General features: G+C 60.2%; 197 protein-coding genes, 1 tRNA gene, 1 other RNA gene and 5 pseudogenes (1 of these 204 cut by a window edge). 92 read left to right on the top strand and 112 right to left on the bottom strand.

Annotated elements, in window-relative coordinates:
- Positions 1-225 precede the first annotated feature (225 nt).
- A complete protein-coding gene (locus tag GKKCFE_RS08255; protein ID WP_139050663.1) occupies positions 226-2,262 on the top strand; it encodes an NADH:flavin oxidoreductase in 2,037 nt (678 codons plus the stop codon).
- A gap of 283 nt (positions 2,263-2,545) precedes the next feature.
- Here the strand turns inward: GKKCFE_RS08255 and GKKCFE_RS08250 are convergent, their stop codons facing one another.
- Together GKKCFE_RS08250 and GKKCFE_RS08245 are read right to left on the bottom strand one after the other, a co-directional pair.
- Positions 2,546-3,331, bottom strand: coding sequence for a pyrroline-5-carboxylate reductase family protein (locus tag GKKCFE_RS08250; protein ID WP_445577717.1), 786 nt, complete (start codon positions 3,329-3,331; stop codon positions 2,546-2,548).
- Positions 3,321-4,025 carry a TetR/AcrR family transcriptional regulator gene (locus tag GKKCFE_RS08245; protein ID WP_305468082.1) on the bottom strand — a complete coding sequence of 235 codons (705 nt, stop codon included), beginning with the start codon at positions 4,023-4,025 and terminating at the stop codon, positions 3,321-3,323. Before GKKCFE_RS08245 ends, GKKCFE_RS08250 begins: the two co-directional genes overlap by 11 nt.
- A gap of 151 nt (positions 4,026-4,176) precedes the next feature.
- Between GKKCFE_RS08245 and GKKCFE_RS08240 the strand changes: the two are divergent.
- Positions 4,177-4,365, top strand: a pseudogene (locus GKKCFE_RS08240) (helix-turn-helix domain-containing protein); the annotation flags it as partial.
- Between the two features lie 167 nt (positions 4,366-4,532).
- Positions 4,533-5,204, top strand: coding sequence for a class I SAM-dependent methyltransferase (locus tag GKKCFE_RS08235; RefSeq protein ID WP_305468080.1), 672 nt, complete (start codon positions 4,533-4,535; stop codon positions 5,202-5,204).
- Positions 5,205-5,256: 52 nt separating this feature from the next.
- Here GKKCFE_RS08235 and GKKCFE_RS08230 read toward each other — a convergent pair whose 3' ends face one another.
- Genes GKKCFE_RS08230 through GKKCFE_RS08220 form a run of 3 tightly spaced genes read right to left on the bottom strand, consistent with a single transcriptional unit; the run spans position 5,257 to position 10,993 of the window.
- On the bottom strand, positions 5,257-6,654 hold the full coding sequence (locus GKKCFE_RS08230) for an efflux transporter outer membrane subunit (protein ID WP_445577716.1): 1,398 nt from the start codon (positions 6,652-6,654) through the stop codon (positions 5,257-5,259).
- The gene (locus GKKCFE_RS08225; RefSeq protein ID WP_445577715.1) at positions 6,651-9,797 is read right to left on the bottom strand and encodes an efflux RND transporter permease subunit; all 3,147 of its coding nucleotides are present in this window, start codon (positions 9,795-9,797) and stop codon (positions 6,651-6,653) included. The genes GKKCFE_RS08230 and GKKCFE_RS08225 overlap by 4 nt, the downstream gene beginning before the upstream one ends.
- Positions 9,798-9,799: 2 nt before the next feature.
- The gene (locus GKKCFE_RS08220; RefSeq protein ID WP_445577714.1) at positions 9,800-10,993 is read right to left on the bottom strand and encodes an efflux RND transporter periplasmic adaptor subunit; all 1,194 of its coding nucleotides are present in this window, start codon (positions 10,991-10,993) and stop codon (positions 9,800-9,802) included.
- Positions 10,994-11,105: 112 nt separating this feature from the next.
- On the opposite strand from GKKCFE_RS08220, the gene baeS reads away from it, so the two are divergent.
- Entirely contained in the window at positions 11,106-12,524 is a 1,419-nt protein-coding gene (baeS, locus tag GKKCFE_RS08215) for a sensor histidine kinase efflux regulator BaeS (protein ID WP_445577713.1), read from the top strand.
- Positions 12,525-12,527: 3 nt separating this feature from the next.
- Positions 12,528-13,211, top strand: a complete 684-nt coding sequence (locus tag GKKCFE_RS08210) for a response regulator (RefSeq protein ID WP_445577712.1) — start codon at positions 12,528-12,530, stop codon at positions 13,209-13,211.
- A gap of 97 nt (positions 13,212-13,308) precedes the next feature.
- On the opposite strand, the gene GKKCFE_RS08205 is transcribed toward GKKCFE_RS08210, so the two are convergent.
- The 3 genes from GKKCFE_RS08205 to GKKCFE_RS08195 form a co-directional block, all read right to left on the bottom strand.
- Positions 13,309-13,758, bottom strand: a complete 450-nt coding sequence (locus GKKCFE_RS08205) for a hypothetical protein (RefSeq protein ID WP_305468069.1) — start codon at positions 13,756-13,758, stop codon at positions 13,309-13,311.
- A gap of 107 nt (positions 13,759-13,865) precedes the next feature.
- Complete coding sequence (locus tag GKKCFE_RS08200) at positions 13,866-15,125, bottom strand: sensor histidine kinase (RefSeq protein ID WP_445577711.1); 1,260 nt, start codon at positions 15,123-15,125, stop codon at positions 13,866-13,868.
- On the bottom strand, positions 15,122-15,808 hold the full coding sequence (locus tag GKKCFE_RS08195; RefSeq protein WP_305468065.1) for a response regulator transcription factor: 687 nt from the start codon (positions 15,806-15,808) through the stop codon (positions 15,122-15,124). Before GKKCFE_RS08195 ends, GKKCFE_RS08200 begins: the two co-directional genes overlap by 4 nt.
- 224 nt (positions 15,809-16,032) lie before the next feature.
- Between GKKCFE_RS08195 and bamA the strand changes: the two genes are divergently transcribed.
- From bamA to GKKCFE_RS08175, 4 genes are all read left to right on the top strand, one after another.
- Positions 16,033-18,399, top strand: a complete 2,367-nt coding sequence (gene bamA / locus GKKCFE_RS08190) for an outer membrane protein assembly factor BamA (RefSeq protein ID WP_305468063.1) — start codon at positions 16,033-16,035, stop codon at positions 18,397-18,399.
- Between the two features lie 127 nt (positions 18,400-18,526).
- Positions 18,527-18,790 (top strand): hypothetical protein, encoded by a 264-nt coding sequence (locus GKKCFE_RS08185; protein ID WP_047229356.1) that lies wholly within the window; start codon positions 18,527-18,529, stop codon positions 18,788-18,790.
- An 80-nt stretch (positions 18,791-18,870) separates the two neighbouring features.
- On the top strand, positions 18,871-18,957 hold the full coding sequence (locus GKKCFE_RS08180) for a hypothetical protein (RefSeq protein ID WP_442793071.1): 87 nt from the start codon (positions 18,871-18,873) through the stop codon (positions 18,955-18,957).
- Positions 18,958-19,167: 210 nt separating this feature from the next.
- Complete coding sequence (locus tag GKKCFE_RS08175; RefSeq protein ID WP_445577710.1) at positions 19,168-20,745, top strand: lactate dehydrogenase; 1,578 nt, start codon at positions 19,168-19,170, stop codon at positions 20,743-20,745.
- Here GKKCFE_RS08175 and GKKCFE_RS08170 read toward each other — a convergent pair.
- The 9 genes from GKKCFE_RS08170 to urtA form a co-directional block, all read right to left on the bottom strand.
- Entirely contained in the window at positions 20,690-21,796 is a 1,107-nt protein-coding gene (locus tag GKKCFE_RS08170; protein ID WP_445577709.1) for an AAA family ATPase, read from the bottom strand. The genes GKKCFE_RS08175 and GKKCFE_RS08170 overlap by 56 nt on opposite strands.
- A 3-nt stretch (positions 21,797-21,799) precedes the next feature.
- On the bottom strand, positions 21,800-22,843 hold the full coding sequence (locus GKKCFE_RS08165; protein WP_047229353.1) for an aliphatic amidase: 1,044 nt from the start codon (positions 22,841-22,843) through the stop codon (positions 21,800-21,802).
- Between the two features lie 14 nt (positions 22,844-22,857).
- Entirely contained in the window at positions 22,858-23,205 is a 348-nt protein-coding gene (locus GKKCFE_RS08160; RefSeq protein WP_139050667.1) for an FmdB family zinc ribbon protein, read from the bottom strand.
- Positions 23,206-23,241: 36 nt separating this feature from the next.
- Positions 23,242-24,471, bottom strand: a complete 1,230-nt coding sequence (gene fmdA, locus GKKCFE_RS08155; RefSeq protein WP_445577708.1) for a formamidase — start codon at positions 24,469-24,471, stop codon at positions 23,242-23,244.
- A 155-nt stretch (positions 24,472-24,626) separates the two neighbouring features.
- The gene (gene urtE, locus GKKCFE_RS08150; RefSeq protein WP_139050668.1) at positions 24,627-25,316 is read right to left on the bottom strand and encodes an urea ABC transporter ATP-binding subunit UrtE; all 690 of its coding nucleotides are present in this window, start codon (positions 25,314-25,316) and stop codon (positions 24,627-24,629) included.
- A 10-nt stretch (positions 25,317-25,326) separates the two neighbouring features.
- On the bottom strand, positions 25,327-26,085 hold the full coding sequence (urtD, locus tag GKKCFE_RS08145; protein ID WP_445577707.1) for an urea ABC transporter ATP-binding protein UrtD: 759 nt from the start codon (positions 26,083-26,085) through the stop codon (positions 25,327-25,329).
- Positions 26,082-27,269, bottom strand: a complete 1,188-nt coding sequence (gene urtC / locus GKKCFE_RS08140; RefSeq protein WP_445577706.1) for an urea ABC transporter permease subunit UrtC — start codon at positions 27,267-27,269, stop codon at positions 26,082-26,084. Before urtC ends, urtD begins: the two co-directional genes overlap by 4 nt.
- A 10-nt stretch (positions 27,270-27,279) precedes the next feature.
- Positions 27,280-28,197, bottom strand: coding sequence for an urea ABC transporter permease subunit UrtB (gene urtB / locus GKKCFE_RS08135; protein WP_047229347.1), 918 nt, complete (start codon positions 28,195-28,197; stop codon positions 27,280-27,282).
- Positions 28,198-28,308: 111 nt separating this feature from the next.
- The gene (urtA, locus tag GKKCFE_RS08130) at positions 28,309-29,553 is read right to left on the bottom strand and encodes an urea ABC transporter substrate-binding protein (protein WP_047229346.1); all 1,245 of its coding nucleotides are present in this window, start codon (positions 29,551-29,553) and stop codon (positions 28,309-28,311) included.
- Positions 29,554-29,873: 320 nt separating this feature from the next.
- Between urtA and GKKCFE_RS08125 the strand changes: the two genes are divergently transcribed.
- The 3 genes and pseudogenes from GKKCFE_RS08125 to GKKCFE_RS08115 form a co-directional block, all read left to right on the top strand.
- A complete protein-coding gene (locus tag GKKCFE_RS08125; protein ID WP_139050671.1) occupies positions 29,874-33,266 on the top strand; it encodes an ATP-binding protein in 3,393 nt (1,130 codons plus the stop codon).
- Positions 33,241-33,933: a response regulator gene (locus tag GKKCFE_RS08120; RefSeq protein WP_047229344.1), complete on the top strand. Its 693-nt coding sequence runs from the start codon at positions 33,241-33,243 to the stop codon at positions 33,931-33,933. The genes GKKCFE_RS08125 and GKKCFE_RS08120 overlap by 26 nt, the downstream gene beginning before the upstream one ends.
- A gap of 275 nt (positions 33,934-34,208) precedes the next feature.
- Positions 34,209-34,526 (top strand): annotated as a pseudogene (locus GKKCFE_RS08115) (hypothetical protein); the annotation flags it as partial.
- 368 nt (positions 34,527-34,894) lie between these two features.
- On the opposite strand, the gene GKKCFE_RS08110 reads toward GKKCFE_RS08115, so the two are convergent.
- The gene (locus tag GKKCFE_RS08110; RefSeq protein ID WP_445577705.1) at positions 34,895-35,284 is read right to left on the bottom strand and encodes an SMI1/KNR4 family protein; all 390 of its coding nucleotides are present in this window, start codon (positions 35,282-35,284) and stop codon (positions 34,895-34,897) included.
- Between the two features lie 107 nt (positions 35,285-35,391).
- Between GKKCFE_RS08110 and GKKCFE_RS08105 the strand changes: the two genes are divergently transcribed.
- On the top strand, positions 35,392-35,952 hold the full coding sequence (locus GKKCFE_RS08105; protein ID WP_445577704.1) for a hypothetical protein: 561 nt from the start codon (positions 35,392-35,394) through the stop codon (positions 35,950-35,952).
- 11 nt (positions 35,953-35,963) lie between these two features.
- Here GKKCFE_RS08105 and GKKCFE_RS08100 read toward each other — a convergent pair whose 3' ends face one another.
- Together GKKCFE_RS08100 and GKKCFE_RS08095 are read right to left on the bottom strand one after the other, a co-directional pair.
- Entirely contained in the window at positions 35,964-36,266 is a 303-nt protein-coding gene (locus GKKCFE_RS08100) for a hypothetical protein (protein WP_445577703.1), read from the bottom strand.
- Between the two features lie 69 nt (positions 36,267-36,335).
- Complete coding sequence (locus tag GKKCFE_RS08095; RefSeq protein WP_445577702.1) at positions 36,336-37,241, bottom strand: hypothetical protein; 906 nt, start codon at positions 37,239-37,241, stop codon at positions 36,336-36,338.
- Positions 37,242-37,323: 82 nt separating this feature from the next.
- Here GKKCFE_RS08095 and GKKCFE_RS08090 point away from each other — a divergent pair, with 82 nt between their 5' ends.
- Positions 37,324-37,950, top strand: a complete 627-nt coding sequence (locus GKKCFE_RS08090) for a DNA cytosine methyltransferase (RefSeq protein ID WP_445578083.1) — start codon at positions 37,324-37,326, stop codon at positions 37,948-37,950.
- 749 nt (positions 37,951-38,699) lie between these two features.
- Positions 38,700-38,972 (top strand): annotated as a pseudogene (locus tag GKKCFE_RS08085) (DNA cytosine methyltransferase); the annotation flags it as partial.
- On the opposite strand, the gene GKKCFE_RS08080 reads toward GKKCFE_RS08085, so the two are convergent.
- Complete coding sequence (locus GKKCFE_RS08080; protein WP_310663212.1) at positions 38,973-39,194, bottom strand: hypothetical protein; 222 nt, start codon at positions 39,192-39,194, stop codon at positions 38,973-38,975. It lies immediately after the preceding pseudogene.
- Between the two features lie 208 nt (positions 39,195-39,402).
- Here GKKCFE_RS08080 and GKKCFE_RS08075 point away from each other — a divergent pair, with 208 nt between their 5' ends.
- The gene (locus GKKCFE_RS08075; RefSeq protein WP_445577701.1) at positions 39,403-40,470 is read left to right on the top strand and encodes a DUF4406 domain-containing protein; all 1,068 of its coding nucleotides are present in this window, start codon (positions 39,403-39,405) and stop codon (positions 40,468-40,470) included.
- Here GKKCFE_RS08075 and GKKCFE_RS08070 read toward each other — a convergent pair.
- Complete coding sequence (locus GKKCFE_RS08070; RefSeq protein ID WP_445577700.1) at positions 40,460-40,984, bottom strand: hypothetical protein; 525 nt, start codon at positions 40,982-40,984, stop codon at positions 40,460-40,462. The genes GKKCFE_RS08075 and GKKCFE_RS08070 overlap by 11 nt on opposite strands.
- Positions 40,985-41,174: 190 nt before the next feature.
- On the opposite strand from GKKCFE_RS08070, the gene GKKCFE_RS08065 reads away from it, so the two are divergent.
- Both GKKCFE_RS08065 and GKKCFE_RS08060 read left to right on the top strand, forming a co-directional pair.
- Positions 41,175-41,447: a hypothetical protein gene (locus GKKCFE_RS08065; protein ID WP_445577699.1), complete on the top strand. Its 273-nt coding sequence runs from the start codon at positions 41,175-41,177 to the stop codon at positions 41,445-41,447.
- 333 nt (positions 41,448-41,780) lie between these two features.
- Positions 41,781-42,000, top strand: a pseudogene (locus GKKCFE_RS08060) (integrase); the annotation flags it as partial.
- A gap of 78 nt (positions 42,001-42,078) precedes the next feature.
- Here the strand turns inward: GKKCFE_RS08060 and GKKCFE_RS08055 are convergent.
- The 9 genes from GKKCFE_RS08055 to thrS all read right to left on the bottom strand — a co-directional run bounded on the left by GKKCFE_RS08055 (position 42,079) and on the right by thrS (position 49,544).
- Positions 42,079-42,155, bottom strand: a tRNA-Pro gene (locus GKKCFE_RS08055).
- Between the two features lie 89 nt (positions 42,156-42,244).
- Positions 42,245-42,601 carry a MerR family transcriptional regulator gene (locus GKKCFE_RS08050; protein WP_445577698.1) on the bottom strand — a complete coding sequence of 119 codons (357 nt, stop codon included), beginning with the start codon at positions 42,599-42,601 and terminating at the stop codon, positions 42,245-42,247.
- Positions 42,582-42,884 carry an integration host factor subunit alpha gene (gene ihfA / locus GKKCFE_RS08045; protein ID WP_002553164.1) on the bottom strand — a complete coding sequence of 101 codons (303 nt, stop codon included), beginning with the start codon at positions 42,882-42,884 and terminating at the stop codon, positions 42,582-42,584. Before ihfA ends, GKKCFE_RS08050 begins: the two co-directional genes overlap by 20 nt.
- Positions 42,885-42,887: 3 nt before the next feature.
- Entirely contained in the window at positions 42,888-45,266 is a 2,379-nt protein-coding gene (pheT, locus tag GKKCFE_RS08040; RefSeq protein ID WP_445577697.1) for a phenylalanine--tRNA ligase subunit beta, read from the bottom strand.
- Positions 45,267-45,302: 36 nt separating this feature from the next.
- A complete protein-coding gene (gene pheS / locus GKKCFE_RS08035) occupies positions 45,303-46,319 on the bottom strand; it encodes a phenylalanine--tRNA ligase subunit alpha (RefSeq protein WP_047229332.1) in 1,017 nt (338 codons plus the stop codon).
- 109 nt (positions 46,320-46,428) lie between these two features.
- The gene (gene rplT / locus GKKCFE_RS08030) at positions 46,429-46,785 is read right to left on the bottom strand and encodes a 50S ribosomal protein L20 (RefSeq protein WP_002553161.1); all 357 of its coding nucleotides are present in this window, start codon (positions 46,783-46,785) and stop codon (positions 46,429-46,431) included.
- 30 nt (positions 46,786-46,815) lie between these two features.
- Positions 46,816-47,010: a 50S ribosomal protein L35 gene (rpmI, locus tag GKKCFE_RS08025; RefSeq protein WP_002553160.1), complete on the bottom strand. Its 195-nt coding sequence runs from the start codon at positions 47,008-47,010 to the stop codon at positions 46,816-46,818.
- 60 nt (positions 47,011-47,070) lie between these two features.
- Entirely contained in the window at positions 47,071-47,622 is a 552-nt protein-coding gene (gene infC / locus GKKCFE_RS08020; protein WP_169432615.1) for a translation initiation factor IF-3, read from the bottom strand.
- Positions 47,622-49,544: a threonine--tRNA ligase gene (gene thrS, locus GKKCFE_RS08015; protein WP_003203626.1), complete on the bottom strand. Its 1,923-nt coding sequence runs from the start codon at positions 49,542-49,544 to the stop codon at positions 47,622-47,624. Before thrS ends, infC begins: the two co-directional genes overlap by 1 nt.
- 373 nt (positions 49,545-49,917) lie before the next feature.
- Here thrS and GKKCFE_RS08010 point away from each other — a divergent pair, with 373 nt between their 5' ends.
- Both GKKCFE_RS08010 and GKKCFE_RS08005 read left to right on the top strand, forming a co-directional pair.
- Positions 49,918-50,220, top strand: coding sequence for a hypothetical protein (locus GKKCFE_RS08010; RefSeq protein ID WP_047229331.1), 303 nt, complete (start codon positions 49,918-49,920; stop codon positions 50,218-50,220).
- A 289-nt stretch (positions 50,221-50,509) separates the two neighbouring features.
- Complete coding sequence (locus GKKCFE_RS08005) at positions 50,510-50,722, top strand: cold-shock protein (RefSeq protein ID WP_047229330.1); 213 nt, start codon at positions 50,510-50,512, stop codon at positions 50,720-50,722.
- 66 nt (positions 50,723-50,788) lie between these two features.
- Here the strand turns inward: GKKCFE_RS08005 and GKKCFE_RS08000 are convergent, their stop codons facing one another.
- A complete protein-coding gene (locus tag GKKCFE_RS08000) occupies positions 50,789-51,103 on the bottom strand; it encodes an I78 family peptidase inhibitor (protein WP_047229329.1) in 315 nt (104 codons plus the stop codon).
- Positions 51,104-51,266: 163 nt separating this feature from the next.
- Entirely contained in the window at positions 51,267-51,572 is a 306-nt protein-coding gene (locus GKKCFE_RS07995; RefSeq protein ID WP_439125657.1) for a hypothetical protein, read from the bottom strand.
- A 131-nt stretch (positions 51,573-51,703) separates the two neighbouring features.
- On the opposite strand from GKKCFE_RS07995, the gene GKKCFE_RS07990 reads away from it, so the two are divergent.
- Positions 51,704-51,901, top strand: a complete 198-nt coding sequence (locus GKKCFE_RS07990) for a hypothetical protein (protein WP_047229327.1) — start codon at positions 51,704-51,706, stop codon at positions 51,899-51,901.
- Positions 51,902-51,945: 44 nt separating this feature from the next.
- On the opposite strand, the gene GKKCFE_RS07985 is transcribed toward GKKCFE_RS07990, so the two are convergent.
- The 8 genes from GKKCFE_RS07985 to GKKCFE_RS07950 form a co-directional block, all read right to left on the bottom strand.
- The gene (locus tag GKKCFE_RS07985) at positions 51,946-52,974 is read right to left on the bottom strand and encodes a nucleoside hydrolase (RefSeq protein WP_076385524.1); all 1,029 of its coding nucleotides are present in this window, start codon (positions 52,972-52,974) and stop codon (positions 51,946-51,948) included.
- A 29-nt stretch (positions 52,975-53,003) separates the two neighbouring features.
- Positions 53,004-53,408: a D-ribose pyranase gene (rbsD, locus tag GKKCFE_RS07980; RefSeq protein WP_281459385.1), complete on the bottom strand. Its 405-nt coding sequence runs from the start codon at positions 53,406-53,408 to the stop codon at positions 53,004-53,006.
- Positions 53,405-54,319, bottom strand: coding sequence for a ribokinase (gene rbsK, locus GKKCFE_RS07975; protein WP_339490665.1), 915 nt, complete (start codon positions 54,317-54,319; stop codon positions 53,405-53,407). Before rbsK ends, rbsD begins: the two co-directional genes overlap by 4 nt.
- Positions 54,320-54,342: 23 nt before the next feature.
- Positions 54,343-55,362 (bottom strand): LacI family DNA-binding transcriptional regulator, encoded by a 1,020-nt coding sequence (locus GKKCFE_RS07970; protein WP_445577696.1) that lies wholly within the window; start codon positions 55,360-55,362, stop codon positions 54,343-54,345.
- Between the two features lie 3 nt (positions 55,363-55,365).
- Positions 55,366-56,343, bottom strand: coding sequence for an ABC transporter permease (locus GKKCFE_RS07965; RefSeq protein ID WP_047229322.1), 978 nt, complete (start codon positions 56,341-56,343; stop codon positions 55,366-55,368).
- The gene (locus GKKCFE_RS07960) at positions 56,340-57,893 is read right to left on the bottom strand and encodes a sugar ABC transporter ATP-binding protein (protein WP_139050683.1); all 1,554 of its coding nucleotides are present in this window, start codon (positions 57,891-57,893) and stop codon (positions 56,340-56,342) included. Before GKKCFE_RS07960 ends, GKKCFE_RS07965 begins: the two co-directional genes overlap by 4 nt.
- Before the next feature lie 58 nt (positions 57,894-57,951).
- Positions 57,952-58,908: a sugar ABC transporter substrate-binding protein gene (locus GKKCFE_RS07955; protein WP_047229320.1), complete on the bottom strand. Its 957-nt coding sequence runs from the start codon at positions 58,906-58,908 to the stop codon at positions 57,952-57,954.
- 168 nt (positions 58,909-59,076) lie between these two features.
- Positions 59,077-59,523, bottom strand: coding sequence for a hypothetical protein (locus GKKCFE_RS07950; RefSeq protein WP_047229319.1), 447 nt, complete (start codon positions 59,521-59,523; stop codon positions 59,077-59,079).
- A 133-nt stretch (positions 59,524-59,656) separates the two neighbouring features.
- Between GKKCFE_RS07950 and GKKCFE_RS07945 the strand changes: the two genes are divergently transcribed.
- A complete protein-coding gene (locus GKKCFE_RS07945; protein WP_076385536.1) occupies positions 59,657-59,956 on the top strand; it encodes a DUF1654 domain-containing protein in 300 nt (99 codons plus the stop codon).
- 5 nt (positions 59,957-59,961) lie between these two features.
- Positions 59,962-60,651, top strand: coding sequence for an endonuclease (locus GKKCFE_RS07940; RefSeq protein WP_047229317.1), 690 nt, complete (start codon positions 59,962-59,964; stop codon positions 60,649-60,651).
- Positions 60,652-60,808: 157 nt separating this feature from the next.
- On the opposite strand, the gene GKKCFE_RS07935 is transcribed toward GKKCFE_RS07940, so the two are convergent.
- Entirely contained in the window at positions 60,809-61,174 is a 366-nt protein-coding gene (locus GKKCFE_RS07935; RefSeq protein ID WP_047229316.1) for an SPOR domain-containing protein, read from the bottom strand.
- Between the two features lie 248 nt (positions 61,175-61,422).
- On the opposite strand from GKKCFE_RS07935, the gene csrA reads away from it, so the two are divergent.
- Positions 61,423-61,617, top strand: coding sequence for a carbon storage regulator CsrA (gene csrA, locus GKKCFE_RS07930; protein ID WP_003179932.1), 195 nt, complete (start codon positions 61,423-61,425; stop codon positions 61,615-61,617).
- 202 nt (positions 61,618-61,819) lie between these two features.
- On the opposite strand, the gene GKKCFE_RS07925 is transcribed toward csrA, so the two are convergent.
- From GKKCFE_RS07925 to GKKCFE_RS07915, 3 genes are all read right to left on the bottom strand, one after another.
- Positions 61,820-62,275: a DUF2214 family protein gene (locus GKKCFE_RS07925; protein WP_445577695.1), complete on the bottom strand. Its 456-nt coding sequence runs from the start codon at positions 62,273-62,275 to the stop codon at positions 61,820-61,822.
- Positions 62,276-62,476: 201 nt separating this feature from the next.
- Positions 62,477-63,859 carry a cysteine--tRNA ligase gene (gene cysS, locus GKKCFE_RS07920; RefSeq protein WP_047229314.1) on the bottom strand — a complete coding sequence of 461 codons (1,383 nt, stop codon included), beginning with the start codon at positions 63,857-63,859 and terminating at the stop codon, positions 62,477-62,479.
- 21 nt (positions 63,860-63,880) lie between these two features.
- Positions 63,881-65,578, bottom strand: a complete 1,698-nt coding sequence (locus GKKCFE_RS07915; RefSeq protein WP_076385540.1) for a glutamine--tRNA ligase/YqeY domain fusion protein — start codon at positions 65,576-65,578, stop codon at positions 63,881-63,883.
- Positions 65,579-65,827: 249 nt separating this feature from the next.
- Here GKKCFE_RS07915 and GKKCFE_RS07910 point away from each other — a divergent pair, with 249 nt between their 5' ends.
- Positions 65,828-66,331 carry a peptidylprolyl isomerase gene (locus GKKCFE_RS07910; RefSeq protein WP_047229369.1) on the top strand — a complete coding sequence of 168 codons (504 nt, stop codon included), beginning with the start codon at positions 65,828-65,830 and terminating at the stop codon, positions 66,329-66,331.
- Positions 66,328-67,077: a UDP-2,3-diacylglucosamine diphosphatase gene (locus GKKCFE_RS07905; protein ID WP_188251499.1), complete on the top strand. Its 750-nt coding sequence runs from the start codon at positions 66,328-66,330 to the stop codon at positions 67,075-67,077. Before GKKCFE_RS07910 ends, GKKCFE_RS07905 begins: the two co-directional genes overlap by 4 nt.
- Before the next feature lie 129 nt (positions 67,078-67,206).
- On the opposite strand, the gene GKKCFE_RS07900 is transcribed toward GKKCFE_RS07905, so the two are convergent.
- From GKKCFE_RS07900 to GKKCFE_RS07870, 7 genes are all read right to left on the bottom strand, one after another.
- Entirely contained in the window at positions 67,207-68,736 is a 1,530-nt protein-coding gene (locus GKKCFE_RS07900; RefSeq protein ID WP_445577694.1) for a DHA2 family efflux MFS transporter permease subunit, read from the bottom strand.
- A 164-nt stretch (positions 68,737-68,900) separates the two neighbouring features.
- Complete coding sequence (locus GKKCFE_RS07895; RefSeq protein ID WP_107322887.1) at positions 68,901-70,103, bottom strand: efflux RND transporter periplasmic adaptor subunit; 1,203 nt, start codon at positions 70,101-70,103, stop codon at positions 68,901-68,903.
- Between the two features lie 15 nt (positions 70,104-70,118).
- Positions 70,119-71,588, bottom strand: coding sequence for an efflux transporter outer membrane subunit (locus tag GKKCFE_RS07890; protein WP_445577693.1), 1,470 nt, complete (start codon positions 71,586-71,588; stop codon positions 70,119-70,121).
- Positions 71,585-72,058 carry a MarR family winged helix-turn-helix transcriptional regulator gene (locus GKKCFE_RS07885; RefSeq protein WP_139050687.1) on the bottom strand — a complete coding sequence of 158 codons (474 nt, stop codon included), beginning with the start codon at positions 72,056-72,058 and terminating at the stop codon, positions 71,585-71,587. Before GKKCFE_RS07885 ends, GKKCFE_RS07890 begins: the two co-directional genes overlap by 4 nt.
- A gap of 223 nt (positions 72,059-72,281) precedes the next feature.
- Positions 72,282-75,968, bottom strand: a complete 3,687-nt coding sequence (locus tag GKKCFE_RS07880) for a translocation/assembly module TamB domain-containing protein (protein WP_445577692.1) — start codon at positions 75,966-75,968, stop codon at positions 72,282-72,284.
- Entirely contained in the window at positions 75,965-77,692 is a 1,728-nt protein-coding gene (locus tag GKKCFE_RS07875; RefSeq protein ID WP_047229306.1) for an autotransporter assembly complex protein TamA, read from the bottom strand. Before GKKCFE_RS07875 ends, GKKCFE_RS07880 begins: the two co-directional genes overlap by 4 nt.
- 66 nt (positions 77,693-77,758) lie before the next feature.
- Complete coding sequence (locus GKKCFE_RS07870; protein WP_047229305.1) at positions 77,759-78,409, bottom strand: GNAT family N-acetyltransferase; 651 nt, start codon at positions 78,407-78,409, stop codon at positions 77,759-77,761.
- Positions 78,410-78,585: 176 nt separating this feature from the next.
- Here GKKCFE_RS07870 and xthA point away from each other — a divergent pair, with 176 nt between their 5' ends.
- The 6 genes from xthA (at position 78,586) to GKKCFE_RS07840 (ending at position 85,418) form a co-directional block, all read left to right on the top strand.
- A complete protein-coding gene (gene xthA, locus GKKCFE_RS07865) occupies positions 78,586-79,398 on the top strand; it encodes an exodeoxyribonuclease III (protein ID WP_107322891.1) in 813 nt (270 codons plus the stop codon).
- A 215-nt stretch (positions 79,399-79,613) separates the two neighbouring features.
- A complete protein-coding gene (locus GKKCFE_RS07860; protein ID WP_274091144.1) occupies positions 79,614-80,948 on the top strand; it encodes a phosphate ABC transporter substrate-binding/OmpA family protein in 1,335 nt (444 codons plus the stop codon).
- A gap of 366 nt (positions 80,949-81,314) precedes the next feature.
- Positions 81,315-81,656 carry a DUF6124 family protein gene (locus GKKCFE_RS07855; RefSeq protein ID WP_160892985.1) on the top strand — a complete coding sequence of 114 codons (342 nt, stop codon included), beginning with the start codon at positions 81,315-81,317 and terminating at the stop codon, positions 81,654-81,656.
- A gap of 283 nt (positions 81,657-81,939) precedes the next feature.
- Positions 81,940-82,821, top strand: a complete 882-nt coding sequence (locus GKKCFE_RS07850; protein WP_445577691.1) for a hypothetical protein — start codon at positions 81,940-81,942, stop codon at positions 82,819-82,821.
- 333 nt (positions 82,822-83,154) lie between these two features.
- On the top strand, positions 83,155-83,796 hold the full coding sequence (locus tag GKKCFE_RS07845; protein ID WP_445577690.1) for a hypothetical protein: 642 nt from the start codon (positions 83,155-83,157) through the stop codon (positions 83,794-83,796).
- A 539-nt stretch (positions 83,797-84,335) separates the two neighbouring features.
- A complete protein-coding gene (locus tag GKKCFE_RS07840; RefSeq protein ID WP_160892989.1) occupies positions 84,336-85,418 on the top strand; it encodes a type I restriction endonuclease in 1,083 nt (360 codons plus the stop codon).
- 493 nt (positions 85,419-85,911) lie between these two features.
- On the opposite strand, the gene GKKCFE_RS07835 is transcribed toward GKKCFE_RS07840, so the two are convergent.
- The 3 genes from GKKCFE_RS07835 to GKKCFE_RS07825 form a co-directional block, all read right to left on the bottom strand.
- On the bottom strand, positions 85,912-86,964 hold the full coding sequence (locus tag GKKCFE_RS07835) for a hypothetical protein (RefSeq protein ID WP_445577689.1): 1,053 nt from the start codon (positions 86,962-86,964) through the stop codon (positions 85,912-85,914).
- A gap of 144 nt (positions 86,965-87,108) precedes the next feature.
- Positions 87,109-88,386: a translesion error-prone DNA polymerase V subunit UmuC gene (umuC, locus tag GKKCFE_RS07830; RefSeq protein ID WP_445577688.1), complete on the bottom strand. Its 1,278-nt coding sequence runs from the start codon at positions 88,384-88,386 to the stop codon at positions 87,109-87,111.
- On the bottom strand, positions 88,379-88,804 hold the full coding sequence (locus GKKCFE_RS07825; protein WP_076385570.1) for a LexA family protein: 426 nt from the start codon (positions 88,802-88,804) through the stop codon (positions 88,379-88,381). The genes umuC and GKKCFE_RS07825 overlap by 8 nt, the downstream gene beginning before the upstream one ends.
- Positions 88,805-89,041: 237 nt before the next feature.
- Here GKKCFE_RS07825 and dusA point away from each other — a divergent pair, with 237 nt between their 5' ends.
- Together dusA and tal are read left to right on the top strand one after the other, a co-directional pair.
- Entirely contained in the window at positions 89,042-90,037 is a 996-nt protein-coding gene (dusA, locus tag GKKCFE_RS07820) for a tRNA dihydrouridine(20/20a) synthase DusA (protein WP_160892998.1), read from the top strand.
- 178 nt (positions 90,038-90,215) lie between these two features.
- A complete protein-coding gene (gene tal, locus GKKCFE_RS07815; protein ID WP_047227233.1) occupies positions 90,216-91,142 on the top strand; it encodes a transaldolase in 927 nt (308 codons plus the stop codon).
- Between the two features lie 188 nt (positions 91,143-91,330).
- Here the strand turns inward: tal and rssC are convergent, their stop codons facing one another.
- The 3 genes from rssC to GKKCFE_RS07800 form a co-directional block, all read right to left on the bottom strand.
- A complete protein-coding gene (rssC, locus tag GKKCFE_RS07810; protein ID WP_047227232.1) occupies positions 91,331-91,813 on the bottom strand; it encodes an anti-sigma factor antagonist RssC in 483 nt (160 codons plus the stop codon).
- Complete coding sequence (gene rssB / locus GKKCFE_RS07805; protein ID WP_316912860.1) at positions 91,813-92,994, bottom strand: two-component system response regulator RssB; 1,182 nt, start codon at positions 92,992-92,994, stop codon at positions 91,813-91,815. Before rssB ends, rssC begins: the two co-directional genes overlap by 1 nt.
- Positions 92,995-93,339: 345 nt before the next feature.
- Entirely contained in the window at positions 93,340-94,029 is a 690-nt protein-coding gene (locus GKKCFE_RS07800) for an MlaA family lipoprotein (RefSeq protein ID WP_047227230.1), read from the bottom strand.
- Between the two features lie 199 nt (positions 94,030-94,228).
- On the opposite strand from GKKCFE_RS07800, the gene GKKCFE_RS07795 reads away from it, so the two are divergent.
- Together GKKCFE_RS07795 and GKKCFE_RS07790 are read left to right on the top strand one after the other, a co-directional pair.
- A complete protein-coding gene (locus GKKCFE_RS07795; RefSeq protein WP_076385578.1) occupies positions 94,229-94,849 on the top strand; it encodes a phosphatase in 621 nt (206 codons plus the stop codon).
- A gap of 109 nt (positions 94,850-94,958) precedes the next feature.
- Positions 94,959-95,222 carry a DUF4404 family protein gene (locus GKKCFE_RS07790; protein ID WP_047227228.1) on the top strand — a complete coding sequence of 88 codons (264 nt, stop codon included), beginning with the start codon at positions 94,959-94,961 and terminating at the stop codon, positions 95,220-95,222.
- 169 nt (positions 95,223-95,391) lie between these two features.
- Here the strand turns inward: GKKCFE_RS07790 and queF are convergent, their stop codons facing one another.
- Both queF and copI read right to left on the bottom strand, forming a co-directional pair.
- Complete coding sequence (gene queF / locus GKKCFE_RS07785) at positions 95,392-96,222, bottom strand: NADPH-dependent 7-cyano-7-deazaguanine reductase QueF (RefSeq protein ID WP_139050702.1); 831 nt, start codon at positions 96,220-96,222, stop codon at positions 95,392-95,394.
- Positions 96,223-96,283: 61 nt separating this feature from the next.
- Complete coding sequence (gene copI / locus GKKCFE_RS07780; protein ID WP_305467940.1) at positions 96,284-96,805, bottom strand: copper-resistant cuproprotein CopI; 522 nt, start codon at positions 96,803-96,805, stop codon at positions 96,284-96,286.
- A 151-nt stretch (positions 96,806-96,956) separates the two neighbouring features.
- On the opposite strand from copI, the gene GKKCFE_RS07775 reads away from it, so the two are divergent.
- A complete protein-coding gene (locus GKKCFE_RS07775) occupies positions 96,957-97,637 on the top strand; it encodes a heavy metal response regulator transcription factor (RefSeq protein ID WP_339490539.1) in 681 nt (226 codons plus the stop codon).
- On the top strand, positions 97,634-98,986 hold the full coding sequence (locus GKKCFE_RS07770) for a heavy metal sensor histidine kinase (RefSeq protein WP_445577687.1): 1,353 nt from the start codon (positions 97,634-97,636) through the stop codon (positions 98,984-98,986). The genes GKKCFE_RS07775 and GKKCFE_RS07770 overlap by 4 nt, the downstream gene beginning before the upstream one ends.
- Before the next feature lie 184 nt (positions 98,987-99,170).
- On the opposite strand, the gene GKKCFE_RS07765 is transcribed toward GKKCFE_RS07770, so the two are convergent.
- The 3 genes from GKKCFE_RS07765 to GKKCFE_RS07755 all read right to left on the bottom strand — a co-directional run bounded on the left by GKKCFE_RS07765 (position 99,171) and on the right by GKKCFE_RS07755 (position 102,420).
- Complete coding sequence (locus tag GKKCFE_RS07765) at positions 99,171-100,415, bottom strand: lipoprotein-releasing ABC transporter permease subunit (protein ID WP_047227223.1); 1,245 nt, start codon at positions 100,413-100,415, stop codon at positions 99,171-99,173.
- 63 nt (positions 100,416-100,478) lie between these two features.
- Positions 100,479-101,162, bottom strand: a complete 684-nt coding sequence (gene lolD / locus GKKCFE_RS07760) for a lipoprotein-releasing ABC transporter ATP-binding protein LolD (protein ID WP_162843734.1) — start codon at positions 101,160-101,162, stop codon at positions 100,479-100,481.
- A 7-nt stretch (positions 101,163-101,169) separates the two neighbouring features.
- Entirely contained in the window at positions 101,170-102,420 is a 1,251-nt protein-coding gene (locus GKKCFE_RS07755) for a lipoprotein-releasing ABC transporter permease subunit (protein ID WP_139050703.1), read from the bottom strand.
- A gap of 94 nt (positions 102,421-102,514) precedes the next feature.
- Here GKKCFE_RS07755 and GKKCFE_RS07750 point away from each other — a divergent pair, with 94 nt between their 5' ends.
- Both GKKCFE_RS07750 and GKKCFE_RS07745 read left to right on the top strand, forming a co-directional pair.
- Positions 102,515-103,111 (top strand): PilZ domain-containing protein, encoded by a 597-nt coding sequence (locus GKKCFE_RS07750; protein ID WP_047227221.1) that lies wholly within the window; start codon positions 102,515-102,517, stop codon positions 103,109-103,111.
- Complete coding sequence (locus GKKCFE_RS07745; RefSeq protein ID WP_047227220.1) at positions 103,108-103,830, top strand: glycerophosphodiester phosphodiesterase; 723 nt, start codon at positions 103,108-103,110, stop codon at positions 103,828-103,830. Before GKKCFE_RS07750 ends, GKKCFE_RS07745 begins: the two co-directional genes overlap by 4 nt.
- Before the next feature lie 42 nt (positions 103,831-103,872).
- Here the strand turns inward: GKKCFE_RS07745 and sthA are convergent, their stop codons facing one another.
- Positions 103,873-105,267 (bottom strand): Si-specific NAD(P)(+) transhydrogenase, encoded by a 1,395-nt coding sequence (gene sthA / locus GKKCFE_RS07740; RefSeq protein ID WP_047227219.1) that lies wholly within the window; start codon positions 105,265-105,267, stop codon positions 103,873-103,875.
- 472 nt (positions 105,268-105,739) lie between these two features.
- The gene (locus GKKCFE_RS07735) at positions 105,740-106,738 is read right to left on the bottom strand and encodes an FAD:protein FMN transferase (RefSeq protein ID WP_445577686.1); all 999 of its coding nucleotides are present in this window, start codon (positions 106,736-106,738) and stop codon (positions 105,740-105,742) included.
- Between the two features lie 225 nt (positions 106,739-106,963).
- Here GKKCFE_RS07735 and GKKCFE_RS07730 point away from each other — a divergent pair, with 225 nt between their 5' ends.
- On the top strand, positions 106,964-108,262 hold the full coding sequence (locus tag GKKCFE_RS07730) for an MFS transporter (protein ID WP_047227218.1): 1,299 nt from the start codon (positions 106,964-106,966) through the stop codon (positions 108,260-108,262).
- Between the two features lie 154 nt (positions 108,263-108,416).
- Here GKKCFE_RS07730 and GKKCFE_RS07725 read toward each other — a convergent pair whose 3' ends face one another.
- Positions 108,417-109,880 carry a glyceraldehyde-3-phosphate dehydrogenase gene (locus GKKCFE_RS07725; RefSeq protein WP_047227217.1) on the bottom strand — a complete coding sequence of 488 codons (1,464 nt, stop codon included), beginning with the start codon at positions 109,878-109,880 and terminating at the stop codon, positions 108,417-108,419.
- Between the two features lie 168 nt (positions 109,881-110,048).
- On the opposite strand from GKKCFE_RS07725, the gene mfd reads away from it, so the two are divergent.
- The 3 genes from mfd to GKKCFE_RS07710 are packed head-to-tail and all read left to right on the top strand — an operon-like array spanning position 110,049 to position 116,780.
- The gene (mfd, locus tag GKKCFE_RS07720; RefSeq protein ID WP_339490527.1) at positions 110,049-113,498 is read left to right on the top strand and encodes a transcription-repair coupling factor; all 3,450 of its coding nucleotides are present in this window, start codon (positions 110,049-110,051) and stop codon (positions 113,496-113,498) included.
- Between the two features lie 10 nt (positions 113,499-113,508).
- The gene (locus GKKCFE_RS07715) at positions 113,509-114,075 is read left to right on the top strand and encodes a CsiV family protein (RefSeq protein ID WP_047227215.1); all 567 of its coding nucleotides are present in this window, start codon (positions 113,509-113,511) and stop codon (positions 114,073-114,075) included.
- An 11-nt stretch (positions 114,076-114,086) separates the two neighbouring features.
- Positions 114,087-116,780, top strand: coding sequence for an SNF2-related protein (locus tag GKKCFE_RS07710; RefSeq protein WP_445577685.1), 2,694 nt, complete (start codon positions 114,087-114,089; stop codon positions 116,778-116,780).
- A gap of 1,129 nt (positions 116,781-117,909) precedes the next feature.
- Here GKKCFE_RS07710 and GKKCFE_RS07705 read toward each other — a convergent pair.
- The 5 genes and pseudogenes from GKKCFE_RS07705 to GKKCFE_RS07685 form a co-directional block, all read right to left on the bottom strand.
- A pseudogene (locus GKKCFE_RS07705) lies at positions 117,910-118,056 on the bottom strand (hypothetical protein); the annotation flags it as partial.
- Between the two features lie 57 nt (positions 118,057-118,113).
- Positions 118,114-118,854, bottom strand: a complete 741-nt coding sequence (locus tag GKKCFE_RS07700; protein ID WP_047227213.1) for an S-methyl-5'-thioinosine phosphorylase — start codon at positions 118,852-118,854, stop codon at positions 118,114-118,116.
- 11 nt (positions 118,855-118,865) lie between these two features.
- Positions 118,866-119,864, bottom strand: coding sequence for a beta-N-acetylhexosaminidase (gene nagZ / locus GKKCFE_RS07695; protein WP_445578032.1), 999 nt, complete (start codon positions 119,862-119,864; stop codon positions 118,866-118,868).
- 8 nt (positions 119,865-119,872) lie between these two features.
- Positions 119,873-120,001 carry a hypothetical protein gene (locus tag GKKCFE_RS07690; protein WP_268990177.1) on the bottom strand — a complete coding sequence of 43 codons (129 nt, stop codon included), beginning with the start codon at positions 119,999-120,001 and terminating at the stop codon, positions 119,873-119,875.
- Between the two features lie 46 nt (positions 120,002-120,047).
- Entirely contained in the window at positions 120,048-120,755 is a 708-nt protein-coding gene (locus tag GKKCFE_RS07685) for a TetR/AcrR family transcriptional regulator (protein ID WP_092403122.1), read from the bottom strand.
- Positions 120,756-120,995: 240 nt separating this feature from the next.
- Between GKKCFE_RS07685 and lexA the strand changes: the two genes are divergently transcribed.
- Together lexA and sulA are read left to right on the top strand one after the other, a co-directional pair.
- Positions 120,996-121,604, top strand: coding sequence for a transcriptional repressor LexA (gene lexA / locus GKKCFE_RS07680; RefSeq protein ID WP_047227210.1), 609 nt, complete (start codon positions 120,996-120,998; stop codon positions 121,602-121,604).
- Positions 121,605-121,614: 10 nt separating this feature from the next.
- Complete coding sequence (sulA, locus tag GKKCFE_RS07675) at positions 121,615-122,088, top strand: SOS-induced cell division inhibitor SulA (protein WP_047227209.1); 474 nt, start codon at positions 121,615-121,617, stop codon at positions 122,086-122,088.
- A gap of 71 nt (positions 122,089-122,159) precedes the next feature.
- On the opposite strand, the gene GKKCFE_RS07670 is transcribed toward sulA, so the two are convergent.
- From GKKCFE_RS07670 to GKKCFE_RS07640, 7 genes are all read right to left on the bottom strand, one after another.
- Positions 122,160-122,393, bottom strand: a complete 234-nt coding sequence (locus GKKCFE_RS07670; RefSeq protein WP_047227208.1) for a hypothetical protein — start codon at positions 122,391-122,393, stop codon at positions 122,160-122,162.
- A gap of 106 nt (positions 122,394-122,499) precedes the next feature.
- Complete coding sequence (locus tag GKKCFE_RS07665) at positions 122,500-123,024, bottom strand: DUF6586 family protein (protein WP_107322906.1); 525 nt, start codon at positions 123,022-123,024, stop codon at positions 122,500-122,502.
- A gap of 247 nt (positions 123,025-123,271) precedes the next feature.
- A complete protein-coding gene (gene topA / locus GKKCFE_RS07660; protein WP_047227206.1) occupies positions 123,272-125,884 on the bottom strand; it encodes a type I DNA topoisomerase in 2,613 nt (870 codons plus the stop codon).
- Positions 125,885-125,999: 115 nt separating this feature from the next.
- Complete coding sequence (locus GKKCFE_RS07655; RefSeq protein ID WP_047227205.1) at positions 126,000-126,236, bottom strand: DUF1653 domain-containing protein; 237 nt, start codon at positions 126,234-126,236, stop codon at positions 126,000-126,002.
- Between the two features lie 109 nt (positions 126,237-126,345).
- A complete protein-coding gene (fadA, locus tag GKKCFE_RS07650) occupies positions 126,346-127,521 on the bottom strand; it encodes an acetyl-CoA C-acyltransferase FadA (RefSeq protein ID WP_025212747.1) in 1,176 nt (391 codons plus the stop codon).
- 30 nt (positions 127,522-127,551) lie between these two features.
- The gene (fadB, locus tag GKKCFE_RS07645; protein ID WP_092403111.1) at positions 127,552-129,699 is read right to left on the bottom strand and encodes a fatty acid oxidation complex subunit alpha FadB; all 2,148 of its coding nucleotides are present in this window, start codon (positions 129,697-129,699) and stop codon (positions 127,552-127,554) included.
- A gap of 490 nt (positions 129,700-130,189) precedes the next feature.
- Positions 130,190-130,627, bottom strand: a complete 438-nt coding sequence (locus GKKCFE_RS07640) for a hypothetical protein (RefSeq protein WP_047227203.1) — start codon at positions 130,625-130,627, stop codon at positions 130,190-130,192.
- 108 nt (positions 130,628-130,735) lie between these two features.
- On the opposite strand from GKKCFE_RS07640, the gene GKKCFE_RS07635 reads away from it, so the two are divergent.
- Positions 130,736-131,176 (top strand): universal stress protein, encoded by a 441-nt coding sequence (locus tag GKKCFE_RS07635; RefSeq protein ID WP_047227202.1) that lies wholly within the window; start codon positions 130,736-130,738, stop codon positions 131,174-131,176.
- A gap of 168 nt (positions 131,177-131,344) precedes the next feature.
- On the opposite strand, the gene GKKCFE_RS07630 is transcribed toward GKKCFE_RS07635, so the two are convergent.
- Positions 131,345-133,264, bottom strand: coding sequence for an ATP-binding cassette domain-containing protein (locus tag GKKCFE_RS07630; protein ID WP_419418165.1), 1,920 nt, complete (start codon positions 133,262-133,264; stop codon positions 131,345-131,347).
- A 214-nt stretch (positions 133,265-133,478) separates the two neighbouring features.
- Here GKKCFE_RS07630 and GKKCFE_RS07625 point away from each other — a divergent pair, with 214 nt between their 5' ends.
- Positions 133,479-135,407, top strand: coding sequence for a transglycosylase SLT domain-containing protein (locus tag GKKCFE_RS07625; RefSeq protein WP_076385604.1), 1,929 nt, complete (start codon positions 133,479-133,481; stop codon positions 135,405-135,407).
- A 207-nt stretch (positions 135,408-135,614) separates the two neighbouring features.
- Here GKKCFE_RS07625 and GKKCFE_RS07620 read toward each other — a convergent pair whose 3' ends face one another.
- Positions 135,615-137,393 (bottom strand): ABC transporter transmembrane domain-containing protein, encoded by a 1,779-nt coding sequence (locus GKKCFE_RS07620; RefSeq protein ID WP_445577684.1) that lies wholly within the window; start codon positions 137,391-137,393, stop codon positions 135,615-135,617.
- A gap of 249 nt (positions 137,394-137,642) precedes the next feature.
- Here GKKCFE_RS07620 and GKKCFE_RS07615 point away from each other — a divergent pair, with 249 nt between their 5' ends.
- Entirely contained in the window at positions 137,643-137,822 is a 180-nt protein-coding gene (locus tag GKKCFE_RS07615; protein ID WP_003199629.1) for a PA1571 family protein, read from the top strand.
- A gap of 204 nt (positions 137,823-138,026) precedes the next feature.
- On the opposite strand, the gene pdxB is transcribed toward GKKCFE_RS07615, so the two are convergent.
- Positions 138,027-139,169, bottom strand: a complete 1,143-nt coding sequence (gene pdxB / locus GKKCFE_RS07610; protein WP_076385608.1) for a 4-phosphoerythronate dehydrogenase PdxB — start codon at positions 139,167-139,169, stop codon at positions 138,027-138,029.
- A gap of 282 nt (positions 139,170-139,451) precedes the next feature.
- Here pdxB and GKKCFE_RS07605 point away from each other — a divergent pair, with 282 nt between their 5' ends.
- Positions 139,452-140,855 carry an MATE family efflux transporter gene (locus GKKCFE_RS07605; protein WP_160892046.1) on the top strand — a complete coding sequence of 468 codons (1,404 nt, stop codon included), beginning with the start codon at positions 139,452-139,454 and terminating at the stop codon, positions 140,853-140,855.
- On the opposite strand, the gene tusA is transcribed toward GKKCFE_RS07605, so the two are convergent.
- Together tusA and rlmM are read right to left on the bottom strand one after the other, a co-directional pair.
- On the bottom strand, positions 140,852-141,103 hold the full coding sequence (tusA, locus tag GKKCFE_RS07600; RefSeq protein ID WP_139050714.1) for a sulfurtransferase TusA: 252 nt from the start codon (positions 141,101-141,103) through the stop codon (positions 140,852-140,854). The two genes, GKKCFE_RS07605 and tusA, sit on opposite strands and share 4 nt — an antisense overlap.
- Positions 141,104-141,290: 187 nt before the next feature.
- A complete protein-coding gene (gene rlmM, locus GKKCFE_RS07595; RefSeq protein WP_047227196.1) occupies positions 141,291-142,364 on the bottom strand; it encodes a 23S rRNA (cytidine(2498)-2'-O)-methyltransferase RlmM in 1,074 nt (357 codons plus the stop codon).
- Between the two features lie 172 nt (positions 142,365-142,536).
- On the opposite strand from rlmM, the gene acnA reads away from it, so the two are divergent.
- The 3 genes from acnA (at position 142,537) to GKKCFE_RS07580 (ending at position 147,834) form a co-directional block, all read left to right on the top strand.
- A complete protein-coding gene (gene acnA, locus GKKCFE_RS07590; protein ID WP_339492600.1) occupies positions 142,537-145,278 on the top strand; it encodes an aconitate hydratase AcnA in 2,742 nt (913 codons plus the stop codon).
- Between the two features lie 125 nt (positions 145,279-145,403).
- Positions 145,404-146,192, top strand: a complete 789-nt coding sequence (locus GKKCFE_RS07585) for a CPBP family intramembrane glutamic endopeptidase (RefSeq protein ID WP_188252452.1) — start codon at positions 145,404-145,406, stop codon at positions 146,190-146,192.
- 76 nt (positions 146,193-146,268) lie between these two features.
- Complete coding sequence (locus GKKCFE_RS07580) at positions 146,269-147,834, top strand: methyl-accepting chemotaxis protein (protein ID WP_188252453.1); 1,566 nt, start codon at positions 146,269-146,271, stop codon at positions 147,832-147,834.
- Between the two features lie 242 nt (positions 147,835-148,076).
- On the opposite strand, the gene GKKCFE_RS07575 is transcribed toward GKKCFE_RS07580, so the two are convergent.
- Complete coding sequence (locus GKKCFE_RS07575; RefSeq protein ID WP_188252454.1) at positions 148,077-148,763, bottom strand: alpha/beta family hydrolase; 687 nt, start codon at positions 148,761-148,763, stop codon at positions 148,077-148,079.
- A 96-nt stretch (positions 148,764-148,859) separates the two neighbouring features.
- Here GKKCFE_RS07575 and ccoN (GKKCFE_RS07570) point away from each other — a divergent pair, with 96 nt between their 5' ends.
- The 20 genes from ccoN (GKKCFE_RS07570) (at position 148,860) to GKKCFE_RS07475 (ending at position 171,102) form a co-directional block, all read left to right on the top strand.
- Positions 148,860-150,284: a cytochrome-c oxidase, cbb3-type subunit I gene (ccoN, locus tag GKKCFE_RS07570; RefSeq protein WP_014339375.1), complete on the top strand. Its 1,425-nt coding sequence runs from the start codon at positions 148,860-148,862 to the stop codon at positions 150,282-150,284.
- A 10-nt stretch (positions 150,285-150,294) separates the two neighbouring features.
- On the top strand, positions 150,295-150,903 hold the full coding sequence (gene ccoO / locus GKKCFE_RS07565; RefSeq protein WP_076385616.1) for a cytochrome-c oxidase, cbb3-type subunit II: 609 nt from the start codon (positions 150,295-150,297) through the stop codon (positions 150,901-150,903).
- Between the two features lie 4 nt (positions 150,904-150,907).
- Positions 150,908-151,111 carry a cbb3-type cytochrome oxidase subunit 3 gene (locus tag GKKCFE_RS07560; RefSeq protein WP_047227189.1) on the top strand — a complete coding sequence of 68 codons (204 nt, stop codon included), beginning with the start codon at positions 150,908-150,910 and terminating at the stop codon, positions 151,109-151,111.
- Positions 151,108-152,061, top strand: a complete 954-nt coding sequence (gene ccoP, locus GKKCFE_RS07555) for a cytochrome-c oxidase, cbb3-type subunit III (RefSeq protein WP_047227188.1) — start codon at positions 151,108-151,110, stop codon at positions 152,059-152,061. The genes GKKCFE_RS07560 and ccoP (GKKCFE_RS07555) overlap by 4 nt, the downstream gene beginning before the upstream one ends.
- Before the next feature lie 481 nt (positions 152,062-152,542).
- On the top strand, positions 152,543-153,985 hold the full coding sequence (gene ccoN, locus GKKCFE_RS07550; protein WP_047227187.1) for a cytochrome-c oxidase, cbb3-type subunit I: 1,443 nt from the start codon (positions 152,543-152,545) through the stop codon (positions 153,983-153,985).
- On the top strand, positions 153,985-154,593 hold the full coding sequence (gene ccoO / locus GKKCFE_RS07545) for a cytochrome-c oxidase, cbb3-type subunit II (RefSeq protein WP_014339380.1): 609 nt from the start codon (positions 153,985-153,987) through the stop codon (positions 154,591-154,593). Before ccoN (GKKCFE_RS07550) ends, ccoO (GKKCFE_RS07545) begins: the two co-directional genes overlap by 1 nt.
- A 5-nt stretch (positions 154,594-154,598) precedes the next feature.
- Entirely contained in the window at positions 154,599-154,784 is a 186-nt protein-coding gene (locus tag GKKCFE_RS07540) for a CcoQ/FixQ family Cbb3-type cytochrome c oxidase assembly chaperone (protein ID WP_003183474.1), read from the top strand.
- Positions 154,781-155,764: a cytochrome-c oxidase, cbb3-type subunit III gene (gene ccoP / locus GKKCFE_RS07535; protein ID WP_076385618.1), complete on the top strand. Its 984-nt coding sequence runs from the start codon at positions 154,781-154,783 to the stop codon at positions 155,762-155,764. The genes GKKCFE_RS07540 and ccoP (GKKCFE_RS07535) overlap by 4 nt, the downstream gene beginning before the upstream one ends.
- A gap of 148 nt (positions 155,765-155,912) precedes the next feature.
- Positions 155,913-156,167, top strand: a complete 255-nt coding sequence (locus tag GKKCFE_RS07530) for a type II toxin-antitoxin system Phd/YefM family antitoxin (protein WP_076385620.1) — start codon at positions 155,913-155,915, stop codon at positions 156,165-156,167.
- Entirely contained in the window at positions 156,167-156,577 is a 411-nt protein-coding gene (locus GKKCFE_RS07525) for a type II toxin-antitoxin system VapC family toxin (protein ID WP_076385622.1), read from the top strand. Before GKKCFE_RS07530 ends, GKKCFE_RS07525 begins: the two co-directional genes overlap by 1 nt.
- Before the next feature lie 90 nt (positions 156,578-156,667).
- On the top strand, positions 156,668-161,071 hold the full coding sequence (locus GKKCFE_RS07520) for an RHS repeat-associated core domain-containing protein (protein WP_445577683.1): 4,404 nt from the start codon (positions 156,668-156,670) through the stop codon (positions 161,069-161,071).
- 6 nt (positions 161,072-161,077) lie between these two features.
- Positions 161,078-162,088: a hypothetical protein gene (locus GKKCFE_RS07515; protein ID WP_076385624.1), complete on the top strand. Its 1,011-nt coding sequence runs from the start codon at positions 161,078-161,080 to the stop codon at positions 162,086-162,088.
- Between the two features lie 488 nt (positions 162,089-162,576).
- A complete protein-coding gene (gene ccoG, locus GKKCFE_RS07510; RefSeq protein ID WP_047227182.1) occupies positions 162,577-163,992 on the top strand; it encodes a cytochrome c oxidase accessory protein CcoG in 1,416 nt (471 codons plus the stop codon).
- A gap of 11 nt (positions 163,993-164,003) precedes the next feature.
- Complete coding sequence (locus tag GKKCFE_RS07505) at positions 164,004-164,543, top strand: FixH family protein (protein WP_445577682.1); 540 nt, start codon at positions 164,004-164,006, stop codon at positions 164,541-164,543.
- A 147-nt stretch (positions 164,544-164,690) separates the two neighbouring features.
- Positions 164,691-167,141, top strand: coding sequence for a heavy metal translocating P-type ATPase (locus tag GKKCFE_RS07500; RefSeq protein ID WP_445577681.1), 2,451 nt, complete (start codon positions 164,691-164,693; stop codon positions 167,139-167,141).
- 24 nt (positions 167,142-167,165) lie between these two features.
- The gene (ccoS, locus tag GKKCFE_RS07495) at positions 167,166-167,384 is read left to right on the top strand and encodes a cbb3-type cytochrome oxidase assembly protein CcoS (protein ID WP_047227179.1); all 219 of its coding nucleotides are present in this window, start codon (positions 167,166-167,168) and stop codon (positions 167,382-167,384) included.
- Positions 167,377-168,060 (top strand): sulfite exporter TauE/SafE family protein, encoded by a 684-nt coding sequence (locus GKKCFE_RS07490; RefSeq protein ID WP_445577680.1) that lies wholly within the window; start codon positions 167,377-167,379, stop codon positions 168,058-168,060. Before ccoS ends, GKKCFE_RS07490 begins: the two co-directional genes overlap by 8 nt.
- Before the next feature lie 207 nt (positions 168,061-168,267).
- Complete coding sequence (gene hemN / locus GKKCFE_RS07485; protein WP_188251213.1) at positions 168,268-169,650, top strand: oxygen-independent coproporphyrinogen III oxidase; 1,383 nt, start codon at positions 168,268-168,270, stop codon at positions 169,648-169,650.
- Positions 169,651-169,743: 93 nt separating this feature from the next.
- Positions 169,744-170,478, top strand: coding sequence for a fumarate/nitrate reduction transcriptional regulator Fnr (gene fnr, locus GKKCFE_RS07480; RefSeq protein WP_047227176.1), 735 nt, complete (start codon positions 169,744-169,746; stop codon positions 170,476-170,478).
- Positions 170,479-170,553: 75 nt separating this feature from the next.
- The gene (locus tag GKKCFE_RS07475; protein WP_041020481.1) at positions 170,554-171,102 is read left to right on the top strand and encodes an adenine phosphoribosyltransferase; all 549 of its coding nucleotides are present in this window, start codon (positions 170,554-170,556) and stop codon (positions 171,100-171,102) included.
- A 132-nt stretch (positions 171,103-171,234) separates the two neighbouring features.
- On the opposite strand, the gene recR is transcribed toward GKKCFE_RS07475, so the two are convergent.
- The 4 genes from recR to dnaX form a co-directional block, all read right to left on the bottom strand.
- Positions 171,235-171,837, bottom strand: coding sequence for a recombination mediator RecR (gene recR, locus GKKCFE_RS07470; protein ID WP_047227281.1), 603 nt, complete (start codon positions 171,835-171,837; stop codon positions 171,235-171,237).
- Positions 171,838-171,903: 66 nt separating this feature from the next.
- Complete coding sequence (locus GKKCFE_RS07465) at positions 171,904-172,938, bottom strand: NADP-dependent oxidoreductase (protein WP_445577679.1); 1,035 nt, start codon at positions 172,936-172,938, stop codon at positions 171,904-171,906.
- A gap of 194 nt (positions 172,939-173,132) precedes the next feature.
- Positions 173,133-173,471, bottom strand: a complete 339-nt coding sequence (locus GKKCFE_RS07460) for a YbaB/EbfC family nucleoid-associated protein (RefSeq protein ID WP_003183512.1) — start codon at positions 173,469-173,471, stop codon at positions 173,133-173,135.
- 64 nt (positions 173,472-173,535) lie between these two features.
- Positions 173,536-175,596 (bottom strand): DNA polymerase III subunit gamma/tau, encoded by a 2,061-nt coding sequence (gene dnaX / locus GKKCFE_RS07455; RefSeq protein WP_274090250.1) that lies wholly within the window; start codon positions 175,594-175,596, stop codon positions 173,536-173,538.
- Positions 175,597-175,739: 143 nt separating this feature from the next.
- Here dnaX and GKKCFE_RS07450 point away from each other — a divergent pair, with 143 nt between their 5' ends.
- On the top strand, positions 175,740-176,519 hold the full coding sequence (locus GKKCFE_RS07450; protein ID WP_188251210.1) for a substrate-binding periplasmic protein: 780 nt from the start codon (positions 175,740-175,742) through the stop codon (positions 176,517-176,519).
- Here the strand turns inward: GKKCFE_RS07450 and GKKCFE_RS07445 are convergent.
- Positions 176,459-178,201 carry a putative bifunctional diguanylate cyclase/phosphodiesterase gene (locus GKKCFE_RS07445; RefSeq protein ID WP_445577678.1) on the bottom strand — a complete coding sequence of 581 codons (1,743 nt, stop codon included), beginning with the start codon at positions 178,199-178,201 and terminating at the stop codon, positions 176,459-176,461. The two genes, GKKCFE_RS07450 and GKKCFE_RS07445, sit on opposite strands and share 61 nt — an antisense overlap.
- Positions 178,202-178,539: 338 nt before the next feature.
- On the opposite strand from GKKCFE_RS07445, the gene GKKCFE_RS07440 reads away from it, so the two are divergent.
- Positions 178,540-178,854: a helix-turn-helix domain-containing protein gene (locus GKKCFE_RS07440; RefSeq protein ID WP_047227171.1), complete on the top strand. Its 315-nt coding sequence runs from the start codon at positions 178,540-178,542 to the stop codon at positions 178,852-178,854.
- Positions 178,855-179,112: 258 nt separating this feature from the next.
- Here GKKCFE_RS07440 and GKKCFE_RS07435 read toward each other — a convergent pair whose 3' ends face one another.
- The 4 genes from GKKCFE_RS07435 to GKKCFE_RS07420 all read right to left on the bottom strand — a co-directional run bounded on the left by GKKCFE_RS07435 (position 179,113) and on the right by GKKCFE_RS07420 (position 181,151).
- A complete protein-coding gene (locus GKKCFE_RS07435) occupies positions 179,113-179,250 on the bottom strand; it encodes a type II toxin-antitoxin system RelE/ParE family toxin (protein WP_445577677.1) in 138 nt (45 codons plus the stop codon).
- Positions 179,243-179,488, bottom strand: a complete 246-nt coding sequence (locus GKKCFE_RS07430) for a type II toxin-antitoxin system ParD family antitoxin (protein WP_047227170.1) — start codon at positions 179,486-179,488, stop codon at positions 179,243-179,245. Before GKKCFE_RS07430 ends, GKKCFE_RS07435 begins: the two co-directional genes overlap by 8 nt.
- 258 nt (positions 179,489-179,746) lie before the next feature.
- An RNA gene (gene ffs, locus GKKCFE_RS07425) (signal recognition particle sRNA small type) lies at positions 179,747-179,843 on the bottom strand.
- A 147-nt stretch (positions 179,844-179,990) separates the two neighbouring features.
- Positions 179,991-181,151, bottom strand: coding sequence for a zinc-binding metallopeptidase family protein (locus GKKCFE_RS07420; protein ID WP_445577676.1), 1,161 nt, complete (start codon positions 181,149-181,151; stop codon positions 179,991-179,993).
- A gap of 419 nt (positions 181,152-181,570) precedes the next feature.
- Here GKKCFE_RS07420 and GKKCFE_RS07415 point away from each other — a divergent pair, with 419 nt between their 5' ends.
- Positions 181,571-181,930, top strand: coding sequence for a DUF6124 family protein (locus GKKCFE_RS07415; protein ID WP_047227168.1), 360 nt, complete (start codon positions 181,571-181,573; stop codon positions 181,928-181,930).
- A gap of 178 nt (positions 181,931-182,108) precedes the next feature.
- Here GKKCFE_RS07415 and ligA read toward each other — a convergent pair whose 3' ends face one another.
- The 4 genes from ligA to GKKCFE_RS07395 all read right to left on the bottom strand — a co-directional run bounded on the left by ligA (position 182,109) and on the right by GKKCFE_RS07395 (position 189,893).
- Entirely contained in the window at positions 182,109-184,466 is a 2,358-nt protein-coding gene (gene ligA / locus GKKCFE_RS07410) for an NAD-dependent DNA ligase LigA (RefSeq protein WP_445577675.1), read from the bottom strand.
- A gap of 172 nt (positions 184,467-184,638) precedes the next feature.
- Positions 184,639-185,484 (bottom strand): cell division protein ZipA, encoded by an 846-nt coding sequence (gene zipA / locus GKKCFE_RS07405; protein WP_047227166.1) that lies wholly within the window; start codon positions 185,482-185,484, stop codon positions 184,639-184,641.
- A gap of 258 nt (positions 185,485-185,742) precedes the next feature.
- Complete coding sequence (smc, locus tag GKKCFE_RS07400) at positions 185,743-189,231, bottom strand: chromosome segregation protein SMC (RefSeq protein WP_274090251.1); 3,489 nt, start codon at positions 189,229-189,231, stop codon at positions 185,743-185,745.
- Between the two features lie 2 nt (positions 189,232-189,233).
- Entirely contained in the window at positions 189,234-189,893 is a 660-nt protein-coding gene (locus tag GKKCFE_RS07395; RefSeq protein WP_047227164.1) for a GntR family transcriptional regulator, read from the bottom strand.
- Between the two features lie 382 nt (positions 189,894-190,275).
- Here GKKCFE_RS07395 and xdhA point away from each other — a divergent pair, with 382 nt between their 5' ends.
- From xdhA to guaD, 4 genes are all read left to right on the top strand, one after another.
- A complete protein-coding gene (gene xdhA, locus GKKCFE_RS07390; RefSeq protein ID WP_445577674.1) occupies positions 190,276-191,730 on the top strand; it encodes a xanthine dehydrogenase small subunit in 1,455 nt (484 codons plus the stop codon).
- Positions 191,723-194,122, top strand: coding sequence for a xanthine dehydrogenase molybdopterin binding subunit (xdhB, locus tag GKKCFE_RS07385; RefSeq protein ID WP_445577673.1), 2,400 nt, complete (start codon positions 191,723-191,725; stop codon positions 194,120-194,122). Before xdhA ends, xdhB begins: the two co-directional genes overlap by 8 nt.
- A gap of 124 nt (positions 194,123-194,246) precedes the next feature.
- Positions 194,247-195,089, top strand: coding sequence for a xanthine dehydrogenase accessory protein XdhC (xdhC, locus tag GKKCFE_RS07380; RefSeq protein WP_445577672.1), 843 nt, complete (start codon positions 194,247-194,249; stop codon positions 195,087-195,089).
- Positions 195,090-195,108: 19 nt separating this feature from the next.
- The gene (gene guaD, locus GKKCFE_RS07375) at positions 195,109-196,413 is read left to right on the top strand and encodes a guanine deaminase (protein WP_076385648.1); all 1,305 of its coding nucleotides are present in this window, start codon (positions 195,109-195,111) and stop codon (positions 196,411-196,413) included.
- Between the two features lie 120 nt (positions 196,414-196,533).
- Here the strand turns inward: guaD and GKKCFE_RS07370 are convergent, their stop codons facing one another.
- Positions 196,534-197,298, bottom strand: a complete 765-nt coding sequence (locus GKKCFE_RS07370) for a GntR family transcriptional regulator (RefSeq protein WP_003183531.1) — start codon at positions 197,296-197,298, stop codon at positions 196,534-196,536.
- A gap of 240 nt (positions 197,299-197,538) precedes the next feature.
- Between GKKCFE_RS07370 and GKKCFE_RS07365 the strand changes: the two genes are divergently transcribed.
- Positions 197,539-198,729 carry a benzoate/H(+) symporter BenE family transporter gene (locus GKKCFE_RS07365; RefSeq protein ID WP_047227159.1) on the top strand — a complete coding sequence of 397 codons (1,191 nt, stop codon included), beginning with the start codon at positions 197,539-197,541 and terminating at the stop codon, positions 198,727-198,729.
- A gap of 159 nt (positions 198,730-198,888) precedes the next feature.
- Here the strand turns inward: GKKCFE_RS07365 and GKKCFE_RS07360 are convergent, their stop codons facing one another.
- Positions 198,889-199,233: a YggL family protein gene (locus GKKCFE_RS07360; protein WP_047227158.1), complete on the bottom strand. Its 345-nt coding sequence runs from the start codon at positions 199,231-199,233 to the stop codon at positions 198,889-198,891.
- A 232-nt stretch (positions 199,234-199,465) separates the two neighbouring features.
- Here GKKCFE_RS07360 and dacB point away from each other — a divergent pair, with 232 nt between their 5' ends.
- Positions 199,466-200,932 carry a D-alanyl-D-alanine carboxypeptidase/D-alanyl-D-alanine endopeptidase gene (gene dacB / locus GKKCFE_RS07355; protein WP_076385650.1) on the top strand — a complete coding sequence of 489 codons (1,467 nt, stop codon included), beginning with the start codon at positions 199,466-199,468 and terminating at the stop codon, positions 200,930-200,932.
- A gap of 128 nt (positions 200,933-201,060) precedes the next feature.
- Here dacB and GKKCFE_RS07350 read toward each other — a convergent pair whose 3' ends face one another.
- Both GKKCFE_RS07350 and rlmKL read right to left on the bottom strand, forming a co-directional pair.
- On the bottom strand, positions 201,061-203,445 hold the full coding sequence (locus GKKCFE_RS07350; RefSeq protein WP_047227156.1) for a sensor domain-containing diguanylate cyclase: 2,385 nt from the start codon (positions 203,443-203,445) through the stop codon (positions 201,061-201,063).
- A gap of 143 nt (positions 203,446-203,588) precedes the next feature.
- A complete protein-coding gene (gene rlmKL, locus GKKCFE_RS07345; protein ID WP_445577671.1) occupies positions 203,589-205,853 on the bottom strand; it encodes a bifunctional 23S rRNA (guanine(2069)-N(7))-methyltransferase RlmK/23S rRNA (guanine(2445)-N(2))-methyltransferase RlmL in 2,265 nt (754 codons plus the stop codon).
- A 531-nt stretch (positions 205,854-206,384) separates the two neighbouring features.
- Here rlmKL and rmf point away from each other — a divergent pair.
- Complete coding sequence (rmf, locus tag GKKCFE_RS07340) at positions 206,385-206,600, top strand: ribosome modulation factor (RefSeq protein WP_003223300.1); 216 nt, start codon at positions 206,385-206,387, stop codon at positions 206,598-206,600.
- A gap of 307 nt (positions 206,601-206,907) precedes the next feature.
- Here rmf and GKKCFE_RS07335 read toward each other — a convergent pair whose 3' ends face one another.
- Positions 206,908-207,927 (bottom strand): quinone-dependent dihydroorotate dehydrogenase, encoded by a 1,020-nt coding sequence (locus tag GKKCFE_RS07335; protein ID WP_047227154.1) that lies wholly within the window; start codon positions 207,925-207,927, stop codon positions 206,908-206,910.
- Between the two features lie 238 nt (positions 207,928-208,165).
- Between GKKCFE_RS07335 and GKKCFE_RS07330 the strand changes: the two genes are divergently transcribed.
- The 8 genes from GKKCFE_RS07330 (at position 208,166) to cobA (ending at position 219,923) form a co-directional block, all read left to right on the top strand.
- The gene (locus GKKCFE_RS07330; RefSeq protein WP_047227153.1) at positions 208,166-209,377 is read left to right on the top strand and encodes a CmpA/NrtA family ABC transporter substrate-binding protein; all 1,212 of its coding nucleotides are present in this window, start codon (positions 208,166-208,168) and stop codon (positions 209,375-209,377) included.
- Between the two features lie 14 nt (positions 209,378-209,391).
- The gene (locus tag GKKCFE_RS07325) at positions 209,392-209,967 is read left to right on the top strand and encodes an ANTAR domain-containing response regulator (RefSeq protein ID WP_025212689.1); all 576 of its coding nucleotides are present in this window, start codon (positions 209,392-209,394) and stop codon (positions 209,965-209,967) included.
- A 387-nt stretch (positions 209,968-210,354) separates the two neighbouring features.
- A complete protein-coding gene (locus GKKCFE_RS07320; protein WP_047227151.1) occupies positions 210,355-211,566 on the top strand; it encodes a nitrate/nitrite transporter in 1,212 nt (403 codons plus the stop codon).
- A 9-nt stretch (positions 211,567-211,575) separates the two neighbouring features.
- Positions 211,576-213,246, top strand: coding sequence for a protein kinase domain-containing protein (locus tag GKKCFE_RS07315; protein ID WP_445577670.1), 1,671 nt, complete (start codon positions 211,576-211,578; stop codon positions 213,244-213,246).
- A 426-nt stretch (positions 213,247-213,672) separates the two neighbouring features.
- Positions 213,673-216,126: a nitrite reductase large subunit NirB gene (gene nirB / locus GKKCFE_RS07310; RefSeq protein ID WP_445577669.1), complete on the top strand. Its 2,454-nt coding sequence runs from the start codon at positions 213,673-213,675 to the stop codon at positions 216,124-216,126.
- On the top strand, positions 216,123-216,440 hold the full coding sequence (gene nirD, locus GKKCFE_RS07305; RefSeq protein WP_047227148.1) for a nitrite reductase small subunit NirD: 318 nt from the start codon (positions 216,123-216,125) through the stop codon (positions 216,438-216,440). Before nirB ends, nirD begins: the two co-directional genes overlap by 4 nt.
- Positions 216,440-219,157 (top strand): nitrate reductase, encoded by a 2,718-nt coding sequence (locus tag GKKCFE_RS07300; RefSeq protein ID WP_445577668.1) that lies wholly within the window; start codon positions 216,440-216,442, stop codon positions 219,155-219,157. Before nirD ends, GKKCFE_RS07300 begins: the two co-directional genes overlap by 1 nt.
- 10 nt (positions 219,158-219,167) lie before the next feature.
- Positions 219,168-219,923 (top strand): uroporphyrinogen-III C-methyltransferase, encoded by a 756-nt coding sequence (cobA, locus tag GKKCFE_RS07295; protein ID WP_047227146.1) that lies wholly within the window; start codon positions 219,168-219,170, stop codon positions 219,921-219,923.
- Between the two features lie 203 nt (positions 219,924-220,126).
- Here the strand turns inward: cobA and GKKCFE_RS07290 are convergent, their stop codons facing one another.
- From GKKCFE_RS07290 to ppsA, 8 genes are all read right to left on the bottom strand, one after another.
- The gene (locus GKKCFE_RS07290; RefSeq protein ID WP_047227145.1) at positions 220,127-221,161 is read right to left on the bottom strand and encodes an OmpA family protein; all 1,035 of its coding nucleotides are present in this window, start codon (positions 221,159-221,161) and stop codon (positions 220,127-220,129) included.
- A gap of 107 nt (positions 221,162-221,268) precedes the next feature.
- Entirely contained in the window at positions 221,269-221,859 is a 591-nt protein-coding gene (gene sigX / locus GKKCFE_RS07285) for an RNA polymerase sigma factor SigX (RefSeq protein ID WP_042729583.1), read from the bottom strand.
- A gap of 91 nt (positions 221,860-221,950) precedes the next feature.
- Positions 221,951-222,775: a mechanosensitive ion channel family protein gene (locus GKKCFE_RS07280; protein WP_047227144.1), complete on the bottom strand. Its 825-nt coding sequence runs from the start codon at positions 222,773-222,775 to the stop codon at positions 221,951-221,953.
- A 2-nt stretch (positions 222,776-222,777) separates the two neighbouring features.
- Complete coding sequence (locus GKKCFE_RS07275; RefSeq protein WP_014337331.1) at positions 222,778-223,023, bottom strand: hypothetical protein; 246 nt, start codon at positions 223,021-223,023, stop codon at positions 222,778-222,780.
- 63 nt (positions 223,024-223,086) lie between these two features.
- Positions 223,087-224,082 carry a zinc transporter ZntB gene (locus tag GKKCFE_RS07270; RefSeq protein ID WP_047227143.1) on the bottom strand — a complete coding sequence of 332 codons (996 nt, stop codon included), beginning with the start codon at positions 224,080-224,082 and terminating at the stop codon, positions 223,087-223,089.
- A 25-nt stretch (positions 224,083-224,107) separates the two neighbouring features.
- Positions 224,108-224,599 (bottom strand): ribonuclease E activity regulator RraA, encoded by a 492-nt coding sequence (gene rraA, locus GKKCFE_RS07265; protein WP_047227142.1) that lies wholly within the window; start codon positions 224,597-224,599, stop codon positions 224,108-224,110.
- Between the two features lie 127 nt (positions 224,600-224,726).
- On the bottom strand, positions 224,727-225,716 hold the full coding sequence (locus tag GKKCFE_RS07260; protein WP_047227141.1) for an alpha/beta fold hydrolase: 990 nt from the start codon (positions 225,714-225,716) through the stop codon (positions 224,727-224,729).
- A 158-nt stretch (positions 225,717-225,874) separates the two neighbouring features.
- Entirely contained in the window at positions 225,875-228,250 is a 2,376-nt protein-coding gene (gene ppsA / locus GKKCFE_RS07255) for a phosphoenolpyruvate synthase (RefSeq protein ID WP_047227140.1), read from the bottom strand.
- A gap of 179 nt (positions 228,251-228,429) precedes the next feature.
- Here ppsA and ppsR point away from each other — a divergent pair, with 179 nt between their 5' ends.
- On the top strand, positions 228,430-229,248 hold the full coding sequence (ppsR, locus tag GKKCFE_RS07250; RefSeq protein ID WP_003199510.1) for a posphoenolpyruvate synthetase regulatory kinase/phosphorylase PpsR: 819 nt from the start codon (positions 228,430-228,432) through the stop codon (positions 229,246-229,248).
- Positions 229,249-229,386: 138 nt separating this feature from the next.
- Here the strand turns inward: ppsR and GKKCFE_RS07245 are convergent, their stop codons facing one another.
- On the bottom strand, positions 229,387-229,614 hold the full coding sequence (locus GKKCFE_RS07245; protein WP_047227138.1) for an MbtH family protein: 228 nt from the start codon (positions 229,612-229,614) through the stop codon (positions 229,387-229,389).
- A gap of 84 nt (positions 229,615-229,698) precedes the next feature.
- On the bottom strand, positions 229,699-230,686 hold the 3' portion of the coding sequence (locus GKKCFE_RS07240) for an aspartate aminotransferase family protein (RefSeq protein WP_047227280.1). Its footprint extends 425 nt past the window's final position; the window shows 988 of its 1,413 coding nt (coding positions 426-1,413); the start codon falls outside the window, past its right edge; it ends in the stop codon at positions 229,699-229,701.

Here is a 230,686-nt window from a genome sequence, read left to right as displayed (position 1 = left end):
TTCACTGCGGCAGACATTTTCAGTGCCTCTAGCCCTCTTGAGCCCAAGCCTGGGGTCCCTCACCCCGAGCAAGCCAAATCACCTCGCTGCGAGCCGATCTTAATCCTGGCATTTTGACGGCGCAAGAAAAATGTACACCACTGTCCGAATCATTGACACACATGAACATCCAACTTACCGTTATGTCAAAACCACGCCTGACGTTCTGCTCCGGAGCGCAACACCATGTCCAGCGACCCCTTGCTGCAGCCTTACAAGATCAAACACCTGACGCTCAGAAACCGGATCATGACCACCTCCCATGAGCCCGCTTACCCCGTCGACGGCATGCCGAAGGACCTGTACCGGGCGTATCACGTTGAACGGGCAAAGGCCGGCGTGGCGTTGACCATGACCGCAGGTTCCGCTGCCGTTTCCCGTGACAGCCCGCCGGTGTTCAACAACGTGCTGGCGTACAAGGATGAGGTGGTCAAATGGATGAAGGACCTGACCGACGAGTGCCATGAACATGGCGCCGCGGTGATGATTCAACTGACCCACCTGGGACGGCGTACACGCTGGGACAAGGCCGACTGGCTCCCGGTCGTATCGCCCTCTCATCGCCGCGAAGCGTCCCACCGGGCCTTTCCGAAGAAACTGGAAGACTGGGACATCGACCGGATCATCAAGGACTACGTGGATGCCGCCGAACGCATGAAGGCCGCAGGCCTTGATGGATTGGAGTTACAGGCGTACGGGCACCTCATGGATCAATTCTGGTCGCCGCTGACCAACGACCTCGACGGCCCCTACGGCGGCTCGCTGGAAAACCGCTTGCGCTTCACTTTTGATGTGCTGCGTGGCATACGCCAGCGCTGCGGCGAGGACTTTCTGCTGGGAGTGCGCTACACCGGCGATGAAAACCTGCCGGGGGGCTTCGGTGCCAGCGACGGCATTCAGATATCTCACATGCTCAAGGACAGTGGGCTGGTCGATTTTCTCAACGTCGTGCGCGGGCACATCGACACCGATGCCGGCCTCACCGACGTGATTCCAATCCAGGGCATGCGCAACTCGCCGCACCTGGATTTTGCCGGCGAGATCCGCTCGGCCACCGGTTTCCCGACGTTCCATGCGGCCAAGATCCCGGACGTGGCCACGGCACGGCACGCCATCGCCTCGGGCAAGGTGGACATGATCGGCATGACGCGGGCGCACATGACCGATCCACACATCGTGCGCAAAATTATCGAAAAACGCGAAGAAGACATCCGCCCCTGCGTCGGCGCCAACTACTGCCTGGACCGTATCTATCAGGGCGGCGCCGCGTATTGCATCCACAACGCCGCCACCGGGCGCGAAACCACCATGCCCCACGAGATCCCCAAGGCACCCACCAAGCGCAAGGTGGTGGTGATCGGTACCGGCCCGGCGGGCCTGGAGGCAGCGCGGGTCGCCGGCGAGCGCGGCCACGACGTCACGGTGTTCGAGGTGGCTGACCAACCCGGCGGCCAGATCCGCTTGACCGCGCAGAGCGAACGGCGTCGCGAGATGATCAGCATCATCGATTGGCGCATGGCGCAATGCGAACGCTTGGGCGTGAAGTTCCATTTCAACACTTGGGCCGAAGCCGAGACCGTCATCGCCGAGGAACCGGACGTGGTGATCGTCGCCACAGGCGGCTTGCCGCACACCGAGGTGCTCAAGCAGGGCAATGAACTGGTGGTGTCGACCTGGGACATCATTTCCGGCGACGTCAAGCCTGGCAAGAACGTGCTGATCTTCGACGACGCCGGCGACCACGCGGCGCTACAGGCGGCCGAGGTCATTGCCAACAGCGGTGCAAAACTGGAGATCGTCACGCCGGACCGGTCGTTTGCGCCGGAGGTGATGGCGATGAACCTGGTGCCTTACATGCGCAGCCTGCAGGACCTGAACGTCACCTTCACGGTCACCTATCGCGTCGACTCCGTAGAGACGCGCGACGGTCAGCTGGTGGCCAGCTTCGGCAGCGATTATGGCCAAGTGCACAAGCAGCGCGTGGTCGATCAGGTGGTGATCAACCACGGCACCCTGCCCCTGGACGATCTGTACTTCGACCTGCGCCCGCATTCGAGCAACAACGGTGCGGTTGAACAGCACGATCTGATCGCCGGGAAAACCCAAAATATCGTGACCAACCCCGAGGGTCGTTTCCAACTGTTCCGGATCGGCGACGCGGTGTCGGCACGTAATACCCACGCCGCTATCTACGATGCACTGCGGCTGGTGAAAGACGTCTGAAGGTCATGCCCCTGACCCCATGAGTCAGGGGCATTTTTGAGACTTAACATTGACTTTCACCCCGTGCGAGCCTGCTGGCGATAGCGGTGGTTCAGCTACATGGATGCCGGATGTGCTGTTGTCATCGCGAGCCGGCTCGCTCCCACAGGGGGTCTGTGTTGGACATGAATTTTAGATCGACTGAAGATTGAATGTGGGAGTGAGCCTGCTCGCGATACGGTGGTAACTGCTACCCCAGCAACCGATACACACACGAGCCCCGATCGCGCAGGGGCTGCGTTTTTCAGGTTTGAAGCCCCTGACGAGCAACCGCTGCACCTGCCTGCAACGCCCTGCCCACCTGCTCCTCGAAGTGCCCATCGATCATCGCTTGCAAGGCGGCAGCCGTCACCCCACGGTAGGCCACCAGGGCGTCGATCATGTGTTGGGCATCGTGACTGGCCAACAACTGGCTGCTGCTTACCACCACATTTTTCGCGGCGAGTTGAGCGATGTCGCAAGGAATGCCGGCAGCCATCGCCTGATTGGCCAGCGTCGTCATCAACAAAGCAGGGAAAGCCGGGCCCGTACCCGAGAGCGCCGAGAGGTAATCGATGAAGTCTTCTTGCTGCACCTCTGCCGCCGTGCCTACACACTCGAACAAGCGCTGCACGAGGCTTTTCGTCGTTGCCGCTACCTCTGCAAAGCAATACCAAGGCGTAAAGGACTGCCCGATCTCCACCGCCGCATTGGGCATCGCCCGCACCACTGCCGCAGCCGAGGTCTGTGCAGCAATTGTCTGTGCGCCAATCCCAGCCATCAGAGAAATAACGGTTTTACCCGTCGCGTTGATGTTCAGGCTGGCGAAATGCTCGGGGCGAACGGCGATGATCACGACGTCGCTGCGATCCACCAGGCCCTGGTTGTCCGCGACCAGGCAAGCACCTTGCTGAGCCAACGGGTGGTTTCCCGAACGATTGGAAATGACCAGGTTCGCCGCCGGCAACAGTCCCTTCGCCAACACCGCCTTGGCAATCGACCCGCCCAGCCAGCCGGTCCCGCCAATGATCCCCACGGTCTCATTGATCATCGGCGCTGCCTTCGAAAGTGTCGGTCAAGGGAACAAAGATCCCAGGCTCCTTTTCGGCATAGCCGAACTTCCCATAGAAGCGATCCAGCTCGCGCTGCTTGGGGACTTTGCCGGTGAAAATACTCACGTAATGCGGAATGCGCTGGAAGCGCACAGTAATCAGCTCACTCGTATTCATGGTGATATAGCCGATCTGCGTCAGATAAATCGTTCGGGCCCGGGTATCAGCGCCTTGGCTGTCATAACCGAAGCGCTTGAACATGCTCGCCAGAGCATTCATCCGCTGCTCGTCTACGGCAGCGACCTCTTGGGCCACTTCAGCGGACTGTAGCGCCCAACTGCGCACGGCAAACTCGAACTGCGAGTCGAACAACTGCGGGTTGAGCCAGCACTCGAACACATTCAGGATCGCCTCGGAAATGCTTTCGGCATAACTTTCGCTTTGCCTGATCAAGCCCCCGGTATTGGTCTCCCGCCACCGAGACAACAAAGCCGCCAGCAACTGCTCGCGGTCCTCGAAGAACCAGTAGAAGCTGGTGCGTGACAAGCCCAGGCGCTTGGCCAGCGGCATGACCCGAACAGCATCGATGCCCGACTCCTTCAGAGCCTCGTAGGCCGCTTCCAGCCACCCCTCCGGCGACCCCCGCCAGCCTGCGTCTTGAGCCTTGCCACGTGCTTTCCCTACTTGGGACATCGTGCCTACCTTATTCAAATCATACGTAAAGAGAATGTACTCGGATGAACCCTGAATGTACACGTGAGTACATTTGATTGACTTTCTTCTACTCCGCCTTTGAGAGCGAGCGGCATTAGTGACGCCCCCACAGGCTGTTTACTTAGTATGCCTGGCCCGCTGCGCCGAAGACCTTCGCAGCCGGGAACATGCCCATCGCTCGCTCACCGAGATCGCCTACGCCTGGGGCTATGGCAGCAGTTCCCACTTCAGCCGGCACTTCAAGTCGACGTTCGGCATGTCGCCTCGACTGTTCCGGGAAACCGCGAGCGACAGCCGGGTGAAATCGACGGCGGCCTAAGTAGGCTTCTGCGCTCTAAAGCCTCCAGAAGAAAGGGGGAATGAAACCGCTGCCAACCAGGGCACCAAGGTTGACCGTTGGTCGAGAGCAAAATAGGGTAACAGGCCGTTCCCGACATCCTGACCTAGTATCAATCCAGGTTCGGCTGGACAACGCAGGAGATCGACATGTCCGCCTCCGAATCCAGCCTCCTCCAGAGCTGGCAGCACAACGCCCAATCCTGGATCGAAGCGATCCGCACCGGCACCCTCGAGAGCCGCGTCAACGTCACCGACCAAGCCATCCTGTTGGCGGTACTGAGCCGTCAACCCGAGCGTGTGCTCGATCTGGGTTGTGGCGAGGGCTGGTTGTTACGAGCCTTGGTCGAACGAGGCATCGAAGCGGTCGGTGTGGACGGCAATGCAACGCTGGTCGAGGCCGCGCGAGCCGCAGGCTCTTCGCCGGTGCATCTGGCAAGCTACGAGGCGCTGGCGCAGGCGACGGTGGACATCGGCTGCAACTACGACCTGATCTGCGCCAACTTCGCCCTGCTGCACCAGGACATCATCCCGCTGCTCAGCGCCATGAACGCCCTGCTCGCCCCCGGCGGCACCCTAGTGATCCAGACACTGCATCCGTGGGCCGCAGCGGCGGGCAACTATCAGGACGGTTGGCGAGAAGAAACCTTCGCCGGCTTCCAGGGGCAATGGCAGCCCATGCCCTGGTACTTTCGTACCTTGTCCAGTTGGCTCAATGCACTGGATATGGCCGGCTATCGACTGGCCGGCCTGCAGGAGCCGCAGCACCCGCAAAGCTCGGCTCCGCAGTCGTTGCTACTGCTGGCCGAGCCGCAAGGTTGAACGCCGCAGCGAACATGCTCTTCAGGGGCGCTCAACGCCTCTGAATGTCGGCTCAATTCCAGCCGCCCCCCATTACCTTGTACAGCGTCACACGGTTGCTCTGTTCGGTCAGGCGCAGACTGATCAGGTCCTGCTGCGCGCTGTACAGCGAGCGCTGGGCATCCAGGGCTTCGAGATAGCTCTGGGATCCACCTCGGTATAAGGCGTCGGACAGTTCGAAGCTCTTGCGGCTGGCGTCGGTCAACGCCTGCTGGGCCTCGATGCGTCGGTCCAGGGTGCTGCGCACCGCCAGGGCATCGGCCACTTCTTTGAACGCGCTTTGCAACGTCTGCTGGTAGGTCTGCACCTGAATCTCACGCTCGGTCTTGGCGGCATCCAGCGTTGCACGGTTGCTGCCACCGTCGAAGATCGGCAGGCTGACGCTCGGAGCAAACGACCAGGCGCCACTGCCGGACTTGAACAGGCTGGACAAGGCCGAACTGGAAGAACCGGCACTGGCCGTCAGGCTGATGCTCGGGAAGAACGCCGCACGGGCTGCGCCGATGTCGATATTGGCCGACTTGAGGGTGTGTTCGGCGGCCAATACATCCGGACGCCGTTGCAGCAGGCTGGAAGGCAGCTCGGCCGGTACCTGGACCAGCGCCGCAGCCGATTCCAGGGTCGAGCCCGGCAGCAGTTCTTCGGGTACATCACTGCCCACCAGCAAACGCAGGGCATTGCGGTCCTGGAGAGTCTGGCTTTCATACTCCGCCACGTCAGCTCGGGCCGACTCCACGGTGGTTTGCGCCTGGGCCACGGACAGACCGGAGGAGCCACCCAGTGCGTGGCTGCGACGGGTCAACTCATAGGTCGCCTGCTGGCTGCGCAAGGTCTCCTGGGCCAATTGCAAACGCTCGTTGTCCGCCGCCAGGGTCAACCAGGCCGTGGCAACTTCGGCCACCAGGCTGATCTGCGTGCTGCGCCGGGTTTCGGTCAGGGCCAGATAGTCTTCCAGCGCCTCGTCCTGGAGATTTTGCATGCGCCCGAATACGTCCAGCTCATAGCTGCTCAGCCCCAGCTGCGCGCTGTAGTCATGGCTGGTGGTCGCCGAGCCGCTGTTGGACAATGAGCCGGGCGTACGACTGTGGGTGCCGCTGACGCTGGCATCGACCGACGGCAAAGACTCTGCGCGCTGGATGCGGTATTGGGCCTGGGCCTTTTCGACGTTCAGTGCGGCCAGGCGCAGGTCGCGGTTGTTGGTCAGGGCCAGGGATTGCAGGCGCGCCAGACGGCTGTCAGTGAAAAAGTGTTGCCATTGAATATCGGCGGCCACCTCTCCCTTGGGCGTACCGGTGCCGGGCAGCCATTGTTCGGAGACCGGTGCCTCGGGACGTTCATAAAGTGGTGCCAGATTGATGCAGCCACCGAGCAGTGAAAGTAAGGCCAGCAATGGCCAGCGGAACTTGATCATTCGTCACCTGCCTGGGTGGTTGGAACAGCAGTCGAAACCGTGGAGACGCGGGAAAAACGCCGACGAATCTGCACGAAGAACAAGGGTACGAAGAAGATCCCCAGCACCGTCGCGGTGAACATGCCGCCCAGCACGCCGGTACCGATTGCCTGGCGTCCGGCGGAACCGGCGCCGCTACTCAGGGCCAGAGGCAATACACCAAACATGAAGGCCAGGGACGTCATGAGAATCGGCCGCAGGCGTTGGCGCACGGCGATCAGCGTCGCCTCTCGCAAGCTGTTGCCCTGCTCTTGCAGGTGCTTGGCGAACTCGACGATCAGAATCGCGTTCTTGGCCGCCAACCCCACGGTGGTCAATAGCCCTACCTGGAAGTACACGTCGTTGCTCAAACCACTGACACGGGTGGCCAGCACCGCGCCCACCACCCCCAGCGGCACCACCAGCATCACCGAGAAAGGCACTGACCAGCTCTCATAGAGTGCAGCGAGGCAGAGGAAGACGAACAGCACCGATATCGCGTACAGCAACGGCGCCTGCGAACCGGAAAGGCGCAACTGATAGGACTGCCCGGTCCACTCATAGCCGATGCCCTCAGGTAACTGTTTGACGATAGCTTCCACCGCATCCATGGCGTCCCCGGTACTGACCCCGGGTGCCGGGTCGCCAACCACTTCCAGCGAAGCGTTGCCGTTGTAGCGCTCCAACAACGGTGACCCGTAGCTCCACGAACTGCTGGCGAATGAGGAAAAAGGCACCATCTCGTCGTTGCTGTTGCGCACGAACCAATGTTCCAGGTCGGCCTCCTGCATCCGCGATGCGGCCTCGCCCTGGACGTAGACCTTCTTCACCCGGCCCTGATTGAGGAAGTCATTGACATAGGTGCCCCCCAGGGCCGTGGACAAGGTGGTGTTGATGTCACTGGTGCTCAGGCTCAAGGCCCCGGCCTTGCGATCATCTATGCTGACCTTGAGCTGCGGGGTGTCGTCCAGGCCGTTGCTGCGTACTCCCAGCAAACGCGCGTCTTTGTTCGCCAGCTCGATGAATTGCTCCCGCGCGGCGACCAGAGCGTCATGCCCCAGTCCACCGAGGTCCTTGAGTTGCAGGTCGAAGCCGGATGTCTGCCCCAGCCCGCGCACGGCCGGCGGTTGCATGACGAACACATTGGCATCACCAATGCTCGACAGCGCCATGGTTGCGCGCTGAGCGATGGACGCGGCATCCTGCCCTGCCCCTGTGCGCTCGCTCCAGTCCTTGAGCCGGATAAACGCGCGGGCGCTGTTCTGGCTGTTGCCGTTCATGCCCAGGCCGGAAATGCTGATCAGCGCTTCGACTTCCGGTTGTTCGAGCAGGTAGCTTTCGAATTGCTTGACCACCGCTTGGGTGCGGCTGTCCGTGGCTCCCACCGGCAATTGCACCTGAGCCATGAGAATGCCCTGGTCTTCATCAGGCAAGAATGACGTGGGCAGGCTCAGATAACCGACCGCCATCACCAGCACCACCAGCGCATACACCAGCCAACTGACGCGGCCACGCTGCAAAATAGCGTCCACCCGGCCTTTATAGGCCTGGGCAGCGCGCTCGAACGTACGGTTGAACCAGCCGAAGAATCCGCCTTGAGCGCCATGTCCCTTGCCATCGGACGGCTTGAGCAGGGTCGCGCACAATGCCGGCGTCAGCGTCATCGCTACCAGCACCGAGAGCACCATGGCCGAGACGATGGTGACCGAAAACTGCCGGTAGATGATCCCGGTGGAGCCGCCGAAAAACGCCATGGGAATGAATACCGCACTGAGGACCAGGGTGATGCCGATCAGAGCGCTGGTGATTTCATCCATCGACTCGCGCGTGGCGTCCAGGGCCGACAGCCCGCGCTCAGCCATTACCCGCTCGACGTTCTCTACCACCACAATCGCGTCATCCACCAACAGGCCGATGGCCAGGACCATGGCGAACATGGTCAGGGTGTTGATTGAATAGCCGAACAGGGCCAGCACACCGAACGTACCCAGCAGCACCACCGGTACGGTGATCGCCGGGATCAGCGTGGCCCGCAGGTTCTGCAAGAAAAGGAACATGATCAGCACGACCAGGACAATGGCCTCGCCCAAGGACTTGACCACCTCTTCGATGGACAGGCTGACAAAGGGCGTGGTGTCGTAGGCGATAACGTTCTTAAGCTGCATTTCCGTGGGATAGAACGGCTCCAGCTCCTGAAGCTTGGCCTTCACCGCCTCGCCCACATTCAGGGCGTTGGCCCCGGCGGCGAGCTGCACACCCATGGCAGCAGCGGGTTTACCGTTAAGGGCGGAGGTTACGTCGTAGCTTTCACTGCCCAACTCAACCCGTGCCACATCCCCAAGCAATACCACCGCACCGTCACTGGTGGACTTGACCACGACATTGCGAAACTCTTCAACGGTTTGCAGCTTGCTGCGGGCGCTGATGGTGGCGTTCAACTGCTGGCCCTTCACCGCCGGCATGGCGCCGAGCTGACCGGCGGAGACCTCAGTGTTCTGCGCTTCCAGGGCAGAGCTGATGTCCGACGGCATCAGCGCGTATTTTTGCAACAGCGCCGGATCCAGCCAGATGCGCATGGCATAGCCCGAGCCCAATGTCTGCACATCGCCGACGCCGTCAATACGGCTGATGGAATCGAGCAAGGTGCTGGAAATGTAGTCGCCAATCTGGGTGCCGGTGACGCTCGGATTGTCGGACGCCAGAGCGGCAATCATCAGGAAGTCCGAGCCGCCCTTGGTCACGGTCAGGCCCTCGCTTTGCACCGACTGCGGCAGCCTCGACTCGGCCTGTTGCAGCTTGTTCTGCACCTGCATCTGCGCCACGTCCGGGTTCGTGCCGGCGGTGAACGTCAGGCTGATGCTGGCACTGCCGTCCGAACTGCTGGAGGCCGACATATAGGTCAGGTTATCCAGGCCTTTCATCTGTTGTTCGATGACCTGGGTCACCGAGTCTTCCACGGTCTTGGCCGAGGCGCCGGTGTAGGTGGCGGAGATACGCACTGTCGGTGGCGCGATGTCCGGGTACTGCTCCAGGGGCAACTGACTGATGGACAAAGCGCCCGCAAGCATGATGACGATGGCAATAACCCAGGCAAAAATCGGCCGATCGATGAAAAAACGCGCCATGCTCAGCCCTCCTGCGCAATGGCGACTGGCGCCGATTTCAGCGTGCGACTGCGCGTGCCAGGGCTCTGCGCTACGACTGCTTCACCAACCCGTACTTTCTGCCCGCCCTCGACAATCACCTGGTCACCGGCATTGAGGCCGGTCTTGACCCACCACTGGTTGCCCACGGCACGGTCGATGGTCAAGACGCGCTGCTCGACCTTGCCATTGACCACCAACAAGACCGTGGTCACCCCGCTGGCGCTGCGGGTTACGGCCTGTTGCGGAATCAAAATCGCTTGGTCGTCGCGAGCCTGCTCCAGCACCGCCCGCACGTACATGCCCGGTAGCAACAGCCGGTCCGGGTTGGCGATTTGCGCCCGCAAAGTCACCGTCCCAGTGCCCTCGTTCACACTCACGCCGCTGAACTTCAAGCGACCTTCATGGGCATAGGTGCTGCCGTCATCAAGCTTGAGGCTGATTCGCGCCTCGCCTTCGCCGTTGCTTTGCAGCACACCGCTGGCCAGGTCGCGCTTGAGGCGCAACAACTCGGTGGTCGACTGGGTGACGTCAACGTAGAGCGGGTCCAGTTGCTGCACCGTGGTTAACGCGCTCTCTTGATTGGCGACCACCAGCGCGCCCGGCGTGACCGTTGAGGTTTCTATGCGCCCACTAACAGGAGAACTGATACGGGTGTACGCCAGGTTGATCCGCGCAGTCTCCACGCCGGCCTGGGCCACTTGCAGTTCGGCTTCGGCGGTCAGCAGGCTGGCCTGAGCGTCCTCGTTGTCTTGCTGGCTAATGGCATCGATCTTGGCCAACTGTGCGTCACGCTTGGCCGTGGCCTGGGCCGACTTCAAGGTGGCACGGGCCTTGGCGAGGTTCGCCTGTGCCTCGGCCAAAGCGGCCTTGTAAGAGGAAGCATCCAGTTGGTACAGCACCTGTCCGGCCTTGACCTCGGCTCCTTCGACAAACAGTCGTTGCTGGACGATACCACCGACCTGCGGGCGAATCTCGGCGACCATGAACGCCTGGGTGCGCCCGGCCAGTTCTGTGGTCAGCGCCTGGCTTTGCGGCTGCACAGTGATCACGGACACCTTGGGCGGTTCGACAACCGGTGCCGATTCACCGGAGCAACCGCCCAACAGAAACAGAACGATCAGGAACACCAGCACGGCGCTGGTCACCAGGGATTTGGCGAATAATTTGGTCGACATAAATGCCTCTGCAAGACGGATGGTTCAAGCCAGGCGCCATACTGCGAGGCAAATGTGCAGGAAAATTGAAGATTGCCCGCCGCCCTTGAATCTTCCTCACACCAGGGCCTAAATGGACGGGCCATTCACCGACCTGCCCGAGCCCATGAAACTGAGCATCTCCACCAAGCTGTTTATCGCAGTGCTGGCCAGCGTACTGTTCGTCATCCTGAGCATGGGGGTGGCCAACGGCTGGAGCTTTGGCAAAGGCTTTCTCGACTATCTCAACGAACAGGCCCTGTTGCGCATGTCGCCGGTGCTGCCGCGTCTGGCCAACGCCTACGAGCGCGAGGGCGACTGGGAGTTTCTGCGCAACCAACCGGATCGCTGGTTCGAACTACTGCGCCCCGAACCTGGGGAAAACGACAGCGACCCGCAACGGCCCCCCATGCCCATGTCCGACCTGACCGGTGCGGTGTTTCGCATTGCCCTGCTGGACGTGCAAAAGCAATTGGTCATGGGCTACTCGGCAATTGCCGACGACGCCTTGATGCGCCCGGTCCAGGTCGCTGGGAAAACCGTTGGCTGGCTGGCGGTGACGCCGTTTCAGAACGTGACCGAAGCCGGAGGCGAACGCTTTCGTCTGTATCTGATACGCACCAGCCTGGCCGTAGGGGTGTTCTCTTTGCTGTTGGCGATGCTGATCGCCTGGTGGATCGCCCGCACCCTGCTTGATCCGGTCAAGCGCGTGGCCGCTGCTACGCATCGCCTGGCCGCCGGTGAATACAGCAACCGAGTCACTGTGTCTTCCAATGACGAAGTCGGTCAGTTGGCCCGGGACTTCAATCAATTGGCGTATACCCTGGAGCGCAATGAAAAAATGCGTCGGGAGTTCATGGCCGATGTCTCCCATGAGCTGCGAACCCCCCTGTCGGTACTGCGCGGCGAACTGGAAGCCATCGAGGACGGCGTGCGCACACTTGATCAGTCTTCGATGAAATCGCTGCAAGGCGAAGTCGGCATGCTCAGCAAACTGGTGGACGATCTGTATGAACTGTCCCTGGCAGATGTGGGCGCGTTGACTTACCGCAAGAGAAAATGCGATCTCAACGAGCTGCTGGACGGTTGCGTGGCGATGTTCCAGGAGCGCTGCAATGCCCGGCACCTGGGTTTGGAGCTGGAGCTGCCGACAACGCCGCTACAGGTTGAAGCCGACCCCAAACGCCTGCAGCAACTGTTCGGCAATCTGCTGGAAAACGCGCTGCGCTATACCGATGAAGGCGGTGTCCTGCGCATTTGTGCCGCCAGCGAGGACGACGTCGTGCGCGTCGATTTTCTCGACTCCGGCCCCGGGGTCGATGCGGATCAATTGCCGCGGCTGTTCGAGCGTTTCTACCGCGGCGAATCCTCACGCAATCGCGCCAGTGGTGGCGCCGGCCTGGGGCTGGCCATCTGTCACAGTATCGCCCTGGCCCACGGTGGCAGCCTCAGTGCCGAACACTCGCCCCTGGGCGGCCTTTGGCTGACCCTGCGCCTGCCACGGAACGCCTGAACCATGGTCAACGACAGTCCGATCCTCATCGTCGAAGACGAACCCAAACTGGCCGCGTTGATACGCGACTACCTGATCGCCGCCGGCTACACGACCCAGTGCCTGGACAACGGGCTTGAGGTGGTACCGGCGGTACGTGCCAACGAGCCGCGATTGATCCTGCTCGACTTGATGTTGCCAGGACGCGACGGTTTGCAAGTGTGCAAGGACCTGCGCAGTTTCAGCGCCGTGCCGATCATCATGATCACCGCTCGCGTCGAGGAGGTAGACCGTTTGCTCGGGCTGGACCTGGGGGCCGATGACTACATCTGCAAACCCTTCAGCCCCCGCGAAGTGGTGGCCAGGGTCAAGGCCATCCTGCGGCGCAGCCCACAACTTCTTACCTCTGCGCCGCCGCGTCTGCTGATTGACGAAGAACAGTACCTGGCGTCTCTCGACGGTATTGCGCTGGACCTGACGCCTTTGGAGCTACGTCTGCTCAGCACCCTCGCCCGCGCGCCGGGGCGGGTCTTTTCCCGCGATCAATTGCTGAACAGAATCTACTCCGATCACCGGGTGGTCACCGATCGCACCGTCGACAGCCACATCCGTAATCTGCGACGCAAACTCGAGCAGGCATGCCCAGGTGAACAGCCGATCGAATCGTTGTATGGAGTGGGTTATCGGTTTCAGCTTGCCGACGCCTGAGGGTCTTTTCGCGCTGATGCTGGCTGCGACAGCGTCAGCGCGAGCCGGCTCGCGATGGACGGTAGTTCAACGCCGTAGATGCACCTGGCAGTCGAGCCTACTGATCCGCCGAATAGATGACGGTTTGCGCACTGTCGTCCATGGCAGGCCGACGGGTGAAGTAGGTGTCGCCTTCATCTGTCTGGATCTCGTAGTCGGCCTTGCTGGCGACTCGGGCCGAGGCATCGGTGTGCTTGATGATTTTCAGCACTCGCTGGAACTTCACGCTTTGAGTGCCGTTCTGGGCGGGGCCGGTGAGCACATTGACCTTCTGAAACCAGCCTGCATGCTTTTTGTTCGACACCAGAGTACCGCTCAACGCTTCAAAACGTTCCAGACGGGTGAATCCCCAGAGTGTCTGCTCCTCGACCACTTTGCCCGGGGTGGCGGAGCCCGTGAAGACAAACAGGTTAAGGCTCGGATTGTCTTCACAGAAGAAATCGTAGGGCACCAGACCGTCGACCATTCTCTTGCCGGGAACGAAGCCCTTCTTATGGACCAGAAACATGAGCACCTCCACGCTGAAACATCAGCAAACGCTGAGTAAGTTTGAGCGCAAAGTCTACTGAGACGGGGCGTACAGAGCCGTCAAGCCAATGTAATATCGTGTAAAGGTCATGCCCGATGGGGCAAGCTGATCTCCATAGTCAGGCCACCCGTTGGCGCGTTGTGCGCCATGATCGTGCCGCCGTGGATTTCCACAGCCCTTGAAGCGATTGCCAAGCCCAATCCGAAACCGACACTGCTGTCGTTCAGGCCGCGCTCGAACGGATGGAAAATCTCCTGCAAGCGCTCGTCTTCAACACCCGGTCCCTGATCACTGATCTGCACCGTCAGGCAGTCTGCCTCAGGGGTGGCCTGAGCCACGACCACCACCGTGGTGGCCGGCCGGGTGTAACGCACCGCGTTTCGAATGACGTTCTCGAAACAGCGATACAACAGCTCGCCGCTGGCCCGACTGACAAATGCCGGGCACGCCTGCAAGCTGACCTGGCAGCCTTTCATCTGCGCCTCGAACTGAGCATCCTCGACGATCACCGACAACAACTCGACGATATCGATTGGCTCGCGTTCGATACTCTCAGGCCGCCCCTGCAGACGCGCCAGGGTCAACAACGCCTCGATCAGCGTGTCCATGCGCACCGACTCACGGTCGATGCGCCCCACCATCTCCAGACGAGCCGGATCTTGCTGCAGCAATCCGATGGCTGCCTGCATGCGCGTCAACGGCGAGCGCAGTTCATGAGAGATGTCGTGCAACAGGTGCTGTTGGGCCTCCACCAGCAGTTTCAGCTGATTGGCCATTCGATCGCAGTCCTCGGCCAGATCAACGATTTCATCCCGGCGCGCGCCCATCATCGGCTTGACCCGGGTTTCGAAGTGCCCTTGGGCCACGTCGCCCATGGCCCGCCGAAGATAAACCAACGGCCATGCCAGGTAGAACGCCATATATCCACTGAACAGTGCGCTCATGACCGTGCCAATGATCAACGGAGTCCAAGGGCTCGGCCCTTTGTCGCGCTCTTGAGCCAGGGGATGAGTAGACTTGAGCAACAGCGCGGCGCCGTCCTTGCCAATGACCGATCGCGTGTAGGCCGGTTGCGCAACCGGCGCCCCGGCCAGCAGTTGACCGGCACTGTCATACACACCAACGGCCTGGTCATCAGGACGCTCCCACACCGCCAGCAATTGCCGGCCCGACTCAACGCCGAACTGGCGCAAGAGCTGCTCTTCAGTGGCCAGAATGGTTTCCAGATGAGGATCTCCGGGCCTGGAACTGCCCATCACCAGCAAGCCCAAGCCGACCAGAAACGTCAGGCTGGTGGAGAGCCAAAATGCCAGGAACAGTTTCCAGAACAGCCGGCTGGGCTTCATTGTTCGGCGATCATCAGGTAACCCAGGCCACGCACGCTCTGGATCCAGGCCTTCGCGTCGGGCCGCGGCCCGAGTTTGTGGCGGATACTGCTGATGTGCACGTCGATACGCCGGTCGTAGCGGGTCAAGGGGCAGCCCAAGGCATTGAGGGACAGGTCCTGTTTGCTCACCACCTGCCCGGCACAACGGGCCAGCTCTTCGAGCAGGCTGAACTCGGTGCTGGTCACCGCCAGCTCGCGTCCATGCCATTGGGCCTGACGTTTGCCAGGCCACAGGACCAGCGGGCCGGTCCGGATCACTTCGCTGGTGGGCTGATCCGTCGGCTGCACCCGGCGCATGATGGCCCGTAGACGCGCCACCAACTCTCCCGGTGAGCTGGGCTTGGGCACATAGTCATCGGCACCCAGTTCCAGGCCGGTGATCTTGTCGATGTTGTCGCCTCGGGCCGTCAGCAACACCACCGGCACCTGGTTCACCGCCCGAATGCGCCTGAGTACCTCGATACCCGATAACCCCGGCAGCATCACGTCCAGCACCACGATGCTATAGCGACCGGATAGCGCCTGGACTTCGCCCTCCTCGCCGCTGTGCACGGCCGTCGCCTCAAAGCCTTCACGCTCAAGGTATTGGCTGAGCATTCCAGTCAGCTCCTGGTCATCGTCGACAAGCAATACGCGGATCATGGGACGCTCTTGAGTGGGAGGCGGTGCATTATCGCCATTGCATGGCACAGCGTCATCGCCACAGACCAACCTTTACCTAACTTGACACTGGGTTAACCGCACCAAACGCACCGAACTTTTATCCTGCACTTCCACCAGCCTGCTCGCTGCGCGGTGACTTGTCTTGCTTTGAGATATCCGCGCCCGCCTACGCTGCTTGTCGATGTGTCCTGGAAAAGATCTTGATGAATTTTTCGCGCCTGCTCTGCTCGGCTGCACTGCTGCTCAATGCCACATTTGCACACGCTCAAGGCTTCAAAATTTCCGACATCCGTATCAACGGCCTTCAGCGCGTTTCCGCCGGCAGCGTGTTCGGTGCCTTGCCATTGAACGTGGGTGATCAAGCGGATGAGCGGCGTCTGGTGGAGTCCACTCGCGCGTTGTTCAAGACCGGGTTCTTCCAGGATATCCAACTGGGGCACGACGCCGATGTCCTGGTGATTACGGTAGTCGAGCGTCCATCGGTTGCCAGTATCGAGATCGAAGGCAACCAGGCGATCTCCACTGAAGACCTGATGAAGGGCCTCAAACAATCCGGCCTGGCCGAAGGCGAGATCTTCCAGCGCGCCACCCTCGAAGGTGTTCGTAACGAGCTGCAACGCCAGTACGTTGCCCAGGGCCGTTACTCGGCCACCGTCGACACCGAAGTGGTGCCGCAGCCGCGCAACCGTGTAGGCCTGAAGGTCAACATCAATGAAGGCACCGTGGCGGCGATCCAGCACATCAACGTGGTGGGCAACACCGTTTTCCCTGATGAAGACCTGATCGACCTGTTCGAACTCAAGACCACCAACTGGCTGTCATTCTTCAAGAACGACGACAAGTACGCCCGTGAAAAGCTCTCCGGTGACCTGGAACGTCTGCGTTCCTACTACCTGGACCGCGGCTACATCAACATGGACATCGCTTCGACCCAGGTGTCCATCACTCCGGACAAGAAGCACGTCTACATCACCGTCAACGTCAACGAAGGCGACAAGTACACCGTTCGTGACGTCAAGCTCAGCGGCGACCTGAAGGTGCCTGAAGACCAGGTCACCTCTCTGCTGCTGGTGCAGAAGGGCCAGGTGTTCTCGCGCAAGCTGATGACCACCACTTCCGAGCTGATCACCCGTCGTCTGGGCAACGAGGGCTACACCTTCGCCAACGTCAACGGCGTGCCGCAACCGCACGATGAAGACCATACCGTCGACATCACCTTCGCCGTGGATCCGGGCAAGCGCGCCTACGTCAACCGCATCAACTTCCGTGGCAACACCAAGTCCGAAGACGAGGTGCTGCGCCGTGAAATGCGCCAGATGGAAGGTGGCTGGGCGTCGACCTACCTGATCGACCAGTCCAAGACCCGTCTGGAGCGCCTGGGCTTCTTCAAGGAAGTCAACGTCGAGACGCCGGCAGTACCGGGCGTCGATGACCAGATCGATGTGAACTACAGCGTCGAAGAGCAGGCGTCCGGCTCGATCACCGCCAGCGTCGGTTTCTCCCAGAGCGCCGGTTTGATCCTCGGCGGTTCGATCACCCAAAACAACTTCCTCGGCAGCGGCAACTACGCCAGCCTCGGCCTGACCCGTTCCTCTTACCAAAGCAAGTACAACATCGGCTTTACCGATCCCTATTTCACGCCGGACGGCGTGAGCCTGGGTTACAACGCGTTCTACAACGCCACCGACTATAACGAGTATTACGACGACGATTACTCGTACTACTCCATCAATAGCTTTGGTGCCGGGACCACCGTGGGTTATCCGATCAATGAAACCTCACGGCTGAGCTTCGGCGTGACCGTGCAACATGACAGCATTGACGCCGGCACCTACAGTTCTGATGAGATCTACGACTTTATCCAACGTGAAGGCAGCGCGTTCACCAACCTCAAGGCCAATCTCGGCTGGTCGGAATCGACCCTGAACCGTGCCGTGATGGCGACCCGCGGTCATTCGCAAAACCTCAACCTGATGATGACCGTGCCGGGCAGCGACCTGAATTTCTACAAGCTCGATTACACCGGGCAAACCTTCCTGCCGGTCACCGACACCACTTCCCTGCGGTTCCATACCAAGCTCGGCTACGGCAACAGCTACGGCTCGACCGACGGCCTGCCGTTCTACGAGAACTATACGGCCGGCGGCGAGGGTTCGGTCCGCGGCTTCGAAAGCGGCACCCTCGGTCCCCACAGCACCCCGGCCACCGGTAACTATGCCAGTGAAGGACAGCAGTATTATTCCGACCGCGACACCGAATCACTGGGCGGCAACATCCTCATCACCGGCGGCGTGGAATATCTGTTTCCGATGCCCTTCATCAAAGACAACAAATCGGTGCGCACGTCGGTGTTCTGGGACGTTGGCAGCGTGTACTCCAACAAGTGCTACTTGAGCACCACCCAGGGCTGCGACGGAGTCGACCTTGACCAGATGGCCAGCTCCGTCGGGCTTGGAGTGACTTGGTACAGTCCGTTGGGTCCGTTGAGTTTCAACCTGGCCTTTCCGGTGCGCACACCTGAAAACGCGGACACACAGGTGTTCCAGTTCTCCATGGGGCAGACTTTCTAAGTTTGTGGCTCGTCCCGCTCCACCAGGCACGCCACTCATCAATAAACCTCAACAACACAAAAAAACTGCCGATACCCAAGGTAAGACCCCAGTGACTGGGTTTCAGGATTGAACGGCGGATCAGGTAATGACAGAGATTTATCTGCTGATAGCACACGGCACGGATCAGGGCGAAGCGTACGTCCTGGGTTGGTTCGATGACAGGACCAAAGCCAGGGAAGTGGCCGAGCAGAAAGAATGGGAAGCCTACCGGGCGAGCCTGAAGGCGGAGCATCCATGGTCAACCCACAAACCCCTGGCGCCGGACCAGACCGACTATCGACGCTACTGGATCAAGACCGTTTCGAAGTTTGATCAGGTGCCTGTTCCGAGGTCTTGGGCGGTTCATTGATCACTGCGGGTGAAATTCAACGAAACGAGCGTTGTCGAGGGTGGTCTAGAAAATTAAGCCCATCCGATGAGAGCATCATTATGTTGAAATTTCTTGGCGGCACCGTAGGTATCATTTTCATAATCGGCCTGATCGTGGTCATCGCCCTGTTCAAGCTGGTCTTCTGACGGCGACAGTGTCGACCACAGGCCTGGGAACGCCGTTTCTCAAGGCGTGAAAAAAGCCCAATCTTTGCAGATTGGGCTGAACCGCTCCGGGAATTCGCTAACGGGCAAATGCATAATAGCTCTTTGCCATTTATTTCACCCACCCCGCTTTCAATCGGGTGGTGTATTCACTACATTGAGTGCAACTCTGCTCTGTTGACACGGACTGTCATGACTACCCTATCCTCGATCACTTCCGCCACTCCCCTCCAGACTCGCTCCGCTGTCGCGGCATCGCCTGCAACAGCGATAGACAGTGCTGATGCCTTCCCGGCTCGACCGTCGGCAATCGTCAGCCTGGGCAGCCCGGTGGTCGATGTTGAATCACAGACCTATACCCGCCTCGGGCAACTGCCTGGCCAGGAGAATGTTCGTGTTTGGGAAAAGGAAGGTCAGGACGCTATCACCAACATCATGGGAACCAACCCCAGATCGCTGTCGATAGCCAACCGCTTTCACCGCCTGGGTGCGGTCTTGGTGGAGCAGTTCGCCAAGAATGGTTCGAGCATTTCCCAGTCAGTGCTCCATACCACCACGGACAGGGCTTACGACGTCGCCGGGATAAAATCCGAACAGACGCTACTGCACAATAAAGCCGACAACCTGATCAGTCTCAGCATCAAGACCGCCAGCGGCAAGACGGTCACCTTCAGCCTGACAAGCCAGGACGATGGTCTTGGCGTCCAGGCTACCGTGAATGGTGGCCCGCTGAGCGAGGAGGAACTCAAGGCGATTGGCGCTCTGAGCAGTGCCTTTCAGGCGGCTGTCGACGGGTTGACGGCCGAGCCGCCCAAGCTCGACCTGGGCAAGCTGACGCAGTTTGACTCCAGCGTATTGGCATCCATTGACCTGAACGCCAAGCTTAAGGGCGTGGACGGTGAAGATCTGACCCTCGCCTTTAGCGCCGACAACCAACGCCGCACCACGCAAATGAGCGGTCCGGAAGGCAAACTGAACCTGAGCGTTGACCTGAAGAACAGCGCAATCCTGGGCGATGCCAAGCAACAGGCCAACGCACTGAACAGCTACCTTGCCCAGTTTGACCGAGTGCAGGAGCGTGGCAACGCCAAGGCGGCCCTGATGGAGATGTTCAAGGATGCGTTCAGCGCCATGAACAGCCACTACCCAGAGGGCATTACCCTACCTGACCGATTGACCCGTAATGCGGCGGACAAAGGCCTATTGACCGGACTGGCAGACTTCGAGGCGTCCATCACTCAGACTAACAAGGCGTCCAACCCGATGCACCTGTCTGAACTCGATAGCTTTGCCTATACCCTTTCGCAAAAGACTGTCGTCGCAGGCTCCATCATGCGTGACCGCAAGATCGATCAATCCCAGCAATCGAGTCTATCGGCCAGCTTTCACAAAAGCCTGAAGGGCGGGAAAGCACCTGCGCTGGGCAAAGATTACGAATCGCAGAACTATCTCTACGTACAAGTGAATGACAAGGCCAGCAGCTCGGCCAGCCTCGCCTACATGGATGGCCGACTGACCAAAGCCTCCGTCACGCAACACGCCAGCCAGGACACACGGACACAGAAGTACGTCACGGGCAAACTGATTGAAGAGACCGTGGTGCCGAAGGAGGCTTCAGCCAGCCGCAGTCACTTGGTATTGCTGGAGTACGCCGCCAAGGAGAGCAAGAAATCCAAGGATGCGCAGGAGCAATCCTTACTCAAGGAAGCGCTCGCTACCCTCCACAGTTCGGTGATGTTGCAGGAAAATCCTTTGGCGTTGATGCGTTGAACACAGTGCTTTGCGCTGGAACAACCGTGAGCCGGTTTGATTCGACCGTCGCAGTCATCTGCATTGCCTGCGGATGAGCCAGCATACACTCAGCGATCGCAGGCTCCAGCTCAACCCGCACTCGCCTTGTCAGAGCCCGAGCACCAAAGCGTGGGTCATGCTTTCGGCACAGCCAGTCGCTTGCCGCAACGTCCAGGACCAGCGTACGACGATGCTGACCGAGACGTTGGTTGAGTTTGTTCAGTTCGATCTGCAACAACGCTTCCAGCCATTGGGTTTCGATGCGCTGGAAAACCAGGATGCGATCAATACGGTTTAGAAATTCCGGCTCGAACCAGGCGTGCAGCGCTTGCTCCAACATGGCCTGCTCACCTTGTGGGGCGATGCCGAGCCAGCGCCGCCAACCGCGTGAAAAACGTTCCCTGTAGGTGGTCGCTTGCCGGGCTCCAATGTTGCTGGTCATGAAGATCAGGCTATTGCGAAAATCCAGCGTTCGGCTACCGCCCGCCAAGGTCAGTTGGCCGTTCTCAAGAATGCCCAACAAGCTGCGCACCACTTCCTTGCTGGCCTTTTCCAGTTCATCGAACAGCACGATGCCTGGGCGACTGTAGGTACCTTGAATCAATTCGCTATTGAACAGACTGACGCCCTCTTTACTCCCCACATAACCAGGTGGCGCTCCGGTGAGCGCCGCCGAGTAATGCTCCTGGGCCAGGGTGTGCATGTCGATGCGACAAAAAGCATCGGAGCGACCGTGTATGGCCAGTGCCAGCAGACGGACGATTTCGGTCTTGCCGACACCGGTCGGCCCCATGAACAGGTTCACCGTCAACGGCCTCTCACGTTCACCAATATCGACCTTAACCACGTTTAGCAACGCCTCGACCGCGCTCATGGCGTGTTCTTGGCCGACAATTCGACTGCGCAACAACGCCATGACCTGGGCGGGATTGAAGACGAAGCGTGAGGTCAACAAATCTGCTGCCGGTGATGCGTTGGTCAGGCTAGGCTGTGGGTGGTTTGGGTCGATGCGATCATTCACGAAAGGCATGGTTTAGCCTGCGTGTTTTTCTTTACCGTCGTGGGGAATCTCTCCCACCGGGCAATGAGCCACGCCGACGGTGCGACGGGTAAGTTTTTCGACGTTTTCCTGGGCTTTCTGCGCATCCAGTACCCAGGTGCGGTAAAAGTCGAACGGGCAATCAGCCACTCCCTTGTCGCCATCCCCGGAGTTATAGACCCCGGTGTAACCGCGATGCAGCAGCTTGAACAAATGATTCTGTGATTGGTCGTTCGCTCGCGCATCGCGGATTTGTGAAACGGATAATTGTGCGTACTGAATGCCCATTTCCTCTTCACCGCATTCGCCCAGAGTGCGACCGTCGAAGCCAATGATCGCCGAGTGACCAAAGTAGGAGTAAACCCCATCGAAGCCGGCGGCATTGGCCACTGCCACATAGCAATTATTGGCCCAGGCCATGCTTTTGGACATCATCACCTGCTGCTCTTTGGCCGGGTACATATAGCCCTGGCAGCGGACGATCAACTCCGCCCCTTTCATTGCACAGTCGCGCCAGATCTCCGGGTAGTTACCGTCATCACAAATGATCAAGCTGATCTGCAAGCCCTTCGGCCCCTCGCAGACATAGGTTCGATCACCCGGATACCAGCCTTCTATGGGGCACCAGGGAATGCACTTGCGGTACTTCTGGACGATTTCGCCCTGGTTATTGATCAACACCAACGTGTTGTACGGGGCTTTGTGAGGGTGTTCCTCATGCCGCTCGCCGGTCAGTGAAAACACCCCCCACGTGTCTGCCGCACGGCACGCGGCGGAAAAGATCGCAGTCTCTTCGCCTGGAATGCTGGCGGCAGTCGCCATCATTTCATCGTGGTCGTACATGATGCCCATGGTGCTGTATTCAGGAAACACCACCAGGTCCATGCCGGGGAGACCGCTTTTCATACCAGTGATGATGTCGGCAATCTTGCGGGCGTTTTCAATGACCTCGGCTTTTGTATGCAGCCGCGGCATTTTGTAATTGACGACCGCGACACCCACGGTATCCGGGCTACTGGAAATATCACCATGACGCATGAAATTTACCTCTGTTAATGGCTGATCATCCAAGGTCTGGAGCCGGTTTTACTCTTGAGCCCCTGTGGATTGGCTTTGGTCGGGGCCAGCGGTTTGCTCGGTGCGCAACAACTGCACCCACTGGGGTGACGACGGTTCTGCTGGTACTCACCAAGGGTCTGCGGTGAGTGGGCACTTCGCTCGTTGGTCGCCATGGCCTGGCGTTGACTACTCGACAACGTCGTCAGCGCCGGCGCAGACAACAGCAACGGCCCTCCTGGGCCCGCGCAAAACGGGCACTGGCACGGCTCGTGCCGTTGGGCCATAGGCCGCAACATTGTGAAACCGCCACAGGTTTGGCATTCGTACTCATAGGTCGGCATGGCGCTCTCCGGACATTGATCGGGCTCGGGCGTGTCTCACAGGTCCGGGGCGATCGGCAGATCGATACTGCCGTCGAGGTGTTTGATGGGGCCGTTGGCGTTGGGGTTGATGTCGAACTCGAAGATTTCGGTGGGTAACCAGAGGGTCGCGCAGGCGTTGGGGATGTCGACCACGCCGCTGATATGCCCTTGCACCGGCGCAGAGCCCAACAGTGCATAGCCCTGGGCGGGCGAATAACCAAACTTGGTCAAGTAGTTGATCGCATTCAGGCAGGCCTGGCGGTACGCGATATTGACGTCCAGGTAGTGCTGCTTGCCGGCTTCATCCACCGAGATACCTTCAAAGATCAGGTAGTTCTGGTAGGTCGGGATAATCGGGCTGGGTTTGAACACCGGGTTCTTGATTCCGTACTTGGCCATGCCGCCCTTGATCAGCTCGACTTTCATATGCACCCAGCCGGCCATCTCGATTGCGCCGCAAAAAGTGATCTCGCCGTCGCCCTGACTGAAGTGCAGGTCTCCCACCGACAACCCTGCGCCACTAACGTAGACCGGGAAGAAAATCTTCGAGCCCCGGGACAGGTCCTTGATATCGCAGTTACCACCATGTTCACGCGGCGGCACGGTGCGTGCGCCGGTGGCCGCGGCATCATCCCGGGCCTGGCCTTTGAGCTTGCCCATGTGCGCGGTAGCGGCCAGCGGGGCGTTGGCCAAGGGCGGCACGCGGGTCGGGTTGGTATCGATCAGCTCCTGCTCACGGCGGTTCCAGTCGGCGAGCATTACCGGGTCGGGCAGGCAACCGATCAATCCGGGGTGGATCAGGCCGGCAAAGTTGACCCCGGGAATGTGCCGCGAGCTGGTGAACATGCCTTTGAAATCCCAGATGGCTTTCTGTGCGCTGGGAAAGTGATCCGTGAGGAATCCGCCGCCGTTCTGCCGCGAGAAGAAACCGTTGAAGCCCCACATGGATTCGGCCTTGGCACCGATGTCCAACAGGTCGACCACCAGCAGATCCCCCGGCTCGGCGCCATGCACGCCCACTGGACCGGACAGGTAGTGCACGGTGGACAGGTCGACGTCACGCACATCCGAGGCGTCGTCGTTGTTCTTGATCGCGCCGGCGGTCCAGTCGTAAGTCTCAAGAATAAAGTCATCCCCTGGCTTGACCCAGCAAGCCATGGGAATGTCCGGATGCCAGCGGTTATGGATCTGTTCGTTCTCGGTGGCGGGCTGGTTGAGGTCGACTTTGATCAAGGTATCGGTCATGGCGAAGCTCCTGAACATTGGGGGTGTACCGCGTTGGAACCAGTCTCGAATGGCGGCCCGAATCGGCCAATACGTTGGATGACGTACCCCTGTAGGAGCTGGCTTGCCAGCTGCAACAAAGGGGGCCGATAAACCATCGCGCCGCCCGGCCGCACCTACACAGAGAGGTAGCGACTGATGGTGGCTTCGTCGACCTTGTCCCGGGTCTCTTCAATCACGAAGCGGCCCTTCTCGATCACCAGGAAGCGGTCGGCGATTTCCAGGGTGAATGACAGCACCTGCTCGGAGACCACAATGGTCAGGTCGCGCAGGTTGCGGATCTCTTTCAAAGTGCGGGCGATGTCCTTGATGATCGACGGCTGGATGCCTTCGGTAGGTTCATCGAGCAACAACACCTTGGGATTGGTCGCCAGCGCCCGGGCAATGGCCAGTTGCTGCTGTTGCCCGCCCGAGAGATTGCCGCCCTTGCGCGAGCGCATGTCGTGAAGCACCGGAAACAACGCATAAAGATCTTCGGGGACCTGGCCCCGGGCCGATGCCGGCAGGCCGGTCTGAATATTTTCCAACACCGTCATGCTGGGGAAAATCATCCTCCCCTGGGGCACATAGGCGATGCCGAGTTCCACCCGCTCGTGGGTTTCCAGGTTCGAGACCTCCTGGCCATCGACGCTGACCTGCCCCCGCCACTGCGGAAGGATGCCCATCAAGCTCTTGAACAGCGTGGTCTTGCCCATACCGTTGCGTCCCATCACGGCGACGATTTCGCGTTTGGCCACGGCCAGGTCGAGGTCGTGGAGGATCTGGCTCTGGCCGTAACCACAGGACAGCTTGTCTACGTTGAACATGCCTGCTTCCTCAATGGCCTAAATAGACTTCGATGACTTTCGGGTTGTTCTGCACCGACTCCATGCTGCCCTCGGCCAGGACCTTGCCCTGGTGCAGCACCGTGACCTTATGGGCGATGCTCTTGACGAATTCCATGTCGTGTTCGATCACCAGCACCGAGCGTCCCTGGCTGATGCGCTTGAGCAGTTCTGCGGTCTGGACGCGTTCGTTGACGCTCATCCCGGCGACTGGCTCATCGAGCATCAACAGGTCAGGGTTCTGCATCAGCAGCATGCCGATCTCCAGCCACTGCTTCTGACCGTGGGACAGCAGATCGGCCTGTTGCTGCAACAGCTCACCGAGAAAGATCTCCCGCGCCACCTCTTCAACCCGGGCAATCACTGCGGCACTGCGTTTGAAGAACAACGCGCCCAACACCTTGCGCCCCGCCGGGTAGGACATCTCCAGGTTCTCGAACACCGTGAGGTTTTCGTAGATCGACGGGTTCTGGAATTTGCGCCCGACACCGGCACGGACAATGTTGTACTCGCGCATCTTGGTCAGCTCCTGACCATCGAACTGAATGCTGCCGCTGGTGGCGCGGGTCTTGCCGCAGATCAGGTCGAGCACCGTGGTCTTGCCTGCGCCGTTGGGCCCGATTACCACCCGCACTTCATTGCGGTCGATGTACAGGTTGAGGTTGTCCACGGCCTTGAAACCGTCGAATGACACCGTCAGCCTCTCGATAACCAGCACCGGCTTGTTCATTTGAAAACCCACGGCGGTCATGGCTGCGTCTCCAGCGAAGGACGTTCAGGAGCCGAGGCTGGCGGCGCGGTGCGCGGCGCCTCTGGCAGGGGGTCGGCAACGGCAGCTTGCTGCGAGGGACGCCGCAATAAACGGCCAAGGGTCTGGCGGCCATGGCTGTCCCAGAGTCCGGCCAAGCCATTAGGGAAGTACATGACCACGGCAATGAACAGCCCCCCCATCAGGTACAGCCATAATTCGGGGAACGACTCGGAGAAATAGGTCTTGCCGTAGTTCACCAGCAAGGCCCCATACACCGCGCCGAGCAGCGACATGCGCCCGCCGACAGCGGCAAAGATCACCATCTCGATGGACGGCACGATGCCGACGAACGAAGGCGACATGAAGCCCACCTGCAAGGCGAACATGGCGCCGCCAATGGCCGAGAAGGCAGCGGCGATGCAGAACACGAAAATCTTGAAACTGGCTACGTCATAACCAGAGAAGCGCACCCGTTCCTCTCTATCGCGCATCGCCATCAGCAGCCGCCCGAGCTTCGACGCAAGGACGAAACGGCCGATGAAAATGCAGCCGAACAACAAGGCCGCGTTGATGAAGTACAGCAGCAGCTTGGCGCTGTCGCTGCGCAGGTCCCAGCCGAGCAGAGTCTTGAGATCGGTGATGCCGTTGACCCCGCCGGTCAGGCCCTGCTGGCCGACGATCAGCACCGTGAGAATCAGCGCGATGGCCTGGCTGACGATAGAGAAATAAACATCCCCCACCCGCCGCTTGAACAGCGCCATGCCAATGATGAAGGCCAGCACCACCGGCACCAGGATCACCGCTAGCAGGGTGAAGCTGAAACTGTGGAACGGCACCCAGAGCCACGGCAGTTCGGTGATCTGGTTCCAGTCCATGAAATCCGGAATGCCCGGCGTCGACTGGATTTTGGTGCTCTGCGGGTCGGAGGCTTCGAGCTTGAGAAACATCGCCATGCAGTAGCCGCCGACGCCGAAGAACACCCCTTGCCCGAGGCTGAGAATGCCGCCATAGCCCCAACACAACACCAGGCCGACAGCGACGAAGGCATAGGTCAGGTACTTGCCCACCATGTTCAGGCGAAAGGCATCCAGGGTCAGCGGGAAGACCACGAAGATCAGCAGCGCCAACAGGGCCACGCCCAACAGGTTCTGCTTGCCCGCCAGCATCTTGTCTAAAAGCTTCATTGGCTCGCCTCTACTTGCGCACTTTGATGGAGAACAACCCTTGAGGGCGCAACATCAGGATCAGAATCACCCCGGACAGGGTCAGCACCTTGGCCATCGAACCACTGAGGAAGAACTCCGAAATCGATTGGGTCTGGGCAATGACGAACGCCGACGCAATGGTGCCGAACAGGCTTTGTGCGCCGCCGAAGACCACCACCAGGAAGGTGTCGACGATGTACTGCGAGCCTGCGGTGGGACCGGTGGAGCCGATGGTGGTAAAGGCCGCGCCGGCCACCCCCGCGACACCACAACCGAGGGCAAAGGTCATTCGGTCGACCTTGCGTGTATTGATGCCCACGGCACGGCTCATCAGTCGGTTTTGCACCGTGGCCCGCACTTGCAGGCCCCAGCGTGAGCGGTAGAGCAAGAGAAAAATGGCCCCGGTGAGCAGCAGGGTCAGGGCCATCATGAACAGACCGTTGCGCGGGATCTCGATGGACTCAGTGAAGTTGAACGAGCCCATCAGCCACTCCGGCGGCGTCGCGCTGACTTCACGGGCACCGAACACCGAACGGAAGGTCTGCTGCATCACCAGGGACAGCCCCCAGGTCGCCAGCAATGTGTCCAGTGGACGCTTGTAGAGCCGACTGATCATCGCCCACTCCACCAGCCAGCCGATGGCCCCGGCCATCAGGAACGACAGGGCGATGGCGATGAAAAAATAATAGGGTTGAAACCACGGGGCGAAATGACTGGTCAGGCTCGAGCAGACATAGGTGGTGTAGGCGCCGATCGTGAGGAACTCGCCGTGGGCCATGTTGATGACCCCCATCTGGCCGAAAATGATCGCCAACCCCAATGCCATCAACAGCAGCACGCAGAACACGGACAAGCCGTTGAACCCCTGCATCGCCGCGATGGCACCAAATTCCGATAGCCATTCCATGATGATGGACTCCTGCTTGGAGGGAGGATGTGGAGAAACGATGGAGCTCCATCGCCGGCAAGCCAGCTCCTACAAAGTGTTGGAGTCGGCTTGCCGCGATAGGCCCGGACCTTACTGATAGCCTTTAGGAAACGGATTCGGTTCGATCAGATCGGACTCGTACACCACTTTGAACTGGCCATCGGGTTGCACTTCACCGATGCGGGTCTTGCTCCACAGGTGATGGTTTTCATGCACTTTGACGTAGCCTTCAGGCGCGGTTTTCAACTCGATGCCCGGCGAGGCTGCAACCACTTTGTCGATATCGAAGCTGCCGGCTTTCTCCACCGCAGCCTTCCACAGCCATGGGCCCAGATACGCAGCCTGGGTCACGTCGCCGATCACCGAATCCTTGCCGTACTTGGCCTTGAAAGCGTCGACGAAGGCTTTGTTGTTGGGGTTGTCCAGGCTCTGGAAGTACTTCATCGAGGCGTAGAAGCCGGCCATGTTTTCGCCGCCGATGCCCAGCAATTCATCCTCGGTCACCGACAGGGTGAGCAAGGTCTGCTTGGCCGAATTGACGCCCGCCGCATTGAGTTGTTTGTAGAAGGCCACGTTGGAGCCACCTACCACGGCGGCGAACACAACGTCGGGCTTCTTCAGCTTGACTTTGTTGATCAGCGAGCCGAACTGGGTGTTGCCCAGCGGGTAGTAGTCTTCGCCGACCACGGTGCCGTGCAGCACGTTCTCAATGTGTTTGCGCGCAATCTTCATCGAGGTGCGTGGCCAGATATAGTCCGACCCCACCAGGTAGAAGGTTTTGGCGCCTTTGGTCTTGGCGATCCAGTCGAGGCTGGCGAGGATTTGCTGGGTGGCTTCCTGGCCGGTGTAGATCACGTTCTTCGACTGCTCCAGCCCCTCGTAGAAAGTCGGGTAGTAGAGCAGGCCGTTTTCTTTCTCGAAAATCGGCAGCACAGCCTTGCGCGAGGCCGAGGTCCAGCAACCGAACACCGTTGCCACCTTGTCGTTGACCAAAAGCTTCTTGGCCTTCTCGGCGAAGGTCGGCCAGTCGGAGGCGCCGTCTTCCTGGATCACCTTGATCTGCCGACCGAGGATGCCGCCTGAAGCGTTGATCTGCTCGATGGCCAGGCGTTCGGCCTGGATCGAGCCGGTCTCGGAAATTGCCATGGTGCCGGTGGCCGAGTGCAACTGGCCGACCGTGACTTCAGTGGCGGTCACCGCCAGGCCGGTGCTGTTGGCCTCGTCCGCCCATACACCCTGGCTGAACACACTGGCAGCCAATAACGACAGGGCCGCCGCCCCCAGAGCCAGGCGGCGCGGCAACAGGCCTTTAGTGCGGATCAATCGTGGTTCCATGCTGCTACTCCTCTGCGGTGACGCTGACAGCTCGCCTTGGGGCGGCCGGCAACGGTGGTGGCATCAGCATGGCGGCGCGGATCGGTGACGGGTATACGCAGCCTGACGTAAGCGCATACGTCATTTGACGTAGGGAAAAATGCACCAAGGCGGCGCAGGCTATCGCCCCAGGCCCCGCCTGAACGGCATTGCGCGGACGCGCGCGCAGGCAACAGCTGGCGCGGCAAGACGGCGTGGTGCAGGGCATGAAAATTGCTCGGCTATCCGCCACGGGCACACCCGACAGGCACGGAGCGCCTTGACCCCAGGAGTCTTTCGCCGTGCTTCCACCTGGCACCCAGCGCATCGCCAAGATCCGTCGCGACTACAACAGTTGGGTCGCCGACGAAACCATGGAAGACTACGCCCTGCGTTACACACCAAAGTCCTTTCGCAAGTGGTCGGAGCTACGCATTGCCAACACCGCTTTGGGCGCGGTGTCGTTCCTGGCCCTGGAGGCGATTGGCGGGGTACTGGCCCTGAGCTACGGCTTCACCAACACCTTCTGGGCGATCCTCGCCGTGAGCCTGATCATCTTCCTCACCGGACTGCCCGTCAGCTACTACGCCGCCCGCTACGGCGTCGATATGGACCTGTTGACCCGCGGTGCCGGCTTCGGCTACATCGGCTCGACCATCACCTCGCTGATCTACGCCAGCTTCACCTTTCTGTTCTTCGCCCTGGAAGCAGCGATCATGGCCCTGGCCTTGGAGCTGTACTTCCATATCCCATTGGCCTTTGCCTATGTGATCTGCTCCGTGCTGGTGATCCCCCTGGTGGCCTATGGGGTGACCCTGATCAGCCGCCTGCAACTCTGGACCCAGCCATTGTGGCTGGTGCTGCTGGTGCTGCCCTATCTGTTTGTGCTGCTGAAAAACCCCGAGGCCTTCAGCGACTGGACCAGTTTCCGGGGCCGTGATGCCAGCGGCGACTTCAATCTGCTGGCGTTTTGCGCAGCCTGTACCGTGGCCCTATCCCTGGTGACGCAGATCGGCGAACAGGTCGACTACCTGCGCTTCCTGCCGGAAAAAACCGCGGCCAACCGTAAGCGCTGGTGGGCCGCCCTGCTCTGCGCCGGCCCCGGCTGGATCCTGCCCGGCGCCCTGAAAATGTTCGCTGGCGCCTTCCTGGCGTTTCTCGCTCTGCAACACGAGATCCCCATCGAGCGCGCTACGGAACCGACCCAGATGTACCTGGTGGCCTTCGGTTATGTGTTCGCCTCGCCGGAATGGGCCCTGGCGGCCATGGTGCTGTTCGTCTTCGTCTCGCAGATGAAGATCAACCTGACCAACGCCTACGCCGGCTCCCTGGCTTGGTCGAACTTTTTCGCCCGGGTCACCCACAGTCACCCCGGCCGCGTAGTTTGGCTGGTGTTCAATGTGGCCATTGCCCTGATGCTGATGGAGTTGGGGGTATTCGACGTCATCGACCAGGTGCTCGGTCTCTACGCCAACATCGCCATCGCCTGGATCGGCTCGGTGGTCGCCGACCTGGTGATCAACAAACCCTTGGGGTTGTCACCGAAATACATCGAGTTCAAGCGCGCTCACCTCTACGACATCAACCCGGTGGGCGTCGGCTCCATGCTGATTGCCTCGCTGCTGTCGGTCCTCGCCCACTTCGGTCTATTTGGTGCACTGGCCCAGGCCGCTCCACCCTTCGTCGCCCTCGGCACCTCGCTGGTCATGACCCCGCTGCTGGCCTGGGCCACCCGTAGCCGCTATTACATCGCCCGCACCAGCGATCCGTTACTGCTGCAACCGGTAGCTGCGAGCACGCAGATCACCTGCGGCCTGTGCAGCAACCCATTCGAAACCGCCGACATGGCTTTCTGTCCGGCCTACAGCACGCCCATCTGCTCGCTTTGCTGTTCGCTGGACGCGCGTTGCGGCGATCGCTGCAAACCCCACGGGCGTCTGTCGGCGCAATTCGAAGCGCTGTTGCATTGGTTGTTGCCCAATGCCACGGTGCCACGCCTGCACACCCGGCTAGTCCATTACCTGGGCCTGCTGCTCGCGCTGATCCTGATGCTCAGCGGCGCTCTGGCGCTGATCTATGGCCAAGCCTCCCAGGGGCTGCCCCACTCGCCGCAAGCCCAGGCGACGCTGTACCAGGCATTTTTCCAGGCCTTCCTGACGCTCTCGGTACTGGCGGCCATCCTCGCCTGGTGGGTGGTTCTGACGCGGGAAAGCCGCCGCGTGGCCCAGGAAGAATCGGACCGCCAGACCCTGCTGCTGATGCAGGAAATCGAAGCCCACCGCTTGACCGACCAGGCCCTGCAAGATGCCAAGGAGGCTTCCGAGGCGGCCAACGCGGCCAAGAGTCGCTACGTCACCGGACTGTCCCACGAACTGCGTACGCCGTTGAACAGCATCCTCGGTTTTACCCAGATCCTGCAGCGCGATGCGGCCATGCCGGAGCAGCATCAGGATGCCCTGGCGACCATCCTGCGCAGCGGCTCTCACCTGCTGTCGCTGATCGACGGCCTGCTCGATGTAGCCAAGATCGAGGCCGGCAAATTGCGCCTGGAACCGACGGAAATCCCCTTCCCGGAACTGATCCACGATCTGGAGCTGATGTTCACCCCACAAGCCCGGGACAAAGGGTTGCGCTTTCGCCTGGAGCTGATCGGCAAGATACCGGCGGTAGTGCGGGGCGACGAAAAGCGCGTCCGACAGATCCTCATTAACCTGTTGGGCAATGCGGTCAACTTCACCGACAGCGGCGAGGTCTGCCTGCGGGTCAGTTACATGCGCGAGACGGCAACCTTCGACATCATCGACACGGGTATCGGCATCGACCCCGAGCACATCGAGCGAATCTTCCAGCCTTTCGAGCGCGGTGATCTGATGCGCCAGGACAAGGGCGTTGGCCTGGGCCTGACCATTACCCGCATGCTCACCTCGCTGATGGGCGGCGAGTTGCAGGTCAAGAGTCAGCAGGACAAGGGCACCTGTTTCCAGGTGCGCCTGTTTCTCTCGCAAGTACGGGTGCCGCAAGCGGTAATCCATGTCGAACACGACATCATCGGCTACCAGGGGCCGCGGCGTCTGGTGCTGGTAGTGGACGACCATGTGGACCATCGCAAGGTCCTCAGCGGCATGCTTACGCCCCTGGGCTTTGAAGTGATCCAGGCCAGCAACGGCCAGGAAGCGATTCGCCAGGTCGCCCTGCGGGGGCCGGACCTGATCCTCATGGACCTGTCGATGCCGACGATGGATGGCTGGGAAACCAGCCGACTGATCCGCCGCAATGCGTTGTCCACAGCACCGATCATCGTGATATCGGCCAATGCCTTTAACGACGAGCGCGAGCGCAGCCTGGCCAGTGCCTGCAACGACTACCTTGCCAAGCCGGTAAACACCCCGGAGCTGCTCGAACGGATCCAGCAGCAACTCGACCTGCACTGGCTGCGCCGCGAAAAACCAGCCCCTGCGACATTCCCCGAACCGGGGGTATTGCCCTCACAGCCTGACCTCATCGCCCTCGGCGAACTCAGCGCCATTGGCTACGTACGCGGTCTGCACGAAAAACTTGACGCCATCCAGGCCGAGACGCCAGCCACCGCCCCTTTCATCAGTTCTCTACGCAAGCTGCTGAAAAACTTTCGCCTGGACGAAATCAACCGCGCCCTCAAGGAGGCAGAAGATGAATGTATTGACCACAGTCGCTGAACCCGGTGTCGTGCTGATTGTGGACGACACCCCGGACAACCTCGCCATGCTCTCCGACGCCCTCAACGATGCCGGCTACATGGTGCTGGTGGCCCTCGACGGGCTCAGCGCCCTGAACCGCATCGAACGCCGGCGTCCGGACCTGATCCTGCTGGATGCGATGATGCCGGGCCTGGACGGTTTCGAGACCTGCCGGCGGATCAAGGAGCAACCGGCCAACGCCGATATTCCGGTGCTGTTCATGACCGCGCTGACGGAAAGCAGGCATGTGGTCCAGGGCTTTGAAGTCGGTGGCAGCGACTACGTGACCAAGCCGATCCAGACCGACGAAGTGCTGGCCCGGGTCGCCGCACACCTGCGCACCTCGCGCATCCTGCTGTCGGCCCGAGCGGCGTCACAGCCAGCCGCGCCGAGCCTGGACGACGAGCCGGCGCAGAGGGTGCTGTCGGCACGCTTTCAGCTCACCGGTCGGGAAGTCGAGGTTCTGCGCTGGGTGGCCTGCGGCAAGACCAACCGCGACATCGGCACCATTCTTGATCTGAGCCCACGCACCGTGAACAAACATCTGGAGCATGTGTATGTGAAGTTAGGTGTAGAAACGCGCACAGCAGCGACCTCCGTGGCCTTGTCGGCCATGACCGATTCTCGCAACAGTGTTTCAAGGTAAGCCGCGATAACCAGACGTATTGTTGGATCTATTCCCGGCTGCATCCGGCAATGGTCACAGTAGCGCCGCAGGGCTTCAGCATCGAAGCCCTTGTCAGCAAAAAAACAGCGACAGCGCCGAGCTCGGGCATCTGATCGAGGCTGCGAATACGGTATCCGCAGCCGAAGAAGTACCGCATCCCAAACTGGAACATAAACGACGAGAAAGGGCTTGGGGTCCGCGTTTGGGCTACGTTCGTGGGCGAAGACTCTCCCCGCGAACCGACCACCTTGATGATGGCGAAGACCGGGGCAGAACGATCGGCCAAAGCAGCAGCAAAGCGAATCCAGTACGACGAGAAGGAATTGCGGCACCGCTGCCGGCTCGGCACTCGGCAGACCTTGGAAACGCTCATGGACTGGACCGACGACACCGAACAAGCATCAGTGATTGAAGCGTCTTTGAGGTATGTGCACTCGCTCGGGCAGGAAGGCGCACGAAAGGCATTGAATCAACGCCACAAGATAGAGATTAGCGAAAACGTGGCGCGAGAATTTCACAATCAAAGCCTGATGGAAATTCGTAAGGACCCAGGCGACGAGATCATTGCCCCCCGTCTAGTCAGCTTCGGCCTCACGAATCCTAGCAGCCCATGCGCCAAACAAGTCAGCCAACCCCAGAACATCTTGCTTGCTCATGGTCAATGTCGGATGGAACTTCCCCGTCGACCATTTGGCTTGAATGTCGCACGTAAATTCCTGGCTCAAGGGATCGCGAGTTTCGAAAAAGTCGATAACGCGATTCTTGTGTTTCTTGTCACTGAGGTCGATTGAGATGTATTCATACGTCTCTCCAAAGTGATCATGTTTTCCCTTTTCTATCATACAGCACCACCAATCTCTATATCCCGGCCCCATGCCGGGCAAAACACAAATAACCCAATCCAAACCAAATTGCCACCATTGGTCACGGAGAGCGGCACCTAGCCGATTAGAGCTATAAATTCAGCGAAGCTGTTGGCCACCGTCTGCATGCTCCCGTCCGGGTCTACACCGTCGAAGGTAACTATCTGCCAAGGAGCTTCCCCTCGTAGGTTAAAAGCAAACAGCTGACTCCCGCCATCGCTCCCAAAAACAAATAGCTCAGGGGCAGTTGCTGCAAATATGCCAATTTGCGAAGAATCCGATGCCGTCTCAGCTGGATCAAGACAAAAATTGAAGAAAGGATCGGGAAGCGGGCACTCCCCACCGTTGCTGTATTCCAACAATTGGTAGTACTCGAAGGGCAGCTCCCGGGGCGCTGCAGCGTGGAGGGATTCCAAAGCCCGAGGAGAGGCCCCCGTGTTACCGATCCAGCTTGGGTTGATTGTCACTAAGGCCTCCTTGTTTTGGCACCATGCCAGCACACACCGTAATACCCCAACCCAAACCAAATTGCCACCACCGGTCACGGAGGGCGGCGCCTGACTGGAGATAATCCATGAGCAACTACATGTACAAGACGACAGCGCCAGAAGTTGTTGCCGCTGTCATCGCTTGGGATGCCAAGCGCTCGGCTTGGAATACTCAGCGAGCCAAGCTTGGCCAGGTGTTCGGCGGCGAGACCTCGCCAATGCGCTCGGGCAGTCTCAGCTATGTCGGGGGCGTGAAGCTCAGTGCAAGCCGCGAGCTTGATGTGCACTGGTGCCGCCCTGACCAATGCGGCTATCGCGCGCTACGCTCCAGCGCCAAGCCGGCCAAGGGCACATCCAAAGAAGAGCGCGCAGCCCAGGTGGCCGAGCATGAGCGATTGAGCGCGCTGTGGAAAGAGCATTGCCCGGCGAACATCGATCAGGATGAGGCGTGGGAAGCGATGGGCCTGAACCCGGGAGCTCTGTGGCTGGGCGGTAGCGTGTTCTTCGAGCTGGATGGCGCGGTGTATTTGAACCTGGGCATTCGCCTTGAGGATGGCGTCGAGCAGATTGAAGGCGCCGCCGAGATCCTCGGCAGCGAGTTTGAAGCGGCGCGCCAGTCAGTGCTTGGTCAGCGCAAAGCGGCCTGACATGCCTTCACCTATTGCGCTGAACCTCGCAACGCTGCATCCCTTGATGCCGAGACTGATTTGTAAAGCGCCCAAATATTGCAAAGAAGCCGTTTCAACCCCTCTTCGGAAATCTTGCCGGAGCGAAGCTGCTTTCCGAAACCTTCGATCTGGCCGAAGTTAGACGCCTCAAGGTGCTCTGGGAAGTCCCTAGCCTTGAGCGGCCCAAGCTCACGCATCGCGCTCTCAGCCCTGTCGCGCTCCGTTCCTGTGTGTGTAATGAAGGCCTCAACGGCGTTTTGCAGCAAGTAATACTTCTCGTGAAGACCGTTCATAACTCTGCCTTTTTTTGAAATTTCAAGCCGAACACAAATACCCCACTTCAACGAATCACACCAGACTCTTTATCGGCGCTTCATTTCTGTTCGTGCGGTAATCTCCGGAACGCTATCAGATGGAGAAATGATCGTACCGATCTGCACCCTTTCATCGTCTTTGTAAAATTTTCTGGAAAGGCTAGCTATTGACTCTCCAGTACGCTTGCTTTCTTGAATCATATTGTAAATATCATCGCCGCTTATTGAGCCTTGATTGGATGTAATCATTGTTGAGAAGCCAAAACCGGCTTGCTCCTCACTCTCAGAAACTGTTGCATGTTCAATGATAAGTTCGGGATCAACCTGCATGGCATCAGCCATTCCCGCACCGTGCGTACCGAATCCGAAGTTAAACCCTTCCTCGTCCCGCAGACTAAAGGCGAATAAATCCTGCCCATTGAACGGCAAGTGATAATCATTGAAATTTATAAATTGCCTACCATCGATCCGCATTTGAAAGTGGTAATGGGGAAAGTTAGAGTGGCTTCCACCGTGCCCAGCAAGATCGTTAGCCGAGCAATCAAATGTCCACTCAATATTCTTCCAGCGGATCGTCGAGCTTAAAATCTTCCCTTCTGGCGCCTCCTCAGCAAGATCGTTTATGTTGGCGAGAAGCCTCTCCTCATTTGCACACCATCGCAAATAGGCAGCAATTTGGTGATACCCGAATTTTTCAGCGATCAACTTTATATCTTTAGGCTTAAATTTTCCCTGTCTAAGCAGCCAATGCAAGCACGGGGCATCTTTGCTGACAGTCTTGAAATCTTTACCACACAGATAACACTTTCCTAGACGATATCCTTGCTTAAAAAAAACGTGTTGAATGCGATGTTCTTCATCATCACGCCGCTGCCAACTTTGCCGATCTTCCTCACTCATTGAAGCAAAATGTTTTTTTGCTTTTTCTACTGCACCATCTAAATCAGTCGTCATTTCTAGCTCCTTGAGAGATCGGCGTAACTCCATTCACAAATACCCCACTTCTACGAATCACGCCAGCCGGCGAGGATCCCCTATGCCTAACATCACCTACGGCTCTGTGTGCAGCGGCATCGAAGCCGCCACACAGGCCTGGCACCCGCTGGGCATGCGCGCCACCTGGTTCGCCGAGATCGAGCCGTTTCCCTCGGCGGTCCTGGCGCACCACTGCCCCGACACGCCGAACCTCGGCGACATGACCCGACTGGCCGCCCTGGTGCTGGCCGGCAAGATCGCGGCGCCCGACGTGCTGGTCGGCGGCACGCCCTGCCAGGCATTCAGCGTGGCCGGCATGCGCGAAGGCCTGGCCGATCCCCGCGGCGCCCTCACCATCAAATACGTGGAGCTCGCAGATGCAACTGACCATGTTCGCGCCAGCAACCGAAAGCCGCCCTGCATCGTTGTCTGGGAGAACGTCCCCGGCGTCCTCAGTGACAAAGGCAACGCCTTCGGATGCTTTCTTGGCGCGCTTGCTGGGGAAGACTGCGAATTGCAGCCTTCAGGGAAGAAATGGCCGAACGCTGGTTGTGTGTATGGACCCAAAAGAACAATCGCGTGGCGGGTACTGGACGCCCAATATTTCGGAACTGGCCCAACGACGCCGTCGTGTGTTCGTTGTCGCAAGTGCTCGAGACGGATTCGATCCCACCGAGGTACTTTTTGAGCGAGAAGGCCTGCGCCGGGATACTGCGCCGCGCCGAGGCCAGGGGCAAGACGTTACCGGAACAGCTCCTTTCGGCCCTGCGCTCCAGTGCGGATGCGGACACATCTTCGGCGAAGAGCTCGGACCGTACGGCTGCGTGAACTGCGAGGGCGACGAAGGCCCAGCGGTGAGCATGTTCGGCGGCATCCCGGCATTCGGCGGCCACAGCTTGGACGGATCGATCGAGCGCGCTGCCACGCTCACCGCCAAGGACAGCCGACTGGATATCGAAAGCGAGACGTTCTTTGTTGTGCCGACACTCGCCGGCGGCGCTCGCAAGTCTGGTGGCTACAGCTATGACGACGTGCCATGTGTTGCAGCAACACTCGACGCCAGTTATGGAAGGCTTCAAGGATGCTCGGGCCAGGACGCCAACCACGGGCACAGCCACCTGGTGGTGCAAGGCACGCAAGACCCGTGCGTCCTGGCGGATCAAGCTCATGCTCTCGGACGCAACAACGGGCAGGAGACGCTGTTTCGCTATCCAGGCTGGTGCTACCCGGGCAAATCCCCTGAGCGGCCTGGACGGTGCCGGTGTGCAAGAGGGCCTGGCTTACATAATCGAAGCGCGCTCAGAGGTACAGATGATTGCGGCGTTCGCTGAAAACTCCAGGGCAGAGCTTCGCTACGAAGATGGTGATGGCGGCATCACTGGTTCGTTAAGCGGTGGTGGTGGAAAAGCAGGACAAGAAATGCCGGCGGCGCAGATTGGGTCAGTGGTTCGGCGGCTCACGCCAAGGGAATGCGAACGCCTACAGGGCATGCCCGACGATTACACCCTGACCCCGTACGGGCGTTCGATTCGCCCAGAGAAGCTGGACGCTGACTACGCGAAGTACCTGATGCGTGGCGGCCGCATGACTTTCGAACAATGTCTGCGAGCCGCTGCCGACGGGCCGCGCTACAAGGCCATCGGCAACAGTAAGGCGGTCACCGGCGGTCACTGGATCGGTCGGCGGATACTGGAACAGATTGCGAACTGATCAGCGCGATCCACCTTCAAAGCTACCGGGGAGAAACGGCCACCCACCGCGCTTTTTCTTTCCCGACTTTTCTTTGTTGGCAGCGATCCTTTCACGCTCAAAGCGCTCATACAGCTTGGGCTGATACTCGACAGGAGTCGCCTCAAGCAGTTCCTTCAGATCATTGAACTGGTGCTTCTTGTTTCGCCTTTCTGATCGAGTCGGGCGCGTCTTCTGTTCCATGCGGAGGCTCCTTTTCTGCAAACGTAGATCATCTCTTATCAAACCTCCACCCTCCACCCTCCACCGCCCGGGCATGCCTCGGCATAGAACGTCCATGTCCGCAGAGACCTCCTAGGCGTGCTTACCTACGCACTCCGATCCATATATTTGCTCCTGAATCAGCCAAGTTAGTCCAAAACTCTGCCCAACCCATTGCCGGCCATAACGTTTGAGCACCCTGGCGTACTTCACCGAAGTGCCATCAGCAAGCTGCATTTCTGCAATTGTGATCTTCATACAAACCTCCGATTGCCCACCGAAATGGCGGGCTGAACTCCTTTTACCCGGACATTACGTTCTTATGCACACCGAGGTGTATTTCATGCCAACAGAAAACAAACAGGCCGAGCCGCTGAGCATTGAGCGGTCGACAGTCACGAAGCTGGTTATCACCGGTGCGCAGGGCCTGGATCCGATCACGGTGTTCCTGGAAGACCTGGCTCCACGCAAGGGCAAAATCACCGTCAGTTGCTGGGACAAGAGCTGGCACGCCTACTGGGGCGGAATGTGGGATGGGCACACCCTCGCTCAGTTCTTTTGCCGGCTGGATGAGCACTACATCATCGGCTACTTCTCGCCCAGCATGGGCGCGATGCGCTTTTCTAACGACGCCCTGATGAAGCTTGCGAGAAAGGCAGTCGTTGACCGGCGACGCATGCGCAAGGGCTATTGGGAGTTCGGCGATAGCCTTGACAGTGAAAACGCTCGCGATCTCTTCGACCAGATCGACGACCTGCGCAACATCGAATCGATCACGAACGCGCACCAGCACGGCGAGCTGTTGACCGAGCTGTTCGGCGCGGACTGGTGGCACGTGGTGGACGACAAGGCGATTGAGCCTATCCCGCTTGGAACTACCTGTGTCGGATCATCGCGGTCGTACAAGAGGCTCTGGGCCATCAACAACAGCAGGTGGCGGCATGAAGCGCATCTACCTCAGCGGTCCCATGACCAACATGCTGGACCTGAACTTCCCCCTCTTCCACATCACTGCAGCCAGCCTGCGCGAGGCCGGGCACATCGTCGTCAACCCCGCCGAATTCACCCTGACCCAGGCACTTGGAGCGAATGCATGCGCCACGACATCAAGGCGCTGATGGACTGCGACACCGTGGCCACCCTGCCCGGCTGGCAGGATTCCCGCGGCGCCAGCCTCGAAGTGCACATCGGCAAAGAGCTCGGCATGAAGATTGTGAATGCCCATGATCTGGTACTCAGCCACGCCATTAGGTTATGACATACTCTGACTCTTCTTTGACCTCAAGACGCCAACTACTGTTACTCGAACAGTGATGCAACATCAAATAAATCATAATTGCTGAAAACATGAAACGCCTTCTTGGATTATTTATAACAAACTCATCAAATGAATCACACAACACCAGCTTATTACAAAGATAAGCTACATCATCATGTAAAAAGCTCAGATCGAGAAATGCACCATGCGCAAACTTATTCCTAACCTTTACTAATAGCGAAAAATCCGCCCGCTCTTTTTCAGACAAAACCCCAAGCAAAAAAGCATTGGTTATGGTTACTGAAAGTCGACCAAGAGGCGCTAGATTTCTAAACTCATCATTTGAGCAATTGGGCAAGCGGCTTTTTATAGCCTGAATAAGGAGATCTTCCAAAGTACACAGCACAAGAACTGCACACCCCCTATCCGATTCACGCTCGAACTCTGCCATATATTTATTGAGCTTTTCGCGATCACTTCCAAATACCATACAAGCTCCAATTGATCTAGCCATTCCAAACCTCATCCTACGCCAACTCACAGATAACAGTCAGCCGCTAGCGTCAAGGACAGGTATTGCCAGATGAAAGCACTTCAATTCGCCAGCCCTGGCCTGGCTGATCGTCAATGGCCACAAGCACATCGAGAACCGGGACTGGCCTACCAAGTTCCGTGGACGCTTCCTGATTCACGCATCAAATGGTATGACCCGGCAGGAGTACGAAGATACCAAGGGCTTCGCGGGATCAATGGGCACCGAAGTACCAGGGTTCGACGAACTTAAGAGGGGCGGTCTGGTTGGCGTCGCCCACCTCTATGATTGCGTTTATCAGGCGGAGTCGCCCTGGTTTTTCGGCAAGTACGGCTTCATTGTCGACTCGGTCGAGCCCATTTCGTTTGTGCCGTACAAGGGGCAGCTTGGGTTTTCGAAGTTCCTGAAGAGCGTTCTTGTTTCTGTCTTTCCCGGAATTTCGTGAAGAACCAAAAAAAAGCCCACCCTGACCAGCTGCGGCCACTCAGCATTTCTCTGAAACACCTGGCAGGGCGAACTACAGAACCTTATTCGAATGAGGCTTCCTCGTATATCAGCCATACCCTGATACAAGCCCCCACCAAAGCCATATAACTACAAACCAAACCCTTACAACTCACAGCCTGCTGGTAAACGGCGGGCGGAGCTATGCCATGAACAAAGAAGACCTCGCGGATCGTATATGCGCAATCGCCTACCCTTGCCGCATCCATAAAGACCTCTTCCAGGTCGCCAAGGGCTCTGGCCTGGTGATCGTCTACGGCGCCAGCGATTCGATGGGGTCCGGGAAGCGGCGGGTTGTTCAAGGGGTCGATAGAAGAGGAAATGCCGGGCTTCCACGAAGTGCGTGCGCTGTCGCTGCACCTGTATCAGAAAGCCGGAAAGGATGGGCAGAAGATCGCCGGCCATGCCATGACCAGAACTACCAGAGGGATCACGCGGATATCGTGTGGTCGGAGGCAATCCCCGACCTGAATATCAGCGAAATCACCGGTTAGTTTTGCGCATGTTTTGCGCGAGCACAAAAAAGCCGATCCATCTGATCGGCTTAACTGTCTGATTTTACTCAGGAATAATGGTCGGGACGGAGTGATTCGAACACTCGACCCCTAGCACCCCATGCTAGTGCGCTACCGGACTGCGCTACGCCCCGACTAGGCGTGAATCTTGTTCCGTCTCTCAACGGAACGCTCAGGAATATATCGCAAGCTTTTGAAAACTGGAAGATTTAAAAGCAGAAATTTATTTCTTGAGCACCACCAGCACATCTTCAAGCTCGGCGATCATCTGGCGAATCATCTGTTTGTACTGGGTTGTATCGTCTTTGGCCTCATTACCGGAGAGGCGCAAGCGCGCTCCGCCGATGGTGAACCCCTGGTCGTACAGCAGCGCGCGGATCTGCCGAATCATCAGCACGTCTTGTCGCTGATAATACCGGCGGTTACCGCGGCGCTTGACCGGGTTGAGTTGAGGAAACTCCTGCTCCCAATAGCGCAGCACATGCGGTTTTACCGCACACAGCTCGCTGACTTCACCAATGGTGAAGTAGCGTTTGCCTGGGATGACGGGTAGCTCGTCGTTATGACTTGGTTCCAGCATAAGCCTCAACTCGGGCCTTCAACTTCTGCCCTGGACGAAAGGTGACCACACGGCGAGCCGTGATCGGGATTTCTTCACCCGTTTTCGGATTGCGGCCAGGCCGCTGGCGTTTGTCCCGCAGGTCGAAATTGCCGAAACCGGACAATTTGACCTGTTCGTTGTCTTCCAGAGCGTGCCTGATTTCTTCGAAAAACAGTTCGACCAATTCTTTGGCCTCCCGTTTATTCAGGCCCAGCTCCTCATACAGACGTTCCGCCATCTCAGCTTTCGTCAGAGCCCCCATACGTCACTTCCTTAACGTGGCGTTCAACCTGTTTTCGAGCGAGGTGAGGATATTCTGCGTTGCGGTATTCACCTCATCGTCATTAAGAGTGCGCGATGGATGCTGCCAGGTCAAGCCGACTGCAAGGCTTTTTCTATGCGGATCAATGCCTTTACCCTGATACACGTCAAATAGCCTGAGGTCCGTGAGCCATTCGCCTGCATTTTCACGGATTACATCCAGTACGGCGCTGGATGCAACGTCGCGATCGGCCAGCAGCGCAAGGTCACGCCGCACTTCAGGAAAGCGCGATAACTCCTGGAATTTCGGCATTTTCCCCAGTGCCACTTCGCCCAGAACCAGCTCGAAAACAAACACAGGACGATCAAGCCCCAGGGTCTTGGACAGTTCAGGGTGAATCGCCCCGACATAGCCGACTTCACGCCCGTCACGCTCAATGCGTGCTGTCTGCCCCGGATGCAGCGCCGGATGCTTGCCCGGCACGAAGGTGAACGCACCGAGCGCACCGGCGAAGCCCAACACCGCTTCCACGTCAGCCTTGACGTCGAAGAAGTCGACGACATCGCGACATTGCGCCCAGCCTTCCGGCAAACGACTGCCGCAAACGACACCGGCCAGCATCGGCTCTTGCTTCAAGCCTTCCAACTGACCAACGAAACGCAAGCCGCTTTCGAACAGACGTACGCGGTCCTGTTGGCGGTTCAGGTTGTGCTGGAGCGACTTGACCAGGCCCGGCCACAGGGACGAGCGCATGGCGGCCATGTCGTTGGAAATCGGGTTGGCCAGCAACAGCGGCTCGACACCCGGATTGAACAGCTCGAACTGGCGTGGATCGATGAAGCTGTAGGTGATCGCTTCCTGATACCCACGAGCCACCAGCAGACGGCGCAGTTCCGGCAGGTCGCTACGGGCTTCGGCCTTGGCCTGTGGGGCCAGGCGCGCCTGCGGGTAGCGAACCGGCAAACGGTTGTAGCCGTACAGACGGGCCAGCTCTTCGATCAGGTCGACTTCCAGGCTGATATCGAAGCGATGGCTTGGCACTTCGACACGCCACTGCCCTGCCCCGTCGGCGCTGATGTTCAGGCCCAGGGCGCTGAGCAGGCGTTCGATTTCAGCCGGGTCCATTTCCATGCCGAGCATCTGCGTAATGCGCTGGGCACGCAGGGTGACCGGTGCGATTTTGGGCAGGTGCTGTTCGCTGACGGTTTCGATGATAGGGCCAGCTTCGCCGCCAGTGATTTCCAGCAGCAGGCCAGTGGCGCGCTCCATGGCTTCACGGGCCAGTTGCCAGTCCACGCCGCGCTCGTAACGGTGCGAGGCATCGGTGTGCAGGCCATAGGAACGGGCCTTGCCAGCCACCGCAATCTGGTCGAAGAACGCACTTTCAAGGAACACATCACGGGTCGTCGCGGAGACGCCGCTGTGCTCACCACCCATCACGCCGGCAATCGCCAGGGCACGGGAGTGGTCGGCGATGACCAGCGTATCGCTGCGCAGGGTCACTTCCTGGCCATCGAGCAGTACCAGCTTCTCGCCTTCCTCAGCCATGCGCACGCGGATGCCGCCGTTGATTTCGGCAAGGTCGAACGCGTGCAGCGGCTGACCCAGCTCCAGCATCACGTAGTTGGTGATGTCGACGGCAGCGTCGATGCTGCGCACGTCGGCGCGACGCAGGCGCTCGACCATCCACAGCGGGGTCGGCTTGGACAGGTCGACATTCCGGATAACGCGCCCCAGGTAACGTGGGCATGCCGCCGGCGCCAGCACTTCAACCGAGCGCACTTCATCATGCACCGCCGCCACGGTCGCGACCGCTGGACGTGCCACCGGGGCGGCATACAATGCACCCACCTCACGGGCCAGACCGGCCAGGGACAGGCAGTCGCCACGGTTCGGGGTCAGGTCGACCTCGATGCTCGCATCGTCCAGGCTCAGGTACTCACGGATGTCCTGGCCGACCGGTGCGTCAGCTGGAAGCTCCATCAGGCCATCGTTGCCTTCGCCAATCTGCAGTTCAGCCTGGGAGCACAACATGCCGTTGGACTCGACGCCACGCAGCTTGGCTTTCTTGATCTTGAAGTCGCCCGGCAGTTCGGCACCGATCATGGCGAACGGGATCTTCAGGCCCGGGCGCACATTTGGCGCGCCGCAGACCACTTGGAAGGTTTCCGCGCCATTGCTGACCTGGCACACCCGCAGCTTGTCGGCGTCCGGGTGCTGCTCGGTGCTCAGCACCTCGCCCACCACCACACCACTGAATTCACCGGCGGCCGGCGTCACGCTATCGACCTCAAGACCGGCCATCGACAGACGAGCAACCAGCTCGTCCCGGCTTACCTGCGGGCTTACCCAGCCGCGCAGCCATTGTTCACTGAATTTCATCCTGCTCTCCTATTAGATTCGTTACGGGTCTGCGGCTTAGCGAAATTGCGCAAGGAACCGCAAGTCGTTGTCGAAGAACAGGCGCAAGTCATTTACACCGTAACGCAGCATGGCCAGACGCTCGACGCCCATGCCGAAAGCAAAACCCGAGAACTCTTCCGGGTCGATCCCGGACATACGCAGCACGTTCGGGTGAACCATGCCGCAGCCCATGACCTCCAGCCAGCCGGTCTGCTTGCAGACGCGGCAGCCTTTACCGCTGCACATCACGCATTCCATATCGACTTCAGCGGATGGCTCGGTGAACGGGAAGTACGAAGGACGGAAACGCACCGCCAGTTCTTTCTCGAAGAACACCCGCAGGAACTCTTCGATAGTCCCTTTCAGGTCGGCGAAATTGATGTCGCGATCCACCAGCAGGCCTTCGACCTGATGGAACATCGGCGAGTGGGTGATATCGGAGTCGCTACGGTACACACGGCCTGGGCAGACAATGCGGATCGGCGGCTGCTGCGATTCCATGGTGCGGACCTGTACCGGCGAGGTATGGGTGCGCAACAGCATGTTCGCATTGAAATAGAAGGTGTCATGCATCGACCGGGCCGGGTGATGGCCTGGGATGTTGAGCGCCTCGAAGTTGTGATAGTCGTCTTCGACCTCAGGGCCTTCGGCAATGCCGTAGCCGATGTGGGTGAAGAACTGCTCGATACGTTCCAGGGTCCGGGTGACCGGATGCAAACCACCGGAAGTCTGGCCGCGGCCAGGCAGGGTCACGTCGATGGATTCGGCGGCGAGCTTGGCAGCCAGATCCGCTTCCTCGAACAATGCCTTGCGCGCATTAAGGACTTCTGTAACACGCTCCTTGGCAACGTTGATCAGCGCACCGACCTGCGGACGCTCTTCGGCCGGCAGGTTCCCCAGGGTCTTCATCACCTGAGTCAACTCGCCCTTCTTGCCAAGGTAGTGAACCCGGATTTGCTCCAGGGCATTGATATCTTCAGCGCTTTGCACAGCCTCTAGTGCTTGAGAGACCAGCGCGTCCAGGTTTTCCATGTACAGACTCCAGATACAAAATAGGGGAAGAGCTTGAAGGCTCTTCCCCTATTTATGACGTTTAACACCTGGCCCCACAGAGGTGAGGCCGGGTGACTGTCGGGGGTACTTAAGCCAAGGTGGCTTTAGCTTTCTCGACAATCGCAGCAAACGCCGCTTTTTCGTTCACTGCCAGATCAGCCAGAACCTTACGGTCGATCTCGATGGACGCTTTTTTCAGGCCGGCAATGAAACGGCTGTAGGACAGACCGTTAACACGAGCACCAGCGTTGATACGAGCGATCCACAGAGCGCGGAACTGACGTTTTTTCTGACGACGGTCACGGTAGGCGTATTGGCCTGCCTTGATTACCGCTTGCTTGGCAACACGGAATACGCGGGAACGCGCGCCGTAGTAGCCTTTAGCAAGTTTCAGAATTTTTTTGTGACGCTTACGGGCAATGACGCCACGCTTTACACGAGCCATGAGTTACTTCCTCTATTCTTGATCCAAAAATTAACGAAGGCGCAGCATGCGCTCGACTTTTGCCACGTCAGACGGATGCAGCAAGCTGCTACCGCGCAGTTGACGCTTACGCTTGGTCGACATTTTGGTCAGGATGTGGCTCTTGAAAGCGTGCTTGTGCTTGATACCGTTAGCAGTTTTCAGAAACCGCTTAGCAGCACCACTTTTAGTTTTCATCTTTGGCATGTTCGGATACTCCGCATTCAGTTGATAAACATAATCGCAAGGCCTGCCGTGCCCTGTTGATTACTTCTTCTTTTTCGGGGCGATGACCATGATCAGCTGGCGTCCTTCCATCTTAGGATGCTGTTCGACCGAACCGTATTCGAGCAGGTCTTGTTCAACCCGCTTGAGGAGTTCCATCCCCAGCTCCTGGTGGGCCATCTCACGGCCGCGGAATCGCAAGGATACCTTGGCCCTGTCCCCGTCACTCAGGAAACGTACCAGGTTGCGCAGTTTTACCTGGTAATCCCCTTCCTCCGTCCCTGGACGAAACTTGATTTCTTTTACCTGAATCTGCTTCTGGTTTTTCTTCGCCGCGGCAATCTGCTTCTTCTTTTCGAAGATCGACTTGCCGTAGTCCATCACCCGGCAAACCGGCGGGACTGCGTCTGCGGAAATTTCTACCAGATCAAGCTTGGCTTCTTCAGCAATACGAAGCGCTTCATCAATCGAGACGATGCCAATCTGCTCGCCGTCAGCGCCAATTAACCGAACCTCGCGTGCCGAGATATTCTCGTTGATCGGGGCTTTCGGTGCAGCTCGTTTATCTTGTCTCATTTCACGCTTAATAATAATTACTCCAAATCTGGGCGACCACGCCGGGAAACCGCTTGCGCGAGGAACTCAGCGAATTCGGCGACGGGCATCGAGCCCAGGTCAGCACCTTCACGAGTACGCACAGCGACAGTCTGCATCTCGACCTCCCGATCTCCAATAACCAAGAGAAAGGGAACCTTGAGCAAAGTATGCTCGCGGATTTTAAAGCCGATCTTTTCATTTCTCAAGTCGGACTTGGCACGAAATCCGCTTTGGTTGAGAGTTTTTTCGACCTCGGCGGCAAAATCTGCCTGTTTATCAGTGATATTCATGATCACTGCCTGGGTCGGCGCCAACCACGCGGGGAACGCACCCTCGTAGTGTTCGATCAGAATCCCGACGAAGCGCTCGAACGAACCGAGGATCGCGCGGTGAAGCATGACCGGGTGCTTGCGGCTGTTGTCTTCGGACACGTATTCGGCGCCCAGACGGATCGGCAGGTTAAAATCGAGCTGCAGGGTACCACACTGCCACACGCGACCAAGGCAATCTTTGAGCGAGAACTCGATCTTCGGCCCGTAGAAAGCCCCTTCGCCCGGTTGCAGATCGTACGCAAGGCCCGCGCTATCGAGGGCAGCGGCCAGGGCTGCTTCGGCGCGATCCCACAACTCATCGGAACCAACGCGTTTTTCCGGACGAGTGGACAGCTTCATCTCGACTTCGGTAAAGCCGAAGTCACGGTAGACGTCCATGGTCAGCTTGATGAAGGCAGCGGATTCGGCCTGCATCTGCTCTTCGGTGCAGAAGATATGCGCATCGTCCTGGGTGAAGGCACGCACGCGCATGATGCCGTGCAGCGCACCCGATGGCTCGTTACGGTGGCAGGCACCGAACTCGGCCAGGCGCATCGGCAACTCGCGGTAGCTTTTCAGGCCTTGGTTGAACACCTGCACGTGGCAAGGGCAGTTCATCGGCTTGATGGCGTAGTCGCGGTTTTCCGACTGGGTAGTGAACATGTTGTCGGCGTAGTTGGCCCAGTGCCCGGATTTCTCCCACAGGCTACGGTCAACCACTTGCGGCGTCTTGATCTCCAGGTAGCCGTTTTCACGCTGGACCTGGCGCATGTACTGCTCGAGCACCTGGTACAGGGTCCAACCGTTCGGATGCCAGAACACCATGCCCGGGGATTCTTCCTGGGTGTGGAACAGGCCCAGGCGCTTGCCGATCTTGCGATGGTCACGCTTCTCGGCTTCCTCGATACGCTGGATGTAAGCCGCCAGTTGCTTCTTGTCGGCCCAGGCAGTGCCGTAGACGCGCTGCAGCTGCTCGTTCTTCGCATCGCCACGCCAATAGGCGCCGGACAGCTTGGTCAGCTTGAAGGACTTCAGGAAGCGGGTGTTCGGCACATGCGGGCCACGGCACATGTCGACGTATTCTTCGTGGTAGTACAGGCCCATGGCCTGCTCGTCCGGCATGTCTTCCACCAGACGCAGCTTGTAATCCTCACCACGCGCCTTGAACACTTCGATGACTTCGGCACGCGGGGTCACTTTCTTGATGACGTCGTAATCTTTCTCGATCAGCTGCTGCATGCGCTGTTCGATGGCCGCCATGTCTTCCGGCGTGAAAGGACGCTCAAAGGCGATGTCGTAATAGAAGCCTTCGTCGATGACAGGCCCGATGACCATCTTCGCGCTCGGGTACAGCTGCTTGACCGCATGGCCCACCAGGTGCGCGCAAGAGTGGCGAATGATCTCCAGCCCCTCTTCATCCTTTGGCGTGATGATTTGCAGCGTGGCGTCGCTGTCGATGACATCGCTGGCATCGACCAGTTTGCCGTTGACCTTGCCAGCCAGGGTGGCCTTGGCCAGGCCCGCGCCGATGGATGCTGCGACCTCGGCTACGGAAACCGGGTGATCGAATGAACGTTGACTGCCGTCGGGAAGAGTAATAGTTGGCATGGCGCCTCCTCTCCTAGTGGTGACCCCTACCAAAGGTCACGTGGGTTGGGATGAGCCAGTACAAGATCCAGTCCAGGCCATTCAATGACGAACGCCTGCCTTACAGCGGCAGGAGCCTTACGGCCAACCGGGAAAACCGAACCAGAGTGACTGGGATTCAAATCAGGGTTAATCGAACATTTGCCGCAGCCGGGACCTGTTGTCCTCCGGAGCCTGAAAATACCCGAGCCCGGCATGCTAGCACAGATGAACGGTCATCGCCGCGCCCGGATTGAAGCGGACGTAAATCCTCGGTTTTTATGCCAGAGTGCTGAACTGTACCGCCCGCTACGCCTCAGATAACAAGACATCGACCCGAAAGGAGCATCTTCGCATGCGTCTGAACACATTATTTGCAGTAGTCGCCCCCCTCGCCCTGCTGCTCCCGCTGACCGCCCACGCCGAATGGCCCAAGGGGGAGCGTGAAAAATACATGGCCCAATGCACCGAGGCGGCCACGCCACAGATCGGCGCGGCAGCGGCCAAATCCCATTGCGCCTGTGGCGCCGATGCGATCAAGTCCTACCCGGCAGCCGACATTCAAGCCTTGATGGACAATAAGGCGACACCGCAGCTGCAGCAAAAAGCACTGGGGCAGATTGCAAAATGCAAGGCCGATAACAAGGCCAAAAAGTAAGAAAACAGGTCTTTGCACGGAGCCGTGCATCGATAAAAAACGCTGATTTCGGGCCTTTTTGACCGATTTATTCAGGTTTTACAGCTTTTTTTATCGTCTTTACGTTCGGCTGAAAGCCTTTAAAACCGGGCCTTTCAGCCGGATCAGGCAGTAAAGAAAACACGACTGATTGGCAAACAGCGCGTGCGGGGGGCTCCCAAATCGAACATTTCGACTATGATACCCCGGTGTGCCCAGTTGGCCTGAGCAGCACAGTACACTGAAAATATATGTTTCTTGGAGATACACCATGTCTAATCGCCAAACCGGCACCGTTAAATGGTTCAACGATGAAAAAGGCTTCGGCTTCATCACTCCTACAGGTGGCGGTGACGACCTGTTCGTACACTTCAAAGCTATCGAAAGCGACGGTTTCAAAAGCCTGAAAGAAGGCCAGACCGTTTCCTTCGTGGCTGAGAAAGGCCAAAAGGGTATGCAAGCTGCACAGGTTCGCCCAGAGTAATTACTCGGCGAGCACAAAAAACCCCGTCCATGTGACGGGGTTTTTTATGGGCGATTGAAAAATCAATCAGCCGCAGTTCACCCGATTGATGATCAGATTGGCGTCAGTGTTGAGATTCAGGCGATCCGAGCGGTACTCAAGCGTCACCATATCGTTGGGCTTAAGGATCCGCGCATATTGCGCACCGGCGCGGGTGCGGGCTTGTTCCAGCAGTTGCGGCGAGGCCTTCTTGCCGATGGCGAACTCGGCAGCTGTTGCTTCGCAGCGGCTGTAGCCTGTTTCTGTTGCTACCGGATCAGGGGTCGATTCAGAGGTGCTGCTGCAACCGCTCAAGAGCGCGACGGCCAGCAAAGTACCCAATGACGCGAGCTTCCAAGGCATGAAGCCTCCTTTTGTTGATGATTAAACAGAGAGCGTGCGACAGCCCAAACGAAGCTTGGTTTCAACCCAAGGGCTATCATGGTGCCCTCATCAGGAAAACAGGCAGTTTGCCTGAGCCGACATCCCGCTTCAGGGGTGAATCGTGACTGAATATGAATCGTGCTCAGTAAACGTCGATGTAGTCAAAGGGCGGATTGGGCCAGTTGTCCTTCAACGCATTGTAGATCTGCATGACCCAGACCTCGTCACTGGCGGCGACCAGCCCGACGTAGCCTGAACCTTTTGCCCACGTTTCCAGCCGAAACGATAGCCCGTCGATGTCCACACCGCCCACCACGCCCGAAGACAAATAGGCGATACCCGCCTTGGTCACGCGCAGTTGGGTGTGCTCGTCATCACTGGCCGAAGCCAGCAACTGACGAACCGCGTCGATGGTCAACCCGTCAGGAGCGTTCAAATCGATCTGCACGGCGGGGGCCTCTTCAGAAAGTCAAAAAGCAAGTGTCGCACAGCCCTTCCCTGATGCCTAAGTCGCAGTGCAAAACCCCAGGCAAAAATGGTTAACTCACCCTACAGACCTCCCAACTCGCGAGCCCGACCATGAGCACCGTCAGCATCGAAGCCACCATCAATGCCAAATGGTCGGAGGGCCACAGCTCCTACAGCCCTGGCAGCCCCGAAGAACTGGCAATCATCGGTATAGAACTGTTGGTCAAGGAGCTGGGAACGAAGGCGGCCCTGAACTTTATCCAGCAAGCGTTCGAACGATACCCCAGCAGCATTGAAGCAGTGGATTGAAACACACCCGCAGGCCTTGACCTGCGAGTGTTCGGCAAGACCGATTACTTCAGACGCGCCAAGCGCTCGGTCAGCAGGTCAAAAAAGCCCTGAGCGTCGCCATCCTGCACCCAGTAGGCATTTTTGGGTGCCTTCAGGCCGTCGTACCAGTCAACGATGGTCTGGCCAAAGGTCGGTCCTTCACGGCTGTCCACCACGACGTTGACCGAACGCCCGGTAAACAACTCTGGCTTGAGCAGGTAGGCAACCACCGTGGCATCGTGCACCGGTCCGCCCGTCATGCCGTAATGCTCCATATCACCTTTGACGTATTCGTTGAGAATGTCGCCGACGATCTTGCTGGCCTTGTTGTCCACGGCAGCGATCTGCTTCAGGCGTGCTTCGCTGGTGAGGATCTTGTGGGTCACATCCAGCGGCAGGTAAGTGAGCTTCACACCGCTCTTGAGCACCACTTCTGCGGCCTGTGGGTCAGCGTACAGGTTGAACTCGGCCACCGGGGTGATGTTGCCGCCATTGAAGTGCGCACCGCCCATGATCACCACTTCCTTGATGCCCTGGACAATTTCGGGCTCCTGTATCAATGCCAGGGCCAGGTTGGTCTGCGGGCCAAGCATGGCAATGGTGATGCTATGGGGCTTGGCAGCCTTGAGGGTGTCGATCAGGTAGTTGACGGCGTTGCCCTTGGCCAGACCCTTCTTCGGCTCATACACCTCGACACCCGACAGGCCTTCCTTGCCATGGATGTTTTCCGCGTAGATGGGCGTGCGCATCATCGGCTTCGGCGCGCCGGCATACACCGGCACGTCTTCGCGCCCCGCCCATTCCCGGGCCAGGCGAGCGTTGCGCGATGTCTTGTCCAGACGCACGTTGCCAGCGACGGTGGTCAACGCGCGGATATTCAGCTCTTCGGGGGAAGCCAGGGCAAACAACAGGGCAACCACATCGTCGGCCCCCGGATCAGTGTCGATGATCAGGTCGATTTTTTCCGCCGCCTGGGCGCTCGTAGCAGTGATCAGCGACAAAAGCAGCAGACTCCGGAACAGTTGACGCATTTTCTGAGCATAGCGGTGCATGGCGCATTCCTTGTGCAGGGTTGAGAAGGTTAGAACGTTACTCCGGCAATCAACACGATGTTGCAATACGGGGAGCATTCTCCCGTGCGAATAATCGCCCGAGCTTGCTTGCTGACCGCCTTGAATTGTTCATGGCTGACCAGCTCCCGCGCCCCCAGCGCGCCATCGGCATGCAGTGCCTCCAATGTCGCCAGGGCCGCAGGTTGTTTATCGAAAATCTCTTCAGCGAGTACGTGGCTTTCCACCTGCATTTCGCTGAGCAGCACTTTCAGGGTGCTGACAAAATCCGGGATGCCGTGGGTCAGGGCCAGGTCGATCAACTCGACCTGTGGAGGCACCGGCAAACCCGCATCACCGATGACCACCTTGTCGCCATGGCCAAGGGAAGCGATCAGTCGCGACAGCGCGATATTCAACAACGGCGTCTTTTTCATGATTTGAAAGCCTGTACTTCCAGCAAGGTGGGAATGGAGGGCTGCGCCCCCGCACGGGTGACCGACAACGCGGCGGCGACCTGACCAAAACGAATCGCCTCGACCTCGCTTTTGCCGTCAGCCAAGGCTGCCGCGAAGCCGCCGACAAAGGTGTCTCCGGCCGCCGTGGTGTCCACCGCCTTGACCAACGGCGCCGGGAAGTGCTGGAAACTCGCGCCGTTGGCGAACATCAGACCCTGGGCGCCCAGGGTCACGATCACCTTGCCGGCACCGGCGGCAAGCAATTGCGTCGCGGCCGCTTCGGCGGTTTCCAGAGAGTCCACCGCCAGCCCGCTCAGCACGGCGGCTTCGCTCTCATTGGGAATCAGATAGTCGATACAGGCGTACCAGTCGGCCGGCAAGGGCCGGGAGGCCGGCGCCGGGTTCAGGATGACGGTCTTGCCCAGTTCCCGACCGCGCTTGAGTGCATGCCCGACGGTCGCGTCCGGCACCTCGAGCTGGCAGATAATGACGTCGGCGCTACGCAGCACCTCATCGAACCGGTCGAGGACATCAGGGGTAAGCACGCCGTTGGCCCCGGCCACGATAACGATCGCATTCTGGCTGTTGTCGTCGACAACGATCAGCGCTACGCCGCTGGAGCCGGCCACGACACTGACCGACTGGCAATCGATGCCTTCGGCCAGCAGCGCCCCGCGCAGTTCCTGGCCGTAGGCATCACTGCCCACGCAACCGACCATGGACACCTTCGCTCCCAGGCGCGCCGCGGCCACGGCCTGATTGGCGCCCTTCCCGCCCGGGATGGTGCAGAACGACTCACCAATCAGCGTTTCACCGCCCTTGGGAAGACGGGGTGCACGGGTCACCAGGTCCATGTTCAGGCTGCCTACTACCACTACTTTTGCTGGCATACGTCTTCACTCATCAATTCGGTTCAGCGGTATTGGGCGAATGTACCTGACAGCGGTGCAGTCGACTCTCGCAAGACAATGCTGGGTGTCACGATGCGCTGATCGGTGGCCAGCCCCGGCGTTGCGATCCGCCGCAACAGCACTTCAGCGGCCATCTCACCGAGCTGCAGGATCGACTGCCCCACCGTGGTCAGCGCCGGATAGACATAACGGCTCATCTGAATGTCATCGAAACCAATGACCGACAGTTCACTGGGCACGCGCACGTTGCGCTCGGCGGCGGCGCGCAGCACACCGATTCCGATCATGTCGTTGGCCGCAAAAATCGCACTGGGCGGCCGTTGTTCGAGCAGCCTGGCCGCCGCCTGATAACCACCGGTGCTGGTGAAATCGCTTTCGAGCATGCGTTCGACGGGCAGCTCGACCCCGGCTTCTTTCAGGGCGCGGCAGTAACCGGCCAGACGCATCTGCGCCACGCTGGTGTCCGCCGGGCCACCGATAAAGGCGATATCACGGTGGCCAAGCTCCAGCAGGTGCTGGGTGGCGAGGTAGGCGCCGTGCTCATGATCGATGCGCACCAGGTCCGCGTCGACACCGTCGAGCCCACGGTCGACGATGACCATGGGCGTACGCACGCTGGTCAGCCCCTGGGCGAGACCGGCATCGCCGCCGGCGGAAGCGACGATCAGACCGTCGATGCGTTTTTCCAGCAGCACCCGCAGATAACTGCGCTGCTTGTCCGGGTTGTCGTCGGAGTTGCACAGGATCACGCAGTAGCCGTTGCGCTCACAGTAATCCTCGATCCCCCGGGCCAGTTCGGCGAAGTAGGGATTGAGACTGTTGGGCACCAGCAACCCGATGGTCGCAGTGGTCTTGGCCTTGAGCGAGCGGGCCACCGCGCTGGGCACGTAGTCGAGCTGCTCGATGGCGGCCTCGACCTTGAGTCGCACCTCTTCGCTGACCGGTCGCGTCTTGTTCACTACGTGGGAGACGGTCGTGTAGGAAATTCCCGCGAGCGCCGCCACATCCTTGATCGTCGCCATGGTTCAGGCCCGCCGACTGGCGCGCTGGCTGCGGTAAGTGTCGAGCACCACCGCAACCACAATCACCGCGCCGGTAATGATGCGCTTGGTCGGTTCGGTGGCGCCAATCTGCGCCAGGCCCGCGGCCAGTACGGAGATGATCAGCACACCAAAGAAGGTGCTGATGACCGAACCGCGCCCGCCCATCAGGCTCGTGCCGCCGATGACCACAGCAGCGATGACCTGCAGCTCGAGCCCCGAACCAGCGTTCGGGTCGGCCGCTTCCAGACGGGAAATCTGGAACAGCGCGGCCAGGCCGGCCAGCAACCCCATCAGGCTGAACACCAGGATCTTGTAAGGTTTTGGATTGATACCCGCCAGTCGCACGGCTTCTTCATTGGTGCCGATACCGATCAGATAACGGCCAAACACGGTGCGGGTCAGCACAGCCTGGGCGATGAAGATCACCAGCAAGGCAATGATGAAGGACGGTGAAATACCGAAGGCGATCGGATTGGATAGCCAAGCGAAGGAATCCCCGATGTAGGCCGTCCGCGAGCCGGTCATCTGGTAAGCCAGGCCTCGGGCCATTTCCAGCACGCCGAGGGAAACGATGAACGACGGGATCCGCCACGCCACGGTAATCGAACCGGTAACGGTGCCGGCCAGGGCCGCCACGGCCATGCCCAACAACGCCGCCGGCCAGACGCTCCAGCCCCAGCCCAGCACCGCCACGCTCACCGTCGATGCGGCCAGGGCCAGCACCGACCCGACCGATAGATCGATACCGCCGATGATCAGGATGAAGGTCATGCCGACCGCCAGCACCATGAGGTCTGGGATCTGGTTGGCCAGGGTGCTGAAGGTGTCATACGAAAGAAAATGGCTGCTCAGGACCGAGAACAACGCGATCATCGCCAACAAGGCCCCGGCCAGTCCCAGGTAGGTGCCCAGGCCATAGAAGTTGCCACTCGGTTTGCCGACGGCCGATACGGTTTTCATGAGAAGTCCCTAGGCGCTGCTTCGTTGAGCAACGCATCACGTTTCTGATAGCCGGCGAATGCGGCGGCAAGCAAGTCATCCTGGGTCCAGCTATCGCGCTCGAAGGTGTCAATCAGGCGGCCGGCGGACAGCACGCCGATCCGGTCACAAATCAGCATCAATTCCCGCAGGTCGCTGGACACCACAACCAACGCCTTGCCCTGGCGCGTCAGCTCACCGAGCAGCGCATAGATGTCGAATTTGGCGCCGACGTCGATGCCTCGGGTCGGCTCGTCGAACAGCAATACCGAGCAATCGCGCTCCAGCCAGCGGCCGATCACCACCTTCTGTTGATTGCCGCCCGACAGTTCGGACACCAACTGTGTCGGACTGGAGCTGCGGATTCGCATGGCGTCGATCTGTCGCTGCGCCAACGCGAACTCTTCGCTGCCATTGACGAAACCGCCGCTGGAGATTTCCGGCATGTTGCCCAAGGCAATGTTGGCGGCGATGGATTGAGTCAGTAGCAGGCCTTCGCCCTTGCGGTCCTCGGTGATCAGCGCGATGCCGTGGGCCACCGCATCGGACGGCGAGCGAATGCTGACGACATTGGCCGGCGAACCCAGCGCCACCGTGCCGCTGTCGGCCGCATCGGCGCCGAAGATCAACCGCAGCAGCTCGGTGCGCCCTGCCCCGATCAACCCGGAAATACCGAATATCTCGCCGCTGCGCACCTCGAAGGACACATCGCGGACCTTGTCCGAACGGCTCAAGCCGTTGACGGTCAACGCCGGCGCGCCGATCTGGCGCGGGCCCAGGTCGATGTGCTCGCCCAGCTCCCGCCCGACCATCAGCGTCACCAACTGCTCGCTGTTGTAGTTGGCCATCGGCTCGACGCAGACCAGGTTGCCGTCGCGCAGTACCGCAATGCGCTGAGCCACCCGAGCCAGTTCTTCGAGGCGATGGGAAATATAAATGATCGACACGCCCCGCGCCTGCAGACGAGTGATCTGCTCGAAGAGCATCTCCACCTCACGAGCGGTCAGCATCGCAGTCGGCTCGTCGAGAATCAGCACATGGCAATCGCCGATCAGGTTGCGGGCGATTTCGACCATCTGTTGGTGACCGATGCCCAACTCACTGACCAGTGTGTCAGGGTCGATTGCATCGAGCCCCACCTGGGCCATGGCCTCGACCGCCGCTTTGCGCAGTTGCTTGCGACTGATCCAGCCGCCACGACTGGGCAGGTTGTGGAGGAACAGGTTTTCGGCCACGGAAAGTGTCGGCAGCAGGTTGAGCTCCTGCATGACCATGCGCACGCCCAGCTCTTCAGCCTGGGTACGACTGCCAGGGCGATAATCCTGTCCCTGGAATTGCATCTGCCCGGTGGTCGGCGTCACCAACCCGCCGATGATCTTGGACAGGGTGCTCTTGCCGGCGCCATTTTCGCCGGTCAGCGCCAGCACTTCGCCGCGCATCAACGTCAGGTCGATGTCGCTCAGTACCGGTTGGGCATAGGTCTTGCCGATGCCGCTGACCGAAAGGACAGCGTTCGGGTCGCGAACGGACATAAAAAACTCTCCAATACGCTCGCCAACAAGGGCGAGCGTCGTTGTGTCGCCAGGATAACTACTGGGTCACCAGCTCGACCGGAGTTTCGATAACGCCGTTAGTGCCGCTGTCAACGGCTTCGCCCTTGAGGATCTTCAGGGCCGTCTCGATGCCGAAAACAGCCTGTTTGGCGGCGAACTGGTCGGCAGTCGCCAGGACGCGACCGTCCTTGAGCATAGGCTTGATGGCGTTGATGTTGTCATAACCGACCACTTTTACCTTGCCCGCCTTGCCGGCAGCGCGAATGGCCGATACCGCGCCGACCGCCATGCTGTCGTTACCGGCCAGCAGTGCCTTGATGTTCGGGTATTCGCTGAGCATCGAGGCGGCAACCTGATTGCCCTTGTTGATTTCCCAGTCGCCCGATTGCAGGGAAACGACCTTGATCTGCGCCGCTTCCATTGCATCCTTGAAGCCGGCGGTGCGTGCCTGGGCATTGGTGGTGGTGGACACGCCTTCAATGATACCGACCTCATCACCAGCCTTGAGCTGCTTGGCCAGGTACTCACCCACCAGGCGCGCGCCCTTGCGGTTGTCCGGGCCTACGAACGGCACAGTGATGTTTTTGCTTTTGACCACGTCCGGATCGAGCTGGTTATCGATGTTGATCACGGTGATGCCGGCGTCGACGGCTTTCTTGATCACCGGCACCATGGCCTTGGAGTCGGCTGGTGCGATGATGAGGGCATCGACCTTGGACACGATCATCTGCTCGACAATGCGGATCTGGTTGGCGGTGTCGGTTTCATCCTTGATCCCGTTGGAGATCAGGTCGAAATCGGCGGAGTGTTCCTTCTGATAGGCCTTGGCGCCATCTTCCATGGTCAGGAAGAACTCGTTGGCCAGGGATTTCATGACCAGGGCAACCTTGGGTTTTTCCGGGGTCTGGGCAAATGCCGAAGAGAAAGGCAGCGCAGCGGATGCGGCCGCGAGCATGGCGACGGCGAGAAGGCGTCCAGCGAATGGCAACTTCATGGGTTCACTCCGATTTTATGATTATTTTGAGCAAAATCGTTGCACGGGAAGTCGTTCCACAGGCCGTCGCCAAGCATCAACGAAGGCTGCGCAAACGTTTGCGTGAAGGGAACTATGGTAAAGCTTCCGGGTTTTGTCAACGTGCGGATTTCACCGCAAGGCTGGGGATCAGACGGTCGTGTTGACCAGGGCACCCGAGCCGGAGCCCTTGGCCAGCTCTGTGATCAGATGGCCAGTGACTTCCAGCAATGCACCGCTGGTGTCGGCAATCTGGCCTTGTATCGCCATGACCGCAGTGGTTTTGGCTTCGGGTGTCGGATAGACCTGCTTCTGCGCAGCAGACAACTGCTGTTGCTGTTCTCTGAGCTGCTGTTGCAGCTCTTGCATGCGTTTGAGCAACACCTGCACGGCAATGCTCTGGGTGCTCCCGCTCTTTTCGGTCTTGCCTTCGGACGCAGGGCTCATGCTCGTACGAACCTGGCCTGGCGCCTGCGTCTGGCCAAGGGTCTCATCGGCTGCCTCGGCGCTCGCTTGGCTCAAGGCCTTGAGCGTGGCCGCGGACTGGCCGCCGATGGTGACGGCAGCTGCATTTGGAAAGCCGACGGAAAACGACATAACAAAACTCCATGGATAAGATTCCTACGAAGGCCATCGACTGCTTGAGCGGCTTCTTTAGCTTAATTTTTCCTACACCAAAACGGAAAAAGCGTTGTCAGAGGATTTTCTTGAATTTTAAGCAGTTGCGTAAATGCCTACGGTTAAATACTGTACGCACGTACAGCTCAATAAGGATAATCCTGTGGCAACGCCGTCCGCTGCAACTACCCCCTTAGATTCCTATACCCGCCTCGGCCTGCGGGTCTCGAAAATCATCAACTCCCCCACCGCACAAAAAGCCAAGGCGGCCCTGATCTTCCGGCTTCCCGAGGAACCGGTGGATGAGTGGGAGCGCCTGCTGGAAGAAATCGACGAGAACGACAATGTGACCCTCGCCTATCGCGACGATGGCGGTGTGCAGGTGTTCTGGGTTGTGCCGAAGGAAGATTGAGCCTGATGAGTGTTCGTTGTTTTGCTTTATTGCTTGCGATTGTCGCCATGGGCGCGCAGGCCGATGCGCCCCGCACGTTCAGCGAGGCCAAGAAAGTCGCCTGGAAACTCTATGCCCCCCAATCCACCGAGTTCTACTGTGGCTGCAAATACTCAGGCAATCGCGTGAACCTGGCAGCCTGCGGTTATGTGCCGCGCAAAAACGCCAATCGCGCCGCGCGTATCGAGTGGGAGCATATCGTCCCGGCGTGGCAGATCGGGCATCAGCGTCAATGCTGGCAACAAGGCGGGCGGAAGAATTGCACCCGCCACGACCCGGTCTATCAACGGGCCGAGGCCGATCTTCATAACCTGGTGCCCAGCATCGGGGAAGTGAACGGCGACCGCAGCAACTTCAGCTTTGGCTGGCTGCCGGCGCAGACGGGCCAGTACGGCTCATGCCTGACCCAGGTGGATTTCAAGGCCAAGAAAGTCATGCCCCGCCCTTCCATCCGCGGAATGATCGCCCGGACGTATTTCTACATGAGCAAACAATACGGCCTGCGCCTTTCGAAACAGGACCGGCGCCTGTACGAAGCCTGGGACAAGACCTACCCGGTACAGAGCTGGGAGCGCCAGCGCAACCAGAGCGTGGCGTGCGTGATGGGGCGTGGCAACGAGTTCGTGGGCCCGGTGAATTTAAAGGCCTGCGGTTGATCTCGCATGGGTAAACAGCGCCAATCAACTGTGGGAGCTTGCTTGCTCGCGATAGGGGCATGCCCGTCAACGTCAACGTTGGCTGAGCCACTGCTATCGCGAGCAGGCTCGCTCCCACAGGTGTTGTGGCTTACCTGACTGTTCTGCTCTGCGGGGTTTATTGAGCGCTCGGGTAATCCACCACCAGCGACTCGATGTTGCGCTTTTTCGCTCGAACCAGGGCGGCGTTCAATTGCTCCTGCTTCGCCTCTGCTTCAGCCTTTGAATTGAAAGGCCCGACCAGAACCCGGTCCTTGCCATTGTCTTTCACCACACTCGATACAAAACTGTGCTCGATGAGCCAGGCGGTCAGGTCGCTGACCGCTTGCGGGATTTCGCCCCGGACCTCGACGCCCCATTGCGGCGCAGCGGCGGCGCTCGGTGCAGTGGTTGCCGCCACCTTTGGCTTCGGTGTGTCGACGTCACGCCCTTCACCGCATCCTGCCAGCGCCAATACCGCGATTACCCAAGCCAATTTGCGCACAACGTTTTACCCCGGAAGACATGGAGCGGGGATTTTAACACTCAAGCCCGTCAATAACGCCGTAAACAGCGCTCAAAACACGAGAAACCTGCACGGCGTCTCTGTATAGTCGCACCCTGGGAATTAATGCTGCGTCTGCGCGTCAGAAAGAGGCACCCACATTGTGACACTTGGCACTAATCTATAAGCAGTACCGACATCTGCACTGCCTGAATCAGGTGCCCTATAAAGCAATCAAGGAGAACACCATGCTGATACTCACCCGCAAAGTCGGTGAAAGCATAAACATTGGTGACGACATCACGATCACCATTCTGGGCGTTAGCGGCCAACAAGTCCGTATCGGCATCAACGCTCCGAAAAACGTTGCGGTGCATCGCGAAGAGATTTATCAGCGCATTCAGGCGGGCCTTACCGCCCCTGACAAGCCGCAAACGCCCTGAGCCCTGTAGCAGTCCGTAGCCAGCCCTTCTGCATCGTCGCAAGGCTGGCTAAAGATTCATGCCGACTGTCCCTCATCATCCCCGCTTCATTTCGCCTTTGATTTTTTCGTTCATCCCGTCAAACCGATACTAATGACATGGCTCATAGCATGGCTGTCAGACGTTTCGTTTTAATGGCGATGAAGCAGGTATTCGTGACGGCTCAACCCAGCCCCACGCCGCGGGCCATTCCTGTGGCAGCGACCACCATCAGCACCAGCAACAAAGCTTCAATGTGACTGATCCGCGCAAACCGGCCAGCTTTCGAAGGATCGATCGCACGCCCTTTGCCCAGCGCCATCCGCCATTTGATCAGCGCGATCATCGGCGCGATTTCAAGCAACAGGATCAGCACGAACAACGTCATCTTCAGGTGAAACAGCGGTTGGTGCAGGTAATAGTCCGTGCCTTTTTCAAACCCACCAAAAGCACGCATCCCGCCGGTCACCAGCAGGACCACCGCCGATAGCCCCCACAGGTTGTCCGCCATCAAGACATTTCGAACCGCGTCCGCACCGCCCGCCAGGCGTCGCAACGCCGTGCCACGGGTAAGTACCGCCCAGAACCCCAGGGCGAAAGCCAGAAGATGAATTGCCGCAAGAGACCAATGAGCCAACATGGAAGATTCCTGTCAGAGGATGTCGAATTGACCTGACAGTACTAGCTCATAAAACAATGATTGCCAGGAATAGGCATACAAAAAACTGTGGGAGCGAGCCTGCTCGCGATAGCGGTGTATCAGCCAACAACAATGTTGTCTGACACTCCGTCATCGCGAGCAGGCTCGCTTCCACAGGGGTATTGCGAACGCTAAAAGATTTTAGTCAGCCAAACGCCAGGTCGTCCCGCCCTTGCCGTCTTCCAGCACCACGCCCATGGCGGTGAGCTGGTCGCGGATGCGGTCGGATTCTGCCCAGTCCTTGTTGGCCCGCGCAGTCAGGCGCGCCTGGATCAACGCTTCGACCTCGGCGGCGTCCACGCGACCTTCGGCACCGGCCTGAAGGAAATCATCCGCCTCGAGCTGCAACACACCCAGGACGCCGGCCAGTTCTTTCAGACGCGCCGCCAGGCCCGCCGCCGCGTTGAGATCACTCTCCCGCAAACGATTGATCTCGCGCACCATCTCGAACAGCACCGCGCAGGCTTCCGGCGTGCCGAAGTCGTCGTTCATCACTTCAGTGAAACGCGCGACAAAGGCTTCGCCACCGGCGGCCGGGACCTTCGGCAGGCCCTTCAACGCATGGTAGAACCGCTCCAGGGCGCCCTTGGCGTCCTTGAGGTTGTCTTCCGAGTAGTTGATGGCGCTGCGATAGTGACTGGACACCAGCAGGTAACGCACGACTTCCGGGTGGTACTTGTCGAGCACGTCGCGGATGGTGAAGAAGTTGTTCAAGGACTTGGACATCTTCTCGCCGTTGATCCGGATCATGCCGCAATGCATCCACGCATTGGCGTAGGTCTTGCCGGTGGCCGCTTCGCTCTGGGCGATTTCGTTTTCGTGGTGCGGGAATTCCAGGTCGCTGCCGCCGCCATGAATGTCGAAGGTCTCGCCCAGGCAGCAGGTCGACATCACCGAGCATTCGATGTGCCAGCCCGGACGCCCGGCGCCCCACGGCGACTCCCAGCTCGGCTCACCCGGCTTAGCGGCTTTCCACAGCACGAAGTCCAGCGGGTCCTGTTTCGACTCGTCGACTTCGATGCGCGCGCCGATGCGCAGGTCTTCGATTTTCTTGCGCGACAGCTTGCCGTAGCCCATGAACTTGGCGACGCGGTAATACACGTCGCCATTGCCCGGTGCGTAGGCATAACCCTTGTCGATCAAGGTCTGGATCATCGCCAGCATGCCTGGGATGTGGTCCGTGGCACGGGGTTCCAGGTCGGGCTTGAGGATATTGAGGCGCGCCTCATCCTCGTGCATGGCCTTGATCATGCGCTCGGTCAGCGCATCGTAAGGCTCGCCGTTTTCCCGGGCACGGTTGATGATCTTGTCTTCGATGTCGGTGATGTTGCGCACGTAGGTCAGGTCATAACCGCTGAAACGCAACCAGCGGGTTACCAGGTCGAACGCAACCATGCTGCGACCATGGCCGATGTGGCAGTAGTCGTACACGGTCATCCCGCAGACGTACATGCGGACCTTGTTACCGTCCAGCGGCTTGAAGACTTCTTTGCTCTTGGTGAGCGTGTTGTAGATCGTAAGCACAGGGTTTCCCTTAAGACTTGATCACTGACCCCAGGAATCGCGCAAGGTCACGGTACGGTTGAACACCGGAGCACCGGGTTTCGAGTCCTTGATATCCGCGCAGAAGTAACCTTCGCGCTCGAACTGGAAACGGTCTTCCGGCTGTGCGTTGCCCAGCGAAGGCTCGGCACGACAACCAGTGAGTACTTGCAGGGAGTCAGGGTTGATGTTGTCCAGGAAGCTGGCGCTGTCCTCGGCCTTTTCAGGGTTCGGCGAACGGAACAGGCGATCGTACAAGCGCACTTCGCACTCGACGCTGGCAGCGGCCGGCACCCAGTGGATCACGCCCTTTACCTTGCGACCTTCCGGGTTCTTGCCCAGGGTCTCGGGATCGTACGAGCAATGCAGTTCGACGATGTTGCCGTCGGCGTCCTTGATCGCTTCGTCGGCGCGGATCACGTAGCTGCCGCGCAGGCGCACTTCACCGGCAGGCTCCAGGCGCTTATAGCCTTTTGGCGGCTCTTCCATGAAGTCTTCACGGTCGATGTAGATTTCCCGGGCGAACGGCAGGACGCGCACGCCCATGTCTTCTTTCGGGTGGCAAGGCAGTTCGAGGTTCTCGACTTTGTCTTGCGGGTAGTTGGTGATCACCACTTTCAACGGACGCAGCACGCACATGGCGCGTGGGGCGCTGTGGTCCAGGTCGTCGCGGATGCTGAATTCCAGCATGCCGAAGTCCACCACGCCGTCGGAACGGTTGGTGCCGACCATCTCGCAGAAGTTGCGGATCGATTTTGGCGTGTAGCCACGACGACGGAAGCCCGACAGCGTCGACATGCGCGGGTCATCCCAGCCGTTGACGTGCTTTTCGTCCACCAGTTGCTTGAGCTTGCGCTTGCTGGTGATGGTGTAGTTCAGGTTCAGGCGGCTGAATTCGTACTGGCGCGGCTGAGCCGGCACCGGCAGGTGCTCCAGGAACCACTCGTACAAAGGACGATGGCTTTCGAATTCCAGGGTGCAGATCGAGTGGGTGATGCCTTCGATGGCGTCCGACTGACCGTGGGTGAAGTCATAGTTGGGGTAGATGCACCATTTGTCGCCGGTCTGGTGGTGATGGGCGTGACGGATGCGGTACATGATCGGGTCGCGCAGGTTCATGTTCGGCGAGGCCATGTCGATTTTGGCACGCAGCACCCGTGCGCCGTCCGGGAACTCGCCGCCGCGCATGCGGGCGAACAGGTCCAGGTTCTCCTCGACGCTGCGATCACGGAACGGGCTGTTCTTGCCCGGCTCGGTCAGGCTGCCACGGTATTCCTTGGCCTGCTCGGGGGTCAGGTCGCACACGTAGGCCTTGCCGGCCTTGATCAGCTCCACCGCCCAGTCGTGCAACTGGTCGAAATACTGCGAGGCATAACGCACCTCACCGGCCCATTCAAAACCCAGCCATTTAACGTCGCTTTCGATCGCGTCGATGTACTCCTGGTCTTCCTTGGCCGGGTTGGTGTCGTCGAAACGCAAGTGCGTGACGCCGCCAAACTCCTGGGCCAGGCCGAAGTTCACGCAAATCGACTTGGCGTGACCGATGTGCAGGTAGCCGTTGGGCTCCGGCGGAAAACGGGTGACGATCTGCGTGTGCTTACCCGAATCCAGGTCCGCCTGGATGATCGGGCGCAGGAAATTGACCGGCACGGCCGGGCCGGTCTTGGAATTCGAGGTAGGGTCGACAGTGGGCTTGCTCATAGGATCCTTGAACGTACAAGTGCGCGGCCGGGTGCGGCCTGATAAATCAAAGCCCGTATCATAGCCGATGCTGTCAAGCACCTGACAGGCCAGGTCGGTAAACGATTGAATTTAATCGACGACCCGATGAAAAACAGCCTCGAAAAACCCGCTCGGCGCGCTAAACTGCCCAGCCTGGCCGATTACAGCCAGACCGGTTGCGGGCAGCAAAGCCCCGAAACCCACGAATTCCTTGAAAGAGTAGCGATCATGACTCAAGTCAAACTGACCACCAACCACGGCGACATCGTCCTGGAACTGAACGCCGAGAAGGCACCGATCACCGTTGCCAACTTCGTTGAATACGTCAAGGCCGGCCACTACGAAAACACCGTTTTCCACCGTGTCATCGGCAACTTCATGATCCAGGGCGGCGGTTTCGAGCCAGGCATGAAAGAAAAGAAAGACAAGCGCCCAAGCATCCAGAACGAAGCCGACAACGGTCTGGCGAACGAGAAGTACAGCGTCGCCATGGCCCGCACCATGGAACCGCATTCGGCTTCCGCGCAGTTCTTCATCAACGTGGCCGACAACAGCTTCCTGAACCACAGCAGCAAGACCACCCAGGGCTGGGGTTACGCGGTGTTCGGCAAAGTGGTTGAAGGCACCGACGTGGTCGACAAGATCAAAGGCGTTTCCACCACTTCCAAGGCCGGCCACCAGGACGTGCCAGCAGAAGACGTGATCATCGAGAAAGCCGAGATCATTGAGTGATACTGCTGATTTCAGATTTGCATCTGGAAGAGGAGCGCCCGGACATTACCCGGGCGTTTCTGGATTTGATCGCCACACGCGCCCGCTCGGCGCAAGCGTTGTACATCCTGGGCGACTTTTTTGAAGCCTGGATCGGCGACGACGCCATGACGCCGTTCCAGCGTTCCATCTGCCAGGCCCTGCGCGAATTGAGCGACAGCGGCACGGCCATTTTCCTGATGCACGGCAATCGTGACTTCATGCTCGGGCAAGCCTTCTGCAAAGCGGCCGGCTGCACCCTGCTCAAGGACCCGAGTGTCGTGCAGTTCAACGGCGAGCCGGTGCTGCTGATGCACGGCGACAGCCTCTGCACCCGCGACGAAGGCTACATGAAGTTGCGGCGCTGGCTGCGCAACCCGGTCACGCTGTTCATCCTGCGTCACCTGCCGCTGGGCAGTCGCCAGAAACTGGCGCGCAAACTGCGCAGCGAAAGCCGCACGCAGACGCGAATGAAAGCCAATGACATCGTCGACGTCACGCCCGAAGAGATCCCGCGGATCATGCAGGAATACGGCGTGAAGACCCTGATCCACGGCCACACCCACCGCCCCGCCATCCACAAGCTGCAACTGGGCGAACACGCCGCCCGGCGCATTGTGCTGGGGGATTGGGACAAGCAAGGCTGGGCGTTGCAGGTGGATGAACAGGGATTTGCCTTGGCGCCGTTTGGTTTTGGCAATGCGCAGTTGGCGTTGCCAAGCCATTAAAGAACCCATGAGATCCCTGTGGGAGCGAGCTTGCTCGCGATAGCGATGTGTCGTCGACATCAACGTTGACTGTCATGCCGCTATCGCGAGCAAGCTCGCTCCCACAGTGGATTGCATTTCACCTCTGAATCAATGCCCCGCCGACGCAGGCCCCGCCTTCGCCGCAAACGGCGGCTTCGCCAGCCACACCAGCACAATCAAGCCCATGAACGCCCAACCCAGCAGCGTGAAGTAATCCACGGTGGAGAGCATGTACGCCTGGCTGTTGAGGATCTGGTCGAGCTGGGCATAAGTCGGTGTGTTCGCGCCACCGAGATGGTTAAGCGCCTCGCGGGTGGCCGGCTCATAGGTGCTGATGCTTTCACTCAGATAGGCATGGTGCTGGTCGGCCCGGCGTATCCAGATCCAGGTGGTCAGCGATGCGGCAAAGCTGCCGCCCAGGGTGCGCAGGAACGTCGCCAGTCCCGCACCATCCGCGATCTGTTGTGGCGGCAGGTCCGACATCAGGATGCTCAAGGTCGGCATGAAGAACAGCGCCACGCCGATCCCCATGAACAACTGCACTAGGGCGATGTGCTGGAAATCCACTTCGTTGGTGAACCCGGCGCGCATGAAGCAGCTCAGGCCGATGGCCAGAAACGCCAGCCCGGCCAGCAGGCGCAGGTCGAACTTGTGGGCGTATTTGCCAACGAAGGGCGACATCAATACCGGCAGGATGCCAATGGGCGCCACCGCCAGCCCGGCCCAGGTGGCGGTGTAGCCCATCTGGGTCTGCAACCACTGCGGCAAGATCAGGTTGATGCCGAAGAACCCGGCGTAGCCCCCCACCAGCACAATGGTGCCGATGCGAAAGTTACGGTAGGCGAACAGCCGCAGATTGACCACCGGATGGCGGTCGGTCATTTCCCAGATCACAAACACCGCCAGGGCAATGACCGAGATCAGCGCACCGACAATGATGAAGTTCGACTCGAACCAATCCAGGTCGTTGCCTTTGTCGAGGATCACCTGGAGCGCACCGACACCGATGATCAGCGTGATCAAGCCCACGTAATCCATTGGCTGGTGGCTGGTGACCACCGGCCGCGCCTTCAGTTGCTGGCGCACCACCATCACGGCGAAAATCCCGATGGGCACGTTGATGAAGAAGATCCACGGCCAGCTGTAGCTGTCGGTGATCCAGCCGCCGAGGATCGGCCCGGCAATCGGCGCCACCACCGTAACCATCGCCAGCAATGCCAGGGCCATGCCGCGCCTGGCCGGCGGATACACGGCAATCAGCAAGGTCTGGGTCATCGGATACAACGGCCCGGCCACCAGCCCCTGAAGGACACGAAAGCCAATCAGCTCCGGCATCGAAGTCGAGATACCGCACAGAAACGAGGCGAGCACGAACAGCAGGGTTGCCCACAAAAACAGCTTCACCTCACCAAAACGGCGACTCAGCCAACCGGTCAGCGGCAAGGCGATGGCGTTGCTCACCGCGAACGAGGTGATCACCCAAGTGCCCTGCTCCGAACTGACACCCAGGTTGCCGGAAATGGTCGGCAAGGCGACGTTGGCAATGGTGGTGTCGAGCACTTGCATGAACGTCGCCAACGACAGCCCGATGGTGCTGAGCAACAGGCTGGGCGGCGTGAAGGACGCGTTATTGCTCATTGCGAAATCCTATGAAGCAGAGGTGGCGAAAACCCTTAGGGCCAGACACAAACCCTGTGGGAGCGAGCTTGCTCGCGATAGCGGTGTATCAGTCACCACCGATGCTGGCTGGGCCAATGCCATCGCGAGCAAGCTCGCTCCCACAGGTTCATGCCCATAACTGACTAGCGCTGCGCGGTCTTGCTCGCCGCGGCACTGTTTTCGTGAATCAACCGGGTGATCATCGCGTCGGCGTCGACCAGTTGCCGGTCATAGACCTGGGTGCTGAAAGAGGCTTGTTTCGGTGGTTGCTGGGCCAGCACCGGACCACTCTGGTCGCGCAGGTTGACGTCGACCTGGGTCGACAGGCCGACCCGCAGCGGATGCTTGGCCAGTTCCTGGGCGTTGATATGAATACGCACCGGCACCCGCTGCACGATCTTGATCCAGTTGCCGGTGGCGTTCTGCGCTGGCAACAAGGCGAACGCGCTGCCGGTGCCCGCACCGAGACTGTCGACGGTGCCGCTGTACTTCACGTCGCTGCCATAGAGGTCGGTTTCGATGTCCACCGGCTGGCCGATGCGCATGTCCCGCAGCTGGGTTTCCTTGAAGTTGGCGTCAATCCATAACTGATCCAGCGGAATCACCGCCATCAGCGCCGTGCCCGGCTGCACCCGCTGGCCCAACTGTACCGTGCGCTTGGCGACGTATCCGGTGACCGGCGCGATCAAGGTGCTGCGGGCGTTGGTCAGGTAGGCCTGACGCAATTGCGCGGCGGCCGACTGCACGTCTGGATGGGACGCCACCACGGTGTCATCCACCAAGGCACTGGAGGTCTTGAGTTGCTGTCTGGCGTTGGCCAACGCATTCTGCGCCGAGGTCAAATCGTCACGGGCGTGGGACAGTTCCTCCCGGGAAATCGCCCCGCCGGCCGCCAGGTTCTTGCGTCGGTTGTAGTTCTCCTGGGCCTTCTGTACTTCGGCCTCCTGGGCTTTGACCTGGGCGCGCATGCCATCGACGTTGCTGTACAAGCCACGCACCTGGCGCACGGTACGGGCCAGGTTGGCCTGGGCACTTTGCAGCCCGACCTCGGCGTCGTTCGGGTCGAACTGCACCAGCACCTGGCCTTCACGCACCAGGTCACCGTCGTCGGCACCGATGCTCACCACGGTGCCGGTGACCTGCGGCGTGATTTCCACCACGTTGCCGTTCACATAGGCATCGTCGGTGCTCTCGCTCCAGCGACCATACAGTTCGTGCCAAGCCCAGACGCCCAGGCCACCCAGGACGACAATCAGTGCCAGTCCCAGCAGCATCAGCTTGCGCTTGCGCGGGTTGCTGCTGTCCTGGGCAGTTTCAGAGGGTTGGGTAGTTTCGGCAGTAGCCATGACAAGTACCTCGAATCAGTTGTGCGACGTGGTGGAGGCCGGCGCGGCCGAAGCCAGGGTGTCGGCCTCGAAGCCACCGCCCAGGGCCTGCATCAGTTGGATCGACAGGTCGATCTGCTCGGCATTCAGGTTCGCCAGTTGGCGCTGGGCCTGGAGCAATTGCTGCTCGATGCTCAGCACGTCCAAGTAATTTCCGATGCCGGAGCCATAGCGCTGGACCACGGTGTCGTAAGAGTTCTGCGCGATATCGGTAGCGTGTTGCTGCGCGGCGATCTGCCGTGCGATGTCGCGCAACTGGTTGATGGTGCCGCTGACATCTCCAAGGGCCTTGACCAGGCTCTTGTTGTACTGCGCCACCGCCATGTCGTAATCGGCATCCCTGGCATCCAGGTCCGCCCGCAGTCGCCCACCGTCGAAGATCGGCAGCGACACCGTCGGCGCTACGTTGAAGAAGCGGCTGGCCGAACCGAACATCGCGTCTCCCAACAATGACTGCACCCCCGCCGCCGCGCTCAGGTTGAGGTTGGGGTAGAACTGAGTCTTGCCGGCTTCAATGTCCTTGCCCGCCGCCTCGACTCGCCAACGACCGGCGACCAGATCCGGACGACGGCCCAGCAATTCGGCTGGCAGGTTCGACGGCAGGGCAACGGCGCTGGCTTGCAGCACGTGAGGGCGAGCAATTTCATTGCCGCGGTCCGGCCCCTTGCCCAACAGCACCGCCAAGGCGATTTTTGCGCTTTGCAGGCGTTTTTCTGCGTCGATCCGGCTCGCATCGGCGCTGGCTTCCAGGCTTTCGGTTTGCTGGAACTGATATTCACTGTCGATCCCGGCGCTGAGGCGGCGCTTGCCCAGATCGAGCATTTGCCGGGTGCGCTTGAGGTCCTCGGACGCCAGGTCATAAATGATATGGGCCTGCCCCAGATCGCTGTAGGCCCTCGCCACGTCAGCGGCGAGTGTCAGGCGAGCGGCCTGCCGGTCGATCTCGGCGGCGCGGGCCTCGCCCAGCGCCGCTTCCCAGGCCGCACGCTGGCCGCCCCAGAGGTCGAAGTTGTAATTGAAATCCACGCCCAGCGAACGCAGGGTGCTGTACGCCCCGCCCTGCCCTTGCGGGTCCTGGTCACGGGCCAGCCGCGAACGGCTGACACTGGCGCTGGCGTCCAGGGTCGGCATGCGCGCCGCATTGGCGGCGTAGGCAGCGGCACTGGCCTGATGCACCCGAGCGCTGGCGATCTGCATGTCCGGGCTGTCGCGCAACGCTTCGTGGATCAGACCGTCGAGTTGTGGATCGCCGAGGCTTTTCCACCAATCGCTTTTCGGCCAGGAAGCGGGTGACAGCGTGACGCCGTTGAGAGATTGCCCGGCCTTGAGGTTTTGAGCCTCAAGGCGGACGCCTTCGGTGTTCAGGCCGCTGTAACTGGCACAACCAGCCAGGCTCATGGCCAGCAACACCAGGCTGATGCGGGTACGCAAGGTTTTACGACTCATTTGTCCCCCAACCGCAACACGGTGATGGGATCACCGGCGGCGAGCAGAATTTTCTTGAGGATTTGTTCGAGGATTTGCAACTCCTCGCGGCTGATGGCGCCCGCCAACTGGTTCATGGCATCGGCGCCGATAACAGGCAGACGATCGGCCAGGGCCTGGCCGGCGTCGGTCAGCACCAGTCGCACCTGCCGACGGTCATCCGCCGAGCGCTGGCGGATCAGAAAACCTTTCTGCTCCAGACGATCGACCATTCGCGTCATCGAGCCGCTGTCCAGGGACAGGTACCGACACAGCTCGACCGGCGTATCGATGCCGTGCTGGGCCATGATGATCAACACCTTGAACTGCGCGGCGGTGATGCCGACGGGTTCCATGTGGGTATCGATGATTCGGTCTTTGAGCAGCGCGGCACGACCGAGCAGCATGCCGAGGTGGCAATTGTGGAAATCGTCCGGGGTGAAATGTTTCATCTGACCACCTTTTACTGCCTAGGCAGTGAATGTATGTCGAGATGTTACTGCCTAGGCAGCAAATGTCAAACAAATAGTTAGCTTGCTATGCACAACCCGACAAACGCAGATAAAAAATGTGGGAGCGAGCCTGCTCGCGATAGCGTCGTGACAGTCAACATTGAGTCGGCTGATACATCGCTATCGCGAGCAGGCTCGCTCCCACAGGGGGGGGCGCGAAGGCTTAGAAATCGCGCTTGTAGAAGATATCCAGGGAGCTGGCGACGCCGCTGGCGGCTTCCAGGTACACCCGCTTGCTGAGTTTGTAGCGCAGGGCGATGGTGTTGGCCGGTTCGAACACGCCGACGCCGTAACGCAGGCTGAGTTTTTCCGTCAGATTGCCGCTGGCCACGACACTGGTGGTATCGCCGCTGCCCTGGGTGTCGAGCTGGAAATCCTCGATGCCCAGATTATTGGCGAGGCTGGTGGTCACCCCCGCACTGCCCATCAGCCCCAGGCCCAGTGCCGCCTGGGCGAGCATGTTGTTGTCCTCGCCCGTAGTGCTCAGCGGCCGGCCGAGTACCAGATAAGACAACGCCTGCTCCTGGCTCATGGCCGGTTCAGAGAAGATTTGCGTGGTCGGCTGTTCGGCGCTGCCGCTCAAACGAATGCCGGCGATCACGTCGTCGGTCTGGCGAATCGCTTCGATATCCAGGTAAGGCTGGTCGATGGGCCCGGCGAACAACAGCCGCGCCCGACGCACCGTCAGCCGTTGCCCATAGGCCCGGTAGCGACCGTCGTTGAGCCAGAGTTCACCGCGAGTGTCCATGTTGTCGCCGATGTGCACCTGGCCTTTTACGTTGGCCGTCAGGCCGAAGCCCGAAAACGCGAGCTTTTCCTGGCCCACGATCACATCGATGTCCATCGCCATGGCCATCGGTGTCTTGCCCTCCTCGGTCTGGTGGCCAACGATCACCGTATCATCCGACACCTTGACGGTAGACGGCGGCAGTTCGCGCACGGTGATTTCGCCTTTGGGCACCAGGACCTTGCCGGCGATGGAAAGCCGCTCGCCCTGCAACGTGATGGTCAGGTCCGGCGCCACCTCCAGCACCGCGTAAGGTTCGACGGTGACCGGCAATTGCGAACCCTTGAGCGCCAGGTTCATGCTCAGGGCTTCGCCCCAGCCGATGTCCCCGGTCAAGCTGCCTCGGCCGACCTTGCCACTTTTCCAGTCACCGTTGAGGCGCACCGTTTCACCGGCAATCGTTGCGCGCATCTGCAAGTCTTCGAGGCTGACCGGCAGTTCCGGGCCGGACACTTCGCCATCGCTGATCAACAGGTTGCCGTTGACCTGGGGCGCCAACAAACCACCCGACAGCGTGCCGCTGCCATTCAGGTGACCGGTGAGGGTTTCCACCATTGGCAGGAATGGCCGCGCCACGGACAAGTCCAGACCGCTCAGGCGGAATGAGCCGCTCAGCGGTTTGCTGGCCGGCAACGGGTTGATCTGCGCCTGGAGCATCAGTTCGCCCAGCTTGGCCCCAACGAAATTCAGGTTGGTGTCGATCCGCTTGGGCGTCAGGCGACTGTCGAGGGTCAAGGTCTGGTAGGGGAAGTCCAGCCATTGCTCAGTGTCGCGGTCCTTGTCCCGGATCCGCAAAGTGCCGCCGCTGGCGTCCACCAGAATGCGCCCGTTCGGGCCGCTGGCCGGCAGGTCCAGTTGCAGGTCGGCGTTGAGTCGGCCCTGCCAGGCAAAATCCTTGGGCATCCACTGGGCCAGGCTTTCGATGGGGAATTGCTTGAGGTGATAGCGCAGCTTCGGCTCCGGCATCAGGCGCTGATCCTCACCACACAGGCTGGCCTCGCCGGAACGCCAACAGTGGGCCCCCAGGTTGAGCGTGCCGTTGGCCAGGCGCTCCAGCTTGGCCGGGGCTTGCAGACGCCAGGCCTGGCCGCCGGCCTGCACATTGCCAGTGCTGAGACGCCCTCGCCAGTTGCCTTGGTCGAGCACGCCATCGAGCGCCAGGGCCGTTTCCAGCTGTGGCCCTTGCAGGTCGAGGGTCAGTTTTTGCTGCCTGATGTCGCCCTGCCCGCTCACCGTCAGGACACCGAGCGACGTGTCACCCGCCCGAATGCCGCTGGCCTTGAGGTCAACCTTGCCGCGCTGCGCGCTATCGAGGGTCGCATCCAGGTTCAGGCTTTGTAGGCGGTTGTCCTGCAACGCCAGTTGCGTGCCTTGCAGGTCGAGCTTGCCTTGGGGGGCCTTGAGTGTCCCGGCCACGTTGAGGCGACCGACCAGTTGGCCGCGCAATTGCGGCCAGAGTTGGGCCAGGCGCGAGAGTTTGATATCGATCTGACCGCTGAGTTTTTCTTGCAGGCTGCCCGTGCCGTTGATGCGGTTGTCACCCAGGCGAATGTCCAGCGCGCTGAGGTTCCACTGCTCGCCAACACCGTTGGCCTTGGCCTGGAACAGCGCCGGTTGGCCGCGCAACTTGCCCTTGAGGTCCAGGTCCGCATCAAGCTCCAGGCGGTCGTTTTTCATCGAACCCTTGCTGCGCAACGGCCCGGCCAGGGTGCCGGGCAGCTCCCCCAGCCAGTACGCCGGGTTGATGGCCGACAGTTCCAGCGCCGTGTCCCAGGCGATGCCGTCGGCAAACTCCAGGTTCAAATGGCCTTCGGCCTTGCCCTGCCCGGCGGCGAGTTTGAGTTCCGGCAAATGGATTGTCGTCAGGTCGCCGCTGAACGGGCTGTCCAGGCTGAACGCTCCGGCTGGACCGTCCAGCGCCGCCTGGAAATTGCCCAGGTACTTGCCATCGGTATACGACACTTCACCGTTGAAACTGCGCAGCGTCACTTGCGGCTCGTCGATCAGCGGATAGAGGCGATGCCAAGGGAAGTCCAGCCAGGCGATTTTCGCCTCGGCGCTCAGACCTTCGCGCCAGTCCAACTGGCCGGTGAGCTTGAGGTATTGCTGATCACTGGCGTTAAGGTCCAGGCCGGCGATCTGCGCACCGTTGGCGTCCACCTTGCCTTGCAGCAGCAAGGCCACCGGGCCTTTTTCGGCGGGCAACGTTGCCTTGCCAAGCAACTGGTAGCCGCTGTTCAGATCGCCTTCGCCCGTCAGCTCCAATTGATTGAGCATCAGGGTATCCGGCAGATCGGCGCTGGCCCTGAAGCCGTCAGCGGTGATGCGTACCTTGGCCGGCAGGTTGTCCGCCAGCGGTTGCAGCTCACCGACCAACCGGCCTTGCAGATAACCACTGCTGTCGGCGTTAAGGTTGAGGGTTTTGAGCAGGTTACCATCAATGTTCAGGTCCAGCGTCCAAGGCGTGGCGCCTGGCGCCGGCAAGGTCAACCGGCCCTGGGCCTTCAGCGGCCAGTCGCCGCCGGGTTGCAACAAACCGGACAGCTTCAGGCTCAGCTCGTCGCGCTGCAGCTGCACCGAGTCGATCTGCAGACCCTGGGCGGTCCAATGCGCGGCCAATTGCAAACCCTTGAGCTGTTCGCTGCCATTGAACAACAGGCTGCCGACCTGCACGTCGCCCAGTTCCAGGGCAAGCGGCAAGTTCAGGTCCGGCAAGGTGATCGGACCGCTGCTCGGCTCGTCAGCGGACGGAGGAAATTGCAGGCTGACCTTGTCGGCCTTGAGCTGATCGATGCACAGGGTCATGCGCGCCAGGCATAGCGGCGACCAGGTGAAAATCACCTGATCGAGTTCCACTCGGCTGCTGTCCTGCTGCCACAACAGGTGGTCGGCACTCCACTGGCCGCCCAACCGTCCCTGAAAATTATCCGTACTCAAACCCGGCACAACGCCAAGCGCCCAACGGCTGCCCCATTGCGTGCCCAGCACGATGCTCAGGGTCAGCAAGACCACCAGTAGCAACGTGCCGAGCGCCAGCAGCGCTATTTTCAAACCACGATTCACAACTCGGGCCCCATGGAAAAGTGCAAGCGAATGCCGCCGTCGTCGTCCAGTGCATGGGCGAGGTCGAGGCGGATCGGCCCCACCGGCGACACCCAGCGCACACCGACGCCGACACCCGTCTTGAGGCTCGGCAGCTCAAGGCTGTTAAAGGAGTTGCCTTGGTCGACGAAGGTCGCCACCCGCCATTTTTGCGCAATCGAGTACTGATACTCGAGGCTGCCAGCGACCATGTAGCGACCACCGATGCGATCCCCTTCGGAGTTTTCCGGTGACAGACTCTGATAATCGTAACCGCGCACACTCTGGTCGCCACCGGCGAAGAAGCGCAGGGATGGCGGGATGGATTTGTAGCCATTGGTGGCGCTGCCACCGACCTGGGCCCGGGCCAGCAGACGATGCTTGTCGAACACGGTGGTCAGGCCCTTGACCATGGCCGTGCCATATAAAAGATTGTTGTCCGACCCAAGCCCTTCCTTGGCGACCTTGGTGTCGAATTGAATGCGATAGCCGTTGCGCGGATCGATGCGGTTGTCACTGCGCAGGTAGGAATAGCTCACGCCCGGCATCAGCAAGGTGCTCAGGCCCGAATCGTCGCCGAGCCGATACTCCTCACGCTGCCACTTGAGCGACACCACCCGTTGCCAGCCACTGGGCAACTTGCTGTGCCATTCGGGGCCCACGGTCAGCAGTTTGCTGAGGCTATCGGTGCCGGACAGCTCTTCATATTGATAGCCACCGGCGTAGCGCATCTTGTCGGTCAACGGCGGGTCCAGCGGTACGTCGTACCACAGGCCAACGTTCTGCCGGGGCGCCGACACTTCGGCTTCCCAGCCATAACTGTGGCCCTGGGGATTGACCCAGTGGCGCGTCCAATTGGCCTTGGCCCGCGGGCCGACGTCGGTGGAGAACCCCAGGCCCAGGCCCATGGTGCGCGGCTTGCGGGTCTCGAGCTTGACCGCCACCGGGATCACGTTATCGGTGGCGGCGGTCGGTGCCGCGTCCACCCGCACGCCTTCGAAATATCCGCTCGATTGCAGGGCCTGGTTGAGTTCTGCGATGAGTTCCGAGTCGTACGCCTCGCCCGCCTTGAACGGCACCATGCGCTGCAACAACTCTTCATCAAAGGGCGTGTCACCCTCGAAACTCACCGGGCCCAGGGCGTAGCGCGGGCCGCTGTCGTAGACCAGCTCGATGTCGGCCACGCCGGCCTGGGGGTCCACCAACAGCTTCTGGCTGACAAATCGCCCGCTGAAAAATCCGTAGCGCGAGGCCTGATTCTGGATGATCCGTTTGGCGTCTTCATAGCGCCCATGATTAAGCACCGCGCCAGGTTTGAGCGCGGCGTTGTCCGGTACACGAAAAGCCTTGAGGGAAGCGGCCGGGCCATCGATGCGCACGGTGACATTGCGCAGGTGCACGGGCTCGCCAGGGTCGATGGTCAGGATCAGGCGCGGGGTCTTGCCGCCCTCGACCTCGCTGTCGATCTGCGGCTGGTAGTAACCCAACGCCTGGGCGGCTTTGCGCGCCTGTTCTTCGGCGCCCCGACTGAAACGCAGCAAGGCCTCTTCGTCACGATCGCCCACGCCGCCGATATAGCCTTCTACGTTAGCCTTGAGCTGGTCGTTGGACGGCTTGACCCGTACATCCAATTCACTTTGTGCCAGTGCCGCGCAGCTGAGGGACAGCAAGAGCGCACCACTGGTCATTCGTCCTGGGAAATTCATGGCGCGGATGCTATCACGAGCTTGGAAGCCTGATAGAGCCGGACATGTCTCAAAAGTTTCCCCGGATTACGCCGTTGCGCTCTGCAATACCTGCGGGTTGGCGTGAAAGAAGACATGTTCGCGGACAGGTCCTACCGCAATCTCACCGATTTCCTCATAACCCTGACGTTTATAGAACTCCAGGTAACGTGGGTTGCCGGTGTCTAGCACCACGCCTTGGGAGTTCTCGTCCACCGCACACCAGTTATGCACCGCCGCCAGTAACTGTTCGCCGAAGTGTTGGCCTTGGAACTGTGGATGAACTCCCAGCAGGGGCAATACATGGACAGAATCCGACGGCAGGCAAGCCGTCACTGCGGCATGGTAGTCCAGGTAACGCCGGGTGCAGCGAAAGCCGGTGCTCAACACCATACGCAGGCGCCAGGCCCAGCTTTCAGTGATACCCAGGCGGCGCTGCGGTGGAGCAATCAGTGCGATGCCGATCAGGCGGTCGTTGACCAGCAAGCCGATGGCCGGCAGATCCTGGAGAAAATGCTGTTTGACCAACTCACGCACCGTGGCCCGTACCCGATGTTCATAACCGGGCCGCTCGGATTCGAACAGGAAGCTGAAGGTCGGTTCATGACGATAGGCCTGGTAGAGCAATGAACGTGCCTCGCGGGAATAACCGCTGTCGAGCATATGGATGTCGGCGATGGCGGTGGCGGTTTCTGGCATGACGGTCAATCTCCTGGGCGAGGCTCGGTGAGGCCCCGCTCTTATTGAGTACGAACCCGATTGGGCTGTGATCGTTCCTACATGCACAGGACATTAGCAGCGCATTTGTCCTACTGCCACGCTGGCCGTGCTCCTACATGTCAGCTAGCATCGCAGTTTTGCCAGGACAGCCGACCATGAAGATCGTCTCCTTCAACATCAACGGGCTGCGCGCCCGCCCCCATCAGCTGGCGGCGCTGATCGAGAAGCACCAGCCGGACGTGATCGGCCTGCAGGAAACCAAGGTCCACGACGAGCAATTCCCCCTGGCCGAGGTGCAGGCCCTGGGTTATCACGTGCATTACCATGGACAGAAGGGCCACTACGGCGTCGCCCTGCTCTCCCGCCAGGCTCCACTGACGTTGCACAAAGGCTTCGAGAGCGACGATGAAGACGCCCAACGGCGTTTCATCTGGGGCACCTTCGCCGATGCCAACGGTGTGCCGGTGACCATCATGAACGGTTACTTCCCCCAAGGCGAAAGCCGCGATCACCCGACCAAGTTCCCGGCCAAGGAGCGTTTCTACAACGACCTGCAGCAACTTCTGGAAAGCCGTTTCAGCAACGACCAGCCCGTGGTGGTGATGGGCGACGTGAACATTTCCCCGGAAGACAGCGACATCGGCATCGGCCCGGACAACATGAAGCGCTGGCTGAAAACCGGCAAATGCAGCTTCCTGCCGGAAGAGCGCGAGTGGATGGCCCGCCTGAAGAACTGGGGCCTGGTGGACAGCTTCCGGCACCTGAACCCGGACGTCACCGACCGCTTCAGCTGGTTCGACTACCGCAGCCGCGGATTCGAAGACGAGCCCAAGCGTGGCCTGCGCATCGACCTGATCCTCACCTCCCATGGGCTGCTGCCACGGGTCAAGGATGCCGGGGTGGATTATGAACTGCGCGGCATGGAGAAACCTTCGGACCATGCGCCGATCTGGCTGCAGTTGAGCTAAATCCAGGGCATACACAAACCTTGCACAAGCCTGTGGGAGCTAAGCTTGCTCGCGATGAACGATGACACGGTCCCGCCGTTAAACCGAGTCGTCTGGATCGCGAGCAAGCTTTGCTCCCACAGAACGCAGCTTCTGACAAGTCGCACGCCTGTCACTTTTCAGTAACCTGACTGACTTAATCTTCCGGCACTTCCTCAGGTTCAGAAGGTGTCGGCATGCGGCTGCGCGTTGTTTTTTTCATGGGCCTCTGGCTGCCGCTCACGGCATGGGCCAGCGGCCTGCCGATTCCCGAACACGGCCCCGCGCTGCGCCTGCAAGGCTCGAACACCATCGGCGCTACGCTGGGGCCGGCGCTGGTCAAGGCGCTGATGGTGGATCAGGGGCTGCTCAAGGTCCGTACCGAAATCACCGACCGGGAGAACGAGCAGCGTATCGTCGGCCAGGCCGCCGATGGTCGGCGGGTGGAAATCGACATTGCCGCCCATGGCTCCAGCACCGGTTTTTCCGCCCTCAAGCACGCCAGCGCCGAACTGGCGGCCTCTTCGCGACCGATCAAGGACAGCGAGTTAAAGGAACTGGCACATCTGGGGGACCTGAAAAACCCCAGCGCCGAACAGGTCATCGCCATCGATGGCCTGGCGATCATTCTTCATCCACAAAACCCGCTGCGCCAGCTCGACACCCGGCAACTGGCGAAGATATTCAGCGGCGAGGTGAACACCTGGGAATCGGTGGGCGGCGCCGGCGGCCCGATTCATCTCTACGCGCGGGATGAGCAGTCCGGCACCTACGACACCTTCAAGGAACTGGTGCTCAACCGACAGGGAAAACGCCTGGCCCCTTCTGCCCGGCGCTTCGAATCCAGCGAACAGCTTTCCGACGCCGTCAGCCAGGATCCGCAAGGCATCGGTTTCATCGGTTTGCCCTACGTGCGCCAGGCCAAGGCGCTGGCGATTGTCGACGGCGACTCCCAGCCCATGATGCCGCTGACCCACCTGATCGCCACCGAAGACTACCCTTTGTCGCGCAGGCTGTTCTTTTACCTGCCACCGCAAGAAACCAACCCGTGGGCCGAGGCACTGGTTGAGTTCACCCAAAGCGAAAAGGGCCAGGCCATCGTCGCGGCCAACGGGTTCATCGCGCAAACCGTCCAGGCCATGGCCGTCACCCCCAATGCGCTGATGCCTGAGGGTTATCAGGCCCTGAGCCGCCATGCCCAACGGCTGTCGGTCAACTTCCGCTTCGAAGAAGGCAGCGCCAGCCTCGACAACAAGGCCCAGCAGGACCTGGGGCGTGTGCTCGCCTATATAAAGCAGCACGACAAGCTCGACCGCCGAGTGACGCTGGTTGGGTTTGGCGACGCCAAGGACGACCCGGCACGCGCCGACCTTCTGTCCCGATTGCGGGCCATGGCGGTGCGGCGCGAATTGGTCAAACACGGTGTGGCGCTGCGCGAAGTACGCGGCTTCGGCGCCCTGATGCCGGTGGCGGCCAACAGCGAGGATGAAGGCCGGGTGAGGAATCGGCGGGTGGAGGTTTGGGTTTACTGACACCGAAAGGCCAAATGTTTATCCCGCCAACCCAGGCGTAGGACCTGACCGCCTCGCCTTGCGCCGTTGCCTACAACTACGCCAGAATCCGCCGGCTTGTGCGCCTTGGGGTCGGGCTTTATCGTTTTCCGGTCGCTGACGAATCAGCGATCGGGTTTGGTAGCCCGGGTAAAACTAAGGCGCACAGCTCCGGCAGATACACGCCGCCGATAACTTTCGTCGGCAGGTTTGTTATGGCGGCTGTGCGCGGGGCGCCCTTGTGGCGCGCTGGGTTTGCCTTGGTACCCGGTCTACCAACCTGCGTATAGCCGCCACCTAATGTTTGGTAGCAATAGGTGCGGCTCCATTAACCAAGGAGTTTCATCTATGTTCAAACCAACACCTAATCCGCCAGACACCGATCCAACCACGCTTAACGCCAAAGAATTCGGCAAAGCCGCCGACCGCGCCCTCGACTTCTACCTCAAGCCCAAACCCACCAAGCCCGAGCCTGCTCCAAGCCAAGTCTTCACCGTCGTCAACGGCATCGACACCGAAGCCCTGCTCGCCAACCTCAGCGAAACCCTGGCCTCGGCCAATGCCATGGTCAGCGACCTGGCCTTCGATCTGGAAGGTTCCCGGCGCCACGTCGCCCTGGGCATTCAGCAACTGATCGAACTGGGCGGCTTGCTGGCGAACCGAGCGCTGGATAACGTCGACCCACGCTAGCCGCTACCACACACTCCCACTGTGGGAGCGGGCTTGCTCGCGAAGGGGGTGTGCCAGTCAGCACTTGATTGGCAGGCAGATCGCCTTCGTGAGCAAACCCGCTCCGATTACATCGCGAATTCATTTCCAACATAAGCAACTATCAAGTCCAGCAAGAGTTCTTCAGGCAGACCCGCTCCACGACAACACTTATCGCACTTGTTTACACATCACTTCTTGCCAACTTTTATTCCAAAATCCATAGTCCGGCGCCTCACACAAAACCAAGTACGAGCAGTTCGCCATGAAGTTCACCACTATCACCACCGCAGCCGCCATGCAAAAAATGAAGAACTTCATTATTGCCTGCCCTACGGAAAAACTGACTTACGCAAAAAAACGCTTTCAGCAACTTGGGCATCATTCCGCCTTGGAAATGGCTGACGAAGACATTCTCAGCGCATTAACATCCAATGAAAACAACATGCAGGCTTTTATCCAACAATACGACGCCGTTAAAGACACCCCCCTTATCGATCTGCCCCTTGACACTCGACTTCTTAGCTTGAGCAACAGTTTCATCAACACTGCTGTGCCCCCGGCGATAGAGTTGATTCTCGCCACCCTTGACGACAAAACACCCTCACCAGTCTGCATCTCCCAGCACATCAGCACGCATATAGATGAACTGTTCAATGACCGGGAGCATCTGCGAGAAAAGCTCCGCTTGATATTGTCACTGATCCAGCAACCAATGCTCCAATCAGAAATCATCTACACAGACCTGAACACTTTCCGTCATGTTTACCAGCCCATTACATCCCCTGACGCAACAGAGTCTGAAGAAACCTACGGCCTGGCCTTCCTGGATCTCATGGGAGTTGAATTATGCATCCTGATTAATCAGCCCTGCCTTGAGTTGAACGCACGGCATACGCCTAAGATTGCTGGATTCCAGAACGAGTTTTATCTATACACCCTACTGCATGAGCTGACGCATTTACTGATTGGATCGAATGACGACTCCTACAATACGCCCACCGAGGAAACAGAAGACATCAACCTCTACTCCACTGCCAACCTCAAACCACACGAAATCGACAACGCGGACAACTATTGCACCTTAATATTCATCACCCTCGCATTTATGCATAAGCGGGGGTGCCTGGACCTCACTCAATTTTAAGAAAAAATCAATCCGCTGCTCTGGTGCAATTGACTGAGCGAAGGTGCCTTTGCGCCGATAGGAACCGATGTCAGCCGCGCTACATCCAGCGTGAAACGCTTGGTCCATCATCCTCAAAGATTGGGGAGTGCTTAAGCCTTGCGAAATTTTAGTGCGAGCCCAAAAACCTGCTACATTTTATTTTAGCACGCAGGCAATACGCCAAATGCTACTTATATATGAGCCTATATTTTCCGCTCATAGGTAACAGAGTTAAAGAGGGAATTCCGCAAAGAACTGATTGATGCCGCTCCCCGCTCGATGACAACAAACCTATCTACATGGAGTTCATAGATGATTCGTCAACCCTGCGCTGTAATCGGTAATTTTGCCGCCGCTGTTGTTGTTTTGCTAACCGCAACCAATGTAGTCCACGCAGAGGCGCCCCATAGCTTTACTATTAAAAACAATAGCAGAGACACAATAAGCATAACCAGCATGCATGGATATTGTATAAAATCAATAGATACACCGCAGCCTATTGCCCCGGGAGGAACCGCAACTGTGAACTGGGTCGACTCCAACAATAGCACTGAAATTGAATGGATGGCTGCGCACGGCCCCCATAGTGCTCGCACTCGCGCCGTCCACCCCAACTCCAAGGGAATAGATGGATTTATGTGCGCTGACGCACAAAAATGGGTCGTTTTTCAAATGAGTAATTACGCGGGATCCTATGGAATGGTTCATCGCAAAATAAGCGGCGACTGGTATAACGGCCAATTTTGGGCTGTGTCCGCCGAGATAACCTCTGACGGAGGCTGGCAATGGATAGATTCGAACCAAGTTCCCGACTCTGGCGTTTCAGCCTCTTGCAGCCATATGAACACAGGATGCTTCGGGACATTTGGCGAAATGGTCAGCAATGGTAAGGACAGTTATAACTGGCCCCGCATTTATAAAACAGAGGACGGATATCAATTTCAATTCAACTAATCCTTCGCGATCAAAGACAGTTCACCATGCCGGTCCCTCTTCGGCTTAGTGGTCTGGCCAGAAAATCCCCGGCTAGAACATAGCCGCTATCCGTACCCATGGTGCTGGGTATGTGGCGTTTTTGGCGGAAGAGGTTCGTATTCGCTGGCTGTAACGCCCATTCTTGCCTGCTTGCGTAAATGCATAGCGGGCATTGAATGGCATGGTTTGGCGTACGATTTGCCCCCTTTTGCCCCCCCGGGCCGATTAGAATCCGAGCCTGTGTCTGGCGGAGCATAATTACACCGCTATGTGGGTGGGTTCTGCTTGGTGTTTAGAGACAATGAAGTCGGGGGGTTTATGCTTAGGACTACTTGAATTTCTCGCTAAAACGCAACAAATCAAAAGCGACTCAGAGCGAGATAGCGGATACCCCCAAATATCATTCACCTGGCCAGGTATCCAGCGTGGATGGAATACCAGTAGCAGGAGCGGATCCATACATAGTAGCGTTGCGCCTCTACGCCCCCAATCGGGTGAACGTGCAACGGAGCAGGCAAATGGATTTTGTAGAACGCTTGAACGCAATGTCAGCTAAGGTTAATCAGCTAGCGTCGACGATACAAACTGAGGAAGCAACAAAGACTGCTTTTGTCATGCCGTTCATTCATACCGTGCTGGGCTACGATGTGTTCGACCCATCCGAAGTCGTCCCCGAATACGTTTGTGATGTCGGCACGAAAAAAGGGGAAAAGATTGATTACGCGATCCTGAAAGACGGCCAAATCCAGATATTGATCGAAACAAAAAAAGTCGGCGAGCCACTCAATATCAACCATGCGAGCCAACTCTTCCGATACTTCCATGTCACCACTGCGCGAATTTCCATCCTTACAAATGGCAGGTTCTATCGGTTCTACACTGATCTTGATGCACCAAACAAAATGGATGAGAAGCCATTTCTAGAAGTCGATTTGCTCAACATTGATGAGCACGTCATCCCTGAGCTTCAAAAGCTTACGAAATCCGCTTTCGATGTTGATTCAATCATCAATGCCGCAGGCGAACTGAAGTACGTGGGAAACATAAAAAAGGAAATAGCTAAGCAGTTCACCCAGCCTGATGATGATTTCGTTCGTTTCTTCGCATCGCGTGTCTACGAAGGGGTTATCACCCAAAAAATTCGAGATCAGTTCACTCAGCTCACCAGGAAAGCCGCTTCCCAGTTTCTCAGTGACCAGATCAACGACAGATTGAAGTCAGCGATGAGCAAAGCCACGTTTCCCACGCTCGCAGAATCGGTCGTCGCTGAAAATCAGGCTGAAGCCCAAGAAGAGCCTGAAGACCGCATTCTGACTACGATGGAGGAGTTGGAAGGTTTTCATATCATCAAAGCGATTGTCCGGACCGTCATAGACGCAAAGCGCATAGCTAGCAGAGACACGCAGAGCTACTTCGGCATCCTCCTAGACGACAACAATCGAAAACCTATCGCAAGACTTCACTTCAATCGTAGTCAAAAATATCTTGGGATTTTCGACAAAAACAAAGTCGAAACGCGCCATCCTATTAACTCGCTGGACGAGATCTATGAGTTTTCAGCCCCGCTGAAAGAGACGATCTCTTTTTACCAAGAAATCTAAGCAAGGATTTCCCAGTCTTTGTTCTGCAAGCCCAAGGGCTGGGATATCGCTTTTTTTTTGCGCGTTCATGACCTCCGTGGCGTGGGATTAAAGGCCGTATTTTCCGGACTGTAAGGCCAGAACACACGCTTGCGTAAATACATACTGGACATTGAGTGGTGTGGTTTGGCGTGGGTTTTCCCCAAGGCTCTGGACACATCCGCACGAGATAGACCGATGATGGATTGGATAGACTAATCGCCGAACCTAACGCTCCGCTTGCTTAGCGGCACTTTTTACACCCCTCTTGTAGCAAATATTTAGCAACCGCAGATAGATGCCTCCAGCCGCGCCGCTGGGCGAAAATTAAACCGCGACGAAGGGGCGGCTGTTTGGTGGCCTTGGGTAACTGATTTCCACTCAAACGCAACAATTGGTACTGACTGTGGTACGTGCACTCATGCATTCCTAAGCCCCGCGTGTGTTGCCATGCACGGGGCCTTTTCGCTTCACACTACCCTCTCGGCTGAGTATATGGATATTTAATGAGGAAGAAACTCAAACTGGCGAGTTCCTCCTCCGATAGAGCGTGCACATGCTTCTGAATTTCAAGTCGAATAAAATCAGAACAGGTTGTTCTCCAAACTATTGTATCATCGCCTTCATCAAGAGCCTTAGAACGAATTTCATTGTATTCATCGTCTGAAATCGGATTATCGCTAAGAAGTGAAATATTATGACGAAACACAGCTAGCGATGCTTCATGAACATGCTTAATCAGAAGGTGAGTTTTCAATGCGACTAATGCCTGAACTCTATGCTTTTTGCTTTTCCTGCTAACCGCACCTAGTAAGTCAGCAACCCCCCGAAATGACGTGCCAATGTTCGATATATCGCTTTGAAGTCCGCATGCGCCAAATATGTATGCTGATAGCTCGTTATTTTTCAGTCTGCTGCCGGAGTTTTTAGACCTTTTGCTTTTGTATCTCCCCGTTACAAAACTACTAAGGAGCTGAGCCAAAACGGCAATTGCAGTGAATGCCCAAAACAGATAACTCGATGTTGATCCTTTAGATTTATCCGAGGCGTCAGTTGCATTTAGACCGGGAGCCCTTACAGTTATCTGAGGCTCAGACTTGTCTGTCTGTTGCGCTGTTAAAAAAGATAGCTTAATGGTGTCATTTGGATTGAGAATATCTGCACGAAGTTCAAAAATTGATTTAGATTTTGTTTCTGCCAGCACGACACCAGCCGTTGCGTCTGCCGCAACCTCACTAAACTCTCCATTGGGGAGAGCTAGTCGGACATATGTATTCTTTATTTCCTTTGATCCACTATTGTTTATTTCAAGAACAAATATCCTTTTAACTCCCTCAGGCGTACTGAAACTTGGTCCACCGGCGAGCGTGTATGACATCTCCGGAGCTTTGTTCGTCAACCAGTACGTAGCTAAACTGGCGGCAATTGTGAATAAGCCTGTCAAACCCGCAGTTATCCAGGCTATTTTTACGGAATCTCTCAAAATATGTAATCCATATGATTTAGACGGTAAAAATCCATGAGCCATTCAGCTCTTCAATTTAATACAATTAGCAGTGTAGCGCCATTCAATAGTCTTGCTAACCTCCCATAACGGTTAGCTGGCTTGATTTGGATGAGGGTTATTTCTTCAAAATAAAAAGCCGCTCAGCGGGCGGCTCGGATCATCTAATCATTGACTGGACACCCGCCATAGCTGGTCCAGTCTAGTAGTATAGCTTTGGCTCATCATCTCCCGACGCATGCCCCAGTCCGGATTAACGGGCACGCTGGCTGATCGAAGTGTCGCCCTACCCCATCGCCCGTTGATCTGGTCCAACACCGCCATCAACTTCGTGGCATCAGCTGGTTGGGAGGTGGCAAACAGGTCATCGGTGTATTCCCCCTGTTGGCAAAGGTTCATCAATAGCACCTCTGCCTTGCTGTACTTGAAGCCTGGTCGGAAAACCCGGTCGAGCGCGCCCACCGCAGCCTTAGTCAACAACCGCACATCGTCGGTAGGATACGGCATATCAATCAGGACTCCGTTGGCGTACTTCGCCTCCTCCGGATTGAACATGCCGGTGCGGATGCTGACGCGGATCTTCTTGCACAGCGACTTCTGCGCCCTGAGCTTTTCCGAAGCACGCATCATGTAGGTAGCCACCGCTTCCTTAATCGGTGCCAGCTCTGTGAGCCGCTTACCAAACATCCGGCTACAGCAAATCTCCTGCTTCGGCGGATCCGGCTCATCCAGCTCCAGGCACGGCGTGCCGGCCAGCTCGCGGGCGGTCTTCTCAATCACCACGCTAAATTTCTTGCGAAGCGTCCAAGGGTCGGCCTGGGCCAGATCCATGGCCGTCTTGATGCCCATCGCGTCCAGGTGCAGTTTCATCTTGCGACCGACACCCCAAACCTCGGACACACCCGTATTACGCAGCACCCAGTCACGCTTGAAGGGGTCGCAAATGTCGACCACGCCGCCTGTTTGCACCTGCAGGCGCTTGGCCGTGTGATTCGCCAACTTCGCCAGGGTCTTCGTGTGAGCGATCCCTACCCCGACTGGGATACCGGTGCAGCGCAGCACGTGGCTGCGGATCTTGCGACCGAGGGCATCCCGACCGTCGATGCCGGTGAGATCCGCGAAGGCTTCGTCGATGCTATAGACCTCGACGGCCGGTACCATCGATTCAATGAGTGTCATGACGCGCTCACTCATGTCCCCATAGAGCGCGTAATTCGACGAGAACGGGACGATGCCGTGTTTCTGCAGCTTGTGCTTAATCTGAAAATACGGCTCGCCCATTTTCACGTAGGGCTTGGCGTCGTAACTGCGAGCGATCACACAGCCGTCATTGTTGCTCAGCACAACGATGGGCACGCGGGCCAAGTCCGGGCGGAACACTCTTTCGCAACTGGCGTAGAAGCTGTTGCAATCGATCAGGGCGAAAACAGGTCGGGCTTTAGACATGGCTGCGCACGCTGCAGGTGATGACGCCCCAGATGATCAGCTCGTCGCCCTCGAGCACGTATCTCGGTGGATACTTTGGGTTCTCCGACAGGAGAATCACCTCCTTCCCCCGTATGCAAAGGCGTTTGCATACGGGTTCGTTGTTCAGCAGCGCCACGACGATGTGACCATGCGCCGGCTCCATCGCACGATCCACGACGGCCAGGTCCCCTTCAAAGATCCCAGCGCCCTGCATGCTCTCACCGGCGATGGATACCAGGTAGACATGCGGAGCACGAATGTTCAGAACCTCATCCAATGAGATGTGCGCTTCGATGTGGTCCGCTGCCGGGGAAGGAAACCCGGCGGGCACTCGAAACGAACACAAAGGCAGCTTCAAGCCACCCGTAGCGATAGGGCCTAGAACTGAAAAGCTCATGACGCACGACTTCCAAAATACTGTACGAACATACAGTTAACTTTGTACAAGTTTCTGGGTCAATTTGTATAGGAAAAATCTGACAGGCGGGTCAGCCCATCCGCGGGAGATTCTTGCAGTACGGGGGGATGACGGGTTCATCGATTTAACTCTGGTCCAACCGATGGGCTCTCTCCATCCTCGCCATCTCATTCCTGTTAAACTGCGCTCCCGTCGCATTTGTCACCTCAGATCCTCATGCCCTCACACACAGCATCACCGCAAGCCCTTTCCCGCCGCTTCAGCGTGGCCCCCATGATGGACTGGACTGACCCCCACTGCAGGTTCTTCCTACGCATCCTCTCCAAACACGCCCTGCTCTACACCGAGATGGTCACCACGGGCGCGTTGCTCAACGGCGATCACGAGCGCTTCCTGCGTCACCATGAAGCCGAGCATCCCCTGGCGCTTCAACTCGGCGGCAGTGTCCCGGCCGACTTGGCCGCGTGCGCGCGGATGGCTCAGGAGCATGGCTATGATGAGGTCAATCTCAACGTCGGCTGCCCAAGCGATCGCGTGCAGAACAACATGATTGGTGCATGCCTGATGGGGCATCCTGAGCTGGTGGCCGATTGTGTGAAGGCGATGCGTGATGCTGTGTCGATTCCGGTGACGGTCAAGCATCGGATCGGGATCAACGGGCGGGACAGTTACGAGCAGTTGTGTGAGTTCGTCGGGACGGTGCGTGACGCCGGTTGTACGAGTTTTACCGTGCATGCGCGGATTGCGATTCTGGAGGGGCTGTCGCCCAAGGAGAACCGTGAGATCCCGCCGCTGCGGTATGACGTGGCGGCACAGCTGAAGAAGGATTTCCCGGAGCTGGAGATTGTGCTCAACGGCGGGATCAAGACGCTGGAAGCTTGCCACGAGCATTTGCAGACATTCGACGGTGTGATGCTGGGGCGCGAGGCGTATCACAACCCGTATCTGCTGGCCGAGGTGGATCAACAACTGTTTGGCAGCAGCGCGCCTGTCATCAGTCGGGCCGAGGCGTTGGCGCAGTTGCGGCCCTATATCGCCAAGCACCTGGACGCCGGCGGGGCGATGCATCACATCACTCGCCATGTACTGGGGCTGGGTACCGGGTTTCCTGGGGCGCGCCGTTTTCGGCAGTTGTTGTCGGTGGACATCCACAAAACCAAAGACCCGTTGGCGCTGCTGGATCAGGCGGCGGGCATGCTGGAAGGACGCTGACCGTCACTTGCTTTGAACCTGAGTCCTGTTTTGGCATCGTATCTACCGATACCCGCCCCGGCCTTTCAAACATCCGTTTTCAGGTTGTTGCCGCTGGGGCCATCGATCCCCCTTCACGCCCTTGAGTGGCTGCCGGCCCTCGGGTAATGTCAACAGACCCATAGGACAGAGCACGCTCATGACTTCCAAGCTGGAACAACTCAAACAATTCACTACCGTAGTGGCCGATACCGGCGACTTCGAAGCCATCGCCCGCGTTAAACCCGTGGATGCCACCACCAACCCTTCCCTGCTGCTCAAGGCCTCGGCCATTCAAGGCTACGCCGAGCTGCTGAACGCCTGTGTGGCCGATTGCAAGGGCGATGTGGGCCTGGCCAGCGACCGTTTTGGCGTGGCGGTCGGGCAAGAGATTCTCAAGGTGATTCCGGGGCGTATTTCCACTGAGGTGGATGCGCGTCTGTCGTTCGACACCGAGGCCATGTTGAAACGTGCGCATCGCCTGATCGACCTGTATGAAAAAGCCGGCGTTGGCCGCGATCGCGTGCTGATCAAGATCGCGTCCACCTGGGAAGGTATTCGCGCCGCCGAGCAGCTGGAGCGTGAAGGCATCCAGTGCAACCTGACGCTGCTGTTCTCCTTCGCCCAGGCTGCGGCTTGCGCCGATGCCGGCGTGTTCCTGATTTCGCCTTTTGTCGGCCGCATCTACGACTGGTACAAGAAGGCCAACGGCAACGACTACACCGGTGCCGATGATCCGGGCGTGCAGTCGGTGACGCGCATCTACAACTACTACAAGGCCAATGACTACAAAACCGTGGTCATGGGCGCAAGCTTCCGCAACCTCAACCAGATCGAGCAACTGGCCGGCTGCGACCGCTTGACGGTCAGCCCGGATCTGCTGGAGAAACTGGCCGCTGACGAGGGCAAGCTGGAACGCAAACTGGCGCCTGGACAAGCCGGCGAAGCGCGCTTGAGTCTCAATGAAGCGCAATTCCGCTGGTTGTCCAACGAGGACGCCATGGCGACCGAGAAACTGGCTGAAGGCATTCGTCAGTTCGCCCGGGACCAGGAGAAGCTTGAGGCGTTGCTGCAAGCCAAGCTTTGAGGTGATTTCGAAGTAATAAAGAGGGCGAACCTGGGTGGGTTCGCCCTTTTTTATAGGCTTGGGAAGGTGGCGGCTGGCCGGGCGCCATCGCGAGCAGGCTCGCTCCCACAGGGGGCGCTGGGCAGATAAACATTGTGGGAGCGAGCTTGCTCGCGATGAGGCCCGCTCAGTCTACGCAAACCTATGAATCAGGGCCGCTCCAGCGCACTCACCAAGTCATGGAACGCTTCACGATTGGAGTCGTTCAGCCCCATGAGGATCTTATGGGCCTCAAGCACCTTGATCCGCACTTCCTCTTCCGATTGATCCTGATCGGGCAGATCGTCCAGGCACTCAGGGCATGGCACGGGATCGCCGACGATATTGAATACCTGGTCGAAGCCCATGGATTGCAGCAACCGGGTGATGTCGTTGTGGGTGGTGACCACGGTCGGCAGCAGGCCGACCTTTTGCCGCGACAGGATCGACAGCTTGGCCAGCAGGCCCAGGGTGGTGCTGTCGATGCTGCGGGTTTCGGTCAGGTCGATCACGATGGCGTTGAAGTTCAACGCGGTGAAGATCCGCTCAATAGTCGCATCCAGCGCCGAACAGAGGGTCAGGCGCACTTCACCGACAAACTTCAGGACAAAGGTGCCGTCCTGCTCGGCGAACTGGATTCTACCGGTACTCATCAAAGATTCCTGCTCAACACTAACAGGGCGATATCATCCGGCATCTCCCCTAGCGTGGCTAATCCAAACACTTGACGCAAGCCTTCCAGGCTGCCGCCCGCTGCGCTTACCCGTTCAGGCAAGGCCGCTTCTTTCTCTTTGAGTGTAGGTTCTGACAAAAGGTCCAGAATGCCATCAGACATCAGCGTCAAACTGAAGGTCGGTGGCAGTTCCAGTACGTGGTCTTCGTAGGTGGCCTCATTGAACAGGCCCACCGGCAAACCACGCCCTTCCAGGTAACGAACACTGTCAGGCGTATACAACACAGGCAACGGCAGATGACCGCCGATGCTATAGGTCAACAAACCCGTCTCCTCGTCGATGACCCCACCGACCATTGTCACGTGTTTGCCCAGCTTACAACTGATCAGGCCCCGGTTGATATGACCAAGGACTTCTGATGGCTTGAACTCAGGCAACGTGCCGTTGCGCTTGGATTCGAACAGCAGGCGCGTGGTCATGAACTTCAACAGTACCGTCACGAACGCTGACGAAGCGCCATGGCCGGAAACGTCCGCCAGATAGAACGCCACTCGACGTTCATCGACCCGAAAATAGTCGACGAAATCTCCCGACAGATACAAAGACGGGATGATCTGGTGGGCAAAACGGAAATCGTCAACGGTCCAGGGACTGACCGGCAACATGTTCATCTGCACCTGGCGGCCGGCGTTCTGGTCTTCCTGCAACAGGTTCAGGCTGGCTTCCAGCTCGCGGTTGGCGGTTTCCAGCTTCTCGCGATAACGCTGGTTCTCCACCAACAGGCGCGAACGGTCCAAGGCCCGACGCACCGAGTGCTCGAGCACCGCCAGGTCTTCAAGGGGCTTGATCAGGTAATCGGCCGCGCCCAGGCGCAACGCCTCAACCGCGTCGTTCATCACGCCAGCACCCGAAACCACGATGACCGGGGTCTGCGAGGAAATCTCGGTGACCTGACGAATGAGTTCGAGTCCGCCCATCTGCGGCATGCGCAGGTCGCAGATGACCAGGTCGGGCTTGTCTTGCTCGAATACCTGAAGACCCTGTTGACCGTTGCTGGCCTGCAGGACGCTGAAACCACTGTCTTCCAAGTAGGCTGCGAGGCTGGCTCGCACCACTTCGTCATCATCGATTATCAGCAGCGTGGCACTGGTTTTTGGCATGTGGGCAAACGGCGCCAGAATTAGGTTGGCGTAGCGGGCTGGGCAACTGGGCCTGGCGCTCACTACTGGATTCGCTTTCTAGCCTCTCTGTCGTACCGGATGTAGGCCCTTGTCCTACACACAGTTACATCAGAGGTGCCCTTCTAAGGCGCAGACGGTACTCCCATCCGCGGGGCGTTTCAAGCTCATGCAGATAGCCGCTTGCCGTCTTGGTTTGTCAAAGTACAGAGAGTTATAAGAACCGAGCGAAGCGTAACTCAATGGAAGGTTCGATCCCTGCTTAAACAGTGCCTCAAAACAAAGAAGGCGGCCCTGAGGCCGCCTTCCTGGGGTTACCGGGCGAAATTAAAAATCATCTTCGACCTGGCCATCCTTGACCTTGAATTCACGGTTCTGCAGGAAGGCGTTGCGGATAAACACATACTTGTCGCCACTCACCAGTTTTTCGGCGGACAACAGGCTGGCGCGGGTATCAACGATGTTCAGGCCGAAGATCGAGTTACGCACCGAGACGTTGTCGATGTAACGATAAGGGGCCGTGTAGTCATCGACAAGCTTGGCCGGCGCGTCACGCAAGGTGCTTGGTCCCAACAACGGCAGCATCACGTACGGGCCACTGCCGACTCCCCAATAGCCCAGGGTCTGGCCGAAATCTTCATCGCTGCGTTGCAGGCCCATATGGGTGCCCACATCGAAGAACCCCAACAGACCGAAGGTGGTGTTGAAGATCAACCGGGCCGTGTCGACCCCGGCTGCGGCCGGTTTGGCCTGCAGAACATTGTTGGCCAGATTGCCTACGTCGCCGATGTTGCGGAACATGTTGTGGATGCCGTCTTCGAGGAACTGCGGCGTCACGTACTGATAACCCTGGGCCAGCGGCTTGAGCGCGTAGGTATCAACGGTGTCGTTGAAGGTAAAGATCGGGCGGTTGATGCTTTCCCAAGGATCGTCTTCCGTTGCGGCCTGGGCGGCGAAGGGGACTAGCAGGACGCAGGCAGACAAACACAGCTGAGCTAGACAATGGCTCCAGCGCATAGGGAAAACTCCTTGGATTATTCAGGCAAGGGCGCCGAGCCCAGGCGGTAAGGGCGCTAGTATAAAGCGGAACGCTTGGATAGACAGCACTGAAAGAGAAGCTGCTCGTAGGATTTTTCCGCACTCGGCGCCTTCATTTCACTGTCATTGGACTGTCATTGAGGCACGTTAGGCTGCGGAATATTTCAAGGACGTTCCCATGCCCCGCGCCGAAACCCTGCCCCTGCCCGCCCCCAGCCTGACCGCCGTACTGTTTGGCTTGAGCGGTTGTCTGGTGGATTTCGGGGCAAGGGCGCGACAGTCAGGCGCAGTGCCCACCGAGCATTCGCAGCCAACCCCCGGCGCCCTCGAAAGCCTGCGCCTTTTGCAGCTTCAGGAGATTCCCTGCGCCTGGCTCGACGAACTGCCACCTGCCATCAGTCATAGCCTGGCGGCTTCGTTACCGGCGTGGATCAAATCGCCGCAACTTCCCGCAACAAATTATCCGTGGCCGGCCCCGCATGCCTGCTGGCAGGCCTTGATGGCGTTGAACGTCCAGCAATTGGACGGTTGCGTGCTGGTCAGCGGCGAGCCTCGCTTGTTGCAGTCGGGGCTCAATGCCGGCTTGTGGACCATCGGGCTGGCGTCCTGCGGCTCGCTGTGTGGCCTGGCGCCGAATGAATGGCAGCTCCTGAGCCAACAGGAACGCGAGACCAAGCGCGCCAAAGCCACCGTGCAGTTGTTCGGCCTGGGCGTGCATTCAGTGATCGATCATCTGGGTGAACTCGACACCTGCCTGGCGGATATCAGCCTGCGTCGGCTCAAAGGTGAAAAGCCCTGACCGAGATCATGCAGGGTGCACAAGGGTGGATTACTCTTAAGGCAAGCCACGGACTTTTGACGCACCGTCGCGGTCCATGGCTGTGCCTATCAATAAAGGGAGTACGCCAATGCCTGCCCGCGAATTGCAGAAACAACTTGATGAACTGCGCGAGCAATTGGAACAGAACCCGCCGCTTTCCGAGCCGGAGCGCGAGAATCTGCATCAACTGATGATTCAGCTCGAAGCCGAGATCGAACTGGATAATTCGCTTCAGAATGCCGACCTGGTCGATGGTGTGAACCTGGCTGTCGAGCGCTTCGAACTGGATCACCCCACTATTGCCGGGACGTTGCGCAACATCGTACAAGCCTTGGGCAACATGGGAATCTAAACCCGCCAGATGCAAAAAAGCCCCGCTATTGATAGCGGGGCTTTTCATTTTTCACGATATGAAATGCAACCCCCTGTGGGAGCGAGCCCGCTCGCGATAGGTGGCTCAGCCAACATCAATGCTGAATGTGCCTGACTCATCGCGAGCAGGCTCGCTCCCACAGGATTATTTATTGCCGGACCAGGCGATGGTTCGGCAGCTGTACCTCTTCGGTACTGCGATACGGATTGATGTCCAGCCCACCCCGCCGCACATAGCGCGCATACACCGTCAATTTTTCCGGTTTGAGCAATCGCTGCAGGTCGAGAAAGATCCGCTCCACGCACTGTTCGTGGAAATCCGAATGCTGGCGGAAGCTGACGATGTAGGCCAACAGGCTGGCAGGGTCCAGCGCCGCACCGCGATATTGCACCGCCACGCTTCCCCAGTCCGGCTGGCTCGTCACCGGGCAATTGGATTTGAGCAGATGGCTGTGCAGGCTTTGCTCCACGATGCGCGAATCATCGCAGCGCAGCAGCTCCGGGCGCGGATGCTCGTAAGAGTCGACGGTGATGTCCAAGTCATCGATGCACACGCCGGGTAATGCCACGACCCCTTCACTTTCCACGTCCTTGAGGCTGCGGATGCGCACGCCCACCGGTTTACCGGCGGCCGCCGACAGGTCCTGACGCAAGGTCGCTTCCAGGCTCGCGGTATCAGCGAATGGCGTCTGGTTCAGCGAGTTGAGGTACAGCTTGAAGGATTTGGATTCGATGATGTTCGGTGAATCCGCCGCGATTGCGAATTCACCAATGGCCACCACCGGTTTGCCAGACGGCAGCAGCCATGACAGCTCGAAACAGTTCCAGAAATCCACGCCCTTGTACGGCAGGGTCTCGGCCGTCAGGCCCAGTTCCGCCCATTTCGCGGTGCGCGGGATCGGAAACAGCAGTGACGGCGTGTACGTGGCGATGTATTCGCTGGATTTGCCCAGCGGCGAATGTTCGGCTGCGGGATGCATGACGGAAACCTGACTGAAGAATCAGCCGATTCTATCAGCCTTTGCCCCAGCCTTTGAGTGCTTACTGACTGACTGTCAGCTTGCCTTTCATCCCGGCCTGGTAGTGGCCGGGCACATTACAGGCGAACTCCAGCCGCATGGCCTTGTTGAAGGTCCAGGTCAGCTCGGCGGTTTTGCCCGGCTCCACCAGCACACTGTTGGGGTCTTCATGGCGCATGCCGACCTCCCCGTGCCCCATGGAGTCATGGGCCATCCCTTGCTTCATTGCGGTCGGGGTCAGTTGTCCGCTCTGTTGCATCTTGAGCATTTCCTGCTGATGTTGGGCGTGCATCGCGGCATTGCCCAGGTTGAACTCATGCAGCAACTGACCTTTATTGATCAGCACGAACCGAACGGTCTCGCCAGCCTTGATATCAAGTGCACCGGGGTCGAAGGTCATGTCCCCCATCACCACATCGATGCTGCGACTGGCCTTGGCCGCCGAGGCAGGCTGGCCGAAATCAAAATGGCCCGGTGACGCCCACGTGGGCGTACTGAGCACCAGTGCAAAGGCGGTCAGGATCAAGCGGTTTGCCATTAACATGTCCATACTCCTGTCAGATTCAGCGTGTGAGAACTCTATCTCTGCACACCTGCCAATCGGCTTACGGCTCGATTACAACTTTGTCAGGTAGAGCCACGGCCACGTCCGACGCGGTATAACGCCCTCGTTCCAACAACGCCTTGAGCTGCCCATGAAACTGCTGATCGTCGAAGACCAAACCAAAACCGGCCAATACCTGCGCCAGGGCCTGACCGAAGCCGGGTTCAACGCCGACCTGGTGGCCGATGGCATTACCGGCCAGCAATTGGCCTTGAGCGGTGAATATGCCTTGCTGATCCTCGATGTGATGCTGCCCGGCCGCGATGGCTGGCAGATTTTGCAGGCCGTGCGCGGGGCCGGCCTGGATACGCCGGTGCTGTTTCTCACCGCGCGGGATGCGGTCCAGGATCGCGTGCATGGCCTGGAGTTGGGCGCCGACGATTACCTGGTCAAACCCTTTGCCTTTTCCGAACTGCTGGCGCGAGTCCGCAGCCTGTTGCGCCGTGGTAGTTCGACGCCCCAGGAAACCAGCTTGCGACTGGCGGACCTGCGCCTGGACCTGATCCGCCGCCGCGTCGAACGCAGCGGCCAGCGCATCGACCTCACGGCCAAGGAGTTCGCGTTGCTGGAAATGCTCCTGCGTCGCCAGGGCGAGGTCCTGCCCAAATCCCTGATTGCTTCCCAGGTCTGGGATATGAATTTCGACAGCGACACCAACGTCATCGAAGTCGCGATACGGCGCCTGCGAATCAAGATCGACGACGATTTCCCCAGCAAGCTGATCCACACCGTGCGGGGCATGGGGTATGTCCTTGAAGAGCGCACCCTGTGAGAGGGCGTTGGTCGCTGAGCAGCCGGCTGGCGCTGCTGTTCGCCGCCTGCACCGCCGTGGTCTCCCTGTTTGCCGGCGTGCTGTTCAGCCGTGGCAGCGAGGCGCACTTCATCGAGCTGGATCAGCAACTGCTCGAAGGCAAACTGATCGGCCTGCGTCGCGCCCTGCAGGGGCTGGATGCCGAGCAAACCCAAAGCCGTCTGGCAGATGAACTCAGTCGCCAGGCCGACCTGGCCTTGCGCATCAAAGATAGCGATGGCGTGCGCTGGTACGACAGTTCGCTGCGGATTCCGGCTCAGTTGCCGGAGCGTCCCGGCCTGTCCACCCTCAGCGATGCCGACACTGACTACCGGGTATTGAATGCACCGCTGTACCCCGACCGCCCGGACTCGCCGCAACTGACGCTGCTGCTGGACATCACCCACCACCAGCATTTCCTGCAACGCATGCAGCGCCTGATCTGGCTGACGGTCGGCCTCTCGGCCCTGGCTACCGCCCTGCTCGGCGCCTGGGCCGCCCGGCGCGGCTTGCGACCGTTGCGGCGTATGGGGGCCATCGCCGGCAGCGTCTCGGCCCGCTCTCTCAATGCCCGACTGCCGGAAGAACACATGCCCGCCGAACTGGCGGAACTGGCCCACAGCATCAATGACATGCTCCAACGTCTCGATGATGCGTTTCAACGGCTCTCGGCGTTCTCTGCCGACATCGCCCATGAACTGCGCACCCCTTTATCGAACCTGCTGACCCACACCCAGGTCACCCTCACCCGCGAACGCTCGCTGGAGGATTATCGCGAAGCACTGCACAGCAATCTTGAAGAGCTGCAATGGATGGCGCAGTTGGTCAACGACATGCTTTATCTGGCCAAGGCTGACCACGGCTTGCTGGCACCCAGCCGCGAACCGCTGGAACTGGCTCAGGAAGTGGATCTGCTGCTGGAGTTTTTCGCCCCGCTGGCCGAAGACGCCCACGTCCGCTTGAGCCGTGAAGGCAACGGCCGCATCGACGGAGACCGCAGCATGCTGCGCCGGGCCCTGTCCAATTTGCTGGACAATGCTTTGCGCTTCACGCCTGACGGTGGCGAAGTACGGGTACATATTGTCGAGGGCGTTGGGCAGGTGCATGTGAACGTGGAGAACAGCGGTGACGGGATTTCAGCGCATTTGCTGCCGCGTTTGTTCGACCGTTTCTATCGCGCCGACCCGGCACGCCAGGAAGGCAGCAGTGAACACGCCGGGCTGGGGCTGGCCATCACCCGCTCCATCGTCCGCGCCCATGGCGGGCAGATCCGCTGCGAATCGGCCGATGGCTGGACGCGGTTTTTGATTGAGTTGCCGAAGGGGGATTAAGTCCAACGCAAACCCTGGTGGCGAGGGGATTTATCCCCGCTGGGTCGCGAAGCGGCCCTAAACCCTGGCACCTGGGTGTAGCAGGCAGGTTGAGTTGACTGTATTGGGGCTGCTTCGCAGCCCAGCGGGGATAAATCCCCTCGCCACAGAGAGTGTCGCCCTTGGCACAAGGTTTTGCGCTGATTCAGGAATAGCGCAACGCCTGCGCCGGCTCGACCTTCGCCGCACGCCAGGCCGGGTAAACCGTGGCGAGGAAGCTCAGGATGAACCCGGCCGAGCAGATCAGCACCACATCACCGCGTTGAAGCTCCGAGGGCAGGTTGCTGACGAAATACACATCGGAACTGAAAATATGCTGGCCAGTGACCCTTTCCACCCAACCCACTAAATCACTGACGTTCAGCGCCGCAATCACCCCCAGCACACCGCCGATCAGCGTGCCGACCACACCAATCACCGTACCCTGGACCATGAAAATCGCCATGATCTGCCGCGGCGTGGCGCCGATGGTGCGCAGGATCGCGATATCCGCGCCCTTATCGTTCACCACCATGATCAGGGTCGCGATGATGTTGAAGGCCGCCACCGCGACGATCATCAACAACAGCAGGCCGATCATGGTTTTTTCCATCTTCATGGCACTGAACAGGCTGCCCTGAGTGTGGGTCCAGTCGTCGGCCTTGTAGTCCGCGCCGAGGCCCGTGGCGATGTCGCCGGAAACTCGCGGCGCGGCGTACAGGTCCTTGACCGCCAGGCGCACGCTTTGCACCTGGTTTGGCTGCCAATGTTGCATTTGCGCGGCGTCGGCCACGTGGATCAGCGCCATGGAGCCATCCAGTTCGGCGCCTACCTTGAACACGCCGACCACATTCAAGCGCTGCATCCGCGGGGTGATGCCACCCGGCGCGGTGCTGATTTCCGGCACGATCAGGGTCAGTTTGTCCCCGACGTTCAAACGGAAGCGCCGAGCAGTGATTTCGCCGATCACTACGCCAAACTCGCCCGGTTTCAAGGCATCGAGACGCCCCTGGACAATATGCTGGGCGACGATGGATACCTTGCCTTCCTGGGCCGGGTCGATGCCGCTGATCTGGATCGGTTGCATCGCGCCTTTATGGCTGAGCATGCCTTCCATTTCAGTGAACGGCACGGCAGCGATCACCTCAGGATTTTTCAGCGCCGCGGCAGCCACCGGCTGCCAGTCGTCGATCGGCTTGACGCCGACGATGGTGGCGTGAGGCACCATGCCCAGGATGCGCGAGCTCATTTCGCGCTGGAAGCCATTCATCACCGACAGCACCACGATCATCGCCAGCACCCCCAGGGCGAGGCCGATCATCGAGGTCATGGAAATGAACGAAACAAAGCGATTGCGGCGCTTGGCGCGGGTATAGCGCGTGCCGATGAAGATCGATAACGGTCTGAACATTCGCGGGGCACCGTATGAAAATAAAAGACCCGGCGCTTGCAGCAAGCGCCGGGTTTCGGTCGGTCAAATGGGCGTCAGGCAACCTTCCTGCAAGTGCAGGACGCGGTCCATCTGCCGGGCCAGGTTCATGTCGTGGGTCACCACCAGGAACGCGGTACGCATTGAGGTACTGAGTTCCAGCATCAGGTCCTGAATGCCTTGGGCGGTGTGGGAGTCGAGGTTGCCGGTCGGCTCGTCGAGCATCACCAGCCCCGGCTTGTTGACCAGGGCCCGGGCAATCGCCACGCGCTGGCGCTCGCCACCGGACAACTCCGCCGGCTTGTGCTCCAGACGATGGCCCAACCCGACCCGCTCCAACAACGCCGTGGCCCGCTGGCGGGCTTCAGGGATCGCGGTGCGACCTATCAGCAGCGGCATGCAGACGTTCTCCAGCGCGGTGAACTCGGGCAGCAAATGGTGGAACTGGTAAACGAAGCCCAGGGAACGGTTACGCAGCAGGCCACGGGCCTTCTCGTTCAGCGCCGAGAGTTCTTCGCCGGCCAGCCAGACACTGCCGGCAGTCGGTGTATCGAGGCCGCCCAACAGATTGAGCAAGGTACTTTTGCCCGACCCGGAGGTGCCGACAATCGCCACACGCTCGCCCGGATGCAGCTCCAGCTGCAAGCCCGACAACACCACCACCGACTCCGGCCCCTCCTCGTAGGATTTGCCCAGGTTACGGCAGCTCAAGATTGCTTTTTCACTCATACCCGACTCACTCATAACGTAACGCCTCCGCAGGCTGGGTGCGCGCGGCACGCCAGGCTGGATACAGGGTGGCGAGGAAACTCAGGACCAACGCGGCGCCGCAGACCATCAACACATCATCTGTCTGCAACTGCGACGGCAGGTAGTCGATGAAGTACACGTCGGCGTTGAGAAACTTGTGCCCGATCAGGCCTTCAAGAGCGGCAATCGCGGCGCTGACGTTCAGCGCGGCAAACATCCCGACCAAGGCACCAACCACCGTACCGATCACGCCAATGACCGTGCCCTGGACCATGAAGATCCGCATGATCTGCCCCGGCGTGGCGCCAAGGGTGCGCAGGATGGCGATGTCACCTTTCTTGTCGTTCACCACCATCACCAGAGTGGAGATGATGTTGAACGCGGCAACGGCGACGATCAGCAGCAATAGCAGGCCGATCATGGCTTTTTCCATGCGGATCGCCTGGTACAGGTTGCCGTGGGTGCGGGTCCAGTCGCGAGCGTAGTAGCGGTCTTCGCCGAGCTGCTGGGCGATGGTCCACGCGACGCGCGGTGCCTGGAACAGATCGTCGAACTTCAACCGCAGGCCCTGGACCTGATCCGGTTTCCAGCGATGCAGGCGCGCCAGGTCCTGAAGGTTGGTGACGCCCAGGTAACCGTCCAGCTCGCCGGCGCCGACATGGAAGATGCCGACCACGGTAAAGCGCTTCATGCGCGGGAACATGCCGCCCGGGGTCACGGTGACTTCCGGTGCCACGAAGGTCAGCTTGTCGCCGATGACGGCGCCGAGCTTGGCCGCAGCCTTGTCACCGATGACGATGCCAAAGCTGCCCGGCGCCAGGTCGTCGAGTTTGCCCTGCTTCATGAAGTTGTCGATGATCGACACCTGCCGCTCAAGTCCAGGGTCAATGCCATTGAGCAAGACCTTGGAAACCTTGCCATTGTGGGTCAGCAGCCCCTGCATCTGGGTGAACGGCGCAACCGCCAGCACCTGCGGGTTCTGCTTGACCTTGGCGGCCAGGCTCGGCCAGTCGCTGATGGCTTCACCGGTTTCGAGGGTGGCGTGGGGCACCATGCCCAGCACGCGAGTGCGCATTTCATGGTCGAACCCGTTCATCACCGACAGCACGACGATCATCACGACCACGCCAAGGGCCAGCCCGATGATTGAAGTCAGGGAAATGAACGATACGAAATGATTGCGACGTTTTGCACGGGTATAACGCGTGCCGATAAATACGAAGAGAGGTCTGAACATGTCGGGGCTTGTTCGGAGGGAAAAGGAACGTCCTTGTGGCGGGGGTCACAAACCAGCTTTACACTCAGACCACCGCCGCTACCATGGGTTCGCCATGTCGACATTAGATGAAGAAGATCGCCGCGAATACTACCGTATCGAGGACACGATCGCACTGGAAATTCGGCCCCTCTCCATTCCTGAAGCTGCTGGCCAGGAAGTGTTGCAGGATGCTTCTCCACTGTTCAATCTGCTCAGCGAATTGCACCTGAGCGAATTCGAATCGCAACACCTGCTGCGCCAGATCAGCGAGCGCGAGCGTAGCATCGCCGCGTACCTGAAAGTCATGCACAAACGCATCGACCTGCTCAGCCAGGTCATAGCCCTGACGGCACTCGGCGAAATCGGCGAACCGCAGCCGGTGATCATTTCCGAGGGCGGCATCGACTTCCAGCACGCCACGCCTGTCGGCGTTGGCACGCACCTGTCGATCAAGATGGTGCTGATGCCCCAGGCCCTGGGGCTGTTGCTCCGGGCCCGGGTCACTCATTGCGACCCCAAGGGCGACGGCTATGACGTGGGCACCGAGTTCGAACGCCCCACCGACGCCCAGCGCCAGTTACTGGCCCGCTACATCCTGCAGAAACAGGCGCAAGAGCGACGCCTGGCGCGGGAACTGAACGAATCCGGCATCAATAAGGAAGAACCGTGACCCTCATTTATGGCCACCGTGGCGCCAAGGGCGAAGCGCCAGAAAATACCCTGACCGGTTTTCAGGAGTGCCTCAAGCACGGCGTGCGCCGATGCGAGCTGGACCTGCACCTTTCAATGGACGGCGAGTTGATGGTGATCCACGACCCGACCCTCAAGCGCACCACCGATCGCCGGGGCAAGGTGGTGGAGCATTCGGCCGCCGAGCTGGTGACCTACGATGCGCGCAAGGGTGGCCCGGGCTGGATCAAGCCGTGCCCGATCCCGCGCCTGGAGGAGCTGTTCGAAAAATGTGATTTCGAGCATTGGCAACTGGAGGTCAAGAGTGCCTCACGCACCCGCGCCGCCGCCACCGTGCTGGGGATCCGCGAAATGGCCCAGCGTTTCGGGTTGCTGGACAAAATCACCATCACCTCCAGCTCCCGGGAAGTGCTCAAGGCTGCCCTGGACCTGACCCCGGACATCTCCCGCGGGCTGGTGGCCGAATACGCCTGGCTCGACCCACTGAAGGTCGCCCAGAGTTACGGCTGCGAGATTCTGGCGCTCAACTGGACGCTGTGTACGCCGGAACGCCTGATCAAGGCCCAGCGTCAGGGGTTGCATGTATCAGTGTGGACGGTCAACGAACCCGCGCTGATGCGCAGGCTCGCCGACTTCGGCGTTGACAGCCTGATTACAGACTTTCCCGGTTTGGCCACTGCCACCCTCGAGAATTGCTGAAATCGGTCTCCCCGGCCGGCTCAGGCCACCGGCCGGAGCCGCTCAAAAAAGCCGGTTGAGCCCGTCATAGGCCGCTACCCGATAGGCTTCGGCCATGGTCGGGTAGTTGAAGGTCGTGTTGACGAAGTATTTCAGCGTGTTCAGCTCGCCCGGCTGGTTCATGATCGCCTGGCCGATGTGAACGATCTCCGACGCCTGGTAACCGAAACAGTGCACGCCCAGCACTTCCAGCGTCTCGCGGTGGAACAGGATCTTCAGCATGCCCTGCGGCTCTCCGGCGATCTGCGCCCGCGCCATGCTCTTGAAGAAGGCCTTGCCCACTTCATAGGGCACCTTGGCCTGGGTCAGCTCCTGCTCGTTCTTGCCGATCGAGCTGATCTCCGGAATGGTGTAGATGCCGGTCGGTACGTCGTTGACGAAGCGCCAGCTCCCGTTGTCAACAATGCTGCCGGCCGCTGAACGGCCCTGGTCATGGGCGGCGCTGGCCAGGCTCGGCCAACCGATCACGTCACCGGCACCGTAGATGTTCGTCACACAGGTGCGGTAGTTCTCGTCAACTTCGATCTGGCCACGGCTGTTGACCTTCACGCCGATGTTTTCCAGGCCCAGGGTGTCGGTGTTGCCGGTACGGCCGTTGCACCAGAGCAAGGCGTCGGCCTTGATTTTCTTGCCGGACTTGAGGTGCAGGATCACGCCGTTGTCCACGCCTTCGACGCGGTCGTAGTCCTCGTTGTGCCGCACGGTGATGTTGTTGTTGCTGAAGTGATAGCTCAGGGCCTGGGAGATTTCCGAGTCCAGGAAGCTCAGCAACTGGCCGCGGTTATCCACCAGTTCCACCAGCACACCCAAGCCGCTGAAGATCGAGGCGTATTCGCAACCGATCACCCCGGCGCCGTAGACAATCAGCTTACGCGGGGTATGGCCCAGGCTCAGGATCGTGTCGCTATCGTAGATACGCGCGTGGTTGAAATCGATATCGGCCGGACGATACGGGCGCGAGCCGGTGGCGATGATAATGTGCTTGGCCACCAGCTTTTCGACCACGCCATTGCCGCAGACCACTTCAACGGTCTGCTCGTCGGCAAAGCTGCCGGTGCCGAAGAACACGTCGACCCGGTTGCGGGCGTAGTAACCGGTGCGCGAGGCGACTTGCTTGGAGATCACCTTCTCGGCGCTCTTGAGCACGTCCGGGAAGGAGAACCAGCGCGGCTCGCCGATGGCGCGGAACATCGGGTTGGTATTGAACTGCATGATCTGCCGGACCGAGTGACGCAAGGCCTTGGACGGGATGGTGCCCAAGTGGGTGCAGTTGCCACCGACCTGCCGACGGCTGTCGACCATCGCGACCTTGCGCCCTGCCTTGGCGGCGTTCATTGCCGCGCCCTCTCCCGCCGGGCCGGAACCCAATACCACCACGTCGTAGTTGTAGACAGCCATGCGTACTCCTCAGAACAGGCCGCGGCACCACATTTGGCACCACGGCTAAATCATGCCGGCCAGCGACATGAAGGAACAATTTGGGGCCGGTTCATGAGCCCGGCCACAGTCTATAGAAGCGTCAACGCCGCGCACATTACCCCTTGGTCGCGTCGTAGGCTAGGGGGCGTTCTCAATTAGTTTCCCCACCGCGTTGTGCCTTAAAGCGGGCCAGGCAAGGCGCAGGCCGCTGGGAATGGTGTTCCCTTTCCAAGGCCTGCAACGCAGCATGGCCCGCTTTAAGGCGCAACCCGGAGGGCCGGGCCTGCTGTTGTGCAGGGCTGCGTTGCTCGAAGCTTATTTGGAATGACCAAACCACGCTTCTCGCGCCTTGCCCTGCACAACCGCAGACCCGGCGCGGTGGGGAAACTAATTGAGAACGCCCCCTTTGCCTGCGCTATTTCGCCACAGGTATGCTTTCACAACGCTGTCATCATTGGGTTTTTCCGCGACTGATCCGTTCAAACTCATCATTGGTGCGAACAATAAAACGGTCATTGTCCCGCAATACGAAAAATACCCCGACACCGTATTTTTCGGCATAGTCCCAACCCCGTTCAGGACCGAGAATGAGCAACAGCGTCGATAGTCCATCGGCCATCAACGCCGAAGGATGAATCACCGTGACTGACGCCAGGTTGTGCAGGACCGGTGCACCGGTGCGCGCATCAAAGGTGTGGGAATAACGCCTGCCGCCCTGTTCGAAATATTTGCGGTAGTCGCCCGAGGTGGAAACCCCGTAGCCGTTGACCTCGATGACGCGCTCAGCCACCCGCCGGTCGTCCCGGGGTTCTTCCAGGGCGATACGCCAGGCGGCACCATCGGGTTTGCGTCCGGCGGCCTTGAGTTCGCCAGTGACCTCGGCCAGATAGCTGTCGATGCCCAAGGCCTTGAACCGGCTGGCGATCCGGTCGACGGCATAACCGGCGGCGATACTGTTGAAGTCGACTTCCACCGCGGCGTCTTTGCACAAGCGGTCGCCGTCGATGCGCAGATGAGCATGCCCGACGCGTTGGCGCACCTGGGCCAGGGCTTCTGCGGTCGGTACTTTCTCTGCTCGGGACTGGGGACCGAAGCCCCACAGGTTGAGCAGCGGCTCCACCGTCAGATCGAAAGAACCGTCGCTTTGGGAGGACAACTGCTCACCCACGCGGATCAACTCCAGGACAGGGCCAGGCATGATCTGGCAGCTATTGGCCGGCAACGCATTGAACCGTTCGATGTCCGAATCGCTGCGATAGGTCGAGAACTGTCGATCCACTTCGGCGAGGATGCTTTCCACCTCGGCCCGCACCGCTTTCGGTGCAGGCGCGGCGGAATGCCTGACGTACTGAATCGAATAGTGGCTGCCCATGGTCGGGCCGTCGAAGCGCTCCAGGGTGTCGCCGTTGCTGCAACCGGACAACACGCCGACCAGCACCACAAGCCCCATCCATCGTCCAGTTAACAAATCTTCATCCCCCCTCGAAACCGCGCCGGCCATTATGGGCTTCAGCGCCCTTCAGTCCAGATGCAAAAAACTGTGGGAGCGAGCCTGCTCGCGATAGCGTCGGATCAAACGACATTGATGTGACTGACACACCGCTATCGCGAGCGGGCTCGCTCCCACAGTGGGTGCAGCGCTTTCATACAAGATTGTCAGAGTGAGTACCTACCCATGCCTTCCAACACCAGCAACGGCAAGGCGATCTTTCGCGTTGTCAGCGGCAACTTCCTGGAGATGTTCGACTTCATGGTCTATGGCTTCTACGCCACGGCCATTGCCAAGACGTTCTTCCCGACCGACAGTGCTTTCGCCTCGCTGATGCTGTCCCTGGCCACATTTGGCGCCGGGTTCTTGATGCGCCCGTTGGGGGCGATTTTTCTCGGGGCCTACATCGACCGACACGGCCGCCGCAAAGGCTTGATCATCACCTTGGCGATGATGGCCGCCGGCACCGTGCTGATCGCCTGTGTGCCGGGTTACACCACCCTCGGCGTGGCGGCACCGCTGCTGGTGCTGCTGGGGCGATTGCTGCAGGGCTTTTCCGCCGGTGTTGAGCTGGGCGGCGTATCGGTGTATCTGGCGGAAATTTCCACACCGGGGCGCAAGGGTTTCTTTGTTAGTTGGCAATCCGCCAGTCAACAGGCCGCCGTCGTGTTTGCCGGCCTGCTGGGCGTTGGCCTCAATCACTGGCTGAGTCCCCAGGAGATGGGCGAATGGGGCTGGCGCGTGCCGTTTCTGGTGGGTTGCATGATCGTGCCGGTGATATTCGTGATCCGTCGTTCACTGGAAGAAACACCTGAGTTCCAGGCGAGAAAACATCGCCCTACCCTGTCGCAAATCATCCGTTCCATCGGTCAGAACTTCGGCATCGTCCTGGCGGGCATGGCGTTGGTGGTGATGACCACGGTGTCGTTTTACCTGATCACGGCGTACACGCCGACCTTCGGTAAAGCCGAATTGAACCTGTCGGACCTGGATGCGTTGCTGGTCACGGTATGCATCGGGCTGTCGAACTTCTTCTGGCTGCCGGTGATGGGCGCATTTTCCGACAAGATCGGACGCAAGCCCTTGCTGCTGGGAGCGACTATTCTGGCGATCCTCACGGCATATCCGGCGCTGTCCTGGCTGGTGGCGAACCCCAGCTTCAGCCATCTGCTGATCGTGGAGTTGTGGTTGTCGTTCCTGTATGGATCGTACAACGGTGCCATGGTAGTCGCCTTGACGGAAATCATGCCGCTGGAAGTGCGCACCACCGGTTTCTCCCTGGCCTACAGCCTGGCAACAGCGACCTTCGGCGGGTTTACGCCAGCGGCCTGTACTTATCTGATTCATGTGCTGGGCAACAAGGCCGCGCCGGGGATCTGGCTCAGTGGCGCGGCGGTGTTGGGGCTGATTGCTACCTTGGTGTTGTTCAAGGGTAATCGGCATGAACTGCGCACTGCACAAGCTTCAGTCGTCGGCGGCGCCTGACACATCGCTATCGCGAGCAAGCTCGCTCCCACAGTTGACCGCGTATACCCTGTGGGAGCGAGCTTGCTCGCGATGAGGCCGGCCCAGCCAACACAAAATCTCCAGACAAAAAAACGCCCCGACAAGTCGGGGCGTTTTCACAAGCGGCTAAAGCTTAGCGCGGGAATGCTGGCGGGTTTACACCGGCCATGTCTTCCATCACGCGAACGACCTGGCAGCTATAACCGAACTCGTTGTCGTACCAAACGTACAGCACAACGCGGTTGTCCTGAACGATGGTCGCTTCAGCGTCGACCACACCGGCATGGCGCGAGCCAACGAAGTCGGTGGACACCACTTCCTGGGAATTGACGAAATCGATCTGCTTGTGCAGGTCGGAGTGCAGCGCCATGTAGCGCAGGTACTCGTTCATCTCTTCACGGGTGGCGGCTTTCTCAAGGTTCAGGTTGAGGATGGCCATCGACACGTTCGGCGTCGGTACACGGATCGCGTTGCCGGTCAGCTTGCCGGCCAGCTCAGGCAAAGCCTTGGCAGCAGCGGTGGCGGCACCGGTCTCGGTGATCACCATGTTCAGCGCGGCGCTGCGGCCACGACGGTCGCCTTTGTGGAAGTTGTCGATCAGGTTCTGGTCGTTGGTGTACGAGTGAACGGTTTCAACGTGACCGTTGATGATGCCGAACTTGTCGTTCACAGCCTTGAGCACCGGCACGATGGCGTTGGTGGTGCACGAAGCGGCGGAGACGATCTTGTCGTCAGCGGTGATTTCGTTGTGGTTGATGCCGTGAACGATGTTCTTGAGCTTGCCCTTGCCAGGTGCGGTCAGAACAACGCGGTCGACACCCGGGCATGCCAGGTGCTGGCCCAGGCCATCGGCGTCACGCCATACACCGGTGTTGTCCACCAGCAGTGCGTCCTTGATGCCGTACTGGGTGTAATCCACCTCGGTCGGGTTCTTCGCGTAGATCACCTGGATCAGGTTACCGTTGGCCGTGATGGTGTTGTTTTCTTCGTCGATGGTAATGGTGCCGTTGAACGAACCATGGACCGAATCGCGACGCAGCAGGCTGGCGCGCTTGGTCAGGTCGTTCTCCGCGCCTTTGCGCACCACGATGGCACGCAGGCGCAAACCATCGCCACCACCGGTTTTCTCGATCAGGATGCGCGCCAGCAGACGACCGATACGACCGAAGCCGTAGAGCACGACGTCGGTGCCTTTGCGTGCCGAAACGTTTTGCTGGCCAACCACATCAGCCATCTCTTCGCGAACGAACTGCTCGGCGCTACGGCCATTGCCCTCGTTACGGAATTTGAACGCCAGCTTGCCCAGGTCCACCGAAGCCGCGCCGAGCTTGAGCTCGCTCATGGCCTTGAGCAGAGGGAATGTTTCGTGGACGGAGAGTTCGCTGTCGTCGGAAGAACGGTGGCGAGCAAAGCGGTGAGCCTTGAGAATCGCGATGACAGACTGGTTGATCAGGCTGCGGCCATAGATCGAGCTCACCACGTTGTTATTGCGGTAGAGCTGACCGATGAGAGGGATCATCGCTTCTGCGAGTGCTTCACGATCGATCCATTCACCAAGACACTGGTCGGGCTTCTGAGTCACGGGAACCTTCCACATGTAGGGGCTGAAAAAAGGGGCTACATTATGCCGCCGACTCTTCGGCGGAGCAATGCGCGCCTGTCGCACCGTGGTTTTCCTGTTCGCCAGGGTAGTCTGCGACTGACAGCTGCCCCCTTCCCCCGCTACAATTGCCGACTTTGTCGCAACGCTGGAGCTCAACCTTCCGTGCCCGTTCTGCGTCTCCCGCTTCTCCCTGCCGCGGCAGGTAAACAGCACTGGGGCAACCTGCCCGGTGCCGCCCTGAGCCTGGCCATTGCCGAGGCTGCCAGCGCTGCAAAGCGCTTTACCCTGCTGCTGACCGCCGACAGCCAAAGCGCCGAGCGGCTCGAACAGGAACTGAGTTTCTTCGCCCCGGATTTGCCCGTGCTGCATTTCCCGGACTGGGAAACCCTGCCCTACGATCTGTTTTCGCCCCACCAGGACATCATTTCCCAGCGAATCGCCAGCCTTTATCGGTTGCCGGAGCTCAGTCATGGCGTTTTGGTAGTGCCGATCACCACGGCCCTACATCGTCTGGCACCGACCCAGTTTTTGCTCGGCAGCAGCCTGGTGCTGGACATCGGCCAGAAGCTCGACGTCGAGCAAATGCGCAGCCGTCTTGAAGCCAGTGGCTATCGTTGCGTCGACACGGTGTACGAGCACGGCGAGTTCGCGGTACGCGGCGCGCTGATCGATCTGTTCCCGATGGGCAGCAAGTTGCCTTACCGCATCGACCTGTTCGATGACGAAATCGAAACCCTGCGCACCTTCGACCCGGAAAACCAACGCTCCATCGACAAAGTACAGTCGGTGCGCCTGCTGCCGGCCAAGGAATTCCCGCTGCAAAAAGACGCCGTGACCCGCTTCAAGGCGCGCTTTCGCGAACGTTTCGATGTGGATTTCCGTCGCTGCCCGATCTTCCAGGACCTGAGCAGCGGGATCACTCCCGCCGGTATCGAGTACTACCTGCCGCTGTTTTTCGAAGAAACCTCCACCCTGTTCGATTACCTGCCCCAGGACACCCAGGTGTTTTCCCTGCCCGGCATCGAGCAGGCGGCGGAAAACTTCTGGAACGATGTGCGCAATCGCTACGAAGAACGCCGCGTCGATCCTTCCCGTCCTTTATTGCCACCGGCCGAGCTGTTCCTGCCGGTGGAAGACTGTTTTGCCCGGCTCAAAAGCTGGCCACGCGTGGTGGCAAGCCAGCAGGACGTGGAAACTGGCGTCGGCCGCGAACGCTTCCCGGCCAAGGCCTTGCCGGACCTGGCGATCGAAGCCAAGGCCACGCAGCCACTGGCGGCCCTGGCCGGTTTTCTCGACGGTTTCCCCGGCCGCGTGCTGTTCACCGCCGAATCCGCCGGTCGTCGTGAAGTGCTGCTGGAACTGCTTGAACGCCTGAAACTTAGGCCGAAAACCGTCGATAGCTGGCCAGACTTCGTCGCCGGCAAAGACCGCCTGGCGATTACTATCGCGCCGCTGAACGACGGCCTTGTCCTGGAAGACCCGGCCCTGGCGCTGGTGGCCGAAAGCCCATTGTTCGGCCAGCGCGTCATGCAGCGTCGGCGTCGCGAGAAACGTGCCGACGCCGCCAACGACGCGGTCATCAAGAACCTCACCGAGCTGCGCGAAGGCGCGCCAGTGGTGCACATCGACCACGGCGTAGGCCGCTACCTGGGTCTGGCGACCCTGGAAATCGACAACCAGGCCGCCGAGTTCCTCACCCTTGAATACGCCGAGGGTGCCAAGCTCTACGTGCCGGTGGCTAACCTGCACCTGATCGCCCGCTACACCGGTAGCGACGACGCCCTGGCGCCGCTGCATCGGCTGGGTTCGGAAACCTGGCAGAAAGCCAAGCGCAAGGCCGCCGAACAGGTGCGCGACGTGGCCGCCGAGTTGCTGGACATCTATGCCCGGCGCGCCGCCCGCGAGGGGTATGCCTTCGCCGACCCGAAAGCCGACTACGAGACCTTCAGCGCCGGGTTCCCCTTCGAGGAAACCGTCGACCAGCAAACCACCATCGAGGCCGTGCGCGCTGACATGCTCGCGCCCAAACCGATGGATCGGCTGGTGTGCGGCGATGTCGGTTTCGGCAAGACCGAAGTGGCGATGCGCGCCGCATTCATTGCCGTGCACGGCGGCAAGCAGGTGGCAATCCTGGTGCCGACCACCCTGCTTGCCCAGCAGCACTACAACAGTTTCCGCGACCGCTTCGCCGACTGGCCGGTGACCGTGGAGGTGATGAGCCGCTTCAAGTCCACCAAGGAAGTGAACGCGGCGGTGGCCGATCTGGCCGAGGGCAAGATCGACATCGTCATCGGCACGCACAAACTGCTGCAGGACGATGTGAAGATCAAAAACCTGGGGCTGGTGATCATCGACGAAGAGCACCGCTTTGGCGTGCGCCAGAAAGAACAGCTCAAGGCCCTGCGCAGCGAGGTCGACATCCTGACCCTGACGGCCACGCCGATCCCGCGCACGCTGAACATGGCGGTGTCGGGCATGCGTGACCTGTCGATCATCGCCACGCCGCCGGCCCGTCGCCTGTCGGTGCGCACCTTCGTCATGGAGCAGAATAAAAGCACGATCAAGGAAGCCCTGCTGCGCGAGCTGCTGCGGGGCGGCCAGGTCTATTACCTGCACAACGACGTCAAGACCATCGAGAAATGCGCCGCCGATCTGGCCGAGCTGGTGCCGGAAGCGCGCATCGGCATCGGCCACGGGCAGATGCGCGAACGTGAACTCGAACAGGTGATGAGCGATTTCTACCACAAGCGCTTCAACGTGCTGATCGCCTCGACCATCATCGAGACCGGCATCGATGTGCCGAGCGCCAACACCATCATCATCGAGCGCGCCGACAAATTCGGCCTGGCCCAGTTGCACCAGTTGCGCGGTCGGGTCGGGCGCAGTCACCACCAGGCCTACGCCTACCTGTTGACGCCACCGCGCCAGCAGATCACCCCGGACGCGGAAAAGCGCCTGGAAGCCATCGCCAACACCCAGGACCTGGGCGCCGGTTTCGTGCTGGCCACCAACGACCTGGAAATCCGCGGTGCAGGCGAGTTGCTGGGCGACGGCCAGAGCGGCCAGATCCAGGCCGTGGGTTTCACCCTGTACATGGAAATGCTCGAACGGGCGGTCAAGTCGATCCGCAAGGGTGAGCAACCGAACCTCGACCAACCGTTGGGCGGCGGGCCGGAAATCAATCTGCGGGTGCCGGCGCTGATCCCGGAAGACTACCTGCCGGATGTCCACGCACGGCTGATCCTCTACAAACGCATCGCCTCGGCCACTGACGAAGAAGGCCTCAAGGACCTGCAAGTGGAGATGATCGACCGCTTCGGTCTGCTGCCGGAGCCAACCAAGAATCTGGTGCGTACCACCTGGCTCAAGCTCAAGGCCGAGCAACTGGGCATCAAGAAAGTCGACGGCGGCCCCAATGGTGGTCGTATCGAGTTCGAAGCCCAGACGCCGGTCGATCCGCTGGTACTGATCAAGCTGATCCAGGGCCAGCCCAAACGCTACAAGTTTGAAGGTGCCACGATGTTCAAGTTCATGGTGCCCATGGAACGCCCGGAAGAGCGTTTCAATACCGTAGAAGCGCTGTTCGAGCGCCTCACTCCGCCCCCTGCTTGAAGGACGCCCCATGCGCCTGTTTCGCTCACTGACCTTGTTGATGACCCTGGTCGCTCCCCTGGCGTTTGCCGATGACCTGTATCAGGTTGAAATGATCCTGATGCGCCAGAACGCCGAACCGGCGATTGTCAGCCGCGCCGCACCGGAGGACTGGGACGCGGGCGCGCAACGCCTGGACGCGAAGAGCCAGCGCACGCCTGCATTGGGTCACATCGTGGAAAAACTCAACGCCAGTGGTCAGTACACGGTGCTGATGCACAAAGCCTGGCAGCAGAACCTGGGCGAACAGGGCAGCCGAATCGCCGTCAGTGATGGCGCAGAACAGTTCGGCCAGTTTCCCATCGAAGGAACCCTGGAACTGAAACTGGGGCGGTTTACCGACGTGGACGCCGACTTCTGGATCAACCAGATCGACACCAATGGCCTGGTCACTTCCAGCGAACGCCTCAAACAGCAGAGCCATACCAAAAATGGCCAGTTGAATTTCCTCGACAACGGCCACCTCGGCCTGCTGATCAAAATCACCTCGCTGACTGCGCCTGCGCCACGGCAGGCGCCTGACGTCATTCCGGACTGATCGGCGCGCCTATGCCCTCGCCCCTGAGCAAACCCCTGGCACCCTCCTGGGTCAATCGATTCAAGGAACAGAGCCTGGAGCGCGGGCGCCGTTACGCGCTGGAAAACCGCGTCAGGATCGTCGAGGCCGGCGACAGCACCATCACCGCCAGTTGTGAAGGCTCTGGGGGTAACGTTTACCGCCAGACGATTCGCCTGAAAGAGTCAGCCAAAGGCACGTTGATTCTGCTTGAAGCCGCCTGTACCTGCCCGGTGCGCATCAACTGCAAGCACTGCGCGGCGGTGCTGCTGCAAGTCCAGGAAACCCTGGCCTACCCGGCCGCCGAGAAAGACGCGCAGTTGCTGGAGAAACTCCAGGCCGTGCTGGAAAACCGCAGCCCCAAGGCCCCGCCGCAAGTGCTGGTGGACAACGTCCAACCAATGCCGCGGCTGTGGCTGGCGAGCATCGAGTTCAGCGCTTTCGAGCCGCGCAATGGCAAGATGCAGCGCTACATCCAGCACCGCGCCGCCCTGTCTTTCAGCTACCTGGACGAATACGTCAGCGGCCAGCGCAACACTGACGTACTGATTCGCCAGGACACACAGACGCTGCGGATAAAACGCCAGACAGAAGTGGAGCAGTCCTACCGCGAACAGCTTCGAATCCTCGGCTTCAAAATCGCAACCCGCCAAAGCAAGGCCCTGCCCGAAAGCGCCGGTGAACTGTACGAGATGGTCAACGACAGTGCGTGGCTGACGTTCACCCTCAACGATCTGCCGAAACTGCGTAGCCAGGGCTGGGAGTTGCAGATCGACGAGGATTTCGGTTTCGACCTGACGGCGGTGGACGAATGGTACGCCACGGTCGAAGAAACGCCGGAACGGGACTGGTTCGATCTGGAACTGGGGATCATCGTCAACGGTGAGCGATTGAGCCTGCTGCCGATTCTGCTGAACCTGATGCGTTCGCACATCGAGCTGTTCAACCCGGAACGCCTGGCCAGGCGCCGCGATGACGAACTCATTCTGGTCAACTTGCCTAACCGCCCGAACTCCGAGTTCGGCCCGCAGCAAGTGGCCCTGCCCTATGGCCGGCTGAAACCGGTGCTGGCCACCCTGGGCGAGTTTTACCTGCAAGAACCGGGCACCACCAAACTGCGCTTGAACAGCGCGGATGCCCTGCGCCTGAACCCGCTGCAAGACATGCCCTTGCGCTGGGAAGGCGGCGAACACATTCGTGGCCTGGCCCAGCGCCTGCGGGACATCAAGGACTACACCAGCACGGCGCCAGACGGTCTGAACGCCACGCTGCGGCCTTATCAGCTCGAAGGTTTAAGCTGGATGCAATCGCTCAGGCAACTGGAAGTCGGCGGCATCCTCGCGGACGACATGGGCCTGGGCAAAACCCTGCAAACCCTGGCGCACATCCTCAGCGAAAAAAACGCCGGGCGCCTCGACCGCCCTTGCATGGTGGTCATGCCCACCAGCCTGATCCCCAACTGGCTCGACGAGGCCGCCCACTTCACCCCGCAACTCAAGGTGCTGGCCTTGTACGGCGCCGGGCGCAAGAAGCACTTTGACCGGCTGAACGATTACGACCTGGTCCTCACCACCTATGCGCTATTGCCCAAAGATGTCGAGCGCCTGGCGGAGCAGCCGTTGCATGTGCTGATCCTCGATGAAGCCCAGTACATCAAGAACCCGAACAGCAAAGCCGCCGAGGCCGCCCGCGAACTCAACGCCCGCCAGCGGCTGTGCCTGTCCGGTACGCCGCTGGAAAACCACCTGGGTGAATTGTGGTCGTTGTTCCACTTCCTGCTGCCGGGATGGCTCGGGGACGTCAAGAGCTTCAACCGCGACTACCGCGTGCCGATTGAAAAGCGCGGCAGCGATGTGCGACTGCAGCACCTCAACGGTCGGATAAAACCTTTTCTGCTGCGCCGGACCAAGGAGCAAGTGGCGACAGAACTGCCACCCAAGACCGAGATCATTCATTGGGTCGAGCTCAGCGATGCCCAGCGGGACGTCTACGAAACCATGCGCCTGGCCATGGACAAGAAGGTACGCGACGAGATCACCCGCAAAGGCGTGGCTCGCAGCCAGATCATCATTCTCGAGGCGCTGCTCAAGCTGCGCCAGGTCTGTTGTGACCTGCGCCTGCTCAACGATGCCGCCCTGCCTGCCCGCGGCAGCACCTCGGGCAAGCTCGACAGCCTGATGGAGATGCTCGAAGAGCTGTTTGAAGAAGGTCGCCGGGTGCTGCTGTTTTCCCAGTTCACCTCAATGCTGTCGCTGATCGAAGACGAACTGAAGAAACGCGGCGTCGATTACGCCATCCTGACCGGCCAGACCCGGGACCGACGTACGCCGGTCAAGGAATTCCAGAGCGGCAAGCGTCAGATCTTTCTGATCAGCCTGAAGGCCGGCGGCGTAGGCCTGAACCTCACCGAGGCCGACACGGTGATCCACTACGATCCATGGTGGAACCCCGCCACCGAAAACCAGGCGACCGACCGCGCCTATCGCATCGGCCAGGAGAAGCCGGTGTTCGTCTACAAAATGATTGCCCGAGGCACGGTGGAAGAAAAGATTCAGCTGCTGCAAAAGGAAAAATCCGACCTCGCAGCCGGCGTATTGGACGGGCGCGTGGCCGGAGACTGGAAACTGCAAAGCGACGATATCGAGGCGCTATTCGCGCCGTTGCCGGACAAGCTGGAAAAACGCTGATTCACAGCAATCCCTGTGGGAGCGAGCCTGCTCGCGATAGCGGTGGTTCAGTTGTTGGAGATGTTGGCTGTGCCGCCGTCATCGCGAGCAAGCTCGCTCCCACATGGTCCTGAGGTGAGCGCTGGATAGGTCTGAACCACAAAACCTCCTGTGGGAGCGAGCCTGCTCGCGATAGCGGTGATTCAGATGTTGAAGAGGTTGGCTGTGCCGCCGTCATCGCGAGCAGGCTCGCTCCCACATTGCCCTGAGGTGAGCGCCGGATAGGTCTGCACCCCGAATCTCCTGTGGGAGCGAGCTTGCTCGCGATAGCGGTGATTCAGTTGTTGGATATCTTGGCTGTGCCGCCGTCATCGCGAGCAGGCTCGCTCCCACATTGCCCTGAGGTGAGCGCTGGATAGGTCTGCCCCCCGAATCTCCTGTGGGAGCGAGCTTGCTCGCGATAGCGGTGGTTCAGTTGTTGGATATCTTGGCTGTGCCGCCGTCATCGCGAGCAAGCTCGCTCCCACATTGCCCTGAGGTGAGCGCCGGATAGGTCTGCACCCCGAATCTCCTGTGGGAGCGAGCCTGCTCGCGATAGCGGTGATTCAGATGTTGAAGAGGTTGGCTGTGCCGCCGTCATCGCGAGCAAGCTCGCTCCCACATTGCCCTGAGGTGAGCGCCGGATAGGTCTACACCCCGAATCTCCTGTGGGAGCGAGCTTGCTCGCGATAGCGGTGGTTCAGTTGTTGGAGATCTTGGCTGTGCCGCCGTCATCGCGAGCAGGCTCGCTCCCACATTGCCCTGAGGTGAGCACCGGATAGGTCTGCACCCCGAATCTCCTGTGAGAGCGAGCCTGCTCGCGATAGCCGTGATTCAGATGTTGAAGAGGTTGGCTGTGCCGCCGTCATCGCGAGCAGGCTCGCTCCCACATTGCCCTGAGGTGAGCGCAGCATAGGTCTGCACCCCGAATCTCCTGTGGGAGCGAGCTTGCTCGCGATAGCGGTGATTCAGATGTTGAAGAGGTTGGCTGTGCCGCCGTCATCGCGAGCAGGCTCGCTCCCACATTGCCCTGAGGTGAGCGCAGCATAGGTCTGCACCCCGAATCTCCTGTGGGAGCGAGCTTGCTCGCGATAGCTGACTAACCGGTAGACACCTTGCCACTTTGAAAATCCCTCACCGGCGTACGCCGATCCGTGGTGCTGCCGGTCAACAACGAATAGTCAAGGCTACGCTTTTGCAGCTCCTCCTCAATCAAGGCCAGCATTGAGGTGAACTGGGAAAACAACAGAATCTTGCGCGAATAGCCCTTGCTGACAGCAGGAAACCTTTGCGCCCGTTTTCACTGCCTGTTCCGCTAGCCAGCCATCAATACCCGCGCCAACGTCGACTTCACCTTCCCCATCCCGTCATGCAGCGCCTGCTCGATTTCCGCCATGGTGATCACAGCCGTGGACTTGCCCGCCGCCGGATTCACCACCAGCGCCAGGCAGGCGTAATCGAGCTCCAGCTCACGGGCCAGCGCCGCTTCCGGCATGCCGGTCATGCCGACGATGTCGCAACCGTCGCGCTCCAGGCGGGCGATTTCGGCCACGGTTTCCAGGCGCGGGCCCTGGGTGCAGGCGTAGACGCCATGGCTGCTGTAGCCACAGCCTTCGGCGGCCAGGGCGGCGATCAGTTGCTGGCGCAGCGCCTCGCTGTAGGGGTAGCTGAAATCAATGTGGGTAACCGCCTCCAGGTCATCGGCAAAATAGGTGTGCTGACGGCCGCTGGTGTAATCGATCAATTGGTGAGGCACGCAGAAATGCCCGGTCCCCATCGCGGCGTGAATCCCGCCCACGGCGTTGACCGCCAGGATCGCCTCGGCGCCGGCCTGCTTCAGGGCCCAGAGATTGGCGCGATAGTTCACTTGGTGAGGTGGAAAGCGATGAGGATGGCCGTGACGGGCCAGAAACAGCACTTCGCGCCCGGCGTAGTCACCGATCTGCACCTCGGCCGATGGCGCACCATAGGGCGTTTCTACTGCCAGGGACTGGCGAATGGTCAGACCTTCGAGTTGGGTCAGGCCAGTGCCGCCGATAATTGCGTAAACGGTCATGACAAATGTCCTTAATCGATCAGTTGGGCGGCTTTCAGCGCGCTGATTGCCGTCAGCCAGCGTGGGGCCTGGCGGTACTCGGTGGAGGCGAAGGCCTGCCCGCGCATGCGTGCGATGCGCGCCGATGGTTTGACCTTCAACCGCTGGGCGGCGCTCAAGGCCAGTTCGGCGGCGGCGCGGTCGTTGCACACCAGCCCCATGTCGCAACCGGCCGACAACGCCGCCTCGATACGACTGGCGGCATCACCCACCACATGAGCACCCGCCATCGACAGATCATCGCTGAAGATCACACCATCGAACTGCAATTCACCACGCAGAATGTCCTGCAGCCAGCGCCGGGAAAAACCGGCCGGATTGGCATCGACCTGCGGATAAATGACATGGGCCGGCATGACTGCCGCCAGTTGCTTGCTCAGTTTGGCGAACGGAACCAGATCGTGGGCGCGGATCTGTTCAAGGCTGCGCTCATCGTTGGGAATGGCCACATGGGAATCGGCTTCGGCCCAGCCGTGGCCGGGGAAATGCTTGCCGGTGGCAGCCATACCGGCGGCGTTCATGCCCCGAATGAAGGCACCTGCCAGCAGCGCTGCGCGCTCGGGGTCGCCTTCGAAGGCACGACTGCCGACCACCGCGCTACGTTGATGATCGAGGTCCAGCACCGGGGCAAAACTCAAATCGAGGCCGACCGCCAGCACTTCAGTGGCCATGATCCAGCCGCACTGCTCGGCCAGGTATTCGGCATTCGGGTTGTCGGCAATCGCCCGCATTGCCGGCAAACGCACAAACCCCTGACGCAGACGCTGCACACGCCCGCCTTCCTGATCGACCGCCAGCAGCAGGTCGGGACGGATGGCGCGAATCGAGGCGCTCAGCTCGCGCACCTGGCGTGGATGCTCGATATTGCGAGCAAAAATGATCAGGCCACCCACTTCGGGCTGGCGCAACAGGTGGCGATCTTCAGCCGTCAACCAGGTACCGGCGACGTCCACCATCAACGAGCCTTGCAGGCCAGCAGTCATAATATTTCCTTGATAACAATGAACCCGCACAGCGGCGCACGCACGACCGCGCCGCCGGGCTCCAGGCCCGGCAGGTCACGGTTATGCAATGAAATATAAAGCGGGTTCGAAACGAGAGTCGGCATGGGCCGCTAGCTTAGCGGATGTAGGCAGCCGCGCCCACCCGTGCACTCAGGCCTTGGCGAGCGCCGGGGCTGATTTGCTGCGCGGGCGCAACTGCGCGGCAGCCATGGCCTCATCGGTGACGCCACTTTCGGCGCGCATGCCTGCAGCCAGGAATGGCACCATCAGACGCATCACTTGCTCAATCGAGGTATTCACACCGAAATCGGTTTCAGCGATGGCCCGCAGCGCCTTGATGCCGGACATGCTGAAGGCAGCGGCGCCGAGCATGAAATGCACGCGCCAGAACAACTCAATCGGCGGAATGCGCGGCGCGGCCTCATTGACCAGAAGCATATAGCGGCGGAAAACCTTGCCGTACATGTCTTCCAGATAACGCCGCAGGTGGCCTTGGCTCTGGCTGAATGCCAGGCCCAGCAAGCGCATGAAAATGGAAAGGTCGTTACCGCTGCGTGGCTGCACGACAAGGGCTTGCTCGACCAGGATCTCCAGCAGCTCTTCCAGGGTTGGCTTGACGTCAGGCTTGGCCTGACGCCGCTCCAGCTCACGATCCAGGCTGACACAGAAAGGCCCGAGGAAACGCGAGAACACGGCCTGGATCAGCGCTTTCTTCGAACCGAAGTGATAATTCACCGCCGCCAGGTTCACCCCGGCCTTGCTGGTGATCAGACGCAATGAGGTTTCAGCGAAACCTTTTTCCGCGAACAATTGCTCGGCAGCATCGAGAATGCGTTCTACGGTTTCCGACTGGGCCATGGCTACTCCGCCTGACAAACACTTGTTTGAAACATACGTTTCAGCCTTGGGGTTGTCAAGCCTGCCGGGACGTTTTGCGAACGCTCGGTCAGATATTTAACCACACCTGCGGCCCGCTGTAGCCCATGACGTTTTTGCGGCCCGACCGACCGTCCAGCGGCCTGTGCGAAAAGGAGGATTGCCAAGCCGCGCCCACTGTATATAATCCCAGTCACTGTATAAAAAGACAGAGCGATCAATATGCTAAAGCTGACGCCACGCCAAGCAGAGATTCTAGCCTTCATCAAACGCTGCCTCGAAGACAACGGCTACCCGCCGACCCGCGCGGAAATCGCCCAGGAACTGGGCTTCAAGTCGCCCAACGCGGCTGAAGAGCACCTCAAGGCGCTGGCTCGCAAGGGCGCTATCGAAATGACCCCGGGCGCGTCCCGTGGCATTCGCATCCCCGGCTTCGAGGCCAAGGCCGACGAAACCACCCTACCGATCATCGGCCGGGTAGCAGCAGGTGCTCCGATCCTCGCCGAGCAGCATGTCGAGGAATCCTGCAACATCAACCCATCGTTCTTCCATCCGCGAGCTGACTACCTTCTTCGCGTGCACGGCATGAGCATGAAGGACATCGGCATCTTCGACGGCGACCTTCTTGCGGTCCACACCACTCGCGAAGCCCGCAACGGCCAGATCGTGGTGGCGCGAATCGGTGATGAAGTGACCGTCAAGCGTTTCAAGCGCGACGGCAGCAAGGTCTGGCTGATTGCCGAGAACCCCGAGTTCGCCCCCATCGAAGTCAATCTTAAAGATCAGGATCTGGTCATCGAAGGCTTGAGTGTCGGCGTTATTCGCCGCTAAAGGAGGCTTTATGCAGTTCCCACACACACCACAACACACTCAACTTCCGCTGTTCGAGGCGTTCATGGCCCAACCGCTGGTTCCCGCCCTCAAAGAGGTGATCGAGTCACCTTGGGGCGCCGAGCCCGAGGCCTTCAGCGAACTGTCGTTACGTGGTGCCGCCGGGAACTGCCTGAACCTGCTGGCGCCGATCCTGCGCGAGCTGAGCCAGGACCAGGACGCTCGCTGGCTGACGCTGATCGCACCACCGGCCAGTGTCACCCAGGCCTGGCTGCGAGATGCGGGCCTGAACCGTGAGCGCATCCTGCTGCTACAGCCGCGAGGCACTCAAAGCGCCCAGCAACTGACCTGCGAAGCGTTGCGCCTGGGCCGCAGCCATACGGTGGTCAGTTGGCTCAATCCGTTGACCACGACCGCACGGCAACAGTTGATCAGCGCCGCGCGCACCGGGGACGCACAAAGCCTGAATATTCGATTGGGCTAAAAAACGCAGGGCTTCTCCAGGACAGAGAAGCCGGCCAGGAACACTATCGTCCAAAAAGCCGACAGGCGGGATCAATGAAGAACCCGCGGCCCCTCTTCCTTGTTGAATTCGCCTTCAACCAGACGACCTGCCATCTGCACGCCCACACTCAACATCGCCTTGGCGACTTCGACGTGCTGGCCTTGCAGGAAGGCTTTGGCGTCCTCAGAGAAGTTCAAGGTAACCAGAGAACCCTCGTCCTCGGCCCTGCGCAGCTCGATGCGGCCATCAGGAAGTTCGACAATTTCTAGAAAGGACGTTGGCATAAAAGTCTGTTCTCCACGAAAGGCGAGGATTATATAGTCATCGGCCAGGCTTCGCTCGGGATCTTGACCAAGCGTTATGGGCGAATATTACGGATCGGGGGAAAACTCAGCACTCGTTCAGCCCTTCGCGAAAGCGGATTGCCAAGCTCTTGAGGTTCTGACGCCAGCTTTCCAGCTCCTCCCGGCTCAACGCCTGCTCGGGCTCTTCTTCGTCCAGATTGACCGCCATGATCAAAGGCTGGGTCACGTCGCCCTTAGGCTTGCGAGGAGCGCGGGGCGGCTCAAACAGTGCCGCGTGTGCCGCCAACAGTTGCGCCAGCCAGGTTTGCGGGTTGTGCGCCAGCTCGACCATTTCGGCCAGTTCCGGAATGGCGACGGTTTCCAACACTTCTTGTGTCAACAACAGTTCGGCCCGGGGCGCATTTGCCTGCGGCAGACGGTAGAAACCGGCAATTTCGTGGCAAAGCCCCAACAACGCGCCGTACAGATGAAACAGCGCTGATTCGCGCCCAGCCTGGGTCAGCGCGGGGGAATTCATCGCACGCCCATCCTCTGCCCTGGCGAGCGCTTCAAGCGACAGGCCGGCGAAATAAATTTTCTGATTGGTGCGGGTGTAGAGTTCGTGGGCCATGGCGGCATTCTCCCCAACGAAGTAAAAGCTTCACGCAAGGGCGACAGTGTCGTGGAACAACCGAGGCCACTGCAAGGCAAAAACAAAAAGGCCGCATGAAAACCTATGGGTTGTCATGCGGCCTTTTGTTTACTTGAGGCTATTGGGACGGCTGCGCCCGAAATATCGGACTGGTCCAGCGGGAGCAAGCTCCCTCGCCACAGGGAGCCCTAAAGCAAGCCCCCCCTCTTCAGACAAGCCTTGGTGATCAGCGCTTGTCTTCAACCTTCCATTTGCCGCCGTCGTAGTACGCCTTCCAGCCGGTTGGCTTGCCGTCGACTTCGGTCTGCACGTACTGCTCCTTGGTCTTGCGGCTGTAACGAATCACCGCCGGCCGACCCTCCGGATCCTTCTGCGGAGCTTCGCAGAGGAAATGGTACTTCGGATCGATTTCGTCCTTGTGCGGCACGATCTCCAGCACCAGCGGGGCACGGGTCTCGCGGTTTTTCGGGAACTGGCTCGCCGCAAGGAACAGGCCGGACGCACCGTCGCGCAGGATGTAGGTGTCGTTGACCTTCTCGCACTTGAGTTCAGGCATCTTCACCGGGTCCATCTTCGGCGGCGCCGCATCACCGCTCTTGAGCAGTTTGCGGGTGTTCTTGCAGGTCGGATTGGTGCAACCGAAGAACTTGCCGAAGCGGCCGGTCTTGAGCTGCATCTCACTGCCACACTTGTCGCATTCAAGGCTCGGGCCTTCATAGCCCTTGATGCGATAGGTGCCCTCTTCGATCTCGTAACCGGCGCAATCGGGATTGTTACCGCAGATGTGCAGCTTGCGCTTTTCATCCAGCAGGTAGGCATCCATCGCCGTGCTGCAGATCGGGCAGCGGTGTTTGCCGCGCAGCACCAGGGATTCCGATTCACCCTCGTCGTCCGCGGCGATTTCGTCGCCCGGCACCAGGTTGACGGTCGCCTTGCAGCGCTCTTTGGGAGGCAGGCTGTAGCCCGAGCAACCCAGGAACACGCCAGTCGAGGCGGTACGGATCTGCATCGGACGACCACATGTCAGGCATGGGATGTCGGTCATGACGGGCTGGTTGGCCCGCATGCCGTTCTCGGCACTTTCGGCTACTTCGAGTTTTTTCTTGAAGTCGCCATAAAACTCGTCGAGGACGTTTTTCCAGTCCCGCTCACCCTGGGCCACATCGTCGAGGTTCTCTTCCATGCCGGCGGTGAAGCCGTAGTCCATCAGGTTGGAGAAGCTCTCGGACAAACGTTCGGTGACGATGTCGCCCATCTTTTCCGAATAGAACCGACGGTTGTGCAGCGCCACGTAGCCGCGGTCCTGGATGGTGGAAATGATCGCTGCGTAGGTCGAAGGACGACCGATGCCACGCTTTTCCATTTCCTTGACCAGGCTGGCTTCCGAATAACGGGCCGGCGGCTTAGTGAAGTGCTGGGTCGGATCAAGCTTGATCAGCTTCATCACATCGCCCTGGGCCATGTCAGGCAGGACGTCGTCGTCACCCGGCTTGGTGATTTGCGGCATGACGCGGGTGTAGCCGTCGAACTTCAGGATGCGGCCCTTGGCGCGCAGCTCGAAGTCGCCAGCACCGACGGTGACCGTGGTCGACAGGTATTGCGCCGGCAGCATCTGGCAGGCCAGGAACTGGCGCCAGATCAGCTCGTAGAGGCGCTCGGCATCGCGCTCCATGCCCGACAGCTTGCTTGGCTCGGTGTTGGCATCGGAGGGACGAATCGCTTCGTGAGCCTCTTGTGCGCCTTCCTTGCTGCTGTAGACGTTCGGCGTCTCCGGCAGGTATTTCTTGCCGAACTCGCTTTCTATATAAGTGCGCGCCATTGTCACGGCATCGGCCGAGAGGTTGGTCGAGTCGGTACGCATGTACGTGATGTAGCCCGCTTCGTACAAACGCTGGGCCATCATCATGGTTTTCTTCACACCGAAACCCAGGCGGTTGCTCGCGGCCTGTTGCAACGTGGAGGTGATGAACGGTGCCGACGGCTTGCTGCTGGTCGGCTTGTCTTCACGCTTGACGATGCTGTAGCTGGAAGCCTTGAGCTTCTCCAGCGCAGCCATGGCCTGGGCTTCGTTGAGCGGCTTGAAGGCTTCACCCTTCTCGCGGGCTACGTCGAAGCGCACGGTGGCGCCCTTGGCGGTGCCGAGGTCGGCGTGAACTTCCCAGTATTCTTCAGGGATGAACGCACGGATCTCCCGCTCGCGCTCCACCACCAGCTTCACGGCGACCGACTGCACACGCCCGGCCGACAGGCCACGGGCGATCTTGGCCCACAGCAGCGGCGAGACCATGTAGCCCACCACGCGATCAAGGAAACGCCGCGCCTGTTGGGCGTTGACCCGATCGATGTCCAGCTCGCCTGGTTGGGAGAAGGCCTCCTGGATGGCCTTCTTGGTGATTTCGTTGAACACCACGCGCTTGTAGCGGCTGTCATCCCCACCGATGGCTTCGCGCAGGTGCCAGGCAATGGCTTCCCCTTCGCGGTCCAAGTCCGTCGCCAGATAGATGGTGTCGGCATCCTTGGCAAGCCGACGCAGTTCTTCGATGACCTTTTCCTTGCCCGGGAGGATCTCGTACTTGGCTTTCCAGCCGTGTTCCGGATCAACCCCCATGCGCGAGACCAGCTGCTTGCGCGCCTTGTCCTTGGGCGACAGCGCCGGCGCTTCACCGGCAGCAGCCTTGCCGCGCTTGGCGGCTGGCTCCTTGCTGGCGCTAGCCGAACCGCTGGTGGGCAGGTCTCGGATATGGCCGATACTCGACTTCACCACGTATTGGTTGCCCAGATACTTGTTGATGGTCTTGGCCTTAGCCGGGGATTCCACAATGACCAGCGATTTGCCCATGGATCAGAAAATTCCTGAATTCTAAAAAGTGAAAGGCGGTTGGCGCCTGACGCGGCACCGCTATATATAGTGGCTGCAAGGTGAGGTCAAGCGCAGGGTTGCCCCGGTATCGGCCTCAAGGCTTGGAAAAAAGGCTCTCTTCGGCCTGCACCAAAGCAAAGCGTGGCACCTGCTCGCCGTCAACTTCGACAGACTCCTGGAACATGCTCAACGGTCGCACCCAAAAGCCGTAATCGCCATACAGGGCTTGATAGAAGACCACTTCTTCCTCGGTCTCGGAATGCCGCGCGATGCTGAATACGCGGTACTGCGGACCTTTGTAATGTTGGTAGAGCCCAGGTTGTATCGGCATGCTTCGGCCCTCGCTCAAATATTTTTTAAATAAAAACAAAATCTTTTTTTTCTAAACCCGGAAAAACAAAAACCGGGGCACTTGGCCCCGGCTTCCATCGACGTAACGCTTAGACGCGTTCGAAGACAGTGGCGATGCCCTGGCCAAGGCCAATGCACATAGTGGACACCCCAAAGGTGCCGCCGTTCTGCTTCATGACGTTGAGCAGCGTGCCGGAGATACGCGCACCGGAGCAACCGAACGGGTGACCCAGGGCGATCGCGCCGCCGTGCAGGTTAACCTTCTCGTTCATCTTGTCGAGCACTTTCAGATCTTTCAGCACTGGCAGGGCCTGTGCGGCGAAAGCTTCGTTGAGCTCGAAGAAGTCGATATCGGAAATACTCAGACCCGCACGCTTCAAGGCTTTCTGCGTCGCCGGTACTGGACCATAGCCCATGATTGCCGGATCAACACCGGCCACGGCCATCGAACGAATCACCGCCATCGGCTGGATGCCCAGGTCCTGGGCACGCTGGGCCGACATCACGATCATGCACGAAGCGCCGTCGGTGATCTGCGAAGAAGTACCGGCTGTCACGGTGCCGCCCTTTGGATTGAAGGCCGGCTTGAGGGCCGCCAGGCTTTCCAGGGTGGTTTCCGGACGAATGGTTTCGTCGTAGTCGAACAATTTCAGGAAACCGTTCTCGTCATAGCCCTGCATCGGGATGATTTCATCCTTGAACTTGCCTTCCACGGTCGCCTTGTGGGCGAGCTGGTGGGAGCGCACGCCAAAGGCGTCCTGCTGTTCGCGGGTGATGCCGTGCATTTTGCCGAGCATTTCCGCGGTCAGGCCCATCATGCCCGAGGCTTTTGCCGCGTACAGCGACATGTGCGGGTTCGGATCGACGCCGTGCATCATGCTCACGTGGCCCATGTGCTCGACACCGCCGACGACGAACACATCACCGTTGCCGGTCATGATCGCCTGAGCAGCGGTATGCAGCGCGCTCATGGATGAACCGCACAGACGGCTGACAGTCTGTCCGGCCGCGGTGTGAGGGATCTGGGTCATCAGCGAAGCCATGCGGGCGATGTTCCAGCCCTGCTCCAGGGTCTGGTTCACACAGCCCCAGATTACGTCTTCGACTTCGTTGGGGTCGACCTTGACGTTACGTTCCAGCAGCTTGCTGATCAGGTGCGCCGACATGTCTTCGGCGCGGGTGTTGCGGTGCATGCCGCCCTTGGAGCGGCCCATCGGCGTACGACCGAAGTCGACAATCACGACGTCTCTAGGATTCAAGCTCATAAATGTTCTCTCGCTCTAGTCGTTGGGCGCTTAACCGAAGAAGCTCTGGCCGTTCTTGGCCATTTCACGCAGCTTCGCGGTCGGGTGGTACAGCGCGCCCAAATCAGCGTACTGGTCTGCCAGGGCAACGAACTCGGCCACACCGATCGAATCGATGTAGCGCAGCGCACCGCCACGGAATGGAGGGAAACCGATACCGTAGACCAGACCCATGTCGGCTTCGGCGGCGGTTTCAACAATGCCGTCTTCCAGGCAACGCACGGTTTCAAGGCACAGCGGGATCATCATCCAGTTGATGATGTCCTCGTCGGTGACTTCGCGCTGCTCGTAGACGATCGGCTTGAGCACTTCCAGCACCGACGAATCGGCCACTTTCTTCTGCTTGCCGCGCTTGTCAGTCTCGTAGGCGTAGAAGCCCTTGCCGTTCTTCTGGCCCAGGCGCTTGGCTTCGTAGAGCACGTCGACGGCCGACCGGCGGTCGTCTTTCATGCGGTCCGGGAAGCCTTCAGCCATGACGTCACGACCATGGTGGCCGGTGTCGATGCCGACCACGTCCATCAGGTACGCAGGGCCCATTGGCCAGCCGAACTTTTCCATGATCTTGTCGATGCGCACAAAGTCCACACCGGCGCTGACCAGCTTGGCGAAACCGCCGAAGTATGGGAACAGTACGCGGTTGACCAAAAAGCCCGGGCAGTCGTTGACGACGATCGGGTTCTTGCCCATTTTCTTGGCGTAGGCCACGGTGGTGGCGATCGCTTGTTCGCTGGACTTCTCGCCACGGATCACTTCCACCAGCGGCATCATGTGCACCGGGTTGAAGAAGTGCATGCCGACGAAGTTTTCCGGACGCTTGAGGGCCTTGGCCAGCAGCGAGATGGAAATGGTCGAGGTGTTCGAAGCGAGGATGGTGTCCTCTTTGACCTTGTCTTCGACTTCAGCCAGTACCGCCTGCTTGACCTTCGGGTTCTCGACAACGGCTTCGACCACCAGGTCGACATGGCCGAAATCGCCGTAAGACAGGGTCGGACGAATGCCGTTGAGCACTTCGGCCATCTTCGCCGCAGTCATGCGACCTTTATCGACGCGGCCAACCAGCAGCTTGGCCGCCTCGGCCAGGCCTTGCTCGATACCGTGTTCGTTGATGTCTTTCATCAGGATCGGCGTGCCTTTGGACGCCGACTGATAGGCGATACCGCCACCCATGATACCGGCGCCGAGCACGGCGGCCTGCTTCACGTCACGGGCGATTTCGTCGTAGGCCTTGGCCTTTTTCTTCAGTTCCTGGTCATTGAGGAACAGACCGATCAGGCTTTGGGCAGCCGAGGTCTTGGCCAGTTTGACGAAGCCGGCGGCTTCGACTTCCAGGGCCTTGTCGCGACCGAAGTTCGCGGCTTTCTGGATGGTCTTGATCGCTTCGACCGGCGCCGGGTAGTTCGGGCCTGCTTGACCTGCGACGAACCCCTTGGCGGTTTCGAAAGCCATCATTTGTTCGATGGCGTTGAGCTTGAGCTTTTCCAGCTTCGGCTGGCGCTTGGCCTTGTAGTCGAACTCGCCACTGATGGCGCGCTTGATCGTTTCGAGGGCCGCTTCCTGGAGTTTGCCTGGCTCGACCACGGCATCCACGGCGCCGACTTTCAGTGCGTCTTCAGCACGGTTTTCCTTGCCGGCGGCAATCCACTCGATAGCGTTGTCGGCACCGATGAGGCGCGGCAGACGCACGGTACCGCCAAAGCCTGGGTAGATGCCCAGCTTGACTTCCGGCAGGCCGATCTTGGCCGTGCTGGACATGACGCGGTAATCCGCTGCCAGGCACATCTCAAGGCCGCCACCCAGGGCGATGCCATTGATGGCCGCGACGGTCGGTACGTTGAGGTCTTCGAAGTCGCTGAAAATACGGTTCGCTTCGAGGTTGCCAGCGATCAGTTCGGCATCGGGCAGCTTGAAGTTATCGACGAATTCGGTGATGTCGGCGCCGACGATGAAGACGTCCTTGCCGCTGCTGACGATCACACCCTTGATCGAAGCATCTGCCTTGATAGTGTCCACAGCCTGACGCAGTTCATTCAGGGTTAGACGGTTGAACTTGTTGACGGACTCACCCTTGAGATCGAACTTCAGTTCGACGATGCCACTTTCAAGAGCCTTAACCGTGATGGCTTTACCTTCGTAAATCATCAACTGATCTCCACGATATGGAAGCTGAACAGTACACGTTGAACGCTGACTGCTGGTTCGGCATTGACGTTTACCGCCGATGCTACGCCAATCCGCCAGGCACACCCGTCAACGCGATAGTCGGGGTTCTGTAGGAACGTTCGGAAAATACAAACGCTCAATTCATACGCCCGTTTGATTTGGGTACGCCACCTTCACGGAATTTCCGACAATTGTCAATCGCCCTAAACAGGGGCTTGAACGCGACTTCCCGGTCATTTACGTACCGCCCGGATCCGCAACACGGCGCTGCATGTACAGCCATTCATAGGATCAATAATTAGAAAAGTCGCCCTAATTCCAAGCGCGCTGGATTCAACCGACTACTCTGTCGGGAGCGCGATTGAAGATTTTGAGCAAAGGACGTTACGAACGAACGTCCGGATAGGCGTTTTGATTACCGGCCTGCCTGGCCAACCCGCCCGATGAGACTGTCGGGCTTTTTTATGCCTCAGGCCAGCGCCTTGAGCACCGCGCAAATATCCTGCAACACAGTGGCTTCGCCCTTCTCGCCCCAATACAAGGCGATCATTTGCCCGTCGGCCTCGATTTTGTAGACGTTGGCGGGCAATTTTTCGAAATGATTGAGCAACGACTCATCCTGGCAGACTTCGCGCCACTGATTGACCCATACGCCCGGCGCGGTTTGCCAGTAGGTCCAGATAGCCGGCTGCTTGCCCCGTCGGGGCCGATGGTACTGGGCGCAGGGGTTTGGCGCCTGCTGCCCGAGCCAGTGGGGCCACTCCTGCGGAGCCAGTTGCATGGCCAGGCCAAGGCGTCGCGCCTCCATGCGCAACGCCATGCGACCGCTCTGAACACGGGACGGGCGCAACCATGCCAGGGGGCTTAATACCACCAACAGGATTGACACCACTATCCAGACCGTCATATTCGTACTCCCCGAATTCTGATGAGCCATGACGATTGACCCACGTCGCCGTCGATGCGCTTGAAACCAGCCATACTTACCGTATCGCAATTCTCTGGAGTGCCTTCCATGTACTACGAACACGTCCTGGTCGCCGTCGACCTCACTGAAGAATGTGATCCCGTCGTCAAGCGTGCTCTGGCCCTTTGCGAAGGTCGAGACACCAAACTGTCGCTGGTTCACATCGTCGAACCCATGGCCATGGCCTTCGGTGGTGATGTGCCGATGGACCTTTCCCAGTTGCAACAACAACAATTCGATCAAGCCAAGGAACGCCTTGACCGGCTGATCGTGAAATACCCCGCCCTGAAAAAGGAATACAGCCACCTGACCTACGGCCAGCCGCGTCAGGAGATCCATCACCTGGCCAAGGAACAGGGTTGCGACCTGATCGTCGTGGGCAGCCATGGCCGTCATGGCCTGGCACTGCTGTTGGGCTCTACAGCCAACGACGTGCTGCATGGCGCGCCTTGCGATGTGCTCGCGGTGCATCTGGTCAAGCGCACATAAAACCTAAACCTGTGGGAGCGAGCCTGCTCGCGATAGCGTTGGGTCAGCCAATACCCATATTACTGACCCACCGCTATCGCGAGCAGGCTCGCTCCCACAGGGGAATAGCGTTTCAAATAGAAATCCCGGCGTTCATCTCTGAGCACCGGGATTCTTTACAACAGTGGATCAAGCGTCCAGTTCAGCCCAGCGCTCGACCAGTACATCCAGCTCGGCCTGCAACTGCTCCAGATGCGCGATCACCTTGGCGGTTTCAGCCGCAGGGCGCTGGTAGAAGCCGATGTCAGCCATTTCGGCTTGCACCGCTGCGATCTGCTGTTCCTTCGCGTCGATATCACCCGGCAATGCTTCCAGCTCACGCTGCAACTTGTAGCTGAGCTTCTTCTTTGCCGGTGCCGCCGCCGGTGCAGCAGCAACCGGAGCAGGCTCGGCCTTGACCACCGCCGAATTCAGGTCGGCCTTGCCGGACTTGCTCTCAGTCACGCCCAGCAAGCGCGGCGAGCCGCCCTGGCGCAGCCAGTCCTGATAACCACCGACGTATTCACGCACCAGGCCTTCGCCTTCGAACACCAGGGTGCTGGTCACCACGTTGTCGAGGAATGCCCGGTCGTGGCTGACCATCAGCACAGTACCGTTGAAGGTCAGCAGCACCTCTTCCAGCAACTCGAGGGTTTCCACGTCCAGGTCGTTGGTCGGTTCGTCGAGCACCAGCAGGTTCGCCGGCTTGCTGAACAGTTTGGCCAGCAGCAGACGGGCACGCTCACCGCCGGACAACGCCTTGACCGGAGTACGGGCACGTTGAGGGCTGAACAGGAAGTCGCCCAGATAGCTCAACACATGGCGGCTCTGGCCATCGATGTCGATGAAATCGCGGCCTTCGGCAACGTTGTCGATGACGGTTTTTTCAAGGTCCAACTGATGGCGCAACTGGTCGAAGTAGGCGACGTCGATCTTCGTGCCCTCCTCCACCTTGCCATTGGTCGGTACCAGACCGCCGAGCATCAGCTTGAGCAAGGTGGTCTTGCCGGTGCCGTTGGCGCCCAGCAGACCAATGCGGTCACCACGCTGCAGCACCATGGAAAAGTCCTTGATCAGGAACGGGCCGCCAGGGTGCGCAAAACTCACGTTCTCAAGAACCATCACCTGCTTGCCGGACTTGTCAGCGGTATCCAGCTGAATATTGGCCTTACCGGTGCGCTCGCGACGCTCACTGCGTTCCATGCGCAGTGCCTTGAGCGCTCGTACACGGCCTTCGTTGCGGGTGCGACGGGCCTTGATACCCTGGCGAATCCAGACCTCTTCCTGGGCCAGCTTCTTGTCGAACAGCGCGTTCGCGGTTTCTTCCGCCGCCAGCGCCGCTTCCTTGTGCACCAGGAAGCTGGCGTAGTCGCCGTTCCAGTCGATCAGGCCGCCGCGATCCAGTTCGAGGATACGGGTCGCCAGATTTTGCAGGAAAGAACGGTCGTGCGTGATGAACAGCACCGCGCCCTGGAAATCCTTCAGGGCTTCTTCAAGCCAGGCGATGGCGCCGATGTCCAGGTGGTTGGTGGGCTCGTCGAGCAGCAGCAGGTCCGGCTCGGACACCAGGGCCTGGGCCAACAACACCCGGCGACGCCAGCCACCGGACAGCTCGGCCAGGGTCTTGTCGGCCGGCAGTTGCAGACGGCTCAGGGTGCTGTCCACCAACTGCTGCAGGCGCCAGCCATCGCGGGCTTCGAGGTCGTGCTGCACGTGCATCAACTTGTCCAGGTCGGCATCGGTGACGATGTTCTGGCTCAGGTGGTGATACTCGGCCAGCAGCGCGCCGACACCGTCCAGGCCTTCGGCGACCACGTCGAACACCGTCCGCTCGTCGGCCACCGGCAGTTCCTGGGGCAATTCGCCGATTTTCAGGCCTGGCGCGCGCCAGACCGAGCCGTCATCGGGCTTCTGATCGCCCTTGACCAGCTTCATCATGCTGGACTTGCCAGTGCCGTTGCGGCCGATGATGCACACCCGCTCACCACGGGCGATCTGCCAGGACACCTTGTCCAACAACGGCATAGCGCCGAAAGCAAGGGACACATCGCTGAATTTGAGCAGGGTCATGAGCTTCTCCAAAAACCGGGCGCGCATTCTACCTGAGATGAGGCCTCAGAAGTCCGCCAATTTCGCCCTCGAAGCACTCTGCATAACAAATGTTGCGAACTTGCGCGGATGACCCCGCAAAGCTTTCGCCCATTGCTGGCAAAAGGCTAAGCTACATACAGTTACCCTGGGTCAAACCTTGGGCTTGTCATGTTTTTTTCTGCCCGGACGTATCATGCGCAGTCGCCTTTTCAGTGTTTTATCTTGCTTGTTTGTATGTGCCACTGCCGTTCAAACCGCCCAGGCGGTGGATATCTCCACCCAGCGTCAGTATTACGATGAAGCCAAGCGTGCCTTGGCCAAAGGTGATTCCGGCCCCTATTTTCGCTACAGCCAGGCCCTGCGTGACTATCCGCTGGAACCCTACCTGGCCTACGACGAACTGACCGCTCGCCTCAAGAGCGCCAGTAATGCCGAAATCGAGAAATTTCTCGCCGAACATGGCGACCTGCCCCAGGCCAACTGGATGAAGCTGCGCTGGTTGCGCTGGCTGGCCGACCGTGGCGATTGGGCGACCTTCGTCAAGTACTACGACCCCAAGCTCAACTTCACCGAACTGGACTGCCTCAACGCCCAGTATCAGCTCAGTCATGGCCTCAAGGCCGAAGGCTACGCCAACACCGAAAAGCTTTGGCTCACCGGCAAATCCCAACCGGCCGCGTGTGATGCGCTGTTCGGCCTGTGGGCGACCCAGGGTCAACTGACTGAACAGAAGCGCTGGGAGCGCGCCAAACTGGCCGCCCAGGCCCGCAATTATCCACTGGCTAAAAGCCTGATCAGCGGCCTGAGCACCCTCGCCCCTCGCGGCCAACTGCTGATAGACGTGGCGCAAAAACCGGAACTGCTCAATCAGCCATCGCGTTTCCGTCCGGCCGATGAGCCGATGGCCGATATCGTCAGCCTCGGCTTGCGGCGCCTGGCCCGTCAGGATCCAGAGAAAGCCATGGCGCTGTTGGACGGCTACGCCAGCACCATGCATTTTTCCAAGCCTGAGAAAGTCGCCATCGCCCGGGAAATTGGCCTGACCCTGGCCAAGCGTTTCGACAGTCGCGCCTTGGGCGTGATGACTAAATATGACCCGGAACTGCGCGACGATACCGTCTCGGAATGGCGCTTGCGCCTGCTGTTGCGCCTGGCCCGCTGGGACGACGCCTATGAGTTGACCCGCCGCCTGCCCGAGACGCTGGCCAGCACCAGTCGCTGGCGTTACTGGCAGGCCCGCAGCCTGGAGCTGGCGCAGCCTCAGAATCCCGAGGCGCTGACGCTTTACAAGCATCTGGCCCGTGAGCGGGACTTCTACGGTTTCCTGGCCGCCGATCGTTCTCAATCGCCCTATTCGCTCAACAACAAGCCGCTGGTGATGAGCCAGGCGCTGATCAATAAAGTGCGCAACACACCGGGTATTCGTCGGGCCCTGGAGTTTCATGCCCGGGGTCAGATCGTCGACGGTCGCCGCGAGTGGTATCACGTCACTCGCCACTTCAACCGGGACGAGATGGTCGCCCAGGCGAAACTGGCCTACGACCTGAAATGGTACTTCCCGGCGATCCGCACCATCAGCCAGGCTAAGTATTGGGACGACCTGGATATTCGCTTCCCAATGGCCTACCGCGACACCCTGGTGCGTGAAGCCAAGGTTCGCGGCCTGCACTCAAGCTGGGTGTTCGCCATCACTCGACAGGAAAGTGCCTTCATGGAAGATGCGCGCTCCGGTGTTGGCGCCAGCGGCCTGATGCAGTTGATGCCGGCCACCGCCAAGGAAACCGCACGCAAGTTCAACATCCCGCTGGCCTCGCCCAAGCAAGTGCTGAACCCGGACAAGAACATCCAGCTGGGCGCGGCGTACCTGAGCCAGGTTCACAGCCAGTTCAACGGCAACCGCGTCCTGGCCTCCGCCGCCTACAACGCCGGGCCTGGTCGGGTGCGCCAGTGGCTGCGCGGTGCCGACCACCTGAGCTTCGATGTCTGGGTCGAAAGCATCCCCTTCGACGAAACCCGACAATACGTACAGAACGTTTTGTCGTACTCGGTGATCTACGGCCAGAAACTCAACTCGCCGCAACCGCTGGTGGACTGGCATGAGCGCTATTTTGATGATCAGTGAGTGGGCAGCAGCAAGCCATAGGCTTCAAGCGGCAAGTTGTTGCTGAAAAAATGCCCGCATCTTTCGATGCGGGCATTTTTTTGCTCGGTTGCAGACCCTGTGGGAGCGAGCCTGCTCGCGATAGCGGTGTGACAGTCGACCTCATGGTTGCCTATCTGCCCCTATCGCGAGCAGGCTCGCCCCCACATTGGTTTCGGCTCGGCAGGCTCACGGAACAGAATCACCCTGCTGATTGAACTGCAACGCTGCCAATCGCGCATACAACGCGTTACTGGCCACCAGTTCCTGATGGGTGCCCACGGCGACTACTTTGCCCTGGTCCATCACCGCGATCCGGTCGGCATTTTTCACCGTGGCCAGGCGGTGGGCGATGACCAGGGTGGTGCGATTTTTCATCAGGCTGGGCAGCGCTTGCTGGATCAAGTGTTCGCTTTGCGCGTCGAGGGCGCTGGTGGCTTCGTCCAATAGCAGGATCGGTGCATCCACCAACAGCGCTCGGGCGATGGCCAGACGCTGGCGTTGACCGCCGGATAACCCCAGACCGCCGTCACCTAGGTGGGTCTGGTAACCCTCCGGCATTTTTTCGATGAAATCGTGGGCATGGGCGATCTGCGCGGCTTCGCGCACCTGCTCGGACGTCGCCTCGGGGTTGCCGTAGCGGATGTTCTCTTCAACCGTGCCGAAAAACAGCGCCGGGTTCTGCGAAACCAGGGCGAAATGGCGACGCAGGTCCAGTGGATCGAGCTGGGTCAGCGGCACATCATCGATGAGAATCCGCCCTTGCGCCGGGTCGTAGAAGCGCAGGAGCAAGTCATACACCGTGGATTTCCCGGCACCGGACGGCCCGACCAGGGCCAGGGTCTCGCCAGCCTGGACGCTCAGGTCCAGGCCGTCGACCGCATAGCTGTCCGGCCGGGACGGATAAGAGAAGCGCACGCCTTCGAGACGCAAATCACCCCGTACCCGCTCAGGCAGAGTCACCAGGCCAGAAACCGGCGGCTGGATGATGTTTTCCGAGCGCAGCAATTCGGCAATGCGCTCAGCCGCACCAGCCGCCCGCTGCAACTCGCCGATGACTTCGCTCAGGGTGCCGAAAGCGCTGCCGACGATCAGGCTGTAGAACACAAACGCCGCCAGCTCACCCCCGGAAATCCGTCCGGCGATCACATCCATGCCCCCGACCCAGAGCATCACCCCCACCGCCCCCAGCACCAGCACGATCACCAGTGTGATCAGCCAGGCCCGCTGGGCGATGCGCTTGCGGGCGGTGTCGAAGGCCTGCTCCACGGTCACGGCAAAGCGCCGCTCATCCTGGACCTGATGGTTGTAGGCCTGCACGGTTTTGATCTGGCCGAGGGTCTCGGAGACGTAGCTGCCGACATCGGCAATGCGGTCCTGGCTCTGGCGCGACAGGCTGCGCACCCGCCGCCCGAATATCAGGATCGGCGCCAAGACCAACGGCAGCGCGATCACCACGATACTGGTGAGTTTGGGGTTGGTGATGAACAACAACACAATGCCGCCGACCACCATCAAGGCGTTACGCAAGAATAGCGACAACGACGAGCCGATCACTGACTGCAACAAGGTCGTATCGGCGGTCAGGCGCGACTGGATTTCCGAGCTGCGGTTGTTTTCGTAAAAGCCCGGGTGCAGGTACACCAGATGGTTGAAGACCTGCCGGCGGATATCGGCCACCACTCGTTCGCCAATCCAGGACACCAGGTAGAAACGGGAAAAAGTGCCGATCGCCAATCCCACCACGAGCACCATGAACAGGCCAATGGACTGGTTGAGCAGGTGCGGGGAGCGCGTCATGAAGCCCTGGTCCACCAGCAACCGGATGCCTTGCCCCATGGACAAAGTGATTGCGGCGGTGACGATAAGGGCCAATAAGGCGCCAGCAACCTGCTTGCGATAAGGAGCAATGAAGCCCCTGGCCAGACGTATGGCACGGCGTTGTTGGGAAGAGAGCATCAGAAGCATCCGATAATGCAGCAGGAAATGGACCGCCCGGCGACACCGAAGCGCAGCGGAACTTGGTTGAATCAGAATGAGTCAGGTTAAATATGACCGTAGCGACTAGAGGCTAGATGTTATCGGTCTAAAGTCTGGCTGGAAACGCGACCGTGTTTCTGATTGAGTGGAGCTGTCGCCATGAACCTACAAGGAGTGTCATGGCTCGGTCACCTGGCGACACTAAAATAGGCACACAACCTGATGAGGAGACAGGCCATGTCCTTGCAACACAGCAGCGACGACAAGATTCAAGTGATCCGCACGCAACCGGACCAGTCTCTGGGCTGCTCGTTCATCGACGCCCAAGGGCGCGAAGTACCGATCACCGAAGACATGATCCAGAAAGCCTGCAGCGAGCTGGAAAAACGACTGGTCAAGCCTGCCGAACAAAAGTGATACAGCCCGTCTTCATTGAACCCGACCATGATGTCGGGTTTTTTATGCCCGCAGCCTTTGCGGGCTCCTGTGACCTGGCGCTTGTGGGTTGGCTCTTGTGGCGAGGGAGCTTGCTCCCGCTCGGCTGCGCAGCAGACGCCAGGTTTTGGGCCTGCTTCGCAGTCCAGCGGGAGCAAGCTCCCTCGCCACAAAAGCGATCCACGATTAAAGGCTGGTGGCGCCCAGAGCGCTCACGATCTGTTGCAACGCCGGCGACTGCCCCTCGATGCGAACCTTCAGGCTATCGATCTCCCGACGCGGCGGATAATGCTTGCGCAGGGCATCGAAAGCGCTGCGTTGGTCGCTGACCGTTCCCACCAGGCTGCGACGAAAATCCGCGTCGTCACGACGTGGGTCATACACGCCACGGCACAACATCGCCAGCGCCCAGGCCGGATCAGTGTCAGCGTCCAGCGTGATGCCGCCCAGCCATGGCCGGGGCAGCAGATCGCTCAACCGGACCGCAACCGGTTGCTCGAGGAATGCGCACAAGGATTCGTAGATCTGCGCCGTACCACGCTGGCGACCATCGAGGCTGTAGCCGGCAATGTGCGGGGTGGCGATCACGCACAGGTCGGCCAGATCCGCATCCACGCTCGGCTCATGCTCCCAGACATCCAGCACCGCTTGCAGGTCTTCGCGCTCCAGCAGCACCTCGCGCAGCGCTGTGTTGTCGATCACCGGTCCACGGGCTGCGTTGATCAGCCAGGTACCGGGCTGGAGCCGGCGCAGGCGCTGCTCATCGAACAGGTGCCAGGTCGGTTGCGCGCCGTCGCGAGTCAACGGTGTGTGCAGGCTGATCACATCGCACTGCTCGATGATCTGTTCCAGACTCACGTAGTCGCCGCCTTCGGCAGCCTGACGGGGTGGATCGCAGACTTTCACCGTCCAACCCAGGCCCTTGAGCACCTCAACCAACCGCCCGCCCACCTGCCCGGCACCGACCACGCCAAAGGTGCGTTGCTTGAGGTCCGCGCCTTCGATTTCAGCCAGGGTCATCAGGCTGCCCAGCACGTAGTCCACCACGCCACGGGCGTTGCAACCCGGTGCGCTGGCCCAACGAATACCGGCCTCGGCGAAATAATCCAGATCCAGGTGATCGGTGCCGATGGTGCAGGTGCCGACGAACTTCACCTTGCTGCCTTCCAGCAGCGTGCGGTTGACCTGGGTGACGGAGCGCACCAGCAACACATCGGCCTGCTCGACCATTGTCCGGTCAATCCCCCGGCCCGGGACCCGGCGGATCTCGCCAAACCCTTGGAAAAACGCATCGAGCAGGGGAATATTTTCGTCGGCGACGATCAGCATGGCAGAGCTCCTTTGGCGGGATGGGCAGTGTAGGCGTTCCGTTAGGCCTGTGCATTACCCGAAGCAAATGATGTTGTGGCGAGGGGATTTATCCCCGCTGGGTGCGCAGCCCCCCAACGACTTTGCGACTGCTGCGCAGTCGAGCGGGGATAAATCCCCTCGCCACAAGGTATTCGCAAGCCAGCTAAACGATTACAAATCCACAACACAGGTTTTTTCCTGACCACTGTGTCAAGGCGTAGAATGCGCCGCCTCGCGCTTATTTTTTCGGACGTTTCGCCTGTGAATCCTGTGATCGACCACGCCACCACCCTCTCCCGCCCGGCCCGGGTTCGCCTGGAGCTCAAGACGCTGCTGGCCCTGGCATTGCCGATCATGGTGGCGCAGCTGGCGACCACTGCCATGGGCTTTGTCGACGCGGTGATGGCCGGCCGGGTCGGACCACGGGACCTGGCGGCGGTGGCACTGGGCAATTCGATCTGGGTGCCGGTGTTCCTGTTGATGACCGGCACACTGTTGGCCACCACGCCGAAAGTCGCCCAGCGCTTCGGCGCCGGCACGTTCGACGAGATTGGTCCGCTGGTGCGCCAGGCGTTGTGGCTGGCGCTGGTGGTGGGGTTGATTGCCACGCTGGCGCTGCTCGGCGCCGAACCGATCCTGCACATCATGAACGTGGACCCCGAACTGATCGGTCCTTGCATGGAGTACCTGCAAGGCATCGCCACCGGCCTGCCGGCGGTGGCGCTGTATCACGTGCTTCGCTGCTTCAGCGACGGCCTGGGCCGAACGCGACCGGCGATGGTCCTGGGTTTGTGCGGGCTGGCGCTGAACATCCCGCTCAATTACATCTTCATTTACGGGCATCTGGGCCTGCCCGCCATGGGCGGCGTCGGTTGCGGCTGGGCCACGGCCCTGGTGATGTGGTTCATGGCCCTGGGCATGGCCGGTTGGGCGCGCTGGGCACCGGCCTACCAGTCGAGCCGGTTATTCAACCGCTTCGACTGGCCACAATGGACCGTCATCAAGCGCCTGCTGGGTATCGGCCTGCCGATTGGCATCGCGGTATTTGCCGAATCGAGCATTTTTGCGGTGATTGCCCTGCTGATCGGCAGCCTCGGCGCCACCGTGGTGGCCGGACACCAGATCGCCCTGAACTTCAGCTCTCTGGTGTTCATGATTCCCTATTCGTTGGGCATGGCTGTGACGGTGCGGGTCGGCCAGGCCCTGGGCCGGCGCCAACCTCGCGAAGCGCGCTTCGCCGCCGGAGTCGGCATGGGTACGGCGCTGGCGTATGCCTGCCTGTCGGCGAGCCTGATGTTCTGGCTGCGCGGGCCCATCGCGGCGATCTATACCGGCGATCCGGTGGTGATCGAAGTGGCGTCGATGTTGATCGTCTATGCGGCGTTGTTTCAGTTTTCCGACGCGATCCAGGTCACGGCGGCGGGCGCGTTGCGCGGCTACCAGGACACCCGGGTGACGATGATCCTGACGCTGTTCGCCTACTGGGGCATTGGCCTGCCTGTGGGTTACATCCTGGGCCTGACCGACTGGCTCGGCACCGCCAGCGGTCCGAGCGGGTTGTGGCAGGGCCTGATCGTGGGCTTGAGCTGCGCAGCGCTGATGCTGTCGATCCGCCTGACACGCAGCGCACGCAAGCAGATCCGCATCAGTCGTTCGGCGGACTAAGCGAGCTTCTTGCGGATCCAGTAGCGGTAGGTGCCATCGACCTCGTCCTGGGCCACCAGTTCGTGGTCGAGGAACACACAGAACTTGGGAATATCGCGACGGGTCGAGGGGTCGGTGGCAATCACCTTCAACAGCCCGCCGGGCATCAGATCGCGGATGTGCTGGTGCAGCATCATCACCGGCTCCGGGCAATTGAGGCCGGAGGCATCCAGCGTACCGTCGACCGGTGTATCGTTCATTTCACTCATGTTCTACTCCTGAAACTGGCGGGCATTGTCGCGCAATGTCGGTGCAAGGTCACCTCTGGCTTAACACCGCCCCCTGTGGGAGCGAGCCTGCTCGCGATAGCGTCGGGCCACCCAACATCGATGTCCACTGATGCACCGATATCGCGAGCAGGCTCGCTCCCACAGGGATTTCATTGCCTTTCAAGCGCTAGCGGGACTTGGGCTTTTTGGTGTCCAGCCGCCGCAGATGGCACGTCACTTCCTCACGGTCGTGGTACAGCTGTTTGCAGCCGATCTCGACCTTGATGCCCCGGGCCTTGAAGCCGTCGGCGATACGTTCGAGCAGGCGTTTCACTTCGGCGTAACGCTGCTTCATCGGCAGTTTGAGGTTGACCACCGCCTCGCGGCAGTGCCCTTCGCCGATCCACTCTTCCAGCATCGCCGCATTACGCGCCGGCTTCTCGACGATGTCGCAGACCATCCAGTCCACCGGCTGCTTGGGCTTGAACGTAAAGCCGTCCGCCATCAGATGCTGCACCAGGCCAGTGTCCATCAGGCTTTCGGCCATCGGCCCGTTGTCGATGGCCGTCACCAGCATGCCGCGGTTGACCAGTTGCCAGGTCCAGCCGCCCGGCGCGGCGCCTAGGTCCACACCGGTCATGTCGCTGTGCAGGCGCTCGTCCCACTGATCCCGAGGAATAAAGTGGTGCCAGGCCTCTTCAAGCTTGAGGGTGGACCGGCTCGGCGCCTCCCGAGGAAACTTCAGGCGTGGAATGCCCATCGGCCACATGGCCGAATTATCGGCCTGCGCCAGGCCCAGGAATACTTCGCGACCGCTCTTGAAGGTCAACAGCAGGCGTGGCTTGTACGGGTCATCCACTAGTTTGCCGGCGCCGGTCAGCGCCTTGCGCAGCGGCCCTTCGAATTTCTTGCAGAAGTTCGACAGCTCTTTACCGTCATTGGTGTCCACCACCTCCAGCCACAAGCTACCGCAGGTCGGGAAGGCGCTCATGTGGGCCAGGATGACACTGATGCGGTCTGTTTCCGGCAGATCGATGAAGCTGCCACGCGCCCACTGGCGCGGAAAAATCAGCTCGGCGAAACGCTGGCCGCGCATCAGTCGCTCGGCGCCGTCGTCTTCGGTACAGACAAATTCGGCGCAGGCGCTGGCCGGCTTGGCCTTGGCGTAGCCGGCCACGTTCAGCCGTGCGGCGTGTTCGGCGATCTCGGAACAGACCTCGCCTTCGAAGCCTGGTCGGCAGTGCATGAAAAGCGTGTTCATTGAAACTCCGTAGCAAAGCCTGTCACGAAAACCGGCGCATGATAGCGGAGTTCGGAACCCCAAACCCGCTCGTAGAGTCCAGTGATTAGTCATACGCTCAAAACAGGGCTAGGTTAAAGGCTCTGTCCGTCCCGTCAGTCCGTAGCCGTGCGGACTCAAAGGAGTCATTTCAATGCCGTCCCTCGATAGCCTGAAAACCCTTAAAACGCTGCAAGTCGACGCCAGGATTTACCACTATTTCAGCCTGCCCGACGCTGCCCGAAGCCTGGGAGACCTGGACCGGTTGCCCATGTCCCTCAAAGTGCTGCTGGAGAACCTGCTGCGCTGGGAAGATGAAAAAACGGTCACCGGCACCGATCTCAAGGCCCTCGCCGGCTGGCTGAAGGAGCGTCGTTCCGACCGGGAAATTCAATACCGTCCTGCTCGGGTACTGATGCAAGACTTCACCGGCGTCCCGGCCGTGGTCGATCTGGCCGCCATGCGCGCCGCCATGGAAAAGGCCGGTGGCGATCCGCAGCGGATCAACCCGCTGTCACCCGTGGACCTGGTGATCGACCACTCGGTGATGGTGGACAATTTCGCCAGCAGCCAGGCGTTCGAACAGAACGTCGACATCGAAATGCAGCGCAACGGAGAGCGCTACGCCTTCCTGCGTTGGGGCCAGAGCGCCTTCGACAACTTTAGCGTGGTGCCACCGGGCACCGGCATCTGCCACCAGGTCAACCTCGAATACCTGGGCCGCACCGTGTGGACCAAAGAGGAAGACGGACGGACCTATGCGTTCCCGGACACCTTGGTGGGCACCGATTCCCACACCACCATGATCAACGGCCTCGGTGTACTAGGCTGGGGCGTCGGCGGGATTGAGGCCGAAGCGGCCATGCTCGGCCAGCCGGTGTCGATGCTGATTCCAGAAGTCATCGGTTTCAAACTCATCGGCAAGCTGCGCGAAGGCATCACCGCCACCGACCTGGTGCTGACGGTCACCCAGATGCTGCGCAAGAAAGGTGTGGTGGGCAAATTCGTCGAGTTCTATGGCGACGGTCTTGCCGACCTGCCGCTGGCCGACCGCGCCACCATCGCCAACATGGCCCCGGAATACGGCGCCACCTGCGGTTTCTTCCCGGTGGACGACGTGACCCTGGACTACCTGCGCCTGTCCGGACGTCCGACCGAAACCGTGAAGTTGGTGGAAGCCTACTGCAAGGCTCAGGGCCTGTGGCGGCTGCCCGGCCAGGAACCGGTATTCACCGACACGCTGGAACTGGACATGGGGAGTGTCGAGGCCAGTCTCGCCGGGCCCAAGCGTCCTCAAGACCGGGTCTCACTGCCGAATGTCGGCCAGGCTTTCAGCGACTTCCTGGGCCTGAACGTCAAGCCCACCAGCAAGGAAGAAGGCCGCCTGGAAAGCGAAGGCGGCGGTGGGGTCGCGGTAGGCAACGCCGATCAGGTGGGGGAAAGCGAATACGAGTTCGAGGGCCGGACCCATCGCCTGAAAAACGGCGCAGTGGTGATTGCGGCCATTACCTCTTGCACCAACACCTCCAACCCCAGCGTGATGATGGCCGCCGGGCTGCTGGCGAAAAAAGCCGTGGAGAAAGGCCTGACCCGTAAGCCGTGGGTCAAGAGTTCCCTGGCACCAGGTTCGAAGGTGGTCACCGATTACTACAAGGCCGCCGGGCTGACCGAGTACCTGGACAAACTGGGTTTCGATCTGGTGGGTTACGGTTGCACGACCTGTATCGGCAACTCGGGGCCGTTGCCCGAGCCGATCGAAAAAGCCATCCAGAGCGCCGACCTGACGGTGGCCTCGGTGCTGTCGGGTAATCGTAACTTCGAAGGTCGCGTGCACCCGTTGGTAAAAACCAACTGGCTGGCGTCACCGCCCCTGGTGGTCGCCTATGCCCTGGCCGGCACGGTGCGCATCGACATCAGCAGTGAACCGCTGGGCAACGACCGCGACGGCAACCCGGTGTACCTGCGCGATATCTGGCCCAGCAGCCAGGAAGTCGCTAACGCGGTGGCCCAGGTCAACACCAGCATGTTCCACAAGGAATACGCCGCCGTGTTTGCCGGTGATGAGCAATGGCAGGCTATCGAGGTGCCGCAAGCCGCGACTTACGTCTGGCAATCGGACTCGACCTACATCCAGCACCCGCCGTTCTTCGAGAACATCAGTGGGCCGCCACCGGCCATCAACAATGTCGAAGGCGCACGAATCCTGGCTTTGCTCGGCGACTCGGTGACCACCGACCACATCTCTCCGGCCGGCAATATCAAGACCGACAGCCCGGCCGGCCGTTATCTGCGCGAACAGGGCGTGGAGCCCCGGGACTTCAACTCCTACGGTTCAAGACGCGGCAACCATCAGGTCATGATGCGCGGCACCTTCGCCAATATCCGGATCCGCAATGAAATGCTCGGCGGCGAAGAAGGCGGCAATACGATCTACATCCCCAGTGGCGAGAAAATGCCGATCTACGACGCCGCCATGTTGTATCAGGCCATGGGCACACCTCTGGTGGTGATCGCCGGACAGGAATATGGCACCGGCTCGAGTCGGGACTGGGCCGCCAAGGGCACCAATCTGTTGGGGGTCAAGGCGGTGATCGCCGAGAGCTTCGAGCGCATCCACCGCTCCAACCTGGTGGGCATGGGCGTGCTGCCGTTGCAGTTCAAGCTCGATCAGAATCGCAAGAGCCTGAACCTCACCGGCAAGGAAACCCTGGACATCCTGGGCCTGAGCGACGTCGAACTGACGCCACGCATGAACCTGCCACTGGTCATCACCCGCGAGGACGGCCGCCAGGAGCGGATTGAAGTGCTGTGCCGGATCGACACCTTGAATGAAGTGGAATATTTCAAGGCTGGGGGGATTTTGCACTACGTCCTACGGCAATTGATTTCAGAATAAAAAGAAGCGTCTTACGAAAACACCGCCTGTTAATAGGCGGTGTTTTCGTATGGGTCTGCCTATAATCCCGCCGGTCCTGCCATCACCATCGCCACAAACGGTTCTTCAGTCTCAAAGGATGTGATATGCCTGCCCTGCCCTGGCCATACCTGGCCTTCCTTTCCATCGGCTATGCCTTGGCCCTGGCCTTCGGCCATCTGGCCTGGACTGCTGCGATCTCGGTCGCGCTGCTGCTGTTCGCCGGGTATGCGGTGCGCCAGCAGCAGACACCGGTCGGGCAGTTTCTCGGCCACGCCCTGTTTGTGGTGATGGCCCTGGCGTTGGCCTTGCACTGGATGCCGGGTTTTTTCAATGGCCGGGCAATCGCGCCGCAACGTTTTACCGACGATGCCGTGCCGTTTGCCATGTACCTGAACCAGGACAAGCCACTGATCGGCTTCTGGTTACTGCTGGCGTGTCCCTGGATCGTCGGCAGGCGCTCGTTTCGCCTGTCGCTACAGGCCACGGCCCTGGGGCTGACCCTGAGCGCCGTGCTGGCGCTGGGCGGGGCGATGCTGCTGGGAATGATCCATTGGGCACCGAAGTGGCCGGAGCCGGCCTGGATATGGGTACTCAATAATCTTTTATTGGTGACGTTGGTGGAGGAAGCGCTGTTTCGTGGCTACATTCAGGGTGGCCTGAGCCGACGCTTCAAACATCTGAACTATGGCGACAATCTCGCATTGGTCCTGGCCTCGCTGCTGTTCGGCCTGGTGCATGCCGGGGCGGGATGGCAATGGGTGTTGCTGTCGGGCATGGCGGGGGTCGGTTATGGCCTGGCTTATCGCTTTGGTGGGCTGGGCGCGGCGATTGCCGCCCACTTTGGCCTCAATCTGCTTCATTTCGCCCTATTTACCTACCCGATGCTGGCGTGATACCGACCGGAAAAATAACTTCAATAAAAACCTGACGGCGCCGACAACCTTTCAAAGCCTTGCGGATCTACACACCATGCGTAACAACCAGCCCGTCACACAACGCGAAAGGACCTTCCCGGCCCAACAACGTCTGATTTCCACTACCGATGCCAAAGGTGTGATCACCTATTGCAACGACGCGTTCGTTGAAATCAGCGGGTTTTCCAAGGAGGAACTGATCCGCTCGCCCCACAACCTGGTACGCCATCCCGATGTGCCGTCGGCCGTGTTCGCCCATATGTGGAACACGCTCAAACAAGGCTTGCCATGGATGGGCATCGTCAAGAATCGCTGCAAGAGCGGTGACCATTACTGGGTCAACGCCTATGTCACCCCCGTGTTCGAAGGTAACCAGGTGATCGGCTACGAGTCGGTGCGGGTCAAGCCCAGCGCCGAGCAGATCACTCGGGCCGAAGCGCTCTATCAACGCATCAACCAGGGTAAGCCGGCGATCCCGCGCAGCGACAAATGGTTGCCGATCCTGCAGGACTGGCTGCCGTTTATCCTGGTCAGCCAATTGAGCTTCGTCGTTGGCGCATTTCTCAATTCCTCCTGGGGCTTTGCCCTGGCTGCCGTACTCTCGGTGCCCCTGGGCCTGATGGGCCTGCAATGGCAACAGCGCGGGATCAAGCGCCTGCTGCGTCTGGCCGAGCAAACCACCTCCGATCCGTTGATCGCCCGGATGTACACCGACAGTCGAGGCGTCCAGGCGCGCCTGGAGATGTCGATCCTCAGCCAGGAAGCTCGCCTGAAAACCTGCCTGACCCGGTTGCAGGACACTGCCGAACACCTCAACGAGCAGGCGCGGCAGTCGAACTCGCTGGCCCATAACAGCTCCAGTGGGCTGGAGCGCCAGCGAGTGGAGACCGAACAGGTGGCCACCGCCGTCAACGAGATGGCCGCGACGACCCAGGAAGTCGCCAGCCACGTGCAACGCACCGCCGACGCCACCCAGGAAGCCAATCGCCTGACCAGTCGTGGACGCGACATCGCCGGGGAAACCCGTGAAGCCATCGAGCGCTTGTCGGTGGTGGTGGGCGAGACCGGGCAGACCGTGACCCAGTTGGCCAAGGACAGCGACGAGATCGGTGGCGTGGTGGACGTGATCAAAGGCATTGCCGACCAGACCAACCTGCTGGCCCTCAACGCCGCCATCGAAGCGGCCCGCGCCGGTGAGATGGGTCGCGGCTTTGCCGTGGTGGCGGACGAAGTGCGCCAACTGGCGCAACGTACCAGTGAGTCCACCGGGCAGATCCACGCCCTGATCGCCAAACTCCAGCAAACCGCTACCAATGCCGTGCAGACCATGGATGCCGGCCACCGCCAGGCCGAAGAAGGCGTGGCTCGGGTCATGGAGGCGGACGCGGCGCTGGTGGGCATCAGTGAAGCGGTGGCCAACATCACCGACATGACCACCCAGATCGCTGCCGCTACCGAAGAGCAGAGTTCGGTGGCCGAAGAGATCAGCCGCAATATCAGCAACATCTCGGAACTGGCCGACCAGACCTCGGGCCAGGCCCACAGCTCGGCGCTACTGAGCGAAGAACTGACCCGCACCGCCAATACGCAGTATTCGCTGGTGGAGCGGTTCAACCGCTGATAGAAGTAGAAGCCTGCCTCATGAAAAACCCGGACAGCGAAAGCTTCCGGGTTTTTTGTTGCCTGACAGGCCGCTATCGCGAGCAGGCTCGCTCCCACAGAGGGTCAAGGTTGCTCATTCAAAGGCATTCCAATTGTGGGAGCAGGCTTACTCCCTCAGAGGGTCAAGGTTGCTCATTCAAAGGCATTCCAATTGTGGGAGCGAGCCTGCTCGCGATGAGGCCTTGATAGTCGGCAAGGAACCTACTGAAGAAACCCGGCCACCCTGCCCGCCGCCGCCTCCAGATGCTGCTCATGGCTAAACCCCGAGGCCTTCAGCGGTTTCAGATCATGATCCCCCGCCACCAGCCACATCACCTCGATACTCGGTGACAGCACGTAAGCCTGCACCGCCTCGCGGTTACCCAAGGCATCGCGCTCGCCCTGGACGATCAAGGTCCGGGTCTTCAAGGCTGCCAAGTGCTCGACCCGCGGTTTCTCCGGTTTGCCCACCGCGTAGAAGGGATACCCCAGGCACACCAGGGCATCAGCTTTCAGCTCATCGGCCAGCAAACTCGCCATGCGCCCACCCATGGACTTGCCGCCAATGGCCAACCGCCCAGCGACATAAGGCCGCACCGTGGCGTACACCTCACGCCAGCATTCCAGCAACTTGGGAGCCGGGTTCGGCGGACGTTTACCGCCGTCCAGGCGTCGTTGAGCCATGTAGGGAAACTCAAAACGCAACACGTTGATGCCATGCCCGGCAAGGCGCGCGGCCATTTCGTTCATGAACCCGCTGTCCATCGGTGCGCCGGCGCCATGGGCCAGGATCAGGGTCGGTGGCTCGGCGCTGACACCCGTTTGCGCCGCCGTCCATAGCCAACCGTGTTCGGCCACACATCGCGCCCATTGATCCCCGTCAATACTGGCCTTGTGCTGTTTGTCCATGCTTGCCTCGCTTTTAGTCTGCCTATAACTCCAGGCGAAGAATGCCGCGCTGCCTTGCGCAAGCGCTCACTTCGGCTGAACCGTGGATGGGGAACCATGAACACATCTATCAGTACCGCCTACAACTACAAGGTGGTCCGCCAATTCGCCATTATGACGGTGGTGTGGGGCATCGTCGGCATGGGGCTCGGGGTTTTTCTCGCGGCCCAATTGGTCTGGCCACAGCTCAACTTCGATTTGCCGTGGACCAGCTTCGGCCGCCTGCGCCCGTTGCATACCAACGCGGTGATCTTCGCCTTCGGCGGCTGCGCCCTGTTCGCCAGTTCGTTCTACTCGGTGCAACGCACCTGTCAGACACAGCTGTTCGCGCCGAAAATCGCCGCGTTCTGCTTCTGGGGCTGGCAATTGGTGATCCTGCTGGCGGCCATCAGCCTGCCGCTGGGCTACACCAGCTCCAAGGAATACGCCGAACTGGAATGGCCGATCGACATTCTGATCACCATCGTCTGGGTCGCCTACGCCATCGTGTTCTTCGGCACCGTGGCCAAGCGCAACACCAAACACATCTATGTCGGTAACTGGTTCTTCGGCGGGTTCATCCTGACCGTGGCGATCCTGCACATCGTCAACAACCTGGAATTGCCGGTGAGCTTCACCAAATCCTACTCGGTGTATGCCGGGGCCACCGATGCGATGGTGCAATGGTGGTACGGCCACAACGCCGTGGGCTTTTTCCTCACCGCCGGCTTTTTGGGGATGATGTATTACTTCGTGCCGAAGCAGGCCGAGCGTCCGGTGTATTCCTATCGGTTGTCCATCGTGCACTTCTGGGCGCTGATCACCCTGTACATCTGGGCCGGCCCGCACCACCTGCACTACACCGCGCTGCCGGACTGGGCACAGTCCCTGGGCATGGTGATGTCGCTGATCCTGCTGGCACCGAGCTGGGGCGGCATGATCAACGGCATGATGACCCTGTCGGGTGCCTGGCATAAATTGCGCAGCGACCCGATCCTGCGGTTCCTGGTGGTGTCCCTGGCGTTCTACGGCATGTCGACCTTCGAAGGCCCGATGATGGCCATCAAGACCGTCAACGCCCTCTCCCACTACACCGACTGGACCATCGGCCACGTACACGCTGGTGCCTTGGGTTGGGTGGCGATGATTTCCATCGGCGCGCTGTATCACATGATCCCGAAAGTCTTCGGCCGCCCCCAGATGCACAGCATCGGCCTGATCAACGCGCACTTCTGGCTCGCGACCATCGGCACCGTGCTGTACATCGCCTCCATGTGGGTCAACGGCATCGCCCAGGGCCTGATGTGGCGTGCGGTGAACGAGGACGGCACCCTGACCTACTCCTTCGTTGAAACCCTGGTGGCCAGCCACCCAGGCTTCGTCGTACGGCTGGCGGGCGGGGCGATCTTCCTCCTCGGCATGCTGCTGATGGCCTACAACACCTGGCGCACCGTGCGGGCCTACCAGCCTGCCGAAGCCGCCGCTGCCGCGCAGATGGCTTGAGGAGTCCGCCATGAAACACGAAACAATCGAAAAAAACGTCGGCCTGCTGATGCTGCTGATGGTTCTGGCCGTGAGCATTGGCGGCCTGACCCAGATCGTGCCGCTGTTCTTCCAGGACGTGACCAACAAACCGGTGGACGGCATGAAGCCCTACACCGCGCTGCAACTGGAAGGTCGCGACATCTATATCCGCGAAGGCTGCGTCGGCTGCCATTCGCAGATGATCCGTCCGTTCCGCGCCGAGACCGAGCGCTACGGCCACTATTCGGTAGCTGGTGAAAGCGTCTGGGACCACCCGTTCCTGTGGGGCTCCAAGCGCACCGGGCCGGACCTGGCCCGGGTCGGCGCGCGCTACTCCGATGACTGGCATCGCGCCCACCTGTACAACCCGCGCAACGTCGTGCCTGAGTCGAAGATGCCGGCCTACCCGTGGCTGGTGACCCAAGCGGTGGACAGCAGCCACACCGAAGGCAAGCTGCGCGCCATGCGCACCCTGGGCGTGCCGTACACCGACGACGACATCGCCGGCAGCGTGGCCTCGCTCAAGGACAAGACCGAGATGGACGCCCTGGTGGCCTACCTGCAAGTGCTCGGCACTGCCATCAAGAGCAAGAGGTGAGCCTATGTTCCTTGAAATGAGCACTGGAATGATCCGCGGCCTGGGCACGGTCGTGGTGTTCGTGGCCTTCATCGGCCTGACCCTGTGGGTATTCAGCAGCAAGCGCAACTCGGAGTTCGCCCAGGCGCGCCTGCTGCCGTTCGCCGACGAGCCATCCGCCGACATCGCCAACCCCCAAGACCCTGCAACAAGGAGCACCCGGCCATGACCACCTTCTGGAGTACGTGGATCAGCGTACTGACCATCGGCAGCCTGATCGGTCTGACCTGGCTGCTGATCGGCACCCGCAAGGGCGAGACCAAGGGCAGTGTCGACCAGACCATGGGCCACAGCTTCGACGGCATCGAGGAGTACGACAACCCGCTGCCGCAGTGGTGGTTCCTGTTGTTCGCCGGCACTTTGGTGTTTTCCGTCGGCTACCTGGTTCTCTACCCGGGCCTGGGCAACTGGAAAGGCATCCTGCCCGGCTACGAAAATGGCTGGACCGGCGCCCATGAATGGGAAAAGGAAATGGCCAGGGCCGACGCCAAGTTCGGGCCGATCTTCGCCAAATTCGCCGCCATGCCGGTGGAAGAAGTCGCCAAGGACCCACAGGCCTTGAAGATGGGTGGCCGCTTGTTCGCCTCCAACTGCTCGGTCTGCCACGGCTCGGACGCCAAGGGTGCCTTCGGCTTCCCGAACCTGGCCGACAGCCACTGGCGCTGGGGCGGCAGTGCCGAAACCATCAAGGCCACCATCATGGGCGGTCGCATGGCCGCGATGCCGGCCTGGGGCGAAGTGCTGGGCGAAGCCGGCGTCAAGAACGTGGCCGCGTATGTGCGCCATGATCTGGCGGGCCTGCCGCTGCCAGCAGACAGCGGCGCCGACCTGCAAGCAGGCCAGCAAGCGTTCAACACCACTTGCGTTGCCTGCCACGGTGCCAACGGTAAAGGCACCGAAGCCATGGGCGCGCCAGACCTGACCTTGCCGGCCGGCTTCATCTACGGCACCAGCCTGGCGCAACTGCAACAGACCATCCGTCATGGCCGCCAGGGCCATATGCCGGCGCAGAATGAGCTGCTCGGCAATGACAAGGTGCAACTGCTCGCGGCTTACGTCTACAGCCTGTCCCACGCGGCGGGCGCCGAGCGTCTGCAAGCTGAACGCAAAAGCGAATAAATCCTGACCACGCGAACAGCCACATCCATCTGGATGCGGCTGTTTCGTGCCCCTGCGCGACGCATTGTCGCACCCTCCCTTCGTCTTCCTTTCGGTTCCCCGGAATCAAGTCTAAGCTTGCCTCTGCGTGCGCTGGCGACTGCCGGTTTCAGGTCGACCCGACCCGATGCGTTCGACAATCGTTCGACAAAAAGGCCGCAAAGGCAGGTGAATACCGGCTGTTGCGACAGTTGCCTGGCATCACCCGAACGCTGTGCTCGAACACACCCCGTTACAACCGACCTGCCCCCCTCGCCTCTTTCCTTCGTTGCGACATTTTACCGAGGGCCAATTTTGTCCCTACTCAGCACATGGAAAGGCCGCAGAATCTGCTTTGGAAAGCATTGACCCAGGTCATGGCGCGTTGCAATGACCCCCCGCTTTCTCCATACTTGCGACCGATTTTTATCCTAATAAAACACCCAAACCGTGGAACCTTAGAATGAGCACAGCAATCAGTCCGACTGCTTATAACTATAAGGTAGTCCGCCAGTTCGCCATCATGACGGTGGTCTGGGGGATCCTTGGCATGGGGCTCGGTGTATTCATCGCCTCGCAACTGGTCTGGCCGGAGTTGAACTTCGATCTGCCATGGACGACGTTTGGACGCCTGCGCCCGCTGCACACCAACCTGGTGATCTTCGCCTTCGGTGGTTGTGCGTTGTTTGCCACTTCCTATTACGTCGTGCAGCGAACCTGCCAAACGCGACTGATTTCCGACAGCCTCGCCGCCTTCACCTTCTGGGGTTGGCAAGCGGTCATCGTCGGTGCGATCGTGACCTTGCCGATGGGTTTCACCACCACCAAGGAATACGCAGAGCTGGAATGGCCCCTGGCTATTCTGCTGGCCATCGTCTGGGTGACCTACGGTCTGGTGTTCTTCGGCACTATCGTCAAGCGCAAGACCAAGCACATCTATGTCGGTAACTGGTTCTACGGTGCCTTCATCGTCGTGACCGCCATGCTGCACATCGTCAACCACGCGTCCCTGCCGGTCAGCTTCTTCAAGTCCTACTCGGCCTACTCGGGCGCCACCGACGCGATGATCCAGTGGTGGTACGGCCACAACGCCGTGGGCTTCTTCCTGACCACCGGCTTCCTGGGGATGATGTATTACTTCGTGCCGAAACAGGCCGAGCGTCCGATCTATTCCTATCGCCTGTCCATCGTCCACTTCTGGGCGCTGATCACCCTGTACATCTGGGCCGGCCCGCACCACCTGCACTACACCGCGCTGCCGGACTGGGCACAGTCCCTGGGCATGGCGATGTCGATCATCCTGCTGGCTCCGAGCTGGGGCGGCATGATCAACGGCATGATGACCCTCTCGGGCGCCTGGCATAAGCTGCGCACCGACCCGATCCTGCGGTTCCTGGTGGTTTCCCTGGCGTTCTACGGCATGTCGACCTTCGAAGGCCCGATGATGGCCATCAAGACCGTCAACTCCCTGAGCCACTACACCGACTGGACCATCGGCCACGTACACGCCGGGGCCTTGGGCTGGGTTGCGATGATCTCCATCGGCGCGATCTACCACATGATCCCGAAACTGTTCGGTCGTGCGCAGATGCACAGCACCGGCCTGATCAACACTCACTTCTGGCTCGCCACCATCGGCACCGTGCTCTACATCGCCTCGATGTGGGTCAACGGCATCACCCAGGGCCTGATGTGGCGTGCAATCAACGACGACGGCACCCTGACCTACTCGTTCGTTGAAGCGCTGCAAGCCAGCCACCCTGGTTTCATCGTCCGTGCCCTGGGCGGCGCGTTCTTCGCCAGCGGCATGCTGTTCATGGCCTACAACGTGTATCGCACCGTTCGTGCCTCTGACCCGGCTGAAGCTGAAGCCGCCGCCAAGATCGCCGTAGTTGGAGCTCACTGATGAAGCACGAAACAGTAGAGAAGAATATTGGCCTGCTGGCCTTCTTCATGGTCATCGCCGTCAGCATCGGCGGCCTGACCCAGATCGTTCCGCTGTTTTTCCAGGACGTGACCAACAAGCCGGTCGAAGGCATGAAGCCACGCACCGCCCTTGAACTGGAAGGTCGCGACGTCTACATCGCCAACGGCTGTGTCGGCTGCCACTCGCAGATGATCCGTCCGTTTCGCGCCGAAACCGAACGCTATGGCCACTACTCGGTTGCCGGTGAAAGCGTCTGGGACCACCCGTTCCTGTGGGGTTCCAAGCGTACCGGCCCGGACCTGGCCCGTGTGGGCGGTCGCTACTCCGACGACTGGCAGCGTGCGCACCTGTACAACCCGCGCAACGTAGTGCCTGAGTCGAAAATGCCGGCTTACCCGTTCCTCGTAGAAAACAAGCTCGACGGCAAAGACACCGCCAAGAAAATGGAAGTCTTGCGTACCCTGGGCGTGCCTTACACCGATGAAGACATCGCCGGTGCCAAGGATGCCGTGAAGGGCAAGACTGAAATGGACGCGCTGGTGGCCTATCTGCAAGGCCTGGGCACCATCATCAAAAGCAAACGGTGATTTAGATGGATATCGGGATGATTCGTGGCCTGGGCACCGTCGTCGTGATGGTGGCCTTTATCGGTCTGGCGTTGTGGGTGTTCAGCCCCAAGCGCAAGTCGGAGTTTGACGACGCGACCTTGCTGCCGTTCGCGGATGATCCCGAAGCCATCAAGCACGTCGAGCAAGCTTCTAGGAGTAACAAAGAATGACTACGTTCTGGAGTCTGTACGTCACAGTCCTCAGTCTGGGTACGATCTTCGCCCTGACCTGGCTGCTGCTGTCGACCCGTAAGGGCCAGCGCGCCGAACAAACGGACGAGACTGTTGGTCACTCGTTCGATGGCATCGAAGAGTACGACAACCCACTGCCTAAATGGTGGTTCATGTTGTTCGTGGGCACCATTGTCTTCGCCTTGGGTTATCTGGTGCTCTACCCGGGCTTGGGCAACTGGAAAGGCCTGCTGCCAGGGTATAACTACCTGGACACCGAAAAGCAGACCCCTTTCGCCAATGGCCAGACCGGCTGGACCGGCGTTCACGAGTGGGAAAAGGAAATGGCGCGTTCGGATGCCAAGTTCGGCCCGATCTTCGCCAAGTTCGCCTCCATGCCGATTGAAGAAGTCGCCAAAGACCCGCAAGCCCTGAAGATGGGTGGCCGCCTGTTCGCCTCCAACTGCTCGGTCTGCCACGGTTCCGACGCCAAGGGTGCCTATGGCTTCCCGAACCTGACCGACGCCGACTGGCGCTGGGGTGGTGAGCCGGAAACCATCAAGACCACCATCATGGGCGGTCGTCATGCCGTGATGCCGGGCTGGGCTGCCGTGGTTGGCGAGCAAGGCGTTGCCGACGTCTCCGCCTACGTGGTGACCAGTCTGCACGGCCGTAAACTGCCGGAAGGCGCCAAGGCCGATCCGGCCAACGGCCAGAAGCTGTTCGCGGCTAACTGCGTGGCCTGCCACGGCCCAGCTGGCAAGGGCACGCCTGCCATGGGCGCACCTGACCTGACGCACCCGGCCGGTTTCATCTACGGTTCGAGCTTCGCTCAGCTGCAGCAGACCATCCGTTACGGTCGCCAGGGCCAGATGCCTGCCCAGGCCGATCTGCAGGGTAACGACAAGGTCCACCTGCTGGCTGCGTACGTCTACAGCCTGTCTCATGGGGAACCGGCGCCAGCCGCCGATGCCCAGTAAGGCACACGCCTGATGTACCAAAGGCCCCGTCAACCCATGTTGGCGGGGCCTTTTTTATTGGTGGGTATCCAGGAGCGAAGCTGTTTAACTTACTCGCCGCCCACGCCAGTAGTAACGTGCCTACATTGTAGTTTATGAGGGCACTGCCATGTCCATCACGACCATTTCCAGCCGCGAATTCAACCACGACACAAGTGGTGCCAAAAAAGCCGCCCGCCAGGGGCCAGTCATCATCACTGACCGTGGCAAGCCGGCCCACGTACTGCTAAGCATTGAGCAGTACCAGAAACTGACCGGCATTGGCACCAGCATTGTCGAGTTGCTGGTCATGCCTGACGCGCCGGATACCGATTTCGATACCGAACGTGCCGTCATCACTCCCCGGCCAGTGGACCTGTCCTGATGTTTCTACTCGACACCAATGTCATTTCGGAACTGCGCAAGCCGCATGCAGATAAAAACGTACAGGCCTGGGCACGGAGCGTGTCCGCCCCCAACCTGTATGTCTCGGCAATCACCGTATTGGAGCTGGAAACTGGTGTAATGCGCTTCGAACGCAAAGATCCGGTGCAAGGCAGCCGCCTGCGCGCGTGGCTGGATAACCACGTCCTGCCCGCATTTTCCGGCAGGATCCTGGCGGTCGACCGCACCGTCGCGCTGCGCTGCGCTCGCCTGCATATACCGGATCGCAGCAATGAATGCGATGCACTGATTGCCGCCACCGCGCTGGTCCATGGCCTGACCGTGGTCACCCGCAATGTGAGTGATTTTCAAAGCAGCGGCGTGGCCTTGCTCAATCCATGGTCAAGCTAATATAACGTCGCGACGGACCATCAATTACCGCCAAGGAGATAGGCGCAATGGGCATCGAAACACTTCAGCGCGCAACGATGAGCCCCCGGCATGTCTGACGCGCTCTGGGCCGCTCGCCTGGGCGATGCACTGAACCACACCTCCATGATGGCCGACATTCTCGGCGGCGTGCTGGAAGTGGCGGCCAACATCGCCATCACCGCCCTGGCGACGGCAGCGGTGGTGGCCGCCACCGGCATCACCGTCGCCACGGGTGGCTTGGGTTGTTTCCTGCTCGGTGCGGTGGTGGGGGCGGTCGTGGGCATTGCCATGAGCAAGACCGGGGCCGACGAAGGCCTGAGCAATATCTGCGAAGGCATCGGCAACGCGCTCTTCCCGCCCACGGTGCAGGCCAACATCCTCACCGGCTCCAAGGACACCTTTACCAACAACATCCCCTCGGCCCGCGCCGCCGGAGCGGTTGTTTCCCATGTCGCGCCGGCCGGCACCGAACTGGACATGCCCGAGCCGGAAGAAGAAGCCGAGGCCAGTTACCTGGACATGGCCGGCAACTTCTTCTCGCAGATGTGGCGCCCCACCGTCGCCTCGCCCGCCCCCGGCACAGAGACTCGGCCGGAAGACCTGGTGATCTGCACCAAGCACCCACCGATGCCGCCGCAGTTCATGGCTGAAGGCTCGGACAAAGTCACCATCAATGGCCAGCCCGCCGTGCGCAGCGGCGACCGCAGCACCTGCGATGCGACGGTGGTCTCGGCCGGGTTGATTTCCCCGGACGTGACCATCGGCGGCGGCTCAGTGGTGGTGCGTGAGATTCGCAGCGGCAAGACCCCGGGCGTGGGGCTGGCGGTCACCGCGTTGCTGATGCTCAAGGGGGGCAAGGGCAAGTTCTTCAGCAAACTGCCGTGCATGCTGGCCGGTGGCGCGGCGTCGATGGCGGTCAGCAGCGCTATGGGCGCCGCGGCCAACGCCGCCATGGGTTCGTCGAACCCGGTGCATGCCGCCACCGGCGCCAAGGTGCTGGGCCGCGATGAAGAGCTGGACTTCGTTTTGCCCGGTGTTCTGCCAATCGACTGGCAACGCTTCTACAACAGCCGCGACGAGCGCCGCGAAGGTATGTTCGGTGCGGGCTGGAGCGTGGTCTACGAGGTGCAGGTGGAGATCCTGGCCCATCCCGAGGGCGGCGAGACCCTGCTCTACACCGACGAACAGGCCCGGCCCATCGACATGGGTTCGATCCCGTTGGGCGGCGCGGTGTTCAGTGCTGGCGAAGGCCTGGCCGTGCGACGTCATCTCAACGGGCAGTTGCTGATCGAAAGCGACGACGGTGTGTATCGCCTATTCGAACCCACGCCGGGCCACACATCCCTGCTGCGCCTGAGCCAACTCGGTGACCGCAACGACAATCGCATCTTCCTCGACTACGACGCCGCCGGACGACTGATACGCCTGCGCGACACCTTCGATCTGGTGCAAGTCGAGCTGATCCGCGAGCGCGAACGCGTCACCCAGATAGAACGCCTCTACCCCGACCAACAGCGCGAAGTGCTGGTCAGCTACGCCTACGACACAGCGAACAACCTGAGCGAAGTACGCGACGCCACCGGCCAGGTGCAACGGCGTTTCAGCTACGACGCCGGCCAGCGAATGCTGGAACACCAACTGCCCACCGGGCTGCGTTGCTTCTACGAATGGGCCTTGGTCGAAGACCAGGAATGGCGCGTGGTCCGCCACTGGACCGACGAGGGCGACACCTACCAGTTCGACTATGACCTCAAGGCCGGTGTAACCCGCATTACCGACGGTTTGCAGCGCGTCAGCACGCGCCACTGGAACAGCCAACACCAGATCACCCGATACAGCGACAACCTCGGCCAGACCTGGCTGTTCGAGTGGAACGACGAACGCCAACTGCTCAGCGCCACCGACCCACAGGGCGGGCGCTATGAATACAGCTATGACGAGGCCGGTAACCTGATCGGCGAAACCGATCCGTTGGGCCGCAGTGATTCGACGTTATGGCTCGAGCACTGGGCGCTGCCGCTGGTGGACACCGACGCCGCCGGCCACAGCTGGAAATACCGCTACGATCAACGCGGCAACTGCACCGCCGAAACCGATCCCCTGGGCCACGTCACCCGCTACCGCTATGACGCCCACGGTCAGGTCATCGAAATCATCGACGCCACCGGCAAGCTTAAAAAGCTGCGCTGGAATCCGTTCGGGCAGTTGGTGGAGCACATCGATTGCTCGGGTTACCCGACACGGTTCAGCTACGACCAGCGCGGCTACCTGCAGACCATCACCGACGCCCTCGGCGAGCGCACCCAGTTCAGCTACGACGCCCAAGGCCGTTTGCTCAGCAGCCAATTGCCGGATGGCCGCACCGAACAGTACCAGCGCGACCTCGCCGGGCAGTTGACCGGCTACACCGACCCGGCCGGGCACACCACGCTCTACCAGCACAACCGTCGCGGTCAGGTCCGCCAACGCACCGACGCCCACGGCCGGCAGGTGCAATTCGCGTACGACAGCTACGGGCGGCTGCAGGCGCTGACCAATGAGAATGGCGAGAGCTACCGGTTTGCCTGGGATGCGGGGGATCGGTTGGCCGAACAGCGCAACCTTGATGGCAGCGCCAAAGGCTACACGTACGACGTCCTCAACAACGTAAAACGAGTCGAAACCATCGCAGCGCCGCGAGGTGATCATCAGCCCAGTGAAAGGACCATTGTTCATCATCTCGAACGTGATGCCATTGGCCGGCTGACCACCCGAATCACACCTGATGGACAGTCCCGGTACAGCTATAGCCCGTTGAATCAGTTAATCGAAGCCACCGTCATCGCTAACGACGGCAACGAACAACGACTGGGCTTTGCTTATGACGCGCTGGGTTATCTGATTGAGGAGCAGAGTTCAGCGGGCGTTCTGAAGCATCACTACGACGAACTCGGCAACCTGATCCAGACCCACCTACCCGACGGCCGTTGGGTCAGCCGCCTGTACTATGGCAGTGGTCATCTGCACCAAATCAACCTCGACGGCCACGTCATCAGCGACTTCGAACGCGACCGGCTGCATCGAGAGGTGCTGCGCACCCAAGGCCAAATCAGCACACGGAGTGAATATGACCGTAGCGGGCGCTTACGCAGCCGCCAACGCCGGCATACCAGCCAGCCGTCGTTGATGCCTGCCGCAGATCAAACCCATTTTGAGTTTGATCCTGGCGACCACCTGGTGGCGCGCCTTGAACGGCAGCCAAAAGGTCAACAACGCCAATTGCTGCACTACGATGTGACCGGCCGCATCCTGGCAAGCCAGGGCACTCGACAAGGCCAGAATGAAACATTTTCCTTCGATGCCGCCGCCAATCTCCTCGACAGTTCACCTGGTACAGGTGGGCGGGTTACGCACAACCAACTCAAGCGCTATCAGGATAAGCACTATCGCTACGATGATTTTGGCCGAATGATTGAAAAGCGCAGTGGGCGACATGGCCTGCAGCGCTTCAGTTACGACTCGGATCACCGGCTGGTTGAAGTTCGAACCCAGAAATCCGATGGTGAAAACGTCGTCAGGATGCGCTACGACCCGTTGGGCCGAAGGATTGAGAAAACCGAACATGACGACAACGGGCGTCTCATCGCCCGCACGCGTTTCGACTGGGATGGCCTGCAATTACTCAAGGAACATAAAAATAGCCTGACCAGCCTGTACCTCTATATTGGCGACAGTCACGAGCCCTTGGCCCGGGTCGACGGCATCGGTGAACATCAACGCATCCGCTATTACCACAACGACCCCAATGGTCAGCCACAGGCCTTGACGGAAAGTGACGGCCATCCGCTATGGCACGCTCACTACCAGGTATGGGGCAATACCATTGATGAAGTCCGTGAGCCGTACTACATCGAAGAACAGAACCTGCGTTTTCAGGGGCAATACCTGGACCGGGAAACAGGCCTGCACTACAACACCTTCCGCTTCTATGATCCCGACATAGGCCGCTTTACCACGCCCGACCCCTTGGGCCTGGCCGCAAGCCTGAATCTTTATCGCTACGCACCGAATCCATTTACCTGGATCGACCCGCTGGGGCTTAAAGAGAATGAGATTATCCGGTACATGGGCGAGAGCGAAACCGTCTCGTCCAAGGCCGCCAACGGAGGCAAAGGCGGCTTGGTTCCGAATATCCGAGGAGAAAAAGCGGTCTGGGTCAACCAGGACAGTAACCCTGGATTCAACCCAGGCAATGAGAAGTATCGGGTAGTGGCCACCGTCAATAACGAAGGGGTCAGCATGCTCAATAACCACAAGGACATCTCTACCGTTGACTATAAAGAGACGGGCCTGAAAGATGGCGTGCTGTCCAAGACGAATGAGCCCAAGGCCAGAGGCATCGGTTTCCGATTATTGGATAAATTCAATAAAACCATTACGTCATTTCGTGTCGAGAAGAAAGGCCCGAACGGAAAATGGAAGACCTGCGGATAAAGCCAGATGGACATATTCGATCTTCTCTCATACAAGCTTGAAAATTTCCTGAACGTCCGGCCGTATCCGAAGGCGTTGGGTGCTGTTTTTTACAAAGAAGACGAGCCTTCGCTACTGAACGTCGTCGCGAAAAAACACAATGGCGCTCCCTTCAGCGTTAGCCGCTGGCGGGACTTGTTTTCCACCAGCGCTTTCGAAAAAGCCATGCTGAAGAACGGCTTCACGGAACCCGACTGCTACGCCCTCCTCCTGGTCCTGTCGCGCTTTGGCTACCTGCTTGAAATCGACAACCGTCAACGAACCAACAAGGAATATTTTATTTTCTTCTACCTGATCCAACTGATCAGCTTGAAGAACAGCACCCTGGATGCGGATGCGCGCCTCAGGAACTACATGCTTAGGTTCCTCCTCTTCGAATTGAGCATCGATGACGAGGCGTATCGTCGGTTCAGCATCGAGGGCAATCAGTTGATGATGGCGACCGATGGGCTGGGGTCCGTGGCTTTTCTGGATGTGATTGATCTGGTTTACAAAGCGATCAAGGCCGACAGCAGGAAAGAGCATCAACTGCTGAGTACGTTGAAAACGTTTCAAACAAGCACAGTCAGATTACTCAGCGAGCCCGACGATACCCATTACCGCTGCGCGATCAATGATCGTCACAGCGAGCTTATGTACCCCGACGTTTTTTTGCCCACCTATGCTCAGGACAGGCAAAAAATATTTGATGCTTTGATCGACGCGGTCAATCCGCTTCAGTCAACGGCAAACCTGTTCGTCTCCAATATGGTTGTGATGAATTACGCCTTTCACGTCCTGAAAGACAAGCCTCACGAAATTCTAAAACTGAAAAAACACGTCCGTGATGAAGCGCTGTTCGGCCAATTGCTGGAGGTGATCATCATGCGTCGGATGGCAGTCAACAAAGCGCTGTTCGAAAAAATTCCCACGGGGCACGATCTGTCCTTGATCAAGGATGAGCAAACCGCGTTCTACAACATTTTGTACCGCCGGTAGAAACTTGATGCATTTGTGCGCCTGACGCTTCTCTTTGCAGCGCACAAAAATAATCAGAGCCGGGATTCGGCTGTGCTCAAGAAAACCCTGGCGGCTAGATCAAATTGGGAAACAAGCAGTTCGATCTGGCGCTTGCGAACAAATGACCAGGCGCAGGTTAAGCGCAAATCCCCGTGGCGAGGGAACTTACCCCCGCTGGGCGGCGGAGCCGCCAAAAATAGTGGCACAAAACAATCAGGAGGGGCTGTCGAACGAGTCGGCAGGTCCTTGGTTTTTTCGCCAACGCCATGGAATGTCTATAGTCAATTGATCTGGGTCATGACTTGTTACATCCGCTACACCATTCTATGCAGAGTCCCAACGCGACCAAAGGTCGCACCCTTGAGCTAGACCTACAGGCGTATCATTGCACCACTGCAATACCCTTTCTGACCGTGGTCGGCACGTACTGATCCCGGCACTTTTCCACTGCCGTGGGATGCATTTTGATGAGTAACCAGATTCCGGTACATGACGTCACCCCGCCTGCCAAGGACGCGAACCAAAGCGTCGACCTGTATGCCTCTCGGGAAAAAATCTACACCCGTGCCTTCACCGGCCTGTTCCGCAACCTGCGGATGGTCGGCGGTGGCGTGTTGTTCCTGCTGTATTTCGGTACGGTCTGGCTGAACTGGGGCGGGCATCAGGCCGTCTGGTGGAACCTGCCCGAACGCAAATTCTTCATTTTCGGTGCGACCTTCTGGCCGCAGGACTTCATCCTCCTGTCCGGACTGCTGATCATTGCCGCCTTCGGCCTGTTTTTCATTACGGTCTATGCCGGGCGGGTCTGGTGCGGCTACACCTGTCCGCAAAGCGTGTGGACCTGGATTTTCATGTGGTGCGAGAAGGTCACCGAAGGCGACCGCAACCAACGCATCAAGCTCGACAAGGCGCCCATGAGCGGGAACAAGTTCCTGCGCAAGTTGGCCAAGCACAGCCTGTGGCTGCTGATCGGTTTTGTGACCGGCATGACCTTCGTCGGTTATTTCACGCCGATTCGCGAACTGGTGTTCGAATTCTTTACCGGCCAGGCCGATGGCTGGTCGTATTTCTGGGTCGGCTTCTTTACCCTCGCCACCTACGGCAACGCCGGCTGGCTGCGCGAGCAGGTGTGCATCTACATGTGCCCTTACGCCCGTTTCCAGAGCGTGATGTTCGACAAGGACACCCTGATCGTTTCCTACGACCCGCGTCGGGGCGAAAGCCGTGGCCCGCGCAAGAAGGGCGTTGACTACAAGGCCCTGGGCCTGGGGGACTGCATCGACTGCACCATGTGCGTCCAGGTCTGCCCCACCGGTATCGACATTCGCGATGGCCTGCAGATTGAATGTATCGGCTGCGCGGCGTGCATCGACGCCTGCGACAACATCATGGACAAGATGGATTATCCGCGCGGGCTGATCAGTTACACCACCGAACATAACCTCTCGGGGCAGAAAACCCATAAACTGCGCCCACGCCTGATCGGTTATGCCCTGGTGCTGCTGGCAATGATCAGTCTGCTGGTGACCGCGTTCTTCATGCGTTCGCTGGTCGGTTTCGACGTCAGCAAGGACCGCGTGCTGTACCGCGAGAACGCCGAAGGCCGGATCGAGAACGTCTACAGCCTCAAGATCATGAACAAGGACCAGCACGACCATACGTACGTGCTGGAGGCCTCCGGCCTGCCGGATCTCAAGCTCCAGGGACGCCGGGAAATCAAGGTCGCGGCCGGTGAGATCTTCACCCAGCCGGTAGAACTGTCCAGTGCACCGGACCAACTGCCGTCGAGCACCAACGAGGTGACGTTCATCCTCAAGGATGCCGATGACGACAGCGTTCATGTTGAAGCCAAGAGCCGGTTCATCGGCCCACAAATTCGTTGAGAGAACTGAACATGCCTGCAGCAACCGCCACCAGCCCCTGGTACAAGCATCTCTGGCCGTGGATCATCATTGCGATCCTGGCCTGCTCGGTGACGCTGAGTCTGACCATGGTGACCATCGCCGTGAACAACCCGGACAACCTGGTCAACGACAACTACTACGAAGCCGGCAAGGGCATCAACCGCTCCCTGGAGCGCGAACTGCTGGGCCAGACCCTGCAACTGCATGCCAACGTGCAACTGGATGACGTCACCGGCGAAGTAAACCTGCGCCTGAGCGGCGACAGCCGGCCCCAGACCCTGGAACTGAGCCTGATCTCGCCCACCCAGCCGGAGAAGGATCGCAAGATCGTCCTGACGCGCAACGACAGCGAGCCGGGACGGTATGTCGGTCAGTTGACGGACAAGATCGAAGGCCGGCGCTTTGTCGAATTGCTGGGTGTGGAGAACGACAAGACCTGGCGCCTGTTCGAAGAAGAGCAGATCAACCATAACCAGGCCATCCTGCTCGGCGATGAACCGCTGCAAGGCGCTGAAGACCTGAAGAAATAGACGGCTGCGCTGCGCGCAATCGCGAGCAGGCTCGCTCCCACATTGAGGTGTCGTTAGGTTCAATTCACAACGACGCAGACCTGTGGGAGCGAGCCTGCTCGCGAAAAGGCCTTCAGATGCCAGAAAGTTTCGATATGTGAATACCTCATGACCACCCCACTGCCTTGCTACCACTGCGCCCTGCCCGTCCCCCCAGGCAGTCGCTTCACCGCCGTTGTCCTGGGTGAAACCCGTGAGCTGTGCTGCCCGGGCTGCCAGGCGGTGGCCGAGGCCATTGTCGCTGGTGGTTTGGAAAGCTATTACCAGCATCGCAGCGAAGCGTCGGCCAACCCCGAAACCCTGCCGGTCCAGTTGATCGATGAGCTGGCGCTGTACGACCGCCCGGACGTGCAGCAGTCGTTCGTGCGCCATGAAGGCGAGCTGGCCGAAACCACGCTGCTGATCGAAGGCATCAGTTGCGCCGCCTGCGGCTGGCTGATCGAAAAACAACTGCGCAGCCTGCCCGCCGTGGCCGAGGCGCGGCTGAACCTGTCCAATCACCGCCTGCACGTGAGCTGGGCCGACGCTCAATTACCGCTGAGCACCTTGCTGGCCGAACTGCGCCAGATCGGCTACGTCGCCCATCCCTACCAGGCCGATCAGGCCAGCGAACAGTTGGCCGCGCAAAATCGCCTGGCCCTGCGCCAATTGGGCGTAGCCGGTTTGCTCTGGTTCCAGGCGATGATGGCGACCATGGCCACCTGGCCGGAATTCAACATCGACCTGAGCCCGGAGATGCACACCATCCTGCGCTGGGTCGCGCTGTTCCTCACCACACCTATCGTGTTCTATAGCTGCGCGCCGTTCTTCAAGGGCGCGATGCGCGACCTGCGCACCCGACACCTGACCATGGACGTTTCGGTGTCCCTGGCCATTGGCGGTGCCTACGTGGCCGGGATCTGGACGTCCGTCACCGGGGTGGGCGAGCTGTATTTCGATGCCGTGGGCATGTTCGCACTGTTCCTTCTGGCCGGTCGCTACCTGGAACGCCGTGCCCGGGAGCGCACCGCTGCCGCCACCGCACAACTGGTCAATCTGCTGCCGGCCTCGTGCCTGCGCCTGGAGGATAACGGCCAGAGTGAACGCATCCTGCTCAGCGAATTGCGCACCGGTGACCGGGTCCTGGTGCATCCCGGAGCGGTTCTGCCGGCCGACGGCAGAATCCTCGACGGCCAGTCCAGCGTGGACGAATCACTGCTGACCGGCGAATACCTGCCACAACCTCGCCAAGTGGGCGACACGGTGACGGCCGGCACCCTTAACGTGGAAGGCGCCTTGACGGTCCAGGTGTTGGCACTGGGGCAAGACACCCGGCTGTCGGCCATCGTCCGGTTGCTGGAACGAGCCCAGGCCGAGAAGCCGCGGCTGGCGGAAATCGCCGACCGCGCCGCGCAATGGTTCCTGCTGTTCTCCCTGGTCGCTGCGGCGGCCATCGGTGTGCTGTGGTGGCAACTGGATGCCTCTCGCGCCTTCTGGATTGTGCTGGCGATGCTGGTCGCCACCTGCCCTTGCGCACTGTCCCTGGCCACGCCAACCGCTCTTACCGCCGCCACCGGCACGCTGCACAAGCTTGGCCTGCTGCTGACTCGCGGCCATGTGCTGGAGGGCCTGAACCAGATCGACACGGTGATTTTCGACAAGACCGGCACCCTCACCGAAGGGCGTCTGGCGTTGCGCGCCATTCGAACGCTGACGGCCCTGGACAGTGATCAATGCCTGGGCCTGGCCGCGGCACTGGAAAATCGCTCCGAACACCCCATCGCCCGTGCCTTTGGCCGCGCGCCACTGGCCGCCGAGCATGTGCAAAGCACCCCGGGGCTGGGCCTGGAAGGGCTGGTGGGTGGCCAGCGCCTGCGCATCGGCCAACCCGGTTTTGTCTGCGAACTCAGTGGCGCGGCGGTGCCGGTGATGCCGGATGAGCCCGGACAATGGTTGCTGCTGGGTGATGACATCGGTCCGTTGGCCTGGTTCGTCCTCGACGACCGCTTGCGTACCGACGCCCCGGCATTGCTGGCCGCCTGCAAAGCGCGGGGCTGGCGCACACTGTTGCTGTCGGGCGACAGTTCGCCCATGGTTGCCAGTGTCGCCGCCGAACTGGGCATCGATGAGGCCCGCGGCGGTTTGCGCCCGGACGACAAACTGGCCGTGTTGCAACAGTTGCACCAGCAGGGCCGCAAGGTGCTGATGCTCGGCGACGGGGTGAACGACGTGCCGGTGCTGGCTGCGGCGGACATCAGTGTCGCCATGGGCTCGGCCACCGATCTTGCCAAGACCAGCGCCGATGCGGTGCTGCTGTCCAACCGTCTCGACGCCCTGATCCACGCCTTCAGCCTGGCGCGGCGCACACGGCGGGTGATCATCGAGAACCTGGTGTGGGCGGCACTGTACAATGGCCTCATGTTGCCGTTCGCCGCCCTCGGCTGGATTACGCCGGTGTGGGCCGCGATCGGCATGTCCATCAGTTCGCTGACCGTAGTGTTGAATGCGCTGAGGCTGACTCGCCAGCCCAAGACGCCGGTTTTCGATGCCTTGCCCGATACCCGCCCGCTGCCGGCCTGAGCCGCGCGGGCATGGAGTTCCGACATGCCAGCTCTTTACGTGATGATCCCGGCCGCACTGCTGATCGTGGCCATTGCCGTCTACATCTTCTTCTGGGCGGTGGACAGCGGGCAGTACGACGACCTCGACGGTCCGGCCCACAGCATTCTGTTCGACGATCAGGACCCGAACCACAAGGCAGCGGTGGACGAAGCCAGCGGCGAGCCCCGCAAGCCGGACGACAAGGCCCCGCCCCATGCTTGATCTGGCGCCATTGTTGGTCTCGGCGCTCATCCTGGGTTTATTGGGCGGCGGCCATTGCCTGGGGATGTGCGGCGGCCTGATGGGCGCCCTGACCCTGGCAATCCCCAAGGAACAGCGCAGCCGGCGCTTTCGGTTGCTGCTGGCCTACAACGTTGGGCGGATTCTGAGCTACGCCAGCGCAGGGTTGCTGATCGGCCTGGCTGGTTGGGCCGTGGCCAATAGTCCGGCGGCGATGGTCATGCGCGTGTTGGCCGGCCTGCTGTTGATCGCCATGGGCCTGTACCTGGCGGGCTGGTGGAGCGGCCTGACCCGCATCGAAGGCGTCGGTCGTGGCCTGTGGCTGCATATCCAGCCCGTCGCCAACCGCTTGCTGCCGGTGTCGAGCCTGCCCAGGGCCTTGCTGCTCGGCGCACTCTGGGGCTGGCTGCCGTGCGGGTTGGTCTACAGCACCCTGCTGTGGTCGGCCAGCCAGGGCGATGCGCTGGACAGCGCGTTGCTGATGCTCGCCTTCGGTCTCGGCACCTGGCCGGTGTTGCTCGCCACCGGCATGGCCGCCGAACGCATCACCGCCCTGTTGCGCAAACGCAGCGTGCGCATGGCCGGCGGGCTGTTGGTGATTGTCTTTGGTGTCTGGACCCTGCCAGGGCCGCATCAGCATTGGCTCATGGGGCATTGACCGAGTCGCCGCCATCGCGAGCAGGCTCGCTCCCACACTGGATCGCGGCTGACCCAAACCTCATGAACACCGCAAATCCCTGTGGGAGCGAGCTTGCTCGCGATTGGCCCTCGCCCAGACTCCACCCCCCGTTGACGCAAATCAAAACCGCCCCGCGCCCTCCCTCTTAAACTCTCGCCCATGCCAGCCTATCCGGGAAACGCCCGCATGCTCGACGCCATTCGTTGGGACTCAAATCTGATCCACCGTTACGACCTGGCGGGGCCCCGCTACACCTCGTATCCGACCGCGGCGCAATTCGGCAGCCAGGTGGGGACCTTCGACCTACTCCACGCCCTGCGCGACAGCCGCAAAGCCTTGAGGCCACTGTCGTTGTATGTGCATGTGCCGTTCTGCGCGAACATTTGCTACTACTGCGCCTGCAACAAAGTCATCACCAAGGACCGTGGCCGCGCCCACGCCTATCTGCAACGCCTGGAACAGGAAATCCAGCTGATCGGCTGCCACCTCGACCCGGCCCAGCGCGTAGAACAATTGCACCTGGGCGGCGGCACCCCGACGTTCCTCAACCATGACGAACTGCGCCAGTTGATGGCCAGGTTGCGCCAACACTTCAACCTGCTGGAGGACGATTCCGGCGACTACGGTATCGAAATCGATCCCCGGGAAGCCGACTGGTCCACCATGGGCCTGTTGCGGGAACTGGGTTTTAACCGCGTCAGCATCGGCCTGCAGGACCTTGACCCGGCCGTGCAGCGCGCCGTCAACCGCCTGCAAAGCCTGGAAGAAACCCGCGCAGTGATCGAAGCCGCCCGGACCTTGCAGTTCCGTTCGATCAACATCGACCTGATCTACGGGCTGCCCAAACAGACCCCGGAAAATTTCGCCCGCACGGTCCAGGAAGTCATCCAGCTGCAGCCGGACCGGCTTTCGGTGTTCAACTACGCCCACTTGCCGGAACGCTTCATGCCCCAACGCCGCATCAACAGCCAGGACCTGCCCAACCCGGCGCAGAAACTGGCGATGCTGCAAGGCACCATCGAACAACTGACCGCAGCGGGTTATCGCTATATCGGCATGGACCACTTCGCCCTGCCCGACGACGAACTGGCGATTGCCCAGGAAGACGCCACCCTGCAACGCAACTTCCAGGGCTATACCACCCATGGTCACTGCGACCTGATCGGCCTTGGCGTGTCAGCCATCAGCCAGATCGGCGATTTGTACTGCCAGAACAGCAGTGACCTGAACCATTACCAGAACACCTTGGCCGACGGTCAACTGGCGACCAGTCGCGGGCTGCTGTGCAATGCCGACGATCGGCTGCGGCGCGCGGTGATCCAGCAGTTGATCTGCCATTTCAATCTGCTATTCACCGACATCGAACAAACGTTCAACATCGATTTTCGCGGTTACTTTGCACCGTTGTGGCCGCAATTGCAGGGGATGGCCGAAGACGGCCTGATCGAATTGGACAGCAGCCACATCAAGGTACTGCCCGCCGGGCGCCTGCTGGTGCGCTCGGTGTGCATGGTCTTTGATGCCTACCTGGAAGGACACAATCGACAGCGCTTCTCCCGAGTCATCTGAGCGCGACAATTTGACGATGAAAGCCCACTGGCCGGAGTACCTGCGCTGAGTTACCCTTACGGCTTATGTGTGTTTCCCACAAGGATTTAAGAAATGTCCGAGCCAGTCAAACTGCGCGCCCACAACCAGGCCCATTGCAAGGATTGCAGCCTGGCTCCGCTCTGCCTGCCACTTTCATTGAATCTGGAGGATATGGACGCGCTGGACGACATCGTTAAACGGGGCCGACCGTTGAAAAAAGGTGAATTCCTGTTTCGCCAGGGCGACACCTTCGATTCCGTCTATGCCGTGCGCTCGGGCGCCTTGAAAACCTTCAATCTGAGCGATGGCGGCGAAGAACAGCTCACCGGCTTCCACCTGCCCAGCGAGCTGGTGGGTCTGTCGGGCATGGACACCGAAACCCATCCGGTCTCGGCCCAGGCGCTGGAAACCACCTCGGTGTGCGAGATACCCTTCGATCGCTTGGACGAGCTGGCCTTGCAACTGCCGCAACTGCGTCGTCAGTTGATGCGGGTCATGAGCCGGGAAATCCGCGACGATCAGCAAATGATGCTGCTGCTCTCGAAGAAAACCGCCGACGAACGCATCGCCACGTTCCTGGTGAACCTCTCGGCACGTTTCCGCGCTCGCGGTTTTTCGGCCAACCAGTTCCGCCTGAGCATGTCGCGTAACGAAATCGGCAACTACCTGGGCCTGGCGGTGGAAACTGTGTCCCGGGTATTCACCCGTTTCCAACAGAACGAGTTGATCGCCGCCGAAGGCAAGGAGATCCATATTCTCGACCCGATCCAGCTCTGCGCCCTGGCGGGTGGCTCGATCGACGGCTGATGAGCATGCGCGCGGCCCAGGTTCGCCTTGCCGCGCTATACTCCGGCGTTTGCAGCCTGCCAGGACACCTAGACGATGGTCTTCGACTCCTTCGATATCAAATCCCTGATCCGCCCCGTGATCGATTTCCCCAAGCCGGGCGTGATCTTTCGCGACATTACCCCACTGTTCCAGTCCCCCACCGCGCTGCGGCTGGTGATGGACAGCTTCGCCCACCGTTATGTCGAGGCCGAGTTCACTCACATCGGCGCGATGGATGCACGAGGCTTCTTGATCGGCTCAATCCTGGCTTATCAGTTGAACAAGCCCCTGGTGCTGTTTCGCAAGCAAGGCAAGCTGCCGGCGGATGTGCTGGCCGAGGGTTACCAGACCGAATACGGCGAAGCCTTCCTTGAAGTTCACGCCGACAGCCTGTGCGAGGGTGATTCGGTGGTGATGTTCGATGACCTGATCGCCACCGGCGGCACGCTGATCGCCGCCGCCAACCTGATCCGCCGCATGGGCGCCAAGGTCCACGAGGCCGCGGCGATCATCGACCTGCCGGAGTTGCTTGGCTCGCAGCGCCTGGAAGACATGGGGATACCGACGTTCTGCCTGACGCAGTTTTCGTTGAGCGAAAGGTAACGCCCGTCAATAGCACACACACCCCATGTGGGAGCGAGCCTGCTCGCGATAGCGGTGTGTCAGCCAACATCGATGGTGACTGACACACCGCTATCGCGAGCAAGCTCGCTCCCACAGCGTTATTCGTGGCAGTTATAAAGCGATCGGTTTGCGCCCGGCAAACGAATGCGCCAGCGTCCCGCCGTCCACCAGCTCCAACTCGCCGCCCAGCGGCACGCCATGAGCGATGCGTGAGGCGATCAGGCCCTTGTTGTTGAGCAATTGCGCGATGTAGTGGGCGGTGGCTTCGCCTTCGACCGTCGGGTTGGTGGCGAGGATGACTTCGGTGAAAGTCCCGGCCTCTTCGATCCGCGCCATCAGTTGCGGAATGCCGATGGCTTCCGGCCCCAGGCCGTCGAGCGGAGACAAATGCCCCTTGAGCACGAAATAACGGCCGCGAAAACCGGTCTGCTCCACGGCGTACACATCCATGGGACCTTCCACAACGCATAGCAGGCTGTCGTCCCGACGCGGGTCGGCGCATTGCGGGCAGAGGTCGTCTTCAGTGAGGGTGCGGCATAAGCGGCAATGCCCTACCCCTTCCATGGCCTGGCTCAGGGCAAGAGCTAGACGCGAACCGCCGCTGCGATCACGCTCAAGCAATTGCAACGCCATTCGCTGGGCAGTTTTCTGACCCACACCCGGCAAAGTTCGCAGGGCGTCGATCAGTTGGCGAATCAAAGGGCTGAAGCTCATGGAGGAAATGTCCGACATAACAACGAGACGCGGTTTATACCCGCGCCTCCGATTAGCGTCAAATACTCAATCCTGCGCCACCCGCACCACCAGCTTGCCGAAGTTGCGCCCTTCCAGCAGGCCGATAAAGGCCTGTGGTGCATTCTCAAGGCCATCGACCACGTCTTCGCGGAACTTGACCTTGCCGTCACGCACCCAAGGCGCCATGGCGCTGATGAACTCCGGCTGACGGTCGCCGTAGTCATCGAACACGATAAAACCCTGGATCCTCACCCGCTTGGTCAACAAGGTGCGCTGCAATTGCGGCAAGCGATCCGGGCCGCTGGGGGCTTCATGCTCGTTGTAGGACGCGATCAGACCACAGAGGGGAATGCGCGCCTTGGCGTTGAGCAACGGCACTACGGCGTCGAACACCTTGCCACCGACGTTTTCGTAATAGATGTCGATGCCCTTGTCGCAAGCCCGGGCCAGTGCCTCGGCAAAGTCATCGCGCTTGTGATCGACACAGGCGTCGAACCCCAACTCGTCGACCACGTACTTGCATTTCTCGGGGCCGCCGGCCACACCGACCACCCGCAGGCCCTTGATCTTCGCCACCTGGCCGACCACCGAGCCGACTGCGCCCGAGGCCGCCGCGACCACCAGGGTTTCCCCGGCCTTGGGCTGACCGATCTCCATCAAGCCCATGTACGCGGTCATGCCCGGCATGCCCAGCACACCCAGCGCCATCGACGGGCTGGGCAGCCCGGACGGGATCGGAATGACATTGCGGCCATCGCTGACAGTGTGGCTCTGCCACCCTGTAGCGCCCACCACCAGATCCCCCTCCTGAAACTTCGGATGCATCGAACGTTCGACCCGGCTGACAGCACCACCGGTCATCACCTCATCGATTTCCACCGGCGCGGCATAGGAAGGTGCATCACTCATACGCCCACGCATGTAAGGGTCCAATGAGAGAAACAGCGTCTTGAGCAGGATCTGCCCCTCCTGCAGCTCCGGCAACGTCACCTGCTCCAGACGGAAGTTGTCCGGGGTGGGAGCACCTGTGGGGCGGGAGGCGAGGACGATGCGCTGGTGGGTGGTCGATGCTTGTGACATGGAAGCGTCTCCTTGATCGTTGAGTGGGACCTATAGGAAGCAGACCATTGCCGACGGGGCGGCGTTCGATGTTTGTTCAGTGGGTACTGGTGGGAGCAAGTAAAGTTTCTAGCGCACTCGCCTTGTGACACAAACAAAAATGCCAGGCGCGATGCCTGGCATTTTATGTAGCCCATCCCGATCGGGATGGCGAGTCAGAACGGCAGTTTCATGCCCGGCGGCAGTTGCATGCCAGCGGTCATGCCGGACATTTTGTCCTGGCTGTTGGCTTCGATCTTGCGCACTGCGTCATTGACGGCGGCGGCGAACAGGGCTTCGAGCATTTCCTTGTCGTCTTCGCTCAGGCCTTCGACCACGCTCGGGTCGATGCTCACGCGCTTGATGTCGTGGCGACCGGTCATGACCACGGTCACCATGTCGCCGCCGGACTTGCCGGTGACTTCGGCGTTGGCCAGTTCTTCCTGCATCTTGGCCATTTTTTCCTGCATCTGCTGCGCCTGCTTCATCAGGCCGGCCATGCCACCTTTCATCATGGGAATCACCTCGAAAGTACTTGGATAAACACCGCGCCCGGCCCGTTCGGCCTGACGCTTTCAGTTATGAGCCCTGGGTCACCGGGGCCTCGACAGGTTCGATAGTATCGTGACGGACCACGGCACCGAACTGTTGCATCATTTGCTGGATGAACGGATCACCGTGGATCGACTCCTCGGCTTCGCGCTGACGGTCGGCACGGCGGCGGGACGCAGCCTGGGCCGGCGTCTCCTGCTCAGGCTTGATCAGCTCGATGCTCAGCGTCAGCGTGCGCTGGTGATACTGGTTCAGTGCATCGTTGAGACGGCGCTGCTGCGTGGCGTTGAACAGCGCGCTGTGGGCCGGGTCCAGGTGCAGCAGCCAGTGGTCGCCCTCCACGGAGATCAGCGTGCAGTTGGCGGCAATGCTGCCGGTCATGCCGGTAATCGGCAGTTTCGGGAACAGCTCCAGCCATTGCAGGGCCAGCCCGGTAGCCGGCATCGCCGCCGGTTCAGGCTCGGGCTCCGGGGCCGGCTCGGCGGCGTGCTCGCTGGCCAGTTCATCCAGATAGCTGTAGGCCGAATCCATGTCCGGCTCGATGTAATCCTCGTCCAGTGGCGGCTCATCATCCAGGTCCATGCCTGGCGTGGCGACATCAACGTCCGCCACCGTGGGCTCAGGCACCGGTGCAGCCACCCACTCGGGCGCGTCGGGTACCACGCTGTCGGGCGTGGGCATAGGCATCGGTGGCAACTCGGGTTGCTCGGCGACGGTTTCCAGCACCGGTTCCACGGCAGGCTGCTGGACGACCTGAGCCTCGACCGGGTCGTTCCAGGGCAGGTCGACCACTTCTTCAGCGACCGGCTGCGGCAACGCCTCGACGACAGGCTCGGGCTCAGGCGCCGCGACGACAGGCACCGGGGCCGGTTGCTCAACCGCTGCCGGGGCAGAGGCCACTGCCGGCGCAACGACGGGCGCGGCAGCCACTGGCTTGGCGGAATCAGCTGTGGCCTGGCTGATCCCCACTGGCTTTAGCGGTTGCCTCGGGGCGTTGTCCGTGTCGGCTGGCCGGAACGCGAGCATCCGCAGCAGCACCATTTCGAAACCACCGCGCGGATCCGGCGCCAGGGGTAGGTCGCGCCGACCGATCAGCCCCATCTGGTAGTAGAACTGCACGTCTTCGGCCGGCAGCGCCTGAGCCAATGCCAGCACCCGATCGCGGTCGCCATGACCGTTGTCGACCCCCTCAGGCAAGGCCTGGGCGATGGCGACACGGTGCAACACGTTGAGAATCTCCGAAAGCACGCCATTCCAGTCCGGCCCCTGCTCGGCCAGGTGACGCACCGCTTCGAGCAACGCCTTGGCGTCACCGTCGATGAGCGCATGCAACACGTCGTAGACCTGGCCGTGGTCGAGGGTGCCAAGCATGGCCCGCACATCGGCGGCCATGACCTTGCCTTCACCAAAGGCAATGGCCTGGTCGGTCAGGCTCATGGCGTCACGCATCGAACCATCGGCAGCGCGGCCCAGCAGCCACAGCGCATCGTCTTCGAACGGTACGTTCTCGACACCCAACACGTGGGTCAGATGCTCGACCACCCGCTCCGGGGTCATGTTCTTGAGGGAGAACTGCAGGCAGCGGGACAAAATCGTTGCAGGAAGCTTCTGCGGGTCGGTGGTCGCCAGGATGAACTTGACGTAGGGCGGCGGCTCCTCAAGGGTCTTGAGCAGCGCATTGAAGGAATGGCTGGAAAGCATGTGCACTTCGTCGATCAGGTAGACCTTGAAGCGCCCACGGCTTGGCGCGTACTGCACGTTGTCGAGCAGTTCACGGGTGTCTTCGACCTTGGTGCGGCTGGCGGCGTCGATCTCGATCAGGTCGACGAAACGGCCTTCGTCGATTTCCCGGCATACCGAGCACTCGCCACACGGCGTCGAGGTAATACCGGTCTCACAGTTCAGGCACTTGGCGATGATCCGCGCGATGGTCGTCTTGCCGACGCCGCGCGTGCCGGTGAACAGGTAGGCGTGATGCAGCCGCTGGCTGTCCAAGGCATTGATCAGGGCCTTGAGCACATGGGTCTGGCCGACCATTTCGCGGAACGAGCGCGGACGCCATTTACGTGCAAGAACCTGATAACTCATCGAAAACCATCGCCACTGGAAAGCAGAAGCGGCTAATGCTAGCGGAGCAGGGGCGAAATTGCATCCGGTGTGCTCGTCTAATCTGTCTAAGCTTGGGTCAGGGGCCTGGTTGCCGACAGGATTTTGCACCATCAGGAGAGTTTATGCGTTCGGCCATGGGGGCTTTGCTGTTATTGGGTTCAGGGTGTTTTGCTGGCGAAATTCCGTTGCGTTTCGCCATTACCGATAGCTGGGCCATGCCCATGGTGCAGACTGAAGAAGGTCGCCCGATCCAGGGTATCATCCCCGAGGTAATGACCCGCCTGGCGGCCCAGGTGGGGATGCCGGCGCAGTTTCATGTGCTGGCCCGCGCCCGGCTGGACAATGCCATGAACCACGGCGAAGTCGACGTACGGTGTTATGTCACCCCCGAGTGGGTAAAGGATACGGGTGGCAATTACCTGTGGAGCGTCCCGCTGTTTTTCCAGCGCGACGTGCTGGTGGGCACGGCCAGCGCCCCCAAGGTGGTGACGCCCGCCACCCTGCCCCACCAGCCGGTCGGGACCGTCCTCAGCTATACCTACCCGACCTTGCAGCCGTTATTCGACGGCGGGCATCTGCGACGTGACGATGCACGCAGCCAGGAACAAGTCCTGGCCAAGCTTCTGGCCGGGCGCTATCGCTACGCGGTGAGCAATCAATGGGCGCTGGACTGGTTCAATCAACGACATCCCCCAGACCGGCAACTGCGTGCCGTGGCGGTTCTCCAGGAGCGCGTGCTGGGCTGTTATGTGCGCGATGATCAAAACATTCCGGCCCAACGCATTTTGCGCACCTTATTGAAGATGAAAACGTCGGGGGAAATCGACGCGATCATCCAGTCCTACACCGGACATAAAGAGTCGCCGCAAGCCGGATCCGATTCGCCCTCAACGTCCGACTGATGCTGCCATTGCGGCGGCGAAACAAATCCTTTCACCCAGCCAGGCACCTGGTCGGGTGGCATGGGCCGGGCGATGAAATAGCCTTGGGCCACTTCGCAGCCCAGGCGCAGCAGCAATTGACCATGCTCCAGGCTGTCCAGCCCCTCCGCCACCACCTGGCGCCCAAACGCCCTGGCCAAACCGATGACCGCTTCGGTCAGCGCCAGATCATCGCGGTCATTGAGTATGTCGCGGACAAAGGTCTTGTCGATCTTGATGGTCTGCGTGCGCAGGTGTTTGAGGTCATTGAGCGAACAGTATCCCGTGCCGAAACCGCCCAGGGAAAACCCCACGCCCAAGGCCTGGCACGCCTGGAGACAGGCGCTGACGTGGGCAAGGTTTTCCACCGCCAAGGATTCAACGATCTGCAGATCCAGCATGCGCGGCGACACCGCCGGGTGCCGTTGCAGCACCTGCCGCAACCGCTCGACGAAATCTGCCCGCTGGAAATGCCGCGCCGAGATATTGATGCTCACCGGCCAGACTTGCCCCGCGTGCTGCCATTGCTGCAACTGAATCAGCACCTGCTCCATGACCCACTCACCGATCTCGACGATCAGGTCGGTTTCCTCCACCAGCGGCAGGAACTCCCGGGGCGGTACCAGGCCCCGTTGGGGGTGTTTCCAGCGCAGCAGCGCCTCGAGCCCCACCACCGTGCCATGGCGCATGTTGACCTTGGGCTGAAAATGCAGGCGCAATTCGTTGCCGGCCATGGCCTGCCGCACCCGCTCGACGGTCTGGTAAGTGGCCCGCACTTCCTGGTCCCGGGACACGTCGAACAAATGAAAGCGATTGCGGCCGCTCTGCTTGGCCACGTACATCGCCTGGTCGGCGTGGCGCAACAAGGTATCGGCGTCTTCGTTGTCACCGGGAAACAGGGTGACGCCAATGCTGGCGAAAACCTTGATGGCCTTGCCATCAATGGCATACGGCATGGAGACGGCAATCAGCACCCGGTTCAACGCGGCATGCAATTCCTCAAGCCCGCATACATGGCGCAGTACCAGCACAAACTCATCGCCGGCCAACCGCGCCACCACATCCTCCCCGCGCACGATGCTGCGCAGACGCCGAGCGACCTCCACCAGCAACTGGTCACCACTGGCATGGCCGTGACCGTCGTTCACGGCCTTGAAGCCATCCAGGTCAAGCATGCACACCGCCAGGGGCAAGCTCTGCGCCCTGGAAAATTCCAGGGCCTGATCCAGCAGGTCGGACAGGTAGGTGCGGTTGGGCAACCCGGTCAACACGTCGTGACCGACCCGCCATTGCAGCGAATGCAACAACTGACGCTTCTCGCTGACATCAAAACGAATCGCCAGATAGCGCTCGATCTGACCGGTCGCATCGTCGATCACCGGCACCAGAGTGGTATCGACCCAATGCAGCGTACCGTCCTTGGCCCGGTTGCAGATCTCACCCTTCCAGACCTGCCCCAGGGCGATGGTGCGCCACATGGCGCTGAAGAACTCGTCCGGGTGCTGGCCGGAGTTGATCAGGCGATGGTTAGCCCCCAACAGCTCATCGCGCGGGTAGCCAAAAAGCTTACAGAACTGGTCGTTGACGTAGGTAATGCGCCCACTCAGATCGGTTTCAGAAAAAATCGCGGCGGCGTCAACGGCTCTGCGGTACTTCTTATCCATCGAAGCAGTCATCCATGAGTCAGGCTCATTTGTCGCGCGCGGTTGCACCGCCCCAGGACAGGCGAAAAATCAACTAGGCTCAAACACCTTGAGATACGCTGGAGCGCGGGCCGTGGCGGTGCTCCCTGAAGGCGCCAAGCGTCGCCTTGTGTACAACAAGAAAACGCAAGGCTCGCCTTTTTCGCACATCCAGGCTTCTGAAGCAGGTCACCAAATGCCCGTGCCAAAGGCCGATTCTACGAAACACATCACATTTTGCAAAGCAAGGTGATGGATCATGCGGTTGCCTAATGCAAAAATCTATCGTTAAGTTCTTGATTCTAAATGGGAATTAAGCGATGCAAATTTCGAGTTTGGGTCCGGCCATCAGACGCTATCGCAAAGTAGCGGGGCTTACTCAGGCTGAACTTGGCGAAAAAACCGGTTTTGACCCCAAAACCATCAGCCGCTTCGAAACCGGCACCTACACCCCGAGCATGGAAGCCTTGGTCTTGCTTGCCGACAAACTGGATGTGCAGCTCAAAGCATTTTTTGCCGACATGGACGATGAGGACGAACAGCGAGCGTACCTGTTTGGTGTCATACACAGAGCCACCGCGAAGGATCTGGGGAAGCTGATTGCGGCGGTAGACCAGGCACTGTCGAAGCCTTGAAGCAGACATGTAAAAAGAGGAGTCCGGGCTGTCGGTGTGCGACGGATCGGGTTCCTCTTTGGCTTTTTTGCTTGTTCGCTGTCCGGCTCTATTGAAAGGCTACTGTCACAAATTCCGAAGTGTATCCATCCGATCATGCAAGACACGAATCACCGCAATCCCATAAGCCGTGATCCGAAAGTAAATCATGTGTCGTTCGACACTACGTCGGCGATAACCAGTTCGAACATGGTCACAGGCTGGAGCTATCTTAGGCTGCTACGCCAGTTCAGAAAACGCCGCAATGATGGTATCAACGTATCGATTGGCCTGCGCCACGCCCCATCGTTGGGCGGTATAGGTCCAGACAATTTCAAGATCACGCTCGGCGGCAGGTGTAAGGCGGTATTCAGCCATGCGCTGTCAGCATTCTCTTCTTGAACGCATCGGGATCGAATGGTTGAGGTTTTCCACTGGATTCACCCTCTTTCAGGGCGGACCGGATAGCCTCAAGTTCAGCGCTACGCTCCTGCTCGCGCCGAATCAGATCGCGAATGTATTCGCTATCATTGGTGTAGTGACCCGCTTCGATCTGAGCCTTGATCCAGCCGTCTTGTTGGTCGGTGACGGTGATGGTTTTTCGAACGGTACCCATGATGAGCCTCCGGGAAAATGATCGACTCACGCAAAATTATCATACTATTGGTGCGATATCGAGAATGAGGACTGCAAGGGCCCGTACGCAAATCCTTTGCCCCCTCCAGTCAAAAAGCCCCACTGCGCAGCAACGCACTGGAGCTCTTTGCTTTCCATCAGGCAGCAGAAAATATCGACCGGTAATCGATCAACAAACAAAGTAGATAAGAAAATTCGACAAACCTTGCGAACGAAGGCCTGGGCGTTATGGAGGCAACCCCACCAGCCACACCCCGGCACACAATGTTCCCGCTGTGGCTGCTTCCTTCCGGATCTGACCAGGTTCACGGGTAATCGTTGCGGGGGGACCGATGGGGTCACCATAACGACGCCCGCCTGACGGCGAGCCGCGCCATTGTACCTATCTGACGAGAAGTTACAACCGTTCGCGCCGGATTAAAAAACTGAAGATGTTCAAGCACTTGCCTGTGAGAACAAAGCTTGCTCCCACAAGTCGGCGGTTACAGCAGCACCTCGTCAGCCCGGCCGCCCTCCTCCTGAATCACCAGATGGATGAAATGCAGCTTGGTGATCACCGCGGCGGGTACGACGAACGGGTAGAAATCCGGTTGGCCCATGCTGCGCGACAGTTCGTTGAGCATGCCGGCCAGTTCGATCCAGGCGTTGACGAACGAAAGAAAGGCCACGCCCCCCGTATGTTCAGGGTCGAACAAGGTCTCGGGCGGGAACGGCTGGTAGTCGAAATCCATTTCCCCGGCGCTCATGCCAAAACCCAGGGCCGTGTCCACCGCGTCCATCATATGCAGGTAATGCGCCCAGGTTTCCGCCCAGTCTTCCCAAGGATGCATGGTGGCGTAGGCGCTGACGTAGTGGGCTTGCCAGTCCAGCGGCGCGCCTTGCTGATAGTGACGCTCCAGGGCATCGCAATAGCTGGCCCGCTCGTCACCAAACTGCTCGCGAAATGCATCGAGCCAATGGCTGTTGGCGATCAACCGGTCCCAGTAGTAGTGCCCTACCTCATGACGAAAATGCCCGAGCAAAGTGCGATACGGCTCGCGCATCTGCTGGCGCACATGCTCGCGGTGGGCATCGTCGGCCTCTTTGATGTCAAGCGTGACCAACCCGCTGGCGTGGCCGGTGGTCGGAGGCGTGCCATCGAGGTCGACGCCGATGAAATCGAAGGCCAGCCCCTCACTTTCACTGACGGTTTTCGGGATGACAGGCAAACCGAGGGTGATCAATTGCGCCACCAGCCGCCGCTTGGCGGTTTCGACCTTGCACCAGCGTTCGGGGTTTTCCGGGATCGACAGGTCGGGAATGGTGCGATTCAAGCTGCAGGCGATGCACAAGGTGTCGTGCCCATTGGCCGGCAGCAGCCAATTGCAGGCCGCCGGCGTGTCGAGGTTGGCGCAACGGCGAAACAACCCGGCTTGTGGGTCGGCATCCAGGGTCCAGGTGCCAGGCTGCTCGCCGGGTTGCAGGGACGACAAACGGCTTTGCTCGGGCTGATAGCCCAACACCGCCTGGCAGGCCAGGCACTGGCTGTTGCGAAAAAACAGCGACTGGCCGCAGCGACACGGCCAGATCTTGCTGTTACGCGAGCGATCGCCCGTAAAGGGCGCGGCGATGCGTGAACTCAGTTGCTCGAAGAAGCGGTACATGGTGATCTCCGGGGGCCTGCAAGACTAGATCCCCTCCTGTGCGTGATCGTTCCCAGGAGCGTGCGAATCATCCGAAGATTGTGAGCAATGTGTAGGACGCTGCCGGGCCGGGCTACCCCGCCTTGCGCCATTGCCTACAACTGCGCCAGAATCCGCCGGCTTGTGCGCCTATGGGCCGGACTTTATCGTTTCCGGGTCGCTGACGAATCAGCGATCGGGTTTAGCGACCCGGATCATTCTAGGTGCATAAGCGGCCCATGCTTCGTTGCAGGTCTAACTGCAATGACGTTATGGCGGCTGTATGTGGGAGACCTTCGAGTCTGCCGGGTGCCTATGACCGGTTCGCTAACCTGCGTGCAGCCGCCACCATTTCTGTTTAGCGACAGGCCTTGGTGGCTCCATCCCATAGGAGCGTCACCATGTTCAAAGCAACCCCCAACCCACCGGACACCGATCCAACATCCCCGCACAAAACCGCCGCCGCTAAGAAACTCGACGAAGCCGCCGAGCGCGCCCTCGACTTCTACCTGAAGCCAAAACCGGAAACGCCGGAAGCCGATCCCGCACCCGCTCAGCTCTTCACCGTGATCAACGGCATCGACACCGAATGCCTGCTCGCCAACCTCAGTGAAACCCTGGCTTCAGCCGATGCCATGATCAGTGATCTGGCGTTCGAGCTGGAGGGTTCGCGGCGGCATGTTGCGCTGGGTATTCAGCAGTTGATCGAGCTGGGAGGGTTGCTGGTGAATCGGGCGCTGGATAACGTCGACCCGCGCTAGCCGACTCTCCACATAACCCTGTGGCGAGGGGATTTATCCCCGCTGGGCCGCGCAGCGGCCCCAATCCTGTCGACTCAATCAGCCAGACAGACCGAGATGGCAGATTTTAGGGCTGCTGCGCAGCCTAGCGGGGATAAATCCCCTCGCCACAATGGGTCCGAGTTTCCTGGCGACATGACTAAACCGTAATGCCGTGCTGACTCAAGAACGCCACAAACGCTTCTTCATTCAGCACCTTGAGCCCCAGCTCATTGGCCTTGGTCAGTTTCGACCCGGCCCCAGGCCCGGCGACGACGCAATGGGTTTTCGCCGACACGGAACCGGCCACCTTGGCCCCCAGGCTTTCCAGTTTGTCCTTGGCGACATCGCGGCTCATCAACTCCAGCGATCCGGTCAGCACCCAGGTGTGCCCGGCTTCGGGCAAACCTTCGACGACTTTTTTCTCGCTCTGCCAGTGCATGCCGAAGGCCTGCAGTTGCTTCTCGGCGGCTTCGGCTTGTTGGCGGTTGGCGGCGATGGCGAAGAACTCGCGCACGGCGTTGGCCTGTTTTTCCGGCAGGGCCTGGCGCATGTCCAGCCAGTCGGCGTTCATCACCGCTTCGAGCGAACCGAACTTGTCCGCCAGCTTCTGCGCCCCGCCCGGCCCGACCGAGGGAATGTTCAGCTTGTCCAGGAAACCGCCCAGGGTGGTGCTGGCGGAGAACTCGGCGCCCAGTTCGCCCTGGTCCTGGATATCCAGGCCATGGCGCAGCAAGCCCTCGATCACCTGGCGGTTGTGCGAGTCTTCGAAGAAGCTGTGGATCTCGTGGGCCACTTCCAGGCCGACGTCCGGCAAGTACGTGAGCACTTGCGGCAAGGCCGCTTGCACACGCTCCAGTGAGCCGAGGGAGCGGGCCAGGACCTTGGCGGTTTCCTCGCCCACGTCCGGGATGCCGAGGGCGTAGATGAAGCGCGCCAGGCTCGGCTTCTTGCTGTCGACGATGGCCGCCAACAGGTTCTTGCTCGACAGTTCGGCGAAGCCTTCCAGGTCGACCACTTGCTCGAAGGTCAGGGCATACAGATCGGCAGGCGAGCCCACCAGCCCTTCGTCCACCAACTGCTCGACACTCTTCTCGCCCAGGCCTTCGATGTCCATGGCCCGGCGCGACACGAAATGAATGATTGCCTGCTTGAGCTGCGCACCACAGGCCAGACGACCAACGCAGCGGTACACCGCGCCTTCGCTGATGGTTTCACGACCCTTGCTGCGCTTGACCAGCTGCGTACGCTCCACATGGGAGCCACACACCGGGCACTGTTGCGGGATTTCAACGGGACGGGCGTTTTCCGGGCGACGCTCGGTGACCACTTGCACCACTTGCGGGATCACGTCACCGGCGCGGCGGATAATCACCGTGTCGCCGATCATCAGGCCCAGGCGCGCCACTTCGTCCATGTTGTGCAGCGTGGCGTTGGCCACGGTCACACCGGCCACCTTGACCGGCTTGAGTCGCGCAACGGGTGTCACGGCGCCGGTGCGACCGACCTGGAACTCGACGTCCAACAGCTCGGTGAGTTCTTCAGAGGCCGGGAATTTATGGGCGATGGCCCAGCGCGGTTCCCGGGCGCGGAAACCCAGTTCGCGCTGGGAGGCGATGCTGTTGACCTTGAACACCACGCCGTCGATTTCGTATGGCAGCGCGTTACGCCGCTCGCCAATGTCACGGTAGTAGTCCAGGCACTCGTCGATGCCGTGGGCCAGTTTCAGTTCGCGACTGATGGGCAAGCCCCAGGCCTTGAGCTGCTTGAGATTGCCGATGTGGGTGTCGGCAATGTCCGCCGTCACCTGGCCGATGCCGTAACAGCAGAATTCCAGCGGACGATTGGCGGTGATCTTCGAATCCAGCTGGCGCAGGCTGCCCGCGGCCGCGTTGCGCGGGTTGGCGAAGGTCTTGCCGCCCGCCTCCAGTTGCGTGGCGTTGAGACGCTCGAAGCCGGCCTTGGACATGTATACCTCGCCGCGCACTTCCAGCACCGGCGGCCAGCCACTGCCCTGCAACTTGAGGGGGATGTTGCGCACCGTGCGCACGTTAACGCTGATGTCTTCGCCGGTGGTGCCGTCGCCGCGCGTGGCGCCGCGCACCAGCAGGCCGTCCTGGTACAGCAGGCTGACCGCCAGGCCGTCGAGCTTCGGCTCACAGCTGTACTCCACCGCCGCGCCACCGCCCAGCAAGTCGCCCATGGGCAGGTCGAGGCCTTCGGTCACCCGGCGGTCGAATTCACGCATGGTGGTTTCGTCGAAGGCATTGCCCAGGCTGAGCATCGGGATTTCGTGGCGGACCTGGCTGAAGGCCGACAGTGCAACACTGCCGACACGCTGGGTCGGGGAGTCGCTGGTCACCAGCTCCGGATGCTGCTCTTCCAGGGCCTTGAGTTCATGGAACAGGCGGTCGTACTCGGCGTCCGGGATGCTCGGTTCGTCGAGGACGTGGTAGCGGTAGTTGTGCTGATCCAGCTCGGTACGCAGCTGTTGGATGCGGGTTTGGACGGCAGTCATGGATGTTCTCTCATAAAGCAAAAGAGCAGCCTAGGCTGCTCAATTTTCTCAAAACATGGGGGGTGCTTCGCACCCCAGCGGGAGCAAGCTCCCTCGCCACAGCAAGCTCCCTCGCCACAAAAGCTCTCCTGCCGCAAGAAGCTCTCTGGCCAGGGAGAGCCTGTGTCATCGTTCAGCGCTTCTGGGTCAGCGCCCGGCGTTCGAATTCGACGATGCGCTGGCGGTAGTGTTCGATGGTCTGGGCGGTCAGCACGCTGCGCTGGTCGTCCTTCAGCTCACCGTTGAGTTCCTGGGACAGCTTGCGCGCCGCGGCCACCATCACGTCAAAGGCCTGCTTGGGATGACGCGGGCCGGGCAGGCCGAGGAAGAAGCTCACCGCCGGGGTGCTGAAATGGTCGATGTCGTCCAGGTCGAACACGCCTGGCTTGACCGCGTTGGCCATGGAGAACAGCACCTCGCCGTTGCCGGCCATGCTTTCATGGCGGTGAAAAATGTCCATCTCGCCAAAACGCAGGCCGCTCTCCAGGATGTTCTGCAACAGCGCCGGGCCCTTGAAGCCGGCCGGGTCGCGGCAGATCACGCTGATCACCAGCACTTCCTCGGCCTGGGCCTGGTCCTTGTCGCCGCGCACGGGTTTGTTCTCGTCCGGGAAGTCGTCGTCGCGGCTGCTGAAGCTCGGGCCGCCGTCCAGGTCAAGATTGAGGTTCAGGTCGCCCTGGGACGGTTCGCTGTTGCGCTTGCCGCGCTTGGAACCCGTTTCCCGTGGCTCGCGCACTGGCGCGCTCATCGACGGCAGGTCATGCTCATCCAGTTGCGGCTCCTTATGGGTATCCAGCACCCGGGGCGGGCCCAACAGCTCGGCATTGCCATCGTCATCCGGCAGGTTCGACAGGCTGCGGTCGAGACGAAACTTGAGTTTCCCCTTGCCGCCGCGCATGCGGCGCCAGCCGTCGAAAAGAATACCGGCAATGACAATAATGCCGATGACGATCAGCCACTCGCGCAGACCGATTTCCATGTAATCCCGTGCCTCTATAAAAATGCTGAAAAATAAGGGGCTTAGCTATGTGCAAACCGCTTTAAAACGTGGCGCCAACTCTATGTTCTGAATGGCGTTTTGCCCACGCATACGAAAAATTGACATTAAACTAGCACGACCAAAGATAACTTTACACCGTCTGTCGCGTAGGCTTGCGCCATTCTGTGAATTGAACGACAAGCCCAAGGCTCAAAAAAATCCTACAGCATCCTAAATAGATGCCCTACAAGCAGTGTTTCACGCGTCCACCATCGCCATCGCCTCCTCCACATCCACGGCCACCAGACGCGAGCAACCCGGCTCATGCATGGTCACGCCCATCAACTGGTCGGCCATTTCCATGGCGATCTTGTTGTGGGTGATGTAGATGAACTGCACAGTCTCAGACATCTCTTTTACCAGCCGCGCATAACGCCCCACGTTGGCGTCGTCCAGCGGCGCGTCCACCTCATCGAGCATGCAGAACGGCGCCGGGTTCAATTTGAAAATGGCAAAAACCAGGGCCAATGCCGTCAGCGCTTTTTCACCCCCGGAGAGCAAATGGATGGTGCTGTTCTTCTTGCCCGGGGGACGCGCCATGATGGTCACCCCTGTATCGAGTAAATCTTCGCCCGTCAGTTCCAAGTAAGCGCTGCCGCCACCGAAAACTTTCGGGAAAAGTGCCTGCAAACCGCCGTTGATCTGATCAAAGGTATCCTTGAAGCGATTACGGGTTTCCTTGTCGATCTTGCGGATGACGTTTTCCAGGGTCTGCAACGCTTCCACCAGATCGTCGTTCTGGGCATCCAGATAGCGCTTGCGCTCGGACTGCTGCTGGTACTCGTCGATGGCCGCCAGGTTGATAGCGCCCAGACGCTGAATGCGCGCGGCGATGCGTTCCAGCTCTTCTTCGGCGTCTTTCTCGTTGGCCCCGGCCACCAACGTGGCGAGCACGCCGTCGAGGTCGTAGCCGTCTTCCAGCAATTGGTCCTGCAAGGCTTTGCGGCGCACCGTCAGGGCCTGCCATTCCATGCGTTGCTGTTCCATCTGGCTGCGGATCAGCTGGGATTGCTGTTCGGCCTGGCTACGACGCTTTTCGGCGTCGCGCAGTTCGCGGTCGGCATCTTCCAGGGCAATTTGCGCAGTCTTGAGTTCTTCATCAACGCTCATGCGTTTGTCGAGCAACTCTTCGAGTTTGAGGCGCAACTCTTCCAGCGGCGCTTCGCCCTCCTCCAGGTTCAGGCTCAATTGCTCGCGTTTTTCGGTCAGGCGTTCGGACTGCATTTCCAGCCGCTCCAACGCCTGGCGCGTGGAATCGTACTGGGCCTTGAGCGAGCCCAGGCGCACCGCCAACTGATGGGCGTGATCCTTATGCTGGCGGGCATCCTGGCGCACCCGGTCGAGGCGTTCGCGCAGACTGTCGCGCTGAGCCAGCAGCAACTCGCGCTGCTCGGTGTCCACGGCCATGGCATCGAGGGCTTCCTGCAGTTGCAGGCGCGCTTCACCGATCTGCTCATGCTCCAGCGCCCGCTGCTCGCCCAGCTCGGCGATTTCTTCCTCAAGGCGCGTGCGGCGCAAGGCCAGTTGTTCAACCTTGGCCTTGCCGGCGGACAGCTGCGCTTTGAGTTCGCCTTGCTGGCGTGCTTCGTCCTGCAACAGCCGACGCAAGTGTTCGCGACCATTCTCCTGCTGGCGCTGTTGCGCCCGCAGATTCTGTAATTCGGTTTCCAGGGCTTCGACGCTCGCTTCGCGTTCTTCACGCTCGGCGCTCAGGCGCTGGATTTCCTGGCCTCGGGCAAGCATGCCGCTCTCGGCTTCGCTGGCCCGGCGCACCCGCAGGAAATGCCGACCGACCCAATAGCCGTCCCGGCTGATCAGGCTTTCCCCGGCCGCCAGTTGTCCGCGCAGGGCCAAGGCCTGTTCAAGGCTGTCCACCGGTTTCACCTGCCCCAACCAGGGAGACAGGTCGACCTGGGCCTCGACTTTATCCAGCAAGCTGCCCGGCATCCGCACGCCATCGCCAGCCGGGCTGAGCAGGCGCAGATCGCCCTGAGTGAAGCCCGACAGATCGAAGCCTGCGAAGTCATCCACCAGCACCGCTTGCAGATCGGCGCCCAGCACGGTTTCCACCGCCAGCTCCCAACCGGCATCGACCTTCAGGCCTTCGGCCAGTCGCGGACGCTCGGCCAAATGCTGGTCGCGCAGCCATTCGGCAGCGCCGGTGCCGGGGTCCAGCGCCGCTTGCTGCAAGGCCTCCAGCGAAGCCAGACGGCCATTGAGGCGCTGCAATTCGCCCTGGGCCTGCTGCTGATTCTGCAGAGCCAGTTGCAAGGCCTGGCGCAGTTGCTCGAGCCGTTCGACCTGGGCATCTTCGCTGGCTTGCAAGTCTTCAAGGGTGGCTTCGCTGGCAGCCAGTTGTTCGCTCAGATCGACAATCGCCGCGTCTTCAGGGTCCGCCGCGAGCAAGGCGCGCTCTTCGGCCAAACGGCGCTGACGCTCGGCCAGGCGTTCCATGCTGGCTTCCAGTTGCTGGATGCGCGACTGCTGGACTTCGGCCTGACGCCGCGGCTCGGCAGAGCTCAGGTTGAAACTGTCCCACTGCTCTTGCCAGCCATGCATGCTCAGCTCGGCTTCTTCCAGGGCGGCGGCAGCCTCTTCGGCGGCGGCGCTGGTGAGTTCCTGCTCGGGCGTGAGCCGGTCCAGTTCTTCGCCCAGGGTCAGCAGCAACGTGCGGTCGTGGCCCAGGTGGGATTCGGTTTCCAGGCGCGCGCGCTCGGCCTCTTTCAAATCATCCTGCAGCTGGCGCAGCCGTTGCTGACCGTGCTGGATGCTCTGCTCGACCCGGGCGATGTCGCCACCCACCGAATAGAAGCGCCCTTGCACCAGGTTGAAGCGTTCGGACAGGTCGTGGTGGCCGTCACGCAGGCGCTCGATGGCGGCGTCGGCATTGCGCTGCTCGGCCACCAGGGCTTCGAAGCTGACTTCCTGATTGCCAATGATCGCCTCGCGCTGGCCGACCTGCTCGTTCAGCGCCTGCCAGCGCAGGGCCGAAAGCTGGGCCTTGAGCTGACGTTCTTCGCCTTTGTATTCCTGATATTTCTTGGCGGCTTCGGCCTGGCGGTGCAAGCGCTCGAGCTGGCGTTCGAGTTCTTCGCGCAGGTCGGTCAGGCGGGCCAGGTTTTCGTGGGTGCGACGGATGCGGTTTTCGGTCTCGCGGCGCCGCTCCTTGTACTTGGAAATGCCGGCGGCTTCTTCGATGAAGTTGCGCAGGTCTTCGGGCTTGGCCTCGATCAGCTTGGAGATCATGCCCTGCTCGATGATCGAATAGCTGCGCGGGCCGAGGCCGGTGCCGAGGAAAATATCGGTGATATCGCGACGTCGGCACTTGGCGCCGTTGAGGAAATAACTGTTCTGGCTGTCGCGGGTCACTTTGCGGCGAATGGAGATTTCCGCGTAGGCCGCGTACTCGCCAATCAGGGTGCCGTCGGAATTGTCGAACACCAGCTCGATGCTCGCCTGGCTCACCGGTTTGCGACTGGTGGAGCCGTTGAAGATGACGTCGGTCATCGACTCGCCGCGCAGGTTCTTGGCCGAGCTCTCGCCCATCACCCAGCGTACGGCGTCGATGATGTTCGACTTGCCGCAACCGTTGGGCCCGACCACCGCCGCCATGTTACTGGGGAAGTTCACCGTGGTCGGGTCGACGAAGGATTTGAACCCCGCCAGTTTGATGCATTTGAGCCGCACGTTCAGGCCGCCGTCAGGGCAGAAACCACCAGATCGCAACTGCGCTGGGCATAAGCCGTCAGCACGATGCGGATCTGCGGCAAATCACGGGCCAGCACGGCGGTCAGCAAGCGCTGGAACAGGTCGAGGAATTCGCTCATCTCGGCCTTGCGCTGTTCCAGGGCCAGGAAGTAGGCGCGGCTCATGGCCGGTTGCAGGTTCTCGACGGTTTCCTGCAAGTACGGGTTGTTGGCAAAGGGATACGCGGCGCGCATCACGCTGAAACTTTCATCGACGAAGGTGCGGATGTCCTGGCGCGCGAAGGCGTCCTGAAGACGCTGCTGGATCTCGATGAACGGCGCCATGTCGGCCTGTTCCTGCCAGCCATGAGCCACGGCATTGCCCAGCAGGATGTACAGCTCGCTCATCAGCGCACAGAGGCTGCGCACCTTGTGTTCGCTCAATTCGGTGACGTGTGCACCACGGCGCGGCAGGATCGCGATCAGATGCCGGCGCTCCAGTATCAGCAAAGCCTCACGGACCGAACCGCGACTCACGTTGAGCGCCAGCGTGACCTTCTGCTCCTGGATGCGCTCGCCCGGCTTCATTTCACCACGAATGATGCGCTCGGCCAGGTGATGGGCGATTTGCTCGGCGAGGCTGTCCGGGGCCTTGAACGTCATGGTTGTCCTTCAAACTCTTCGATTTGCACAAGCGGCGCAGTGTAGCGCACTCAATACGTCATGGCGCAGGGCCTGCAGCGGGTTTTTGGCACGATCCAAGCAAAAAAGTTTGAGCCCTCATCCTGAAACAGAATCTGTGAAAGAACCTGTGGGAGCCGAGCTTGCTCGCGATAGCGGTCTGTCAGCATGCATCCATACTGAATGTACCGCCGTCATCGCGAGCAAGCTCGGCTCCCACAGGGTTCTACAGTGTCTATAGACCGTTGTTCATCGACAAAGCGGATTTTCTTGACCTTTAAGTCAGAAAATCGTTGACCGCAAAGTCAGACCTGCTAAATTCAGCCCAAGTCGATACAACAATAATGAGTCTGCGAGGCCTTCCGTGATCCAGTTTTTACTCAACCAGGAACTCCGTAGCGAGCACGCCCTGGACCCGAACCTGACCGTGCTCAACTATTTGCGCGAACACCTCGGCAAATCCGGCACCAAAGAAGGCTGCGCCAGCGGCGACTGTGGTGCGTGCACCGTGGTGGTGGGCGAGTTGCAGACCGACGAGGACGGCCGTGAACGCATTCGTTATCGCAGCCTCAATTCGTGCCTGACCTTCGTCTCGTCCCTGCACGGCAAGCAGTTGATCAGCGTCGAAGACCTCAAGCACCAGGGCCAGTTGCACAGCGTCCAACAGGCGATGGTCGATTGCCACGGTTCGCAATGCGGCTTCTGCACACCGGGCTTCGTGATGTCCCTGTTCGCCCTGCAAAAGAACAGCGAACAGCCCGACGCCCATAAGGCCCACGAAGCCTTGGCCGGCAATCTGTGCCGCTGCACCGGCTACCGGCCGATTCTGGCGGCCGCCGAGCAGGTCTGCTGCGCCAGGCAAGCGGACCAGTTCGACGCCCGCGAAGCCGAGACCATCGCTCGCCTCAAAGCCATCGCACCGACTGACACGGGTGAACTCAACAGCGGCGACAAACGCTGCCTGGTGCCGTTGACCGTGGCCGACCTGGCCGACCTTTACGACGCTTATCCCCAGGCGCGCCTGCTGGCCGGCGGCACGGACCTAGCCCTGGAAGTCACCCAGTTCCATCGCACCCTGCCGGTGATGATCTACGTGGGCAACGTCGCTGAGCTCAAGCGTATCGAGCGTTTCGCCGATCGCCTGGAGATCGGCGCCGCCACCGCACTCTCCGACTGCTACGAAGCCTTGCAGGCTGAATACCCGGACTTCGGCGAACTGCTGCAGCGCTTCGCTTCGTTGCAGATCCGCAACCAGGGCACCTTGGGCGGCAACATCGGCAACGCCTCGCCGATTGGCGACTCGCCGCCCTTGCTGATCGCCCTCGGCGCGCAGATCGTCTTGTGCAAGGGCCAGACCCGTCGCACCCTGGCGCTGGAAGACTATTTCATCGATTACCGGGTGACCGCCCGCCAGGAAAGCGAATTCATCGAGAAGATCATCGTGCCCCGGGCCAGCGCCGAGCAGGCGTTCCGCGCCTATAAGGTCTCCAAGCGCCTGGACGATGACATTTCCGCCGTATGCGCGGCGTTCAACCTGCGTATCGAGCATGGCGTGGTCCAGGACGCTCGGGTGGCCTTCGGCGGCATGGCCGCGACGCCCAAGCGCGCCAAGCATTGTGAAGCCGCGTTGATCGGTGCCGCGTGGAACGACAGCACCGTCGAACGTGCCTGCGCCGCACTGGCCGAGGACTTCACACCGTTGTCGGACTTCCGCGCCAGCAAGGAATACCGCCTGCTCAGCGCCCGCAACCTGCTGCGCAAATACTTCATCGAACTGCAAACGCCGCACATCGAGACTCGGGTGACCGCTTATGTCTAACCATCACGCCGTAGAGAAGACTCAAGCCGAGCTGGCCGAACTGTTCGCCCGCGACCTGACCACCGGCGTGGGCCGCAGCGTCAAGCATGACAGCGCCGCCAAGCATGTATCCGGCGAAGCCCAGTACATCGACGATCGCCTGGAATTTCCGAACCAGTTGCACGTTTACGCCCGGCTGTCGGACCGCGCCCACGCCCGGATATTGCGCATCGATACCGCGCCTTGCTACGCCTTCGAAGGCGTGCGCATCGCCATCACCCATGCAGACGTGCCGGGTCTCAAGGACATCGGCCCGCTGCTGCCCGGTGACCCGTTATTGGCCATCGATGACGTGCAGTTCGTCGGCCAACCGGTGCTGGCCGTCGCCGCCAGGGACCTGGAAACCGCGCGCAAGGCAGCCATGGCGGCCATCATCGAATACGAAGATCTGGAACCGGTGCTGGACGTGGTCGAGGCCCTGCGCAAGCGGCATTTCGTGCTGGATAGCCACACCCACCAGCGCGGAGATTCGGCGGCGGCACTGGCCAGCGCCGAGCACCGTATCCAGGGCTCGCTGCACATTGGCGGCCAGGAACACTTTTACCTGGAAACCCAGATTTCCTCGGTGATGCCCACCGAAGACGGCGGCATGATCGTCTACTGCTCCACGCAGAACCCCACCGAAGTGCAGAAACTGGTGGCCGAAGTGCTGGACGTTTCGATGAACAAAGTCGTGGTGGACATGCGCCGCATGGGCGGCGGCTTTGGTGGCAAGGAAACCCAGGCCGCCAGCCCGGCGTGCCTGTGCGCGGTCATCGCCCACCTCACCGGCCAACCGACCAAGATGCGCCTGCCCCGGGTCGAAGACATGCTGATGACCGGCAAACGCCACCCTTTCTACATCGAATACGACGTCGGCTTCGACAGCACCGGGCGCCTGCACGGTATTGCCCTGGAGCTGGCCGGCAACTGCGGTTGCTCGCCGGACCTGTCGGCCTCGATTGTCGACCGGGCGATGTTCCATGCCGACAACGCCTATTACCTGGGCGATGCAACCATCAACGGCCATCGCTGCAAGACCAATACCGCGTCGAACACCGCTTACCGTGGCTTCGGCGGGCCGCAAGGCATGGTCGCCATCGAAGAGGTGATGGACGCCATCGCCCGGCATCTGGGGCTGGATCCGCTGGCGGTGCGCAAGGCCAACTACTACGGCAAGACCGAGCGTAACGTCACCCACTATTACCAGACCGTCGAGCACAACATGCTCGAGGAGATGACCGCCGAACTCGAGCAAAGCAGCCAGTATGCCGAGCGCCGCGAAGCGATCCGCCGCTACAACGCTAATAGCCCGATCCTGAAAAAAGGCCTGGCGCTGACCCCGGTGAAATTTGGTATTTCGTTCACCGCCAGCTTTCTCAACCAGGCCGGGGCGCTGATTCATGTCTATACCGACGGCAGCATCCACCTGAACCATGGCGGCACGGAAATGGGCCAGGGCTTGAACACCAAAGTCGCGCAAGTGGTGGCCGAAGTGTTCCAGGTGGAAATGGACCGGGTGCAGATCACCGCGACCAACACCGACAAGGTGCCGAACACCTCGCCCACCGCTGCCTCCAGCGGTGCCGACCTCAATGGCAAGGCTGCGCAGAATGCCGCCGAAACCATCAAGCAGCGCCTGGTGGAGTTCGCCGCGCGGCAGTACAAGGTCAGCGAAGAAGACGTGGCGTTCCACAACGGCCATGTGCGGGTGCGCGATCACATCCTGACGTTCGAGGCGCTGGTGCAGCAGGCGTATTTCGCCCAGGTCTCGCTGTCGAGCACCGGTTTCTACAAGACCCCGAAAATCTATTACGACCGCAGCCAGGCCCGGGGCCGGCCGTTCTACTACTACGCCTATGGCGCGGCGTGCGCCGAGGTGATCGTCGACACCCTGACCGGCGAATACAAGATGCTGCGCACCGACATCCTCCACGACGTCGGCGCCTCGCTGAACCCGGCCATCGACATCGGCCAGGTCGAGGGCGGTTTCATCCAGGGCATGGGCTGGCTGACCATGGAAGAGCTGGTATGGAACGACAAAGGCAAGCTACAGACCTGCGGCCCGGCCAGCTACAAGATTCCGGCGGTGGCCGACATGCCGCTGGATCTGCGGGTCAAGCTGGTGGAAAACCGCAAGAACCCGGAAGACACGGTGTTCCATTCCAAAGCCGTGGGCGAACCGCCGTTCATGCTCGGCATCGCCGCGTGGTGCGCCATCAAGGATGCCGTGGCGAGCCTGGGGAATTACCAGCACCAGCCGAAAATCGATGCACCGGCGACCCCGGAGCGGGTGTTGTGGGGGTGTGAGCAGATGCGTGGGTTGCGGGTGGCGAAGGTTGGGGAAGCTGAAACCGAGTTGGCTTCGCTCTAAGACCGCGGCGCGGCCAATCGCGAGCAAGCTCGCTCCCACAGGGGATTTGTGAACACCGACCCAATGTGGGAGCGAGCTTGCTCGCGATGAGGCCGGAACAGACAACAGAGATGTCGAGGTGAATATGTACAACTGGATCAGCGCCCTCGCCGACCTGCAAGATCGCGGTGAACCCTGCGTGCTGGTGACGATCATCGAAGAACTCGGCTCGACCCCGCGCAATGCCGGTTCGAAGATGGTGATCAGCGCCAGCCAGACGTTCGACACCATCGGTGGCGGCCACCTGGAATACAAAGCCATAGCGCTCGCCCGGCAGATGCTCGCCAGCGGCCAGCAAAGCACCCATCTGGAGCGCTTCAGCCTCGGTGCCAGCCTGGGCCAGTGCTGCGGCGGCGTCACCGTGCTGCTGTTCGAACCCATGGGCCAGGTCCAGGCGCAGATCGCCGTATTCGGCGCCGGCCACGTCGGCCGCGCCCTGGTGCCGCTGCTGGCGAGCCTGCCCTGCAAGGTACTCTGGATCGACTCCCGGGAAGCGGAGTTTCCTGAACACTTGCCCCACGGCGTGCGCAAGATCGTCAGCGAAGAGCCGCTGGATGAAATCGACGAACTGCCCGCCGGCAGCTACTGCATCGTCATGACCCACAACCATCAGCTCGACCTGGAACTGAGCGCCGCGATCCTCAAGCGCAACGACTTCGCTTACTTCGGCCTGATCGGTTCGAAAACCAAACGGGTCAAGTTCGAACATCGCCTGCGCGATCGCGGCTTCGACAGCAGCGCCTTGCAGCGCATGCGCTGCCCGATGGGCATTGGCGACGTCAAAGGCAAGTTGCCTGTGGAAATCGCCATCTCCATCGCCGGTGAAATCATCGCCACCTATAACGCGGATTTCGGCCAGCACACCACGCGCGCCGAACCGATTGCCAAGCTGCTGCCGGCCTCGCGCCGCAGCCAGGCGAACCGTTGAACAATCGTTGAGAATTCCCATGCCCCTGACACGTAAAGCCTACCGCGCCGCCCTGCTCCACAGCCTTGCCGACCCCGCCGAAGTCGGCATTGAAGCGTCCTATGAATATTTTGAAGACGGCCTGCTGGTGGTGGAAAACGGCCAGATCAGCGCCATCGGCCACGCCAGCGAGTTGCTGCCGACCCTGGCGGCCGACATTGAGATCACTCATTACCAGGACGCGCTGATCACGCCCGGCTTCATCGACACCCACATCCACCTGCCGCAGACCGGCATGGTCGGGGCTTACGGCGAGCAATTGCTGGACTGGCTCAACACCTATACCTTCCCTTGCGAAAGTCAGTTCGCCGACAAGGCCCATGCCGACGCCGTCGCCGATATTTTCGTCAAGGAACTGCTGCGCAACGGCACCACCACCGCGCTGGTGTTCGGCAGTGTGCACCCGCAATCGGTGAACGCGTTTTTCGAGGTGGCCGAGAAACTCGACCTGCGGATGATCGCCGGCAAAGTGATGATGGATCGCAACGCCCCGGACTACCTGACCGACACCGCCGAATCCAGCTACACCCAAAGCAAAGCGCTGATCGAGCGCTGGCATGGCAAGGGCCGCCTGCATTACGCCGTGACCCCGCGTTTTGCGCCGACCAGCACGCCGGAGCAACTGGCCCTGGCGGGTCAGTTGCTGGGGGAATATCCCGACCTGTACATGCAGACTCACATCAGTGAGAACCTGCAGGAAGTGCAATGGGTCAAGGAACTGTTCCCCGAGCGCAAAGGTTATCTGGACGTCTACGACCACTACCAACTGCTCGGCGAACGCTCGGTGTTCGCCCACGGCGTGCACCTGTGTGACGACGAATGCGCGCGCCTGGCCGAGACCGGTTCGGCCATCGCGTTCTGCCCGACCTCGAACTTTTTCCTCGGCAGCGGCCTGTTCAACCTGCCAATGGCCGAGAAGCACAAAGTGAACGTGGGGTTGGGTACGGATGTGGGGGGCGGCACCAGTTTTTCGCTGCTGCAAACCCTGAACGAAGCCTACAAGGTGATGCAGTTGCAGGGCGCCCGCCTGAGCCCGTTCAAGTCGCTGTACCTGGCCACGCTTGGCGGCGCCCGGGCCTTGCGCCTGGAAGACCGGATCGGGACTTTACAGCCGGGCAGCGATGCGGACTTTCTGGTGTTGGACTACAACGCCACGCCGCTGTTGAGCTATCGCCTCAAGCAGGCCCGGGACATTGCCGAGAAGTTGTTTGTGTTGATGACATTAGGGGATGACCGGACAGTGGCGCAGACCTTTGCGGCTGGCCGGTTGGTGCACCAGCGCTAGATATTTGTCGCCTGCCAGATCGCCTTCGCGAGCAAGCTCGCTCCCACATTGAAATGCATTCCAAATGTGGGAGCGAGCTTGCTCGCGAAGGGCGCGACTCGGTATGACTGATTCAACTCATCAAAGCTTGGCCGTCGACCGCCCTGGCTTCTTGCTCTGCAACAAATGCGAAAACACCGCATGCAAATCATCCGACGCGCTTTCTTCGTCGAGGTTGAGCTTGCTGTCGATGTGGTCCATGTGGTGCATCATCAGGTCCACCGCCAGGGTGGCGTCGCGGGCCTCGATGGCGTCGATCAATTGAGTGTGTTCGTCGTAGGAACAGTGGGAGCGGTTGCCGCTTTCATACTGGGCGATGATCAGCGAGGTCTGCGACACCAGGCTGCGCTGGAAGCTGATCAGCGGGGCATTCTTCGCCGCCTCGGCCAGCTTGAGGTGGAACTCGCCTGACAGGCGGATGCCGGCGCCACGGTCACCACGGGAAAAACTGTCGCGCTCGTCGCTGACCATCTGCCGCAGTTCGGCAAGCTGCTCGGCGGTGGCGTGCTGCACGGCCAGTTCGGTGATGGCCCGCTCCACCAGACGCCGGGCCATGAATACCTGGCGGGCCTCTTCAACACTCGGGCTGGCCACCACGGCGCCGCGATTGGGCCGCAACAGCACCACACCTTCATGGGCCAAGCGCGACAACGCGCGGCGAATGATGGTGCGACTGACCCCGAAAATCTCCCCCAACGCCTCTTCGCTCAACTTTGTACCGGGCGCCAGGCGCTGTTCGAGGATGGCCTCGAAAATATGCGCATAGACAATATCGTCCTGGGTTCCGCTGCGGCCGGCTTTGCCTGCTCGCGGTTGTTTCTTGAGGGGCTGCAACTGTTCGTTCATGGGCACTCGAGTCGGAGAACTGCGGCGAATTGACCGTGACTGTAATACGCCTCAGCGGGTCGCTGACAAGTATCACGTAAATAATACGTCGATTGTACACAACCTCTGATGGCAACACGACTGTACGGCTGTTTACGGACGTGGCTGTATTGCAATTGGCAACGGAGTTGAGTTTAGGCTTAAACCCCGAATCTGTGGCCCCCGCCCTCCTGCAATTTACAACAAGGACCACCGCCCACCATGACCGAAGTCACGACCACGCCACTTCGTCCGTTGGCCGATACATCGCCATCGGCGATCGTCGCCGGTTTCATCGCCATGATGACCGGCTACACCAGTTCGCTGGTGTTGATGTTCCAGGCCGGACAGGCGGCAGGGCTGACCAGCGGGCAGATTTCTTCGTGGATCTGGGCGATTTCCATCGGCATGGCCGTGTGCTCCATTGGCCTGTCGTTGCGGTATCGCACACCGATCACCATCGCCTGGTCGACACCCGGCGCGGCGCTGCTGATCACCAGCCTGGGCGGGGTCAGTTATGGCGAGGCCATCGGCGCCTACATCACCTGCGCGGTGCTGGTAACGATCTGTGGCCTGACCGGCAGCTTCGAGCGCCTGGTCAAGCGCATTCCGGCCTCGCTGGCGGCGGCGTTGCTGGCGGGGATCCTGTTCAAGATCGGCAGCGAGATTTTCGTCGCCGCCCAGCATCGAACCGGTCTGGTGCTGGGGATGTTTTTCACCTACCTGATCGTCAAGCGCCTGTCGCCGCGCTACGCGGTGCTGGCGGCGTTACTGATCGGTACAGCTTTGTCAGGCTTGATGGGGCTGCTGGACTTCAGCGGCTTTGCCCTGGAAGTCGCCACACCGGTATGGACCACGCCGCATTTCTCCCTGGCGGCCACCATCAGCATCGGCATTCCATTGTTCGTGGTGGCGATGACTTCGCAAAACATGCCTGGCATCGCGGTGCTGCGGGCCGACGGTTACAACGTACCGGCCTCGCCGCTGATCACCAGCACCGGCATCGCCTCGCTGCTGCTAGCACCGTTCGGCTCCCACGGCATTAACCTGGCGGCCATCAGTGCGGCCATCTGCACTGGGCCCCACGCCCATGAGGATCGTAACAAACGCTATACGGCAGCAGTCTGGTGCGGGGTTTTCTATGGGCTTGCCGGGGTGTTCGGCGCGACACTGGCGGCGTTGTTCGCGGCGCTGCCCAAGGAGTTGGTACTGTCCATCGCGGCGCTGGCGCTGTTCGGCTCAATCATCAATGGCTTGAGCATCGCCATGAGCGAAGCCCGGGAACGGGAGGCAGCACTGATCACCTTCATGGTCACGGCATCGGGGTTGACGCTGTTTTCCATCGGCTCGGCGTTCTGGGGGATTGTGGCGGGGGTGTTGACCTTAGTGATCCTGAACTGGCGTAACGCCTGAAGGCATCGCGAGCAGGCTCGCTCCCACAGAAGGATCTGTGTCGTTCACAACAATCCTGTGGGAGCGAGCCTGCTCGCGATGGCAGCCTGAAGGGCAACACCTACCCAACCGACAGGCACAAAAAAACCGGCACCCAAACGGGCTGCCGGTTTCAGACCATCAAGCGACCGGATTGATCGGCTTTTCCGGGTACCAGACGTCCATCAGCGGGCTGACTTCAACGCTGGTCAGCTCAGGACGCGCCTTGAGCCAGGCTTCAACGGCCGCACGCTGCTCTTCGGATACCGAGCCACGCTTCTGCAGGCAAACCAGACCGTAGTCGTCGCCGCCAACATAGCCCAGGCCATTGGCTTCCATGGCTTCTTTCAGGAAAGCGTCGAGGAAAGCGTCAACGGCCTCATCGGCCAGATCTTCTTTGAAATCCAGGTTCAGTTCGAAACCCAGCTCTTGAAATTCATCCACGCACAGTTTTTTGCGCAGACGCTGGGAACGGTTAGTCGCCATTGGAACAATCCTCATAAGTAATAACGGCCGGCACTCTACCAGTTTGGTGCACTGTTTGCCCGCCTGATCGGGTGTGTGGGCCTACCGTCGGTAAAAAATAGCGCCCTGAAGGGCTCAGGCACGGCACAAGCCGTTGCACCTTGGGGCATAATGCCGACACTTTCATGACGTTGAGGGCGTTCATTTTCATGTCCTCGTTTTTTCCCCCCTCGCCCGTAGGGTTTTATTTCAAATGATCAGATCTTTGCGTCCACTGCTTTTGGCCAGCCTTCTTCTTCCCCTGGCCCTGCCCGCATCCACCAGCGCCGCCACTATCAACACGGCCCTGACGCCCAATGTGCAAAAGGCCCTCAAGAACAGCAAGCTGCAAAACAACGCCTTGTCCCTGGTGATGATCCCACTCAACGGCCCTGGCACCCCGACCCTGTACAACGCCGACGTCTCGGTAAACCCGGCCTCCACCATGAAGCTGGTGACCACCTATGCCGCCCTGGAGATGCTGGGGCCCAATCACCAGTGGAAAACCGAGTTCTACACCGACGGCACCCTCAGCGGCGGGATTCTCAACGGCAACCTGTACCTCAAGGGTGGCGGCGACCCCAAGCTGAACATGGAAAAACTCTGGCTGCTGATGCGCGACCTGCGGGCCAATGGCGTGCAACAGGTGACCGGGGACCTGGTGCTGGACCGTGGTTTCTTCATCAAACCGCAGTTGCCTGAATTCAACGACGACGGCAACGACAAGAACAAACCGTTCCTGGTCAAGCCCGACTCCTTGCTGGTCAACCTCAAGGCCCTGCGTTTTGTCGCCCGCAATGACGCCGGCCGGGTGCTGGTGTCGGTGGAGCCGCCGATTGCCAGCATTCGCATCGAAAACCAGGTCAAGGCACTCAACTCCAAGCAATGCACCGGTGGCGTGCGCTACAACCCGGTGCCCCAGGCAGACGGCAGCGTGACCGTGACCGTCGGCGGCCAGCTCGGTGACGGTTGCAGCTCCCAGACTTACCTGGCGCTGCTGGACCACCCCACCTACACCGCCGGAGCGGTGCGGGCGATCTGGAAGGAACTGGGCGGCAGCATTCAGGGCAAGGACCGCCTGGCGGCGACCCCGAGCAGCGCCAAGGTGCTGGCCCGGGCGTTCTCGCCGGACCTGGCGGAGATCATTCGCGACATCAACAAATACAGTAACAACACCATGGCCCAGCAATTATTCCTGAGCCTGGGCGCAGAGTTCCGCAACGAAGCCGACGGTGACGACGCCAAAGCGGCACAGCGGGTGGTACGCCAGTGGCTGGCCAGGAAAGGCATCACCGCGCCGCACCTGGTCATGGAAAACGGCTCCGGCCTGTCCCGCGCCGAAAGGGTGAGTGCCCGGGAAATGGCGGCAATGCTGCAAGCCGCGTGGCGCAGCCCGTACTCCGCCGAATTCATCAGTTCGATGCCCATCGCCGGCACCGACGGCACCATGCGCAAACGTCTCAAGACCACCGCCATGGCCGGCGAAGCGCACGTCAAGACCGGCACCCTGAACACCGTTCGCGCCATCGCGGGCTACAGCCGTGACATCAACGGCAACACCTGGGCCGTCGTGGCGATTCTCAACGATCCGCGGCCATGGGGCGCTTCGTCGGTGCTGGACCAGGTACTGCTGGACCTGTACCGCCAGCCGAAACTGCCGCAGACGGCTTCGGTGCTCTAAACCCGTACCAAATTGAATGTGGGAGCGAGTCTGCTCGCGATGCGTCAGCCAGTGAACAGCGATGTTGTTGAATGGCACACCGTTATCGCGAGCAGGCTCGCTCCCACATCGATCACCGGCGCGAACGCCTACCCCAACTGCACCTCAACCCGATCCCGTCCGGCCTGCTTGGCCGCGTACACCCCCGAGTCGGCCCGCAGCAGCAGCGCATCCGCCCCCTCCCCCACGCGCCAGGTGGCGATACCGAAGCTGGCCGTGATGACGCCCACGTCCTCGATCGGCGCGCTGCGCAGCCCTTCCCACAACCCTGTGGCCAAGGCCTGGGCACTTTCGCCGTCGGTGTCCGGGCATAACACCACGAACTCTTCACCGCCCAGCCGACAGAACACGTCGGTACGTCGCAGCCGCTGGGTGATGCGCTGGCAAACCGCCTGCAACACCCGATCGCCCACTGCATGACCATGCTGATCGTTGATGCGCTTGAAGTGATCGATGTCGAGCATGATGACCGCCAACTCGCCGGTGCCCCGCTCCACCCGCGCCATCTCCGTGGTCAGGCGCTCCTGGAAATAGCGCCGGTTGCGAATACCTGTCAGGGCGTCGGTCACTGACAAGGCTCGCAGTTCTTCTTCCACCCGCTTGAGATCGGAAATGTCGGAAATATAACCGTGCCACAACACCCCGCCGCCTGGCAGCTCCTCAGGCGTGGCCTCGCCGCGCACCCAACGCAACCCCCGCTGCGGCAGCTGCAGGCGATACTCCTCGCGCCATGGGCTCAGGGTGTCGGCCGAAGTGCGGATCGATCTGCGCACGCGCGCACTGTCCAGCGGATGGATGCGCGAGAAAATCGATTCGGCGTTGCGCACCAGTGTCTCGGGCTCCAGCTCATAGATATCGCGAATGCCATCACTGGCATAAATCACGCTGAAACGCCCATTGAAATCCATCTTGAACTGGTAGATGCCCCCAGGGACGTGGGCACTGAGTTTTTTCAGCAACAGGTCCCGGGCGGCCAGGGCCTCATGAACGCGCTTGCGTTCGGTGATGTCGATGCAGATCGCCAGATGCCCGACCCACAGCCCCTGATCATCGAGCATCGGTGTCGCCAGCATGTTCACGGTCAGATGGCTGCCATCGCGGCGCACCAGAGTCCATTCCCGGGCCTGCTGGCCACCCTGTTCGCCGCCCTCGACCAACATTGCGTGGCACGTGGGAATCGGTTTGCCATAACGCGCAGCAAGTTGTACGGCCCGGGCCTGGAGCTCGCGCGGCAAGTGAAGGCTTTCGAGGGTCATGCAGTGCAGAACCTCGCCGCTGTCGTAGCCAAGCATCTGCTCGGCGCCCGCATTGAACGTGGTGATCACCCCGCGAAGATCCGTGGCGATGATCGCAACCTGGGTCGCGGCATTCAGCACACCACGCAACTGACCATGAGTGCCCCGCAGTTCCTGCTCACGCTCGCGCAGCTCTCGGGTCCGCAGCTCGACCAACTGCAGGGCCCGCTGTCGCTGGCTGACCAGCACATACAGCAGCGCACTGAGGAGCAGGCTGAGCAAGCCCCCCAATACCACCAGGCTGGCCACCGAGGAAGGGTTGGTGGACAGGAACATACGACTGGGCCGCAACTCTATCCGATAGTCACGATCGGCCAGGCGTAACAGGCGGGTCGCCGACAAGTCACTTTCGCCCGGTGGATCGAGTGACTCGAACAGCACTTCCTCCCGATCGTCCGTGGACAGGTCCATGACCCGCATCGAAAGGTTGTCCTGACCGGGCGCCGGCAGGCCATCACCCACCAGTTGGCGCATGCTGACGGCAGCCACGACGTAACCGAAAGGTTCCTTGGACCACGCCTTGGAGACCGGCGCGACCAGCAACACCCCGCGGGTGGCGGTGGCGGCCTCTCCCGCCAGGTCCAAAGGTTGCGATACCACTATGGTCTCCCGATGGCGAGCGCGCTCAAGGGTGGCACGGCGCAAGGGATGGGCGAGCAGGTCCAAGCCCCGTGGAGCCTTGAAGGAAGGTTGATTCTGGAGGTACAACACCGGCACGTATTCGTCCCGTTCGGCGGCCAGACGCAAGCCACCGGAGTCGTCGGGCTCACGGATGGAAAACGTATCGCCCCCCTCGGTGCGGGCTTGTTGTTCGAACGATGATCGTTCGTCGCGCAGCACCCGAGGCGCCCAGGCGAACGCCTGGGTGCGCCGCAGCAACGCTTCGGCATAGCCATGGAATTCCCTCTCGGAAACCCCGGCCGAGTTGGCAAAGAAACGCCTCAGGCTGTCGAGACGTTGCTCCTGGTCCTGAAAACGTTCCTCGATGCGGCTAAAGCGTTCATCGGCTTGCAGTTCAAAGCGCTGGCGCAATTGCTGGTCAAACAGATTGGCCATCGCCCAGGTCAGCAAACCGGTCAGGAACGCACCGGCCAGCAGCACCAGCGAAGCCACCAGCCAGGCCGACACATCTTCGCTGATAAAACCCAGGATTCTGGGGCGTACCTGATGCAATGCCATAAATACAACTCAGAAAGGGGCAGGCAGTAGGTACTGCCCTGTCCACAGGCTTAAGTTATAGCTATTAGCCATCACTTTGACCAGCACAAAAACGCCTGAAAGCCTTGAGTTTCAAGGCTTCCATGGATCCAATCGGCTATAGGTCAGCGGGCCATGATTTTCCAGGCACGGTGAATCTTGCCATTGCGGGCAAAATCCGGATCGATGGTCTTGGCGGTGATTTCCTCCACCGCGTAACGCTCCGCCAGATTGTCCTCGAGCTGGAACTTGCGGAAGTTGTTGGAGAAGTACAGCACACCACCCGGCGCCAGGCGGGCCATGGCCAGGTCCAGCAGTTGGACGTGGTCGCGCTGCACGTCAAACACCCCTTCCATGCGCTTGGAATTGGAGAATGTCGGCGGATCGATGAAGATCAGGTCGTATTCGTCACGACTGGCTTCAAGCCAAGCCATCACGTCGCCCTGCTCCAGGCGATTCTTATCCGAAAAACCATTGAGCGACAGGTTGCGCCGCGCCCAGTCCAGGTAGGTTTTCGACAGGTCGACACTGGTGGTGCTGCGCGCACCGCCCTTGGCAGCGTGGACACTGGCGGTCGCGGTGTAGCAGAACAGATTGAGGAAGCGCTTGCCGGCCGCCTCTTTCTGGATCCGCAGGCGCATCGGCCGGTGGTCGAGAAACAGCCCAGTGTCCAGGTAGTCGGTGAGGTTGACCAGCAGCTTCACGCCGCCTTCGTTGACCTCGGTGAACTTGCCTTGGGTGCTCTGGCGCTCGTACTGCTTGGTGCCGCTCTGCCGCTCGCGACGCTTGATCACCACTCGGCTCTTGTCGACGTTCAGTGCCTGGGGAATCGCCGCCAGGGCGTCGAACAGCCGGGCCGAGGCCTTTTCCGGGTCGATGGATTTTGGCGCGACGTATTCCTGGACGTGAACCCAATCGTGGTACAGGTCGATGGCCATGGAGTATTCCGGCATGTCGGCATCGTAGACCCGGTAGCAGTCCACGCCTTCACGCTTGGCCCATTTACTCAGCAGCTTGAGGTTTTTTTGCAGGCGATTGGCGAACATCTGCCCGCCTTCGCTCAAACGGGCCTGCTCGACCACAGGAGCCGGAGCCGGCTTGATCGGGTTACCGTTCTTGTTGTACTGGCGCTCTTGCGGTACTTCCGGCGCCTGATCGTACTCAGCCAGCTCACGCTCGGCCTGGCGCTGTTCCGGGGTACGACGCTCGCCGGTGACGAACTGATCGGGCAGGACCTTGATCAGCAGCAATTTGCACGGCAAGGCGCCGTTCCAGAACGAATACTGCTTGTGACTGCGAATGCCCATGCGCTTGCCCAGGTCCGGCGCGCCGGTGAACACTGCGGCCTCCCAGTTCAGGCAGGCCTGGCGCAGGCGCTCGCCGAGGTTCTGATAGAGATAGAGCAAGCTGGCTTCGTCGCCCAGACGCTCGCCGTACGGCGGGTTGCAGATCACCAGGCCTTTCTGGTTCTGGTCCGGGCGGGGTTCGAACGTGGCGACTTCCCCCTGATAAATCTTGATCCACTCGCTCAGGCCCGCCCGCTCAACGTTGTTGCGGCCCGGCTGGATCAGCCGTGGGTCGGCTTCGTAGCCGCGAATCCACAATGGTGGCTTGGCCAGGCCGGCAGCGGCACGCTCGGTGGCTTCTTCGTGGAGCTTCTTCCACAACGCCGGCACATGGCCGAGCCAGGCGGTAAAACCCCACTGCTGGCGACGCAGGTTCGGCGCCATGTCGGCGGCGATCATGCCGGCTTCCACCAGGAAGGTACCGACGCCGCACATCGGGTCAGCCAACGCCCCGCCTTCAGCGGCAATACGCGGCCAGCCGGCACGGATCAGGATGGCCGCGGCGAGGTTTTCTTTCAGGGGCGCGGCGCCTTGCTGCAGGCGATAGCCGCGCTGGTGCAGGCTGTGGCCAGAAAGGTCCAGGGAAAGGATCGCTTCGCCGCGGTCCAGGCGCAGGTGGATGCGCAGGTCCGGGTTGAGCTTGTCGATGGATGGCCGCTCGCCTGTCGGGGTACGCAGCTTGTCGACAATGGCGTCCTTGACCTTCAAGGCGCCGAAGTGGGTGTTGTCGATACCCGAGCCGTGGCCGCTGAACTCCACCGCCAGGGTGCCATCGGCGAGCATGTGGTCTTGCCAATCCACATCCAGCACGCCGTGGTACAAGTCTTCGGCATCCTTCATCGGGAAGCGCTTGAGCACCAGCAATACGCGGTTGGCCAGGCGCGACCACAGGCACAGGCGATAAGCCGTTTCCATGTCGGCCATGCCGCGCACGGCCGAGGTGTGCTCACGCGCCTCTTCAAGGCCAAGCCCGACGGCTTCCTCGATCAGCAGGCCTTCAAGACCTTTGGGGCAAGTGAGGAAGAGTTCGAAACGATCGGACATGGGATTTCCAGAGCCTTTGGCTAAGTGGACCGGGCAACGCATTGCCGGGCCGGGTTCAATCAGGTGCTTTTCTCAAGAGCACCCGTGTGGCACGAAAGTGTGCCGTGCCGCCCTCGCCGCTCAGGTTAAAAGAGCTTAGAGGCGAGGGCAGATAAAAAATTCTGTGCAACAAATTGTGAAAACTCGACCCTTTCGTCGAATAGTACCCGAGTGCAACGGGGGGACATTCTCATTCGCCTGAGGGCTGCACCCTTCGATGCAGGGCCGATCATACAGGGGTCTTGCCTGAAAGCGGGTGACGAACATCATGTTACTTATCGCCCTAACATCTTTATTGTTACGTGCTTATGACAAAACGATCATTCCATCCATGTGACGCTTTGGTTAGAACTCAACACAGGTTGACGTCGCAACGGCGTCAACACCTCGGCTCGTCACGCCGGCAACGAGCCACCAACGGCAGAATGATTCTGCCCCGGCCTCAATAGAGGTCGACGCTAAGCAACAGTCAACAAGTGAGGGCAACACCCTATGAGAAGACTTAAGCGTGATCCGTTGGAAAGAGCATTTTTACGCGGTTACCAATATGGCGTTGGTGGTAAATCCCGTGAGCTTTGCCCCTTTACTCTACCGTCGGTACGTCAAGCCTGGATCAATGGCTGGCGAGAAGGACGCGGCGACAATTGGGACGGTATGACCGGCACTGCGGGTATCCATAGACTCAACGAACTTCACGCCGTCGGCTGACACAGGGCTTAACACTCAAGAACTCGACAATTTGATACTCACATCGATTTAACCACGCACGTCCCATCCGGACGGCGGGCTTCGGCCCAGGGGGCTCCTTCGAGGAGCCCTTTTTAATGCCTGGGTTTCATGAACACTGCAAAAAGCTGGGCTGTGAATACAGTTGTGGCGAGGGGATTTATCCCCGCTGGGCTGCGCAGCAGCCCCTCAGAGTGTCAGGTTTAACGAGTGAGCTGTTTGGGGCCGCTTCGCGCCCCAGCGGGGATAAATCCCCTCGCCACAGTTGAATCGCGTTGCACCTTGAGAATCAACGCAGTGCAGCAATCGCATCCACCGATTCCCGAATCAACGCCGGCCCCTTATAGATAAAGCCCGAATAAATCTGCACCAGGCTCGCGCCTGCGCTGATTTTTTCGGCAGCATGCTTGCCCTCGGTGATGCCACCCGCCGCGATGATCGGCAAGCGCCCCGCCAGTTCGGCGGCCAGCACTTTCACGGTATGGGTGCTCTTGTCCCGCACCGGCGCACCGGACAGCCCGCCCGCCTCGTCGGCGTGTTCCACCCCTTCGACGCCTTCGCGACCCAGCGTCGTGTTGGTGGCAATCACCGCGTCCATTCCGGTGTCGATCAGGGCCTGGGCCACCTGTGCGGTCTCTTCGTCGGTCATGTCCGGGGCGATCTTGATGGCCAGTGGCACATGCTTGCCATGGATCACCGCCAATTCGGCGCGACGTCGAGCCAGGTCAGCCAGCAGTTGCTTGAGCGAATCACCAAATTGCAGGCTGCGCAGCCCCGGAGTGTTCGGGGAACTGACGTTGACGGTCACATAACTGGCGTGGGCGTAGACCTTGTCCAGGCAGATCAGATAATCGTCAACCGCGCGCTCCACCGGTGTGTCGAAGTTCTTGCCGATGTTGATGCCCAGCACGCCCTTGTACTTGGCGGCAGCCACACGCCCCAGCAAATGGTCGACGCCCAGGTTGTTAAAGCCCATGCGGTTGATGATCGCCTCGGCTTGCGGCAGGCGGAAAATCCGTGGCTTTGGGTTGCCCGGCTGGGCACGCGGGGTGACGGTGCCGATTTCGACGAAACCGAACCCCAACTGGGCAAAACCGTCGATGGCCGCGCCATTCTTGTCCAGGCCCGCCGCCAGCCCGACCGGGTTGGGGAACTCAAGCCCCATCACATTCACCGGCAATTTAGCCGGCGCCTTGCACAGCAGACCATTGAGGCCCAAACGTCCACCCGCACCGATCAGGTCCAGGGACAGATCGTGGGAGGTTTCCGGGGAAAGTTTGAACAGCAGTTCACGGGCCAGGGTGTACATGGGCGGCTTGGACTCAGGCGACGAAATGAGGCGGCGATTATAGCCGGGCTACGACGACGCACGCGAGGCGCCTGCACAAAACAGCGGCGATGGCATATGCCTTGCACCACTTGCGTTCATCGGCACCCATGCCAACGACGGAATGAGTGCCACACTGTATTTGAAGGACAACGGCGTCGTCATCCGGCCTTGCAAACGTCCGGATACGGCGCCTTTTTTTGTGGAAAGGTGATGCGCGATGAATGAAGTTCCAGCCAACCCCCTGGCCTGGGTCAACGGCAGCGATGCCCCGGAAAAGAGCGCGATCAATCTTGGCTTCATGGCCTTGAGCGACTGCGCGCCGCTGGTGGTGGCCGCCACCCAGGGCTTTGCCCAGCCTTACGGGCTGACTTTGAACCTCAAGCGCCAAGCGTCCTGGGCCAACCTGCGGGACAAGCTGGTCAGTGGTGAAATCGATGCCGCCCACAGCCTGTATGGCCTGATCTACGCGGTGCACCTGGGCATCGGCGGGGTCGCGCCGACCGACATGGCGGTGTTGATGGGGCTGAACCAGAACGGCCAGAGCATCAACCTTTCCCATGGCTTGCAGGCCCAAGGCGTGACCAGTCCTGAGGCACTGGAACAGCATGTGCACCAAACTCGCCCGAAACTGACTTTCGCCCAGACCTTCCCCACTGGCACCCACGCCATGTGGCTCTATTACTGGCTCGCCGCTCAAGGCATCCATCCGCTGTCGGATGTCGACAGTGTGGTGGTACCGCCGCCGCAAATGATCGCCCACCTGCAGGCCGGACGGATCGACGGGTTCTGCGTGGGCGAGCCGTGGTGCGCCAGTGCGGTCAAACAGAACCTGGGCTTCACCCTGGCGACGACTCAAACCATCTGGCCCGATCACCCGGAAAAAGTCCTCGGCTGCACCCGTGCATTCGTCGAGCAATACCCCAATACCGCCCGCGCACTGGTGATGGCGATCCTGCAAGCCAGTCGCTTCATTGAGCAAAGCACCGAGAACCGCCGCAGCACCGCACAACTATTGAGTGCCCCCGAATACCTGGACGCACCGCTGGATTGCATCGAGCCGCGCCTGTTAGGGATTTACGCCGACGGGCTGGGCAACAGCTGGCAGGACCCTCACGCGATGCGTTTCCACGGCAACGGCGAAGTGAACCTGCCCTACCTGTCCGATGGCATGTGGTTCATGACCCAGTTCCGCCGCTGGGGCCTGTTGCGTGAAGACCCGGATTATCTGGCCGTGGCACAGCAAGTCCAGCAGCTCACGCTATACCGTCAAGCCTGCGCGGCACTGGACATCGCCGCCCCCCGCCAGGACATGCGCAGCAGCCAATTGATCGACGGCACCATCTGGGACGGCTCGGATCCGGCCGCTTATGCCAAAAGCTTCAAACTGCACGCTTTGAGCGATGCGGCTCCCCTCTTCGCCAGCCGCTGACAGGAGCCACGACCATGCTGCGTATCCTGCTGATCAACGACACCGCGAAAAAAGTCGGCCGTCTCAAAGCGGCCCTGATTGAGGCCGGGTTCGAAGTCATCGATGAATCCGGATTGACCATCGACCTGCCGGCACGCGTCGAAACAGTGCGTCCGGACGTGATCCTGATCGATACCGAGTCACCCGGACGCGATGTCATGGAGCAAGTGGTGCTGGTCAGCCGCGACCAGCCACGACCGATCGTCATGTTTACCGACGAGCACGACCCGGATGTAATGCGCCAGGCGATCAAATCGGGCGTGAGCGCCTACATCGTCGAAGGCATCCACGCCGCGCGCCTGCAACCGATCCTCGACGTGGCCATGGCCCGCTTCGAAAGCGACCAGGCCCTGCGCGCCCAGCTCCTGGCCCGGGACCAGCAACTGGCCGAACGCAAACGCATCGAACTGGCCAAGGGCATGCTGATGAAGATGAAAGAATGCAACGAAGAACAGGCCTACACCCTGATGCGCCGCCAGGCCATGAGTCGCCAGCAGAAGCTGATCCAGGTGGCCGAGCAGATCATTGCGATGAATGAGCTGCTCGGCTGAAAGCCTTGCAGCGCCTGGCCCGGCGCTATCGCGAGCAGGCTCGCTCCCACAGATCCTGTGGCCACTGGAACTCCAATGTGGGAGCAGGCCCGCTCCCACAGGTTTCATGGCCACTGAAGATCCACTGTGGGAGCGAGCCTGCTCGCGATAGGTCTCACACTGCTCCCCTGTTGGCACAGTTCTCGCTTTAGCAAAGCCACAGGTAACCAACGGCGGTTGCCCCACCTACGACAAAGACGTCGCACACCCTCCTCGCCCCCTGGCGATTCGGGTTGCGGCGTTTTTTTGTTTTGATCCCACAGTCCGGGGTCGGTGGTGCAGCCACAGGCGGCGCACTGCTTCAAGGCACTGACTCATTTCTCGAGACTTTTACAGCTGAGGTGCGCGATGAATTCAAGCTTCTGGAAATCCGGCCACACCCCGACACTGTTCGCGGCCTTCCTCTATTTCGACCTGAGTTTCATGGTCTGGTACCTGCTCGGTCCACTGGCGGTGCAGATCTCTGCCGACCTGCACCTGACCACCCAGCAACGCGGCCTGATGGTGGCTACGCCGATCCTGGCCGGTGCCGTACTGCGCTTGTTCATGGGCCTGCTGGCCGACCGGATTTCACCGAAAACCGCCGGTATGGTCGGTCAGGTGATTGTGATCGGTGCACTGTTCTGTGCCTGGAAACTGGGCATCCACAGCTACGAACAAGCCTTGCTGCTGGGGCTGTTCCTGGGCGTGGCCGGTGCGTCATTCGCCGTGGCCCTGCCGCTGGCCTCCCAGTGGTATCCGCCACAGCACCAGGGCAAGGCCATGGGCATTGCCGGCGCTGGTAACTCGGGCACCGTACTGGCTGCGCTGATCGCACCGGTAATGGCAGTGGCATTCGGCTGGAGCAACGTGTTCGGTTTCGCGCTGATCCCGCTGATCGTGACCCTGATCCTCTTTGCCTGGCTGGCCAAGAACGCTCCCGAGCGACCAAAAGCCAAATCCATGGGCGACTACCTCAAGGCCCTGGGCGACCGGGACAGCTGGTGGTTCATGTTCTTCTACAGTGTGACCTTCGGCGGCTTCATCGGCCTGGCCAGCGCACTGCCCGGCTACTTCAACGACCAGTACGGCCTGAGCCCGGTGACCGCCGGTTACTACACCGCCGCTTGCGTCTTCGGGGGCAGCCTGATGCGTCCACTGGGCGGCGCCCTGGCGGATCGTTTCGGTGGCATTCGCACCCTGTTGGGCATGTACACCGTGGCCGCTGTCTGCATCGCGGCAGTGGGCTTCAACCTGCCAAGCTCCTACGCGGCCCTGGCCTTGTTCGTCTGCACCATGCTCGGTTTGGGTGCGGGCAACGGCGCGGTATTCCAACTGGTGCCACAACGCTTCCGTCGCGAGATCGGCGTGATGACCGGATTGATCGGCATGGCCGGCGGCATCGGCGGTTTCGCCCTGGCGGCAGGCATGGGCGCGATCAAGCAAAGCACCGGCAGCTATCAACTGGCACTGTGGTTGTTCGCCAGCCTCGGCGTCCTGGCCTGGTTCGGCCTGTACGGCGTCAAGCGTCGCTGGAGGACCACCTGGGGTTCGGCCGCTGTCACCGCGGCTCGGGTATAAATAGCCTCCATGAGCCTGCAACTGAGTTTTGCCGAAGCCAGTGCCATTGGCCCTCGGGAAGAAAACCAGGACGCCCTGCGCCTGGTGACCCCGGCGCCGGCCCTGGCCGCGAGCAAGGGGTACCTGTTCGCCATCGCCGACGGTGTGAGCCAATGCGCCGATGGCGGGCTGGCCGCCCGTTCGACCTTGCAGGCCCTGGCCCTGGACTACTATTCCACGCCGCAAACCTGGGGTGTGGCCCAAGCGCTGGACCGGCTGTTACTGGCCCAGAATCGCTGGCTGCAAGCCAACGGGGGCGGGCAACCGCTGCTCACCACCGTCAGCGCGCTGGTCCTTCGGGGCCGGCGCTTCACCCTGGCCCACGTGGGCGATTGCCGGGTCTACCGCTGGCACGACAATCATCTGCAGCGGGTCAGTGAGGATCACGTCTGGGAACAACAGGGCATGCAGCACGTGCTCAAGCGTGCCCTGGGGCTGGATCAGCACCTGATCCTGGACTTCCTCGATGGCGAACTGCGCACCGACGAGACCTTCGTACTGCTCAGCGATGGCGTCTGGGCGGTTCTGGGGGACACGGCCATCGCCGGTATCCTTCGCGACCAGCCGGACCTGGACATTGCCGCGCAAACCCTGGTCAACGCTGCGCACCTGGCCGGCAGCCAGGACAACGCCAGCGCACTGCTGGTGCGGGTCGATGCGGTGGGCGAAGCGAGCATTGGCGATGCGCTGGCCCAGTTGCAGCAATGGCCCCTTCCCCCGGCATTGAAACCGGGGCAAGTGTTCGAGGGCTGGCAGATCGAAAACCTGCTCGGTCAGAGCCAGCAATCGCTGCTCTACCGCGTACACGATGGCCAGGGCCAACCATGGTTGCTGAAAACCTTGCCGGGGCATCTACGGGACGATACTCAGGCCGGGCAGTCGTTGCTGTCGGAAGAGTGGTTCCTCAGGCGGGTCGCCGGGAGGCAGTTTCCGGAAGTCCACGGCGTTGCCCAGCGTCAGCATTTGTACTACGTCATGCGGGAATATTCGGGCAAGACCCTGGCCGAGCTGTTCAACCAGGGCGGCCCGTTGCCTCTGCCCCAGTGGCAGGATCTGGCGCAGCGGCTGGTGCACGCGGTGGGCCTGTTGCATCGAAGACAGATCTTTCACCGCGATATCAAGCCGGAGAACCTGCACCTGGGCGAGGATGGGGAACTGCGCTTGCTGGATTTCGGCCTGGCGTACTGCCCGGGATTGTCCGAAGACCAGGCCAACGTGCTGCCCGGCACGCCCAGCTATATCGCCCCGGAAGCCTTCGGGGGTGCGCCGCCGACGGCGCAACAAGACTTGTATGCGGTCGGCGTGACTTTGTATTTCCTGCTCACCGGACACTATCCCTACGGCGAAATCGAGGCGTTCCAGCGACCGCGCTTTGGCATACCGGTCAGTGCCCATCGCTATCGACCGGACCTGGCCGAATGGCTTGGGCAAAGCCTGGAGCGTGCCGTGGCGGCGGATCCTGGGCAACGGTTTGAAACCGCCGAGGAATGGCTGTTACTGCTGGAACAGGGTGAACGGCGCAGCTTGAGCGTCAGGCCTCGGCCGCTACTGGAAAGGGAGCCGCTGAAGGTCTGGCGCACATTGGCGCTGGTGTCTTTGGTGGTGAATCTGGTGCTGCTGTATTTAGCGTTTCATGGCTGAAACCCAGTCGCGTCTATCGCGAGCAGGCTCGCTCCCACAGGTTTTGTGTCCACCGCAGATCCAATGTGGGAGCGAGCCTGCTCGCGATGGCGGCCTGATGGTCCCTGCAACTGCGCCTGCGGGACGCTCCATTACCGGGCAACACGCTTTGATTCGGTGCAATAAATCCCGCTCCAATCCGCACAACCCGCCTCCCCTCCAATAAATCCGCGCCCTCAAGCCAGTTGGCACAACCACTGCATAACCTCTCTCACCATACATAAAGCAACGCCTCCAACGATGAGGGCGGTGCTTCCCGAGAGAACGGGACAAGGACAAAGGCGTCCTCGCTAGGCAACTAGCGGGACGCCTTTTTTTGTTTTCGTAAAAGTATCGAGCCAGTCCGAGCACCGTGATGAACCGGGCCTGAGCTTGTGGAGAACCCTGATGAAGAAACTCAAACTGGTGATGATCGGCAACGGCATGGCCGGGGTTCGAACCCTCGAAGAACTGCTCAAGCTGAGCAATGAGCTATACGACATCACGGTGTTCGGCGCCGAGCCTCATACCAACTACAACCGCATCCTGCTCTCGCCCGTGCTCGCCGGCGAGCAGACGTTTGAAGAGATCGTGCTCAACGACCTGAGCTGGTACCTGGACAACAACATCAAGCTGCTGCTCAACCGCAAGGTCGTGGAGATCGACCGAGTCAAGCGCCGGGTCATCGCCGAGGACGGCAGCGAAGCCGAATACGACCGTCTGCTGATCGCCACAGGCTCCACGCCATTCATCCTGCCGATTCCCGGCAACACCCTGGAGGGCGTCATTGGCTACCGCGACATCGCCGACACCCAGGCGATGATCAACACCGCCAAAACCCACAAACACGCCGTGGTGATCGGCGGCGGGCTGCTCGGCCTGGAAGCCGCCAACGGCTTGAAACTGCGGGGCATGGACGTGACAGTGGTGCACCTGGGTGAATGGCTGCTGGAGCGGCAGCTGGACAAGACCAGCGGTCAGTTGCTGCAAACCGCCCTGGAAAATCGCGGGCTGAAATTCCGCCTGAGCGAACAGACGCAAGCCCTGCACGACGCCGGCAATGGCCGGGTCGGCTCGGTGCAATTCAAGAACGGTGACATCATCCCGGCCGATCTGGTGGTGATGGCCGCCGGTATCCGCCCCAATACCGAACTGGCGGAAAAGTCCGGCATCCCTTGCAACCGCGGGATTCTGATCAACGACACGATGCAAACCTACGACCCGCGCATCTATGCCATCGGTGAATGCGCCAGCCACCGTGGAACCGCCTACGGCCTGGTGGCACCGCTGTTCGAGCAAGCCAAGGTCTGTGCCAACCACCTCGCGCAACTGGGCTTCGCCACCTACAAGGGTTCAGTGACCTCGACCAAACTCAAAGTCACCGGCATCGACCTGTTCTCCGCCGGGGACTTCATGGGCGGCGAAGGCACCGAGACCATCACCCTTTCCGACCCGATTGGTGGCGTCTACAAAAAACTGGTGATCAAGGATGACGTGCTGGTCGGCGCCTGTCTGTACGGCGATACGGCAGACGGTGGCTGGTATTTCCGCCAGATCCGTGAGAACCACGCCATCAGCGAGATCCGCGATCACCTGATGTTTGGGGAAAACGCCCTGGGAGACGTAGGACACCAGGGCCAGGACAAAGCCATGAACATGGCCGACACCGCCGAAGTCTGCGGCTGCAACGGCGTGTGCAAGGGCACCATCGTCAAGGCGATCCAGGAGCATGGGCTGTTCAGCGTCGATGATGTGAAAAAACACACCAAGGCCGCCAGTTCCTGTGGCTCCTGCGCCGGTTTGGTGGAGCAGATCCTGATCAACACCGTGGGCGGCGCGGCGGACGTCAAACCGAAAAGCGAAAAAGCCATCTGCGGTTGCAGCGATCTCAACCACGGGCAGATTCGCCAGGCGATCCGCGACCAGCATCTGCTGACCATCGCCGCAACCATGAGCTACCTGAACTGGCGCACCCCGAACGGCTGCGCCACCTGCCGCCCGGCGCTCAACTACTACCTGATTTCCACCTGGCCCGGCGAAGCGCACGACGATCCGCAGTCGCGCCTGATCAACGAGCGTGCCCACGCCAACATCCAGAAAGATGGCACTTACTCCGTCGTCCCGCGGATGTGGGGTGGCGTGACCAACCCGTCGGAGCTGCGGCGCATTGCCGATGTGGCCGACAAATACAACGTGCCGATGGTCAAGGTCACCGGCGGCCAGCGTATCGACTTGCTAGGGATCAAAAAGCAGGATCTGCCCGGAGTCTGGAAAGACCTGGACATGCCGTCCGGACACGCTTATGGCAAATCCATCCGCACCGTAAAAACCTGCGTGGGCAGCGAGTTCTGCCGCTTTGGCACGCAGAACTCCACCCAATTGGGAATCGAGCTGGAGCACGACCTCTTCAACATGTGGTCGCCCCACAAAGTGAAGCTGGCCGTTTCCGGTTGCCCCCGCAACTGCTCGGAAGCGGGCATCAAAGATGTCGGCATTATCGGCGTCGATTCCGGCTGGGAGATGTACATCGGCGGTAACGGCGGGATCAAGACTGAGGTCGCCGAATTCTTCGTCAAACTCAAGACCGCCGAAGAAGTGCGCGAATACAACGGCGCATTCCTGCAGTTGTACCGCGAAGAAGCCTTCTACCTCGAACGCACCGTGCACTACATGCAACGGGTCGGCATGGAGCACATCAAGAAAGCGGTACTTGAAGATCCGCAACGACGCAAAGCCTTGCATGACCGCCTGAAGTTCTCCCTGTCGCTGGAACAGGACCCCTGGAAAGAACGCCTGGAACAGCCCCAGCTGAAGAAAGAGTTTGAAGTCATCCCCGTGAAAAACCTGGAGGTACCGGCATGAACTGGCTGGATATCTGCGCACTGGAAGAGATCAACGCCCTGGGCTCGCGCATCATCAATGGCCCGAAAGGCGATATCGCGATTTTTCGTACCAGCGACGATGAGGTTTTCGCACTCGATGACCGCTGCCCGCACAAGGGTGGCCCGCTGTCCCAGGGGTTGATCTATGGCAAGCGCGTGGCCTGCCCGCTGCACAACTGGCAGATCGACCTGGAAACCGGCCAGGCCCAGGCCCCGGATGTGGGTTGCGCTCATCATCATGCGGCGCGGGTCGAAAACGGCCGGGTGATGCTGGCATTGCGGGAAGCAAGCTGATGAGCCGTCAAACCACCGCCTCGACCTGCTGTTATTGCGGGGTCGGTTGCGGCGTGCTGATCGAACATGACGACGAGCGTATCCTCGGCGTCAGTGGCGATCCCGCCCACCCGGCCAACTTCGGCAAACTGTGCAGCAAAGGTTCGACCCTGCACCTGACCGGCGACCTCGCCGCGCGTGCCTTATATCCCGAACTGCGCCTGGGCAAGGGCCTGTCCCGCGCCCGCGCCGATTGGGACAGCGCGCTGGATCACGCGGCCAGCATCTTCGCCGATACCATCGCCGAACACGGCCCCGACAGTGTGGCGTTCTACATCTCCGGGCAACTGCTGACCGAGGACTACTACGCCTTCAACAAACTCGCCCGGGCACTGGTGGGCACCAACAACATCGACAGCAATTCCCGGCTGTGCATGTCCTCCGCCGTGGTGGGTTACAAGCGCAGCCTCGGTGCCGACGCCCCGCCCTGCAGCTATGAAGACCTGGAGCTGAGCGACTGTGTGATGATTGTCGGCAGTAACATGGCCTACGCCCATCCGATCCTGTTTCGCCGCCTCGAGGACGCCAAGTCCCGCCGACCACAGATGAAAATCATCGTCATCGACCCACGGCGTACCGACACCTGCGACCTTGCCGACCTGCATCTGGCGATCCTGCCGGGCACCGATGTCGCCTTGTTCCATGGGATTTTGCACCTGTTGTTGTGGGAAGACTGGGTCGACCGCGATTTCATCAAGGCCCACACCGAAGGCCTGGCGGACCTCAAGAACCTGGTGCGCGACTACACCCCGGCCATGGTCGCCCAGATCTGCGGCATCAGCGTCGAGCACCTGCACCAGTGCGCCGAATGGGTCGGCACGTCGCCCAGCTTCCTGTCGTTGTGGTGCATGGGCTTGAATCAGTCCACCGCCGGCAGTGCGAAGAACAGCGCGTTGATCAACCTGCACCTGGCCACCGGCCAAATCGGCCGGCCGGGCGCCGGGCCCTTCTCGCTGACCGGTCAGCCCAATGCCATGGGCGGTCGGGAAACCGGTAGCTTGTCGAACCTGCTGCCGGGTCATCGCGACGCCGCCAACGCCGAACATCGCGCCGAAGTCGCTCGCTACTGGGGTGTTGAGCAATTGCCCGCGACCACGGGTTTGAGCGCCATCGAACTGTTCGAACAGGTTCGCAGTGGCAAGATCAAGGCACTGTGGATTGCCTGCACCAACCCCGCGCAGTCGATGCCTGACCAGACGGCGGTCCGGGAAGCCCTGCAAGCTTGTCCATTCGTGGTGCTGCAAGAGGCCTTCCGGACCACCGAAACCGCCGCGTTTGCCGACCTGCTGCTGCCAGCGGCCAGTTGGGGCGAGAAAGAAGGGTCGGTGACCAATTCTGAACGGCGTATTTCCCACGTCCGCCGGGCGATTGCCGCACCGGGTGAGGCACGGCCGGACTGGGCTATTACCGTGGATTTCGCCCAACGCCTGGAGAAACGCCTGCGCCCGGGTCAACCCAGCCTGTTCGCCTTTGAAACCCCGGCCCAGTTGTTCGATGAATACAAGCAACTGACCCGTGGCCGCGACCTGGACTTGTCCGGTATCAGCCATGCCCTGATCGATCAACTCGGTCCTCAGCAATGGCCCTTCCCGCAAGGCGCCAGCAGCGGAACACCGCGCCTGTATCTGGACGGGATTTTTCCTACCGACAATGGCCGCGCGCGGTTTGTCGCAGAACCGTATCGCGCCGCCAAAGAGTTGCGCGACGCCCGCTACCCATTGACCCTCAACACGGGTCGACTGCGGGACCAATGGCATGGCATGAGCCGCACCGGCACCGCCGCGCAATTGTTCGGTCATGTGAACGAAGCCGTGCTCAGCCTGCACCCTGACGAACTGCTTCGCCATCGCCTGCAAGCCGGTGACCTGGTCAGCCTCAAAAGCCGTCGTGGCGCCGTGATCGTGGCGGTGGACAGCGACGACAGCGTGCGCCCCGGGCAGGCGTTTCTGCCCATGCACTGGGGCGACCGCTTTCTCAAGGGTGGGGTCAATACCCTGACTCAACCGGCCTTCGACCCCCTGTCAAAACAGCCGGAACTCAAACACAGCGGCGTGCGCCTGGAACCGGTGAACCTGCCCTGGCAGCTTTTCGCCCTGGTCGAAGGCGATGTTCAACAGCACTTGGAGACTTTGCGACCATTGTGCGAGGCGTTTGCCTACGTCAGCCTGAGCCTGACTGGGCGCGAACGTCCCGCGTTGCTGATTCGCGCGGCCAGCGCCGTCGCCCCCGAACCGCAGTTGCTGCAGGCGATCGACGAGCAATTGGGGCTGATCGAAGGGCCAGTGCTGGCCTATGACGACCCGCGTCGTTCCATCGGTAAACGGGTGCGAATCGAGAACGGTCGCATCACCGCCATTCGCTTGGCCGGCGAAACCCTGGCCCGCCACTGGCTGCAGAACCTCTGGCTGGAAGGCCGCGCCGATGAGCAGTTGCGGCGCTGGTTGCTGGCGCCTTTGAGCGCCCCACCAGGCAATGCCAGCGCCGCCGTTGGCGGCAGCAAAACACTGTGCAACTGCATGAACGTCAGCCAGCGTGCGATCTGCGCCGGCATTGAACGTGGCCTGGACTTGCAGGGGCTGAAACAGGAACTGGGCTGCGGCACGCAATGCGGCTCCTGTGTGCCGGAAATCAAACGCCTGCTGGTTGCCACCGCGCAACCGGTGGCCGCTGTCTCGTGAGGAAAACACTATGAACGCAAAAGTCTGGCTGGTGGGTGCAGGTCCCGGCGACCCTGAATTGCTGACCCTCAAAGCCGTGCGCGCCTTGGGCGAAGCCGACGTGGTGTTGATCGACGATCTGGTCAACGATGCAGTGCTGGAGCACTGCCCTGGCGCGCGGATCATCGCCGTCGGCAAGCGCGGCGGATGCCGTTCCACGCCACAGGCTTTTATCCATCGGCTGATGCTGCGTTATGCCCGCCAGGGCAAATGCGTGGTGCGCCTCAAGGGCGGCGACCCGTGCATCTTCGGCCGGGGCGGCGAAGAGGCGCAGTGGCTGCGCGAGCATGGCGTCGAAGTGGAACTGGTCAATGGCATTACGGCCGGCCTCGCGGGTGCGACGCAATGTGATATTCCGCTGACGCTGCGTGGGATTGCCCGGGGCGTGACGCTGGTCACCGCCCACACCCAGGACGGTAGCAGCCTGAACTGGCAAGCCTTGGCACAAAGCGGGACCACCTTGGTGGTGTACATGGGGGTGGCGAAACTGAGCGAGATCCGCGAGCAACTGCTGGCCGGAGGCCTGGCGGCGGACACGCCAGTGGCGATGATTGAAAATGCCTCTCTGCCCCATCAGCGCGACTGTCGCAGTGACCTGACCTCGATGGAGGCCGATGCAGGCGCATTTCAACTCAAGAGCCCGGCGATCCTGGTGATTGGCGAGGTAGCCAGAGCTGCTGAGCTGGCAGGCGCGCAACCGGCCTGGGTCCAGGCTTCGGCGCTATAGCACAGACACCAGCAAACCTGTGGGAGCGAGCCTGCTCGCGATGGCGGTGGATCAGCAACATTGATGCTGACTGACACACCGCCATCGCGAGCAGGCTCGCTCCCACAGTTTTTTGTGTTTCTCCAGCCCCGCCCCTGATTTTCATAAATCGCAGGCAAAGAAAAGCCCGGCCTAAGCCGGGCTTTTCCAAAGCTGTGGGCTAATTACTTAGCTTCGGCTTCAACCTGCGCTTCTACGCGACGGTTAACAGCACGGCCAGCGTCAGTAGCGTTGTCGGCAACTGGGCGGGATTCGCCGTAGCCAACAGACTGAACGCGGGACGATTCAACACCGTACTGGTTGGTCAGGACTTGCTTAACGGCGTTTGCACGACGCTCGGACAGAGCCTGGTTGTAAGCGTCAGGACCGACGGAGTCAGTGTGACCTTCAACAGTAGTGGTGGTGGATGGGTACTGCTTCATGAAATCAGCCAGGTTCTTGATGTCGCCGTAGCTGTTATCTTTAACGACCGCCTTGTCGAAGTCGAACTTGACGTCCAGCTCAACACGTACGACTTCAGCAACAGCTGGGCAGCCATCAGCGTCAACGGTTACGTTGGCTGGGGTGTCAGGGCACTTGTCGACGTTGTCGCACACGCCATCGTTGTCGCTGTCGGAGCAGACTTCAGCCGGAGCTGGAACTGGAGCAGCAGCAGGCTTGGAGCCGCCACCGAAGTTCACACCGATACCGACGCTTGGAGCCCACTCGGTGTCGCCCTGGTCGATGTTGTACTGAGCTTCAACGCCGGCACGGGCGTAGAAGTTGTCAGTGAAGTACAGCTTGGCACCGCCGCCAACGTTGGCGAAGGTGGAGCCGTTGCGACCGCTACGGCCGTTCTGACCGATGCTCTGATCGGAGAAACCAGCCGATACGTAAGGACGCAGCATGTCGCCTGGGTTGTTGAAGTGGTACAGAGCGTCCAGAGCGGTGTTGGAGCCCTTGATGTTACGACCGTCTTCGGCACGTGCGTTGTGCACTTCGTCGTAGGCCAGACGCAGTTCTACGTCGTCGGTCAGGAAGTAACCAATCGAGCCGCCGAACAGGTTGCCGTTGTTCTTGAAGTCGCGAGCGCTGTCGAACATTTCTTTCTTGGCGAAGCCTTCGATTTCAACTGCGCCTTGGCCTTGTGCCAGAGCGCCGAACGAAGTGGCAGCAATCAAAGAACCAATGGCAAAGCCCAAGGTGTTTTTCAGTTTCATCCGTTAAATCCCCATCTGGTGATTGTAAAGCAGTCCCGCAAACCGGGGGACAACTCGGCGACAAGTCTATCAGAACTTGCCTACACGTAAGAGATATTTGCGCCGAACTAAGTTTCAGCAATACCCGCAAATTTCTCACGCAATTTATCAAGAGCGCGCTTGTAACGCATTTTTGTCGCGCTCAACCCCATGTGCATTATGTCTGCGATCTCTTGGAATTCCAGCTCTGCGACAAATCGTAGCACCAGAATTTCCCGGTCGATCGGGTTCACATGGACAAGCCAGCGATCCAGCCCACCCTTTTCCTCTGGTTTGGGCGCCTTTTCTTCAGACGCTTCCTCCAGAGGATCCAGGCTCAAAGCATCCATCAAGCGACGCTTTCGCCGTTCCTTGCGGTACTGCGTGATGCATTCGTTGTACGTGATGCTATAGAGCCATGTCTTGAACTTCGATTTCCCCTCGAAGTTCTTCAGGCCATACAGCACCTTCAACATCACCTCCTGACAGACATCGTCAGCATCACGATCGTTCCCCAGATAACGCGCACAAACGTTAAATAATGTTCTCTGGTAACGGCGCATCAATTCTTCGTAAGCACGCGTTACGTGGAAAAGTTCCGTATGCGCGCGCGCGACCAACTCCTCATCGGAGAGATCACGGGGGTCGTAGCGCGTGGATAGCGATTGGGGTTTGTTCAAAACAAGTCGGGCCGACAGTCTAGGTCAATGTGCGCCGCAGCCTGCGTTAACGGGCATTTTGCGGCGGCATACATTAGCAGGGTTTGCCGGGTTAGCGGCTACTCACATGCTGTTCCAGTAGGATCCGATTGGAGAGCGATACCAATTCACCCTCCTCGGTCAGCAATGTGGTCTTCACCGTGCCGATCTCTTCGATCTGGCCTTCGACCTCGCCAACACGCACTTGTTGCCCAACCTCATACAATTCACGCACATAGATTCCCGCAAGAATCTGGCCGGCGATTTCCCGGCTTCCCAACCCCATTGCCAGCGCAACCGCCAGACCAACGGTAATCAATACGATGACGATCACATGGTTGAGCAGGTCAGTCTTGACCTCCAACTGGCTGATCGCGACCGAAATACTGATGATGATCACCAGGCCCTGGGCAATTCGCCCCAAGCCCTGGGCGTAGTCAAGCCCGACACCTTCGGCCGCGCCGCGCACCAGCCCGTTGGCCAATTGCGCCAGCAGAACGCCCACCAGCAATACCAGCGCGGCACCGAAAACCTTCGGCAAATACAGCGCAAGCATATCGAGCGTAGCTGAAACTCGCTCAAGGCCCAGGGATTCAGCGGCAGAAACCAGGAAAATCAGCAGAACGAACCAGTAGACGATCTTGCCGACCAAGGTCGAGATCGGAACCTGAATGCCACCGCGCGACAGCAGCTTGGTCAGGCCGGTGCCGCCCATCAGGCGGTCGAGCCCCAATTTGGCGAGCAGTTTTGAAAGCAGGGTGTCCAGCAGCTTGGCCACCACGAACCCCAACAACAGCACCACCAGGGCGCCGAAGAGGTTGGGGATGAAATTAGCCACCTTGGTCCACAACGCGGTCATTGCCGTGACGAGGCTCTGGGTCCAGAGATCAAGTTCCATATTCAATCAGCCTTATCAGCGGTGCGAGTAACAGGTTTACGACGGGAAACCGGCGAAACGTGGGCCGACCCGTTATTCAGGGCGATCATCAGCGCGGGCAACCAGCGGCCCAGCAGGCTGAACAGATCGCCGGCGCCAACCTGGCGGTTGGCGGTTTTCAGTACACGTCCCAGGCATGCATCGTCGTCCCGGCTGGACGGCGAAGCCTTGAGCATGTCGCGCAAAGACTGTTCAAACGGATCGTGCATACGCACCTCTCGTGATGTCTGTGAAAGACGCGATCAAATTTCGGCAGGTCACATGGCGCCCCGTCAAACCCAGCGCAAACGGCGGAACAGCCACCACTGACCGAGGGCCACGCCGACCATCAACAGGCATGCAACCAGGAAGCCATAAGGGCTTTCGGAGAACGGAATACCGCCGACGTTGATGCCCAAAAGACCGGTGAGAAAACTCATCGGCAGAAAAATCCCGGTGATGATGCCGAAGCGGTACATGGTGCGATTCATACGCACCGACAGACGCCGGTCCTCGGCCTCCAGCACAAGCCCCACGCGCTCTCGGGTCAATTCCAGCTCTTCGAGGTAGCGGGTCAGGCTGTTGTTCAATTCATTCCAGTAATCGCCATCATCCTCGACAAACCACGGCAGTTTGAGCCGTGTCATCTGGCCGAAAATATCCCGCTGGGGGGCCAGGAACCGCTTCAGCCCGGCCGCCCTTCTGCGAATGTGCAAAATGGCATCATGCTCGGGGGTATACCGTTCGTCGGTATCAATCTTTTCTTCTTCGCTATCGACGATTTCCGAGAGCTGGGTGACCAGATCCTGCACCTTGTTGGTCAGGTACTGCGCCATATAAAGGATGAGTTCCGACGCAGTCCTTGGCCCCTCGCCCTCGGCCAGTTGCGTCAACAGTTCATCGGTGGCGCGCAACGGACGCAGGCGCAGGGAGATCACTCGCTGGGGGGACGCGAAGATCCGCACCGACACCATGTCCTCCGGTTCTGCGCCCGGATTGAGGTTGACGCCGCGCAGAAACAGCAGCAGTTCGGCGTTGGGCAGCGGCAACAGGCGCGGCCGGGTGTTCTCCTCCAGCAGCAGGTCGCAGTTGAATTCGCTCAGGCCACTGGACTTGCGCAGCCAGGTGTGGGTTTGCGGATGACTGCGATCCCAGTGCAGCCACAAGCTTTCGTGGGCCTGTAACTGCAAATCGTCGAGTTCTGTCCGGGCTATCGAACGCGCGCCACCATTACCGTCCAGCACCAGGGCATGCACCAGCCCCCATTGCGCGTTTTCTTCCTCGAACATCCTCATCCCTTATGGCTTTGACGCTTCATTCAGGCATTTTCAGCGGGCTGGGCGACACAATCACGCCGTTGTTGTCCGCATAGACATACTCGCCTGGACGAAACGTCACGCCGGCAAAGGTCACCGCGACATTGAGATCGCCGATGCCACGCTTGTCGGTTTTCATCGGATGGCTGGCCAGGGCCTGGACACCAAGGTCTGTCTGGGCGATGACGTCGACGTCGCGGATGCAACCGTAAATCACCAGCCCTTCCCAGCCGTTTTTCGCGGCTTTTTCGGCCAGCATGTCACCCAGCAATGCCCGGCGCAGTGAGCCGCCGCCATCGACCACCAACACTTTGCCGTTGCCCTTGAGTTCCACCTGCTCCTTGACCAGGGAGTTGTCCTCGAAGCACTTGATGGTCACGATTTCGCCGCCGAAGGAATCGCGGCCACCGAAATTGCTGAACATCGGCTCCAACACTTGCACCAACTCCGGGTAGGCGTCGCACAGGTCGGGCGTGAGGTAATGGTTCATTGAACAACTCCTGTAAAGGCTGGAACGTCAGGCTGAGTGAGCAACCGTTTGTGACCGGAACCGCGTATCGCGTCATATCTTAGCCGCAAGCCGACAAGAGCGAAATGCCCTTGTCAGAGCCTTCGCTTCAAACCGCTTCGGCCAGCCTGGATGGATCCGCCAGTAGCGGTGCATGCTGATCTGCCAGCCAACGCGCCACCAGCGGCCAGACCTCAGCATGGGCCGCTTTGCTGACCAGCATCTCGACATGGCCGAAATCGTCGGTAAAGCCCTGCTCCCGGCCCAGGCAGACAAACTGCTTGTGCGCAGAGCCGACCTGCTCGAAGAGTTTGCGGCAAGCCCAGGTCGGATCCTGCTGGTCGCCGGCCGCGCTCACCGCCAGTATCGGCACCTGCACATCGGCCAGCCCCGCCCACCAGTTCTTCTGCGCATCACCAAAACGCCCGAACAGGCCATACCAGCGCATGCTCTCCAGCGCCAGGCCGATGGGCTCGTCCTCCGGGCCGCGCTTGAGCCGCGAACCGGACAACTGGGCAAAACGCTTGAGAATGAAACGTCCGCTCCATTCCACCGGCGGGATCTTCAGCGGCCAATAAGTGCGGCTGACCTGGGTGCCAAAAAACGCCGCCGAAGCCACCGCCGGCTCGCCCAGATAGTGACCGCCCAAGGCCGCCGCCAGGGTGATGCCGCCCAAAGAATGGCCGATCCAGTGCGGCACCTGCCCGCTCTGCTCACGCACAAAGGCGCCGATGGCCGGCAGGTCGTAACGAGCGTAATCGGCCACGCGGTTCTTGCGGTAATCGTGATTGCGCTGGGACAGGCCATGACCGCGCATTTCGGGAATCCACACGTCAAAGCCCAGCCGCGCAAGATAGGCCCCCAGTCCCAGGCCCTTAGGCGAATACCAGAAGCGCCGGTTGGAAAAACTGCCGTGCAGCAGGATCACGGGAACGCCGCGAACCTCGCTGCCGTCGGCCATGCCCAGTCGGGTGACGGCCAGTTCAACGCTGTAGTCCGGGCTGTTGCCGGGCTTCAGACGATAGACGTCTTCGCTCAGATCACCACGCCGTTCGGCGCTGATCAGGGCGACAGGAAAAAGGTTGCTGCTGCTCTGCATAATGCTCTTGCACAAAAAAAGACGACTGTGGGAGCGAGCTTGCTCGCGATTGCGGTGGATCAGCAGAAATAAACTTGGCTGACACTCCGCTATCGCGAGCAAGCTCGCTCCCACAAAGGTTACCCGGCTTACATCACCGGTGAGGCCCCTTCACTCGATCAGACCGCAGCCTGACCTTCAGCCAGGAAGAACCAGGTCTCCAGCACGGAGTCGGGGTTCAACGAAACGCTTTCGATGCCCTGCTCCATCAGCCACTTGGCCAGGTCCGGGTGGTCCGAAGGGCCCTGACCGCAGATGCCGATGTACTTGCCGGCCTTGTTGCAGGCGGCAATGGCATTGGCCAGCAGCTTCTTGACCGCCGGGTTCCGCTCGTCGAACAGGTGCGCGATGATGCCGGAGTCACGGTCCAGGCCCAGGGTCAGCTGGGTCAGGTCGTTGGAGCCGATGGAGAAACCGTCGAAGAATTCAAGGAATTCTTCAGCGAGGATCGCGTTGGACGGCAGCTCGCACATCATGATCACGCGCAGGCCGTTATCACCACGGGCCAGGCCGTTTTCCGCCAACAGGTCGACAACCTGGCTCGCTTCGCCCAGGGTGCGCACGAACGGCACCATGATCTCGACGTTGGTCAGGCCCATCTCGTTGCGCACACGCTTGAGGGCGCGGCACTCGAGTTCGAAGCAGTCACGGAACGATTCGCTGATGTAACGCGAAGCGCCTCGGAAACCCAGCATCGGGTTTTCTTCTTCCGGCTCGTAGAGCTTGCCGCCAATCAGGTTGGCGTATTCGTTGGACTTGAAGTCCGACAGGCGCACGATGACCTTTTTCGGCCAGAACGCAGCCGCCAGGGTGCTGATGCCCTCCACCAGTTTCTCGACGTAGAAACCGACCGGATCGTTGTAACCGGCAATGCGCTTGTCGACGCTGTCCTTGATCTCCGGCGGCAAGCCGTCGTAGTTCAGCAACGCCTTGGGGTGCACGCCAATCATGCGGTTGATGATGAATTCCAGGCGGGCCAGGCCCACACCCGCGTTCGGCAGTTGCGCGAAGTCGAAGGCGCGATCCGGGTTGCCGACGTTCATCATGATCTTGAACGGCAGGTCCGGCATGGCGTCCACGGAGTTCTTCTTGATGTCGAAGCCCAGTTCGCCTTCGAAGATATAGCCGGTATCGCCTTCGGCGCAGGACACGGTGACGCCCTGGCCGTCCTTGAGCAACTGAGTGGCGTTGCCGCAACCGACCACAGCCGGAATGCCCAGTTCACGGGCGATGATCGCCGCGTGGCAGGTACGTCCGCCGCGGTTGGTGACGATGGCGCTGGCGCGCTTCATCACCGGTTCCCAATCCGGGTCGGTCATGTCGGAAACCAGCACATCGCCGGCCTGGACCTTATCCATCTCCGAGACGTCCTTGATGATCCGCACCTTGCCGGCGCCGATGCGCTGGCCGATGGCACGGCCTTCCACCAGCACGGTGCCGGTTTCCTTGAGCAGATAGCGCTCCATGACATTGGCCTGGGTACGGCTCTTCACGGTTTCCGGACGGGCCTGCACGATATACAGCTTGCCGTCGTCACCGTCCTTGGCCCATTCGATGTCCATCGGGCACTTGTAGTGCTTCTCGATGATCATCGCCTGCTTGGCCAGCTCGCTGACTTCGGCGTCGCTCAGGCAGAAGCGCGCGCGCTCGGCCTTGTCCACGTCGACGGTCTTGACCGAACGACCGGCCTTGGCTTCGTCGCCGTAAATCATTTTGATGGCCTTGCTGCCCAGGTTACGGCGCAGGATGGCCGGACGACCGGCTTCCAGTGTGCCTTTATGGACATAGAACTCATCCGGGTTCACCGCGCCTTGTACGACAGTTTCACCCAGGCCGTAGGCGCCAGTGATGAACACCACGTCACGGAAACCCGACTCGGTGTCGAGGGTGAACATTACCCCGGCGGTGCCGGTTTCGGAGCGGACCATGCGCTGCACACCGGCAGACAGGGCGACCAGTTTGTGGTCGAAGCCCTGATGCACACGGTAGGAAATGGCACGGTCATTGAAAAGGGAAGCGAAGACTTCCTTGGCGGCACGGATGACGTTTTCCACGCCACGGATATTCAGGAAGGTTTCCTGCTGGCCGGCGAAGGAGGCATCCGGCAGGTCTTCGGCGGTGGCCGAGGAGCGCACGGCGACGGCAACGTCGGGATTGCCTTCGGACAGTTTGGCGAAGGCGGTGCGAATTTCGGCGTTCAGCTTCTCGGGAAACTCGGCTTCCATGATCCATTGGCGGATCTGGGCGCCGGTCTTGGCCAAGGCGTTGACGTCATCGACGTCCAGGGCATCGAGCGCGTCGTGGATCTGTTTGTTCAGGCCGCTCAGTTCCAGAAAGTCACGATAAGCCTGAGCCGTCGTGGCGAAGCCACCTGGCACCGATACGCCGGCACCGGCGAGGTTACTGATCATCTCGCCCAGGGATGCGTTCTTGCCCCCCACATGCTCTACATCATGGACGCCGAGCTTATCGAGGGAAACTACGTACTCTACCAAGGTGATCTCTCCACTAACTGTGTTGGAAAAGCTCAAGGCACCGGTGGCTCCAGGGGAGCGAATACCGGCGATATGGCCTGGACCTGGAAAATAAGTGAGAATGCGGGCCACTGGCGGCCGGCAAATCGCGCCTATCATATCCAAGAATCGTCACTAGCTCACTAGGGCCCAAGGCGCAAATGAAACGATCTGCTTTCTTTATCTCCGACGGCACCGGCATTACAGCCGAAACACTGGGCCAAAGCCTGTTGGCGCAATTCGAAAACATTACCTTCGCCAAATTCATACGTCCGTACATCGACAGTGTCGACAAGGCGCGGGCCATGGTACAGCAAATCAATAAAGCCGCCGAAACCGACGGTTTCCGCCCGATTATCTTCGATACCATCGTCAATCAGGACATCCGTGAGATTCTCGCAACCTCCAATGGTTTCATGATCGACATTTTTTCCACCTTCCTGGCGCCTCTGGAGCAGGAGCTGAGCGAGCATTCCTCCTACTCGGTCGGCAAGTCCCATTCCATTGGTCATAACTCCAACTACATGGAGCGCATCGAGGCGGTCAACTTCGCCCTGGACAACGATGATGGCGCCCGTACGCATTATTACGACAAGGCCGATTTGATCCTAGTGGGTGTGTCGCGCTGTGGTAAGACGCCGACGTGCCTGTACATGGCGATGCAATTTGGTATCCGCGCGGCCAACTATCCGCTGACCGAGGACGACATGGAGCGCCTGCAACTGCCCAGCGCCCTGCGCGCCCACCAGCACAAGCTGTTCGGTTTGACCATCGATCCGGATCGCCTCACTGCGATCCGCAACGAGCGCAAGCCCAACAGCCGCTATTCGAGCTACGCCCAGTGCGAATTCGAAGTGCGCGAGGTAGAAAACCTGTTCCGGCGGGAGAACATTCCCCACATCAACTCCACGCATTTTTCCGTGGAAGAGATTTCGGCGAAGATCCTGGTGGAGAAAGGGGTGGAGCGGCGGTTCAAGTAACCCGCAACAACACAAAACCCTGTGGGAGCGAGCCTGCTCGCGATAGCGGAGTGCCAGCCAACATTAATGTCGCTGATCCACCGCTATCGCGAGCAGGCTCGCTCCCACAGGGGTTGAGGCGTCCTTACATGCTCTGCATTAATGGACTACCGCCACCTGCTCATCCATTTTCTTGCGCAGGCTCAAGGGACGCATGTCGGTCCAGACTTCTTCGATGTAGGCCAGGCAGTCCTTTTTGAAGCCGCTTTTGCCAACCGCACGCCAACCTTCGGGGATGGCTTTGTACTCAGGCCAGATCGAATACTGTTCTTCGTGGTTGACCACGACCTGAAAGACGATGTCCTCGCGGTCGAATACTGAAGTCATGGGTGTCTCTCCATCTTTGTTCGAGGTTCACTGCGGCGCATGCGCAGCCAGGGTATGAAAGGAACGTTTGGAGCCGGGTGAAAATTAGGCTTGGGCAACGGCAGCCTTCAAGGCGCGTCCGAAAATCTCGGCAACCCGGTCGATCTCCGTCGCTGTGATGGTCAGCGGCGGCAGGAAACGCACCACGCCGCCCTGCCGGCCACCCAACTCCAGGATCAACCCGCGTTTGAGGCATTCACGTTGCAACCGTGGCGCCAAGCGCGCATCTACCGGCGGGTGGCCCAAGGCATCCGGCATTCCGGCCGGGTCAACCAGTTCGACGCCAAGCATCAGCCCGCGTCCACGGATATCGCCCAGTTGCGCAAAATCCCGCTGCAGGACGTGCAGGTGTTCGCTCAAGCGATCGCCCATGGCGCTGGCGTGGGCCGGCAGGTTGTGTTCCACCAGATAACGCATCACCGCGGAACCGGCAGCCATGGCCATTTGATTGCCACGGAAGGTCCCGGCATGGGCTCCCGGCAGCCAGGTGTCGAGCCAATCGCGATAAACCACCACCGCCAGCGGCAGACTGCCGCCGATGGCCTTGGACAGCACCACCACGTCTGGAATGATGCCGGCGTGTTCGAACGCGAACATTTTACCGGTGCGGCCAAAACCACTCTGGATCTCGTCGACAATCAACGCCACGCCCGCCTGCTCGGTGATGCGCCGCAACCCGCGCAGCCAATCCAGATCGGCCGGTATGACCCCACCCTCGCCCTGCACCACCTCGACAATCACTGCCGCCGGCAATTGCACGCCGGCCTCGGGGTCGGTCAGCAGGTTTTCCAGATAATGCAGATTGGCCTTCACCCCCGAGGCACCGCCCAAACCGAACGGACAGCGGTAATCGTAGGGGTAAGGCATGAATTGCACACCGTTACCGAGCAAGGCGCCCAAGGGTTTCTTCGGTCCCAGGCTGCCCATCAGGCTCAGCGCCCCCTGGCTCATGCCGTGATAACCGCCCTGAAACGACAACACGGTGCTGCGCCCGGTGGCCGTGCGCACCAGTTTGAGAGCAGCTTCCACCGCA

Source organism: Pseudomonas sp. E141, from assembly GCF_052659885.1.
The sequence above is the reverse complement of the archived record's forward strand: the minus strand, read 5'-3'. Positions and strand labels throughout refer to the sequence as shown.

What these genes read in the sequence shown, in the direction of transcription:
- acnA (WP_339492600.1), top strand. Translation starts at nt 142,537, where the DNA reads ATGCCGTCCCTCGATAGCCTGAAAACCCTTAAAACGCTGCAAGTCGAC.
- GKKCFE_RS08195 (WP_305468065.1), bottom strand. Translation starts at nt 15,808, where the DNA reads ATGATCCGCGTATTGCTTGTCGACGATGACCAGGAGCTGACTGGAATG.
- GKKCFE_RS07690 (WP_268990177.1), bottom strand. Translation starts at nt 120,001, where the DNA reads ATGCCGACTCTCGTTTCGAACCCGCTTTATATTTCATTGCATAACCGT.
- GKKCFE_RS08160 (WP_139050667.1), bottom strand. Translation starts at nt 23,205, where the DNA reads ATGCCGACCTATGAGTACGAATGCCAAACCTGTGGCGGTTTCACAATG.
- GKKCFE_RS07725 (WP_047227217.1), bottom strand. Translation starts at nt 109,880, where the DNA reads ATGTGGAAGGTTCCCGTGACTCAGAAGCCCGACCAGTGTCTTGGTGAA.
- GKKCFE_RS08235 (WP_305468080.1), top strand. Translation starts at nt 4,533, where the DNA reads ATGTCCGCCTCCGAATCCAGCCTCCTCCAGAGCTGGCAGCACAACGCC.
- GKKCFE_RS07490 (WP_445577680.1), top strand. Translation starts at nt 167,377, where the DNA reads ATGCTTGATCTGGCGCCATTGTTGGTCTCGGCGCTCATCCTGGGTTTA.
- GKKCFE_RS07325 (WP_025212689.1), top strand. Translation starts at nt 209,392, where the DNA reads ATGCTGCGTATCCTGCTGATCAACGACACCGCGAAAAAAGTCGGCCGT.
- rraA (WP_047227142.1), bottom strand. Translation starts at nt 224,599, where the DNA reads ATGAACCATTACCTCACGCCCGACCTGTGCGACGCCTACCCGGAGTTG.
- tusA (WP_139050714.1), bottom strand. Translation starts at nt 141,103, where the DNA reads ATGAGTGAAATGAACGATACACCGGTCGACGGTACGCTGGATGCCTCC.
- tal (WP_047227233.1), top strand. Translation starts at nt 90,216, where the DNA reads ATGACTTCCAAGCTGGAACAACTCAAACAATTCACTACCGTAGTGGCC.
- GKKCFE_RS07655 (WP_047227205.1), bottom strand. Translation starts at nt 126,236, where the DNA reads ATGCCGATACAACCTGGGCTCTACCAACATTACAAAGGTCCGCAGTAC.
- recR (WP_047227281.1), bottom strand. Translation starts at nt 171,837, where the DNA reads ATGAGCTTCAGCCCTTTGATTCGCCAACTGATCGACGCCCTGCGAACT.
- urtA (WP_047229346.1), bottom strand. Translation starts at nt 29,553, where the DNA reads ATGGAACCACGATTGATCCGCACTAAAGGCCTGTTGCCGCGCCGCCTG.
- GKKCFE_RS08070 (WP_445577700.1), bottom strand. Translation starts at nt 40,984, where the DNA reads ATGGCTAGATCAATTGGAGCTTGTATGGTATTTGGAAGTGATCGCGAA.
- GKKCFE_RS08225 (WP_445577715.1), bottom strand. Translation starts at nt 9,797, where the DNA reads ATGGCGCGTTTTTTCATCGATCGGCCGATTTTTGCCTGGGTTATTGCC.
- urtD (WP_445577707.1), bottom strand. Translation starts at nt 26,085, where the DNA reads ATGACCGCCGTGGGTTTTCAAATGAACAAGCCGGTGCTGGTTATCGAG.
- GKKCFE_RS08220 (WP_445577714.1), bottom strand. Translation starts at nt 10,993, where the DNA reads ATGTCGACCAAATTATTCGCCAAATCCCTGGTGACCAGCGCCGTGCTG.
- GKKCFE_RS07835 (WP_445577689.1), bottom strand. Translation starts at nt 86,964, where the DNA reads ATGGCTCATGGATTTTTACCGTCTAAATCATATGGATTACATATTTTG.
- GKKCFE_RS07900 (WP_445577694.1), bottom strand. Translation starts at nt 68,736, where the DNA reads ATGAGCAATAACGCGTCCTTCACGCCGCCCAGCCTGTTGCTCAGCACC.
- GKKCFE_RS07985 (WP_076385524.1), bottom strand. Translation starts at nt 52,974, where the DNA reads ATGCACCGCTATGCTCAGAAAATGCGTCAACTGTTCCGGAGTCTGCTG.
- GKKCFE_RS07715 (WP_047227215.1), top strand. Translation starts at nt 113,509, where the DNA reads ATGCGCCTGTTTCGCTCACTGACCTTGTTGATGACCCTGGTCGCTCCC.
- GKKCFE_RS07640 (WP_047227203.1), bottom strand. Translation starts at nt 130,627, where the DNA reads ATGACGGTCTGGATAGTGGTGTCAATCCTGTTGGTGGTATTAAGCCCC.
- fadB (WP_092403111.1), bottom strand. Translation starts at nt 129,699, where the DNA reads ATGATTTACGAAGGTAAAGCCATCACGGTTAAGGCTCTTGAAAGTGGC.
- GKKCFE_RS07790 (WP_047227228.1), top strand. Translation starts at nt 94,959, where the DNA reads ATGCCTGCCCGCGAATTGCAGAAACAACTTGATGAACTGCGCGAGCAA.
- GKKCFE_RS07460 (WP_003183512.1), bottom strand. Translation starts at nt 173,471, where the DNA reads ATGATGAAAGGTGGCATGGCCGGCCTGATGAAGCAGGCGCAGCAGATG.
- GKKCFE_RS07750 (WP_047227221.1), top strand. Translation starts at nt 102,515, where the DNA reads ATGTCGACATTAGATGAAGAAGATCGCCGCGAATACTACCGTATCGAG.
- GKKCFE_RS07420 (WP_445577676.1), bottom strand. Translation starts at nt 181,151, where the DNA reads ATGTACCGCTTCTTCGAGCAACTGAGTTCACGCATCGCCGCGCCCTTT.
- nirD (WP_047227148.1), top strand. Translation starts at nt 216,123, where the DNA reads ATGAACTGGCTGGATATCTGCGCACTGGAAGAGATCAACGCCCTGGGC.
- GKKCFE_RS08100 (WP_445577703.1), bottom strand. Translation starts at nt 36,266, where the DNA reads ATGAACGGTCTTCACGAGAAGTATTACTTGCTGCAAAACGCCGTTGAG.
- GKKCFE_RS07775 (WP_339490539.1), top strand. Translation starts at nt 96,957, where the DNA reads ATGAAACTGCTGATCGTCGAAGACCAAACCAAAACCGGCCAATACCTG.
- xdhB (WP_445577673.1), top strand. Translation starts at nt 191,723, where the DNA reads ATGTCTAACCATCACGCCGTAGAGAAGACTCAAGCCGAGCTGGCCGAA.
- GKKCFE_RS08050 (WP_445577698.1), bottom strand. Translation starts at nt 42,601, where the DNA reads ATGCTGGAACCAAGTCATAACGACGAGCTACCCGTCATCCCAGGCAAA.
- guaD (WP_076385648.1), top strand. Translation starts at nt 195,109, where the DNA reads ATGCCCCTGACACGTAAAGCCTACCGCGCCGCCCTGCTCCACAGCCTT.
- ccoO (WP_076385616.1), top strand. Translation starts at nt 150,295, where the DNA reads ATGAAACACGAAACAATCGAAAAAAACGTCGGCCTGCTGATGCTGCTG.
- GKKCFE_RS07530 (WP_076385620.1), top strand. Translation starts at nt 155,913, where the DNA reads ATGTCCATCACGACCATTTCCAGCCGCGAATTCAACCACGACACAAGT.
- GKKCFE_RS07625 (WP_076385604.1), top strand. Translation starts at nt 133,479, where the DNA reads ATGCGCAGTCGCCTTTTCAGTGTTTTATCTTGCTTGTTTGTATGTGCC.
- GKKCFE_RS08245 (WP_305468082.1), bottom strand. Translation starts at nt 4,025, where the DNA reads ATGTCCCAAGTAGGGAAAGCACGTGGCAAGGCTCAAGACGCAGGCTGG.
- GKKCFE_RS07330 (WP_047227153.1), top strand. Translation starts at nt 208,166, where the DNA reads ATGAATGAAGTTCCAGCCAACCCCCTGGCCTGGGTCAACGGCAGCGAT.
- GKKCFE_RS07885 (WP_139050687.1), bottom strand. Translation starts at nt 72,058, where the DNA reads ATGAAACATTTCACCCCGGACGATTTCCACAATTGCCACCTCGGCATG.
- GKKCFE_RS07615 (WP_003199629.1), top strand. Translation starts at nt 137,643, where the DNA reads ATGTCCTTGCAACACAGCAGCGACGACAAGATTCAAGTGATCCGCACG.
- GKKCFE_RS07275 (WP_014337331.1), bottom strand. Translation starts at nt 223,023, where the DNA reads ATGCACGATCCGTTTGAACAGTCTTTGCGCGACATGCTCAAGGCTTCG.
- GKKCFE_RS07875 (WP_047229306.1), bottom strand. Translation starts at nt 77,692, where the DNA reads ATGAATTTCCCAGGACGAATGACCAGTGGTGCGCTCTTGCTGTCCCTC.
- ccoG (WP_047227182.1), top strand. Translation starts at nt 162,577, where the DNA reads ATGAGTAACCAGATTCCGGTACATGACGTCACCCCGCCTGCCAAGGAC.
- GKKCFE_RS07445 (WP_445577678.1), bottom strand. Translation starts at nt 178,201, where the DNA reads ATGGATAAGAAGTACCGCAGAGCCGTTGACGCCGCCGCGATTTTTTCT.
- GKKCFE_RS07950 (WP_047229319.1), bottom strand. Translation starts at nt 59,523, where the DNA reads ATGTCGTTTTCCGTCGGCTTTCCAAATGCAGCTGCCGTCACCATCGGC.
- GKKCFE_RS07540 (WP_003183474.1), top strand. Translation starts at nt 154,599, where the DNA reads ATGGATATCGGGATGATTCGTGGCCTGGGCACCGTCGTCGTGATGGTG.
- xthA (WP_107322891.1), top strand. Translation starts at nt 78,586, where the DNA reads ATGAAGATCGTCTCCTTCAACATCAACGGGCTGCGCGCCCGCCCCCAT.
- bamA (WP_305468063.1), top strand. Translation starts at nt 16,033, where the DNA reads ATGAATTTTTCGCGCCTGCTCTGCTCGGCTGCACTGCTGCTCAATGCC.
- GKKCFE_RS07465 (WP_445577679.1), bottom strand. Translation starts at nt 172,938, where the DNA reads ATGTCACAAGCATCGACCACCCACCAGCGCATCGTCCTCGCCTCCCGC.
- fmdA (WP_445577708.1), bottom strand. Translation starts at nt 24,471, where the DNA reads ATGACCGATACCTTGATCAAAGTCGACCTCAACCAGCCCGCCACCGAG.
- ihfA (WP_002553164.1), bottom strand. Translation starts at nt 42,884, where the DNA reads ATGGGGGCTCTGACGAAAGCTGAGATGGCGGAACGTCTGTATGAGGAG.
- lexA (WP_047227210.1), top strand. Translation starts at nt 120,996, where the DNA reads ATGCTAAAGCTGACGCCACGCCAAGCAGAGATTCTAGCCTTCATCAAA.
- ccoO (WP_014339380.1), top strand. Translation starts at nt 153,985, where the DNA reads ATGAAGCACGAAACAGTAGAGAAGAATATTGGCCTGCTGGCCTTCTTC.
- GKKCFE_RS07990 (WP_047229327.1), top strand. Translation starts at nt 51,704, where the DNA reads ATGAGCACCGTCAGCATCGAAGCCACCATCAATGCCAAATGGTCGGAG.
- GKKCFE_RS07800 (WP_047227230.1), bottom strand. Translation starts at nt 94,029, where the DNA reads ATGCGCTGGAGCCATTGTCTAGCTCAGCTGTGTTTGTCTGCCTGCGTC.
- GKKCFE_RS07335 (WP_047227154.1), bottom strand. Translation starts at nt 207,927, where the DNA reads ATGTACACCCTGGCCCGTGAACTGCTGTTCAAACTTTCCCCGGAAACC.
- GKKCFE_RS08230 (WP_445577716.1), bottom strand. Translation starts at nt 6,654, where the DNA reads ATGATCAAGTTCCGCTGGCCATTGCTGGCCTTACTTTCACTGCTCGGT.
- GKKCFE_RS08090 (WP_445578083.1), top strand. Translation starts at nt 37,324, where the DNA reads ATGCCTAACATCACCTACGGCTCTGTGTGCAGCGGCATCGAAGCCGCC.
- GKKCFE_RS07755 (WP_139050703.1), bottom strand. Translation starts at nt 102,420, where the DNA reads ATGTTCAGACCTCTCTTCGTATTTATCGGCACGCGTTATACCCGTGCA.
- GKKCFE_RS07910 (WP_047229369.1), top strand. Translation starts at nt 65,828, where the DNA reads ATGACTCAAGTCAAACTGACCACCAACCACGGCGACATCGTCCTGGAA.
- dusA (WP_160892998.1), top strand. Translation starts at nt 89,042, where the DNA reads ATGCCCTCACACACAGCATCACCGCAAGCCCTTTCCCGCCGCTTCAGC.
- GKKCFE_RS08080 (WP_310663212.1), bottom strand. Translation starts at nt 39,194, where the DNA reads ATGGAACAGAAGACGCGCCCGACTCGATCAGAAAGGCGAAACAAGAAG.
- GKKCFE_RS08000 (WP_047229329.1), bottom strand. Translation starts at nt 51,103, where the DNA reads ATGCCTTGGAAGCTCGCGTCATTGGGTACTTTGCTGGCCGTCGCGCTC.
- GKKCFE_RS07855 (WP_160892985.1), top strand. Translation starts at nt 81,315, where the DNA reads ATGTTCAAACCAACACCTAATCCGCCAGACACCGATCCAACCACGCTT.
- ccoP (WP_047227188.1), top strand. Translation starts at nt 151,108, where the DNA reads ATGACCACCTTCTGGAGTACGTGGATCAGCGTACTGACCATCGGCAGC.
- fadA (WP_025212747.1), bottom strand. Translation starts at nt 127,521, where the DNA reads ATGAGCTTGAATCCTAGAGACGTCGTGATTGTCGACTTCGGTCGTACG.
- rlmKL (WP_445577671.1), bottom strand. Translation starts at nt 205,853, where the DNA reads ATGTCCGATCGTTTCGAACTCTTCCTCACTTGCCCCAAAGGTCTTGAA.
- thrS (WP_003203626.1), bottom strand. Translation starts at nt 49,544, where the DNA reads ATGCCAACTATTACTCTTCCCGACGGCAGTCAACGTTCATTCGATCAC.
- GKKCFE_RS07270 (WP_047227143.1), bottom strand. Translation starts at nt 224,082, where the DNA reads ATGTTCGAGGAAGAAAACGCGCAATGGGGGCTGGTGCATGCCCTGGTG.
- GKKCFE_RS07840 (WP_160892989.1), top strand. Translation starts at nt 84,336, where the DNA reads ATGGATTTTGTAGAACGCTTGAACGCAATGTCAGCTAAGGTTAATCAG.
- GKKCFE_RS07290 (WP_047227145.1), bottom strand. Translation starts at nt 221,161, where the DNA reads ATGAAACTGAAAAACACCTTGGGCTTTGCCATTGGTTCTTTGATTGCT.
- GKKCFE_RS07505 (WP_445577682.1), top strand. Translation starts at nt 164,004, where the DNA reads ATGCCTGCAGCAACCGCCACCAGCCCCTGGTACAAGCATCTCTGGCCG.
- GKKCFE_RS07825 (WP_076385570.1), bottom strand. Translation starts at nt 88,804, where the DNA reads ATGAGCTTTTCAGTTCTAGGCCCTATCGCTACGGGTGGCTTGAAGCTG.
- GKKCFE_RS07315 (WP_445577670.1), top strand. Translation starts at nt 211,576, where the DNA reads ATGAGCCTGCAACTGAGTTTTGCCGAAGCCAGTGCCATTGGCCCTCGG.
- GKKCFE_RS07575 (WP_188252454.1), bottom strand. Translation starts at nt 148,763, where the DNA reads ATGGACAAACAGCACAAGGCCAGTATTGACGGGGATCAATGGGCGCGA.
- GKKCFE_RS07260 (WP_047227141.1), bottom strand. Translation starts at nt 225,716, where the DNA reads ATGCAGAGCAGCAGCAACCTTTTTCCTGTCGCCCTGATCAGCGCCGAA.
- dnaX (WP_274090250.1), bottom strand. Translation starts at nt 175,596, where the DNA reads ATGAGTTATCAGGTTCTTGCACGTAAATGGCGTCCGCGCTCGTTCCGC.
- GKKCFE_RS08120 (WP_047229344.1), top strand. Translation starts at nt 33,241, where the DNA reads ATGAATGTATTGACCACAGTCGCTGAACCCGGTGTCGTGCTGATTGTG.
- fnr (WP_047227176.1), top strand. Translation starts at nt 169,744, where the DNA reads ATGTCCGAGCCAGTCAAACTGCGCGCCCACAACCAGGCCCATTGCAAG.
- GKKCFE_RS07765 (WP_047227223.1), bottom strand. Translation starts at nt 100,415, where the DNA reads ATGTTCAGACCGTTATCGATCTTCATCGGCACGCGCTATACCCGCGCC.
- GKKCFE_RS07475 (WP_041020481.1), top strand. Translation starts at nt 170,554, where the DNA reads ATGGTCTTCGACTCCTTCGATATCAAATCCCTGATCCGCCCCGTGATC.
- GKKCFE_RS07945 (WP_076385536.1), top strand. Translation starts at nt 59,657, where the DNA reads ATGCCTACGGTTAAATACTGTACGCACGTACAGCTCAATAAGGATAAT.
- GKKCFE_RS07320 (WP_047227151.1), top strand. Translation starts at nt 210,355, where the DNA reads ATGAATTCAAGCTTCTGGAAATCCGGCCACACCCCGACACTGTTCGCG.
- pdxB (WP_076385608.1), bottom strand. Translation starts at nt 139,169, where the DNA reads ATGCTGATCGTCGCCGACGAAAATATTCCCCTGCTCGATGCGTTTTTC.
- GKKCFE_RS07525 (WP_076385622.1), top strand. Translation starts at nt 156,167, where the DNA reads ATGTTTCTACTCGACACCAATGTCATTTCGGAACTGCGCAAGCCGCAT.
- GKKCFE_RS07365 (WP_047227159.1), top strand. Translation starts at nt 197,539, where the DNA reads ATGACCGAAGTCACGACCACGCCACTTCGTCCGTTGGCCGATACATCG.
- GKKCFE_RS07915 (WP_076385540.1), bottom strand. Translation starts at nt 65,578, where the DNA reads ATGAGCAAGCCCACTGTCGACCCTACCTCGAATTCCAAGACCGGCCCG.
- urtC (WP_445577706.1), bottom strand. Translation starts at nt 27,269, where the DNA reads ATGAAGCTTTTAGACAAGATGCTGGCGGGCAAGCAGAACCTGTTGGGC.
- csrA (WP_003179932.1), top strand. Translation starts at nt 61,423, where the DNA reads ATGCTGATACTCACCCGCAAAGTCGGTGAAAGCATAAACATTGGTGAC.
- GKKCFE_RS07440 (WP_047227171.1), top strand. Translation starts at nt 178,540, where the DNA reads ATGCAAATTTCGAGTTTGGGTCCGGCCATCAGACGCTATCGCAAAGTA.
- GKKCFE_RS07370 (WP_003183531.1), bottom strand. Translation starts at nt 197,298, where the DNA reads ATGAACGAACAGTTGCAGCCCCTCAAGAAACAACCGCGAGCAGGCAAA.
- GKKCFE_RS07580 (WP_188252453.1), top strand. Translation starts at nt 146,269, where the DNA reads ATGCGTAACAACCAGCCCGTCACACAACGCGAAAGGACCTTCCCGGCC.
- GKKCFE_RS07415 (WP_047227168.1), top strand. Translation starts at nt 181,571, where the DNA reads ATGTTCAAAGCAACCCCCAACCCACCGGACACCGATCCAACATCCCCG.
- GKKCFE_RS08200 (WP_445577711.1), bottom strand. Translation starts at nt 15,125, where the DNA reads ATGAAGCCCAGCCGGCTGTTCTGGAAACTGTTCCTGGCATTTTGGCTC.
- GKKCFE_RS08205 (WP_305468069.1), bottom strand. Translation starts at nt 13,758, where the DNA reads ATGTTTCTGGTCCATAAGAAGGGCTTCGTTCCCGGCAAGAGAATGGTC.
- sulA (WP_047227209.1), top strand. Translation starts at nt 121,615, where the DNA reads ATGCAGTTCCCACACACACCACAACACACTCAACTTCCGCTGTTCGAG.
- umuC (WP_445577688.1), bottom strand. Translation starts at nt 88,386, where the DNA reads ATGTCTAAAGCCCGACCTGTTTTCGCCCTGATCGATTGCAACAGCTTC.
- xdhC (WP_445577672.1), top strand. Translation starts at nt 194,247, where the DNA reads ATGTACAACTGGATCAGCGCCCTCGCCGACCTGCAAGATCGCGGTGAA.
- GKKCFE_RS07965 (WP_047229322.1), bottom strand. Translation starts at nt 56,343, where the DNA reads ATGAAAACCGTATCGGCCGTCGGCAAACCGAGTGGCAACTTCTATGGC.
- rpmI (WP_002553160.1), bottom strand. Translation starts at nt 47,010, where the DNA reads ATGCCAAAGATGAAAACTAAAAGTGGTGCTGCTAAGCGGTTTCTGAAA.
- urtB (WP_047229347.1), bottom strand. Translation starts at nt 28,197, where the DNA reads ATGGAATGGCTATCGGAATTTGGTGCCATCGCGGCGATGCAGGGGTTC.
- GKKCFE_RS07870 (WP_047229305.1), bottom strand. Translation starts at nt 78,409, where the DNA reads ATGCCAGAAACCGCCACCGCCATCGCCGACATCCATATGCTCGACAGC.
- pheS (WP_047229332.1), bottom strand. Translation starts at nt 46,319, where the DNA reads ATGGAAAACCTGGACGCGCTGGTCTCTCAAGCACTAGAGGCTGTGCAA.
- GKKCFE_RS07665 (WP_107322906.1), bottom strand. Translation starts at nt 123,024, where the DNA reads ATGGCCCACGAACTCTACACCCGCACCAATCAGAAAATTTATTTCGCC.
- nirB (WP_445577669.1), top strand. Translation starts at nt 213,673, where the DNA reads ATGAAGAAACTCAAACTGGTGATGATCGGCAACGGCATGGCCGGGGTT.
- zipA (WP_047227166.1), bottom strand. Translation starts at nt 185,484, where the DNA reads ATGGAAATCGGTCTGCGCGAGTGGCTGATCGTCATCGGCATTATTGTC.
- GKKCFE_RS07730 (WP_047227218.1), top strand. Translation starts at nt 106,964, where the DNA reads ATGCCTTCCAACACCAGCAACGGCAAGGCGATCTTTCGCGTTGTCAGC.
- ligA (WP_445577675.1), bottom strand. Translation starts at nt 184,466, where the DNA reads ATGACTGCCGTCCAAACCCGCATCCAACAGCTGCGTACCGAGCTGGAT.
- GKKCFE_RS08170 (WP_445577709.1), bottom strand. Translation starts at nt 21,796, where the DNA reads ATGCCTTTCGTGAATGATCGCATCGACCCAAACCACCCACAGCCTAGC.
- GKKCFE_RS07685 (WP_092403122.1), bottom strand. Translation starts at nt 120,755, where the DNA reads ATGGCCCAGTCGGAAACCGTAGAACGCATTCTCGATGCTGCCGAGCAA.
- GKKCFE_RS07450 (WP_188251210.1), top strand. Translation starts at nt 175,740, where the DNA reads ATGCGTTCGGCCATGGGGGCTTTGCTGTTATTGGGTTCAGGGTGTTTT.
- GKKCFE_RS08255 (WP_139050663.1), top strand. Translation starts at nt 226, where the DNA reads ATGTCCAGCGACCCCTTGCTGCAGCCTTACAAGATCAAACACCTGACG.
- GKKCFE_RS07520 (WP_445577683.1), top strand. Translation starts at nt 156,668, where the DNA reads ATGTCTGACGCGCTCTGGGCCGCTCGCCTGGGCGATGCACTGAACCAC.
- GKKCFE_RS07735 (WP_445577686.1), bottom strand. Translation starts at nt 106,738, where the DNA reads ATGGGGCTTGTGGTGCTGGTCGGCGTGTTGTCCGGTTGCAGCAACGGC.
- hemN (WP_188251213.1), top strand. Translation starts at nt 168,268, where the DNA reads ATGCTCGACGCCATTCGTTGGGACTCAAATCTGATCCACCGTTACGAC.
- ccoN (WP_014339375.1), top strand. Translation starts at nt 148,860, where the DNA reads ATGAACACATCTATCAGTACCGCCTACAACTACAAGGTGGTCCGCCAA.
- GKKCFE_RS07500 (WP_445577681.1), top strand. Translation starts at nt 164,691, where the DNA reads ATGACCACCCCACTGCCTTGCTACCACTGCGCCCTGCCCGTCCCCCCA.
- rplT (WP_002553161.1), bottom strand. Translation starts at nt 46,785, where the DNA reads ATGGCTCGTGTAAAGCGTGGCGTCATTGCCCGTAAGCGTCACAAAAAA.
- GKKCFE_RS08105 (WP_445577704.1), top strand. Translation starts at nt 35,392, where the DNA reads ATGAGCAACTACATGTACAAGACGACAGCGCCAGAAGTTGTTGCCGCT.
- GKKCFE_RS07795 (WP_076385578.1), top strand. Translation starts at nt 94,229, where the DNA reads ATGCCCCGCGCCGAAACCCTGCCCCTGCCCGCCCCCAGCCTGACCGCC.
- GKKCFE_RS07350 (WP_047227156.1), bottom strand. Translation starts at nt 203,445, where the DNA reads ATGGCATTGCATCAGGTACGCCCCAGAATCCTGGGTTTTATCAGCGAA.
- GKKCFE_RS07845 (WP_445577690.1), top strand. Translation starts at nt 83,155, where the DNA reads ATGATTCGTCAACCCTGCGCTGTAATCGGTAATTTTGCCGCCGCTGTT.
- GKKCFE_RS07960 (WP_139050683.1), bottom strand. Translation starts at nt 57,893, where the DNA reads ATGTCCGTTCGCGACCCGAACGCTGTCCTTTCGGTCAGCGGCATCGGC.
- GKKCFE_RS07435 (WP_445577677.1), bottom strand. Translation starts at nt 179,250, where the DNA reads ATGGCTGAATACCGCCTTACACCTGCCGCCGAGCGTGATCTTGAAATT.
- rbsD (WP_281459385.1), bottom strand. Translation starts at nt 53,408, where the DNA reads ATGAAAAAGACGCCGTTGTTGAATATCGCGCTGTCGCGACTGATCGCT.
- cobA (WP_047227146.1), top strand. Translation starts at nt 219,168, where the DNA reads ATGAACGCAAAAGTCTGGCTGGTGGGTGCAGGTCCCGGCGACCCTGAA.
- ccoP (WP_076385618.1), top strand. Translation starts at nt 154,781, where the DNA reads ATGACTACGTTCTGGAGTCTGTACGTCACAGTCCTCAGTCTGGGTACG.
- GKKCFE_RS07955 (WP_047229320.1), bottom strand. Translation starts at nt 58,908, where the DNA reads ATGAAGTTGCCATTCGCTGGACGCCTTCTCGCCGTCGCCATGCTCGCG.
- GKKCFE_RS08010 (WP_047229331.1), top strand. Translation starts at nt 49,918, where the DNA reads ATGCGTCTGAACACATTATTTGCAGTAGTCGCCCCCCTCGCCCTGCTG.
- topA (WP_047227206.1), bottom strand. Translation starts at nt 125,884, where the DNA reads ATGGGCAAATCGCTGGTCATTGTGGAATCCCCGGCTAAGGCCAAGACC.
- dacB (WP_076385650.1), top strand. Translation starts at nt 199,466, where the DNA reads ATGATCAGATCTTTGCGTCCACTGCTTTTGGCCAGCCTTCTTCTTCCC.
- urtE (WP_139050668.1), bottom strand. Translation starts at nt 25,316, where the DNA reads ATGTTCAACGTAGACAAGCTGTCCTGTGGTTACGGCCAGAGCCAGATC.
- ppsR (WP_003199510.1), top strand. Translation starts at nt 228,430, where the DNA reads ATGAAACGATCTGCTTTCTTTATCTCCGACGGCACCGGCATTACAGCC.
- queF (WP_139050702.1), bottom strand. Translation starts at nt 96,222, where the DNA reads ATGCATCCCGCAGCCGAACATTCGCCGCTGGGCAAATCCAGCGAATAC.
- GKKCFE_RS08180 (WP_442793071.1), top strand. Translation starts at nt 18,871, where the DNA reads ATGTTGAAATTTCTTGGCGGCACCGTAGGTATCATTTTCATAATCGGC.
- GKKCFE_RS08250 (WP_445577717.1), bottom strand. Translation starts at nt 3,331, where the DNA reads ATGATCAATGAGACCGTGGGGATCATTGGCGGGACCGGCTGGCTGGGC.
- GKKCFE_RS08065 (WP_445577699.1), top strand. Translation starts at nt 41,175, where the DNA reads ATGACCCGGCAGGAGTACGAAGATACCAAGGGCTTCGCGGGATCAATG.
- ccoN (WP_047227187.1), top strand. Translation starts at nt 152,543, where the DNA reads ATGAGCACAGCAATCAGTCCGACTGCTTATAACTATAAGGTAGTCCGC.
- GKKCFE_RS08185 (WP_047229356.1), top strand. Translation starts at nt 18,527, where the DNA reads ATGACAGAGATTTATCTGCTGATAGCACACGGCACGGATCAGGGCGAA.
- baeS (WP_445577713.1), top strand. Translation starts at nt 11,106, where the DNA reads ATGGACGGGCCATTCACCGACCTGCCCGAGCCCATGAAACTGAGCATC.
- GKKCFE_RS07280 (WP_047227144.1), bottom strand. Translation starts at nt 222,775, where the DNA reads ATGGAACTTGATCTCTGGACCCAGAGCCTCGTCACGGCAATGACCGCG.
- GKKCFE_RS08005 (WP_047229330.1), top strand. Translation starts at nt 50,510, where the DNA reads ATGTCTAATCGCCAAACCGGCACCGTTAAATGGTTCAACGATGAAAAA.
- GKKCFE_RS07630 (WP_419418165.1), bottom strand. Translation starts at nt 133,264, where the DNA reads ATGACCCTGCTCAAATTCAGCGATGTGTCCCTTGCTTTCGGCGCTATG.
- GKKCFE_RS07430 (WP_047227170.1), bottom strand. Translation starts at nt 179,488, where the DNA reads ATGGGTACCGTTCGAAAAACCATCACCGTCACCGACCAACAAGACGGC.
- GKKCFE_RS07850 (WP_445577691.1), top strand. Translation starts at nt 81,940, where the DNA reads ATGAAGTTCACCACTATCACCACCGCAGCCGCCATGCAAAAAATGAAG.
- GKKCFE_RS07635 (WP_047227202.1), top strand. Translation starts at nt 130,736, where the DNA reads ATGTACTACGAACACGTCCTGGTCGCCGTCGACCTCACTGAAGAATGT.
- GKKCFE_RS08210 (WP_445577712.1), top strand. Translation starts at nt 12,528, where the DNA reads ATGGTCAACGACAGTCCGATCCTCATCGTCGAAGACGAACCCAAACTG.
- GKKCFE_RS07710 (WP_445577685.1), top strand. Translation starts at nt 114,087, where the DNA reads ATGCCCTCGCCCCTGAGCAAACCCCTGGCACCCTCCTGGGTCAATCGA.
- GKKCFE_RS07620 (WP_445577684.1), bottom strand. Translation starts at nt 137,393, where the DNA reads ATGCTTCTGATGCTCTCTTCCCAACAACGCCGTGCCATACGTCTGGCC.
- rlmM (WP_047227196.1), bottom strand. Translation starts at nt 142,364, where the DNA reads ATGAACACGCTTTTCATGCACTGCCGACCAGGCTTCGAAGGCGAGGTC.
- GKKCFE_RS07245 (WP_047227138.1), bottom strand. Translation starts at nt 229,614, where the DNA reads ATGACTTCAGTATTCGACCGCGAGGACATCGTCTTTCAGGTCGTGGTC.
- GKKCFE_RS07300 (WP_445577668.1), top strand. Translation starts at nt 216,440, where the DNA reads ATGAGCCGTCAAACCACCGCCTCGACCTGCTGTTATTGCGGGGTCGGT.
- pheT (WP_445577697.1), bottom strand. Translation starts at nt 45,266, where the DNA reads ATGAAATTCAGTGAACAATGGCTGCGCGGCTGGGTAAGCCCGCAGGTA.
- GKKCFE_RS07670 (WP_047227208.1), bottom strand. Translation starts at nt 122,393, where the DNA reads ATGCCAACGTCCTTTCTAGAAATTGTCGAACTTCCTGATGGCCGCATC.
- GKKCFE_RS07895 (WP_107322887.1), bottom strand. Translation starts at nt 70,103, where the DNA reads ATGGCTACTGCCGAAACTACCCAACCCTCTGAAACTGCCCAGGACAGC.
- GKKCFE_RS07585 (WP_188252452.1), top strand. Translation starts at nt 145,404, where the DNA reads ATGCCTGCCCTGCCCTGGCCATACCTGGCCTTCCTTTCCATCGGCTAT.
- GKKCFE_RS08175 (WP_445577710.1), top strand. Translation starts at nt 19,168, where the DNA reads ATGACTACCCTATCCTCGATCACTTCCGCCACTCCCCTCCAGACTCGC.
- copI (WP_305467940.1), bottom strand. Translation starts at nt 96,805, where the DNA reads ATGTTAATGGCAAACCGCTTGATCCTGACCGCCTTTGCACTGGTGCTC.
- GKKCFE_RS07360 (WP_047227158.1), bottom strand. Translation starts at nt 199,233, where the DNA reads ATGGCGACTAACCGTTCCCAGCGTCTGCGCAAAAAACTGTGCGTGGAT.
- rssC (WP_047227232.1), bottom strand. Translation starts at nt 91,813, where the DNA reads ATGAGTACCGGTAGAATCCAGTTCGCCGAGCAGGACGGCACCTTTGTC.
- GKKCFE_RS07560 (WP_047227189.1), top strand. Translation starts at nt 150,908, where the DNA reads ATGTTCCTTGAAATGAGCACTGGAATGATCCGCGGCCTGGGCACGGTC.
- sthA (WP_047227219.1), bottom strand. Translation starts at nt 105,267, where the DNA reads ATGGCTGTCTACAACTACGACGTGGTGGTATTGGGTTCCGGCCCGGCG.
- GKKCFE_RS07970 (WP_445577696.1), bottom strand. Translation starts at nt 55,362, where the DNA reads ATGGCGACGATCAAGGATGTGGCGGCGCTCGCGGGAATTTCCTACACG.
- rmf (WP_003223300.1), top strand. Translation starts at nt 206,385, where the DNA reads ATGAGAAGACTTAAGCGTGATCCGTTGGAAAGAGCATTTTTACGCGGT.
- GKKCFE_RS07940 (WP_047229317.1), top strand. Translation starts at nt 59,962, where the DNA reads ATGAGTGTTCGTTGTTTTGCTTTATTGCTTGCGATTGTCGCCATGGGC.
- GKKCFE_RS07700 (WP_047227213.1), bottom strand. Translation starts at nt 118,854, where the DNA reads ATGACCGTTTACGCAATTATCGGCGGCACTGGCCTGACCCAACTCGAA.
- GKKCFE_RS07515 (WP_076385624.1), top strand. Translation starts at nt 161,078, where the DNA reads ATGGACATATTCGATCTTCTCTCATACAAGCTTGAAAATTTCCTGAAC.
- ccoS (WP_047227179.1), top strand. Translation starts at nt 167,166, where the DNA reads ATGCCAGCTCTTTACGTGATGATCCCGGCCGCACTGCTGATCGTGGCC.
- GKKCFE_RS08095 (WP_445577702.1), bottom strand. Translation starts at nt 37,241, where the DNA reads ATGACGACTGATTTAGATGGTGCAGTAGAAAAAGCAAAAAAACATTTT.
- GKKCFE_RS08165 (WP_047229353.1), bottom strand. Translation starts at nt 22,843, where the DNA reads ATGCGTCATGGTGATATTTCCAGTAGCCCGGATACCGTGGGTGTCGCG.
- GKKCFE_RS07890 (WP_445577693.1), bottom strand. Translation starts at nt 71,588, where the DNA reads ATGAGTCGTAAAACCTTGCGTACCCGCATCAGCCTGGTGTTGCTGGCC.
- lolD (WP_162843734.1), bottom strand. Translation starts at nt 101,162, where the DNA reads ATGAGTGAAAAAGCAATCTTGAGCTGCCGTAACCTGGGCAAATCCTAC.
- rbsK (WP_339490665.1), bottom strand. Translation starts at nt 54,319, where the DNA reads ATGCCAGCAAAAGTAGTGGTAGTAGGCAGCCTGAACATGGACCTGGTG.
- GKKCFE_RS07860 (WP_274091144.1), top strand. Translation starts at nt 79,614, where the DNA reads ATGCGGCTGCGCGTTGTTTTTTTCATGGGCCTCTGGCTGCCGCTCACG.
- GKKCFE_RS07925 (WP_445577695.1), bottom strand. Translation starts at nt 62,275, where the DNA reads ATGTTGGCTCATTGGTCTCTTGCGGCAATTCATCTTCTGGCTTTCGCC.
- GKKCFE_RS07395 (WP_047227164.1), bottom strand. Translation starts at nt 189,893, where the DNA reads ATGACGTTCAAGGCCCCGGACAGCCTCGCCGAGCAAATCGCCCATCAC.
- rssB (WP_316912860.1), bottom strand. Translation starts at nt 92,994, where the DNA reads ATGCCAAAAACCAGTGCCACGCTGCTGATAATCGATGATGACGAAGTG.